This window comes from Thermomicrobium sp. CFH 73360 (genome assembly GCF_023806465.1).
Taxonomy (GTDB): domain Bacteria; phylum Chloroflexota; class Chloroflexia; order Thermomicrobiales; family Thermomicrobiaceae; genus Thermomicrobium.
In genome coordinates this window covers 517,220-747,905 of sequence record NZ_JAMSLS010000001.1, presented here as the reverse complement: position 1 = coordinate 747,905, position 230,686 = coordinate 517,220, and the positions used below count along the sequence as shown (strand labels likewise).

General features: G+C 61.2%; 177 protein-coding genes, 3 tRNA genes, 1 pseudogene, 1 CRISPR repeat array and 1 other annotated feature (1 of these 183 only partly in view). Of the genes and pseudogenes, 79 read left to right on the top strand and 102 right to left on the bottom strand.

The features are described 5' to 3' along the window. The first annotated feature begins 792 nt into the window (after nt 1-792). A complete protein-coding gene (locus tag NET03_RS03240) occupies nt 793-2,811 on the top strand; it encodes an APC family permease (protein WP_252127447.1) in 2,019 nt (672 codons plus the stop codon). Here NET03_RS03240 and NET03_RS03235 read toward each other — a convergent pair. Both NET03_RS03235 and NET03_RS03230 read right to left on the bottom strand, forming a co-directional pair. Continuing rightward, nucleotides 2,780-3,688: a universal stress protein gene (locus NET03_RS03235; RefSeq protein WP_252127446.1), complete on the bottom strand. Its 909-nt coding sequence runs from the start codon at nt 3,686-3,688 to the stop codon at nt 2,780-2,782. The genes NET03_RS03240 and NET03_RS03235 overlap by 32 nt on opposite strands. A gap of 51 nt (nt 3,689-3,739) precedes the next feature. Continuing rightward, the gene (locus tag NET03_RS03230) at nt 3,740-4,699 is read right to left on the bottom strand and encodes a TerC family protein (RefSeq protein ID WP_252127445.1); all 960 of its coding nucleotides are present in this window, start codon (nt 4,697-4,699) and stop codon (nt 3,740-3,742) included. Between the two features lie 449 nt (nt 4,700-5,148). Here NET03_RS03230 and NET03_RS03225 point away from each other — a divergent pair, with 449 nt between their 5' ends. From NET03_RS03225 to NET03_RS03215, 3 genes are read left to right on the top strand one after another with little or no spacing between them, the layout of a single operon-like run. Beyond that, nucleotides 5,149-5,352 (top strand): hypothetical protein, encoded by a 204-nt coding sequence (locus NET03_RS03225; protein ID WP_252127444.1) that lies wholly within the window; start codon nt 5,149-5,151, stop codon nt 5,350-5,352. Then, a complete protein-coding gene (locus NET03_RS03220; RefSeq protein WP_252127443.1) occupies nt 5,349-6,755 on the top strand; it encodes an amidase in 1,407 nt (468 codons plus the stop codon). Before NET03_RS03225 ends, NET03_RS03220 begins: the two co-directional genes overlap by 4 nt. A 9-nt stretch (nt 6,756-6,764) precedes the next feature. Further along, nucleotides 6,765-7,856, top strand: coding sequence for an LLM class flavin-dependent oxidoreductase (locus NET03_RS03215; RefSeq protein WP_252127442.1), 1,092 nt, complete (start codon nt 6,765-6,767; stop codon nt 7,854-7,856). Here the strand turns inward: NET03_RS03215 and NET03_RS03210 are convergent. After that, a complete protein-coding gene (locus NET03_RS03210) occupies nt 7,828-9,009 on the bottom strand; it encodes a glycosyltransferase family 4 protein (RefSeq protein WP_252127441.1) in 1,182 nt (393 codons plus the stop codon). The two genes, NET03_RS03215 and NET03_RS03210, sit on opposite strands and share 29 nt — an antisense overlap. Nucleotides 9,010-9,737: 728 nt before the next feature. Between NET03_RS03210 and NET03_RS03205 the strand changes: the two genes are divergently transcribed. Further along, the gene (locus tag NET03_RS03205) at nt 9,738-10,976 is read left to right on the top strand and encodes a threonine synthase (RefSeq protein ID WP_252127440.1); all 1,239 of its coding nucleotides are present in this window, start codon (nt 9,738-9,740) and stop codon (nt 10,974-10,976) included. Nucleotides 10,977-11,011: 35 nt separating this feature from the next. Here the strand turns inward: NET03_RS03205 and mutM are convergent, their stop codons facing one another. Continuing rightward, entirely contained in the window at nt 11,012-11,905 is an 894-nt protein-coding gene (mutM, locus tag NET03_RS03200) for a bifunctional DNA-formamidopyrimidine glycosylase/DNA-(apurinic or apyrimidinic site) lyase (RefSeq protein ID WP_252127439.1), read from the bottom strand. Nucleotides 11,906-11,934: 29 nt separating this feature from the next. On the opposite strand from mutM, the gene NET03_RS03195 reads away from it, so the two are divergent. Then, nucleotides 11,935-12,282 (top strand): histidine triad nucleotide-binding protein, encoded by a 348-nt coding sequence (locus NET03_RS03195; protein ID WP_252127438.1) that lies wholly within the window; start codon nt 11,935-11,937, stop codon nt 12,280-12,282. 927 nt (nt 12,283-13,209) lie between these two features. Here NET03_RS03195 and NET03_RS03190 read toward each other — a convergent pair. After that, on the bottom strand, nt 13,210-16,404 hold the full coding sequence (locus NET03_RS03190) for a VPS10 domain-containing protein (RefSeq protein ID WP_252127437.1): 3,195 nt from the start codon (nt 16,402-16,404) through the stop codon (nt 13,210-13,212). A gap of 662 nt (nt 16,405-17,066) precedes the next feature. Continuing rightward, nucleotides 17,067-17,813, bottom strand: a complete 747-nt coding sequence (locus NET03_RS03185) for a PIG-L deacetylase family protein (RefSeq protein ID WP_252127436.1) — start codon at nt 17,811-17,813, stop codon at nt 17,067-17,069. 140 nt (nt 17,814-17,953) lie between these two features. Here NET03_RS03185 and NET03_RS03180 point away from each other — a divergent pair, with 140 nt between their 5' ends. Further along, nucleotides 17,954-19,663 (top strand): trypsin-like serine peptidase, encoded by a 1,710-nt coding sequence (locus NET03_RS03180; RefSeq protein ID WP_252127435.1) that lies wholly within the window; start codon nt 17,954-17,956, stop codon nt 19,661-19,663. A 3-nt stretch (nt 19,664-19,666) separates the two neighbouring features. Here NET03_RS03180 and NET03_RS03175 read toward each other — a convergent pair whose 3' ends face one another. The 18 genes from NET03_RS03175 to NET03_RS03090 form a co-directional block, all read right to left on the bottom strand. Then, complete coding sequence (locus tag NET03_RS03175; RefSeq protein WP_252127434.1) at nt 19,667-20,377, bottom strand: SDR family NAD(P)-dependent oxidoreductase; 711 nt, start codon at nt 20,375-20,377, stop codon at nt 19,667-19,669. A 56-nt stretch (nt 20,378-20,433) separates the two neighbouring features. Continuing rightward, nucleotides 20,434-23,106, bottom strand: a complete 2,673-nt coding sequence (locus tag NET03_RS03170; protein ID WP_252127433.1) for a putative bifunctional diguanylate cyclase/phosphodiesterase — start codon at nt 23,104-23,106, stop codon at nt 20,434-20,436. Between the two features lie 261 nt (nt 23,107-23,367). Then, the gene (locus NET03_RS03165; protein WP_252127432.1) at nt 23,368-24,849 is read right to left on the bottom strand and encodes a hypothetical protein; all 1,482 of its coding nucleotides are present in this window, start codon (nt 24,847-24,849) and stop codon (nt 23,368-23,370) included. Between the two features lie 644 nt (nt 24,850-25,493). Further along, nucleotides 25,494-27,374, bottom strand: a complete 1,881-nt coding sequence (locus tag NET03_RS13730) for an endonuclease/exonuclease/phosphatase family protein (protein WP_252127431.1) — start codon at nt 27,372-27,374, stop codon at nt 25,494-25,496. Between the two features lie 907 nt (nt 27,375-28,281). Next, nucleotides 28,282-30,201, bottom strand: a complete 1,920-nt coding sequence (locus NET03_RS03155; RefSeq protein WP_252127430.1) for a S8 family serine peptidase — start codon at nt 30,199-30,201, stop codon at nt 28,282-28,284. A gap of 1,635 nt (nt 30,202-31,836) precedes the next feature. Continuing rightward, nucleotides 31,837-32,130, bottom strand: coding sequence for an exodeoxyribonuclease VII small subunit (xseB, locus tag NET03_RS03150; protein ID WP_252127429.1), 294 nt, complete (start codon nt 32,128-32,130; stop codon nt 31,837-31,839). After that, nucleotides 32,114-33,361, bottom strand: a complete 1,248-nt coding sequence (gene xseA / locus NET03_RS03145; RefSeq protein WP_252127428.1) for an exodeoxyribonuclease VII large subunit — start codon at nt 33,359-33,361, stop codon at nt 32,114-32,116. The genes xseB and xseA overlap by 17 nt, the downstream gene beginning before the upstream one ends. A gap of 15 nt (nt 33,362-33,376) precedes the next feature. Continuing rightward, nucleotides 33,377-33,856: an acetyl-CoA carboxylase biotin carboxyl carrier protein gene (gene accB, locus NET03_RS03140; RefSeq protein WP_252127427.1), complete on the bottom strand. Its 480-nt coding sequence runs from the start codon at nt 33,854-33,856 to the stop codon at nt 33,377-33,379. Nucleotides 33,857-33,858: 2 nt separating this feature from the next. Further along, entirely contained in the window at nt 33,859-34,419 is a 561-nt protein-coding gene (gene efp, locus NET03_RS03135) for an elongation factor P (protein WP_252127426.1), read from the bottom strand. Between the two features lie 82 nt (nt 34,420-34,501). After that, entirely contained in the window at nt 34,502-35,605 is a 1,104-nt protein-coding gene (locus NET03_RS13725; RefSeq protein ID WP_252127425.1) for a M24 family metallopeptidase, read from the bottom strand. Next, complete coding sequence (gene aroQ, locus NET03_RS03125) at nt 35,602-36,057, bottom strand: type II 3-dehydroquinate dehydratase (RefSeq protein WP_252127424.1); 456 nt, start codon at nt 36,055-36,057, stop codon at nt 35,602-35,604. The genes NET03_RS13725 and aroQ overlap by 4 nt, the downstream gene beginning before the upstream one ends. Next, nucleotides 36,054-37,727 carry a glycosyl hydrolase family 18 protein gene (locus NET03_RS03120; RefSeq protein WP_252127423.1) on the bottom strand — a complete coding sequence of 558 codons (1,674 nt, stop codon included), beginning with the start codon at nt 37,725-37,727 and terminating at the stop codon, nt 36,054-36,056. Before NET03_RS03120 ends, aroQ begins: the two co-directional genes overlap by 4 nt. Before the next feature lie 28 nt (nt 37,728-37,755). Beyond that, nucleotides 37,756-38,721 carry a hypothetical protein gene (locus NET03_RS03115; RefSeq protein ID WP_252127422.1) on the bottom strand — a complete coding sequence of 322 codons (966 nt, stop codon included), beginning with the start codon at nt 38,719-38,721 and terminating at the stop codon, nt 37,756-37,758. A 561-nt stretch (nt 38,722-39,282) separates the two neighbouring features. Beyond that, complete coding sequence (leuB, locus tag NET03_RS03110) at nt 39,283-40,404, bottom strand: 3-isopropylmalate dehydrogenase (protein ID WP_252127421.1); 1,122 nt, start codon at nt 40,402-40,404, stop codon at nt 39,283-39,285. Further along, nucleotides 40,401-40,919, bottom strand: a complete 519-nt coding sequence (gene leuD, locus NET03_RS03105) for a 3-isopropylmalate dehydratase small subunit (protein WP_353655754.1) — start codon at nt 40,917-40,919, stop codon at nt 40,401-40,403. Before leuD ends, leuB begins: the two co-directional genes overlap by 4 nt. Before the next feature lie 76 nt (nt 40,920-40,995). Continuing rightward, entirely contained in the window at nt 40,996-42,255 is a 1,260-nt protein-coding gene (leuC, locus tag NET03_RS03100) for a 3-isopropylmalate dehydratase large subunit (protein ID WP_252127420.1), read from the bottom strand. Between the two features lie 6 nt (nt 42,256-42,261). After that, nucleotides 42,262-43,800 (bottom strand): 2-isopropylmalate synthase, encoded by a 1,539-nt coding sequence (locus tag NET03_RS03095; protein WP_252127419.1) that lies wholly within the window; start codon nt 43,798-43,800, stop codon nt 42,262-42,264. A gap of 196 nt (nt 43,801-43,996) precedes the next feature. After that, nucleotides 43,997-44,221, bottom strand: a binding site (T-box leader). A 434-nt stretch (nt 44,222-44,655) separates the two neighbouring features. Further along, nucleotides 44,656-45,234 (bottom strand): heme-binding domain-containing protein, encoded by a 579-nt coding sequence (locus tag NET03_RS03090; RefSeq protein ID WP_252127418.1) that lies wholly within the window; start codon nt 45,232-45,234, stop codon nt 44,656-44,658. Between the two features lie 305 nt (nt 45,235-45,539). On the opposite strand from NET03_RS03090, the gene NET03_RS03085 reads away from it, so the two are divergent. Together NET03_RS03085 and NET03_RS03080 are read left to right on the top strand one after the other, a co-directional pair. Next, nucleotides 45,540-46,421, top strand: coding sequence for a DODA-type extradiol aromatic ring-opening family dioxygenase (locus NET03_RS03085; protein ID WP_252127417.1), 882 nt, complete (start codon nt 45,540-45,542; stop codon nt 46,419-46,421). Between the two features lie 351 nt (nt 46,422-46,772). Next, nucleotides 46,773-47,741, top strand: coding sequence for an alpha/beta hydrolase (locus NET03_RS03080; protein ID WP_252127416.1), 969 nt, complete (start codon nt 46,773-46,775; stop codon nt 47,739-47,741). Between the two features lie 398 nt (nt 47,742-48,139). On the opposite strand, the gene NET03_RS03075 is transcribed toward NET03_RS03080, so the two are convergent. The 13 genes from NET03_RS03075 to NET03_RS03015 form a co-directional block, all read right to left on the bottom strand. After that, on the bottom strand, nt 48,140-49,471 hold the full coding sequence (locus NET03_RS03075; RefSeq protein ID WP_252127415.1) for a phenylacetate--CoA ligase family protein: 1,332 nt from the start codon (nt 49,469-49,471) through the stop codon (nt 48,140-48,142). An 11-nt stretch (nt 49,472-49,482) separates the two neighbouring features. Beyond that, nucleotides 49,483-50,340 carry an HAD-IIA family hydrolase gene (locus tag NET03_RS03070; RefSeq protein ID WP_252127414.1) on the bottom strand — a complete coding sequence of 286 codons (858 nt, stop codon included), beginning with the start codon at nt 50,338-50,340 and terminating at the stop codon, nt 49,483-49,485. Further along, nucleotides 50,321-51,865, bottom strand: coding sequence for a hydroxymethylglutaryl-CoA lyase-like TIM-barrel protein (locus tag NET03_RS03065; RefSeq protein WP_252127413.1), 1,545 nt, complete (start codon nt 51,863-51,865; stop codon nt 50,321-50,323). The genes NET03_RS03070 and NET03_RS03065 overlap by 20 nt, the downstream gene beginning before the upstream one ends. Nucleotides 51,866-51,867: 2 nt before the next feature. Beyond that, nucleotides 51,868-52,431: an acetyl-CoA carboxylase biotin carboxyl carrier protein gene (locus NET03_RS03060; protein ID WP_252127412.1), complete on the bottom strand. Its 564-nt coding sequence runs from the start codon at nt 52,429-52,431 to the stop codon at nt 51,868-51,870. A 99-nt stretch (nt 52,432-52,530) separates the two neighbouring features. Further along, nucleotides 52,531-54,345, bottom strand: a complete 1,815-nt coding sequence (locus NET03_RS03055; RefSeq protein WP_252127411.1) for a PEP-utilizing enzyme — start codon at nt 54,343-54,345, stop codon at nt 52,531-52,533. Between the two features lie 801 nt (nt 54,346-55,146). Continuing rightward, nucleotides 55,147-55,530, bottom strand: coding sequence for a preQ(1) synthase (gene queF / locus NET03_RS03050; protein WP_252127410.1), 384 nt, complete (start codon nt 55,528-55,530; stop codon nt 55,147-55,149). Nucleotides 55,531-55,766: 236 nt separating this feature from the next. Continuing rightward, nucleotides 55,767-57,590: a WD40/YVTN/BNR-like repeat-containing protein gene (locus NET03_RS03045; RefSeq protein ID WP_252127409.1), complete on the bottom strand. Its 1,824-nt coding sequence runs from the start codon at nt 57,588-57,590 to the stop codon at nt 55,767-55,769. Nucleotides 57,591-57,608: 18 nt separating this feature from the next. Further along, complete coding sequence (locus tag NET03_RS03040) at nt 57,609-58,076, bottom strand: TCP-1/cpn60 chaperonin family protein (protein ID WP_252127485.1); 468 nt, start codon at nt 58,074-58,076, stop codon at nt 57,609-57,611. 363 nt (nt 58,077-58,439) lie between these two features. Next, nucleotides 58,440-59,318, bottom strand: a complete 879-nt coding sequence (locus NET03_RS03035; protein WP_252127408.1) for an ABC transporter permease — start codon at nt 59,316-59,318, stop codon at nt 58,440-58,442. Nucleotides 59,319-59,322: 4 nt separating this feature from the next. Further along, a complete protein-coding gene (locus NET03_RS03030) occupies nt 59,323-60,285 on the bottom strand; it encodes an ABC transporter permease (RefSeq protein WP_252127407.1) in 963 nt (320 codons plus the stop codon). A gap of 56 nt (nt 60,286-60,341) precedes the next feature. After that, nucleotides 60,342-61,982, bottom strand: coding sequence for an ABC transporter substrate-binding protein (locus NET03_RS03025; RefSeq protein WP_503007982.1), 1,641 nt, complete (start codon nt 61,980-61,982; stop codon nt 60,342-60,344). Between the two features lie 449 nt (nt 61,983-62,431). Next, complete coding sequence (locus NET03_RS03020) at nt 62,432-63,334, bottom strand: RDD family protein (protein ID WP_252127405.1); 903 nt, start codon at nt 63,332-63,334, stop codon at nt 62,432-62,434. A gap of 90 nt (nt 63,335-63,424) precedes the next feature. Continuing rightward, a complete protein-coding gene (locus tag NET03_RS03015) occupies nt 63,425-63,706 on the bottom strand; it encodes a hypothetical protein (RefSeq protein ID WP_252127404.1) in 282 nt (93 codons plus the stop codon). Between the two features lie 275 nt (nt 63,707-63,981). Here NET03_RS03015 and mutL point away from each other — a divergent pair, with 275 nt between their 5' ends. Next, nucleotides 63,982-65,709: a DNA mismatch repair endonuclease MutL gene (gene mutL / locus NET03_RS03010; RefSeq protein WP_252127403.1), complete on the top strand. Its 1,728-nt coding sequence runs from the start codon at nt 63,982-63,984 to the stop codon at nt 65,707-65,709. Here mutL and NET03_RS03005 read toward each other — a convergent pair. The 3 genes from NET03_RS03005 to NET03_RS02995 all read right to left on the bottom strand — a co-directional run bounded on the left by NET03_RS03005 (nt 65,706) and on the right by NET03_RS02995 (nt 68,509). Continuing rightward, complete coding sequence (locus tag NET03_RS03005; RefSeq protein WP_252127402.1) at nt 65,706-66,443, bottom strand: response regulator; 738 nt, start codon at nt 66,441-66,443, stop codon at nt 65,706-65,708. The two genes, mutL and NET03_RS03005, sit on opposite strands and share 4 nt — an antisense overlap. Next, complete coding sequence (locus NET03_RS03000; RefSeq protein ID WP_252127401.1) at nt 66,440-67,531, bottom strand: sensor histidine kinase; 1,092 nt, start codon at nt 67,529-67,531, stop codon at nt 66,440-66,442. The genes NET03_RS03005 and NET03_RS03000 overlap by 4 nt, the downstream gene beginning before the upstream one ends. 153 nt (nt 67,532-67,684) lie before the next feature. After that, complete coding sequence (locus NET03_RS02995; RefSeq protein WP_286207122.1) at nt 67,685-68,509, bottom strand: deoxyribonuclease IV; 825 nt, start codon at nt 68,507-68,509, stop codon at nt 67,685-67,687. 120 nt (nt 68,510-68,629) lie between these two features. On the opposite strand from NET03_RS02995, the gene rfbD reads away from it, so the two are divergent. Continuing rightward, nucleotides 68,630-69,481 carry a dTDP-4-dehydrorhamnose reductase gene (rfbD, locus tag NET03_RS02990; RefSeq protein WP_252127399.1) on the top strand — a complete coding sequence of 284 codons (852 nt, stop codon included), beginning with the start codon at nt 68,630-68,632 and terminating at the stop codon, nt 69,479-69,481. On the opposite strand, the gene NET03_RS02985 is transcribed toward rfbD, so the two are convergent. Further along, nucleotides 69,414-71,159, bottom strand: coding sequence for a cellulase family glycosylhydrolase (locus NET03_RS02985; RefSeq protein ID WP_252127398.1), 1,746 nt, complete (start codon nt 71,157-71,159; stop codon nt 69,414-69,416). The genes rfbD and NET03_RS02985 overlap by 68 nt on opposite strands. 106 nt (nt 71,160-71,265) lie before the next feature. Between NET03_RS02985 and NET03_RS02980 the strand changes: the two genes are divergently transcribed. From NET03_RS02980 to NET03_RS02965, 4 genes are read left to right on the top strand one after another with little or no spacing between them, the layout of a single operon-like run. After that, on the top strand, nt 71,266-71,976 hold the full coding sequence (locus NET03_RS02980) for an HAD family hydrolase (protein WP_252127397.1): 711 nt from the start codon (nt 71,266-71,268) through the stop codon (nt 71,974-71,976). Nucleotides 71,977-72,003: 27 nt separating this feature from the next. Next, the gene (gene ispH, locus NET03_RS02975) at nt 72,004-72,966 is read left to right on the top strand and encodes a 4-hydroxy-3-methylbut-2-enyl diphosphate reductase (RefSeq protein ID WP_252127396.1); all 963 of its coding nucleotides are present in this window, start codon (nt 72,004-72,006) and stop codon (nt 72,964-72,966) included. A gap of 23 nt (nt 72,967-72,989) precedes the next feature. Next, nucleotides 72,990-73,631, top strand: coding sequence for a phosphatase PAP2 family protein (locus tag NET03_RS02970; protein WP_252127484.1), 642 nt, complete (start codon nt 72,990-72,992; stop codon nt 73,629-73,631). Continuing rightward, complete coding sequence (locus NET03_RS02965; protein ID WP_252127395.1) at nt 73,628-74,452, top strand: glycerophosphodiester phosphodiesterase; 825 nt, start codon at nt 73,628-73,630, stop codon at nt 74,450-74,452. The genes NET03_RS02970 and NET03_RS02965 overlap by 4 nt, the downstream gene beginning before the upstream one ends. Here the strand turns inward: NET03_RS02965 and NET03_RS02960 are convergent. Next, nucleotides 74,428-74,925 (bottom strand): GAF domain-containing protein, encoded by a 498-nt coding sequence (locus NET03_RS02960; protein ID WP_252127394.1) that lies wholly within the window; start codon nt 74,923-74,925, stop codon nt 74,428-74,430. The genes NET03_RS02965 and NET03_RS02960 overlap by 25 nt on opposite strands. 69 nt (nt 74,926-74,994) lie before the next feature. Continuing rightward, entirely contained in the window at nt 74,995-76,695 is a 1,701-nt protein-coding gene (locus tag NET03_RS02955; protein WP_252127393.1) for a CAP domain-containing protein, read from the bottom strand. A 104-nt stretch (nt 76,696-76,799) separates the two neighbouring features. Between NET03_RS02955 and NET03_RS02950 the strand changes: the two genes are divergently transcribed. Further along, a complete protein-coding gene (locus NET03_RS02950) occupies nt 76,800-77,213 on the top strand; it encodes a hypothetical protein (protein ID WP_252127392.1) in 414 nt (137 codons plus the stop codon). Here the strand turns inward: NET03_RS02950 and NET03_RS02945 are convergent. Together NET03_RS02945 and NET03_RS02940 are read right to left on the bottom strand one after the other, a co-directional pair. After that, nucleotides 77,207-78,784 (bottom strand): helix-turn-helix domain-containing protein, encoded by a 1,578-nt coding sequence (locus NET03_RS02945; RefSeq protein ID WP_252127391.1) that lies wholly within the window; start codon nt 78,782-78,784, stop codon nt 77,207-77,209. The two genes, NET03_RS02950 and NET03_RS02945, sit on opposite strands and share 7 nt — an antisense overlap. Nucleotides 78,785-78,900: 116 nt before the next feature. Then, entirely contained in the window at nt 78,901-81,297 is a 2,397-nt protein-coding gene (locus NET03_RS02940) for a hypothetical protein (RefSeq protein ID WP_252127390.1), read from the bottom strand. Between the two features lie 739 nt (nt 81,298-82,036). Then, a CRISPR array of direct repeats spans nt 82,037-87,809; the repeat unit is 30 nt; unit sequence GTTTCAAGCCCTCATAGGTACTGTCTGAAC. A 301-nt stretch (nt 87,810-88,110) separates the two neighbouring features. On the opposite strand from NET03_RS02940, the gene NET03_RS02935 reads away from it, so the two are divergent. From NET03_RS02935 to cas2, 11 genes are all read left to right on the top strand, one after another. Then, a complete protein-coding gene (locus NET03_RS02935) occupies nt 88,111-88,335 on the top strand; it encodes a hypothetical protein (RefSeq protein ID WP_252127389.1) in 225 nt (74 codons plus the stop codon). 4,353 nt (nt 88,336-92,688) lie between these two features. Continuing rightward, nucleotides 92,689-92,772, top strand: a tRNA-Ser gene (locus tag NET03_RS02930). A 17-nt stretch (nt 92,773-92,789) separates the two neighbouring features. Beyond that, nucleotides 92,790-92,881: transfer RNA gene (locus NET03_RS02925), tRNA-Ser, on the top strand. 1,375 nt (nt 92,882-94,256) lie between these two features. Next, complete coding sequence (cas6, locus tag NET03_RS02920) at nt 94,257-95,009, top strand: CRISPR-associated endoribonuclease Cas6 (RefSeq protein ID WP_252127388.1); 753 nt, start codon at nt 94,257-94,259, stop codon at nt 95,007-95,009. After that, nucleotides 95,006-97,198, top strand: coding sequence for a TM1802 family CRISPR-associated protein (locus NET03_RS02915; protein ID WP_252127387.1), 2,193 nt, complete (start codon nt 95,006-95,008; stop codon nt 97,196-97,198). Before cas6 ends, NET03_RS02915 begins: the two co-directional genes overlap by 4 nt. Before the next feature lie 40 nt (nt 97,199-97,238). Then, the gene (cas7b, locus tag NET03_RS02910) at nt 97,239-98,216 is read left to right on the top strand and encodes a type I-B CRISPR-associated protein Cas7/Csh2 (protein ID WP_252127386.1); all 978 of its coding nucleotides are present in this window, start codon (nt 97,239-97,241) and stop codon (nt 98,214-98,216) included. An 8-nt stretch (nt 98,217-98,224) separates the two neighbouring features. After that, nucleotides 98,225-98,968, top strand: coding sequence for a CRISPR-associated protein Cas5 (cas5, locus tag NET03_RS02905; RefSeq protein WP_252127385.1), 744 nt, complete (start codon nt 98,225-98,227; stop codon nt 98,966-98,968). A gap of 41 nt (nt 98,969-99,009) precedes the next feature. Then, nucleotides 99,010-101,352: a CRISPR-associated helicase Cas3' gene (gene cas3 / locus NET03_RS02900; RefSeq protein WP_252127384.1), complete on the top strand. Its 2,343-nt coding sequence runs from the start codon at nt 99,010-99,012 to the stop codon at nt 101,350-101,352. Then, a complete protein-coding gene (gene cas4 / locus NET03_RS02895; protein ID WP_252127383.1) occupies nt 101,328-101,933 on the top strand; it encodes a CRISPR-associated protein Cas4 in 606 nt (201 codons plus the stop codon). The genes cas3 and cas4 overlap by 25 nt, the downstream gene beginning before the upstream one ends. Next, nucleotides 101,930-102,916: a type I-B CRISPR-associated endonuclease Cas1b gene (cas1b, locus tag NET03_RS02890; protein WP_252127382.1), complete on the top strand. Its 987-nt coding sequence runs from the start codon at nt 101,930-101,932 to the stop codon at nt 102,914-102,916. The genes cas4 and cas1b overlap by 4 nt, the downstream gene beginning before the upstream one ends. 74 nt (nt 102,917-102,990) lie before the next feature. Further along, nucleotides 102,991-103,254 (top strand): CRISPR-associated endonuclease Cas2, encoded by a 264-nt coding sequence (cas2, locus tag NET03_RS02885; RefSeq protein WP_252127381.1) that lies wholly within the window; start codon nt 102,991-102,993, stop codon nt 103,252-103,254. A gap of 40 nt (nt 103,255-103,294) precedes the next feature. On the opposite strand, the gene NET03_RS02880 is transcribed toward cas2, so the two are convergent. From NET03_RS02880 to pdxR, 4 genes are all read right to left on the bottom strand, one after another. Further along, complete coding sequence (locus NET03_RS02880; RefSeq protein ID WP_252127380.1) at nt 103,295-104,383, bottom strand: AIR synthase family protein; 1,089 nt, start codon at nt 104,381-104,383, stop codon at nt 103,295-103,297. A 661-nt stretch (nt 104,384-105,044) separates the two neighbouring features. Further along, on the bottom strand, nt 105,045-105,659 hold the full coding sequence (pdxT, locus tag NET03_RS02875) for a pyridoxal 5'-phosphate synthase glutaminase subunit PdxT (RefSeq protein ID WP_252127379.1): 615 nt from the start codon (nt 105,657-105,659) through the stop codon (nt 105,045-105,047). Between the two features lie 9 nt (nt 105,660-105,668). After that, nucleotides 105,669-106,571 (bottom strand): pyridoxal 5'-phosphate synthase lyase subunit PdxS, encoded by a 903-nt coding sequence (pdxS, locus tag NET03_RS02870; RefSeq protein ID WP_252127378.1) that lies wholly within the window; start codon nt 106,569-106,571, stop codon nt 105,669-105,671. Nucleotides 106,572-106,600: 29 nt separating this feature from the next. Beyond that, complete coding sequence (gene pdxR, locus NET03_RS02865; RefSeq protein WP_252127377.1) at nt 106,601-108,103, bottom strand: MocR-like pyridoxine biosynthesis transcription factor PdxR; 1,503 nt, start codon at nt 108,101-108,103, stop codon at nt 106,601-106,603. Nucleotides 108,104-109,082: 979 nt separating this feature from the next. Here pdxR and dnaJ point away from each other — a divergent pair. Next, nucleotides 109,083-110,219, top strand: a complete 1,137-nt coding sequence (dnaJ, locus tag NET03_RS02860) for a molecular chaperone DnaJ (RefSeq protein WP_252127376.1) — start codon at nt 109,083-109,085, stop codon at nt 110,217-110,219. A 997-nt stretch (nt 110,220-111,216) separates the two neighbouring features. Here the strand turns inward: dnaJ and NET03_RS02855 are convergent. The 3 genes from NET03_RS02855 to NET03_RS02845 all read right to left on the bottom strand — a co-directional run bounded on the left by NET03_RS02855 (nt 111,217) and on the right by NET03_RS02845 (nt 112,957). Beyond that, complete coding sequence (locus NET03_RS02855; protein ID WP_252127375.1) at nt 111,217-111,378, bottom strand: Flp family type IVb pilin; 162 nt, start codon at nt 111,376-111,378, stop codon at nt 111,217-111,219. Between the two features lie 40 nt (nt 111,379-111,418). After that, nucleotides 111,419-111,622 carry a Flp family type IVb pilin gene (locus NET03_RS02850; protein ID WP_252127374.1) on the bottom strand — a complete coding sequence of 68 codons (204 nt, stop codon included), beginning with the start codon at nt 111,620-111,622 and terminating at the stop codon, nt 111,419-111,421. 276 nt (nt 111,623-111,898) lie between these two features. Further along, on the bottom strand, nt 111,899-112,957 hold the full coding sequence (locus tag NET03_RS02845) for a sensor histidine kinase (RefSeq protein WP_252127373.1): 1,059 nt from the start codon (nt 112,955-112,957) through the stop codon (nt 111,899-111,901). 554 nt (nt 112,958-113,511) lie between these two features. Here NET03_RS02845 and NET03_RS02840 point away from each other — a divergent pair. The 5 genes from NET03_RS02840 (at nt 113,512) to NET03_RS02820 (ending at nt 117,847) form a co-directional block, all read left to right on the top strand. Next, a tRNA-Gln gene (locus tag NET03_RS02840) sits at nt 113,512-113,582 on the top strand. Between the two features lie 35 nt (nt 113,583-113,617). After that, nucleotides 113,618-115,054: a bifunctional UDP-N-acetylglucosamine diphosphorylase/glucosamine-1-phosphate N-acetyltransferase GlmU gene (gene glmU / locus NET03_RS02835; RefSeq protein WP_252127372.1), complete on the top strand. Its 1,437-nt coding sequence runs from the start codon at nt 113,618-113,620 to the stop codon at nt 115,052-115,054. 3 nt (nt 115,055-115,057) lie between these two features. Further along, a complete protein-coding gene (locus tag NET03_RS02830) occupies nt 115,058-115,996 on the top strand; it encodes a ribose-phosphate diphosphokinase (RefSeq protein ID WP_252127371.1) in 939 nt (312 codons plus the stop codon). A gap of 41 nt (nt 115,997-116,037) precedes the next feature. Beyond that, nucleotides 116,038-117,294 carry a hemolysin family protein gene (locus NET03_RS02825; RefSeq protein WP_252127370.1) on the top strand — a complete coding sequence of 419 codons (1,257 nt, stop codon included), beginning with the start codon at nt 116,038-116,040 and terminating at the stop codon, nt 117,292-117,294. Between the two features lie 7 nt (nt 117,295-117,301). Next, the gene (locus NET03_RS02820; protein ID WP_252127369.1) at nt 117,302-117,847 is read left to right on the top strand and encodes a biotin--[acetyl-CoA-carboxylase] ligase; all 546 of its coding nucleotides are present in this window, start codon (nt 117,302-117,304) and stop codon (nt 117,845-117,847) included. Between the two features lie 172 nt (nt 117,848-118,019). Here NET03_RS02820 and NET03_RS02815 read toward each other — a convergent pair whose 3' ends face one another. The 3 genes from NET03_RS02815 to NET03_RS02805 form a co-directional block, all read right to left on the bottom strand. Beyond that, entirely contained in the window at nt 118,020-118,496 is a 477-nt protein-coding gene (locus NET03_RS02815; RefSeq protein ID WP_252127368.1) for a protein-tyrosine phosphatase family protein, read from the bottom strand. Between the two features lie 115 nt (nt 118,497-118,611). Further along, the gene (locus NET03_RS02810; RefSeq protein WP_252127367.1) at nt 118,612-118,851 is read right to left on the bottom strand and encodes a hypothetical protein; all 240 of its coding nucleotides are present in this window, start codon (nt 118,849-118,851) and stop codon (nt 118,612-118,614) included. Between the two features lie 74 nt (nt 118,852-118,925). Continuing rightward, the gene (locus NET03_RS02805; RefSeq protein ID WP_252127366.1) at nt 118,926-120,050 is read right to left on the bottom strand and encodes an LLM class flavin-dependent oxidoreductase; all 1,125 of its coding nucleotides are present in this window, start codon (nt 120,048-120,050) and stop codon (nt 118,926-118,928) included. A 636-nt stretch (nt 120,051-120,686) separates the two neighbouring features. Here NET03_RS02805 and NET03_RS02800 point away from each other — a divergent pair. The 7 genes from NET03_RS02800 (at nt 120,687) to NET03_RS02770 (ending at nt 127,516) form a co-directional block, all read left to right on the top strand. Further along, on the top strand, nt 120,687-121,898 hold the full coding sequence (locus tag NET03_RS02800; RefSeq protein WP_252127365.1) for an acyl-CoA dehydrogenase family protein: 1,212 nt from the start codon (nt 120,687-120,689) through the stop codon (nt 121,896-121,898). 1 nt (nt 121,899) lies between these two features. Beyond that, nucleotides 121,900-122,442 carry a gamma carbonic anhydrase family protein gene (locus tag NET03_RS02795; protein ID WP_252127364.1) on the top strand — a complete coding sequence of 181 codons (543 nt, stop codon included), beginning with the start codon at nt 121,900-121,902 and terminating at the stop codon, nt 122,440-122,442. Next, on the top strand, nt 122,439-123,212 hold the full coding sequence (locus tag NET03_RS02790) for an enoyl-CoA hydratase/isomerase family protein (RefSeq protein ID WP_252127363.1): 774 nt from the start codon (nt 122,439-122,441) through the stop codon (nt 123,210-123,212). The genes NET03_RS02795 and NET03_RS02790 overlap by 4 nt, the downstream gene beginning before the upstream one ends. Nucleotides 123,213-123,283: 71 nt before the next feature. Then, nucleotides 123,284-124,048 carry an electron transfer flavoprotein subunit beta/FixA family protein gene (locus NET03_RS02785; RefSeq protein ID WP_252127362.1) on the top strand — a complete coding sequence of 255 codons (765 nt, stop codon included), beginning with the start codon at nt 123,284-123,286 and terminating at the stop codon, nt 124,046-124,048. A gap of 10 nt (nt 124,049-124,058) precedes the next feature. Then, complete coding sequence (locus tag NET03_RS02780; RefSeq protein ID WP_252127361.1) at nt 124,059-125,045, top strand: electron transfer flavoprotein subunit alpha/FixB family protein; 987 nt, start codon at nt 124,059-124,061, stop codon at nt 125,043-125,045. Nucleotides 125,046-125,047: 2 nt separating this feature from the next. Beyond that, a complete protein-coding gene (locus NET03_RS02775; RefSeq protein ID WP_252127360.1) occupies nt 125,048-126,346 on the top strand; it encodes an FAD-dependent oxidoreductase in 1,299 nt (432 codons plus the stop codon). A gap of 300 nt (nt 126,347-126,646) precedes the next feature. Next, nucleotides 126,647-127,516 carry a CvpA family protein gene (locus NET03_RS02770; RefSeq protein WP_252127359.1) on the top strand — a complete coding sequence of 290 codons (870 nt, stop codon included), beginning with the start codon at nt 126,647-126,649 and terminating at the stop codon, nt 127,514-127,516. Nucleotides 127,517-127,591: 75 nt separating this feature from the next. On the opposite strand, the gene NET03_RS02765 is transcribed toward NET03_RS02770, so the two are convergent. Further along, nucleotides 127,592-128,371: a hypothetical protein gene (locus NET03_RS02765; RefSeq protein WP_252127358.1), complete on the bottom strand. Its 780-nt coding sequence runs from the start codon at nt 128,369-128,371 to the stop codon at nt 127,592-127,594. A gap of 232 nt (nt 128,372-128,603) precedes the next feature. Between NET03_RS02765 and NET03_RS13475 the strand changes: the two genes are divergently transcribed. Then, the gene (locus tag NET03_RS13475) at nt 128,604-130,091 is read left to right on the top strand and encodes an aminotransferase class I/II-fold pyridoxal phosphate-dependent enzyme (protein WP_353655750.1); all 1,488 of its coding nucleotides are present in this window, start codon (nt 128,604-128,606) and stop codon (nt 130,089-130,091) included. Between the two features lie 534 nt (nt 130,092-130,625). On the opposite strand, the gene NET03_RS02750 is transcribed toward NET03_RS13475, so the two are convergent. The 5 genes from NET03_RS02750 to glnA all read right to left on the bottom strand — a co-directional run bounded on the left by NET03_RS02750 (nt 130,626) and on the right by glnA (nt 137,558). Beyond that, on the bottom strand, nt 130,626-131,678 hold the full coding sequence (locus NET03_RS02750; protein WP_252127357.1) for a hypothetical protein: 1,053 nt from the start codon (nt 131,676-131,678) through the stop codon (nt 130,626-130,628). Between the two features lie 8 nt (nt 131,679-131,686). Further along, nucleotides 131,687-132,691 (bottom strand): uroporphyrinogen decarboxylase family protein, encoded by a 1,005-nt coding sequence (locus NET03_RS02745; protein ID WP_252127356.1) that lies wholly within the window; start codon nt 132,689-132,691, stop codon nt 131,687-131,689. 519 nt (nt 132,692-133,210) lie between these two features. Continuing rightward, nucleotides 133,211-133,900, bottom strand: coding sequence for a LolA-like protein (locus NET03_RS02740; protein ID WP_252127355.1), 690 nt, complete (start codon nt 133,898-133,900; stop codon nt 133,211-133,213). A 656-nt stretch (nt 133,901-134,556) separates the two neighbouring features. Then, the gene (locus NET03_RS02735; protein WP_252127354.1) at nt 134,557-136,026 is read right to left on the bottom strand and encodes a glutamine synthetase family protein; all 1,470 of its coding nucleotides are present in this window, start codon (nt 136,024-136,026) and stop codon (nt 134,557-134,559) included. Between the two features lie 83 nt (nt 136,027-136,109). Beyond that, complete coding sequence (gene glnA / locus NET03_RS02730; protein WP_252127353.1) at nt 136,110-137,558, bottom strand: type I glutamate--ammonia ligase; 1,449 nt, start codon at nt 137,556-137,558, stop codon at nt 136,110-136,112. Nucleotides 137,559-138,485: 927 nt separating this feature from the next. Between glnA and NET03_RS02725 the strand changes: the two genes are divergently transcribed. Both NET03_RS02725 and NET03_RS02720 read left to right on the top strand, forming a co-directional pair. Continuing rightward, entirely contained in the window at nt 138,486-141,503 is a 3,018-nt protein-coding gene (locus NET03_RS02725; RefSeq protein ID WP_252127352.1) for a sensor domain-containing protein, read from the top strand. Between the two features lie 352 nt (nt 141,504-141,855). After that, on the top strand, nt 141,856-142,311 hold the full coding sequence (locus tag NET03_RS02720) for a thioredoxin family protein (RefSeq protein WP_503007981.1): 456 nt from the start codon (nt 141,856-141,858) through the stop codon (nt 142,309-142,311). Between the two features lie 186 nt (nt 142,312-142,497). Here NET03_RS02720 and NET03_RS02715 read toward each other — a convergent pair whose 3' ends face one another. Beyond that, nucleotides 142,498-143,592, bottom strand: coding sequence for a MerR family transcriptional regulator (locus tag NET03_RS02715; RefSeq protein ID WP_252127350.1), 1,095 nt, complete (start codon nt 143,590-143,592; stop codon nt 142,498-142,500). Between the two features lie 223 nt (nt 143,593-143,815). Here NET03_RS02715 and NET03_RS02710 point away from each other — a divergent pair, with 223 nt between their 5' ends. Beyond that, entirely contained in the window at nt 143,816-145,633 is a 1,818-nt protein-coding gene (locus tag NET03_RS02710) for a globin-coupled sensor protein (protein ID WP_252127349.1), read from the top strand. Here NET03_RS02710 and NET03_RS02705 read toward each other — a convergent pair. Continuing rightward, complete coding sequence (locus NET03_RS02705) at nt 145,590-147,062, bottom strand: CCA tRNA nucleotidyltransferase (protein ID WP_252127348.1); 1,473 nt, start codon at nt 147,060-147,062, stop codon at nt 145,590-145,592. The two genes, NET03_RS02710 and NET03_RS02705, sit on opposite strands and share 44 nt — an antisense overlap. 288 nt (nt 147,063-147,350) lie before the next feature. On the opposite strand from NET03_RS02705, the gene NET03_RS02700 reads away from it, so the two are divergent. The 4 genes from NET03_RS02700 (at nt 147,351) to NET03_RS02685 (ending at nt 155,674) form a co-directional block, all read left to right on the top strand. Beyond that, nucleotides 147,351-153,593, top strand: coding sequence for a PAS domain-containing protein (locus NET03_RS02700; protein ID WP_252127347.1), 6,243 nt, complete (start codon nt 147,351-147,353; stop codon nt 153,591-153,593). A 186-nt stretch (nt 153,594-153,779) separates the two neighbouring features. Further along, nucleotides 153,780-154,859: an HD-GYP domain-containing protein gene (locus tag NET03_RS02695; protein ID WP_252127346.1), complete on the top strand. Its 1,080-nt coding sequence runs from the start codon at nt 153,780-153,782 to the stop codon at nt 154,857-154,859. Next, nucleotides 154,756-155,124, top strand: coding sequence for an HD-GYP domain-containing protein (locus tag NET03_RS02690; RefSeq protein WP_353655770.1), 369 nt, complete (start codon nt 154,756-154,758; stop codon nt 155,122-155,124). Before NET03_RS02695 ends, NET03_RS02690 begins: the two co-directional genes overlap by 104 nt. A 46-nt stretch (nt 155,125-155,170) precedes the next feature. After that, entirely contained in the window at nt 155,171-155,674 is a 504-nt protein-coding gene (locus tag NET03_RS02685) for a GNAT family N-acetyltransferase (RefSeq protein ID WP_252127344.1), read from the top strand. Nucleotides 155,675-155,680: 6 nt separating this feature from the next. Here the strand turns inward: NET03_RS02685 and NET03_RS02680 are convergent, their stop codons facing one another. From NET03_RS02680 to NET03_RS02620, 13 genes are all read right to left on the bottom strand, one after another. Then, nucleotides 155,681-155,851, bottom strand: coding sequence for a hypothetical protein (locus NET03_RS02680; RefSeq protein ID WP_252127343.1), 171 nt, complete (start codon nt 155,849-155,851; stop codon nt 155,681-155,683). 244 nt (nt 155,852-156,095) lie between these two features. Then, a complete protein-coding gene (locus NET03_RS02675) occupies nt 156,096-156,488 on the bottom strand; it encodes a DUF2267 domain-containing protein (protein ID WP_252127342.1) in 393 nt (130 codons plus the stop codon). A gap of 307 nt (nt 156,489-156,795) precedes the next feature. Beyond that, on the bottom strand, nt 156,796-156,951 hold the full coding sequence (locus NET03_RS02670; RefSeq protein ID WP_252127341.1) for a hypothetical protein: 156 nt from the start codon (nt 156,949-156,951) through the stop codon (nt 156,796-156,798). A 39-nt stretch (nt 156,952-156,990) separates the two neighbouring features. Then, complete coding sequence (locus tag NET03_RS02665) at nt 156,991-157,851, bottom strand: amidohydrolase family protein (RefSeq protein ID WP_252127340.1); 861 nt, start codon at nt 157,849-157,851, stop codon at nt 156,991-156,993. 10 nt (nt 157,852-157,861) lie between these two features. Then, nucleotides 157,862-158,845, bottom strand: coding sequence for an aldo/keto reductase (locus NET03_RS02660; protein WP_252127339.1), 984 nt, complete (start codon nt 158,843-158,845; stop codon nt 157,862-157,864). Then, the gene (locus NET03_RS02655; protein WP_252127338.1) at nt 158,845-159,222 is read right to left on the bottom strand and encodes an L-rhamnose mutarotase; all 378 of its coding nucleotides are present in this window, start codon (nt 159,220-159,222) and stop codon (nt 158,845-158,847) included. The genes NET03_RS02660 and NET03_RS02655 overlap by 1 nt, the downstream gene beginning before the upstream one ends. Before the next feature lie 18 nt (nt 159,223-159,240). After that, a complete protein-coding gene (locus NET03_RS02650; protein WP_252127337.1) occupies nt 159,241-159,993 on the bottom strand; it encodes an SDR family NAD(P)-dependent oxidoreductase in 753 nt (250 codons plus the stop codon). A 17-nt stretch (nt 159,994-160,010) separates the two neighbouring features. Next, nucleotides 160,011-161,036, bottom strand: a complete 1,026-nt coding sequence (locus tag NET03_RS02645; protein ID WP_252127336.1) for a carbohydrate ABC transporter permease — start codon at nt 161,034-161,036, stop codon at nt 160,011-160,013. Between the two features lie 10 nt (nt 161,037-161,046). Further along, a complete protein-coding gene (locus NET03_RS02640) occupies nt 161,047-162,228 on the bottom strand; it encodes a carbohydrate ABC transporter permease (RefSeq protein ID WP_252127335.1) in 1,182 nt (393 codons plus the stop codon). 22 nt (nt 162,229-162,250) lie between these two features. Continuing rightward, entirely contained in the window at nt 162,251-163,783 is a 1,533-nt protein-coding gene (locus NET03_RS02635; RefSeq protein ID WP_252127334.1) for an ABC transporter substrate-binding protein, read from the bottom strand. Next, on the bottom strand, nt 163,780-164,604 hold the full coding sequence (locus NET03_RS02630) for an IclR family transcriptional regulator (RefSeq protein WP_252127333.1): 825 nt from the start codon (nt 164,602-164,604) through the stop codon (nt 163,780-163,782). Before NET03_RS02630 ends, NET03_RS02635 begins: the two co-directional genes overlap by 4 nt. An 800-nt stretch (nt 164,605-165,404) precedes the next feature. Then, nucleotides 165,405-165,581 (bottom strand): YtxH domain-containing protein, encoded by a 177-nt coding sequence (locus NET03_RS02625; RefSeq protein ID WP_252127332.1) that lies wholly within the window; start codon nt 165,579-165,581, stop codon nt 165,405-165,407. A gap of 6 nt (nt 165,582-165,587) precedes the next feature. Beyond that, nucleotides 165,588-165,881 carry a hypothetical protein gene (locus NET03_RS02620; RefSeq protein ID WP_252127331.1) on the bottom strand — a complete coding sequence of 98 codons (294 nt, stop codon included), beginning with the start codon at nt 165,879-165,881 and terminating at the stop codon, nt 165,588-165,590. 555 nt (nt 165,882-166,436) lie between these two features. Here NET03_RS02620 and NET03_RS02615 point away from each other — a divergent pair. From NET03_RS02615 to NET03_RS02600, 4 genes are all read left to right on the top strand, one after another. Beyond that, the gene (locus NET03_RS02615; protein WP_252127330.1) at nt 166,437-167,729 is read left to right on the top strand and encodes an ABC transporter substrate-binding protein; all 1,293 of its coding nucleotides are present in this window, start codon (nt 166,437-166,439) and stop codon (nt 167,727-167,729) included. Nucleotides 167,730-168,461: 732 nt separating this feature from the next. Next, nucleotides 168,462-169,598 carry an ADP-forming succinate--CoA ligase subunit beta gene (gene sucC, locus NET03_RS02610; protein WP_252127329.1) on the top strand — a complete coding sequence of 379 codons (1,137 nt, stop codon included), beginning with the start codon at nt 168,462-168,464 and terminating at the stop codon, nt 169,596-169,598. 15 nt (nt 169,599-169,613) lie between these two features. Then, on the top strand, nt 169,614-170,489 hold the full coding sequence (sucD, locus tag NET03_RS02605) for a succinate--CoA ligase subunit alpha (RefSeq protein WP_252127328.1): 876 nt from the start codon (nt 169,614-169,616) through the stop codon (nt 170,487-170,489). A 27-nt stretch (nt 170,490-170,516) separates the two neighbouring features. Continuing rightward, nucleotides 170,517-171,164, top strand: coding sequence for a class II aldolase/adducin family protein (locus NET03_RS02600; RefSeq protein ID WP_252127327.1), 648 nt, complete (start codon nt 170,517-170,519; stop codon nt 171,162-171,164). A 51-nt stretch (nt 171,165-171,215) separates the two neighbouring features. Here NET03_RS02600 and NET03_RS13720 read toward each other — a convergent pair whose 3' ends face one another. The 3 genes from NET03_RS13720 to queC are packed head-to-tail and all read right to left on the bottom strand — an operon-like array spanning nt 171,216 to nt 175,564. Continuing rightward, nucleotides 171,216-173,711 carry a YfhO family protein gene (locus NET03_RS13720; RefSeq protein ID WP_252127326.1) on the bottom strand — a complete coding sequence of 832 codons (2,496 nt, stop codon included), beginning with the start codon at nt 173,709-173,711 and terminating at the stop codon, nt 171,216-171,218. Between the two features lie 19 nt (nt 173,712-173,730). Further along, the gene (gene ychF, locus NET03_RS02590) at nt 173,731-174,834 is read right to left on the bottom strand and encodes a redox-regulated ATPase YchF (protein WP_252127325.1); all 1,104 of its coding nucleotides are present in this window, start codon (nt 174,832-174,834) and stop codon (nt 173,731-173,733) included. Between the two features lie 10 nt (nt 174,835-174,844). Then, nucleotides 174,845-175,564, bottom strand: a complete 720-nt coding sequence (gene queC, locus NET03_RS02585; RefSeq protein ID WP_252127324.1) for a 7-cyano-7-deazaguanine synthase QueC — start codon at nt 175,562-175,564, stop codon at nt 174,845-174,847. Nucleotides 175,565-175,635: 71 nt separating this feature from the next. On the opposite strand from queC, the gene NET03_RS02580 reads away from it, so the two are divergent. After that, nucleotides 175,636-176,160 (top strand): metal-dependent hydrolase, encoded by a 525-nt coding sequence (locus NET03_RS02580; protein WP_252127323.1) that lies wholly within the window; start codon nt 175,636-175,638, stop codon nt 176,158-176,160. Between the two features lie 41 nt (nt 176,161-176,201). Continuing rightward, nucleotides 176,202-176,555: a hypothetical protein gene (locus NET03_RS02575; RefSeq protein ID WP_252127322.1), complete on the top strand. Its 354-nt coding sequence runs from the start codon at nt 176,202-176,204 to the stop codon at nt 176,553-176,555. Between the two features lie 14 nt (nt 176,556-176,569). Here NET03_RS02575 and NET03_RS02570 read toward each other — a convergent pair whose 3' ends face one another. Continuing rightward, complete coding sequence (locus NET03_RS02570; protein ID WP_252127321.1) at nt 176,570-178,231, bottom strand: ribonuclease J; 1,662 nt, start codon at nt 178,229-178,231, stop codon at nt 176,570-176,572. Between the two features lie 109 nt (nt 178,232-178,340). Between NET03_RS02570 and NET03_RS02565 the strand changes: the two genes are divergently transcribed. The 3 genes from NET03_RS02565 (at nt 178,341) to NET03_RS02555 (ending at nt 181,493) form a co-directional block, all read left to right on the top strand. After that, nucleotides 178,341-179,018: a phosphoribosyltransferase gene (locus NET03_RS02565; RefSeq protein ID WP_252127483.1), complete on the top strand. Its 678-nt coding sequence runs from the start codon at nt 178,341-178,343 to the stop codon at nt 179,016-179,018. Nucleotides 179,019-179,541: 523 nt separating this feature from the next. After that, entirely contained in the window at nt 179,542-180,294 is a 753-nt protein-coding gene (gene alaXM, locus NET03_RS02560) for an alanyl-tRNA editing protein AlaXM (RefSeq protein WP_252127320.1), read from the top strand. Then, nucleotides 180,291-181,493, top strand: a complete 1,203-nt coding sequence (locus NET03_RS02555; RefSeq protein ID WP_252127319.1) for an aminotransferase-like domain-containing protein — start codon at nt 180,291-180,293, stop codon at nt 181,491-181,493. Before alaXM ends, NET03_RS02555 begins: the two co-directional genes overlap by 4 nt. A gap of 448 nt (nt 181,494-181,941) precedes the next feature. Here NET03_RS02555 and NET03_RS02550 read toward each other — a convergent pair whose 3' ends face one another. The 13 genes from NET03_RS02550 to NET03_RS02490 all read right to left on the bottom strand — a co-directional run bounded on the left by NET03_RS02550 (nt 181,942) and on the right by NET03_RS02490 (nt 196,796). Beyond that, nucleotides 181,942-183,135, bottom strand: coding sequence for a class I SAM-dependent rRNA methyltransferase (locus NET03_RS02550; protein ID WP_252127318.1), 1,194 nt, complete (start codon nt 183,133-183,135; stop codon nt 181,942-181,944). Nucleotides 183,136-183,196: 61 nt separating this feature from the next. After that, the gene (locus tag NET03_RS02545; protein ID WP_252127317.1) at nt 183,197-184,126 is read right to left on the bottom strand and encodes a GNAT family N-acetyltransferase; all 930 of its coding nucleotides are present in this window, start codon (nt 184,124-184,126) and stop codon (nt 183,197-183,199) included. Nucleotides 184,127-184,153: 27 nt separating this feature from the next. Beyond that, nucleotides 184,154-185,638, bottom strand: coding sequence for an NADH-quinone oxidoreductase subunit N (locus tag NET03_RS02540; protein WP_252127316.1), 1,485 nt, complete (start codon nt 185,636-185,638; stop codon nt 184,154-184,156). Between the two features lie 13 nt (nt 185,639-185,651). Next, on the bottom strand, nt 185,652-187,238 hold the full coding sequence (locus NET03_RS02535) for a complex I subunit 4 family protein (RefSeq protein WP_252127315.1): 1,587 nt from the start codon (nt 187,236-187,238) through the stop codon (nt 185,652-185,654). Nucleotides 187,239-187,261: 23 nt separating this feature from the next. Beyond that, on the bottom strand, nt 187,262-189,163 hold the full coding sequence (gene nuoL, locus NET03_RS02530; RefSeq protein WP_252127314.1) for an NADH-quinone oxidoreductase subunit L: 1,902 nt from the start codon (nt 189,161-189,163) through the stop codon (nt 187,262-187,264). Between the two features lie 13 nt (nt 189,164-189,176). Then, nucleotides 189,177-189,485: an NADH-quinone oxidoreductase subunit NuoK gene (gene nuoK / locus NET03_RS02525; RefSeq protein ID WP_252127313.1), complete on the bottom strand. Its 309-nt coding sequence runs from the start codon at nt 189,483-189,485 to the stop codon at nt 189,177-189,179. Next, nucleotides 189,482-190,207 (bottom strand): NADH-quinone oxidoreductase subunit J family protein, encoded by a 726-nt coding sequence (locus NET03_RS02520; RefSeq protein ID WP_252127312.1) that lies wholly within the window; start codon nt 190,205-190,207, stop codon nt 189,482-189,484. Before NET03_RS02520 ends, nuoK begins: the two co-directional genes overlap by 4 nt. Nucleotides 190,208-190,232: 25 nt before the next feature. After that, on the bottom strand, nt 190,233-191,258 hold the full coding sequence (gene nuoH, locus NET03_RS02515) for an NADH-quinone oxidoreductase subunit NuoH (protein ID WP_252127311.1): 1,026 nt from the start codon (nt 191,256-191,258) through the stop codon (nt 190,233-190,235). Between the two features lie 30 nt (nt 191,259-191,288). Continuing rightward, nucleotides 191,289-192,518 (bottom strand): NADH dehydrogenase (quinone) subunit D, encoded by a 1,230-nt coding sequence (gene nuoD / locus NET03_RS02510; protein WP_252127310.1) that lies wholly within the window; start codon nt 192,516-192,518, stop codon nt 191,289-191,291. Further along, nucleotides 192,515-193,129, bottom strand: coding sequence for an NADH-quinone oxidoreductase subunit C (locus NET03_RS02505; RefSeq protein ID WP_286207030.1), 615 nt, complete (start codon nt 193,127-193,129; stop codon nt 192,515-192,517). Before NET03_RS02505 ends, nuoD begins: the two co-directional genes overlap by 4 nt. Next, on the bottom strand, nt 193,129-193,698 hold the full coding sequence (locus NET03_RS02500) for a NuoB/complex I 20 kDa subunit family protein (protein ID WP_353655747.1): 570 nt from the start codon (nt 193,696-193,698) through the stop codon (nt 193,129-193,131). The genes NET03_RS02505 and NET03_RS02500 overlap by 1 nt, the downstream gene beginning before the upstream one ends. Then, complete coding sequence (locus NET03_RS02495; RefSeq protein WP_252127309.1) at nt 193,689-194,048, bottom strand: NADH-quinone oxidoreductase subunit A; 360 nt, start codon at nt 194,046-194,048, stop codon at nt 193,689-193,691. Before NET03_RS02495 ends, NET03_RS02500 begins: the two co-directional genes overlap by 10 nt. Before the next feature lie 222 nt (nt 194,049-194,270). Then, nucleotides 194,271-196,796 carry a transglycosylase domain-containing protein gene (locus NET03_RS02490; protein WP_252127308.1) on the bottom strand — a complete coding sequence of 842 codons (2,526 nt, stop codon included), beginning with the start codon at nt 196,794-196,796 and terminating at the stop codon, nt 194,271-194,273. Nucleotides 196,797-197,017: 221 nt separating this feature from the next. On the opposite strand from NET03_RS02490, the gene NET03_RS02485 reads away from it, so the two are divergent. Next, nucleotides 197,018-197,557 carry a PRC-barrel domain-containing protein gene (locus NET03_RS02485; RefSeq protein WP_252127307.1) on the top strand — a complete coding sequence of 180 codons (540 nt, stop codon included), beginning with the start codon at nt 197,018-197,020 and terminating at the stop codon, nt 197,555-197,557. Here the strand turns inward: NET03_RS02485 and NET03_RS02480 are convergent. After that, nucleotides 197,540-197,713: a hypothetical protein gene (locus tag NET03_RS02480; RefSeq protein ID WP_252127306.1), complete on the bottom strand. Its 174-nt coding sequence runs from the start codon at nt 197,711-197,713 to the stop codon at nt 197,540-197,542. The genes NET03_RS02485 and NET03_RS02480 overlap by 18 nt on opposite strands. Nucleotides 197,714-197,750: 37 nt before the next feature. On the opposite strand from NET03_RS02480, the gene NET03_RS02475 reads away from it, so the two are divergent. The 15 genes and pseudogenes from NET03_RS02475 to NET03_RS02405 all read left to right on the top strand — a co-directional run bounded on the left by NET03_RS02475 (nt 197,751) and on the right by NET03_RS02405 (nt 213,170). Beyond that, the gene (locus NET03_RS02475) at nt 197,751-198,938 is read left to right on the top strand and encodes a glycosyltransferase family 4 protein (protein ID WP_252127305.1); all 1,188 of its coding nucleotides are present in this window, start codon (nt 197,751-197,753) and stop codon (nt 198,936-198,938) included. A gap of 6 nt (nt 198,939-198,944) precedes the next feature. After that, a complete protein-coding gene (locus tag NET03_RS02470; RefSeq protein WP_252127304.1) occupies nt 198,945-199,526 on the top strand; it encodes a CDP-alcohol phosphatidyltransferase family protein in 582 nt (193 codons plus the stop codon). Nucleotides 199,527-199,531: 5 nt separating this feature from the next. Beyond that, nucleotides 199,532-200,425: a ComEC/Rec2 family competence protein gene (locus NET03_RS02465; protein ID WP_252127303.1), complete on the top strand. Its 894-nt coding sequence runs from the start codon at nt 199,532-199,534 to the stop codon at nt 200,423-200,425. Continuing rightward, nucleotides 200,425-200,664, top strand: coding sequence for a DUF3006 domain-containing protein (locus NET03_RS02460; RefSeq protein ID WP_252127302.1), 240 nt, complete (start codon nt 200,425-200,427; stop codon nt 200,662-200,664). The genes NET03_RS02465 and NET03_RS02460 overlap by 1 nt, the downstream gene beginning before the upstream one ends. Then, nucleotides 200,664-201,026, top strand: coding sequence for a LysM peptidoglycan-binding domain-containing protein (locus tag NET03_RS02455; RefSeq protein ID WP_252127301.1), 363 nt, complete (start codon nt 200,664-200,666; stop codon nt 201,024-201,026). The genes NET03_RS02460 and NET03_RS02455 overlap by 1 nt, the downstream gene beginning before the upstream one ends. A 444-nt stretch (nt 201,027-201,470) precedes the next feature. Beyond that, a complete protein-coding gene (locus NET03_RS02450) occupies nt 201,471-202,589 on the top strand; it encodes a L,D-transpeptidase (RefSeq protein WP_252127300.1) in 1,119 nt (372 codons plus the stop codon). Between the two features lie 61 nt (nt 202,590-202,650). Beyond that, nucleotides 202,651-204,066, top strand: a complete 1,416-nt coding sequence (locus tag NET03_RS02445; protein WP_252127299.1) for a hypothetical protein — start codon at nt 202,651-202,653, stop codon at nt 204,064-204,066. 606 nt (nt 204,067-204,672) lie between these two features. Further along, nucleotides 204,673-205,500, top strand: a complete 828-nt coding sequence (menB, locus tag NET03_RS02440) for a 1,4-dihydroxy-2-naphthoyl-CoA synthase (protein ID WP_252127298.1) — start codon at nt 204,673-204,675, stop codon at nt 205,498-205,500. Between the two features lie 17 nt (nt 205,501-205,517). Continuing rightward, complete coding sequence (locus tag NET03_RS02435; protein WP_252127297.1) at nt 205,518-206,441, top strand: 1,4-dihydroxy-2-naphthoate polyprenyltransferase; 924 nt, start codon at nt 205,518-205,520, stop codon at nt 206,439-206,441. After that, the gene (gene menC / locus NET03_RS02430) at nt 206,438-207,514 is read left to right on the top strand and encodes an o-succinylbenzoate synthase (RefSeq protein ID WP_252127296.1); all 1,077 of its coding nucleotides are present in this window, start codon (nt 206,438-206,440) and stop codon (nt 207,512-207,514) included. Before NET03_RS02435 ends, menC begins: the two co-directional genes overlap by 4 nt. Further along, entirely contained in the window at nt 207,511-207,918 is a 408-nt protein-coding gene (locus tag NET03_RS02425) for a hypothetical protein (RefSeq protein WP_252127295.1), read from the top strand. Before menC ends, NET03_RS02425 begins: the two co-directional genes overlap by 4 nt. A gap of 7 nt (nt 207,919-207,925) precedes the next feature. Next, nucleotides 207,926-209,437 (top strand): o-succinylbenzoate--CoA ligase, encoded by a 1,512-nt coding sequence (locus NET03_RS02420; protein ID WP_252127294.1) that lies wholly within the window; start codon nt 207,926-207,928, stop codon nt 209,435-209,437. Nucleotides 209,438-209,716: 279 nt separating this feature from the next. After that, a pseudogene (locus NET03_RS13715) lies at nt 209,717-210,862 on the top strand (NAD(P)-dependent malic enzyme); the annotation flags it as partial. A gap of 108 nt (nt 210,863-210,970) precedes the next feature. Continuing rightward, on the top strand, nt 210,971-212,230 hold the full coding sequence (locus NET03_RS13710) for an NAD(P)-dependent malic enzyme (protein ID WP_252127480.1): 1,260 nt from the start codon (nt 210,971-210,973) through the stop codon (nt 212,228-212,230). Between the two features lie 475 nt (nt 212,231-212,705). Further along, nucleotides 212,706-213,170: a calcium:cation antiporter family protein gene (locus tag NET03_RS02405; RefSeq protein WP_252127293.1), complete on the top strand. Its 465-nt coding sequence runs from the start codon at nt 212,706-212,708 to the stop codon at nt 213,168-213,170. Between the two features lie 60 nt (nt 213,171-213,230). Here the strand turns inward: NET03_RS02405 and NET03_RS02400 are convergent, their stop codons facing one another. The 3 genes from NET03_RS02400 to NET03_RS02390 form a co-directional block, all read right to left on the bottom strand. Continuing rightward, nucleotides 213,231-216,029, bottom strand: coding sequence for a cation-translocating P-type ATPase (locus NET03_RS02400; protein ID WP_252127292.1), 2,799 nt, complete (start codon nt 216,027-216,029; stop codon nt 213,231-213,233). A 53-nt stretch (nt 216,030-216,082) separates the two neighbouring features. After that, entirely contained in the window at nt 216,083-218,902 is a 2,820-nt protein-coding gene (locus NET03_RS02395) for a cation-translocating P-type ATPase (RefSeq protein WP_252127291.1), read from the bottom strand. A 79-nt stretch (nt 218,903-218,981) separates the two neighbouring features. Continuing rightward, nucleotides 218,982-220,394 carry a universal stress protein gene (locus tag NET03_RS02390; protein WP_252127290.1) on the bottom strand — a complete coding sequence of 471 codons (1,413 nt, stop codon included), beginning with the start codon at nt 220,392-220,394 and terminating at the stop codon, nt 218,982-218,984. A gap of 493 nt (nt 220,395-220,887) precedes the next feature. On the opposite strand from NET03_RS02390, the gene NET03_RS02385 reads away from it, so the two are divergent. Beyond that, nucleotides 220,888-222,462, top strand: coding sequence for an acyl-CoA mutase large subunit family protein (locus tag NET03_RS02385; protein ID WP_252127289.1), 1,575 nt, complete (start codon nt 220,888-220,890; stop codon nt 222,460-222,462). Nucleotides 222,463-222,821: 359 nt separating this feature from the next. Here NET03_RS02385 and NET03_RS02380 read toward each other — a convergent pair whose 3' ends face one another. The 5 genes from NET03_RS02380 to NET03_RS02360 all read right to left on the bottom strand — a co-directional run bounded on the left by NET03_RS02380 (nt 222,822) and on the right by NET03_RS02360 (nt 226,234). After that, nucleotides 222,822-223,247, bottom strand: a complete 426-nt coding sequence (locus NET03_RS02380; protein ID WP_252127288.1) for a hypothetical protein — start codon at nt 223,245-223,247, stop codon at nt 222,822-222,824. A 15-nt stretch (nt 223,248-223,262) separates the two neighbouring features. Beyond that, a complete protein-coding gene (locus NET03_RS02375) occupies nt 223,263-223,784 on the bottom strand; it encodes an ABC transporter permease (RefSeq protein ID WP_252127287.1) in 522 nt (173 codons plus the stop codon). A gap of 24 nt (nt 223,785-223,808) precedes the next feature. Continuing rightward, nucleotides 223,809-224,465 (bottom strand): hypothetical protein, encoded by a 657-nt coding sequence (locus NET03_RS02370; RefSeq protein WP_252127286.1) that lies wholly within the window; start codon nt 224,463-224,465, stop codon nt 223,809-223,811. Nucleotides 224,466-224,697: 232 nt separating this feature from the next. Next, nucleotides 224,698-225,354 (bottom strand): hypothetical protein, encoded by a 657-nt coding sequence (locus NET03_RS02365; RefSeq protein WP_252127285.1) that lies wholly within the window; start codon nt 225,352-225,354, stop codon nt 224,698-224,700. A gap of 10 nt (nt 225,355-225,364) precedes the next feature. Continuing rightward, nucleotides 225,365-226,234, bottom strand: coding sequence for a hypothetical protein (locus tag NET03_RS02360; RefSeq protein WP_252127284.1), 870 nt, complete (start codon nt 226,232-226,234; stop codon nt 225,365-225,367). Between the two features lie 772 nt (nt 226,235-227,006). Here NET03_RS02360 and mraZ point away from each other — a divergent pair. The 5 genes in view from mraZ to NET03_RS02335 are tightly spaced (at most 23 nt apart) and all read left to right on the top strand, a layout consistent with a single transcriptional unit that may run on beyond the window. After that, the gene (mraZ, locus tag NET03_RS02355) at nt 227,007-227,435 is read left to right on the top strand and encodes a division/cell wall cluster transcriptional repressor MraZ (protein WP_252127283.1); all 429 of its coding nucleotides are present in this window, start codon (nt 227,007-227,009) and stop codon (nt 227,433-227,435) included. A 23-nt stretch (nt 227,436-227,458) separates the two neighbouring features. Continuing rightward, nucleotides 227,459-228,427 carry a 16S rRNA (cytosine(1402)-N(4))-methyltransferase RsmH gene (gene rsmH, locus NET03_RS02350; RefSeq protein WP_353655769.1) on the top strand — a complete coding sequence of 323 codons (969 nt, stop codon included), beginning with the start codon at nt 227,459-227,461 and terminating at the stop codon, nt 228,425-228,427. Between the two features lie 4 nt (nt 228,428-228,431). Further along, nucleotides 228,432-228,887 carry a hypothetical protein gene (locus tag NET03_RS02345; protein WP_252127281.1) on the top strand — a complete coding sequence of 152 codons (456 nt, stop codon included), beginning with the start codon at nt 228,432-228,434 and terminating at the stop codon, nt 228,885-228,887. Next, nucleotides 228,884-230,611 carry a peptidoglycan D,D-transpeptidase FtsI family protein gene (locus NET03_RS02340; protein ID WP_252127280.1) on the top strand — a complete coding sequence of 576 codons (1,728 nt, stop codon included), beginning with the start codon at nt 228,884-228,886 and terminating at the stop codon, nt 230,609-230,611. The genes NET03_RS02345 and NET03_RS02340 overlap by 4 nt, the downstream gene beginning before the upstream one ends. Then, on the top strand, nt 230,608-230,686 hold the start of the coding sequence (locus NET03_RS02335) for a UDP-N-acetylmuramoyl-tripeptide--D-alanyl-D-alanine ligase (RefSeq protein ID WP_252127279.1). 1,319 nt of this gene lie beyond the right edge of the window; only the first 79 of its 1,398 coding nucleotides appear in the window; the start codon lies at nt 230,608-230,610; its stop codon lies beyond the right edge, outside the window. Before NET03_RS02340 ends, NET03_RS02335 begins: the two co-directional genes overlap by 4 nt.

Genomic DNA, 230,686 nt, shown 5'->3' with positions numbered 1-230,686 from the left:
TGCCACGTTTGTCTGTGGCGTGTGTTCGTGGTAACGCGCTAAGGAATCCCCCTTGTGACGAGGAAAGGAGCAGAAATTTCACCCTCCCAGCTGGTAGAGCATTGCTCCGGGGTCGGGCAGATGATAGAGGAGGCATCCGTGGTGTTGCGGCACACCAGCTCGAACGAGAGCACGATGCAAGGAGGCTCTGTCAACGGACTTCTATAGCTATGGATCCAAATCTGCGAAAAAGAAGCTCGTCAGTCGTACTCGTCGGAGGGTACTTCTCCGTATGGGCAGAATTCGCTCCTACCAGCACTTGCAGTTTGATTGCCGGATGTGACCAACAGCCTCTGGTATCCACCAGGTACCTCCTGTGGGCTGCTGGACGTGCTGACGGTCGCGTGACGTCAGCAGTTTGGTCAGAGGCGAGTTCGGGGTGTCCCTGATACTGAGATGGCGGGCGGAGGGGAAGCTATTGTCCGGTTCGCATGTCTTGACGGGTTGTGCAGCGCTGCGAGCACGATGAGTGTCATGAAAATCATGCACGGTGGTGTGCGCAACACCGGGAGATCCCTGTCGAGTTCCAGGAGCTGAGTCAGCTGACGCAGGTGCGTGGGGTGTTCCTGCAGGAGCTTTGGCGCGCGTGACCGTGGGCGAGGAGAGGGTGACAGTCTGGTCGCAAGACTCCACCGGCAGGAGCGGGCCGGGGTGTGCTCATCCGGTCATTCCCCTCCCTTGGGACCTGTGCCGGGCGTATACTCCTGCACCGGCACGGAGCAGGGCGGTTGCCCTCGCTCCGGCAGGTGGGAGATGGAAAGCGGCGAACCGAGCTCGCCGATTCGCAACGGGACGAAGATCCCGGGCACGCACCCGGGAGACCGGTACATTCGTCATGTCGCTTCAGGTGATCTTCCCATTCGGGAGATCGCTCCTGGCCGGTTCGTCGCGGAACCAGCTGAGCCGGTCAGTATTTTCGGTAAGGCATGGTTCCGCCTTCGCCGGGCCATTATTGGGCGGCCCTTACATACCGCAGAAGCACCGCACCAGCGAATCGGAAAGGTCAAGGCGCTCGCGGTCTTCTCGTCGGATGCACTCTCCTCGACGGCGTACGGTCCCGAGGAGATTCTGCGGATTCTGATTCTTGCGGGTAGTGCCGCCTACGCCTACACATTGCCGATCTGGTTGGCGATTGTCCTCCTGATCATGATCGTCGTGTTCTCTTACCGTCAGACGATCCGGGCCTATCCGCACGGTGGTGGGACGTATATCGTCTCGCGCGAAAATCTTGGGGTCGGTGCGGGACTGGTTGCGGCTGCTGCGCTGCTGAGCGATTACATCCTGACTGTCGCCGTTAGCATTTCTGCAGGAGTTGCGGCGATAACTTCCGCGCTGCCCAGCCTTTTTCCGGTTCGCGTTGAACTGGCAGTTGCGGCGATCCTTTTCCTCACCATTGCCAATCTGCGTGGCATTCGGGAGAGTGCGACTATTTTCACCGTCCCGACCTATGCCTACATTGTGTGTCTCGGCCTCCTCATTGTGCTCGGGGTTGCGTCGCTCGCCGGTATCGGGCCGGAAGCACATCCGGTTCGTTACGAGCCACCTCCGCCAAGCAGCCCGTTGACGCTCTTTCTCGTGCTCCGCGCTTTCGCGGCCGGAAGTACGACGCTCACCGGGATTGAGGCGATCTCGAACGGGCTGCCAGCGTTCAAAGATCCGCAACCGGAGAATGCACGAACGACGCTCCTGGCAATGGGGCTTTTGCTTGTTGGGCTCTTCAGCGGCGTGACACTCTTGAGCTATCACTCTCATCTGATGCCGAGTGACCGGGAGACAATTGTCTCGCAGTTGGCACGGACCTTGGTGGATGATTCTCCGTTCTACTACGTGATCCAGGCTGCGACCGCATTGATCCTCTTCCTCGCAGCCAATACGGCGTTCGCAGATTTCCCACGTCTCGCGTATTTCCTCGCGCGTGACCGTTACCTACCACGACAGTTCCGCTTTCAGGGTGAGCGATTGGCCTTCTCGACAGGGATCGTAACGTTAGGCCTCGTGTCCTGTCTCCTGGTCATTCTACGGCGTGCCGACGTCTCGGCACTGATTCCTCTCTATGCGGTCGGGGTCTTTACTGCGTTCACGCTCTCCCAGAGTGGAATGGTGGTGCACTGGTGGCGCAAAGCACGTGGCGACTTGCGGCGACTGCAGTGGCACAGCTTGCTGATGAATGGGTTGGGAGCCATTACGACTGGGATCGTGACCGCCGTGATCCTCGTGACGAAGTTCATCCACGGGGCTTGGATAGTTGTGGTTGTGATGCCACTGCTGATTGCCATGATGGTGGGAACCCACCGGCATTATGTGTCAGTTGCCGAGCAGCTTCGGGTGAGCCCAGAGGAAGCTCGGCGGCGGCTCCGAATAGTGCCACGACGCATCGTCGCAATTGTGCCGGTGTTCTCGCTCAACCGCGCGTCACTGCTCGCCCTGAACTATGCGCGAGCTGTGGCTGACGACGTAACAGCCGTGCATGTTGCCACTGAGCCGGAATCGGGTGAACTACTTCAAGAGCGCTGGCGTGAGACTGGCCTCACGATTCCTCTTGTGATTGTGGATTCCCCGTATCGCGAACTCCTTGGCCCTTTGGTTGCCGTCATCGAGAAGCTTCACCGTGAGAAGGGTGCCCCACTCATTACGGTCGTCATCCCAGAGTTTGTGACGGCGCACTGGTGGGAGCGTCTGCTGCACACCCAAACCGCCTGGCGATTACGACGCGCTCTTGCCGATATTCCAGACATTGTCATCACGACCGTTCCGTACCATCTCCAGGAGTAAGTGGTGCTGGCCGCCGTACCAGGACTGGCACGGGTGCCTGGGCGAGCACCTGTTCGGCGGTTGAGCCCATCACCACGTCACGCAGCCCGCTCCACCCGTGAGTGACCATGACGATGAGATCTGCTGCCCGCTCGCGCGCGACCTCGACGATCACCTGGGCAGGCCGTCCATCGGCGACCAGCCACTCAACACGATAACCCCGCGCACCGAGGCGTTCGGCAAGTTGACGAAGATAGGTGGATGGATCATCGCCAGCGATGTCCGCTTCGATACGGCGGGGACGCCCTTCGCGGACATGGAGGAGCACAACTTCCCAGCTCTTGAGCCCGAGGAGCGGCAGAAGATCCAGTGCTCCTTCCGCTAGTCGCGAACCGTCGAGTGGGACGAGTGCCCGGTCGAGAACAAGCTTCGTCTCGTCTGGTGGCGGCACGTGTGCAGGAACAACAAAGACAGGAGTGACCCCGCTCGCGATGACCTGTGCGGTGACTGAACCGAGTACCACACGGCGCCATCCGGCACGGGCATGCGCTGCCATGACAACAAGCGGATCAACGGTCTCTTCAGCCAGGCGTGTGAGGACGAGTGCTGGATCTCCCTCTTCGATGACGATGCGGGTGCGAGCCTCCTGAGGGAACGTGCGAGCGACTTCTTCCAGGTAGGCACGGCACTCTGCGCGCCAGTCTTCGAGCAGGGTTCGCAGCAGTTCTTGCTCTTTCACCGAACGAAGCCCAACTGGAACGTCGAGAACAGCTACGAAGACGACTGGAGCTGCAAGGCGCCGCGCCAGGGCGCGTGCCCAGGGCAAGACACGCTCACTCACCCCGTGGGGATGTGGCTTGGTGCGGTCATATTCCAGCGGAACGATGAGTGTGGGCACAGTTTTCTCCCTCCCCTGGCTTCACAAGTAGGCCTGTCACTGCGTGGTCCACTACTCATTGGCTTGCGTCACTTCGGCATGGTGGCGAACCAGCCGTCGCTCGGCGAGAAGCAAGGAGACGACTATGCTGATTGCCAGTGTCACGATCACGATACCCAGCGAAACGGCTGTCGGGATCTTGTAGAAATCCTGAACGAGCATCTTCACACCAATGTAGCTCAAGATGAAAGCGAGGCCATAGCGCAAGTAGGCCAAGCGCCGGACGAGTCCAGCGAGGAGAAAGTACATGGAGCGGAGGCCAAGGATAGCGAAGACGTTCGATGAGAAAACGATGAATGGATCGCGCGTCACAGCGAAAATGGCTGGAATCGAGTCAATGGCGAACATCAGGTCAGTCAGTTCCACTAAGACGAGGACAACAATCAGCGGCGTTGCGTAGCGTTTACCGTCGATGCGGACAAAGAACCGTTGCTCATAGTATCGTGGGACGATCGGTGCGAAGCGCGAGACGATACGAATAGCGATATTGTTCTCCACATCTACCTGGCGTTCTTCACGTTCCAAAAGCATGCGTAGACCAGTAAAGACGAGGAAGGCGCCGAACAAGTAGAGGATCCAGTGAAAGCGCGCGATGAGCCAAGCACCACCAAGAATCATTGCACCGCGCATGATCAGTGCGCCGAGGATTCCATAATAGAGTACCCGATGTTGGTACTGTGCAGGAACTACAAATGCGGTAAAGATGAGAACGAACACAAACATGTTATCGGCGGAAAGGGAAAGTTCTATCAAGTATCCGGTGAAATACTGCAGTCCAGCCTCATGTCCCTCGAAATACCAAAGGAACACGCCGAATAACAGTGAGAGCGAGACCCAGAAGGAGACCCAGAGGCCTGCCTCCTTCATTTCAACGACGTGAGCTTTGCGGTGGAAGACCCCGAGGTCAAGCGCAAGCAGAGCGAGGATGAGTCCAATGAACGCAAACCAGCCCCAAAGCGGCACCTCGACCATTGTGACCCCTTACCTCCTTGAGGCCCTCTGACCCTCCCCAGAGATGAGCGGAGAGGCGAGCCAGACGGATCCAATCATCCGTCGTGGTCTCGCCTCTCCGCCTCGCCTAGCCGAGGGGTTAACCCTGTGTTGACGACCAGGCGCACCAGCACTTCCCGCTGGGAGGCTACTCCCCACGCGGGCAGGAGTGTATCGCATCGTGACCCCTCACACAAGTTCTTGCCGATCTCAGGATCTATGTTGGACTCCTCTGACTCCGAGCGTCCGAATTGTGGTGCGACCAGCTTTTATTCCTCAGCTCGGGGAGATGCCGCTTCCTATCGCTTCAGCTGGTCTCGGGTGCGGTGTCCTGTCGGGCCGTCTCGGATGCGGTTGGCGATCGGAAAACCGTCGTCGAATTCTCCTATCGCCTTTTTCGTGGTAGAGTCCACTGGGGACAAAGTCGAGCAATGTCGGACGAACTCGATGTCGAAGTTGAGCAGCGGCTCACATTTGTTCTGGCGCGTTTGCCGGGCTGGTTCGACGAAGACGAGCTGGCGCGTCTCCGCGCGCAGATTCGGGAGCTCGTAGAAGCGAGCCGAAAACTCGGTACGTTCCCGCTCACGAACGCCGACGAACCTGACTTTCTCGTTCAAATGGGAACAAGGCAATGACTCAGGACGATTTTGCTCATTGTTCTCTCCGCGAGTTAGCAGTGTTGCTTCGCCGTCGGGAGACGAGTCCGGTCGAACTCGCTGAGCTTGTACTCCGACGGCTCGAGCGGATTGGCAAATGGCTGAACGCTGTCGTCACGCTGACTGCGGAGCGCGCCTTGGACGAGGCCCGTCGTGCGGAAGCGGAACTGGTGGCGGGTATCGACCGTGGCCCGCTCCATGGAATTCCATATGGTGCCAAAGATCTTCTCGCTGCCGCTGGGTACCCGACGACCTGGGGGGCTGTGTCTCTCCGCCAGCAGCACTTCCCAGAGGACGCGACGGCGATTGCTCGCTTGCGCGAGGCCGGTGCGGTCCTTGTGGCCAAGCTCGCGACAGTCGAACTGGCCGGAGGGATGGGGTACGAGCAACCGCATGCGTCCTTCACTGGGCCGGGGATCAATCCCTGGAATGTCGATGCATGGAGCGGGGGCTCTTCGACTGGTCCAGCAGCAGCGGTCGCAGCAGACTTCGTTCCCTTCGCGCTTGGTACCGAGACTTGGGGGTCAATTATCGTTCCTGCCAGCTATTGCGGCGTGACCGGGCTGCGCCCGACCTCTGGTCGGGTGAGTCGCTTCGGCGCGATGACTTTAAGCTGGACGCTGGACAAGATTGGCCCGCTTGCACGGAGTGCAGAGGATTGTGCGCTTGTGCTTGCCGCTGTCGCTGGTCCTGATCCCCGCGATCCAGCGACCATTCCGCACCCATGGTCTGAGGCACTCGTGTCCGGGCAGAAGCAAATCTTCCGAATCGGCGTCCTCGAAACGGGTCTGGAGTTCGCTCAGCCAGAAGTGGTGGCGAATTTCCGCGCGGCGCTAGTGCTCTTGAGCGAGTTTGCAACGCTCGAACCAATTGTCCTCCCTGACCGCCCATACGGCGAGGTCATCCGTATTGTGCTCAGCGCCGAGGCCGCAAGTGCTTTCGAGGAACTCGTGGCGAGCGGCGCAACGCGCACCCTGACAGCACCTGAGGATCGAGTCGGTGGCATCGCTGGCCTCACGATTCCCGCGGTCGACTACCTTCGCGCCCAGCGAATCCGCCGCCAGTTGCGGGAGGAACTCACGTCGCTGCTTGCCCCGTACGATGCGATCGTAGCTCCGAGCACGCTAGTTGTTGCAAGTCCGCTGACAAGTCGCTTTGACGACTATGCGGGACCGGCGCGGCGTACTCCCCTGAGCGCGGCGAGTAATCTCGCAGGATTCCCAGCGATCAGCGTGCCCAACGGGTTTGGTGAGCGCGGCCTGCCAACCGGGCTACAGTTCGTGGGGCGGGCTGGTGACGAGAGCACCTTGCTTGCTCTCGCTCGCTCCTACCAAGCACGCACCGACTGGCATTGCCGTCGGCCACCGCTTGCCTTTGCCTGAGGGACTCCCGTGGAGCTCTGTCTTGATCTTTCACACTATCGCTGGGCTCGTACACCTGATCCGCGCACAGCAGTTGCGTGGACGCTCGAGACGATCCTGGCCGCTGATCGTGGTGGCTTCCACTCGGTCTGGCTCAGTGAGGATCCGGACGGCTGGGATGCAATTGCCGTTGCAGCCGCGGCTGCGCCGCGCACCGATCGGATCCGCCTCGGAACCGGTGTCACGAGCCCGTTCCTGCGTCATCCGGTGCAGATAGCCATGGCGCTTGCCACGCTCGATCGCCTCACTGGTGGTCGGGCTTTCCTTGGTCTCGGCCGTGGACAGCCAGAGTTCTATCGCTTCGGCCTTGGGATGGAAACCAGGGATCCGCTCGTCGCACTTACTGAGACGATCCAACTGCTTCGCCAATGGTGGCAGCCGCCATACCGTGCCTCGTTGGACGGGCAGCATTTTCGGATTCGAGATTGGCCGCTGAGCATCGCGCCGCTGCAGCAGCGGGTTCCGATCTATCTGGCGGCGCTGGGGCCGCGAGCGCGCGAGCTCGCAGCGCGGTTGGCCGATGGCATCCTGATTGCTGATTTTGCCAGCGAACTCTTCCTCTCGCAGATTCTTCCCGAGCTCCGTGCAGCTGTCGCCGCGGCGGGACGCGATCCCAGCGCCTTCCCTATCTTTCTGCGGGGCAACCTCGTCCTGACAGACGATCCTGAGCCAGAACTGGAGGAGCGCAAAGTCCCCTTTGCCTTACTCTGCACGCTTCCAGGAATGGCTCAGCAGGTCGTTGTCCCGGGCTTCGACACGGAGCGCCTCATTCGTGATCTCCGCCGGCTCCTCGGTACGGAAGATCTCCTGCGTGCCGGACGTCCCTGGCACGATATCCGGAGACGCGTTGATCCAACAGTGATCCGTCAACTCGTCCCGACAGAACTCCTCGCCCAGCTGTGCTTGATCGGGTCAGCAAAAGAACTCCGAGCGCGACTGGCGCGTCTTGCCGCGCTCGGAGTGACACACGTCTTCGCCCGCGCGTTGCCTCAACCGGATCCCGAGGGCTACCGGCAGCTTGTCGTGGAGCTCGTCAGTGCTCTCGCGGAGCCGGAGTCGTGAATTTACCGCTGGCAGTTCGCCCAATCTCACTACCAACAGGTGGGAGCCTCCGCACGTCATCAATCGTCACCGAGGTGAAATAGCCGTCTGCACTGACAACGAGTGGCGTCGCCTGCTCGAGCAAGAGCTGGTGATAGATCGCCTCATAGGCATCGGTCATGGCCGCGCTCGAGAAGTGCTGCTCGGCATGCCATCGGCAGGCTGCACGATCGAGCTGTTCAATGCGATGCACTGCCTGGACCATCTCGTCGAACGTCCGGCTCCGGCAAACGAAGCCCGTCACGCCATCGAGAACAATTTCGTTCACTGCTCCACCGGGGAAGGCAATGACCGGCGTTCCGCAGGCCATCGACTCGATGAGCACCAGGCCGAATGGCTCTGGCCAATCGATCGGGAATAGAAGCGCGAGTGCTCCACCAAGAAGTTCAGCTTTCTGGCGGTCGTCGACTTCACCGAGATACTCAACACCTGGCGTTCCGAGCAGCGGCAGGAAGTGCTCTTCCGCCCAGTCGCGGTCAGCTGGATCGATCTTTGCGCCGATCTTGAGCGGGAGTCCAGCGCGACGTGCAACTTCGATCGCCCAGTCTGGTCGCTTTTCGGGGGAGATACGGCCGACAAAGGCAAGATACGGTGGATCGTCTGGCTTGGGGCGGAAGGGAAAGCGTTCCAAACAGACACCGTTGTAGACAGTACCGACCCAGCGCAAGGGCAAATCGGCGACCGGCGCTCGTTGGCTCCAGCTAATACTGATCAACCGCTGGTCGGTGAAGCGAGAGAGCACTCGGCGTGTCTCGGGCAGATCGAGTCGACCGTGGAGGGTTGTCACCGTCGGTGTCGTCACTCCACGGGCGAAAGGAAATGTCAGGTAGTCGACATGGGAGTGGATAATATCGAACTCATCGGCCTGGGCATAAACCTCCTCAAGCATCGCGACGTGCAAGGCAATCGGGTCCTTGAGACCGAGGAGTCGCAACCCCCCTTCGGCCATGGGCACTAAGCGTGCGCTCGTCTGCGAGTCAGCGGTCGCAAAGAGCGTCACGTCGTGCCCACGGCGCACAAGTTCCTCGACGAGCGCAGAGACCACTCGCTCCGTCCCCCCGTACAGCTTGGGGGGCACCGCTTCGATGAGCGGTGCGATCTGCGCGATCCGCATGGCACCACCTCCCGTCCCTCACCTGTCCTTTGGACGCTCGGGATGCCGGCGACGGCTCGCGCCGGCCTGCGAAGTCTGCCAACCAACGGAACATAACGCATTGAGTGGCCTCGTGTCAAGGTATGCAGACGAGGCGACGCTATGTCTGGCGGTTCAGGGGTTTGAACCGCCGGGGGAGAAAAGCGACAAGATCGAAGCGGGATAAGAGATCGTCATCAGTGGCTCGTTGCAGGTTCTCTGGGATCCTGGCTGCGGGACAACCTCTGTTCGGCAGTGAGGCTGTGGACTTGATTTCATCACCGTGCGTCACAGCGTGGTCTGTCGTGAGAGATCCATCTGGGAGTGTGGCCCTTTGATGAGAAAACCGGTAAGGGACAACAAAAGTCTTCCGGTCGTGTTGCCAGGGTCGTCGAGGGTCGCATGCTCAAGGACAATCGCAGGCTCGTTGTCTCCTGCGACTACCATCCTTACACCATGACCCAGACACAGGATCACCAGCGGGACGGAAAGTCTACTCGCCTCTACGCCGAGAACCGCTCGTGCGTTGCCGACTGCGCCTCACCGGACCAGACTCCGAGGGCAAGACCGCATTTGACAAATGGCGAACGCTGACGAAGCGGGCTGTTTGTCCTGACCAACGGCAGGGCAAGGATACAGCTTTGCGACCTGTGGATGGTCGCGTCCCTCCTCCCGAAGGTGGGATACAATGCGCCGGGGAACGGGTTGTCGTGGAGAGTGCCCTGACACACCTCAGCTGTACGGCCTGTGGAACGGAACTTGCTGCCGACGAGCTCCACGGTACGTGCCCGTGCTGTGGCGGTGTGCTTGCAGCGCACTACGATCTTGAGCGTGCACGCCGAACGTTCCATCCTGCTCGGCTAAGCGAGCGTCCATGGAACCTGTGGCGCTACGCGGAGTTACTACCAGTGCGTGATCCGCGCTTTCGCCTGACATTGGGCGAAGGCGGCACTCCACTACTTGCGGCGCAGCGCCTCGCGCATAATCTCGGCATCCGGCAGCTTTGGCTCAAGGATGAGAGTCGCAACCCGACCGGTAGCTTCAAGGCGCGCGGCTTAGCAGTTGCTGTGAGTCGTGCAGTGGAGCTGGGTGCGCAGGCAGTTGCGTTGCCCTCGGCGGGGAATGCTGCTGCGGCGCTGAGCGCTTATGCTGCGCGAGCGGGTATCCCGGCCTACGTCTTCATCCCGGTCGACACACCACGGACGATCCTCGCTGAGTGCCTGGCGTACGGTGCCCACGTCTATCGGGTGCGCGGTCTCATCACCGACTGTGGGCGGCTCGTCCGGCGCCTTGCTGGCGAGCGTGGTTGGGTCGATCTCTCGACGCTCCGTGAGCCGTATCGGGCTGAGGGAAAGAAGACGATGGGGATAGAGCTGGTTGAGCAACTCGGTTGGCGGATTCCTGACGTGATCATCTATCCCACCGGGGGTGGTACCGGCATCGTGGGAATGTGGAAAGCGTTCAGCGAACTCGAGGTGCTCGGCCTCCTCGGCCCAGAACGGCCGCGCCTGGTGCTGGTGCAGCCCGAAGGGTGCGCACCGCTTGTCCGTGCGTTCCATGAAGGGGTATCGACCGCTGCACGATGGGAGCATGCCACGACAGTCGCTCCAGGGCTGCGTGTTCCAATGACGATCGGAGACCGCTTGGTGCTCGATGCGGTTCGGCGGAGTGGCGGCACTGCTGTCACTGTAAGTGATGCGGCGTTGCTCGAAGGAATGCGGCTCCTCGCTCGTACCGAAGGTATCCTTGTGTCCCCCGAAGCCGGTGCGACGCTTGCGGCGCTGCTCACGCTTCGCGACAGCGGCTGGCTCACTCCTGCAGACGAAGTCGCGCTTTTCCTCACTGGCAGTGGTCTCAAGCATCCTGAGCTTCTCCCGGATGGCGATAACTGTCCAGTACTCGACCCGGATGCACAGGAGTTCACGACCCTGAACGAAGAGCGGCGTTGACATCTGTTGCCTTGCCGTCGGCTGTTTCAGTGACCTTACGAGCTCGAACAAGGGGTGTTGCAGACAAGTGGCTGACACCGTGGGCAAGCGGTGCTGCTACGGCCGGCGACGCGCACCCGCTCAAGCGGTGTTCCGCATTTCGGGCAAGGAGTGCCTGGCCGCTGACCATAGATCTGCAGCTGGAATTGGTAGCGGCCCGTGCGACCGTGCGGATCGCGGTAATCACGGATGGTTGTCCCCTGACTCTCAATGGCCGCGGTGAGCACGCTCCGCACGGCGGTCAAGAGCCGCTCCACTTCGGACAGTGTGAGTGTGTCACAGCGGCGCAGTGGATGAATGCCGGCCTGGAATAATGCCTCGTCAGCGTAAATGTTGCCGATACCAGCAATCAGTGCTTGGTGAAGCAAGGCTGCTTTCACGCTCGTGTGACGATGGACGAGCCGCTGCCAGAGTGTGAGCGCGTCCAGTTCTGGGTCGAGTGGTTCGGGCCCGAGCCGCTGCGAGAGTGCTGCCCAGTCCTCTGGTGCAAGGAGTCCTATGCGGCCGAAACGGCGGATATCGCGATAGCGGAGCACAAAGCGACGACGTGGGTCGATGAACGTCACCGGAAGCGGGTACGGAGAGCGGAGTACCAGTCCAAGGTGACAGTGTCGGGGTGGCGGAACATCGGGTCGACTGAGGCGGAGTTCCCCCGTCATTCCAAGGTGGATGAGTAATCGGCCTTCATCGCTCAACCGGAACGCGAGATACTTCCCCCGTCGCTCGAGCGCAACAATCTGCCGGCCACGCACGCGACGTGCGAACATGGACCACGGATCGAGCAGAATATCCTCGGGACGCTCGCCGCGCAGCGCGGCCAGAACGGTTGCGCCGATGAGCAGCGGGGCGAGTGTCCGGCGAATTGTTTCGACTTCTGGCAGTTCTGGCACGTCGGCCTCACCGGATGAGGAGGGATGGGATGACCGATTTCTGCATCTTTTGTGAGATTGTCGCTGGTCGCCAGTCAGCGCGAAAAGTCTATCAAGATGACACCGTGACGGTCTTCTGGGACATCCATCCGCAAGCGCGCGTCCACTTGCTGGTCGTTCCGAATCAACACATTCGTTCACTTGCTGAGGCAGAATCGGCCGATCCTGTTCTCCTCGGTCGGTGTCTTCAAGTCGCTGCACGGGTGGCGCGGGAACAGGGGCTTGCCGAGCGTGGCTACCGGCTCGTCACCAACGTCGGACCCGACGCGGGGCAGAGCGTGTTCCATCTGCACTTCCACTTGCTCGGGGGTAATCCACTCCGCCTGCCGCTGGGCTGAGCAGGCTTGCTGTCCCGTGGGGTTCGCGTCGGAGCTGTGCAAGCATCCAGGGTCAGTGTTGAGGACGTCGAACCACTTCTGAGAGGTGGCATAGTCTGCTCTTTTCAGAGAGTGATGCGTGCACCGATTGTCGATGCTTTGTCGTGCGGACCGTTCAGCGGTGCCGGTCTGTGCCCGATTCAACGGGGTAGCCGCTCATGCAGCGTTGGCCCAGGCAGCGCGCACCGCTGCGAGAAGTTTCACCACCACAGCGGCGGTCAGGTGACACATCTGGCGACGCAACGGAGCGCTACTGCATTTCCAGCCACCTGAGGCGTGTTGGCATGGTCTGTAGGACTCAGAGGGCGCTGCGGGTGACCAGCGTGAAGAAGGGTTCCCAGTCAGGACACCGTGTTGCGCCAGGGGGCATCTGTACTGGTCCACGCGGGCTGAGCGTGGCATGTCTCCACAGAAGGCGAAAGTGGAGCAGAGTTGGGTAGAGAACCAACGCGCCACTTGTGGTTCGTGGGCGTTTGCCTCTGCGAACCGGTCTATCACCGACGTCAGGCAGCTCGGGGACGGGTTGCCACGCCCCCGTTTTCTTGTCCCTTCTCCCCACTGAAAGACGTTCTTCTCAGCGTACGTCGTAGGTCCAAGTGCAAGAAGTCGCCTCCTTGGTGAGCGGAACTGGGTGGGTGAGGTACCACTTGCTCGCCGTGTCTCGTCTCTGTGATGCGGTGGCTCGGGGCTTGGTGACGTGGCTGATGGGCGCATCCCGTTTGGGACGATTCCTGCATTGCCCAAGTTGGCCTCCGTCGCTGGAGGATCGCCCAGCGGGAGATACGGCATTGCTCCAGAAGAGTTTGTTCTCTGTCTCGATGAGGCAGACGTTGGCACAGCGGGTGGGTTGACACTCCTCACCCGCTGTACCAAGGCGAGCAGTCGCCGTTAGGGGCGAGCCAGGACTGGTCGCGGCAAAATGGGGCTGGCTCCAGCCTCGAGCAGTCGGTGGCCGAGTGTAGGGAGTTCCTCCTCGAGCGCTTGTCGCACGCGTGCGAGGATGGCGTCGATTTCCGCAGCAAGTTCGCGATAGACCGCTTCCTCGGCAGCTGTCGGCCGGTCGTCGGCACTGTCAACAAAGCTCTGCAACACTGCCAACCGTGCCGGCGCACGCCAGGGAAATTGACGGGGGTCATCCATCCGCGGTTCCAGAAGTTCGTCGATAAGCGATCCAAGTCGGTCACGAAGAGCGCGTACCGCTTCGAGGAGTTCATCTGCTCCGTTGGATGCCTCAAGTCGTCGTTGCCACTCGTCGAGCTGGTGGCGCGCATCGCGCAAGCGGTTAATGGCGTCGTGCGCCTCTGAAACTTTGTCGCGGATACGCAAGAGCAGGTCGAACTGCCGCTCGAGATCCTCTCGCGTGACGGTGAGCCGCGGATCAGGTCGGATCTCGAGTGGCTGCGTCCAACTGTGGTCACCGACGGTGAGGCGTACCTGGTACGTACTGGGCACGACGCGCGGTCCGACGAGATATCCCTCGTATGGCTTGTCGCCGATTGCGCGTCGAGCTCCCTCCACGCGCAAGTCCCAGACGAAGCGGTGGAATCCCGGTGTTTTGTCCAGACGCGGCGGGAGCGAGGGCTTCTTTCCTTCGGGAATATCCGGGTAGGGATCAACAGGCTTTTCGCTCGAGAAGCGTCGCAGCTCACGCCCCTCGGCATCCAAGATCGTGAGTGTCACCTCGGTTGGCTCCTCTGCGAGATAGTAGGTCACGATGGCACCGTCGGGCGGATTCTCTCCCGCATCGAGTGGTTGAGCTTCCTTCACTCCGGTTGGCCGTTCCGTGACCCAGGCAGCGTAGACGATGGGGCCCGCCCAGCGGTAGCTCACCGTATTCGGTACCTCACTGCCGAACCCTGGATAGGTTTTGAGGCGGACAGTCGGTCGCGGGGCGAAAAGATACGCTGGCCCGGCGAGTGAGGAGGAATCGAACTGCCGGAGCGGCGTCACGTCGTCGAGAATCCAGAAGCTGCGGCCGTGTGTCGCGATGACCAGATCGTCCTCCTTGATGACCAGATCATAGATTGGGCAGGTGGGGAGGTTCCCTTGCCAGCGATGCCAGTGGTGACCATCATCGAAGGAGATCCAGAGCCCTGTCTCCGTGCCGAGGTAGAGAAGGCCTGGCTTCACCGGATCGACCCGAAGCACGCGACAAATTGTCTCGCCCGGCAGGTCGCCGCGCAGGGAAAGCCAGGTTCGCCCACCGTCGCTTGTCTTGAACAGGTAGGGTGCTGGATCGTCCAGCCGGTAACGGTGAGCTGCAAGATAGACCGTTTCTGGGTCGTGCGGCGAAACTTCGAGCGAAGCAACAGTCGCCCATTCTGGGAGCTCCGGCGGTGTCACCATCTCCCAGGTGGTACCACCGTCACGTGAGACGTGCACCAGGCCGTCGTCTGTGCCTGCCCAGAAGACACCGGGGCGATGTGGTGACTCGACGAAAGAGAAGATCGTGCAATAGACCTCAGCACCGGTGTTATCGCGGGTGATCGGCCCGCCCGACGGCTTCAGCTTGTCGGGGTCGCTGCGTGTAAGGTCAGGGCTGATCACTTCCCAGGTGTAGCCAAGATCCCGGGAGCGATGGACGACCTGGGAGCAGACATACAGCGTGTTCGGGTCGTGGGGAGAGAAAAGGATGGGGAACGTCCACTGGAAGCGATAGCGGAGTGACTCGGCGCCCTCAGCCATGCTGGTCTCATAGGGCCAAACGGTGATATTGCGCTGCTCGCCGGTCCGGCGGTTGTACCGGATGAGGCGGCCATTTCCCTCACCACTGCCGATCGCTCCACCGATCACGATGTCGGGATCATCTGGCTTGACCGCAATATACCCGCTCTCACCACCACCGGGCTCAATCCATTCACAGGTGGTAATCGCACCGTTCACGGAGCGGCTCGGGAGCGCGATTGCCGTGTTGTCTTGCTGGGAGCCGTAGATCCAGTAGGGGAAACGGCTGTCGACAGTGATGTGGTAAAGCTGTGCCGTCGGCTGATTGAACTGGGTTGACCAGGTGCGGCCGCCATCGAAGCTGATGCAGGCGCCGCCGTCATTGCCGTTGATCATTCGCAGCGGGTTCTTCGGGTCGATCCAGTGGTCGTGGTGGTCCCCGTGTGGTGTGGGTACCTCGGTAAAGGTGTGTCCACCATCGATCGACTTCCAGAGTCTGAGATCCAGTACCCAGAGCGTATCCGGATCAACCGGATCGGCGCAGAGGTGGTGGAAGTACCAGGCGCGCCAGCGGAGGTCTCCCTTGTCACTCACGCGCTCCCACGATTCACCGTAATCCTCAGAGCGGAAAAGAGCGCCGTCCTCAGCTTCCACAAGTGCCCAGAGGCGACCGGGTTTGGCGGAAACCGCGAGTCCAACTCGTCCAATGATTCCCTTTGGAAGCCCAGGTTTGCGGGTGAGTTCCTCCCACGTCTCACCCCCGTCGGTGGAGCGGAAGATTCCGGAACCAGGGCCCCCACTCTCGAACTTCCAAGGCCAGCGACGCGCTTGCCAGAGTGCAGCATAGAGGATGCGAGGATTGTGGGGAGCCATGACAAGATCGATTGCGCCGGTTTGTGCGTCCCGATACAGAACCCGTTCCCAGGAGCGCCCGCCGTCTCGGCTGCGAAAGACACCGCGTTCCTCATTGGGCCCAAAGGCGTGTCCGAGCGCAGCGACGTAGACAAGGTCGGGATTCGTTGGATGGACGCGGATCTTGGCGATGTGCCGTGTGTCACGGAGTCCAACGTTGACCCAGGTCCGCCCACCATCGGTCGATTTGTAGACACCGTCACCGTGCGAGACATTGCCGCGGATACAGGCCTCGCCCGTGCCGACATAGAGAACATTCGGGTCGGAGGCCGCAATGGCGATGGCACCGACCGCCGCTGTACCGAAGAAGCCGTCCGAGATGTTCCACCAGGTCGTGCCGCCGTCTTCGGTCTTCCATACCCCACCGGCACAGGCGCCGAAGTAGAACGTCATCGGGTTGTCTGGGTGTCCAACAACCGCGACGACGCGTCCTCCGCGATGTGGGCCGACGCAGCGGAAGCGTAAAGCGCGCATGAGATCATGCACACTATGTCGCTCGGCATTCATTCTGTCCCCCACTCCTGTCCACAAGAGGTAGCCTCAAGCCACGAGCAGTGTCGCATACTGCGGCTGATTTCGGTAGCAGACGTGTGGGAAGAACAACACTCCAACGACGGTGCCTGCTCAAACCAGAGGACGTGTCAGGCGCAGGTGCCTTGCCCACTCACCAAAAGGTGAAGGCAGAGCTGAAGCTGCTGCTTCCTGAGTGCTCCTGCAGTCAGCAGTCAGAGAAGGACAGCTGTGCGGGCAGACGAGCCATGCACAGTAGACTGTTTACCCGCCTTCACCGTTGTGCCAGGAGACGACGTACAGGCAATGAAGGGTTGCAAAAGGCGCTTCAGGAGAATAGCGGAAGGGCATGCGACGGTGCAAAGATCATATTACTTAAATACTCCACAGTTTGAATAGTATGTTGCTTTCCATCCCATTTTCTATCCCGCAGTTGGTGCGATTCTAGAGGGGACAACAAGATAATCTTTTGCCTCGATCACTGCAGCTTCCATGCATCTCCTCCCTCACCCAGTTGGTGAGCATGCCCGATGCCAAGCGCCGAGCATCGATCGCCGAGAAAACGAACCGTGCCATCGTGCGGTTACGTTCAGGTGAAGGAGATGGCACGGTTGGTCGACTGTGTGCTGCTCATTTTCCGATTTCTTCAGAACTGTGCCTCACCGGCGGAACGGAAAGGGTTCGCGTACGCGGATGCGGTGGAACTCCTCTGCATACTGCATGCCGTGCCGAACCCCTCGCTCCATCGCTGCTTGCCGTAGCCAGCGCTCGAGCAGCGCGAAGCGATCGCCGAACTGGCTCCGATGTGCTTTCAGTGCGGCCAGCTTGCGGTCTAACGTAGTTGTAATGTCCACTGCATGGTTGAGGACTGGCGCATTGATGACGTAGATCTCCTGTACCTGATGAGGACGCAATCTCTCCTCCAGAAGTTCCGGAAAGTCCCAGGCATTGCCCGCGGCTGGATAGACGGCCGCCAATGCTGCCTGTCCCACCGCTAGGTGGTCCGGGTGATAACGACCAACCTGGTACGCTGGTGACCAGCTTCGATCCGGTGAAGGGATGACCAGGACCTGTGGCCGATACTTCCGAAGAACGCGGACAAGATCACGGCGGAGTCCTAACGTTGGCTCAACGCACCCATCAGGATAGTCAAGAAACTCGACAGTCCGCACACCGAGAATGCGTGCTCCTTCGCGCTGTTCCGCTTTCCGAATCTCACTGATCCGTCGCCGTGCCTCGGGACTGGCATCCTCGGCGTCATCCGGGCCACCACTCCCACCCTCGGTCACCACAACCAGGTCAACTGTCCAGCCTTCATCGACCCACCAGGCAACCGTCCCGCCACAGCCGATTTCCATGTCATCCGGATGGGCTACGATCACCAGCGCTCGTCGCTCGTCCTGCACGAGTGCCTCACCTCCCAATAGGATGTTGGAACGGTGCGCAAATCACCCCACACCGCCGCCTTAGGATACTCTCTTGCTTGTCTTCACCATGTCCGACATGTACAGTGAGGCGCACGGCGCTGCGTCAAGGGGGAATCGGCATGAAGTCAAGCGTCGGCTGGTCGGGGCTCCTCCTTGCCTTCTCGTTGTTAGGGGTGTTGCTGGTCCCGCACCCCGTTGCTGCAGACCCAGCCTCATACATCCGCCATCAATTGACGACGCCAGTGCAGCTGTTCTCAGCCAATCTCCTCGAGCAGGCCAACAACGACTTCACTTACCAACGAATCTTTCCACCAGACGAGCGGAGACGCGTCACACCGACGACGAGCGTACCTGCCTCCGCTGTGACGCTCCTGGTCGGCGAGTTTGTTGATGGCACGCTGTTTTCCTGCTCTGGAGTTCTTATCAGCACGAACGTTGTCCTGACTGCTGCGCACTGCCTGTATCAAGCTGCATACGGCGGGTGGGTTAAGAGCCTCATCGTTGTTCCCGGTGCGGACCGGCAGAGTGGGAGGGTTGTCACTCCCTACGGAATGACCGAGGCCGTCGATGTTGTCGTCCCGCGCGGTTGGGCAGAGCAGGGGGAGATGCCCGAGTTTGACTTTGGGCTGGTGCTCCTCGCTGATCCTCTCGGAACGGAAGCGGGATCGCTTGCCCTTGCGGCTCCGAGTGATGCCGCACTCACCGACCCGTCCTTCTCTTTCGTCGCCGCTGGCTATCCTGGTGACAAGCCGTTTGGGACGCAGTGGCACGCATCGGCAAGTGGTTTCCTGGACATCAGCGCAGATCTCTTGGCATTGCAAGCCGACCTGACCGAAGGGATGAGCGGTGGGCCGCTTTTGACGACCGACCACCTCGCGGTCTTCGGAGTTATCTCGTTTGAGTCCACGCTTGCCAACGTCGCTCGTCGGGTGACCACTGACGTCATCGGCTTTGTCGAGGACTTTTGTGCCGACGCAGGCTGTCGTCTGCAGGTGACTCCGTTGCCTGCTCCTACTCCGCAACCGACTCCGACACCACGGCCGACGCCGACACCGGGAACACCAGTTTCGCTAGCCTTCGTGGCGGTGCAGCCAGCGCGTTGGTCAACCGTTTTGCCTGGACCGGTTCAGGTCAGTGCAACCGTTGTGTCTGACCGGCCGATCGCCGAACTCATTGTGCGGGTCGCCGGGCAGGAGGCTCGCGGGACGGGGCCGACAGTGACATTCACGGCACACCTTGATCCAGGGAACCATCTCATCGAGGCGATTGCGCGTGACGTGGATGGGCGCGAACTCCGCACCATCTGGGACGTGGTTGCGAGCTGGGATCTGGCCGATGGACCGTGGTTCGACAGTCGTGGGCGACCGAGAGCCGAGGCGATTAACGCCACAGCTCGCGCCCTTGTCGAGGCGTTCCGCTGGCATCTCTACGGCATGAGTTGGGACGGTGTCGATCACCGTGGCGATCTGCCGACGCATGCTCCTGAACTCCAACCGGGTGAGCCAGTGCCGGTGCTGGTGACCGAGAACGGTTTTGATCGGCAGGCGACCGAAGCGACGCTCCGCGCACTCGTGGAGGCCTTCCGGTGGCATCTCTACGGGATCAGCTGGGATGGTGTGCCACACTCCGAGGTGCCGACACACGCCACCACTGTGCTCCCGCCAGAGCCGGTTGGCCCATGGTTCTCACCGGAGGGACAGCCGGTTCCCGAAGAGATTACCCGTACCCTCCGTTCGCTCGTCGAAGCTTTCCGCTGGCATCTCTACGGTGCCACATGGGATGGTCAGCCACGCGGTGACATGCCGACGCATGCGTGGAGTGCGTGGTAGCCGTTATTGTCCGCCGACGATCGGGATCACGGCTCCATTCAGTGCTGCCGCGTCCGGTGAGCAGAGGTACCAGAGCAGCGCAGCGACTTGTTCGGGACGAACCCACTTCGTGTAGTCAGCCGTTGGCATAGCGGCACGATTGGCCGGTGTGTCGATCGTCGCTGGTGCAATGCAATTTGCCGTGACGCCGGTGCCGCGGAGTTCACGCGCAACTGCCAACGTGAGTGTGATCACTGCATGTTTCGCCACGGCGTAGGCAACTGCCCCGGCTCCAGGATCGAGAGCGGCTCGTGCCCCAACAGTCACGATTCGTCCGGTTCCTTGCGCGAGCAGGCGGGGCACGACAGCTCGCAGAACATGAGCGGTTGGCCAGAGGTTGAGGCTCAGGAGTTCCTGCCAGAGTTCGGGAGTCGTGTCGGCAATCCGGCCAGGTTGGAATCCTCCAGCGAGGCAGAGTACCCAGTCCAGGCGCCCGTACTGATCAAACGTAGCAGTCACGGCCTGCTCACTTCCCGCAGGGGTGGCCAGATCAACCTGCATTCCCTCTACGGCATTCGCGAGTTCTCCAAGTGTCTCGCGGAGATGCTGCCAACGTTCGGAAGAACGATACGGGACGAACAGCCGTACGCCACGCTCAGCGAACCAGCGCACGACAACGGAGCCAACCTGCCCCGTGCCACCTGTCACGAACGCGACCGGACGTTCCTCTGCCATTGACGCCCCCTCTTGTGTGCCACACAGTGCTCTGCAAGAGTGTATGTCTGACCGAGTCAGAATTCTTCGACCAGCTGGGGACGTCCGGTAGCATAGCCTTGGGCGTAGTCGACGCCGAGAGTACGGAGTTCGTCGAGCAGTGACTCGCGCTCCACCCACTCGGCGATTGTCTCGGCACCTAACGCCCGAGCCAGCTCGACGATCGCATGTACGATGCTCTGGTTGACAGGATCATCGAGGAGATCCGCCACAAAACTTCCGTCGATCTTCAAAAAGTCCACTGGGAATGAGCGAAGTTGGTAGAGTGACGAGTAGCCAACGCCAAAGTCATCGATGGCCAAGAGGCAACCGTGGTTCCGTAGTCGCTGCAGTTGCTCGCGCATCCATGCGAAATCGGCGATGGCGACCGTTTCCGTCAACTCAAGGACCACTTTGCCGGCAGGAGTCGCCTGCTGCTCGAAGATTGTCTCAAGAGTGCGCAGCGCTTGTGCATCGTGAAGCGTCTGCGCTGAGAGATTGACATGGATGCGCTGCCCCGACGCCCGTGCGAGCTGAGCGGCACGCTCGACAACCCACAGATCGATCCTCGGGACCAATCCGAGCCGCTCCGCAATCGGTAGGAAACCGCTTGGATCGATGAGACGATTGCCCTCGCGGAGGCGGAGCAATAACTCGTGTCCGGAAACCAAACCGCTCCGGAGGTCAAGGATCGGTTGAGACAAGAGGCAAAAGGTGTCGTTCGCGAGTGCTGCCTCGAGATGATCGGCATAGGCAGTCACTGAGGACGGATCAGTCTGCGAATGCCTGATGGCATAGGTCGCAAACCGAGAGCCGCCCTGATATTTGGCCGTGTAGAGTGCACGATCGGCTGCGATGAGGAGTTCTTCAACAGTGGTCCCGTGTTCCGGAAAGAGAGCGATGCCGCAGCTTGCCTTCAGTCGCATTACGCGTTCTGGGAGCGCTACTGTGATTTCTCCAATTGCAGTAAGCAGACGCTGGGCCACGCCTTCCGCAGCTTCGCGCGTGACAGGAAAGAGCAAGACTGCGAACTCGTCACCGCCAAGCCGTGCGACGAGTTCGCTCGTCCGCACAGCCCGACTCAAACGCATGGCTACGGAGCGCAGGACAGCATCGCCTTTGGCGTGGCCAAGTTGGTCGTTGACGAGCTTGAATTTGTCGAGATCGAGTAGCAGCAGAGCACCGCTCCGCTGGTTCCGCGAGGCGCGCGCCAGTGCGTCTCTCAAGGCCTCGATCAGCGCGTAACGATTCGCAATACCGGTGAGACTGTCGTGGCGTGCAAGGTAGACAAGATGCTCCTCGATTTGCTTGCGCTCACTGATGTCCTCGGCTGTTCCTTCGACCAGAACTACGTGGCCATCAGGAGTGCGTTGGGTTCGTGCCGAGAGACGCACCCAGAAGACTGCACCGTCGTGTTTCCGCCAGCGACACTCTGTGCCGGCGATCGCATCACCGCGTCGCACCGCGCTCCAGAGACGAGACGCCTCGACCCGTTCTAGGAAGAAATCGGCTAGAGGCCGCCCAACAACATTCTCGGGGCTTGTCCAACCAAGAAGGCGTGCGAATGCTCGGTTGGCCTGAATGATCTGGCCCGCTGCATTGAGCTGGAAAAGGCCAATCGGAAGTTCACTCAGGAGTTCATCATTCCGCTCTCGTTCCCGCACGCGCGCGACGGCGACTGCTCCGATCTCAGCGAGGAGCTTCGCGAAACGAATCTGATCCTCACTGAGTTCCCGAGCAGTGAAATAGTTTGCTACCAGAATGCCGACCGGGCGTTCGTTGGCGAGCAGCGGAAAGAAGGCTGAAAAGCGGACACCCGCTGCGAGTACGGGATGAGGGACGTGGAATGGGTGTCCAAGCTGGTCAAGTCGAACACTCAAGGGATGGCCCGTCTGGAGTGCCCAGGCTGGCGCGTTGTGCGTTGGAGGATTGAGCGGAAGCCATATTCGCCCCACCCACTGAGCTGACCAGCCGCGTCCAGCACGCAGGACGAGGTACTGCTCAGAGGGATCGACAACAAGCAGGCTCATTGCATCGGGCTGGAGAACGGGCTCAAGCATCGTAAAGATCGACTCGGCAACGTCGGACAATCGCTCCTGTCCAACAAGCCTATGGGCGAGTGCCGTTGCTCGTTCCCGTTCTTCGGATCGAAGCCGTCGAAGTTCCGTGGCTAGTTCGTCCCGTTCGATGGCACTTGCCAAGAGTTCTCCCAAAAGATCCAGAAAAAGCTTGGTCTCGCTGTCGAGTGGATCAGGGATCAGCCGATTGAGGTTGAGAATTCCGATGACGTTCCCACTTGGGGTCCGTAGCGGCACGGAGAGGTGCCAGTGAAGCCCACCCGTGAGCTGTCTTGCCTTTTCCGGGTTTTCAGCCTGCTCACGAAGCCGTGCCAGTCGTTCGCAGTTGATGATCTCAGCGGTGGTCGCAAGGTCACCGGTCAATGCCAGGCGCTGACAGCGGCAGGGAGACCAGCGCAACATACTCATGTTGTTCGCGGCAAGCCCTGGTGGTAAGCCATGTGCTGCAACCAGTTCGAACGACTCTTCCCGACGGAGTGTGATCCAGCCGGCTGTCGAGCCTACTATGTTGAGGACTAAGGGCAAGATCTCCTGCAGTGCCGTCCGAAAATCGGTTGCCCGGTTCAAGAGCGTGGCGAGCTTCGTTATCAGGGTCAGGGGAGTAGGTGCTTTTCCTTGTGCTTGCTCCTCCATGATGGGCTGACTCCGAGGACCACTTGAGTCCTGCAACGGATGACCATTCTCGCGCGCTTCCTGCACTCGCCATCCTCCGTATCCCGCGGTCGGATTGGCATCAATCGATCCATGAACGCTGCTCAGCACAGCTGAGAACGCGGCTGCTGAGATGATATCGTGGGTGTATCAACGAGAAAACACCACCATTTCGTCCTGTTCACGGGTGCGTTATCGCTTCCATCAGTCAGCGATGAAGGAGGATGCCTGAGGACGAGGTCACTACAGAGTACGACGCTCTGAGAGCTTGCGTGGCTGGATGTCGCAGATCACCCAGCCGCTCAAGCGGAGCGCGTCGAGTTGGGCTTGGTTTCCGGGGCGGCCGTGCGGGCCGATGGTGTACCACCCTTGGTCGGGCGGTGGCCCGATCACCAGCGACTGGACTGGTTGTCGCCAGCCGAGGCGCGCCTCTAGGAGAGCATCGAAGCCGAGATATTCTGGCTGAGCATTCATCCCGAAATGGCCCAACGGGTACTCGTAGTGGTGCAGTGCCAGCCAGGCTGGAGCATGAACGACGGCCAGTGGCCAATGTGGGTTGGCACGTGCTGTGGCAACGACCGCCTCTTGGGCGTGGCTGGCCAACAGTCCGAGTTCGGTACGCCGCTCGAGAAAAGCGATGCTCTGGGTCAATGTGATGACGATGACTAACATCCCCAACATCGCACCGAGCCAGCGCCCTTGCCGCCAGTGCCAGCCGGCACGTGGAAGCAGGCCCCAGAACGCGGCAATTCCTGGCGCCGCGGGATAGAGCAAGCGTGGGCCATCCTCGACGTACCCGTGATATGGGAGGAACAGTATTGCGGGCAAGAAGGTGAGGAGACTCAACCCGAGCGTTCCAAGCGCAAGCCGGAGTTGGGTGCCGAGTGTGTGGAAGATGAGCGCGACAGTCCCACCGACGAGTGCGGTGCCGATGACGGCCTGCCAAGAATGCCGCGCGAGCCAGCCGGTGTCGAGAAGTGTCGTCAACTGCCGAGTCAGAGGGTAGGCCACCGCCTGCGACCAAAAACCCAGATTCTCGAGGCGATCCAGCAGCGTGACCGGCCTCGACCCTGGCTTGTCGAATCCCCAGAACCAGAGGGCAAGATACGTGCCGTTCCCAAAGAGGGCCGGGATGAGCCAACCGCTGTTTCTTTGAAGGGCGCGTCGCCAACCCGCGTGTGATCTCCATATGGACCACGCAACCAACAACGTTCCACTGAGGACACCCGTTTCATGAAAACCTGGTGCAGCGAGCGCCGCGGTGATTGCTGTGCAGCGCAAGAGTCGCCCAGTATGGCCAAGTTCTTCCGTTCCCAGTTCCCAGAGAACCAGCATGCCAAGCAGTGCAGTAGTGACGAGGAGATGAGGAAGGGAGCAGACGATCTGCACCGCCTGATAAGCGAACGGAAAGGCGATGAACAGCGAAGCCGAGAGCGCTGCAGCGACGATTCCGGCGACTCGTCGAACGAGCAGCGCGAGCAGGAGCGCGTTCAACGCGTGGAGCAAGATCGAGAAGAGGTGATAGTGCGAGGGTTCTGTTCCGTCCCAGAGATCGTGGATGAACTTGTAAAGTATGAAGGTCAGCGGCCGGTAGTAGCTGAAGCCTGGAAGTGGCCGTAAGAGGAGCTCCTGGTAGCTTGTCTGCCGTACAACAATGAGGTCATAACTGTCGTCCAGCAAGAAACTGAAGCGAAGCGTGGGACCGTAGAGGACGAGCGTCTCCACGAGGAGCCCCAGGAGAATGACTGCGAACGCTACGTTCGCACTCTGCTGTCGCTTCCGGTAGGGAGGGGATTGCGTTGCGGGCTGACGTTCCCGTCTGTTTCCCATGTCGCTTCTGGAGCCTCTGTCACGAACCGGCTTTCCAGGATACCGCTTGTCTCGCAAGAGCGCGTGCGGCTTCTCCTGTGGAGTGGGCATCCGGCCGGCAACGTATGACGGATTTCGTCCTGAGAGGGATCTCCTCTCTGCCACACAACCGAGAATGACATGCGGCGTGCTGCCATCTCAGCCTTTGCGCTGCACCGTGAAGATACCGGTTTGTCGTCGTCCTTTCGTGTCGACGCGAGCTATCAGTGACCTCGTCGGCCAATCCGGCGGGAGGTGCGTGGTGCCCCGGTGAGCGGCTCAGGGCGAGAAGACGCACTCACGGAGTGGTAAGTGTCCCTGTCTTGGAGAAACTCTGGACTGGCCTATTTGGGGGCCGCGGGGACGACCACCTTGGAGATAAGAAGAATCCTCTTCGGTCTCGCGGCGGCTGGTGCGATCGTGGCGAGGGCACCTGGCCGAGGAACGGAGGAACTCTGGGAAGAAGTCAGACGAACCGGGAACATTCGGTGATGGCCCTCTTGTCCGGAGAGAGCGTCTGCTCAGCGCATCACGAGCCGGACGATAACGGGGCGATGGTCCGAGGCGGTCACGTCGAGAACACTCCCAGCAACCGGTTCAAGCTCGTCGGTTACGAGCACGTAGTCGATACGACGCGCGTCAGCAGACGTAGGCATGATGGCGCCGACTGCTGCGGCAGCGTCGCGGAGGCCGGCTGACTGAAGCCGGGCGAGTTCTGTGCTTTCGGGATCGGCATTGAGGTCGCCACCGAGGACAAGCGGGCGTACTGGCTGAAGAGAGACAAGGAGTTCCTCAATCTGGGCCAGTCGCACCGCAGATGCTGACCGCGGATCGTCGAGGTGCGTGCTGGCAGCCCAGACGGATATGGTTGGCGTGGCCAGCCGGACGATGATAGCCCCTCGGCGAAGGTTCTGGGTCGTACGGAAGTGTACAACTTGCTCTTCCAACGGCTGTGCGCGGGTAAGCACGGCGTTTCCCCAGAGTCCGTCTGTGCTTGCGGGACCCCAACTGGCGTGCATGCCGAGCCGCCGTGCCAGCCATGTCAGCTGGTCGGCACTGGAAGTGACGAGCCAGCCGCGGCTGACTTCCTGTAGCAGGACGATGTCTGGGTGAGCAGTCTCAATAACGCGAGCGGTTGCTTCTAAGTCCCAGCGTTGGTGGCGGTCGTAGCCAGATTGGATATTGTACGTCATTACGACGAGTTCGGAACTCGGGGCGAATGCTGGGGGTGGCGCTTGTCTACTGAGTGCTTGCCAGGCGATGGCGGCAGCGAATGGGAGGAGCATGCCGAGGGTCACGTGTGGAAGGAGCGCGACCGCGCCGGATGGCCAGCCACTTGGCCAGTCGAGCGCGACGATAAGAGCGAGGAGTGCCCACAGCACGAATGGTATCCAGCGGTCTCCGGTCGCCGTGTAGTAGCGGAACAAGAGTGCAACCTGCAGGAGCTGACCGAGCGCGAGTGCCAAACCGGCTCGACCAACGCTGGCCGGACTGCGGAGGAGGCGCCCTCCCATTGCTGCCGTCAGCGTAAAGATTGCCCAGCTGGCAACAGCCAGCGCTAATCCGAGCGCAGCGGGCCAACCCGTTCCCCAGGCCAGCCAGAGTCCGACGGCTCCTGCGCCGGTGGTTGTGATCCAACCGCTCCAGTGGTGCGCCGCGAGTGGCGCGACGAGGAGGCCAAGCACGAGCGCAAGTCCCAGAAGAGCAGTCGCGAACAGCAGGTCCCAGCCGGTATGCACAATCGCAAAGCCGAGGTTTCCGGTCACCAGGTGCAGGAGGCCGAGTGCCGGCCCCAGTGCCAGGAAGCCGATCGCGCCTCGTGGCTCGACCGGCCCTCGGTCAATCGCGATGAGCCCGACGGCGACAAGGAAGATGATGGCCAGCACCGCAGTGGCGAGATGACTCCCGATTCCTGCCTGCCACGGAAGGTCGAGCGTGTCGCGGGTCGTACGGAGTGCGATGTCAAGTGCTGTCCCGGCCAGGATTCCCAAGCCCGCTCGAGCGCGCCAGCGAAGCAACGGGAGAAGTGCCCATCCAAAGGCGATGACCCCAAGCGCACCAAGTGCGACACGGCCCGGTGGCCAATCGACAAGCTGAAGCCCAGTCCGTGCGGCAATGAGCAGCACCATCGCGACCAAGAGGAGGCGGCCCCCGCTGAGCTTACCGACGAGTGGGGCAAGCAGAGGGCTAGCGAATATCGCCGTCACAAGGAGGAGTAGGAGCGTTCGACGGCTCTGGTCGATGACAAAGACGAGGTCGGAGACAAAGACGCGTGTTGCCTGCAGCCCGAGCACCAGGGCAAGGGCTACCGCGACGATTGCCCAGAGGGCAACGTCCGGTGCGGCAACCGGAAAGGACGGACCAGATAACTTCGGTGCGGCCCGACCGGTGAGACCAGTCACGGGTCACTCCGCTGACTCATGCGTTACCGTCACCGCGAGCGTACCGGATCGGCAGGTATGGCGCAAGAGGGCGATGCCTTGCCCGGCACGTCGAGCGGCGGGAGTGGCCGGTCTATCCGGGAGCAAGCGTGTGAAGGATGGCTGAGAGAGCAGAAACAACCCTCGAAGGCTCTCTCCAACAGAACCCCTGTGTCAGGGAATGAAGGCGGGCCAAGGAGACATAGTGACGACCGAGCGCACGATAGGGCTCTCTCACACAACGGCACGTTCTGTGCGATGACTCTTGGTCGGCATCGAGTTTCGCGGCTGACGAACAGGGCACGCGTTTGGGGGGTGCGCCGTGCTTCTCTCAAGCACTCCGAGGAGAACACAGGTAAAAGAATTTGTCACCGAATGTTGTGACGGAGCAGAGTATAAGGAGGGTGAATTACCTGATTCTTTGGGGAAGGAAGGAGGTGTAGGAGCACTGAGATGGAACAAAATGGATCATGTACTTTGGACGAAGGACGCACTTGTGAACCAGTGTGTGAATGTTCGAGGCGAGTTCCAGTGGCTTGAGCCGGTAGGCGAGGCAAAAGTGTCGCGATCTGGCGAAGCCGGGCGCACTGGCCCGTGTCACTACTCGGTGAGGCAAGGTGCGCGTCCTCTCGTGAAGTCTGATGGCCAACAGGGAGCACCAGAAGGCAAAAGGTGATCATCACAACGTTCGATGCAAGCAACCTGTGAGATCTGGGCGCAGCCTCCTCAGAAGCGACAAGCGAAGGTTCCGGCTTCTTTGCTTCACAAAGTTCTTCGCATCGACATGGCAGCGTTTGAACAGAAGAACCGCTCGGGAGTGTTCCAGGCGAAACACAGCGGGGTGACCGGAAAGCTCCTGACCACCCCGCTGTGAGGTCGTGTCGGCGGTTCAGCGGCGGAGCGTGGACGTGACCGTAATCGTTGTTGTCCGGGTGTTGTCGGCTGGATTGGCGTCGTCGCTGAGCGGAGCGGAGGCGATCAGTGTGTACGTTCCAGGGGCGGTACGGCTGTTCGTGCGCCAAGTGAAGCTGATCGTGCGGGTTTGACCGGGGCTGAGGCTGACCTTGCTGCTGACGGTTCCCATCGCAGCATTGCGCGGATCAGCTGTCAAGGTAACGGTGACGCTGACGCTACTCGTCCCAAGATTCACCAGTGTGACAGTGACCCTCGCGCTTTGACCGCGAGTGAGGCTAGAGGGCGCACTGAGTTCTGTGATCGCGACATCGCGAACCTGTTGAGTGACGGTGACGGTTGCGCTCCGCTGGTTATCGCTTGGATCGGCATCCTCGGCGGAAATTGTGGCGGTCGCCTGGAGGATATAGGTGCCGGCACTGGCTGGCTGCCAACGAAAGCTCACAGTGGAGCTCGCGCCCGCAGCTAATGAGAGACTGCGCGGTGTTTCAACCATGTTGTCGTTCGCTGAAAGGGTCACTGTCACTGTCTCGCTCGTCGTTCCTTTGTTGCGTACTGTGACCTGGATCGTTACGCTGCTCCCAAGTGTGACCGTGCTGGGTACGCTCAATCCAGCGATGGCGACGTCACGCGTGTTGGGTGTTGTTCCGCCGCCGGAGCCACTGTCACTTGAGCCACCTTCACTCCAGTCGACACGCACGAGCCGCTGTCCGAAGCTGTCCCATGAACCAGCTTCGCCGACGGAGGTGAGGAAGCTATGTACCTGTGCTGGAGAAGCGCCCGGGTTCTGAACGAGATACAGTGCCGCAGCTCCAGTGACGTGCGGTGTGGCCATGCTGGTGCCACTCCAGCGCTGATAACCGCCACCGGGAACGGTGGAGAGGATTGAGACACCTGGGGCGTAGAGATCAACCGCGGTTCCGTAGTTCGAGAATGAGGCGCGGGTATCGTCCGCCCCATAGCTTGTACTTGGGCCGAGTCCACCGGGTTGCCCGTCTGTATCCACAATTGCGCCGACCGTGATCGATTCGGGATAGGCAGCCGGAATGGTGTTACTGGCGTCACGCCCGTCGTTCCCGGCTGCGACGACAAGCGTGACACCAGCCTGGACCACTCGGCAGACCGCCTGATGCAATGGATCGCTCGTCCCGCCGCAGTTTGGGGTGTCAGTACCACTTGCACCGCCGCTGTAGTTGGCGACGCGGATCGTGCTAGCGTTGCTGGCGACCCAATTGAGTCCACAGATCAGCCAAGAGACATAGCCCGTCCCGTTGTCTCCAAAGACCTTGACGGCCCAGAGGCGAGCTCCCGGTGCGACGCCAACGACACCAATGCCGTTGTCCCGCGCGCCGATGATCCCGGCGACGTGTGTCCCGTGCCCGTGGCGATCGATCCAGCTGCCGCTGCCAGAGCAGTCGTAGCCCCCGACGACGTTCAGATCGGGGTGACTGGGGTCGATGCCAGTATCCAGCACTGCAATGTCGATTGGGAGCGGATCATCGATACCGTCGATTTTGGCAGTTGCGTTCGCCAGCGTGCCGATCCGTTGGACACCGCTAGGGATAGTCTGTGCCGCGAGGTGTGTCTCCGCATCTGGCAAGACGGCAGCGACGCGGCCAGTCTGGAGAAGCCGTTGCACTTGCCGTGGGGTGAGATGGCCCGCGAATCCGTTCAGGACAGTGTCGTAGACGTGTTCCGGCTGGGCACCGACTTCTCGAGCCAGTTCCTGGACCTGGCTGCGACGGAGCGGGGCAAACGCATTCGTTTCACTGCTGGCCAGCATGACGATGTAACGGCCTGGTGGCCCGTCGGCACGAGCCGCGGCGATGGCCGCGACGAAGAGCTGCAGGGCAAGAGCAAGTGCGATGGTCGAACGGATCCAACGAGACGCTGTCATGAGTCCTCCTCTCGGCGGAGGGTCGTTGCTGCCCCTAGGGAGGGATGTCGGGCGCGGTGCCGAGCAGGCAGATGTGCGGGTAGTCGGGGGCAGTGATGAGTGAAGAGAGGGGGACCGTATGAGGATGAAGGTTCAGGCCAGAATGACTGACCAAAATGTCCGGGGTGATGCAGGACCGTGAGGAGTCGACCCGTGTGGTTCCCTTTGCCGAGTCCTGGCTGCTTCATCGAGTGGGCTTTGCCGCCCGCCCGAGCGGTATGTTTCACGTCCCGCGAGCGTGACCGGTGTTGCCTAACCAAGGAGTGTCAGACGCGCGACGACGCGTGGTCAGTGCTCGTCCGCGCTGGAGTGAGCACGGAGCCTTGGAGCGCCAGACCAGAAGGTGTGGACTGGGGAAATGGTCGAGGATGCTTCCTCTGCTGCCTCCCAAGCATTCTGTGTCGCGAGCTCCTTGCGGTAGGGCGAGACCCTGCAGCGGGTGACTACGCCGTGGCCGTCTAGTTTCGCTACAGGCGTGAGAATGGGGTAATGCGGGGCTTGATCGATCGCGCTCATCGATCGCTTCTTGCTACGAGACCGCTGATGCTCGTGCACGTCAGGGTGAGTCGTACGTTGTTCGTCGCATTGGGGCGTGAAGGAGAGCGGTTGAGTCTTCACCATCACTGCAGATTCTCGGAAGCCAGGGTAAGCTCCCGCCGGACGTCCTGCGCGACGTCTGAAGGAGGGTCGGGTACGGCATGCACCGTGCTCCGTTGTTCCCTCTTGCGCTCTGCATACTGTGCGGAAGAAATGGAAAGAAGATAATAGGGACACCAGCGTGTGATGTCAACGCCCAACCTCAGAACCACGCGTGACACATCCCATAGGGGAGTGTGCCTAGCGCCCGAACGATTGCGGTGTGTTGGGCGCAGCGCGTCACGGTGGATTCTCTGGCCTGGGGTTCTTCCGGGCAGGGATGAGACGCAGTGCTGGCGTCGATTTTCATCCCCAATGCGTGGGGTTCCTCCCGGTGAGAAGTGAGACGTGTCTCGCTGGTCATGGCGTAGGCATGGAGGGTGGAGTGTGAGGAGCGTTGTCGTGGTGGCCGATTCCGGCACGATGACCAGGCGAAAAAGCGGCCAGAGTGCGTTGGCATACCGAGCCTCTCCGCCGACATTCGTCGTGATAATCGCTGGGACGCGGGCGAGCGATGTGCTGCACCTTGCACCGAGGGTGCTGGCGAGGTCGGAGGTCCGGAGGTTGCGGTGAACAGACAAGGAGGTGACGATGGCTGGCCTTGTCCGACATACCCTCGCTCTGTGAAACCGGGGTACGTCAGGAAAGGCCGGGTGGCGGTGTGGTGATGTCGCGCCGTGTCGTCACGCTCACCACGGGAGCAGATCGTGGTAAGGAGTTCCTCTCCCTGAAGAACGCCGGCCCAGCCAGGAGGGCGACAGAATGTGTTCCGTCTTGCCACCTCTGGGACTGGATCGAGATGAGTAGTGCTCGTGCCTGGCGGATGTGCGTGTCTGGAACTCGTGGCATCAACGTCCGATTGAACGACCGTATCTCTATCGGCCACAGAGTGACATCGCTGCCGACTCAGTCCGGTGGGGCGGGATTGTGGTAGTGGAGAGGAAAGGGTGGGGGAAACCTTCACGAGAATGGGAGGTCCTCGTCCTCTCCGTTGAGGAACCCGAAGGTGTTCGCTGATCCTTCGTATCCGACGAAACCGGTCCGCAATTGCGAGATCTGGAGCTCGGCCTGATCGAGTACTTCGTTGCAGCGACGAATGAGCTCAATCCCGCGCTGATACTCGCGGATCGCTTCGGCCAGAGGGAGGTCGCCGGCTTCGAGCTTTTGGACAATTAACTCCACCTCACTCACCATCGCTTCAAAGAGATCGATCGGATGTGGCGGGACAGCAGCGCCGTCACGGTGCTCGGCCATGTGATCCCCCTCCCGTTCCCTTTGGCTGTACCGCCTGTACAGATGTTTCAGCAGTGCCGTCGCTGAAGTGGAGTCGAAGCCGTTGCCCGATCGTCACGTGGTTTGCCGACCGGACGAGGTTACCGCTGGCCATGTCCTCAGCCAGGAGATAGCCACGCTCGAGGGGACCGTAGGGACTCAGGAGTTCCAGTTCCCGGGCGAGTGTGCGAACCTGGTTACGCGCCCGAAGCAAGTGATGTGTTATCGCGAGATCGAGTCGCTGTGCTGACTGGTCCAGACGTTGCCGTAGGTTGTCCATGCGATGACGCGGAGCGGCGCGCTGGAGCCGATGTTCCAGCTGGTTCACGTGCTCGCGGGATGCCTCGACTCGTCGAGCGATCTGTTCGTTAAGCCGCTCTGAGAAGCCGTGTAACCAACTGAGGAGTGTCGCGCGGTCGTATGGCGTCACGATCTCCGCGGCAGCCGAGGGGGTCGGCGCACGGAGGTCAGCGACGTAGTCACAGATGGTCCAGTCAGTTTGGTGCCCCACCGCCGAGACGACGGGTATGCGGCAAGCGAAGACGGTCCGGGCGAGCCGTTCGTCATTAAAGGCCCAAAGATCCTCTAGCGATCCGCCTCCGCGCGCGATGATAACCACCTGTGCTCGTCCATCGGCTTGGATGGCTTGGAGTGCTGCAACCAGTGACTCAACTGCGCCGTCACCCTGGACACGCGCTGGGGCAAGGATCAGGTGCACGTAGGGATAACGACGACGGAGGACACTCTGGATGTCGTGCCAGACTGCACCGTGCGGTGAGGTGACCACAGCGATACAGCGCGGGAGCGGTGGCAGTGAGCGCTTGCGTGCTTCGTCAAACAGCCCCTCACGCTCCAGCTTTTGCTTTAAGAGTTCCAACTGCTGCCGCAAAGCACCGTCGCCCAGTGGTTCAAGGTGGTCGACGTAGAGCTGGTACACCCCATCACGCTCGTAGACGCCTATCGAGCCGGTGGCGATGACCTCGTCACCGTCATGCGGCAGATATGGAAGCCACTGGGCAGCACTACGGAAGAGCACGCAGCGGAGTTGTACTTCTCCCTCGCGTAAGCTGAAGTACCAATGTCCGCTCGCATAGGTTCGAGCGTTGGTGATTTCGCCACGCACGCGCACAAACTGGAGCTCGGGCTGAGCCTCAAGGAGGTCTTTGATCCGCTGCGTCAGCTCAGCGACGCCAATTGTCTCACTCCCGAGCACGCTCTCCTCCTGGCGTCAGTCCGGTCGTAGACGCATGAGTGGCTGTCCGTATTCTACCGGTTGCCCGTTCTCGACGAGAATCTCGACGATGGTACCCGCACGGTCGGCGACGATCTCGTTCATCACTTTCATCGCTTCGATGATCGCTACGACCTGCCCTGGTTCCACATGATCCCCGATCCGGACGAATGGATCAGCGCCAGGGCGTGGTGCAGCATAAAAGGTGCCAACCATCGGTGCAGTGATTGTCTCAAGCTCCTCGGTTGGGGGCACTTCTGGCGTCAGCGCTATGACGGGGGTGGTAACTACGCTCGTGGTGGTTAAGGCGGCCGAGGTCACTTGAGCCGACTCAAGAGTAATTCGGAGGTCGCCCTGGACCACCTCGAGTCGCTGGAGTCCAGCGCGACGCATCACCTCGACAAGTTCGCGTACCACCCGTGTCAGCGCCGTGTAGTTCTGACTGGAGGCTGACTCCAATTGTGGGCTTTCGGCCATTGCTAGCTCACTCGCTCAATGTACTCGCCAGTGCGCGTATCGACACGGACGACATCGCCGACTTCGACGAAGAAGGGGACGGTCACGACCAGTCCCGTCTCCAGCGTTGCTGGCTTGCCGCCACCTGACTGCGTGTCCCCACGCACACCCGGTGGCGTATCGATGACCTTGAGGTCAACCGTGACGGGCAGTTCCACCTCGACTGGTTGCCCCTCGTAGGTGAGGAGGTCAAGTTGGAGCCCTTCCTTGAGGTAGTTGACGGCATCGCCGAGCGCTTCGCGATCGACTGCAAACTGCTCGAACGTCTCAGTGTCCATGAAGTGGTACTGGCCGCTGTCCTCGTAGAGGAACTGGACGCGGTGCCGCTCAAGTGGAGCCAGCTCAAAGCGTGAGCCGGCTTGAACCGTGGTAGTGGTCGTGGCACCGGTGCGCAGATTTTTAAGGGTCAGGCGGACGAAGGCGCTCCCGCGTCCCATCTTGACGTGCTGGTAATCCAGGACGCGTACCAGGTCTCCGTCGATCAGCAACGTCAGTCCTTTGCGCAGATCTCCCGTCTCGATCATGCAGAGTTCCCCCTACTGCGTCTGTTGTGATCCATCCCTTATCGCAACAGTATACGGTCGTCTCTCCATCAGGGACGAGGCTTCATCCTCCTGGCAAAGTGAGACGCTTCGGTGTCCGCGTCAAGACCTCGATCCCCTGCTCACGGATCACCACGAGGTCTTCGATCCGGACACCACCCCATCCGGGGAGGTAAATGCCCGGCTCAATCGTTACGACATGACCTGGCTCGAGGACGTGATCTGCCGCCGGTGAGAGCGACGGTGCCTCGTGGACGCGGACGCCAACACCGTGACCCAGCGAGTGGGTGAACGCGTCGCCGTATCCCGCGCCCACGATCACTTCCCGGGCCAACGCGTCGGCCTCGCGACCAGTCATGCCGGGTCGGATACCCTCCTCAGCCGCCTCAATTGCCGCGAGAACGATTGCGAAGATCTGTTCTAACTGGTCATCCGCCGTACCGAGCCAGACAGTGCGGGTGAGGTCGGCGCAGTAGCCGCCGACGACGGCGCCCATGTCAATGACGATCGGCTCCCCCACCCCGATCGGCCGTTGCGTGGGCCGATAGTGTGGCAACGCACCGTGTGGGCCAGACGCCACCGCAATGGGAAATGCTGTGCCGTCCGCACCGGCCTCCATCAGTGCTCGTTCCAACCGGAGGGCAACCTCGCGCTCCGTCAATCCGGGGCGGAGGTCGGCAAGGACGGCCTCAAGAGCGGTGTCGGTGATTGCTTGCGCCTGTCTGATCCGTTCCAGTTCGTCTGCCGTCTTGATCGCACGCAAGTCATCCACGAGGGAGCCGACGGGAACCAGCTCAACGTCTTGGCCGAGCGTTTCTTCCAGGACGCGAACGTCGCGGTAGAGAATGGCACGGTCTTCAAAGCCGATGCGGCGGGCACCCAGTTCCTGCAGCACTGTCGCATCGCCGCGGGCGAAGTCCCGCTCCCGATCGAAGATGCGGAAGCCATGTGCTTCCTGTTGCGCGAGGGTGCTGTTGAGGCGGCTGGTCACTAAGATCGCTTCGTGCTGGCTGATCACGAGGTGTCCCGCCGATTCGTTCGGGGGAATATCCTCACCAGTAAAGCCACTCAGCCAGAAACGGTTCGAGGGGTGCGTGATGACGATTGCATCGAGTTCCTGCTCGCGGAGCCGCTCGCGAAGCCGCGCGAGCCGCGTCTCGGTGTTCACTTTTCTGCTCCTTCCGCACGTCGTATCAGGTAGGAAAGCGCAAGTTCATAACTCATCGGACCGAAGCCACAGATCTGCCCGACTGCAACCGGCGCGATGACCGAATGGTGCCGGAACGGCTCCCGCGCGTGGATGTTGGAAAGGTGTACCTCGACCGTTGGGGCCGGTACGGCTGCTACTGCATCCCGTAACGCGATGCTGTAGTGCGTAAGTGCGCCGGGATTCAGTACAATCCCCGCAACTTCCCAGCCGTAGCGCTGGATCAGGTCGATGAGTTCTCCCTCGTGGTTCGACTGGGCAGTTATCACCTCGTAACCGTGTGCTGCCGCGAGTTCGCGGAGCCGTTGGTCGATCTCTGCCAACGTTGTCGTCCCGTAGATCCCAGGCTCGCGCCGGCCGAGCAAGTTGAGGTTTGGTCCGTGCAGCACAAGGATCCGCTTGGGAGTGCTCACCGGATCCATCCTTTCGCCCGTACGAGATCGGTGCCGAGAAGCCCCAGGAGCACCCGGTACGGCTCTGGGTTGTCCGGATGGTACTCGAAACGTGCGCGCTCGAAGTACTGCACGGTCAACCCGGTCGCGGGGTCACGGAACGGCTCGGAAATCGGATACCCGAACAAGGCGAGCGACTCTCGGAAAGAGATTCTCGGATCGCCAAACTCCAGGCCGTGCGACTGCCAGTAGGAGAGGAAGGGCTCACAGAGTGTGTGACTGGTCTCTGGGAAAAAGCGGCAGTCCGACGCTGCGGCACTCGCAGGTACCGGCTGGAACGGCTGACTTCCCAGCAATCCCCGCCGTTGTGCGTCTTCTGCCCCAAGGCGGCCAAGCTGAACCTCATAGGGTGTCCCCGCGAGCTCGGGGTGGTATTCGAAGCGCTGTCGCTCGAAGTATTGGACAGTAAACGGCCGCCCGAGATCAGGATTCATTTCGGTGAATTCCTCCGTCAATGGATAGCCGAAGATCGGGAGGCCGCCACTCCGTTCCCAGAAGGCCTTGAAACCATAGGCGAGAGAATGTCCAGTTTCTGCGAAGTAGCGCCGCTCGGGAGTGGAGGGAAACGCGGGGATACGCGTGGCAGGTGTGTTCAGGCGGGCGAGTTCGTTCCAGACGGCAGGGTCCTCGTGGCCGAGTCGCCAGAGCGCTACACCAGCAAGGCCACGGTCCAATGCCAGCTCGAGCCGCGCGGTCACACTGCGGACGTCAGCATGCCAGACTTCGTGCTGGTGCCCCTGATCGTCGGTGTAGCGGATCCAGGCTTCTTGCTCTGTCTCGTCGTATCCACTCGTTGCGCCAGGACGTCTTCGGAGTTCCTGGACGTGGTCAAAGCGGACGGAGCGTGCTGGCGGACCAGCCGTGATGTCCCAGTCGTACCCGTAGAGTGGGATACCGAGGATAAGCTTCTCAGGTGGGATGCGCGTCGTCAAATAGGCAACGACTCGTTGTACCCACGTCAGCGGGGCCACCGGGCCGGGTGAACCACCAGCGTAGTGAAAATCATAGGCCATTACCACAATGTAGTCGTTGACTTCGGCGAGTGCTCGATAGTCATATGCACCACCCCAGGTTGTCGGCGTATCCGAGGTGCGGGCAACGACAGCCTGCGTCACGAGCTTTCCACGCGGATGGAGCTGGGCTGCGAGTTCCCGCATGAAGGCCGTGAGATGGGGTGCATCACTGGCGTTGACTGCTTCAAAGTCAATGTGGATCCCGTGGTAGCCACGCTGCTCAACCAGTGCAACAAGTCGAGCAATGATGGCAGCCCGGCGCTGTGGATCAGCGATGAGCGGCGTGAATTCGTCCCAACGCGGGACGTTCTTGATCATCGGCACGATTGTGAGTCCGCTCTGGCGTAAGAAGCGATCAGCGGTCGGATCGCTGAGTTCTTCGATCGATCCATCGGCCCGCAGTTGGAAAAAATACGGTGAAACGATGTCGAGCGTACCAAGATGGTTCTGGAGCGTTGTCCAAGATGTCCGATCGTAGGTAACGTAGTAGCCCCACCGCAGGAAGGAAGGTGCTGCGCGGACAGACAAGCCTGCTGCAAGAGAGAAAAGGGCGTTCAACGCAATCATCAAGGCGAGAGCAAGGTGGAGTGCTGGTCTTTGACGAGATGTCTGGCCCAAAGCTCCTCCTTTCCTACCCTGAATGCGCTCAACCGCGTGGCGCGGCCTGCGCTGCAACGGCCGGGACTGTGACAGTGATTTCAATTGGCTCCGCATATTCCTCGAACATCGCGGTTCCGCGGAAGCGGACGACTGGTGTGAGGTAGCGCGTACTGCCTTGTCCAGCATCGACCCAGGCGAGCTCCGCGCCCTCGATGCGGGCGGTTCCGCGGAGTGGGAGACTTGCTTGGATAAAGATCGTCTCGTCCACATCGATCGTCCCGCGGCCACTCACGATGTCTTGCCAAAGTGCTTCGGCAGGGCGAAGACTGTAGGTGGAGGGTTCGAGCGCTACTGGCCAGGCCACGAATGCCTGACGAATCGTCCCGTCAGTGGTGATCGTCACGGTTGCACCCGGCAGCGCTGAGAGAACCGGATTCGGTTCTGCTGGGCCAAAGACGACGATCGCTAACCCGGCCTCTGGGAGACGCTCATGCACGCTTCCCACGCCGAGGGGCGTTGTCACGAGCCCGTACTGCACGAGCCAGCGACCGGCTGCTGCGACCAGCTCTTCGTCAGAGCGGAGTGTGGTCGGGCTCGGAGTGAGTGCCAGGATTTGTTCTCCAGATGGTGTTTCTTGCCTCATTTGGGTGGCCGCTTGGTACTGAATCGTAAGCTCGCTAACCACCAACTGGCCGGCGCTACTGCGCACCAGGAAGCCACCACCAGGCGTGGCAACTGCCTCGCCCTCAATTCCGAGCGCGCGCGCGAGGGCGGTGACGCTTGTCTCGTCCCAGCGGCGCGCGACGAGCCGATACACCGGTGCCTCTGCTGGTAATGTCGCGAGGTCGAAACCAAGCTCGTACTGCAGCGTCAACTGGCCTGGCGGATAAGCAGGCTGCGGGAGATTCGGCGCCGGAAGTTCGCCGAAAGCGCCAACCACGACCGGAGGCGGTGGCGTCGGGGTCGGCGTGGGGGACGTCGACGCAGTGGGAGTAACAGCCTCATTGGACATGGGCGTTTCTGCACCAGCAGCTAGTGCTGTCGGTGTGACAACGGGGAGCGGTGAGCCCGGTTCAACTGCGACGGGCGACGGCGACGGTGCAGAGGTGGGTTCTCGCAGGAGGCCACGAATCGTCCAGGCGGCGACGAGGAGCATTGCGACCAGGGCGAGTGCACCGAAAACAAGAGGGCCTCGCGACTGGCCGCCCGCAGCTTGAGGTGCCGGTCTCCGAGAGTGGTTCCTGTTTGGTCTGCGTTGCGTACCTCTCGGCACGCCCCTCCCCTTCCCGCTCGTTTTCAGAGCGTACCACTGTTGCTGCCTGTTGAGCATTTCAGTGACGAGGGATCGCCACTCTCGGGCGCGGCCAGTTTCGACGTGATCACGGTACTCGCTGAAGAGCAGGCTGCCACTCCTCAGAGAGTGGCAGGGTGACGGGATGCCTCCGCAAATTCACTGCCCGCACGATCAGCAGACGCACTGGTGACTGACTGCACGGAAATGGTGAGTCTCACAATAACGAGGAGCTGACCGTCATCCTGGCCAGCTCCCCGCGGACACGCGTTGTATGTCTCGTCAACTGGAGAGGGTTTCCTCCAGGTGCTCAAGGACGCGGTCTGTGAACTGTGCTGTCTTGAGCGCACTCTCGCCGGGGCGCGCCAAGTCGGCGGTACGTGCACCGGCAGCGAGCGCACGGTCAATTGCCTGCTCGACGGCGCTTGCAGCCTGCTCGTCGGCGAGTGTCCAACGCAGGAGCATCGCGACACTGAGGATGGCGCCAATGGGGTTGGCAATCCCTTTGCCTGCGATGTCGGGTGCTGAGCCATGCACTGGCTCGTAGAGCCCGAAGCGGATGGCCGATGACCCGGGACGCTCCGGAGGACGCCCATGGAGACTCGCAGAGGGAAGCATACCGAGGGAACCAGCGAGCACTGCTGCTTCGTCACTCAAGATATCACCAAAGAGGTTCTCCATCACCAGGACATCGAAGTCACGTGGACGTGCAATCAGGCGCATCGCGCAAGAATCAACGAGTTGATGCTCGAGCATGACGTCCGGGTAACGTGCGCTGATCTCGCTGGCGATCTCGCGCCAAAGTGCCGACGTGTTGAGCACATTCGCCTTGTCGACGCTCGTCACCTTGCGGCGGCGTGCTCGGGCGAGCTGAAACGCGAGGTCGACAATGCGAGCGATCTCCTCTTCCCGATAGGGGAGAGTATCGACAGCCCAGCGCCCGCTTGGTTCGCGCCGGAGCTCCGATGGCTGACCAAAGTAGAGGCCACCGGTCAGCTCGCGCACGACGATCAAGTCGACGCCACGCACGACGTCCGGCTTGAGCGGCGTCGCGTCAGCGAGCGCATCAAAGACGCGTACTGGGCGGAGATTGGCGAAGAGACCGAGCTCCTTGCGGAGCCGTAAGAGTCCAGCTTCAGGACGTGCCGCCTTCGGCAGGTGGTCCCATTTGGGGCCACCAACAGCGCCAAGGAGAACAGCATCGACCGCGCGAGCACGCGCGAGTGTCTCGTCGGCGAGCGGAGTGCCATAGGCATCGATCGCGCAACCTCCGACGAGGTCTTCCTCAAACAAGAAGTGGTATCCACGGCGTGTACCGACTGCTTCAAGCACCTGTCGTGCCGCGGCAATGACTTCCGGGCCAATTCCGTCACCGGGGAGCAGCAGTAGGCGTACCTCACTCACTGGCCGGCCTCCGCTGCCTTGCGTGCCTGGATACGCTCGCGGACGGCATTTAGGAGCCCGCCGGCCCGGATGATATGCTGGATGAACTCGTCATATTGCGTCGCCTTATACGTCTTCCCGGTGCGGAGGTTGCGGACGATCCCGTTTTCCGTGTCGATCTCAAGCTCGTCACCAGTCTCGGTTTCGCGCACCGCATCAGGTGCTTCCACAACAGGGAGTCCAATGTTGATCGCATTGCGGAAAAAGATCCGTGCAAATGACTCAGCAACGACCGCTTGCACGCCGGCCGCCTTGATCGCGATCGGAGCATGCTCGCGCGAGGAGCCACAGCCGAAATTTCGCCCGGCTACAATGATATCGCCAGGGCGCACCTTCGCCGCGAACTCAGGATCGATGTCCTCCATGACGTGCTGTGCCAGTTCCTGGGGATCGATGGTCACCAGGTAGCGTGCGGGGATGATGACGTCGGTGTCGATGTTGTCACCAAACTTCCAGACACGCCCGCGCATTGGCACGGGTACTGCCCTCCTCGTCTGCTCAGTGCTCCGCAAGTTGCATCGCGTGGCGAGGGAACCTTCGCCACGCGGACAGTCAGTTTAGCTCGAACGGTGAAGCGACACGTCCAAGAACTGCGCTCGCCGCTGCGACCGCCGGACTGGCAAGAATGACCTCCGATTCCCGGTGCCCCATACGGCCGCGGAAGTTACGGTTCGTTGTGGAGACACAGCGCTCGCCCTTGGCCAAGACGCCCATATAGCCGCCCAGGCAGGGACCACACGTCGACACGGAAAAGACCGCGCCGGCCTCGAGGAAGATATCGACCAGGCCTTCCTTGGCCGCCTGCTTGGCAACTTCTTGACTGCCGGGAATCACGATACAACGCACGCGCGGATGAACCTGCCGCCCCTTCAAGATCTCGGCTGCAATCCGGAGATCGCTCAGGCGCCCGTTCGTACAGGAACCGATGACCACCTGGTCGATAGGAAGATCACGGACTTCATCGGCTGGCTGCACGTTCGATGGAAGATGCGGCAACGCAACGAGTGGTCGCAAGTTGGAGACATCGAACTCAATGACCTGGGCATAGCGTGCGTCCGGATCGCTGTCCACAGGTTCATAGGGTTCGGTTGTGACCTTGGCCAGCCACTCGCGAGTCTTGTCGTCGCAAGCGAAGATCCCCGTTTTGGCGCCGGCCTCAATAGCCATGTTCGCCATTGTGATCCGGTCGTCCATCGGAAGCTCGTCGATGACTGGACCGGTGAACTCCATGCAGGCATAGAGGGCACCGTCAACGCCGATCTGCCCGATCGTGTAGAGGATGAGATCCTTGCCGGTCACGAACGGGGGCAACGTTCCCGTATAGACGAACTTGATCGTCGGTGGCACGCGCATCCAGGTTGTCCCGGTCGCCATCGCGGCGGCGATGTCGGTCGAGCCCATGCCGGTCGCGAAGGCGTTGAAGGCACCGTAGGTGCAGGTATGGGAGTCTGCACCGATGATGACCATCCCAGGACGGGTGAGCCCGTGTTCTGGGAGGACGACATGCTCAATTCCGGCACGCCCGATCTCGAAGTAGATGGCATTCTGCTCGAGCGCAAACTCGCGCATGATCTTCGATTGCTCGGCTGCTTTGATGTCCTTTGCTGGGACGAAGTGGTCAGGGACGAAAACAACCTTTTTCGGGTCAAAGACCCGCTCCACGCCGAGCTTCTTGAACTCGGCGATCGACAGCGGTGCGGTGATGTCGTTTGTCATCACCAGGTCAACTGCAACTTCGACGATCTCCCCCGGCTCCACGCGGCTACGACCGGCCGCGCGAGCCAGGATCTTCTCTGCCATCGTCATGCCCATGGCTCGTCACTCACCTCCACTTACCGAAACAGGTGCCGTCAGGGCAGCACGATTCAAGGCCATCAGATACGCACGGATGCTCGCCTCGATGACGTCCGTCGCGACGCCACGGCCATTATAGACTTGCGTTCCGCAGCGCAGATGGACAGTAACCTGTCCCTGGGCATCCTCTCCTGGGCTGACTGCGTCAACATGGAAAGCCTCAAGTTCACAATGACGCCCAACGAGCCGATCGATCGCCTTAAAGAGTGCATCGATCTGTCCATTCCCGGACGCGGACGCCTCGCGTTCGATCCCGTTGACCTCCAACTTGACCCACGCTTCGGCGCGGCCATCCGAGCCGGAGTGTGCGCGCCAACCCTTGAGCACGAAACGCTGTGGTACTTGGGCCAGCTGGTCCTCGACGATCGCGACGATGTCAGCATCCGTCACCGTCTTCTTCCGGTCGCAGAGGTCGATGAACCGCTGATAGAGCTCCTCAATCCGTTCGCGTGAAAGATCCCCGTACCCAAGTTCCTTGAGTCGGGCGGTAAAGCCGGCCCGTCCGGAATGCTTACCCAGGACAAGACGGCTTGCTTCCCAGCCGACTGACTGCGGGGTCATGATCTCGTACGTCATGCGATGTTTGAGCATTCCGTCTTGGTGGATGCCAGCCTCATGGGCGAAGGCATTGGCGCCGACGATCGCCTTGTTCGGTTGGACATGGATTCCGGTGATCCGCTGAACCAACTTGGAGGTCGGGACGATTTGCTCGGTGACGACGCGTGGAAGGACCCCCCCGAACACATCGCGTCGGACATGCAGAGCCATCACGACCTCTTCCAGCGCGGTGTTTCCGGCCCGTTCGCCGATCCCGTTGATGGTCACCTCGGCCTGACGTGCACCAACGCGGATCGCTGCCAACGTGTTGGCCGTGGCCAGGCCCAAGTCGTTGTGACAGTGGATGCTCACTGTCACCTTCTCGATGCCTGGCGTGTGCTCCATGACGTAGCGGACGAGTTCGGCGAATTCGTGGGGGACAGCGTAACCGACCGTGTCAGGAATGTTGATCGTCGTTGCCCCTTCCTCGATCGCGGCGGCGAAGACGCGGCAGAGGAAGTCCCAGTCGGAGCGGGTCGCATCTTCGGCGGAGAACTCAACGTCGCTCACGTAGCGCTTGGCGGCACGAACCGCAAAGCGAGCCGCCTCGAGAACTTGCTCAGGCGTCTTCCGCAGCTTGTATTCCATATGGATAGGGGACGTGGCAATGAAGGTGTGGATGCGCGGCTGCTCTGCGTGGCGTACGCCCTCCCAGGCTGCGTCGATGTCCTGCTGATTGGCACGGGCCAGCGCGCAGACAGAGACCCCCTTCACTTCTCGACTAATGCGCTGGACGGCGCGGAGATCACCAGGTGAGGCAGCGGGAAATCCCGCCTCGAGAATGTCGACGCCCAGTTTGACAAGCTGCCGGGCAACTTCTACCTTCTCGTCCTCCGTCATCGTTGCGCCTGGTGACTGTTCGCCATCGCGCAACGTCGTATCAAAGATGATTATCCGCTCGCTCATCGTCTCCCTCCAGCTTCTCCTTCTAGAAGGATTTGGCCTCCCAGGCGGGAGGCCGGACGCTTCATCCTTGATTGCATCCGTCACAGCCGTCCCGCGTCTCCGATGGCCCCTCTGCGGGGCCGGCTAAGGGAGAGTTGGAGCAAGCTCGAAATGCCGTGGATCATTGCTGTCCCTCTGACACAACACGGCCCGTCCGCGAAGGGACGGGCCGTTCCCGTGGTACCACCCTACTTGGCCGCCGCTTCATTGAAGCGACGCCCACTCGTTGCGCGTTAACGGGCGCAACCCGGCACCCACTACTTCCTGGGTTCGCGAGTGCAGCTCCGGGACGAGTTCGCGCACCACTCCGGACCGGGCTTCCACCCCACCCCGGCTCGCTGGCCGGATTCGGCGCGCTACTGCTTCCCTTCCGCGCCTTTGTCCAAAAGCCTAGCAGAGCCGTCCAGTGTTTGTCAACTCCTTTGGACGCAGCTGATTCCTGCACGCAGCGCGCTGCAACGCTCCGTGTACTGTGCTGCAAGCCGTGCGGCGGTGAAATACCCGGTCCGGGGCTACCCCCAAAGCTGGGGTTCCTCGGAGTGACATCCCCTGGTCGCTTAGTGAGCGCCCCGCTCTGGCCGAGGGAAATTGCGACACACTCCTCCCTGGCCGAATGTCAGCCGAAGGGATTGCCTCTTCGGGAAGGGGGTGCGCTGCTTCCCTAGCTGGCCCGTGTGGAGTGATACACGGGGCGGGCGATAGTGAACCGAGGCGATCCCCGCTTGCTCGGATCGTTGGTGGCCCATTGCCCGTCCCTCTTGCACTGTCTCGAGCAAGAGTGCCTCCCAAGGCAATAGGCGGCTCACTGGCTAATCGTCAGGACAGGCGAAGGGCAATTGCACGAGGGATAAGACTTTCTTCGCTTTCATTCTCCTCGTTCTGTCTACCCGGGGTGCCCTCCCGACCTGGGCCTTCTCCGCCTTCGCCGAAAGTAGCAAGAAGACCTTGGATCAGCTGCTGTTGCTCTTGTGGGGAGAATCGTGCTTCTGGATGGAGCGGTAAGTAGAACCAGGGCGGCATTGTTCCCTTTTGAATCGTTTCGGCGGATTCATCGCATTTCTGCTCGCCACCAACGCCCCACTCGGAGACGTTGCATTTCTGTCGCCCCTCGGTGACGTCGCGGTAGGCGAGAAAGGCCACTGGCGCAACATAGGTGTACCAACGCCAGTTCGTCTGATTCGAGTGACAGTCACCGCAGGCACGCATGAAGAGTTCGCGCGTCTGCGGGCTGTCCCACGGGGGTTCTGTGACTACCGGCGGGTTGCTCCGCGGTAGTGCCAAGGCCACTCCTTGGAGAATGACGAAGACAGTGACCAACGTGCCCCCAAGAATCAGTGCGATGCGCCGCACCCACCGTGACTTTGCCTCTCGGACGGTGGTGACCGAATTGCTCATCTCGACCCCCTTACCCTTTTCCCCACCATATGAGTGGTCACTTGTCGAAATCGAGTATCGGTTGTGAATGTAAACGGTGGGTAACTGGTTGGCGACGCTTGGGGGTTAGGGAAAGTTTCCAAGTTCCAGAATGCCTAGACGGAATACCCGCTCTTTGTTGAGCTCGCAGCCCAGTGAGAACCAGTGCTGTATGCTTCCTCCGCGCCTGGAAATACGGGGCTCTTGCGCCGCTTCGCTGTGGGGCGGTCGTTGCGCTCCTCCTTGGTGCCGTCGATACTACGTCCGACGAGTGAGAGGAGTGGACGATGGGAATCGTTTTCGGAGCGGTTGCCCCCCACGGTTTTCCAATTATCCCGGAACTCTCTGCGGATGCGGAGGGTGGTCTCCAAACGCGCGCTGCGATGTTCCAACTGGGAGAGCGTTGCGCCGCTGCCCGGCCAGATGTCCTGGTGGTGGCCACGCCGCACGGAGTCCGCGTGGACGGCATGGTTTGCCTAGCCTACACAGCGCGCGGTGCGGGAACGTTACGCTGGCATGGGCGGCAGATTGAGATGAATGTGCCACTGGATCGTGTGGCCACGGAGGGGATCGCTGCTGCGGCGCGTGAACTCGGGGTACCGATCGCACTGGCCGGATTTGCCGGAAATCGTTGGGACCAATCAGTGATTCCGCTCGACTGGGGGACCATGACTCCACTTTGGTTTCTTGGTCACGGGCGCAATCTAGTTGGGTATGGGGACGTCCTTGCGCCGCCGCCCGAAGAGAACAGCGGCCCGCCGGTCGTGATCGTGACGCCATCGCGACGTGTCGCGCGGGAGCTCCTGGTGACGTTCGGCGAGGCAGTGGCGTTGGCGGCCGAACGTGACGGGCGACGGATCGCCTTTATCGCGAGCTGCGACTGGGCGCATACACATCGGGCAGACGGCCCGTATGGCTTCCACCCGGATGCAGCAGTGGTCGACCAGCTCGTTGTTGAAGCGCTTCGGGCAAACGATCCTGGTCGGCTAATCGATCTTCCGGACGAGCAGGCGACGAATGCCGCCATTGACGGTTTGTGGCAGACACTAATGCTCGCCGGGATCATGCGACGAGTGCCACTGCGTGGTGAGGTGCTCTGCTACGAGGCACCGAGCTACTACAGCATGATTGTCGCAGCTTTTGAACCGATTCAGTCAAGTCACACTTGAGGCGTTAGCCATAGCGTAGGACGGTCAGGCTACATGTGCTCATGCTCCTGGTTGCTGTCGCCTGGCCGGAGCCGTGCACGGAGCGTCGGGGGAGCAGTGGGTGAAGAGGTAGACGCGAGCCACATGAGGTGCTTGGGTACCCCTGACGACATGGGAGAAAGTCGACTCCAGAACGCCGAACCGGTGAAGAAGTGTGGGGATTTACTGAAACGCGTGATGGTCCCAGGATGACTGGCACGCGACGTGTGATCGGTGCCGGATGACCTACACAGCTGGGCACTCCTTGCGGACCAACCGGTGGTGCAGGAGGTTCCAGGCGTCAGTGATGTTCAGGCGAAGCGAGGTGCAGCGATGTCTGTCCTGGACCGGCTCGATCCGGAACTTGCTGAGGCGCTCGCGGCAGTACCGGAAGAGTTCTTACTGGATCTTCGTGACATTCCTCTGGCGCGTCAACGACTTGCGGTCCTGCGCGAGACGCTTGCCCAACTCGCTCCACCACTACCGTCCGACGTTGCGATCACAGATGAGTTCGCGTCAAATGTAAAGGACGGTACAGCCGTCCGTGTGCGCCTCTATCGTCCGGCAGGGTTGCGCGGACCGCTTCCGGCGCTCCTCTGGATCCATGGTGGTGGGTACGTGATGGGCTCGCCGGAGATGAACGATTTGCAGTGTGCGGGGTTCGCCCACACGTTGCCCGCTCTGGTTGCCTCGGTCGATTACCGGCTTGCACCGGAGCATCCCTACCCGGCACCACTCGAGGACTGCTACGCAGCGCTGCATTGGCTTGTTCGGCGGGCAGCGGACCTTGGCGTTGATCCCCAGCGAATCGCGATCGCTGGGGCGAGTGCCGGCGGTGGGCTCGCCGCAGCACTCGCACTTCTGGTGCGTGATCGGGGTGAGTTCACGATACGTTTTCAACTGCTGATCTACCCAATGCTTGATGACCGGAATGAGACTCCGTCAAGCCGTGAGATCACCGACCGACGACTGATCTGGACGCGGGAGTGGAACCAGATCGGTTGGCAAGCCTATTTGGGCTGTGAGCCGGGGAGTTCCGATATTCCGGCCTATGCGGCACCAGCCCGTGCGGAGATTCTGGCGGGATTGCCGCCCGCGTACATCATGGTTGGGACCGCCGACCTCTTTCGCGACGAAGACATAGTCTATGCGCAGCGGTTGATGCAGGCGGGGGTGCCAACGGAACTCCACGTCTATGCTGGTGCGTTTCATGGCTTCGATGCCTTTGCGCCTTCAGCCTGGATCAGCCAGAGAGCGAGTGGGGAGGTTTTGGCAGTGCTGAAGCGTGCATTGGCAGGCTGAGGAGCGAGTCGGTCATCGATTGACAGAGGAGACGTCCATCCACCGCAGATGGCTCAAGATCTTGGTAGCTGGCGCAAGCAGCGCTGTGAATCGGGCCCGTCCTCTTGGTGCAGAGAACAGTGTTCAGCGGCCGTGGCGCAGGAGCACGCGCGTATCGCGCAGCGGTGCCAGATCAGAGCGTGCGGTGATTCTCTGCTGCAAGGACAAGCTTCCCGGCTGACGTTCCACCGCGCAGGCAGAGGGGTGTGTGAGCGTGTGCTCGTCGGCGCTCTTCTTCGAGGAGACGTGGCTGTCAGACTCCGAGAGACGTGTGAGGACAGTGAAGGTAGAGCTGTGATTCTGCGAGGACAGGAGTGGGGGTGGGCCTTGGAATGGAAACAGAGTGAGAAAGGAGCGATTTATGCTTCACTGCGGACGATAACTTGACGCTTCATCGTGCCAGTTGGTGTGAGTTCCCCTTTGGGAACGAGTTGGACGGCAGCACGGAAGATGAGCTGGGCACGGATCGCCTCTTCGAGATCCCGCTTGAGCTTGTGCAGGTCACCGGGCTCCGGGCCGAGCTCTACGACGATGGGGACAGGGGGATCAATAGGCAGCCCGCGGGCTGGCAACCGGATCTGGAATTCACCGGTGACGCGCGGGCGGAAGGAGGCGATGACGTCAGCGACCGCACTGGGGAAGACGTTCACGCCGCGGACGATAAACATGTCATCGACACGGCCGACGCAGCGGATCCGGATCCCAGTACGGCCGCATTCACATCGCCCTGTTCCCTCAATTCGTACGAGATCGCCAATTCGAAAGCGAATCAGTGGGACACACTCGCGTTGGATTGCCGTGTAGACGAGTTCAGCCAGCATTCCTTCCTTCGGCTCGATCGGATGACCGGTCTCGGGTTCGATGAACTCGGCGATCACGAAGCCTTGTCCGACGAAATGCATGCCGGCCTGTGCTTCGCACTCCGTCCAAAGGATCGGTGCGAAGTCTGCAGTTCCCATCGCGTCGTAGACCTTGCAGCCCCAGGTTTCCTCGATCTGCTGGCGGATTTGGGGGACACCAGCTCCAGGCTCGCCACCCAACGCCATCGCTTTGATGCCGAGCGAGGCCGGATCAATCCCGAGCCGCTCGCGGGCGACATGAGTGAGGAAGTTGACGAAGGTGGGGCTTGAGACCATGTAGTCGACCCCGGCCCGCTGGATCACGTTGAAGGTTCGTGTGGCTTCCATCGTGCCGGCCGGATAGACCGTCGCCTGAATCGTGCGAAGTGCCTCGTAGAAGCTCAGTCCGGCGATGTACCAGCCCAAGGTCACTGCAAGCCAAACACGTGTTCCTGGTCTCACGCCGGTGGTCCAGAAGAATCGGGCAAGAACCTCATTCCATGCTCTGGCATCTGCCTCAGTCAATCCGACGAGCGTTGGTTGACCCGTTGTCCCCGAGGACGCATGGATCCGGACAACCTCATGCAATGGGACACAGGCATGTCCGCCAAGCGGTGGGTAATCTTGCTGTGTGCGTCGCACCTCATCTTTGATGGTGAATGGAAGTTGATGTAACGAGTCGCGTCCAATCGTCAGTGGATCAATTCCGGCCTCGCTGAGCTTCTGTCGGTAAAACGGCGAGCGTTCCCACACCCAACGGAGCTGCCAACGGAGCCGCTCGTCTTCCAGCTGCCAGAGATGTTCTGGATCAATGGTCTCCATGACCTCATTCCAGTACCGTCGCTCGGCCATGGCCCAGCTCCTCACTCGTCCGGGGCATCCTCCTTCGCACCAATCGCCTGGAGCAACACCAGTAGCTCGTCGACACCGCGGAGCACCAGGTTACCGATCTCTGGGGTCTCGATTGGTTCGCTGCCCCGACCGGTTCGAACCTGGATCGTCACCGAGCCGGCTTCCCGGCCCATCCGAAGTTCAAGATCCGGATCGTCACCGACGACCGCGACATCGGCTGGAACGGTCCCAAGGAGCCGAGCGACGGCGCGAAGCGCCTCAACCGATGGTTTGCCGACGACACGCGGCGCTTTCCCCGTCGTTTCGGCGATCGCTACTGCGATCGACCATGACCAGCCAGGCCGCAGCCCCTGCTTCGAGACAAACACCCGAGCAGCCGAGGTGACCAGAAGATCGGCCCCGTTCCAGACGGCTCGGCACGCGATGTCAAGTTGATCATACGTCAGCGAGCGACTCCATCCAACCAGGACAACGCCAGCGTGCTTGCCGTCCTCTCCCTCGACGACCGGGATCCCGCGGGCCTGAAGTGGCTCCCGCGTGCCTCTTTCCCCGAGGACGAAAACGGCGCGGCCCGGATAATCTGTCGCGATGATCTCGGCTGCGGTGACTCCGGTTGTGACCACTTGCCAGTCCGCCACCGGAAGTCCAGCTGCTCGCAGACGTGCAGCGTATGTCCCCGGGAGTTCGGTGCTCCCGCTGGTGAAGAGTGCGAACGGGTACCCGTTCTGGTTGAGCCAGGTGAGGAGTTCGACTGCACCAGGTAAGGGAATCGCGCCGCTCCAATCAGCGCTCTCCGATATGATCAGGGTACCGTCGACATCGAACACGAATGCACGGACACGGAGCAGGTCACGCGGGGTGACGGTCATGCGGGACACTCCCCTCCGTCGACGCTGGTACGCTCAGGGGCAGCCCGTTCTGCCGGCGAAGCGTAAGACGAAAACCGTCCTTCTCGAGGTGGAAGTAGCTGATCGATGGTTTCCGGGCGACTTCGGCGATGAGCTGTGCGATCGGATGCGTGAGGCTGTTCCCGGTCGGCGCAGGGTGGCCCATCTTGCGGGCCAGTGCCGCATCGACCTGGTCTCCCGGGAGGGCCCACCGTAGGAGGAGCTCCTCATCTGAGATGGTCGCACCGAACGTGCGCCGCAGTTCCTCAAGAGTCGGCTCGGGGAGAGGAACGTCGAGTTCCCGCGCACGTGGGAGAGAGAGGACACGTTCCTTCACCCAAGGGTCGATCGGTGCAGGAGGTGGGCCGAAGCGGCCAAGGACGTACTTGATCACCTCGTCTGGCACCTTCTCATAGCGCTCACGTGATTCGATATTCAAGAGTGCCTGGGTGGCGACGAGCTGCGAGTAGGGTGTGACCATGATCGGGTAGCCGAGCTCCGCTCGTACCCGGACAATCTCCTCCAGCACTGCATCGAAACGGTGTTCTGCTCCTACCTCTCTCAGATGTCGTTGGAGAGTCGTGATCATCCCGCCAGGAACCTGGTGACGATAATAGGAGACATCGTATTCCAGTGGGCGTCCGACCGGGAATTTCTTGCGGCGTGCCAAACGCTGGAGATACTCGGAGACCTCGGTGAGCGGTTCGAGCTCGATATCGACCTCAAAGCCGAGTTCCCGCAGGTTGGCCACTGTCCGGTAAATCGATGGTAGTGAGGTGCCTTCGGCGAGTGGTGGGATGGCCGTGTGCACTGTCTGAACACCCAGCTGCACGGCGCGGAGGTAACACAAGGGTGCCATACCCATGGTGCAGTGTGAATGGATCTCAAGCGGCATATCGTCACCGAGTGCTCGTCGGAGTGCCGGTACGATCGTCTCAACCCGCTCTGGCGTGAGAAGTCCGGAGGGATCTTTGATGTAAACCGTATCGAGAAGTTGGCGTTCCCGAGCGAGTTCCTCGGCGCAGCGGACGTAGAACTCGTCCGTATGAACTGGGCTGATACTGTAGACGAGTCCGGCGACGACCTGTTCTGCTCCTTCCTCGCGCGCGATCCTGGCAGCCTCGAGGAGCGCACTCATGTTGTTCATCGGTTCAACGATCTGAATGCGGCGAATGCCGTGGCGGACCATGATGCGCATCGCTAAGCGGATGATGGCCCGTGGCGCAGGTTCCCAAGTGATGAAACGCATGCCGGTGGTCATAAAGATGAGAGGGGTGTTCGGCAGAAGCTGGCGGGCAAGTCGGATCTTCTCATAGGGGTCTTCTCGGTGATAGCGCACGCTGATTGCCATGTGGGTGCTGGTCGTGAAGTCGATGCATTTGAAACCCGCTCGATCAAGCCAAGGGGCGACGTCGACGATTGTCCGCGTATCGATCCCGATCGCGCTCCAGAGACTCTGGTTCCCGTCACGGAGTGTCACGTCGATCAACTGGATGCGTGGTGCCATGACTAAGCTCCCTCAGAGGCGTCTGGTGCCGACGACGGGCTGGCATCTTCGCTCGGGCGAACGAGGAAGAGCGGCTGGCCGCGGTCGACTGCCTGGCCGTTCTCGGCGCAGACTTCGACAATCTCGCCGTGGACTCCAGCCAGGACAGAGTGCATGAGCTTCATCACTTCGATAATGCCCACCACCGTGTCCTCCTGCACAGAACTCCCGATATCGACGAAAGGTGGAGCGCCGGGACGTGGCGCGCGATAGAAGATGCCCTTGAGCGGTGCGGAGATTGGGATGAGGCGATCTGCCGCTTTTGATGCTGGGGGCGGCTTGTCTGGCTTGGCGGTCGGTGGCGTGGCTTGGGCAGTTGCCTCACTGACCGGTGCCGCTCGTGGAGGCTCGGAGCGTGTCTCCGCTGTGTGCACCGGATTTTCCGGTGGAGCTGGAACTGTCGTGCTGCTTCCCTGTCCGCGGCGCACGATTAGTTTCAGCTGTGGTGTCTCGAGGTAGAGTTCATCAAACGAAGACTGCTCGAGGATTCGAAGAATCTCTTGCACGTCCTCAGGTGTCAGTTCCATCTGCTCCTCCCGTGTTTCCTTTCCGAGCGTACTGCACCAACAACCACGGGGTCGTCGTGAGACGGCCCGTGGCGGAGCTGAGAGCGTCGGTCTCACTGGTCAGTCGAGAAGCGTTACCGTCCCCTCGTTTCCATCCACACGCAGTCGCTGACCTGTTCGAATTCGCTTCGTTGCCACACCAGTGCCGAGAACGGCAGGGACGCTGTACTCGCGGGCGACGATCGCCGCGTGGGACATGACCCCACCGATATCGGTGACGATGCCGCGGACCTTGGCGAAGACGGGTGCCCAGCTTGGCTCGGTGACGGAGCAGACGAGGATCTCGCCGTCCTCAACAGACTTGAGCTCTGCGACATCGAAGATCACACGGGCCGGCCCCTCGACAATGCCTGGAGAGGCCGCGAAGCCGCGCAAGAGATTGCCTTCGTCCTTGGTGATCCAGGCACGCAGGCGTTCCGGTGTAATACCCCACAGCATCACGATGGCTGGATCGGCGATCTGCTCCGGAACGATCCCGAGGGCTGGCGGCGGATTAAACGCGCGCAGCTTGGCCAAGATGGCTTTACGCCGTTCGATAACTGCTGGCCAATGCTTCGGCCCATAGGGCTCGGTGCCGATCGACCACCCAAGCAGGAGATCGGTGAGCGCTTGGCTGACCTCAGTCCAATGCAAGTAAAAGAGATCGTCGACCTCGCGGAAGAAGCCATGCTCGACGAAAAGCACGCCCAACTCCCGCAGCTTATTCCACCAGACGCTCATGAACCAGTGGTCGACCCAGAACTTGTGATCCTCGATCGCGTAATACACCTGACGTACGAGCGCCAGGAGCTGATCGAAGGCCTGGCGGTCGGCCTCACTTGGGAGGAGGGCGCGATATTCGGCGGTGATGCGATCTCGCTCCTCACGCACCTGGGAGGTATCCCGCTCGATCGACTCACCGCGTGCGACTCGCTTCACGTATTCGATGAGGATTGGGAAGATTGGGCTCGGATCGTCACGCCAAGCGCGGAACTGGTGCTGGAGGCCGTCACCGGCGTTGATCCAGAACCATGGTTCGCCGCGCTCATTCCACTCTTGCAGCCAAGTACGCCCGTTCTCGTGCTGCTCGAGATCCGTGAAGACCTCCCGCCAGGATCGTCCTTCACGGAACTTCTCAACGAGACCGAGTTCCACAGCGCGCTGCGCGAGGGTGCGGAGTTCCTTGTCGGGGCGCATCATGCTGACGTCGATACCAGAAACCATCAGGGTGATCTGCTGATCCGGGATCTCCGGGAAGTAGCGCTTGCAGAAGTCATAGAAGGTGAGGTATGCGGCAAAACCGATCATCACGATCTCGCAGTGGATCTGGGCAATGCGGAAGAGGCTTTCGATGACGCGGTTATAGCTCTCGAAGACCGTCATCGAGGTGCCGATGCCGCGATGTGCGAAGACGAGTTCCTCCGGCTCGATCTCCGGCAAGTGGGGGAAGCGGATCGCTTTCAGCGCCTCAATCTCATGAATGACGCGCTGCTTCCAGTCTTCGTAGATCGTGCTCCAGTTCTCATAGTAATGGCCGGCACGGCGTTGGAACAGTTCCACGCGTTCCTGAATCTTCTGGGGATCGAGGACGGGAATGCCGCTGATGTAGACGTACCCGTTGAGGACCCGGAAGTCGACCCCCATCGCTGGGGGAATGCAAAAGAAGCGGGCGTTCATCTCACCTATTGCAATGTAAAACGCCTCGGCGGTAATCACGTCGAAGGGTGAAATGGGTTCAGGAAAGTGCATTCCGTTATAGAACCAGAGCCGTGACTCCTCTGATTCGCGACGGGCTTCGGAAAAGCGCATGTACGCAGGGTACATTTCCTCCCAGCCCTCGCAGCCGGCTGGAGTTTCAACTTCGAATGGGCTCGGAAAGCGCAGTGTTCCGCTCATGCATAACCTCCGCTCTCCTCACGGCTGCACAGTGCCCATGTTCGGGATATCGCCTCGGCCGGATCTCTACCGCTCTTGCTCCAGTGGTGCGCTCGATGAGCCGCAACGGCATTGCTGCAGAAATTCTGGAGGCTTGCCATGAGCGCTCAGTGAATGCCTCTCAAGGCGCCTGATTCACGTTCACTCGAGTCCGTCGCGGTGCGGATTCGGCCTCGACTGCTCGTATCCCGTCCACTGAGCTTCAGAGATGAAGATTAAGGCGAATAAGCCAACGTGTCAAGCACAGAATCTCCAAGAGGTGTGGTCACGACTGGAGCGGGTCGGGTCGGTGTGGCAATGCGTGGAGGGACGCTTTCCTGCGCCGTGCGGGGTGTCTCCCCCACCCGTTCCTGGGTGACGAACGTGTTCAGTGTGGATGTTGCGCTCGGAACATGCAGGGTACAACGTAGACAAAGGCGTCCCATGCCCGCCGCATTTCGGCCGAATTCTTGCCAGGACTGGCCAGAACAGCCTCGTTGCTTGTAGGGCTGCTCTCGACCGCACATCGTGAGAGAGAATGACGAGGGGCTGTTTCCAGCCGAGGAGGTGCGGTTCGCGAGTTCCCTCATGTTCAAGTAGCGGTCCTACTCGAAACGGATGGAAATGTGGCAAGCTTTCGCCAAACCTCCGACAGAGGGAGCGATGTCAACCGAGACCAACGACGCCTACCTCTCCCGCCTGCCGAGCGAACGTGACGCGCGGCGGAAATTGCCTCTTCAGGCCGGAATCGGTGAAGCGCGCTGGTGGCCAGCCAGCTGGTCATCAGTCGGCGGCGGCCTGGAGCTCCCCAGCCGACCGCTCGTAGCGTGCCGTCACCACAGTGTGCAACCCGCCACGGATGTTGAAGTCGGCAATGACCGTCATGCGCCGCGGCTGGAGTGTGCGGACGAGGTCGTCCAAAATAGTGTTTGTGACTTCTTCGTGGTAGTGTCCCTCGTTCCGGAACGACCAGAGGTATAGCTTCAAGGACTTGAGTTCAACGATCCACTGATCTGGAACGTAGCGGATTGTAATCGTTGCAAAGTCCGGTTGGCCGGTTCTCGGGCAGACGCACGTGAACTCGTTCGTCGTAATCTCGATCTCGTAGTCGCGTTCCGGCTTCGGGTTCGGGATCGGCTCCAGCTCTTTACTCGGTTGCGTTGGCATGTCAGTCCTCCTTGTCATGTCTCTGTCTCTCTGCAAGTGTAGCGAAGAGCGATATTTGCCCCCGAGGTTTCAGGGCCTACCCCCGATCAGATTCGGTTGGGGTTGGACGAACCTCGATGACGAGCTCGGACGAGAAGCTCGCAGGCCATAGTTCGCTACCCGGATGGCAGGTTACCGGAAGCCAGCGAGGGAGATGCTCGACACTACGAGCGACCTGTATGCTGGCATGCTGCTACTCAAGGTCGCACACAGGACCAGAGGCTGCCGCCGGCATCCGCTGCATAACCGATCACCTGCGGCAAGCTCGGTACGTTCGCCAGAGCAACGATGGTATGCCCGGGGCACTCCGGCTCAAGACGTTGGAGCTGACCTTGGGCGTTGCACTGCCAGAGTGTTGTCCCAGTCGCAAGTAACCAGCCGGTGCGTGCGTCATGGGAGAGAGCCGTGGCAGGAGACTCAAGGCGACCGATTTTGACGATACGTGGACGTCGCTGGTGTACGGTGCGGATAAGCCAGACGTCTTCGTCGGCGACTGTGAGGATCGCATCACCGCTCGCTGACCAAGACAGGCGCAAGAGGCTCGCCTCGTCCAAGCCATCCGGCCAGCGACGGTGGATCCACTGCTGTTCTCGACGAGCCCAGAGGGAAAGTGTCGGTTGGGGATGCTCGGACAGGATGGTCACAAGCGCGAGCAACTCGCCGTCGGGCGAGAGGGTAGCTCCGCGTACCACTGCGAGTTCGGTTCCCGGCAACGTGTTCCAGGTGAGTCCTTGATCCAGCGAGTACTGAATCCGCACGATTGGTTCGTCTGTGTTCTCGACATCTTGAACGACGAAGAAGACTCGTTGGCCGTCATCGCTTGCCAGGAGCCAGGCAGCCTCAGCGATATCCTCGAGTTGAAGCACCATCTGCCATTGCGCGCAATCCGTCGATCGGAGGATTCCCTCGAGCGTCAGGGCGAAGATTGGTCCGGTTCTACCCCCAACAAGTTGCGCGAGTCCCAGGTCGAGTTCAACGTGTGTCCACGTTTGTCCACCGTCGTCGGAGTGGGTAATCGTTCCCGAGTAGTCAGCAATCACCAGTTTGATCCCACCCTCGGTTAGACGGGCGAGCAAGCCAACCGGAAGTCGTCCGTAGAGTCCCGCGTTCCACGCTCGCCAGGTAGCCGACTGCGCTTCCCAACGGAGACAGCCACGGGAGAGCGTCCCAACGATCACCTGCTGCTGGTCAGGGGCTGCCAGGCTCAACACATGACTTGGCGTCTCAGGGAGGTGTTCCCACGTCCCCGCACCATCCCATGAGCGTACGATGGCTCGGTCAATTGCTGCCACAAGGACGCTGGCCGCGGGATCGGTTGCGAGTACGTTGCACGGGCCGTTCACAGGGAGTGGGACGGCGTGCCAGGTGCGACCAAGGTCGTCAGAGCGGAAAAGCCCCAATTCCCCACCGATGAAAAGGGTCGTGCCTTGCTCTGCAGCAAGGATAGCTGCGCACTCCGGTGATCCGGGCGGGTGTGCTACCGGTCGCCAGGTGAAGCGACGCGAGCGGCTGATATAGGTAGCATCTGCGGTCACGAGCAACGCGAGGTGGTCTTGAGCGAAGCGCGGGGAAAGGACCAGATCGATGATCTCAGAGAAAGCGGCGAGCCCAGCGTTGGCTGGTTGCCAGTCGGTGCCGCCGTTACGAGAGACCAGAACACCGTCTAGCCGATCGGCGACGACGACGAAGTGGCCGTCGGCTTGCGCCGTTCGTATTGCGACCGTGAGTCCAGCCCCCAAACAGTGCTCCCATGACGCCCCGTCCGCGTGCTGCCGAAAAATACCGTTCGGCGTGGCGATGTAGCGGTCTCCCCAGGGAGCAAGTGCAACTGGTTGAGCGAGTTCCAGTTTTGTCTTGTCCGCTGGGAACTCGATCGGTGTCCAGACGGCACTTTCCATTGTCGTCAAGAATGCACCGCTCGCTGTCCCCGCGAGGATGCTCCGGCCGTCGGTCGCGAGCGCAAGCACGGCACCGCCAGTCTCGCGCAGGAGCTCGCGCCACACGAGTTGAGGAAAAGCCATCGAACGTATCCTCTCGCTTCATGGCTCGGCACTGGAAGCTGGCCAGGTGCGGTGCACGAGCACGTCGGTAGTGAGGAAGGTGCGCCCAAGACTGAGCGAAGTCTCGACCGCTGCTTCGAGGACGCCGAGCGGATCAAGGAGTGGCGCTGACCATGGGTCGATCCACTGCTCAGCAAGAACATCGTAGACCAGGTTGGGCGCAACTTCCAGACTCCGGTGGGCAATCACTGCGGGATCGACTCCGGCATTGTGCGCCAGTGTTCGCAGTGGTTCCAGCAATGCTGTCCGAACCGCATGAAGTGCCGCACGTTCCTCGAGGGGGAGGGAGAGTTCCTGTTCGGCGAGCCGGCGTGCGGCGACGGCGAAGCTTGCACCGCCACCGGGGACGAGTCCGCTCGCCAGCGCTGTCTGAAGGGTCCGCGATAGGCCTTCGAGCGCGAGACAACGGTACTCCTGTTCGGTCGCCGTTGTACCACTGACGCAGATGTTGGGTGCATTGTCTCAGTTGAGCGTCTCGCGTGATGACGCGGAGAACTCTATGCTGAGAAGAGGTTCCTAGGTCGGTAAGCCGTGGGGGGGAAACGATCAGGAAGTGCCCTTCCTGCCACGCCTCTGCCTCGCGGTTACCACGGTGTGACGTGGTGCGAGTAAGGAAGCCTCAATATGATGCGAGGTGGGTGGGCCCGGTGATGAGTGTGCACCGCTTGGCGATGCCTCTGGTGGTCTCCGAGTGCCAGTCTCCGATAGGTGACCACGACTCTCGCATGCATTCTTTGAGACGGCAGAACGAGGAAACCCGGGTTCCACAACAGCGGAACCCGGGCGCGGGGGGCCGTTTGGGCAGCGTGGTTACGCGTTGGTCTGGCTGCGGAGGCGTGGATCGAAGTAGTCGGCGAGCATGTCTCCTAAGATGTTGAAGCAGAGTATCATCAGCGTGACGATAAGTCCTGGGAAGATGACCAGCCATGGTGCGCGGGAGAAGTAGAGCGAGGCGGCTCCCGTCAACATATTGCCGAGGGAGGGGTTGGGTGGTTGGACCCCGAGGCCGAGGAAGCTGAGGCCTGTCTCCACGAAGATTGCTGCCCCAAGATTGAGTGATGCCAGGACGGCAACCGGCCCGAGACAGTTGGGCAAAACATGCCGGAGCATGATGCGCCAGTGACTCGCGCCGAGTGCGCGCGCTGCCTCGCAGAAGAGCGATTCCGATACGCGCAGGGCAGCGGCCCGCATCACCCGGACACCAACCGGCGTAAGTGACAGCGCGACGGCTCCGATCAACTGGATTCGGCCGGGGCCGAGGACGGCAACCACGACGCTCGCCACGACGAGGGAGGGAATGGCGGTGATGATCTCGACACCGCGTTGGAGAAGGAAGTCGACCATTCCACGGCGATAGCCACCGATGAGACCGAGGAGGCTACCGATGACGGTTCCGATGAGTCCTCCCGGAAGGGCAATAAGCAAGGTTGTCCGAAGGCCGTACAAGGCTCGCGTGAAGAGATCTCGTCCGAGTTCATCGGTGCCGAACGGATACTGTGCTGACGGGGGACTCAACCGAATCGCTGCGTTGGTCGCGGTCGGTGACCGTGGATTGATGCTCGGTCCCAGAATCCCACCGAGTGCCATCAGGATGAGGGTGGTCGAAATGATGATGGCAATCCACGGAATCCTACGCCTGACCACCCTCGAGCGTTGTCGGACGAGCGGTGTGGCGACCGCTTCTGCCATACCATCAGCCCCTCTCGCGTAGCCGCGGATCGAGCAACGAACAGACAATATCGGTCAGCAGGTTGATGATCACGAATGAGGTGCCAAGGATCAGGACTGCAATCTGAATGACCGGGAAGTCGCGACGTGCGACTGCATCGACGAAGAAGAGTCCGAGGCCGGGCAAGTTGAAGGTTGTTTCCACGATCACCACACCGCCGAGGAGGAAACCGACGCGTAGGCCAGAAAAGGCGAGGGTGGGTGCGAAGGCGTTGCGCAGCACGTGCCGGAAGACAACCGTGGACTCGGCAAGTCCTTTGGCTCGTGCAACCTGGATGAAGGGTTCTTGAAGGACTTCGAGAACGGCGTTGCGGATGAAGCGAACCAGTCCAGCAGCGAGCACGAAGCCTAGCACGACGACCGGCAGGGCGATCTGCTGAAGGTGTACGGCGAGATTCTGCGTCGGAGGCACGAGCCCGAGCGGTGGCCGCCATCCGAAGATGAGGAGGACCGCGATGAGCACGAGGAGGCCGAGCCAATAGGCGGGGATCGCTGACGCGATGAAAAAGAAGACGCGGGTCAGCCCCTCTGTAAAGCGTCCCCGGCGGAGCGCACTGAAGAGCCCGAGCGGTAGAGCGATGATCCACGCGACGAACTCGGAGAGGAAAGCGATCTCGATGGTGAGGGGCAGCCGAACGCTGAGTTCGTCCGCGATCGGTCGCCCAGTGACATACGAGTTTCCGAGTCCACCGGTGACTAGTCCGGACAGGAAGGTGAAGAATTGCACGATCAGCGGCTTATCGAGCCCGAGTTCCTGGCGTACTTGCTCGACCCGCTGAGGGTTGATCGTGATGTTCTCTCCGGTCCCGCCCACGATCAAGGCAGCAGGATCGCCGGCGATCCGGATGAAGATGAATACGAAGAACGTTGCAAGGAGGACGACCGCAAAGCCACCGAGTGCTCGCCGGATGAGATACTGCACGAACATCGCGAACTGCCTCTCCAGATCGCCGTCGGCTCCTGCTGCCCCAATCGCGTGTCACCTCACGAGCGCAACCAGGTCGTTGCGTGTTTCTCCGTCAAGTTGTAGTTCGGCTGGGGTGTCCAGTTGGCCAGGATACCCGGGCGGAACACATGCCAGATGACTGGCCGGTAGACATAGATCATGCCGAAGGAGATCTCGTCCAGAGTTCGAAAGTCGAGCTCGTGCGTCATCTGTTTGCGCTTCTCGAGATCGAGTTCCAGCTCGATCTGTCGGTAGAGCTGGATCAGCTCATCAGACCAGAGTCCTGTGAGGCTCACATTGTCATTATCTGTGATCCATCCAGCGAACGTCGACTTGGGTTCGTCGACCCACGGCGCATTGAAGCCGAGCGCCATCTGGAAGTTGCGATCGACGATCCGACCGATATACTCACCGAGTTGCAACAGCTGCACGTTCGCTTTGATGCCCACCTGCCCCAGTTGGTCGGCAATGAGGCTGGGGGTTGTCACATCCAAGTTGAAGGCGAGGAGTTCGAACTCCAAACCGTTCGGGAAGCCGGCTTCTGCGAGGAGTTGTTTGGCCTGCTGGCGATCTGCTTCCTTATCTTTCCCGAACCCGCGCGCCTGCCGGACCCGTTCCTCGGGTAGTGCCCAGGCGCCGTAGGGGTGCATCCAGCCGGAGAGGACGCTACGCCCTTCGGTCATCGCTTGAATCATTGCCTCACGATCAAGGGCGAGGGTGATTGCCTGGCGAACTCGCTCGTCCTTGAATGGTTCGAAGTTTCTCGCGTTGAGGATGAGACGCCACACGAGGGTCGTCGGCACCCCGACGACCTGGATGTCGGGCCTGCCTTGGAAAAGATCCAGAGGTGGTGTCGTGAGCGAACGGTAGAGGTGCAGCTGGCCAGCGAGGAATGCTTGAGCGACTGCGTTCCAATCAGTCATCGGGTGGCCGACGATACCGTCAAGATAGGGCAGGTCCTTCTCGANAACGCCGACGATCTGGATGTCGCTGTGCCCTTGGAACAGATCGAGCGGAGGGACGCCGAGTCCCCGGTTCAAGTGGATCTGTCCGGCGATCAGGGCTTGCGCAGCGACGTTCGGATCGGCCATCGGGTAGAAAACGATGCCGTCAAGATAGGGGAGATCAGACGCCCAGTAGTTCGGGTTCCGTTCGAGTTCATAGGAGACCCCTGGGGTATAGCTTTTGAACTTGAAGGGGCCGGTGCCGATGATGTTTTTGGTATCGCGGAGGTCGGCGCCGGACTCGATGAGGTGGGCGGGGTAGATACCGGTCCAGGGGATGGCGACGTTGTAGAGGAGGGCGGGGTCGGGTTGGGAGAGGAGGAAGCGGACGGTGAAGTCGTCGGGGGTTTGGATTTCGGAGACGGTGTTGAAGAAGACGCCGCGGGGGCTATTGACGCCTTCGGGTGGGTTCATGATGCGCTGGAAGGTGACGAGGACGTCCTTGCTGGTGAAGGGGGAGCCATCGTGGAACTGAACACCTCGCCGGAGAGAGAAGGTGTAGGTAAGTCCGTCCGAGGAGACCTCCCACCGCTGGGCAAGGCAAGGAAGGATCTTCGTTTGGTCGTTCGGGTCAAACTCGAGCAAGGTCTCCAAGCAGGGGGCAACGCACCACAGATCGGTGCTCGTCGTCGCTTGATGAAGGTCAAGATTCGCCGGATCGCCGGGTAGGTTCATGCGGAGGATACCGCCGCGCCGGACAGCTTCTGTCGTCGGTGTTGGCGTAACCTCCATGACGGCCGTCGGCATGGCGACCGGAGTAGGCGTTGGCTCAGGTGTCCCGGCGGCTGGTGCCATCGTTGGTGTTGGCTGGGTTTGACCGGCACGACAAGCGACCAGCAATGACGAAGCGAGCGTCCCTGCCGTGATCACCAGGAAACGTCGGCGTGTCAATGGATGCATACCATCCTCCCCGTGTCATGCGGATTCGGTTGCTCTCGCTCCGCGCGGATGCTGATTCAGAGATTAAATGACACGATACGTGCTGTCAAGAGCTTCGGTCCACTCTCGCGTTCTTGTGGTCGCGAGCCGGCTGAATCGAGAGGACAAGGGAGCAGGTTCCAGCGCAGGCAGGAGCTCCACTTGATTGCCCCGTAGCGGAACTTGCCCGTCTCCGCCCCGGGCGGTTACACAAGTGGGTCAACGATCACCCATACCTCGGACGCAAGGTCGTGTAGTCCGCGCCGATCGAGGCGGAACGGAATTGGCCACCAGGGAAGGAACAGGAGCCAACCGAGGAGCATGGCGATCAGCGCTCTTCCGAGAGCCTTCGCCTGACCGGGAGCGGCGCCTCGTGCGTTTACGACCTTGAGCGAGTAAGGACGCTTTCCAAGCGTGCTTCCCCAACGCCCGACTGGATAAATCCGATAGAAATACCCTGTAACGAGCGGAACGGCAGAGGAGAGGAACCCATACAACCGATCGTACATGTCCGCAGGCAGGACGATGAGCCCTGTTGCGTCACCGACGAAGAGGACATTCCCGAGTGCGGTAATACCACTGGACAACACACCAAACACGACAAGGTCGATGAATGCGGCGAGGAGCCGTCGCAGAACAGGGGCAGGGGCTCCGAGTGCTTCAGCACCGCCTGTGAAGCCGTGCGGTGAGGTTGCGTTCTCTCGCTGGTTCCTTTTGGTGGAACGGGCCGAAGCACCTGTACCTCCTGCCTGTTCGCTCGTTGGATTCGCTCGTGCCGTCGAGTGGTGACTACTCCTTTGTTGTACGATCTCTCGCTGCTGTGCGGCCTGGCGCTCGCGGATGATCGGATCGATCAGCTGGTCGAGGACCGTCTGGAGGCGAGGAGCTGCCGCCGACCGTGCTATCCATTGCGTGAGCCACACGAGCTCACCAAGCGAGGCGACGAAGCGTACGGCATCTGTGTGTTGTGTCTGCAAGGCTGCGGACGTGGTTTGCAGCAGCCGTTTCGCAGAGAGTTCATCGTCCGGACGTTTCGCTTCGACGTGGATGATCCTGAGCAACGGGATCAGTTCGTTGCTGACGAGTTCTGAGCCCAACCACCATGCCATCTCCCTGTCGAGCGGGACGTTCAGCCACAGACGTTGACGGGTTTCTTCGAGTGCGGTGTTCGGGGGATGATCGGCGCGGTCCTTGGCTTGTCAGCGGAGTGCACCGAGGGCAGCGGCAAGCAACCCGAGTCCGTCGGCGTCCAATGTCACTTGGAGCGGGCGTTCGCCCCACGGCACGTCGTGGAGCTGTTGCCGAAGCGAAGCGACAAGAGCATACCCGGTGTCTCGGACCCAGCGCATGTACGGTCGTTCCTCGATACCGTCATCGATCAGTTCATGGGCACGCACAAGGAGGAGTTCGAGCGCTGGGAGGAGAATCTTCGCCACTTCGACATGGCCGATACTGACTGTGACAGTGCTCAGCCTTGCCATGTGCCCTCTGTCCATCTCGACAGGTTCGCTCCCTGCAGCAGAGCGGGAAACCGTTTTTCTAAGTAATGGGAACAGTGTCTTTCTCGTGTCGGTAGAATAGAGGCTTTTCCCTCGCCGAGTCAAGCCATCCAGTCATCGGAAGGCGAGACTCACCTGCGAGTTTGCTGCGGGAGCTTCCGTTGGCCTTTGAGTTCGGGCGCGGAGCAGCAATGTTCTCGGCTCAACAGACGAGGGTTGATGAGTCACGCGGTATACTGGCCTGCGGGGTGTGAGTGATGCCGATCGTCCGACTCGACGAGGCGACCGTTCGCCGTATCGCTGCTGGCGAGGTCGTAGAGCGTCCTGCCTCGGTCGTCAAGGAGCTCGTCGAGAATGCGCTCGACGCCGGTGCACGTCTGATCCGTGTTGAGGTTGTTGCTGGCGGTCGTGAGCTGATCCGTGTTCAGGACGATGGGTGTGGCATACCAGCGGATGAGCTACTGCTGGCGGTCGAGCGACACACCACTTCAAAGCTTCGTCGGTTCGAGGATCTGGCGCATGTTCTGAGCTACGGATTCCGTGGTGAGGCGTTGGCCGCGATTAGCGCGGTGAGTGACTTTGAGATTGTGTCGTGCATCCCTGGAGCCAGTTCTGGGGCGCGGTTGCGTGTCCGGTTCGGCCGGCCAGCTCGGGTAGAACCGGTTGGCGCAGCCCCAGGAACCGTGGTCACCGTTCGCGACCTGTTCGCGACGATTCCAGCGCGGCGGCGCTTTCTGCGCCAGGATGCAACCGAGGTTGCCTACATCCAGCGCGCACTGGCGGCGCTAGCGTTGGCGCGCCCGGACGTGCGGTTTGAATTCATCGTTGATGGCCGGATAGCTCTCGCAACGCCGGGAAGCGGTCAGCTGGTCGATGCTCTCGCCGGTGTCTTCGGCCTTGAGACGGCAGCGCAGATTGTGCCGATTGAACCGGTGCCTCACGATGAGGTGACGGTCACGGGAGCGATCGGACTTCCCGCAGTATCCCGAGCGAACCGACAGACTTTCTTCATTCTTGTCAACCAGCGCTGGGTCGAGAGTCGCACGCTGGTCGCAGCGGCCGAGCAGGCATACCACACGCTCCTGATGGTGGGACGATATCCAATTGGTGTCATCGCCGTACAGCTTCCACCGGAGCGGGTCGACGTCAATGTGCATCCGACCAAGCGAGAGGTGCGTTTTGCTGACGAACGAGCGGTCGCGGCTGCGGTGCATGAAGCGGTTCGCCGGACGCTCCTCGCGCATCTTCCTGACCAGTCGCCACCGTCGGTGGCCTTTCGTCCGCTCTCCCCGCCGGCGGTGCAGCGTCGGCTGCTCGTTGCGGACCCGACTCGTGCCGCGCCGGTGATGACACGGCCAGATCCCGAACCGTTACCGGTGTCACCGATTGAGGACTCTCAGACAGAGAGTGGCCAACGCTTGCCCATTCTTCGCGTGCTTGGGCAGATTAGGCAGGCATACATCATTGCCGAGGGGCCGGATGGGATGTACTTGATTGACCAGCATGCGGCCCACGAGCGGATCTTGCTCGAGCGCCTGTTTGAAGAGCTCGCGACGCACGGTGTGGAGCAGCAGCGACTTCTCGAACCGCTCATTCTGGAACTGGCACCGTCACAGCTTGAGGCGTTCGAGCGCTACGCAGGCGAGTTAGCTTGTCTCGGGTGGGAGATCGAGCCGTTTGGTGGGGCCAGCGTCGCTGTTCGCGCAGTACCGGCGGTTGTGCAGCGGAGTATCGAACGGGTTCTCTTGGCGGTTCTCGACGAACTTGCGGCCGGTGGACGAGGGACGACATCACTTGAGCAGGTGGCCATCAGCACGGCCTGTCACTCAGCAATTCGTGCGGGACAAGAGCTCTCGCTGCCGGAGATGCGCGAATTGATTCGCCAGCTGGAACAGTGCCGTGCACCGCTGGCCTGTGGGCACGGACGACCAACCGTGGTGCACTTGAGTACCGAAGAGCTGGAGCGACAGTTCGGCCGGCGCTAACGGCGTCCTCGCTCGCGTCCGATGCTGACATTCGCCCCTGGAACGCCATCCTCGGTGTCTTCGAGCTTGATCCAGCCATGTCGTAGTGCGTAGATGACAGCCTGTGTCCGGTCATTCACCTGAAGCTTGCGCAGGATCGAGGTGATGTGATTCTTGACTGTCTGGTCGCTTATGTTGAGTACCTGCGCAATCTCCTTGTTACTGTATCCGCGAGCAACGCAGTCGAGGATCTCGATTTCGCGTGGCGTCAAGGGAGAGAAGAAGCCGCTCGCGGTGCGATCCAGACGAGACAGTTCGCGGAACTGGTCGAGGACGCGGGAGGCGACGAACGGGCGAGAGAGCACCATTTCGTTGATGAGATATTCGCCACGAGCGACGCGGACGATGATATCGATGAGCTGTTCTGGCTCGATGTCTTTCGTGCAGTAGGCGGATGCTCCCGCACGGATAGCGTTGAAGAGCTGCTCGTCGTCCTGGTGCATCGTGAGGATAATGACCCCGGCTTGTGGCTGTCGCCGCTTGAGTGCGCGTGCGACCTCGAGCCCGTTCATGCCAGGCAAACTGAGGTCGACGAGAATGACGTCCGGTGAGAGTTCGTCGGCGAGCCGCAGCGCCTCGCTTCCGTCAGAAGCCTCGCCCACGATCACAAATTGGGGATGTTGCTCCAAGCTCCAGCGGATGCCGCTGCGGAAGAGTGGATGGTCGTCCACGATGAGGATATTGATTGGGCTCATGCGATCCGCTCCTTCTGCTGCGTTACTCTCGCTTCCTCAGCCCGCTCGTTCTCCATGTCGCTCGCACGTCCGCTCGTCGCGAGTGGAAGTCGCAACCGGATTGTCGTGCCGTGACCGGGTTCGCTCTGGATCTCGAGCTGCCCTCCAACGAGTTCGGCGCGCTCGCGCATCCCCTGAAGTCCGAAGCCACCGCTCGAGGTTGGGACCACGGCACCAGGGCGGAAGCCCTGTCCGTCGTCGATCACCTCAATGACTATTTCGGACGGATGAACGGAAATCCTTAGCCAACAGTGCCGAGCATGAGCATGGCGCTGAACGTTATGGAGCGCTTCCTGGATGACCCGGAAGGCCGCGAGTTCCTGCTCGGGGGTTAAGGGGGGAAGCGACTCGGGTAACTGGACATTGAGCTCAGCTGGGCAGTGGCGTCGTACGGTCTCAGTGTACAGTGCGATGGTCCGAAGCAACCCGTGCTGTTGGAGGGTTGTGGGTTGCAAAGCAAACATGAACTGGCGTGTCTCGCTTAGTCCCTCGCGGAGTGCTGACTCAACCCGTGCAAGCTCTTGTTGCAAGAGTTCGCCGCGGAGATCACTACGCTCGGCCAGCCGTGCCAGGTACTGGACCGTCAAGATGGCGTTGGCCAGTACTTGAGCTGGACCATCGTGGATTTCCCGTGCCAGCCGCCTTCGTTCTTCTTCTTGTGCGCGAACCATCGCTTGTCGGACAAGAAGATTTTTAGCCGCGTCGAGGTCCGGGAGTGTCCCGGCTCCGCTTAACTGTTGGCGACTCACTGCGAGCAGCTGCAAGAATCCTGCGAGCTGCCGGCTAAGCGCCTGTGCCCGAACGAGGTCGCTCACCACCTGGTCCTCCAAGGCGCGGAGTTCCGCCACTTCTTCTTCGGAGAGTTGCCCGGCCGCTTCAACAAGTCGCTCCTCCAGCCGAAGCTGGACACGAATGCGCTGTTGCTCCAGTTCTCCAGCGAGCGTGTCAACGCGGGCGCGGATGGTTACCACATGGCGCTCCAAACTGGTGATCGCCTCCTCCGCTTCCCGCGTCAGGTTGCTCAGGATCTGCGCAGTACCTTCGCTCACGATCTTCACCGCTCTCACGAGCTCACGTATGGACGGCCCGACCGTCCCCGTGTTGAGAAAATAACACGCTCACGGTTCCCGTCGCTGATTTATCATACCACCCCAGCTTCTTCAATGAAGGTCTACGTGTGCCGATCCAGAACTTTCGTGCCCTTATGTGAGGAGACTTCGGAGTACTCGCAAGTTTTCCACGTCCTCGTGCATGTCGGGACTCTTTTCGGTTTCAAGCAACCCTGGATGATTGGCAAACCGCCGGTCGTTCACCAGCAGACGGAATCCCTCAAGACCAATTTTCCCCTTCCCGATATGCTCGTGGCGGTCGATGCGTGATCCTCGTTCGCGTTTCGAGTCGTTCAGGTGGAAGACGAACAGCCGGTCCAGCCCAACGATACGGTCGAATTCCTCCATCGTCTGCGCATACCCTTCTGGGGTTCGGAGTTCGTATCCCGCAGCGAACACATGGCAGGTATCGAAGCAATAGCCCACACGTTCTGGCTCACGCACACGCTCGACGATGGCTGCAAGCTGCTCAAATCGGTAGCCAAGGCTGCTGCCTTGTCCAGCTGTCGTCTCAAGGAGCGTCTTAACCCGGTAACCGGGAAGATCGATGTGCAGACGATTCAGTGCCTCTGCAACCCGTTGGATCCCGAATTCCAAGCCTGCATCACCAAATGATCCGGGATGGGTGACCAAATAAGGGATGCCCAGTACCTCGCAGCGCTCGAGTTCCTCACGAAACGCCGCAATCGACTTCTCCCACAGTGCATCGTCCGGACTTGCCAGGTTGATTAAGTAACTGTCGTGGGCAACGAGGGGAAGGCCATAACGGGCTGCCTTCTCCCGGAACCGTTCAATCTCGTCTGGTGCTAATGGACGGGCTTTCCACTGATTGCTGCTCTTGGTGAAAAGCTGGACCGCCTCACACCCGATCTCAATGGCACGATCGATCGCGCGATCGACACCACCCGCGATCGACATGTGAGCTCCGAATCGCACTGTTCCTCTCCTTTCCCTCTTCCTTTCATCACCTTAGTGGAAGCGCCTCTTCCCACGCAGGGTATAGTAGCCTGCTGGATCATGCGAGGTTGGGGACGAGCAATGCGCGTGCTGGTGACTGGTGGGCATGGACAACTCGGCAGGGCGCTCCTCCGTACCGCGCCGGCGGGGATGGAAGTGGTCGCGCTCGGTTCGAGCGACTGTGATGTCACAGATCCGGCAACGGTCCGTGCAATTGTGGCTCGGATTGAGCCTGAGCTCATTGTCCATTGTGCGGCCTGGACCGACGTCGATGGCTGCGAGCGCCACCCGGAACGTGCGTGGCGGGTCAATGCCCTCGGCGCACAGCACGTCGCGACAGCGTGTGCTGAAGCAGGCGCTGCCCTCGTCTACATTTCAACAAACTATGTCTTTGACGGCGAGCGTGATGAGCCATATCACGAGTTTGATCGGCCGAACCCGCTCAGTGTCTACGGGGCGAGTAAGCTAGCTGGGGAAGAGGTCGTCCGCGCACTCTGCCCGCGGCACGCTATCGTGCGCACGGCGATGCTCTATGACGCGCACAGCCGGAACTTTGTCACAACCGTCCTTCGGCTTGCTCGCGAGCAGCCGCGCCTCCGCATGGTGGCCGATCAATACGGGAATCCCACGTTTGTTGATGACCTTGCCCGTGCTCTCTGGCAGCTGGTGGCTCAGCCAGCGTACGGGATGTTTCACCTCGTCAATCAGGGAGCAGCGTCGTGGTATGACTGGGCGGTTGCCGTGCTTGAACTCCTTGATCTTGCTGTTCCCGTTGATCCGATTCCGGCAAGTGAGTTCCGCCGTGCGGCACGTCCACCGCGGAACGGTGTGCTGACAAGCCTGGCAGCGCCCGCCCTGGGAATCATCATGCCTGACTGGCGGGATGCGCTTGCGCGATGCCTGACGTCCCGCCGTGCACCCGAGTCCTCGTGAATCTCGCCTGGTACGGTGCCCGGAGAGTCCAGAAAAGCGAGGCGAGGTTCAACCCCAGCACGCTCACACAGAGACCGAGGATCCAAGGGAGTACATCCAGGATAAAGGGGCGTCGGATAACCTTCGCCTCCAGGATCCCACCGCTGTCACTTTCTGCTGTCACGACGAGCGTGTGAGGTGCGTCAGTGAGTCCTTCCACGACGGTGGTACGTTGTGGCGAAGGGCCTGTGACCACGATACGGTGTGGGGGCTGGTCATCAACCTGCACGGTGATACGTGTACCCGGCAGGAGGGTAAGATCCAGTCGTGGGCCACCGAAAGGAAAGGTAAGCCGCGCGGCTTCGCGTGTTGGCTCCCAGGCCGCACCGAACGGTGTCTCGCGGAGCTCCCAGCCCGAGTCGGCGTTCCAATACCGGCTGGTCGCAGGGTAGGTGCCAGTCCAGGCACGATCCAGCACAGGACGGGCGCGGGCGAGCAGTTGGTAAGCTGGCCGTGGAATGAAATCCCATTCGACAATGGCGAACCCGCGTGTCGGATCGGCCCAGTTTTCTGGGTCATCGGGCGGGAGCCACCAACGGAAGTACCAGACGCAGAGGACGCCGAGCCACGGCCATTCACGTTGTGCGCGGAGATAACCCTCATAGAGGTAGCGCGCTTGCTGCTCCAAGGTAACAGGACGACCCCACACAGAGGGATAGCCCTGCCACTCTGGTGGGAAGGCGACCCAGTTGTATTCCGAGACCCAGAGCGGTTTTGCTGCGTCACCGTAGCGGACCATGATCTCGCGTGTCTGGATGATCCGGGAGAAGTTGTTGCGCGCGAAGTCAACGCGGCGGTCATGTGGGGGATAACCGTATCCGTAGATCATGGCACTCGCGATGTCGAAGTACGGGGCTGCACCGGCCTGGTACATCCCTTCGAGAAAGAGGAGGTCGCTCAAATTGTCTGGCCCAGTCTGGTCAGTTGGCGCAAGCCCGGGCATGAGCACAAGCACATTCGGATCGGCGTCTTTTGCAGCTCGATACGCCACGGCAAGGAGCCGGGTGAAGGCGGCCGGATCGATTGGCTGACAACCCCATTCATTCCGGAGATTCGGCTCGTTCCAGATCTGCACGTAGCGGATTTGCCCGCGATACCGCGAAACGACCGCGCGGACAAAGCGGGCGTAGTCTTCGTAGCGGGTTGGTGGTCCGTCCGGGCATTCCTCGAGATTTGGTTGACCGTCCCGGGCCCAACGGGGTGGTTTATCGAGTCGCGCAATGATCTCTAGCCCACGCTCGCGGGCTAGCCGCACAACGCGATCGTACTTTTCCCAGGTGCTAACGCCCCACTTCTCGTCCCAAAACACTCCCGGCTCAGGCTCGATTTCGTACCAGAAGAAGGGCTGTCGGATATAGCTGAAGCCTGCAGCGGCAATCATGTCCAGCATCTGGGCAACACGTGCAGGATCAGGTTCGGCCTGGAGGAACGTATTGATTCCGAGCGGATTGACGTCAGTAAGAGGAATTGGTATCGTCTCCTCTCCCGTCTCGATTCCACGAACTGCCATGCGGTGCGCGACAACGCTCAGCGGTATCGCGGCAATGAGTCCAGCAATCACGGCGAGATGGAACAACACCGTGGCCCAATAGCCCGGCCGTGCCCGGAATGTCTTCCAGAGGTGACCGAGGCGCTCCATCGTTCCCCTTCGTTATCCTCCTGCAGAGGATACCGAGTGCAAGGGAAGGCGCGCCGCAGGTTGACCGAAGATTGCAGTGCGCCGTAGGCTTGCTGCTGGGGGTTTGATGGCGATCCGTCTTGTGCTGTTCGATCTCGACGATACGCTGTGCGACCACAGCGCGTCGTTCCGGTTACGCGTCCAACGGGCACTTCGGGTGATCCCGGCCGATCGGTTGGCGCTGCCGCCACAGGCGGTGGTAGAAGCCGCCCTCGCTCAGCCCAGCCACACCTGGGAAGGGTTGGAGCATGTGTTGGCGCGAGCCGGCGTGACCGACGCGGGACTCCTGGAACGTGCCCGCACAGTCTATGCGAGCGACCGTTTCTATGGCCTTGAACTGTTCCCTGATAGTCTGCCGGTCGTGCGGGCGCTGCAGGGTCGTCTACTGACTGGACTCGTGACCAATGGCCCAAGCGACATCCAGCGCGCGAAGCTGGAGCGCCTCGGGATTGAGCGGCTCTTCCCCATTGTGGTGGTCTCTGAAGAAGTGGGTGTGGCCAAGCCAGATCCGGCGATCTTCGCTTATGCACTTGCTCTTGCGGGCGTACGGCCGGAAGAGGCGCTGTATGTGGGTGACCATCCAGTGAACGATGTCGTCGGAGCTCGCCGAGCCGGGTTGGTAAGTGTGTGGTGTAATCGCTTCGGGCGGGAATGGAACGGGGAAGGCATGCCACCACTGGTGGTGCGTTCCCTCTTGGAGTTCTACCGAATGGTCGAGCGCTGGGCAAGCGGTGATGCAAGCGAGCCGCGACCAGGCGGTATACTGGGGCTCGGCTAAGCGCCGGTGTGCGCGAGGAGGCGAGTGATGACCATAGCGGCCACCGGGAAACGGATCGTCCTAGCCGAGGTGATGGGCTACTGCTGGGGGGTCCGTCGTGCGCTCGAGATCATCCAGCAAGCTGCCCAACAAGGGCCGATCGCGACCGTCGGAGACGTGATCCACAACCCGCAGGTGGTCGATCGGCTGCGGGCGCAAGGGATCGAACCGGTGAGCTCGGTTGCCGAGGCACGGGAGCGTGGATTCCGGCGGGTGGCGATCACGGCACACGGTGCTGGGCCGCAGCGGGCGCAAGAAGCGCAGGCGGCGGGGCTTGAGCTCATCGATACGACCTGTCCGCTTGTCACCAAAGTCCAGCGGCTCGCTGAGAAGTTGGTGCGCCAGGGATACTTCTTGGTCGTGTATGGCGACGCGTACCATCCCGAGGTCCGTGGTGTCCTTGGTTGGGCGGGGACAAGCCGCGCAGTCGCCGCAAAGCACCTTGAGGATCTTCCGTGGAACGGTCCCCGCGGAATGCCGGGAGTCGTATCGCCACCGCGCAAGGTTGCTGTTGTAAGCCAGACGACCAAGCAGACGGACGAGTTTCTTGCTTTCGCACTTGCGTTGGCGAACTGGGTGGCACGCCACGGTGGGGAGGTCCGTATCGTCAACACGATCTGCCAACCGACATGGGAGCGGCAGGAGGCGCTGCGCGCGCTGGCGCGTGAGGTCGATGTGCTCTTTGCGGTCGGCGGCCGGAAGAGTTCGAACACGGCTCGTCTCGCCGAGGTTGGTTGGGCTTGTGGTGTCCCCAGCTACCACATCGAGCGGGCAGAGGAAATCGACCTTGCCTGGTTGGAAGGCAAGCGCGTTGTCGGAATCACAGCGGGGGCGTCGACACCGGACGAGGTTGTGCTGGCCGTTGTCGATCGACTGGCTGCGCTTGGGTATCAGCGGCCGGAGCGTCTCTGGCGTTACGAGGCGCCCGATCTCGAAGACTTTGCGGAATGACAGAAAGTGGTTGCGTACGCGTGATGTGTTGCCGAAGCCGACTACCCGGTCTTGCTGTTGCGCTCTCGGCGCTCCTCGGTTATGTACTCCTCGCAGTGTGGGTGCGACGACATCCTGAATCTGCGACTGAGCTGGCCATTACGCGTGGCATCCAAACCCGGATGCCACGAGCGGCTGCAAGAGTGTTGCGGTGGGTAAGCTGGCTCGGTTTCCCGCCGCAGAGTGTACTGATGCCGGGCATCGTGACTGCAGCGTTCTGGATACGCGGTCAGCGCCGAATCGCCGTCCATCTCATTTTGACCTGGATGGCCAGTGTGATCAGTTTTGTGACCAAGCGGCTCGTGCGCCGGCCGCGCCCGAATCATCCGGCGGTGCGGATTGTAGTGGCTCAACCGCGTGACGCCAGCTATCCAAGCGGCCACGTTGTGACCTACACCGCCTTCTGGCTCGCGGCACTCACGGCGGCAGCCGAGCATGCCCGTTGGAGCTGGTTGCGCGGCGTGCTCTTGACGGTGGCGGCTCTCTTGGTCGGGTTGGTAGGGCTTTCACGGATTTACCTTGGACATCACTGGCTGACCGACGTCCTCGGTGGCTACTTGCTTGGTGGAAGCTGGTTCGGGCTGACTCGGCTCCTTGGTGCGTCGCCGGAAAGGTGCCGATCGTGACGCGATCCCGGACCATTCGGCCGTTCACCTTGATTGCTCACCGCGGGGGCAGTGCAGCGCGGGGTGAGAACAGCGCGGAGGGATTCCGGGCGGCGCTCGCAGCTGGAGTGCCAGCGCTCGAATGTGACGTTCGCCAAACCGGCGATGGCACATTGGTGCTCCTGCACGACGGTGTGGTGCCGCTTCCGGGAGGCGGACGGCTGGTGGTGCGGCATGCGAGTTTGGAAGCGTTGCGCATCGCCGTGCCGGAGCTCCTGACACTTGAGGAGTTTCTCGAGGAGTTCGGTGCCCAGGCGCTGGTGAATCTTGACTTAAAAGGAAGCGGGTATGAACGGCAACTGGCACGAGTGGTCGAGCGCTGGGGTCATCCAGAGCGCGTCTATGTGACGAGTCAGCATGCCGCGAGTCTCCGTCGCCTTGCAGGGATCCTGCCCCTTGCGTACCGCGGACTCTCGCATGGTCACACGTTCACGCGGATGCCGCGGCCGGTCGCTGGGCGCAGTGCCTTTCCTGTCCGGTCGCTTATGGCTTTTCAACTCGCGCTGACGCTCCGGTTAGCGCGAGCCGACGTCGTGGCTTTACAGCACCGGGTCGTCACGCCATGGCTCACGCGGTGGTTGCGTCTCCAGGGGTGGCAGGTGACGAGCTGGACGGTCAACGATCCGCGCGAAGCGATGCGGCTCCTCCGTGCTGGTGTGCGTGCGCTGACGAGCGATGTGCCAGTGCAACTGCTCCAATCGCTCACAAATCGGCAGCTCCGCCCCACGATCGCTTGGACTTGGGACGAACTCTTTCGTCAGACCGCAGTCTTGCCCGCCTGAGGCAAGCGCTCAGCGAGTCTTTCTGCCAGCCATTCCAAGAGCACCCGATCGTCCTCGTCGAATGCGGCAAGTCGATCGCTATCAATGTCGATTTCGCCAATCACCGTGCCGCCGCGACGAATGGGCACGACGATCTCGGAGCGGGTGGAGAGGAAGCACTGCAGGTACCGTGGGTCTTCGCGTACGTCCGAGACGATGATCGTTTGGCCCTCACGTGCTGCTGCGCCGCAGATTCCCTGGCCAATCGGAATTCGTACGTGCTCTGTCGCGGCCGGCCCTGACCAGGCGGCAAGCACGAGCTCGTCGCCCTCGACAAGGTAGACGCCGACCCAGTCATACCATGGCACGCTGTGCTCAAGGATCCGGCAGGCCTCCTCGAGAAGTTCTGGTATTCGATCCCCAACCGCGAGTTGTGCTTCCAGTGCTCGTCGTGCCTCTTCCAGGATGCTCTCTCGGTCTCGACTCGTGCTCATCCCTTGTCTCTTCCTTCCTTACTGAATCAGTGGGTGTCCGGCCTTCCAAGTGTCCGACAGCTTTGGCAATCAGCTTGACGGCGGTGGTGTACCATATCGCCACTCGTAGTAGTGTCGTCCAACGTTCCCCATCTCCACTCGCCAGCCTTCCGGATTGTCGGGCGTGTAGGTCAGGAGCCGCCGCTCGAACGCCTGGACCAGTACCCAGCGTACCTCACCCTGCAACCGGACGAGGGCCCAGTATGGCTCGGCGATCGGTCGTCCAACAATGAAGAGCGGGTCCCAGGGTTGCGTCTGGAACCACTCCACGAATGGACTCGCCACGTTATGCCCAGTGACTGGGTCATAGGCTGCATAGGTTGCTCCGACGCGGGTCGGGTCTTCGCTGACGACTCCATCACGACGGAGGACCTCACTGATCTGCTGCCCGCGGCGATCTGGCGATGGTCTTCCAGTGACCATCGCACTGTGCCGCCGGAGGCGCGCGTAGGTCGGTGCCTCAGGGTTGAACGGAGCCGGATCCCCGGCAAGCGGAATTTCGGGTGGTGTGCGGGATGTGAAGCGAACGTCACCGGTCTGCAGCTGTCCAAGCACCATTTCACGAACGAGGAGGCCGCTGGTCACTGACCAGAGTGCCGTGAGGTCAGCGTTGGGATTGGTGAGTTCAAGCCGAGCCTTATCGAAGTAGACAACCTGGCGGCGCCCGCCAGGCGCTTCAGCATACGGTTCCCAGCGTACGGCCCAGGCATCAGGGCCGAAGATCCATCCCTCACGTTGTCCGCTCGCGACTGGGCCGTCGATTGCCAGCCAGCGTTGTTGAATAGTCGCGGGGGCTGCAGTTAGCCCAGGTGGGAGGGGCAGCGACAACGCAGGTGTCCCAGGAGTGAGCGGTTCGCCGTCTGTGGATGCGGTCCGGAAGGTTCCGCTGAGCCGGAAGTGCTGGCCATCGATTGTCCCCTCGATGACATACTGGTAGCTCGTTCCCATGGTGAGCGGTGCCGTTGCTGCGAGAAATGCAGCACGGCGTGTCAGCCAACCCGATCCGGTCGCGAAATGGATGGGAACACGCTGACCCTCGCGCAGGAGCTCGCCGCGGGTAAAGATGACCGTTCCCGGACCGAAATACTTTGCAGTGATCGGGTACCCAAGGGGATATTGGGCACCAGGAAACGGATTGGGCGCCTCGCCCCAGAAATGTGTTGGGACACCAGCCATTCCATCGATCGGCCAAAGCACCCACTCAGGAGATGCCTGCTCACTCCAAGGGGCTGTCGTGCCGACCATGACAACCTCGATCCGCACCGTACCCTCGTTCACGGCCCCGAAGCCGATATGTTGGTAGCGCGGATCAAGAAGCGGTAAGCGGTGGTTGACTGTTCCCAGAAATGCGTTAACGGAGGCGGAAAGTGAGCCGGTCAACCCGATGTTCTCATTAACCGAACCGTCGTAGCCCTGGGCACGGGCTCGGGCGAGGATATCCTCGCCGGTGAAGCCTGGGTTCCCTGGCTTCTCGCGATGCAGCCCCATACCTGCTAAGTCGGGATCTCCGATATTCAGCCGGTAGTAATTGGCATGGGCTTGGGCGGCTGCCTCAAGTGCCAGGTGTCTCGTCAAGGGAGCTAGACCGGCCCATCCGCGCCAGCGGTTGATTCGCTCGAGCACCTCTGTCGCCTCGTCAGCCGCTGCTCTTGCGTGACGCGAGAGAACGACGGCGACCAAAGCTGGTGCTCCGATGCTCGCGAGGAACTCCCGTCGCGTCCGTCCTCGCACCCTGTCCCCCTTCCCGCAGACGGAGCTCGCTTCCTTATACTACGGGAACGTGGGCCCGAGCGTCGTCGCCGATCGGTCCTAATCGGGCGAGCAGGAGTGGAAGAATGACCTTCGACACGCGTGATCTGCGCATTGGCATGGACGTTTACACCGCCGACTGGGTGTACCTTGGAACGGTGCGGCGGGTTCGCCTTGGCCCTGCGCCGAACATGCGGCCAGTGCGGGCTCTTCCCAATGAGGGGAGCATCGTGTCCGGTGAATTTCTCGGGCCACAGCCGACTGCACCACTTGGGAATCCTGGTCCCCTGGTCCAGACTGCAGCCAACGGGTATGCTACCGGGTCTGATGATGCCTTGCCGTTGGGAACAGGGGCGATCGCTGTCGGGCGACTTCCTCTGCCGCTCGGTTGGTACTGGATTCCCGTGTCCGCTATTCAGATTGTCTCGTTTGAACGTCTCGTGCTGGGGCGCACGGCGGCCGAGTTGGGGCGACGGCCGCGTCGACCGCGTCCTCACTGAGGAGCTTCTGGCTCGGCAGGAGGCAGGGCTCCGAGGGTAAGCGCGAGATAGAGCAGTAAGCGGTCGCGCGCATCGCTGAGGTTACGCGCCGTTCGTTCTGCGACTTGTGTCAGCCGATAGGCGACCGTGTTGCGATGGATACCGAGGCGAGCGGCGACTTCGGATGCGCTGCCGTATTCAAGGAATGCTGCGAGTGTCTGCAAGAGTTCGTTTGCACGCTCGTCCTCCTCGAGTAACGGCCCAAGCACCCGCTGACGGAACGCCTCGGCTTCTGGGTGGCCCCAGAGGTGGTAGAGAAGGGCGAAGGGACCAGTGACGCTTAGGTCATCAAACCTGGCGACTGGACCAGGGACGACCCCACTGCGCACAAGGCCGGCCAAGAAACGGGCTTGCCGTAGCCCTTCGGGGGCTGTGCGCAGCCGAGGCAGTGGCCTTGCAAAGACAAGGTACCACGGCTGCAGTGCGTGCCGCCGTTCGACCAGGGACGGCCCGCTCAGGAAAGACTGACGCTGGGTCGGTGTCAACGCTGCAGCGCGGGCTTCGATCTGAGCAGCTTCCTCTGGAGTGAGAAGAAGAGCGATCGCCTCACCCAACGTCGTTCCCCGATCACGCGTGCCGGGGTCGGTGAGGCGCCGGACGAGCTGGTCACGTGTCTCCGGTTTCTCGCCGCCGAGGAGGGCGACCACGATGGGGCCGTTTGGATTGAGGCCGAGGCGCTGAGCGATATGAGGAAGCACATTGTCACTCAGCCGACCGAGCAAGAGGTCGGCGACGAGCTGGCTTAGCGGTGCGGGACGCGTGGACCGACCCTCCTGGGCAAGCAGACTCGCGCAAAGCCCGGCGAGCAACGAGAGGACGAGGCGGTCACGTTCCGTGCTGCTTTCCGAAGCGAGAAGAGAAAGATAGGCGAGCCGCCCGCTCGCGCTGAGAGTTGTCAGGAGACGCTCACCGCGCCCTTCCGGGAGTGTCCGCACCGTTGGATGGGGACGGGCATGTGCAAGTGCCGTCGGTGGCGCGGGGACGGGGGCGGGACCAGCGGCGGCCAGAACAAGGCCTTCGCTGTCCTGGAGCACGAGTGAGCGACCACTGGCAAGTGCAGCAGCCTGGACGACGGCTTCGATCCCCCCTGTCAAGGCGGCACGCGAGAACTCCCGGGTGAGTTCGGTCGAGAGGCGGTAGAGCGCGCGCCGTTGCTCAGTGAGCAGGCGGTTCAGCGTCGATTCGAGGTCGAGCGGGATCGGGCCGGGAAACAGGAGGAAGGGCAGCGAGCCGATTGGCTCCTCGAAGAGGTTTGGTTCGGTGACGAGCGCAGCGATCGGTGCTTCAGCCAGTGTCTCAAGGAGCTCTACTGCATTGGCCATTCCTGTGGCTTCGATCTCGCGGAGGGCTCGGCCACTCAAGATGATAAGCTCGTCACCGCGCAGCGGGGGCAGGAAGGGCGGTGCAGCGCGCACATTCACTGCCCAGGAGATGGGTCGCTCAAGGACGAGTTCCTCCGTCTGTCCTGGTGGGCAGACGAGCGTGAAACGACGATCCCAGCGGCAGAGATCGCGGAGAAGCAGTTCAGCCATGGCACACCCTACGGCTTCCTCGCCGAACGCAGCGCTGGCGCCATTGCCAGCGCACGATACCGAGTGTAGCAGGGTGGACTGCGACGTGCCGGCTGCCTACAGCCGCATCGAACCGCTCACCGTGGAAGGGCAACTTGCTGTTCCACCAGCAGTTCGTCGCCGGGATCGAGCGCCCCCGGCGTTGTGCCGCGATCCCACCAGAGTCGCACCGTGAACGTGGGCGGTGCAACCGGGTCCAGGGCGCAGACGAACAAGGACACGGTGATATTTCCACTGCCCAGTGAGCGGACGGGTGAACCACTGGAACAAGCCGGATCGCTGTCCACGTCTGCATTGCCATCGATTAGCTCGACAATGAGCGGGGTACCGGGAAGGCCGACAGCGGTGAGCCCAATATCAGGCTGACTACCCGGACCTTGGGCGTCCCAGGTCGGAAGCAGGCTTATGCCAAGGATCGGCGCTGCCCACCCAGCGGTCAATGGTGTCGCAGTCGCTCCGTCGCCAAGGATGGCGGCGTTGACGTGCGTCCCGGCGGCAGCAGCTGCTCCGGCTTCCACCCAGAGAACGGCAGTACCGGACAGTCGGTTCAGGTTGGGGAACTGCGTCGGAAGATAGAGAACGCCGAGGCCACGTGGGCCGAGCGGGATCGTGAGGCGGAGAGGGGCCGGCGCAGCAGTCGGCCAGATCTCGACTGTTGTCGGCGCCTGACTGAGAGTGGCGTTGGCCACCGTGATCCCTGTGACGTCCCCGCTTTCTGCTGGGACCGCAACATGCATGAGTGGTAGCAGCAAGGAGACACCTGCTGGAACAGCCGGCGTTGCCGGCAAAGTCAGCGCCCGACCGGCATTGGTCACATATTTCACCGTATCGCCGATCACAGCAACAGGCCCGGTAGCTCGCACCTGGAGCGAGAAGAGTTGCAACACGTGGCCGCTCAGTTGCTCTCCGTCGACAGGAGTGAGTGGAGTCTGACCAGGCAATCCGGATGGGAGATCGGGACGATAGAGGATCGTCTGCTCAGTGGGTGCGAGCGTTCGCCGCTCTGACCGGACGAGTGCGCCACTTGGGTTGTGGAAAGCAAGATCGACGGTAACCTGGTTCCGTGAAAGATTGGTGATCGCCAGACCGGTGTTCCAGCCGTTGTGATTTGAATAGACGATGGGGAGCAGCAATTCACCCGGCGTGTGGTCAGGATCAACAGCAGAGTTGGTCAATGCGAGTTTGTGGCTTGGCTTGATGCGATCGGCGCTGGCAAGAGGCCCGCAGCTGCTCAGCAACCATGCCGTGCCGATGAAATCGGCGGGGAGATCGAGCGTACGGAGGTCAAGGTGCCACATCTCGCCTGGGGCAAGGGAGCGAGTGCTGGACCAGCGGAGCTCGCCGCGCCCATCACGGAGCGCAACTTGAAGCGGGCAGGTCATTGAGCCGCGATGGGCAAGGTGAAGGACGGTTGTCCACCCGTTATGACGCTGAATCAGAGGGAGCACAGCCTGCGAACTGAGCTGGCTGAACATGGCAGCCGGAAGACTCGAAACGATTGCGGCCCCGGTGGTGGAGCCATCCGGTGCGGTAGGTGCTCCGGCGGTCAGCAGCAGCATCGCCGAGAGCCGTGGTTCGCGGCACATTGTCTCCTGGGCATGAACGATGACCGAATAACGTGCGCCGGGGGGAATCCCGCCGTCGTCGTCGCCGGAGAGCGTGCCCCAGTGAATGGTGACGGCGCCAGCGCTGACTGTTGCCTGCCAGCGGCCGGAGGTATCAACAGCGGTCGGATCGCCAAGACCGAGACTGGCCCAGTACCGCGGGCCGTAACGGACCTCGACCACGGTAATCGGTCCGAGTCCCTCAGGGAGACGGACTGCGTCAGCGCTATCCACGACTCCTTTGACAGCAGCAAGCTCAATTGCCCGTGTTCGGCTGACACAGGCGGAGGCATCGGCCATCAGTGCAGCTGGTGGATCAAGCAGAGCGATGAGTACTGGCTGCCCATCAGGGCAGTCAACGACAACGACCTCGTATTCGCCGGTGGGCTCCCATCCCGGAAGGGACCAGTCGATCTGGAGCTCGGCGCCGAGGACCTGCCAGGTGTAGTCGATTCCAACCTGGAAGCCCGGGATCTCAACACGGTCCACCGAAAGGGAGATCGTCGGTAAGAAAACCGTATCGATCCCGTCTGGCTGGTGCTTGCGGATGACCGTGCGGTATCGTCGGCAAGCGCCGAAGAGCTGCTCAGCAGAGACGATTGTTGAAGCATGAGGGTCGAGTGCCACGGTACGGAGGAGTGTGCCGCTAGTGGTCCGGAGTTCGACCGTGAGAGGAGCTGCCTCTGGATTTTGGAGGATGATTGTGCCGTACCAGGGGCCGGTGTCGGCGTAGTGCTCTCCGTTTGGAACGTAAGGGAAGGCCAGGCGCGGGGTTGGCGGTGCGGAGTCTTGTGCGAAGGAAGGATCAACGACAGTGAAGAGAGGAAGCAGCACGGCGAAGACAACAAAGGGCAAGAGGACACGCGGCACGACCTGCACTCCCTCCCTGGAAGGGGCGCGGGCACTGCCGCAGCGCTCGCGCCCAAACCGTCACCAAGGATCGTCCCTACTGTAGGACCCATCAGTTAGCCTGTCAAGATTGTGCGAGGGAGTCAGCGCCGATGAAGGTTTCAAAGGCTTGGGATAAAAGAGTGGGCTAGCATGACCAAAGAGAAGGTTCAGAATGAACCTCCAAAAGTGCTGCTAGTAGGTAGAAGGAGGTCTTTCCGCTTGGCGCGAGGCATCTGCGCTGAGGCCTGTCACACCTCCACTTGGACCGCTCCGTCGTCAGGTAGTGAGCGCAGCGGAACCTGCGGGCGTTGAATAAACGGTCAAGTTCCTGGTGCAGGATGACCAGGATGTGACCGTGCCGAACGGCGGAGCTTGTCTTCCGTAATGGTGTTCGGAATGCAGTCGAATCTGCGCCAGAAACGGTGACGACATTGTGGCCCGTGCGATTGCGGGCGATCACCGTTGATGAATCCAGGTGAACAACGGTGGACAGCTGGTCCCCTGGCGCAGGAGATGGGGTTCAGCGAGGAGAGGAAGCCACCGGACGTTGTGAAGCGCGAGCAGCGCCGTCACTGAGAGGCGGGATGGGTTGGTGAGTGTGGAAACGATGCGCTCCTGCGAGAGGAATGAGCGCTGGTGTCGAGAGCGGATGGAACCGGGTGCTCTGGCTGGAGATGAGGCCTGGGGCCTCGGGTGCAGAGGGGGTGCCCCTCATGCTTCTACCAGCCCTCATAGGTACTGTCTGAACTCTCGTATTCCAGCGGATCCTCGTTCGTGATAATTTGGTTTCAAGCCCTCATAGGTACTGTCTGAACATGAAGGAGCAACGAGAGGGGAATCGCATCTTTCTCGTTTCAAGCCCTCATAGGTACTGTCTGAACCAGTCGGCTATGCAGCAGCCCACATACCCGTACCAGCGTTTCAAGCCCTCATAGGTACTGTCTGAACCGGCGAGGCGCCGAGCGGTGCATTCCCCGAGTTCCGGTTTCAAGCCCTCATAGCTACTGTCTGAACGGATGAGACAGTCGTCGTCCTAATCAGGTAACAGGAATTTCAAGCCCTCATAGGTACTGTCTGAACCGTATTGGTCTCTGATACGGAGCTCGCTCCTCGCCAATTTCAAGCCCTCATAGGTACTGTCTGAACGTACGCCTCATACTTCATGTGCTTCTATCACAATCGCTATTTCAAGCCCTCATAGGTACTGTCTGAACTTCCTTACTCTGCACGCACGCACACGATTCGTGCGTATTTCAAGCCCTCATAGGTACTGTCTGAACTCCAGCGGCGCATTGAGTGGGTTGGGCTACTCGAAGTTTCAAGCCCTCATAGGTACTGTCTGAACTCGTTTCCTCGTCGACAAGCGAGAGACACATTGTTGAGTTTCAAGCCCTCATAGGTACTGTCTGAACTCGGTGGTGATGGGCACATTGATCTGGAGATGAGAGTTTCAAGCCCTCATAGGTACTGTCTGAACGCGCTTCCGCATAGTAAGGGAAGGAGGCGAGATTGAGTTTCAAGCCCTCATAGGTACTGTCTGAACCGAGGTGCACTGCGTTTGCGAACGGCCCCACGCGCTCGTTTCAAGCCCTCATAGGTACTGTCTGAACGGTCCATGGTGGCCGAAGGTGATGCCTGATCTTCTGGTTTCAAGCCCTCATAGGTACTGTCTGAACCTATAGCGTCGGCGCATACGTGATACCAACGACCTAGTTTCAAGCCCTCATAGGTACTGTCTGAACGCATAAGTTGCGCTACATTTGCGAGACACTTAAGCTGTTTCAAGCCCTCATAGGTACTGTCTGAACAGTACGACAACAGCTGATGCCCCCTCGACAGAGACCTGTTTCAAGCCCTCATAGGTACTGTCTGAACTGAGCTGACTTAATGAGGTCAGCCAGTGCGTATCCGAGTTTCAAGCCCTCATAGGTACTGTCTGAACTGATGGTTCGTTCCCCTGTGATGATGAATTGCTCCTGTTTCAAGCCCTCATAGGTACTGTCTGAACAAGTTCGCGGCGGGGAATCTGCGCATTATTGAGCGCGTTTCAAGCCCTCATAGGTACTGTCTGAACTGAGTGCACACTGTACCGAGTGGACTTTTATGATCAGTTTCAAGCCCTCATAGGTACTGTCTGAACGTGTTTCATAAGGGATATGCGGATTAGAGTGATCAGTTTCAAGCCCTCATAGGTACTGTCTGAACGCCGAGCTCGTTCCAGCTCCAGTGCGCGACGAGCCTGTTTCAAGCCCTCATAGGTACTGTCTGAACCCCGCGTCGCGCCCCTTGCTGCATCCACGAGGCCCGGTTTCAAGCCCTCATAGGTACTGTCTGAACAACATTTCGTCGTTCTGTTGCGCTCGTGGATTTTGCGTTTCAAGCCCTCATAGGTACTGTCTGAACGCCTCCCGCTTTGACCACCGCTTCTCGGAGCTGCTGTTTCAAGCCCTCATAGGTACTGTCTGAACGTGCCATATGGCACCGGCCCGCACTGGCCACCTGGGGTTTCAAGCCCTCATAGGTACTGTCTGAACTCGAGAGGCAAGGCCAATGGATGACGCGCAACGAGGTTTCAAGCCCTCATAGGTACTGTCTGAACTTGGGGAACGCTGCGACGACCACCCCTCTATTGGCGGTTTCAAGCCCTCATAGGTACTGTCTGAACTAGCTCCTCCCCAGCCCCGACGTGGCCCACTGGGGTGTTTCAAGCCCTCATAGGTACTGTCTGAACGCAATTACAATGAGGCGTTGTCCGACTTTTACCGGAGTTTCAAGCCCTCATAGGTACTGTCTGAACGACCAGGAGAGCGATGAGCATGTTATCGTGTATATCCGCGTTTCAAGCCCTCATAGGTACTGTCTGAACAACAGCGTCTCCATCGATGCGCACAACGCGCTCGAGTTTCAAGCCCTCATAGGTACTGTCTGAACTCTTCCGCATGGGACAGATAGAGGACCCGTTCCGGGTTTCAAGCCCTCATAGGTACTGTCTGAACCAGACGTTTGCGAGATTGCAGTAGTAGTGAAAGAGAGTTTCAAGCCCTCATAGGTACTGTCTGAACCACTGCTGGAAGGAGGGCGTCATGGAGCGTATCCGAGTTTCAAGCCCTCATAGGTACTGTCTGAACTACGTGGAGGATCGGACACCGCTCTGGATTATTCTGGTTTCAAGCCCTCATAGGTACTGTCTGAACGTTCTGGAGCTCACATGACACTGACGATTTATACAGTTTCAAGCCCTCATAGGTACTGTCTGAACGCCGCGGCGGTGGCCGCCTTCCGGGCCGAGCTTGAGGTTTCAAGCCCTCATAGGTACTGTCTGAACGTAAATGCTGAGCGCCCTATTAAGGGATTCACTCCGGTTTCAAGCCCTCATAGGTACTGTCTGAACGTTTCTGCCCTCACCGCGCAAGCGGTGAGGGCACGGGTTTCAAGCCCTCATAGGTACTGTCTGAACATATGCTAGTTATCGGATTTCCGCTATTCTTGGAGGGTTTCAAGCCCTCATAGGTACTGTCTGAACAGGCCGTCAGCCCCATTGTCCATTTCGGTGACGAGAGTTTCAAGCCCTCATAGGTACTGTCTGAACGAGAAAACCGGCTCGACGCCCATTCTCCGCGCATTGGTTTCAAGCCCTCATAGGTACTGTCTGAACAGGCACGCTCCACCAGGGGGCGCAGCGATGGTAACGTTTCAAGCCCTCATAGGTACTGTCTGAACTACTGCAGCGCCGGCTTGATTGTGGCGGAGCTCGCGTTTCAAGCCCTCATAGGTACTGTCTGAACATTGACCAACACCTGCACCCGCTGCGGCGTCACATGGTTTCAAGCCCTCATAGGTACTGTCTGAACATGGACTGCCCCGGCATCGATTGGCACTGCGGGGCCAGTTTCAAGCCCTCATAGGTACTGTCTGAACATACCCAACCAGCGCTCAATGTTCCGCTCATCCCCAGTTTCAAGCCCTCATAGGTACTGTCTGAACGAGCGACTGCAAGCCGAAGAAATTGCCCAGCCGTGACAGTTTCAAGCCCTCATAGGTACTGTCTGAACTTGCAAACGAAGTTCATTACGTGTTCTTTAATGTATTGTTTCAAGCCCTCATAGGTACTGTCTGAACCCACGCCCGGGATTGGGAGTGGGCCCATCGTATCGCGTTTCAAGCCCTCATAGGTACTGTCTGAACTGTATGGAGACGCCTGGGTCAAGGTGGCAACACGAGTTTCAAGCCCTCATAGGTACTGTCTGAACCCCAAGGTTCTCCTCGCCGGTGACGGTGTTCATGAAGTTTCAAGCCCTCATAGGTACTGTCTGAACGCGCACCGCGTTGGGCATAGACGAAGGCGGGGTCGAGGTTTCAAGCCCTCATAGGTACTGTCTGAACGCATTCGGGAACCTCCTTGTCACGATGGGGATGGGGGTTTCAAGCCCTCATAGGTACTGTCTGAACACTGCCGTGCAGGAGCTCATCGTTGCCGAGCTCGAGGTTTCAAGCCCTCATAGGTACTGTCTGAACTTCTGGGGTGCGTGTGATGTGGAAGCCGTTTCTTCAGTTTCAAGCCCTCATAGGTACTGTCTGAACAACGTCTTCTGATCCTGGCCGGTCTGCTGCTCCCAGTTTCAAGCCCTCATAGGTACTGTCTGAACTGCCGTCAAGTGGGGCATCCTGGCGCGCAATGTCGGTTTCAAGCCCTCATAGGTACTGTCTGAACGTGGCGTATTGAGGGCGCTGGAATACGAGATTTTCGTTTCAAGCCCTCATAGGTACTGTCTGAACCGTATCGATGACCCATTCCTGACCGGTTCGTTCGTGGTTTCAAGCCCTCATAGGTACTGTCTGAACATGCACCCCTGAGCGTCACGGATGACCTCGTCCGTGTTTCAAGCCCTCATAGGTACTGTCTGAACGGCGCGGCGGCACGGTACGGAGCTCCAACCACCGCTGTTTCAAGCCCTCATAGGTACTGTCTGAACGGTTCCAGATTCGCCTGACACCCCGTCTCTGGCCCCGGTTTCAAGCCCTCATAGGTACTGTCTGAACGTGGCGTATTGAGGGCGCTGGAATACGAGATTTTCGTTTCAAGCCCTCATAGGTACTGTCTGAACCGTATCGATGACCCATTCCTGACCGGTTCGTTCGTGGTTTCAAGCCCTCATAGGTACTGTCTGAACATGCACCCCTGAGCGTCACGGATGACCTCGTCCGTGTTTCAAGCCCTCATAGGTACTGTCTGAACGGCGCGGCGGCACGGTACGGAGCTCCAACCACCCCTGTTTCAAGCCCTCATAGGTACTGTCTGAACTCATAGCGTTACTGTTATTGATGGCTGTTGATATTCTGTTTCAAGCCCTCATAGGTACTGTCTGAACAGATCGTCGATTTCCCAGAGCTCCGAGGCATGCCGCGTTTCAAGCCCTCATAGGTACTGTCTGAACGTTCATGGCGGCGTGGGGGCATGGCGGGACGTCCGTGTTTCAAGCCCTCATAGGTACTGTCTGAACGCTCCGCGGCGAAATGACGGCGATGCGGAGACACCGGCGTTTCAAGCCCTCATAGGTACTGTCTGAACATGTAGGCCCAGACATCACGCCAACTCCAGTCTGCGTTTCAAGCCCTCATAGGTACTGTCTGAACATGCATTCGGCGGCAAGACGTCGCGAACGATCGCAATGTTTCAAGCCCTCATAGGTACTGTCTGAACAGCTATGCGCGAAACGGGCCCAGTGTTGGTGCACTATGTTTCAAGCCCTCATAGGTACTGTCTGAACGTGATGAACCGGCGAAGGAAGCGGTCCTGATCCGCAGTTTCAAGCCCTCATAGGTACTGTCTGAACTGACGCAGGATCTCCCCTATCTGGCGCTCTATGACGTTTCAAGCCCTCATAGGTACTGTCTGAACTTCCTCTTCCCTTGCCCCTTCGGCGAAGATCCCAGGTTTCAAGCCCTCATAGGTACTGTCTGAACCAGAGACTGGCGAGGTTGTTGACCAACCGCACGCGAGTTTCAAGCCCTCATAGGTACTGTCTGAACGCTACCACCAGATTAGCGAGGAGGAGCGCAATCGCTGTTTCAAGCCCTCATAGGTACTGTCTGAACGCGCCTCGTCGAACTCATGTACCGCTACAACCGCCGTTTCAAGCCCTCATAGGTACTGTCTGAACGATGGCGCTTACCATTGGCAGCCTGCACGGCCTGTTGTTTCAAGCCCTCATAGGTACTGTCTGAACGTGGACTGGCCATCGTCCGAATTCGAGCGCAATCCCGTTTCAAGCCCTCATAGGTACTGTCTGAACCTGCGAAACAGCGGCTGCACGGTCGACCGGAGCTCGTTTCAAGCCCTCATAGGTACTGTCTGAACCCGCCCCGTCTGCATCCAGTGCCATGGTGATCTCGGGTTTCAAGCCCTCATAGGTACTGTCTGAACCCTCCTTTCTGTCGCGCTAGATCCCTGTGGCGACGATGTTTCAAGCCCTCATAGGTACTGTCTGAACCAAACGGGCGCCGCACGGATGCGACGATCCTCTTTGATAAACGTAGCACGCAAACCTGCGCAGGGCAAGGGGGTGGGTATTCGCAGTCCGTATGGTTTCAGGGTGAAGAGCAGGTCCCGGAATTCGTCGACCCCCGGGGCTTTTTGCAGTACCGGTGGTCGACGGCTCCGTCAGCCCCCTTCGGATGCACCATCGCGCGAGGAGAAAAGTGCTGCATCTTCGTCGACCTGGATGAAGTAGATCCATCACTTGTCAGTGATGGGCTGGCCGAGGGCTGATCGCGTTGTTTTGGATGTAGTAGATGCGTCCTGCATTCGTCTATATCGAAGGCGTCCTCGACGACCACCACGTCGACCCGGATGTCGTAGATGCATCCTACATTAGGACCCACTGCGGCTCGTACAAGCGAATGAGCGTCGACCCGGATGTCGTAGATGCCCCCGGCCCAACTGCCGTGAGGCTGAGGCGAGTGGTTGGAACCTGCGGCAAGATCACCGCAGTCAATATCCTCGCACAGTACCTATGAGGGCTTGAAACGAAGACCTTTTGGCGGCAAGATCATCGCACTCGGGGAGGGTGTTGACTGCGGTCAGGCCGGCGCGGCCTTTTGCGCGTAAGGAGTGGAAGCATCTGACACGCATGCTCAAGGGCGCAGATGCGAGCAGAAGAGAGGGATCAGGTATGACCATGCGATCCGACACGTTTCTTCAGGGTTGCAGATGCGCTCGCTACGCCACTCGTTGTGGTCGTGAGGGAGCATCCGTCACGTCCTCAGGGGCTTCTACAAGAGGTCTGCAGGGTGCTGGGGGTAGGACCATGATGCAGCCTGACTGAGGGTAACCGAGAAGGGTTTAACGTCGTGGTCTCTGACGGCAGTCGCTCCACTGCGACCGCGGAATGCCGGATGCCTGGTCGAGAAGCTCCCAGACTCCTCACAGGAGTTGCTCCGGCCCGACCTCGCCGCACCCGGGAGTAGGCAGATGCCCCTCTGTTGTCGCAGCAGACGGCTATGGCTGCCATAGCTGTCAAGCCAAGGTATCGCCATCGTCGACCGGCGGTGAAGGCTCGCATCTCGCGCGACTCGAGTATTGCGCTGGGGGCATCGACAAAAGTGCGGTCGGCCGAAGGGTGCCATGTCCTGGTGCATCACCCTGCTTTCGCCTGTTGCCGCGAATTGTTCAGCAAGAGAAGCCGCTCGTACGGGTGGACGCGGGGGCGACTTCGCCTCGCCATCAAAGTGTCTCGCAAAGAGAAGGCGCACAGTCGCCTCTTGGGGCCCGACTGGCTTTCCGGGCCTTTACCAATCGTCTTCGTGATGCACCTCTGGAAGTAGCGAACGCGGGTGCCGGCCGCCGGTGACGTGTTGCAACGCCAATCAGTCTGAAGGTGAGTTTCCCATCGCAGGTTGCGCCGAAAGGTCCCTTGACTCCGTCGCTGAGAAGACTGGCCGGATGCGCTGTTCCAATGCGTATCAGAGAACGGCTCGAAAGGGCATGCCGGTTTTCTCTGCTGTCCCAAGACATCCCTGCTTGCCTTCTCAAAGCTGTCATGCGCAGGGTGTCCTCGTGGAAACGTGTTTCGGCACGTGCCATTGCATAGGCGCTCCTGACCATGGTCCACAACAAAAACCAGACAGAGAACACTCGCTGATCCCGACGAGCGCTGGACGATCTCGGCCTTAGCCCGCCGGGCTCCAACACAGAGATCACCCGATAACACCCGTGCCGTTGCAAGTGGTCGGAAGTCTTTAACAAGATGTGGGAAATGGACAGCCACCGAACACGAACCCGTACACCGTGCAGGAGCACACGAGCCCGGCCACGCGTTGGACGGCTTCGATACGCAGGCGATCACGAGAGTGGCTGTTGTGCTTCGGTGGGCGAAGGACTTCTCGGTTGTCAAGCGGGAGCTCCGACCCGATCGTCGACCAGGTCTGCGCGCCCCCGTCGCCCTCCCATTTGTCAAGCAGGCGCTCGGACCAGGAGTGGAAGGGACGTGTTTGGGTCGGTGAGGAACGTCGCCCGATGGCTATGCAAAGGATGCTGAACGAGCGGAAGCACGTGACCCAGCGGTGCGAGCACTGGCTGCCTTTGGGCAGCTCTCCTTGCTCATCATCTGATGACTGTCATCTCACCGTGAGGACGCGCTACCGGCGCCAAACGACTGCGATCGCCTCCGTCGACCTCGTGTTTGGTGAACAGAAGATATCATTGCGTCGCACGGGGAGAACCGTTCCACGGGAACCATCGTGTTCCCCCTTGCCAGGCGAGCCACTCCCCACGGTGCTTCCTCGCGTCTGTCTGCCGAACCGTCGGGAACCCTTCCGGTCAGCCCACGTCATGCGTGTCTCTCCGAGTCTCTGAGGGGCGCTCCACCTCGACATGACTTCTCGTTAGACGAGGATTAGGGACCCTCGACCCTCCGACGATGGGCTCCGTTCCAGCTGTGGATCCGTTCCTGTTGGGCACGAGCGTCCCTGTCCCAGATACATGACGGTAATCGCCCGCCGTGAAGGACTCCCCCGTCGGACACTGTTGTCGTTGCAGATCACGGGAGAAAGCGGCAGGGTACCACCGGCACCCGATCGGTCGAGGAGAGCAGCCGACGATTCGAATACGGGGTGAAACTGGGTTGCTACCGGTTGTGTTGCAAGCTCGTGGGTTGTTCCAAGGTTGCCGTCAATCGGTGAAGCTGGGGTCTCACCTCATGCTTCATGAATGGAGATTCCGGCATCCGCCAGGAGGCCGTGAGCGAGTCCTCCGTCTCACCTCATGCTTCATGAATGGAGATTCCGGCATCCGCCAGGAGGCCGTGAGCGAGTCCTCCGTCTCACCTCATGCTTCATGAATGGAGATTCCGGCATCCGCCAGGAGGCCGTGAGCGAGTCCTCCGTCTCACCTCATGCTTCATGAATGGAGATGGCATTCATGAGCGTGTTCGGGCGACGCTCGAGGAGTTCTCACCTCATGCTTCATGAATGGCGACTGCATGCTGCAGGGGGTCAGTCGTGAACTCGGCGTCAGTTCCTCCCTGACGCTTCGTGATTGGAGTCGACGACGATGGACGCCGAGGTTCTCGCTTGACGGTTCATCGTCGGCTTGCGTCCGCGAGCTCACGAGCGACGTGTCGTACCTCAGTCGTAGGAGACCGCCGAGCGGTTTGCCAGAAGCTCAATGATTTAGCGGTTATCGTTCGCATGTGGAGGCCTCGCCTCTCGGCAAGCCTGAGTCGGGAAATCTTCGAGCTGCCACCGGTCTGAGCGAAGGGAACGACCCGGCAGTGTCTCGCGCCGGTCAGGAAACCTCAGAGGTGCTCCCTGTACTGGACTGGTTGGAGAAGCCCAGAGTGATTGCGGGACAGGCATGGACCCGAGTGACCACTTGTATCCGCTGGGCCGAAGACGCTGCGCCATGCGTGTGGCTGGAGAGAGGACGTCTCTTCTCTGCAACAGTCAATACCTACGCCCACAGCATAGAAGTACGGGTTGGGCGTCCGCTGGAAAACGGGGTGGATGGCGTGGATCGCGCATCTTTCCGGTGAAACGAGCGGGAGCGCACGAATTCCCTTTGGCCCGACAATTCGAGCTGATACGCGGGTGCGCTGCGGGTGCTGGTGCCGGGTGCGCTGCCTTTGGCCCGACAATTCGAGCTGATACGCGGGTGCGCTGCGGGTGCTGGTGCCGGGTGCGCTGCCTTTGGCCCGACAATTCGAGCTGATACGCGGGTGCGCTGCGGGTGCTGGTGCCGGGTGCGCTGCCTTTGGCCCGACAATTCGAGCTGATACCCCATGCGCTCCCGCGGTTGTTCCCAATGGCGATGCCTGCTGTTCGTCGAGGATGGGCTGGGGACCGTGTGTGTCATGGACGCAGACGATCACGACCCGGACGGGGAGGTCGAGGGCTTCGCCGTTTGCTGGGACCGTGTGTGTCATGGACGCATTCAGTGGAGCGCAGCGAGTTCTTGTCCAGCCTTTGCTGACTGGCGTGTCCCGAGCGGTCACGGTGTTGCCCCGGGCTCATCTCGCGCAACACGGTTGACTCCGGTGGAGGACAGCAAACACTATTTGCAGCTCGCACAGGAGTGGCGACGGCGGTGCGTCGGAGCGCGGCACAGGCCGGACGAGACCGATCCTTCTGCCCGAGCGTTGTCATCGCCCGCAGGTCGGCCCCGTTGCGTCGGCAGACACTAGAGGTATGGGAAGAAGCTGACGTGCTCGTCCCATGGTGACTGTTTGTCCGACGATTGCGTTGCTGTCCTTGCGATCACCACCTCACAGACAGTGTGGCGTATCTCCCAAGGCGCTCATTGACCTGGCGGGCGCAAGGGGTGCAGGTGCGCACGAACACGAGCGGACTGCAGAGATGACTCGAGAAATCTGCCGTAAAACGGTCGCAAGCCGGTCGTGTCCCGCCAAGGGTACTGCGGTCCTGCATCGTGCCACTACAAGGCTTTCCACCCACCCGCACTCACGACCAGCAATGTGACGTCCGTGGCGCTTATTCTCCAGATTCAATGTCTTCGCATCGGGGCACGAAAGAGCGGGGAGTTGCGTTCGTCGAGTGCTCAGTGCAGGTTCGTGGTGCGGCAGGGTGGTCACGTGTGAAGGCTTCTCCTCTGTCCGTACGATGCGGAGTCGACAACGGCCGATTGAAAAGGCAGAGTGGTGAATGCTGCGGAATTGGAGAGTGCCTGGCAAGTGCAGTCAGAGCGGCGATCGAACGACCTTGTACGGCATTGGATGGGCTGACCCCCGCCGATTCGGTGGAGAGCGGCCACTTGAGCGGTCGCGCTCTCCCTGGACTGATCTCCTCCATCGCTGCTATACTGTCAGCACGGGCTTCACGCTCGAGTGGTGGTCTGTACACTAGAGCGTGGTGCGCGGAGAGGTGGCCGAGTGGTTGAAGGCGGCCGTCTTGAAAACGGCAAGGCGATGAGCCTCGGGGGTTCGAATCCCTCCCTCTCCGCCGCGGGCCCGTTCTTTGGGAAGGTGCCTGAGAGGTCGAAAGGGGTCGCCTGCTAAGCGATTGGGGCGAGCAAAACTCGCCCCCGTGGGTTCGAATCCCACCCTTCCCGCCGATGGTTGCCAAGCGGTGGTTCGCCTCTGGTGACATCATGCTGTCCTCGCTGCATTGCCTGGCCAGCGAGTTGGTCTGTGGTGTGCGGCTGTCACCGAGGCTCTCTCCGTGCCGATAGGTCTCCGCACTGCGACACCAATGGGCCGGATACCTGTTCACGGCGACCCGACCATCTTTCTTCCCCCTTGCGGCGCTAACGGGGTCTCCGTGAGTGCCGTCGTGCCGCGAGTGTTTGCGGAGTGTTCTGGAGATCCTTAATTCACGCGGAACACCGCTGGGCAGAGCTCCTCGCAACTCTGAGTCTCCGAGGTACCGAATCCTGCAGCTGGAGGATCACCTCGTGGAAAAGTCGTACGCCATTCCCCACACCCGGTAGGGCGGCTTCCTCTTTGTTTCTCTCCCGGCCGAACATCCTCCTGTTTGGAGAGTTGGCCCTCACAGTGAGGAGCTCGAGTGCAACGGCCAGGCGTGCCCAGAATGGGTGGACGTGCGCTCATGCCTCGGTCGCTTCTCTGATTTCAAGGAGATTGTCACCTCCTTGCGGCGACGTTGGTTCGCGTGCGTGCGCCATGGCCTGCGCAGCAAGAGTTCGAGAAGCGCGGCGAGAGCGTTCCATGCCACTGCGTTTTGGGAAACTGGCTTCGAAAGCCGCTGCTTTCTCCCGGCACGTGCACCGAGCAGTCTGCTGACTGTCGGAACCAGTTGCGGGTTGAGCAGTGCTGTGTCGGTCAGGCTTGGTTTGGGTAATCGGCACAAAAAGAATTCCGTCTGCCGGAAGGGAAGCATGTCGGACGGTGACGGGTCGTTCGTTCATTCATGGTGAGACGTCGCATGGCACGAGGCATCGCGTCCCCTCCGGGCGTCCCATGCGGACGGTGCACTCCCCAACTGGGCCCTTCCTTGAGTTCCTGCTGCGGTAACGCCGTACCATTTTGCTCGTTCGGTGGTGAGTGCTAGGACTGCGGGGGGCGTTGGCCTCGGAGTGGCTTGTCTTTCAGGCGAGCTCTTCTTGGGGGATGCTGATGGCGGAGTACTGAACTACTGAGCGGTCGAGGCCACGGAGATGCGAGGGTCCCCCTTGCCGGGTTGGTTTTGTTCCGACTCTCGTCACTGAAGTCGGGGGCAGTGAGCGGCGGCGGATGCTCGTTCTTGGCTCACAAACCTTCTGGGCATGGGGTGTGGAGGCTGCTGCGGAGGGGCTGGGCGCCCCTGGTCGTTGGTGTGTTTCTCGAGCGTGCCTGATGCTGCAGTGCAACGGGAACACCAGTATTCCCGTGGGTCAAGGATACTAGGAAACAAAAGGGGCTCTTGACAGAGCATGAGTTGGGCGGTTAAGGTTGAGTGAGCAGTGATGCAATTGGGTAGGGAAGACGGTGCGTCTGGAGATCCGGCTGGAGCCGGACCGGTTAGGGGTCCTTCCCCTGCAGTACCGTGAGGCGCTGCAGGCGATGATCTATCGACATCTCCCGCGGGAGATTGGGCAGCCGTTGCACGATGGTGCCTATTGGCAGAGTGAACGGCCACTGAAGCTGTTTGTCTTCTCGCAGCTCCATGGGGAGGTCCAGTATCGGCCGGGTGAAGGGGTCGAGATCAGGGGGCCGGTCTGGTTCCGCTTTGCGTCGCCAGAGCGAGATCTGGCGTTGGGGCTGGCAGCAGGCTTGTTGCGGTTTGGCCGAATACGGATTGCGACGTTGGAGTTTGCAGTGCGGGAGATTGCCACACTGGCATTGCCGGCGCTGGAGGAGCGGCTGGTGGTACGAGCCCTTTCGCCGATCACGGTCTATCGGACGCTGGAGATCGAGGGAAAGCGGCGCACACAGTACTACAACCCACTGCATGAGGAATTTGGCGAGCTGGTGGTCGCCAATCTCCGGCGCAAGGCGTCGGTTCTCGGTGTGGAGGGGAGGGAGGGGACAGTCCGCGTGCAGGCGCTCAGTGTGCATCCGAGGGGCAAACGGCTGGAATGTTACAAGGGGACTTGGATCGAAGGGTGGGTCGGGCGATTTCTGCTGGAAGGGCCGGCGGAGTACCTCCGGCTTGCGCTCGAAGCGGGGCTCGGGGCGAAAAACAGTCAAGGGTTCGGGTATGTGGAGGAGGTCCCTGATCGAGAGGTGCCGAGGCGATGATCCGGAGTCTGTACGCATTAGGACGATCGATTGCCGAACTGCTTCGGGATGATCCTGAAGCGATCGTCGAGCAACTGGCATTGACGACTGCTGATGACAGTCCACCGTTGGCGGGTGATGGGAAGGTAAGCACAGCGCGCACCTACATCGGCGTGCTCGATGTGTCGCCGTCAACTCGAACTGTACGACACCATCTCGTGGAAGCAAGCGCCGAGAACTTGCGGCGTTTCCTATGGCTCCAGCTTATGAAGTTCTCGCCAGGTGGCGACGTACGCGACGTAACGGTCCGCGACTTGAAGTATCTGCTTGGTCCCGTCTTCGTTGGTCTTGCTCCACGGCTTCTGTTGGGGGAATCGCAGCATCCAGCATTGGATAAACTGGAGCCGAGTATTCAGCCGATAAAGCCGATGCTGTATGACTTTAAGAATCTGCATGAATTTCAAGAGTTGAATAACATTTTTACGGCCCTTTGTGATGTGCAGGAATTAGAGGAGTTTAAGAAATCGGTGCGGCCGCGAGATCGCTTTTTCTTAAAGCTCGACGGTCTGCGGCTCGATCCGCCACCGACTACAACGATAAAGGAAGGAATTCTTCAGGTGCATGATGGTATTGTGCAGATCAATTGGGACAAGCTGAGGCAAGAGGCCCCGCAAGGGCGAAAAGAGCGGCCTGACGAGCTGGCCAAGGGATTGCGCGACGCGCTGACGCATGAGCTTCGTGAAGCGCTGGGATGGAAGAAGGAGGTCCAGTACATTACCCTGAGCATTGAAGGCTGCCCGATTGCTGAACAATCAGCATACCGTGAATACATACGTTCAGTTCTTCTCGATGAGCCGTTTCAGGGGCAGGAGAGCATCAGCGGTACTTGTCACCTTTGCGGAAAGACAGCGGTGGTTACTTCCAATTTTGTGCCCATGCGAATAAAGATATTCATTAATGATAAAGTCAGTTTTGCTGGAAATCTTCGGAGAGATGGATTTTGGGAGCGCTATAGTATATGTCAGAGGTGCTACACCTATCTGTTAATTGCTGATCGACTCCTGGAGCAGGAATTGGAAGTGCAGCTCCTTCGGTCGCCGGTTTTCCTTGTTCCAGAACTTGTGCTGCAACCGTCCACGGATCTTCATGGCGTTCGACGAGTTCTCCAAAGCATACGGCAGCAGGCTACTGAGCTTGGTCGCGTCAAGCAACTTCGGCAGGCGACAAAAGACCTTGCGGCGGTTGCACAAGAGCGCTCAGCTCGCTACGCTGCATTGACGTTGCTCTTCCACGAAAAGCAGAACATGGCGGTTAAAATCCGCGAAGTCGTGGCGGAGGTACCGCCCTCGCGTGTCCAGCAGGTGATTGTGGCGATCAATCAAGTCAACGACGCAGCTGGGGCTGGCGGCTGGGCTGAGCCTCTCGTCGGGCCTATCAATCAAGTGTGGTTTGATGGACTCGATGCTTTGTTAGATACACTTCCCATTCGCCGCAGTGAGGGGAGGCCAGTGATCCGACCGGCATTGACACTGACTCGTCAACTTCTACAACAGGAGCCGATCGATCTCGCTGATCTCCATGCTGCGTTTGTGGAAGGGGTTCGTGCAATTCGTAGCGCTCACACTGGATATTGGCTTGTCTCGCAACAATGGAAAGATCGCTCCCCATCCTCCGAAGAGGTGGATCGGGTGATGCGGGCGTACCTTGCTCGTACCCTTGCCTTGCGACTTATCGTACGTGAGGTTGGGTGCACGTCTTTTGGAGGTGCTGCAGTGAGTGTGCTTGTGCCAGAATCGTACCGTACGGCGATGCGAGAACTTGGTCTTTCAGAGCAGGAGCAGTCGCTGTTCTTGCTGGGGGTCTTGCTTGCGCGAGTAGCAACAGAGCAATATCGGAGTGATCAGTCCAGAACAAAGCCGATCCTAGAGAAATTAAACTACAGTGGCATGTCGTTACCACGAGTGATCGTCTTTGCGAATGAGTTATTTGACAAACTACGCCAGTATCGGTTACTCAGTGGTGAGTATGCAGCGGAGAATGAGGTGCTCTTCGCTGAGGCGATCCAGCAACTCACTCGACATCGCTCCCACTGGCCATTAACTGACGCGGAAAACGTCTATTTCGTTTTAGCTGGCTACGCCTATGAAACGGGTCGGATGATTCGTCGCGGGCGTGACAAATCAGCTGCCGAGCTACAAGAAGTACAGTAGAGGCAAACGCGCATGAAGCGAGTCAAGGAAGGAGAACGCAATGGATAACCAGGTACGGAATGCCGACCTGTTGTTCCTGTATGATGCCAAGCTGACGAACCCGAATGGTGATCCGGACGATGAGAATCGGCCGCGCATGGATCCGTTCACGCAGCGCGTGCTGGTGAGCGATGTTCGGTTGAAGCGCTTCCTCCGTGACTACTGGCTCTCCCGAGATTTGGATGTCTGGGTGCGCACGCGGGACGATGGCAGCCGCGTGGATGCGACGCAACGCGAGGAAGACTTGCGGAAGGTTTTCGAGCAGGAAACCGGGCAGCAGCTTGGTCGTCGAGGCACCCGATCCGACGAGGAATACCGGCAATGGTTCCTGAGCCGACTTATTGATGTCCGCCTTTTTGGTGCAACACTACCAATTAAAGCGGGTCAGAGTAGTCGTGGGCTGTCCGAGCAATATACCGGGCCTGTTCAGTTTAGCTGGGGATACTCTCTGCATCCAGTGGAAATAAACCCATCAAACAGTATTACCTCGATGTTTGCTGGTCGTGGGGGAGAAAAGGGCGAATACGGAACCATCGGGAAGGACTGGCGTGTTCTTTATGCCCTGATCGCCTTTTGGGGGCACGTTGCCGCCCACCGCGCCAAGGCAACGCAGATGACAGCTGAGGATCTTGAGGCACTGGAGGATGCACTCCTTCATGCGCTCTCCAGTGAGGCGACCACGCGAAGTAAACTGGGACAGACGCCACGGTTATATCTGCGTGTTGACTGGAAGGACCGTGCGCCGTCGTTCGGCGATCCACGCGACGGTCTTCGTCTCCTGGCGGCCCAAGAGGAGCTTCCCGTCGAGCGCTGGCGGAGTATCGAGGAGTTTGTGCTCGATCTTCAGCCGCTGGTCAGCCGCATCATGCGCTATCGCGACGACATTGCCAGTGTCCGCTACTGGCGGCACGACGAGCTCAACGTCCGCGGTGAAGAAGCGCTTTTGCAACTGCCCCACGTTGTGCGGGTGAGCGGGTGAGGCGCGCAATGGTTGCGGTTGTCCACTGTGACCTCTGCGGAAAATTTGCTCATTTCCGGCGCTTCTATACGAACTCGTCATCGTTGAGCTATCCGATACCGCCCCCCTCAACGATCCGCGGCTTGGTGGCCGCTGCACTGGGCCTGGAGCCAAGTGACTATCCGGAGAGACTGCGCACATTGCAGATGGCTATCGGTGTGCGACAGCCACTTCGCGCACTGCTTCAATCAACCAATGCGCTGATGGTGAAGTCGGGTACCGAACGAGAGCTTCGTGGTTTCGAGCCGCGGACACAGATTCCTACACAATTTCTGCTGCCAGAGACAAGTTTCGATGACTGGGACACGACATCACTGCGATTTCATCTGGTTCTGGTGCCTCCGGAAGGACTGTCCGTAGGTCAATTGGCAGAGGCACTGCGAGCTCCGATCTATCCACCGGCACTCGGCACAGCCTATTGTCTTGGGTGGATCGAGGGGGTTGAGGTTCACGAGGCTGAGGTCGGACATGATGACCCCTCTGTTGCTGATTATCTTGGGGCTTTGGATGCCTCGCAGATTGAGGAGTTTGTGCTGGATGAGCGTACTCCGCATCGCCTTTCCCGCGACCGCTATCCGGTCCGCCTGGATAAGCAACGGCGCCTCGTCGACGCACGGGATCTCATTGTCGATTTGCGAGGGTATCCTATCCGCTGCCGCTATCGTGGACGCTGGCTGCAGATCGAATCAGAGCGATGGGCCCTGATCGACTAAACCATACGAATGAGTGGCTTGCTAGGGAGGGGGAAGAGCTCGTGACCCATCTCCGTGCGGTGGGGACACTTGCGCGGAACTTCGCTCCTCCCTCGCTTGCCGAAATGGCTGAGCTTGTCGGCTTGGTGCATGATTTAGGGAAAGCAACTCCGTTCTTTCAGCAGCGCTTAAACAACCCACAGTTCGCAGATCCGGCGGCAAATCACGCATACATTGGTGCACTCTTTGGGGCCTGGGTGGCTCAGCAAAGAGGTTTCGATGCACTGGCGGTTTTCCTTGCTGTGGCCCGTCACCACGGTCCATTGCGCACTCCGGCAGCTCTCCTCCCTGATCCGGACGATATTGATCCACCTGACTTCTTGACTGTCGATCGGCAAGGCTTACGACGTGTACTCCGTGCCCTTTGTCGGCAAATTCCAGAGGTGGCGAAGAGTTGGCCTTCATTATGCGAGAAATTAGCGCTGCCTGACCCAACTCCATTTCTTCAGGGCGAGATATGGGATATTCTTCGGGAGCTTTGCGAGGAGGCGTGGCGTCTTAAAGTTCATGCCTTGCCGACTCTTCATGATCCCCAGGCACGCCGTCGCTACTGGGAGATCAATATTCTCTTTTCCGCTTTGATCGATGCGGATAAGAAGCTTGCCGCACAATACCAGAATCCCGAACGGGTTCGCTTGCCACGTGATCTCGTCGTTCGCTACCTGGCAACCACTAGCTCCCGCGCTAGTCCTTTGCAAGGGCAGCGGCGAGTATTGTTTGAGACTGTGGCCCGACAGGTTTCTCTGCGCCCGCTCCCGGAGCTTTTCCCTGCACTTCTCACCCTCACTGCACCAACGGGAGCAGGGAAGACGCTTGCGGTCTTGCACGCAGCGCTGACTATCCGTGCGCGTGTCGAGGAAGAGTGTGGTTGGAGCCCTCGTATTATTTACGCATTGCCGTATATCAATCTCATTGAGCAGACAGCATCTGTGGTACGGAATGTTCTCGTTACGGGTGGGTTTGACCCAGACGATGTCCTGATCGAGCATCATCATCTTGCGCCTCTAGTGCGGCGCGGTGCCAGTCACACTGCGGCACAAGCTGCGAATCAGGACCAGTTTGAGGAAGATCTTGATGTGGACGAAGCACTGCTCCTCGCAGAGTCCTGGGATGCGGAGATAGTGCTTACAACGTTTGTGCAGGTGTTCCATACGTTAGTCGGGTATCAAAATAGATCGCTCAAAAAATTGCATACGCTGGTTTCTGGTTCTATCCTTATTCTTGATGAAGTTCAGGCGCTTGATGCCCATTATTGGCCTCTTCTTCGGGCACTTCTTGCCGATCTTCCAGAATGGAATGTCACAGTCATCCTTATGACGGCGACCCAGCCGCGTTTGGTCGAGTCTGGTGCCGCGCTTGAACTTGTGGATCCGCCGCTGACGGACTACCCGTCAAGAGTCGTGCTGCAGCCCATAGCCCCTCAAACGATACCAGAATTAGCTGAGGCGATCGCAGGCATTCGGGATCGCAGTCAACTCATTGTCGTGAACAGTATCCGGGTTTCTCTTGAACTCTATCGCGCCTTGGAGCGTTACAGTTTCCCGTATCTTTATTATCTGTCCACCAACATTACCCCCCGTGACCGCCGCAGGCGACTCGCGGAAATACAGAAGCTACTCCTGGCACGTGAACCCGTTGTCTTGGTGAGTACGCAAGTAGTCGAGGCTGGTATTGATGTTGATTTTCAGGTAGGCTGGCGAGAATGGGGGCCTCTCGAGAGTTTGCTCCAGGTGGCAGGGCGTATCAACCGAAACGCTGAACAATCTCTAGCGTTTTTGCGAGTGATCCCTCTGCAGGAAGGTCAGGGAGAGCGCGTCTACGGTCGTATCCTGCTTGAGGCGGCACGCTCTCACCTACCCGAAGCTATGAGCGATCTGGAACTGATTCAACGACTCGATTGTTACTTTCAAACCATCGAGCAGCGGATTAGTCAAGCCCATGCGGAAGCCTTACTTAAGGCAGTTGCTTCCCTCGACTACGATCGTCCAAATGTCGACTGCCGTAAGTTGGGTGCCTCTGTTCCGCTCAGCTGTTTCCGCCTTATTGAAGAACTACCCGCACTGAGTATTGTGGTGGAGCAGGATGATCATGCCACGACTGCCATCAAGAAGGTACTGAACGCTCTGGCACTCGAACATCCGCATGAGCGCCGTCTTGCCGTGCGGGAAGCGTTCCATGAACTGGAGTACTATACCATTACGCCACTATTGCAGCGCGCTGTTGGTAATCTGCCGCCGCCACTTCTTCACGGCCGTGAGGACCTGCGGTTGATCACTTGTGAGCAACTGGAGTCGTTTTACGATGAGAAGACAGGGTTCAAATGGGATCTGAACCAATTCGTGTGACCGGAACGCTTATCTGGTACGTTGCTATCTGCCCGCGCCAGGCATGGCTTATGGCACATGCAATCGAGCCGTACCGCGACCACGAGCTCCTGGCGCTGGGTCGGGTGCTCGCTGAATCTGCCTATCCGCGCGAACGCAAGGAACTTGCCCTCCCCGGCATGAAAGTCGACGTGCTCCGACGTCGCCCCACTGATGCCGAGGAGGATGAGGCACTCGTTATCGGCGAGGTGAAGCGCTCGCCGCGTGCCCAACACGCCCAACGCCTCCAGCTCGGCTATTACCTCCTCCGACTCCGTGAGGCCGGCCTCCACGTCCGTGGTGAACTCCGCTATCCCGAGCAGCGTCGCGTTGAACCGGTCGAACTAACACCCGAACTAGAGGCCGCGGTGCGCCAAGCAATCACGCGCATCGAACAACTCCTCGCCCGCCCCGTTCCTCCACCTCCCGTACGGATTCCGGCATGTACACACTGTGCCTATTATGAATTCTGTTGGGTCTCGGAGGCAGACGAAGAATCGCAGGCAACACCGCGGCGTCGTCCTACTCGACAGGTCTCAACGGCGGAGAAGACGCAGCGATGAAACCGGTCTATGTCTTCTCTTCGGGAAGACTTGCCCGGCACCAGAATACGATCGTCCTGGAAACCGACGAGGGCAAGCGCTTCCTCCCGGTCGAGCAGGTCAGCGAACTCTATATCTTCGGTGAAGTTGACCTGAATAAGCGCTTCCTCGAGTTCATGGCTCGCGAGGGGATCCTCCTCCACTTCTTCAACCGCTACGGCTACTACTCTGGGACATTCTATCCGCGTGAGTACCTCGCCAGCGGTGCCCTCATTCTCCGCCAGGTCGAACACTATTTAGACCAATCACGGCGCCTCTTGCTCGCTCGGGCGTTTGTCCGCGGGTCGCTCCGGAATATCCGCACCGTCCTCCTGTATTACCGTCGCCGGCAGGTCGACGTTCAAGAGGCACTGGAGGTCGTTGACCAGGCACTGGCCGGTCTCGATGCGGCAGACTCGCCGACTGCACTCATGGCGCTGGAGGGGCATGCGCGAGAAGCCTATTACGCTGTCTGGCCTCGCATCATCGACGCCGAGTTCCCATTCGGTCCGCGCACGCGTCGCCCGCCTCGCGACGAAACGAACGCACTGATTTCATTCGGGAACTCGCTTCTCTACACCGCTGTCCTGGCACAGATCTATCAGACGCACCTGGATCCGCGCATCGGGTATCTTCATGAGACGAATTTCCGTCGCCATACGCTCAATCTTGATGTAGCCGAGATCTTCAAGCCGGTGCTCGTTGACCGCCTCATCTTTCGCCTCGTCAACCGGGGACAGCTCCAACGACGGCACTTCGTGACTGGTGCTGAAGGGGTCTTCCTCGACGACGATGGCCGCAAATTGGTCGTCGAGGCCTGGGAACAAACGCTACAAGAGACGTACCGTCATCCCACGCTCAATCGTTCGGTTTCCTACCGCACCACGCTGCGGCTCGAGCTGTACAAGATCGAGAAGCATTTGCTTGGAGAGCAGGAGTTCTTGCCCTTCGCACTACGCGGCTAACGTCACCGGGTCGCTCCTCTCCTCGGTATGCTTCCTAACAGCACCTCAGGAACTCAGAGGAAACGGGAGTCGGGATGTACGTCATCGTCGCCTATGACGTGGGGGTGGAACGGGTCGCACGAGTACTCAAGATTTGCCGCAAGTACTTAACCTGGGTGCAGAACTCTCTCCTCGAGGGAGAATTGACTCCTGCACAGCTCCGCCGCCTCCAGCAGGAACTGGAGCGGGCCATCGACCAGGACAATGACACCGTGCAATTCTACATCCTTCCACAGGCCTCAGTGGCTAAGCGCGTCACGATCGGTATCGTAAAGAATGCACCGTCGCAGCTTGTTTAGGGCTCCTGCGCTGTCCAACCTACAGAGGAGTTGTCCCGCTTCAGAAAGTAGTTGCGCCCTCACTACTCTGCTGCGTGCTCGCCATCGCTCGGCCAAAAGCGGCCCAGAAGGGATCGACACGCGGGTGCACCAGTGGGTGCTCCTTACCCCCAACGACCAGCGTCAACCCCTGCTCTGGCGGTACCACCTCACCAACGATGCTCGCTGCTATCCCCTTGGCCTGCAAGGCTGCAAGGAGGGCATCCGCCTTGTGCGGGCGCACTGTGATGATCAATGTCCCCTCGCTGATCGCCGCATATGGATCCATCCCAAACAGCGCACAGATCTTCGCAACATCCTCGCGCAGGATGATCCGCTCCTGTTCGATCCGCATGCCCACTCCAGACGCCTCGGCCACTTCCACTAGCCCCCCTAAGACGCCACACTCCGTGGCATCGTGCATCGCCGTCACCCCATCATCGCGGACGCCGATACTCACCGCGGTCAGCGCATCTTCCACCACCGTCATCTGCCAAAAGAGTTCCTGTGCCCGCTCCGCAAATTCTCGCCCGTACGCCGCCGCAATCTGCTCCGGGAAGCTCACCGCAAACAGTCCCGCAGCTTCAATCGCCGCTCCCTTAGTCACAACCACCACATCGCCGACCCGTGCCATCTTCGGGGTAACATAGCGGTCCGCCGGACCAATCGCCAGCACCGCCGCGCCACCGACCATGGGATAGTTGCATCCTTCGTACCGTGCGGTGTGTCCAGCAACGATGGCAATCCCGAGTTCAGCACAGACGCGGTGCATCGTCGTCCAGAGCAGCGCAAGCTCCTCCGCGGTAATTTCGAGCGGCAGATTGAGGTCAATCGCCAGGTAGGTCGGCCGTAGCCCGCTCGTGACTGCATCGGAAGCGAGGATGTGAATCGCAAACCAGGCCGCTCGCTCCCAGCCGTAGGCCGGAACCACAAACACTGGGTCAGTGGTCACGGCCATCACCAGCCCGTTCCCGAGGTCGACAATACCAACGTCAACTCCGTGCTGTGGCGGCACGAGCACCTGTGGTGACGGGGCACCGAGATTGGGCAAGATAATCTGATCGAACACCTCGCGCGAGATCTTGCCGAGTGTCGGAAGTTCGAGTCCCATCTGTCCTCCTCCTTCTCTTGGCTCCTCCCATCATGGCAGAGATGCCTGGGCTGCGACCAAGGTTTCCACTCTGCGACAATATCGTCCGTGCGGTGCGCAATCTGGTCGCGGCGCCAGTGCCGTATCCCCGTACTCCCTGGTAGGGGCCTAGCACCACACATTGCGACGGTTGTTTGCGGTGAGCTGATTGCCCGAGAGGCGGGACGCAAAGTAAGCAGAGTCGATGCGAGACAGGACCTCCAGAGACTCCTCGGGAGAGGTTGTCTGTACTCCACGACGTCTCTGCCTGGTGACAGGAACTGTACTGTTCTACCCACGTGCCTGACAGCTGGCAAGCAGAGAATAAGACATGGTAGCTTCTGAGCCGTTCTCCTGGTATGTCGCTCTCGCAAAAGCCAAGACGCCTGCGCTGGAAGCATCCCGGGCCGTCCATCGCCGGTCTGTGGAGGGAGGATGCTTCGTTGACTGGCCCGGCAACGGGAGCAGGCCGGGGAGGTGTCTTTTGCCCGTCACTCTTGGCAGCGATGGTCTGCTGCCCCTAAATGGGGCCGCTGCGTTCACAACAAGGTGTGTCACGGTAGGCCCCGCCAAAACGGACCACCGCGCTTCGGCTGTACAGAATGATCTGGACTGCTGCATGCGCGGTGGCGAGAAAACCGCCTTACGCCGTTGACTGCAGACTGGCTGCAGGCGTGGCGAGGCTGCAGAACCAGCGGTGAAACCGGAGATCGTCGGTGAGTTCTGGATGGAAGGCAGTGCCAATCAGCGGCCCCTGCCGCACTGCAACTGGTGTTCCATCCGGAAGACGTGCCAGGACCTCCACCGTCGGGCCAACGACCTCCACCACCGGTGCACGGATGAAGACGGCCCGCAGGAGTGGGAGTCCGAGTGGCTCGACGAGGAGGTCACATTCAAAGCTCTCACGTTGGGAGCCAAACGCGTTGCGGCGGATGACAACATCAAGGAGCCCAAGCAGCGGCTGGTGCCGTGCTCGTGTTTCGGCGACCACCTCCCGAGCAAGCACAATGAGGCCCGCACACGTGCCCCAAATTGGTCGGCCCGCTTGCGCAAGAGCACGGATCGGCTCAACCAGCTCAAACCGCTCCAGGAGCCGACCAATGGTGGTGCTCTCGCCGCCCGGAATGATCAGGCCGGCAACCCCTTCCAGATCTGCCGGTCGGCGCACTTCACGTCCTTCAACACCGATGCGCCGGAGCACGTGGAGATGTTCGGCAAAGTCTCCCTGCAGTGCCAGGACGCCGATGAGACGCGACATGGCTCCTCCTCACCAGCCGCGTGGTGCTAAGCGCTGTTCGGGCGCGAGCGATACGATATCGATCCCTGGCATCGCCTCACCAAGGCCACGCGAGACTCGAGCGAGGACTTCCGGATCCCGGTAGTGGGTGACTGCTTCGACGATCGCTTTCGCGCGGGCAAAGGGGTTCTCCGACTTGAAGATCCCTGAGCCGACGAACACTCCCTCTGCTCCGAGTTGCATCACCAGCGCGGCATCGGCTGGCGTGGCAACACCGCCGGCGCAGAAAAGAACGACGGGTAGCCGTCCTTGCTCGGCGACCTCCCGAACGAGTTCGTGCGGAGCCCCCAGCTCTTTGGCCGCTGTCACGAGTTCCTCACGAGGCAACGCAGTGAGCCGCCGAATCCCATCAAGGATGTCCCGCAAGTGGCGGACCGCCTCGACGATGTTGCCGGTGCCGGCCTCACCCTTGCTGCGGATCATCGCCGCTCCCTCGGCTACACGGCGGAGCGCTTCACCAAGATCACGAGCGCCACAGACAAAGGGAACGCGGAAGGCATGCTTGTCAATGTGGTAGCGGTCATCTGCTGGGGTCAACACCTCACTCTCGTCGATGAAGTCGACACCGAGCGCTTCCAAGATCTGTGCCTCGGCAAAGTGGCCGATCCTGACCTTGGCCATGACAGGAATCGTGACAGCCTCCTTAATGCGCAAAATCCGATCGGGATCGGCCATCCGGGCCACCCCGCCTTCGCGTCGAATGTCAGCGGGCACGCGCTCGAGTGCCATGACCGCCACAGCTCCCGCTTCCTCGGCAATCTGGGCTTGCTCAGGGGTTACCACGTCCATGATGACGCCCCCCTTGAGCATCTGGGCTAGACCAACTTTGGTCCGCCAGGTCGCCTGATCGATATTGCTGTTCGCGCCAATCATCGGCTCCTCCTTTCTGGTCCTGTTCGGAACTACACGATCGGTGCACTTGCTCGCTCGCGCACCGCATGCGCGGTCTGCAGAGCCCGGAGTGCTGCTGCAAGGCGGCGTACTCCTTCGACCAGCGTTGCTGGTGCCGGGTAGGTGAAGTTGAGGCGCAGGAAGGCGCGGCCAACTGTTGGATCAGGAAAGAAGCTCTCACCGGGTGTAAAGGCCACGCCGCGCTGAGCAGCTTCCGGCAAGAGATCTCGTGCACGCACTCCCTCGGCAAGTTCGCACCAGAAGTAGAGCCCGCCACCCGGCACGCGGAAACGCAACGCTGTGCCGAGTTCAGCACGGAGCGCAGCGACGAGGACATCGCGACGTTCCCGATAAGCTGCACGCAGTGTCTCGAGGTGTGGGAGCAGGAGCCCCCGCTCGATGAATGCCCACACCGCCCACTGCATAAGCGGATTGGTGTCGAGATCAACCAGCTGTTTGACGAGAGTCAGCTGATGAATGACCGGCCAAGGGGCAATGACCCAACCGATCCGGAACCCTGGGAACAGGATCTTGGAGACGGTGGTCAGAGAGATCACGACGCCGGCGTCGTCAAGCGCGGCGAGCGGAGATGCTGGAGGTGCCTCGTACCAGAGCTCGCGGTATGGGTCGTCCTCGATCACCGGGATGCCGGCTCGTGCGGCCAGTTCCAGGAGTCGCTGGCGGCGGTCGAGTGAGAGTGTGGCGCCGGAGGGGTTCTGGAATGTCGGCAGCGTGTAGATGAGCTTGGGGCGGCGGTGCTCTAGAGCCTGCTCCAGCACGCTGACCCGCATACCATAATCGTCGACCGGCACCGGGAGTAGGCGAGCTCCCACTGCACGGAACACCTGCAGAGCCCCGACATAGGTCGGTGCTTCCACCGCGACCAGGTCCCCAGGCTCGAGCAGGGCGCGAGCAATGAGGTACAACCCCTGCTGCGAGCCGGAGACGACGAGGACCTGGTCGGGACTGCAACGGATCCCCCAACGCTGGGACCAGGCGGCAATCGCCTCGCGCAGCGGGGGATAGCCTTCACTCGGGCAGTATTGGAGAAGGCGCGGCCCTTCGCGATGCAACGCCTCGTCGAGGAGTTGCCGGACCACGCTGATGGGATAGAGCTCAGGAGCTGGGAGTCCCGTAGCAAAGCTAATCACGTCGGACCGGGAGGAGGCGAGTGCTGCGTCTTCGAGTGCCGGGTCGTAGAGGAGCGAGGCGAGTGGAGCAAACAGCTGTGGCCACGGGACACCGCCGGCGGGCCACTCAGGCGCTGCTGGCCGCCGATGATCAATGACCACGGTGCCGCGTCCCACGTGGCCGGAAATGAGTCCTTCCGCAGCGAGTTCTCGGTAGGCACTCACCACCGTACTGCGGTTCACCCCAAGCATGGCGGCGAGGCGCCGTTCCGGAGGGAGCCGCGTGCCAGGCGGAAGCTCACCACTCAAGATACGACGACGCAGCTGTTGGGCTAACTGGCGGTAGAGTGGTGTTCGAGTTGTACGGTCGAGTTGGATCTGCATGGACCTCTCCTCTGCTCGACCTCATCCAAAACCTACGGCGGTCAATACCGGGTGCCAACGACCATTGTAGCACTGCTGAACCATCCAATCCGTCCACTTCCTGTCATTGGATGGCTCCGGGCAATGGTGCCAGTTACGTGGTGTCCTGCGCGCGACGGCGACCAGAAGCTGGTCGGATGGCGATCAGCCTTGTGCAACGACTGCACCGCAGCGGCCTCACCTGATAGACCGGCCGGAAGTCCAGGCAGAGACACGTCGTCCGTTGCGGTCATTTGCAGGGAGGAGGCGGGCGGCGGGGGCGACCGCACCCGAGGCGTACCTTGGCGTCTTGGTGTAGCGCTCGACAGAGTCACCGGTGTTCAGGGAAGCGGCGCGTCGTGGGGCCCGAGAAGCTACTCCGTTGGTGCACGCGTGCCCGGCGTTGCTGTCGGCGGCGTTGCGTGCGCCAGCTCCGTGCGCGACGACCAAAAGAATTGTGGGTGCGTTCTTTCTGCAGCAGCGTAGCGTGCAGCAGCACTGGCTCAGAGAAGCACAGCCGTCCCTTCCAATCGGCAGGAGCGCCAGAGGCTGCTGGCAGCGTGGATCAGTCTCCAGGGAACCTCCTGTGACCGCCTGCAGTGAACTGATCCAACCAACCGGTGCAGACAGCGGTTGGTGGATTTCCCTCGCGGGAGAGATGCCCGCATACCGTGTGACAGAAGGCATGGCACTTGGGAGACAGCGGGAAAAGCGCCGGCGAATGTACTGGTTGCCGAAGCAGCAGTGACTGATCACGCTGCTGCGCTCACCCTCTCCGCCTGTATAGTGCCTGACGGTATGGTGTGGGACGACGGTTCTGCTCAGAGAGCAAGCTCCAAAGGGCGAAGCAGCGCGGCATGCGGGCTCATTCAGCCATGTGACTGTTCGCGGCCTCCACCTTGCTATACTCCATATCAGACTCGGCGGGTGTGCCGGTTGCCCATAAGGCAGGGGTTTGCGCATGGGGACGAAGCGGGACTACTACGAGGTACTCGGCGTCAGTCGTACGGCGAGTCAGGATGAGATCCGGCGAGCCTATCGTCGGCTCGCGCGGCAGTACCACCCGGACGTCAATAAATCGCCGGACGCCGAGGAAAAATTTAAGGAAATCAACGAAGCGTACGAAGTGCTGAGCGACCCGGACAAGCGTGCAGCCTACGATCGCTTTGGTCACGCCGGTGTGCAGGTCGGCGTGGGCGGGAATTCGGGGGCGAGTGCCGACCCGTTTGGGTTCGGTTCACTGTTCACCGACCTCTTCGACTCGTTCTTTGGTGACATGACGGGGGCTAGCCGACGTCGCCCAGCACGGGGTGCCGACCTTGAGGCGACGATCGAGCTGGAGTTTGAGGAGGCGCTGCGCGGCGTTGAGAAAGAGCTTGAAATCGAGCGACTGGAGATCTGCCCTGATTGCCGCGGCACCCGGATGCGCCACGGTGCGCAACCCGTCACCTGTCCTGTCTGTGGCGGCAGTGGACAACTGCGTCGCTACCAGCAGACGATCCTCGGTGCGATGATCACCGCGACGACCTGCAGCCACTGCGGTGGCGAAGGTCGGGTGATCGCCGATCCTTGCCCGACATGTCGTGGACGCGGCCGGCTGCTGCGGCGCCGGACGGTGCGCCTGGAGATCCCGGCTGGGATCGAGGACGGTGCGACACTCCGGTTGACCGGCGAAGGAGAGCATGGCGAGCCGGGTGCGCCACCAGGCAACCTGTATGTCCATGTGCGGGTACGACCACATGAACTGTTCCGCCGTGAGGGGACAACACTTTACCTGGACGTACCGATTAACGTCGCGCAGGCGGCGCTCGGTGCCGAAGTCGAAGTGCCCACAGTCGATGGTCCGGTGCTGCTGACCATCCCACCGGGGACACAGCCGGGGCAGCGTTTCCGTCTGCGAGGGAGGGGCGTGCCGGAACTTGGCACGGGGCACCGCGGCGATCTTATTGTGACGGTACGTGTTGTTGTGCCGACCGAACTGACTCCCCGACAGCGGGAGCTCTTTGCGGAACTCGCCGAGTCGCTGGAGCGGCCGGATGTTCGTGAAGCACACCGCAAGGGACTCTTCGAACGGATAAAAGAGGTGCTCGGCGTGTGAGCGATCGCGAATAGGGCACTCATGGATGTAGTGAGAAGGATCCCTGGAATTGGCCGCGTGGGTGGGCGCGAGTCCTTAAGGGGTTCAGTGGCTCCTTGAGATGCGCATAAAGGGGCCGTCCAACATCCGACGAGCTTCGAGCGTTCGGAGGCTACTTGTGATGCGCGAAATCCCCATAGTGCGGCCAGTGTAGGCACGATCTCAGGTCAGCTGCAGCACAGCATCAGATCGGCCAAGTGATCAGCCGAGTGGTAGGCACTCCCTCGCGCTCAGCAGGAGCGGAGAGGTGGTTGCTTCCCGGCATGCGCAGTGGGTCACAAAAACCCGTGGATGGTCGAGCAGAGCTGGATAGACACGCGCGGCGGTAAAGCGGCCCCTTGAGCCATCGGAGGTGTCCGGGGTGAGCCTCTTCCGTAGCGGGTGCAACCCGTATTCAGCAGCCACCTGAGAACTGCGCAATCAGCGCGTGCTTTCCCCAATCGTTGATCAAACAGGTTCGCTATTTCCTCTCCTGGAATTGGGCGAGCAGTGGTCGGTGGCGGGCGATCGCGTCTGTTGGGGCTTCGCCTGGCACGATCCGATGGTAAGGAATTGGCGCGAACCGCTCCTCTGGGGCACTTGGTGGTACCGCCGACCCAACCAATCTGCAAGCGTGCCCAGAGGTTTGCAGGGGTGTCCTCCGGGGGAAGATAGCTCCGGGACATGCGTTGGGTCTGCTGCCCAGAATGCGGCTGTGGCGGTATTCTCCGGCACCGCTGGGGTGGGAGAGGCGAGGTCGGGCGAAACGATGAGCGAGGGGTGGACGGAGCTCCAAGACGGTGCTGCCCAGCAGTGCCGGTCCCGAGTGGAACGAGGCATGCTGGAGGTGCGGGTCGGTCCAGCAGGGATGGATACAGTGGCATGGTCATTGGATGGCCGAGTTGAGCCGGTATCGTCCGCCTGTCGTGCGGAGAGAGCAGAACGCCCTGCGCAGTGGGCGTGGCGCAGGGCGTCCCGTTTACGAGCCGGGGAACGCGGCTGCGGCAGTCTGGAAGAAGTCGGCGAGTGTTCCGCCGAGGATAGTCAACGCGCCGACGAGCGTGATAGCGACAAAAAGGATGATCAGCGCGTATTCGACCAGACCCTGGCCAGCCGCGGCAGCCCGGTAGCTCTTGGTCATGACCTGCCACCACCGTTCGGTGAAACCACAGTGCTAGGTGTTACTGGCTGCCGCCACCAAGTGCACCCTCGATGGTTGCGAAGACGTTTCCAATCCCTCCAGCGAGTGCCGTCAGGGCGGCAATCAATGCAATCGAGACGAGGGCGATGATCAGCGCATACTCGACCAACCCCTGTCCCTCGGCTGTTCGATCCTTCTGCGTTTCCCACCAGGCGAGGACGTCGTAGAGATATCGCTGCACCATGGGTTCCTGCTCCCTCCACCACTGTCGCCGGCCGATGACAGCTCGGCATGATGACTCCGCTGACTCACTGACCCGCGACCGCCTGGCGCCGCTGTCGGATCCTTCACCCCCTCTCTCGCTGCCGCGTCGAGGTCGGTCGTGTCAGGTGTCTGTGCTGACACTACGGTGTTGTTGCCCCCGGGCCGTAGGCGCATTTGTCCCCATCGCAATCGGGAGTTCGGTTCGCATCCGAATGGGGGATCGGAATCATCCCACAGAGTGGGAAACGAGGAGGACTCAAGTCAGGGGAATGAGGAGCGTGAGACGCAGCCGCTCCGGCGCGAGTTGCTCACTGGCAAGGCTCGCGCTCAAATGCTCCAACCGTTCAGCCAGAAGCGGGTCGAACGGTGGGAGAGGGTCGAGTGGTGCAGGGCCGGCTGCCTCCAGGCGCGCAATGAGCTGCGCTGGCTCGTAGTGGATGTCAACGAGGAGTTCTGTCACACCTGCGTGCCGGGCGACGTGAGCACACGTTGCCTGCAGGAGCCGATAGGCGAGCTGTGAGAAGTCTGGGGGGAGTGCATCGTCGCGGTCTGGGCCATTGACCTCGAACCGTTCGAGCCGACTGACCCGTGCCAGCTCGCGGACATACCGGCGTAAGGTAGCCACGAGCCCAATTTCCGCGACTTGACTCGGCGCCAGCTCGAGCAGGGTGCGACGCAGGCCGTGCACCGCCTCGCTCGCCATCTGGCGCAGCCGCAGGAGTTCGACGTGTAGCTCTTCTGGTCGCTGGCGCTCGAGCTGGAGACAGATCTCAATCTGCAACACGAGTGCACTGAGGAGTTGTGCGAGTTCATGCTCCAGCATTCGCCGGACGGACGCACGTTCACGTTCGGCGAGCGAGAGGAGGTTCTCCGTCGGGAATGGCTCGCGGGAAGGACTGAGCAGCCGGGTGCGCCGCTCGCTCATACGGTCGCTGGCAGCGGCGAGCTGGTTTTCGGCCAAGGCGAGGAGCTCGCGGAGGCGCTCCTGGTACAGCGAGAGGCTACGACGGCGCTCCTCCAGCTGTTCCATTTGGTTACGCAGCATGAAGAGCCGAAGGGTCGCCTCGTGGACAGCGCGATAGGCGTCGCGAATCTCGCTACGCGGATAGGCCTCGAGGTTGGTCTCGACGTCACGGAGGCGAGCGCTCAGCTGGATCTCGCGCTGACTCAGCCGCTCGACCTCTGTCGCGGTCTGCGCGAGCAGGAGCTCGATCTCCTCGAGCGACCGTCCGGTCTCTCCGAGTTCCGCTCGGCAACGCTCAACTGTAGCGCGCAGTTGTTCAGTGAACGTTCCGGTCTCCTGCCGCTCAGCCATCACGACGCCTCCGTCGCGGAGGAGTCTAGTTCGGGGATCGGCAAGGCACAAGACAGGCAGGGTAGGAAAGATGTCCCTACTCTCTCGCTGGCCTTGCCGGGACGGACATTGGCGCGGTGAGATCGGACAGCCGCGCAGCCGTCGGGGTAAATGATCTCCGTGTCCTTCCTCTCCCCGAAAGGCGCGCATCGCAAGCATCTGGTGGCGAGTGGTGCGGACTGGCTCGGCGCAGCGAGAGCAGGCGGTGGCATTGGCTCTTTGGCAGTGACCCGCTGCCTGCGTGCGGTTGCGGCAGGCCGGCTCGAGCGACACGAGGCCAACGTGGTGGGGGGGGCACAGCGTGGCTTGGGCTACCCTTGGTTCTCGAAGCCGAGGCCGGGTGAGCTTGGCTACTGGAGACAAGCTGGCTACAGCCAGCCGTGCCACGGAGACAACTGTTGCAGTGCGGTCTTGCTTGGGAAGGGGTCAGCGTGGCTCTGTGGTACCTGGACTATCGCCGGGAAGGTTGACGGAGTTGGTCGCGGGCGTGTAGGCTAGATGATGGTTACAAACATTGGCGGGTGGTGAAACGGTATCACAGGGGCCTTTGGAGTCTCTGTTCCAGGTTCGAATCCTGGCCCGCCAGCCGGGTGGCACGCCCGAGCCGCGCTGTGAATGGGCGTGCCCGACCAGACGACAGAAGTGGACGCGAAGCCTGACGCAACGCAAGCGGCGAGTGACGAATCGCTGGCGGTCGTCGTGCTCGCCGGCGGGCTGGGAACGCGGATGCGTTCCCGCATACCGAAAGAACTGCACCCCCTGGCCGGTCGGCCTTTGATCACTTATGTTCTCGAGGCTACCCAAGCGCTTCCCGCTAGGCAGCGGATCCTTGTCGTCAGCCCGGCAAAGACGGAGCTCCGCGCGCTCCTGCCAGATGGGTGGCAGATGGTGGTGCAGCCTGAGCCGCTTGGGACAGCGCATGCATTGGCACAGGCGCTCCCCTCCCTTCGGTCGGAGGTGTCCTGGGTTCTCCTCGTCTTCGGCGATCATCCACTGCTGACGGCGCAGGATCTGGAGCGGCTGTGGACGGTGGCACTGGCGAAGCGGCCGCTCGCTGCGGTGCTCACGACGATCTTGCCCGATCCGGGCGCCTATGGGCGTATCCAGCGTGATGGGGAGGGGCGTGTGCAGGGGGTGGTCGAGGCGCGAGACGATCAGCAAACGTATACTGGACCGGTTGAGGTGGTGAGCGGCGCGACACTCTACTGGCGGCCATGGGTGGAAAGCGCTGTGCCGCGCGTGCCGCGTAGCCCGTCAGGCGAGTACTACCACACCGCGCTGGTCGCACTCGCCGCGACATGCGAGCACTCGACTGATCCGGTCATCACCGTTGTTGCGCCACCGGAGACGGCGCTTGGCGTGAACGATCGAGTGGATCTGGCGCGAGCCGAGGCGCTGCTTCGTGATCGGATTGTGCAGGCCTACCAGCGGGCTGGGGTGACGATCGTCGATCCAGCCTCGACCTGGATCGAGCCGGGGGTCGAGATTGAGGCCGACGTGCGGATCGAGCCGTTCACCATTCTGCGAGGGCGGACGAGGATCGGGAGCGGATCCTGTATCGGCCCGCAGGCGTTCGTGCGTGACAGCGTGATTGGGCCTGACTGTGTGGTCGTTGCCTCGGTGCTGGAGGAGGCGACCCTTGGTGCCCGCGTTCACGTTGGCCCGTATAGTCACTTGCGACCGGGAACGGTCGTAGAGGACGATGTGCACATCGGGAACTTTGCCGAGCTCAAGAACGCGCGTGTCGGACCCGGCACGCGGATTGGGCACGTGAGTTACGTGGGTGATGCCGAATTGGGTGCACGAGTCAACATTGGCGCCGGAACGGTAACCTGCAACTTTGATGGTGTGGCCAAGCACCGGACGATCATCGAGGACGACGCGTTCATCGGCAGCGACACCATGCTCGTTGCGCCGGTGCGGGTGGGACGTGGTGCGCGGACTGGAGCGGGGAGTGTGGTGACTAAGGACGTGCAACCAGGAGCCACTGTGGTTGGGGTGCCTGCACGGCCGATCGGGTCACGCCGCGTCCGGAGAGGTGACGAGACAGGAGCGTAGGCAGTGGATGGACGACTCCAGATCTTTGCAGGAAACTCCAATCCGCGCTTGGCGCAGGCGATCGTGAGTGTACTTGAGACACCGCTGGGACGGGCTGAGGTCTCAAGCTGGAGCGATGGTGAGACGCGGGTGCGCTTGGAGGAGAACGTCCGAGGCTCGGACGTCTTCGTCATTCAGTCACTCTGCGCGCCGGTCAATCAGAACATCATGGAACTGCTGATCATGCTGGATGCAGTCAAGCGGGCCTCGGCTGCGCGCATCACCGCGGTTATCCCATACTACGCCTACGCACGACAGGAGAAGAAGACGGCGGGACGTGAGCCGATTAGTGCCAAGCTCCTCGCCAATCTGCTGACGACGGCTGGTGCCGACCGCGTTCTGACGCTCGACTTGCATGCACCGGCGATCGAAGGATTTTTTGACATCCCGGTCGATCACCTGCGTGCTACTCCGATTCTGGCTGCCCACTTTCGCCGGCTTGGGCTCACTGACTTCGTGGTGGTCAGTCCGGATGCTGGTGCGGTAGTTCGCGCCGATGAGTTTCGGCGGCGTGCTGGTGGCAGTCTGGCGATCATCTCCAAGAAGCGACCGGGACCGGAGGTTGCCGAGGTACTGGAGATGGTCGGTGATGTCGAGGGGCGTGATGCAGTTATCGTCGATGACATCATCGCGACAGGGGGCACGCTGCTACAGGCGGTGGAGCTTCTCCGGGAGCGCGGAGCGCGTCGCATCTTCGCTGCCGCGGTCCACGGGGTCTTTGCCGGGAACGCGCTTGAGCGTATTCAGCTGTCGCCGATTGAGAAGGTCTTTGTGACTGATACGATTCCGTTACCAGAAGGGGTGTGCACGGACAAGGTGGAGGTGCTGACGGTCGCCCCGCTGTTGGCAGAGGCGATCATGCGGATCCACAAGGACTTGAGCATTAGTGCGCTCTTCACCTGACCGCGCGCCGCGTTGTGCGGGGCCACCCCGGGAGTGTGCGATTGAGTAGTCCCTGGATAGAACTGATCCTCATCGTTGCAGCAGCGATCCTGCTTACTCTTGCGGCGCTTGCTGATTTGGCCAGCTGTCTCCCAGCACGACGTTCACTGCGCGAGTTCCTTGCCGAGCTCGCAGAACTGCACAACGGCAACGGAGCAACGGTGCTGGAGCAACTGCACGCGGCACGGCCAGCAGTGCGACTCGTGCAAGGTGTGACGTTCCTCGTGCTCACACTGCTTGCCGTCCGACTTGGCCTCTACTGGTGGCCAGCACAGGCTTTGGCCGTTGCAGGCTTAATTGCCATTCTTGCACTCCTTGTCCTGGCCAGTGCGTTGCCAATGGCGATCTTGGAACAGCGGCGAGAGCGGCCAGGAAGGCGGCTGCGCCTCCTCGCCCGTGTCTTGAGCAGGGTGGGAGGACCATTGGCTGCTGTCAGTGAGTTCCTTGAGCGCCCACTGAGCATGCTCGTGCCGCCTGCACCGGCCGTTCTGCCGCCGGCAGCTGCTCCCGCAGTACCGACTGAAGAGGCGGTTGAGGAAGCTGAAGAACTGATTGAGCGGGTGCTCCGGCTGGATCGGCTGATTGCGCGTGACATCATGGTTCCACGCACTGATATTGTGGCGGTGCCGTTTGAGGCCGCAGTGCGTGAGGCGGTGGTGTTGGCCCGAGAGCGCAAGCACTCTCGTTTGCCGGTCTACCAAGGGACGATCGACCGAATTGTGGGGATTGTGCACGTTCGTGATTTGGTGCGCTTTGCCCTGGAGCCAGCCGAGGGGGTCAAGGTTGGCGATGTGATGCGAGAGGCTTACTTCATTCCGGAGTCGAAGCGGGTCGATGAGCTGCTGCGCGATTTGCAGCGGCAACGGGTGCACATGGCCATCGTTGTTGATGAGTTTGGCGGGACTGCTGGACTTGTCACGATCGAGGACGTCTTAGAGGAGATCGTTGGCGAGATCCAAGACGAGTACGACATTGAGGCACCACTGGTTGAGCGAGTCAGTGCCGAGGAGGCAATCGTCGACGGGAGAATCACGCTGGAGGAGATTGCGGACATCTTTGGCGTGTCGCTTGAAGAGGAGGAGACGTCGACGATTGGGGGATTGGTGCAAGCGCATCTTGGGCGAATCCCGCAGCCAGGCGAGTCAGTGCTGGTGGACGGGCTGGAGGTGACGGTACTGGCGGTCGATGGCAACCGGGTGCGCAAGCTGCAGGTACGACGAGTCTCAACACCAGTTCCCTCGAGCGATAACGGGAGCTGAGCGAGCGATGGTCAGCTGGAGGATCGTTCACCATGAACGGGTGACCTCGACCATGGACGTGGCGGCGGCACTTGCTGCCGAGGGGGCCCCGGCGGGAACAGTAGTAGTGGCGGAGGAACAGACAGAGGGGCGGGGAAGAGAGGGACGGCGCTGGGAGGCCCCGGCCGGGACGTCCTTACTGTTCACAGTCGTGGCACGGCCGGAGCTTGCAGCGGTGCAGGACGAGCGACTCTCGGTGCGGGTGGCGGAGCGGGTGGCCGGGGCGATAACGGCGGTGTGTGGACTGCGGCCCCAGATCAAAGAGCCAAATGACCTCATGGTCAACGGGCGGAAGCTGGCGGGGATTTTGTTACAGAGCCGTGTTCGCGGCGAGACCGTGGACTACCTGCTGGTCGGGATCGGGATCAACGTGAATATCCCGCGGGAGCAACTGCCACTGCCGACAGCGACGAGCCTGCTGGTGGAGCTCGGACGGCCGGTCGACCGCAGCGTCCTGTTGGCAGCGGTCTTGAAGGAGTTGGCACGAGAGACCGCATGGTTCCCGCCAGCGTGACAGAAGGCGGCTGCAGCGTTCGACGTGCTGCCGTGTCTGGGCTCCCATACTCCTGTATTGGGAGCCTGCGATGCCGGGCCGTTCATACTATGCCCTCATCGCTCTTCTCCGAACCCATAGGGCTCACCTTGTTGACACAAAGAGCGGGATGGGGGTCCTGTCCTTTGCGCATTCAACGGAGTGAGCGGAGGTATTCCTCCTGTCCTCGTGTCTCGATAGCATGTGGACAGTGTTTTCTTCGGACATACTCGATTGCTTCCTCCACACTCATCCCCCGTGCAATGAGCATGGCCGCAAGTGCTGTGCCCGTCCGCCCATGCCCTCCAGCACACGCAAAGACGGTTACTCCCTCAGGAAGGAGTTCCCAGAGCTTTTCCCAGAACGCCAAACCAACCGGCGGGACACCCATGTTCTCCCAGTCAAGTCGAAGAACCATTGGCGGGCGAAGGACCTCGTGGAGTGGTGTAAACCGTGGATGACTTCCCGGCAGAATGAACCGCAGGCTATCCTCATCGTCCGTTAAGCCAGCGAGATCCACGAGACAATCAGCGCGCTTCAGCGCGTCCTGAAGTCCACGTTGGTTTGCTGCGCGGAGCTGCCGTCCCCGGTCCTCAAAGATGGTGTACGCCGCATCATGCCGACAAGCCATATCGGCTGCTCCCTCCAGTCTCCCGTGCTCCCGACGTGCTTCGAGGAGGAAGTAGCTGACGTTTCAAGTCCCTACAATACTGTCAACACTTGGATCCAGTAACTCTGCAATCGACTCAGAGACCTGGCTTCAGGCCTTTGGAGATACGGTCAAAGCCGGGTCGAATCGAGTTCCGTGCCCGCCACTCTGCTATGGTTCCATCCCGCACAGCATTCTCCGGCAGAGTCGCGTGTGGGGCGAGACACTGGACGATCTCCGTATGGGGATCGGGATGAGCGTCACTATCCCGACTGACGAACTTCCGTTGCCGACGGCGACGAGCCTGCTCGCTGAACTCGGTCGATCGGTCGAGCATGAGCAACTGCTCGCCGTGGTGCTCGCTGCGCCTGGACGAGATGACAAGCTCTTTCCCAACGACGTCGTGTACGGTCAGTCCCGCAGCGCTCGTCGCAGGTGCCGCAGTGCGAGGAAGGTCCAGAGCGCGGCCCCGGGCGAGCGGAGGGCCGAGGCGGGCAGCACACTCAAAAAGCGGAGGCCGGCAGCACGGTAGGCCCGGATACGCTCGACTACCTGATTCGGTGTCCCCCAAAGGAAGCTCCGCTCGACGAGTTCTGGTGGAACAACCCGGAGAGCGCGCCGAAGTTCCTCAGGTGTGAGGCGCTCTGGAACAAAGTCGAGATAGCCACGGAATCGTTCGCCGAGCGGGTGTTTGTGGCCAAGCGCTTCCCAATCGGCGGCTGGCAGAAGGAGCGCCGTCAGGCGTAATGCCGGATGGGAGAGAAGTGCCCGGGCTGCCCGCTCCGTGGGTGCGAGCAGGAGTGGTGCTTGCATCCCAGGGCAAAGAGCCTCGGGGTTGCGCCCAGCGCGAGCTGCAGCGGCGCGGATTATCGCCAGTTTCTGGGCGTATTCCTCCGGTGTTGCAATCCAGTTCGGGTACCAGCCGTCAGCGTAGCGTCCAGTGAGTTCGAGCATGCGCGGGCCATGCGCGCCAAGCCAGAGCTCGGGTTTCCGTCCTCGCGGTGCAGTGAGCTCAAAGATCCCGTCTGGCACGTGATAGAAGCGACCAAAGAAGCGGATCTCACCGGGGTTATCCAAGCAGCAGCGGAGGAGGCCGAGCGCTTCTTCGAGACGAGTCACCGGCTGGTCGAACGGAAAGCCGTAGGGGGTGAGATTCTCCGCTTCTCCAGCACCCAGACCCAGAATCGGTGGGCGCTTGGCAAAGTGCGCGAGCGTCAGCATGGTCTGAGCAAGGAGAACTGGATGGCGGCGGATCACGTCGGTGACGCCCACGCCGAGGCGGAGTCGCCCGGCGTGGGCACTGAGGTACCCAAGGAGCGTGGCAAAGTCATAGTAGGGGTGGGGGCTCTGTTGCAGCCGTGCCATCCAGGTTGTCCGCGGCGTCCAGAGAACGCGAGGGACAAAGTTTTGGAGGTGATCCCAGACCATGACCGCGTCGTACCCGAGGAGACGTGCCAGACGCACCAGCCCAATGATCCCGAATGCTGGCGGCTGGGCTGGGACAACAAGTGCCAGGTGGAACCGGTTGTCACCCATCCGGATCTCCTTCGGCCTCATGCTGCGGCACCCACTTTGCCCACGACGAGAACTTGCTGTCGAGTGACGTGGCTCGACAGTGGTCGGTGAGCGCTTCTCCGCTACCTTTGCGTCCTCTCCGATCCTTTCCCGTATCGCTTCTCGTTATGGGCGTAGTCTATCGCGTTCGCTTCGCGTGTAACCTGACAGATAGTGAAACGATTCTGCCGAAAGTGCCTCGCACCGTTGCGGAAGTCTCTTGGGCAGGGTACGTAGCCGTTCTGTCTGGGGACATGATCGCGCCCCTCGTTCATCAGGGAGGGGAATGCCTCGCCCGTGCGAGAAACGGACGGCTGCTTGCGTACGGTTCGAATCCGCGAAGTTCCAAGCCCGCGACAACCTACCAGTACGCAACGATCTCGTCCAACAGAGTCCTTCTGTGTCTTTCAGGCTTTCTGCGGTACTGGCGGAGGCAAGGTTTGGCGGATCTCTCGCTCGACGAGAGAAGTACCGATGGCAGACGGTCAGACCGCGTTATGGTTCCCGGGGTGGAGCACGACTCGTCCCGCTTGTGAGCGACCTGACACTGTCCTATACTGCCCGCCGGATGGTGCCGCCCCGGCACGCCGATAACGCGGCACTGGTGGGAGGTCAACCATGGACTTTGAATTCACGCCCGAACAGATCCAAGTTCGCGACATGGTCCGCGAGTGGGCGCAGCGGGAAGTTGCACCTTTTATCCGGGAGTGGGATGCTCAGGGTGAGTACCATCCTGAGATCTATCGCCGGATGGGTGAACTCGGGCTCTTAGGTTTGCCGATTCCTGAGCGTTACGGTGGCGGTGGTTTTGACTACGTGGCCCTTGCCCTCGTCTGCGAGGAACTCGAAGCGGTCGATACCTTCTTGCGCGTTGCCATCAGTGTCCATGTCGGACTGAATAGCCTCACGCTGCTCCAGTGGGGTACGGAGGAGCAAAAGCAGCGCTGGCTCGTTCCTCAAGCGCGAGGCGAAAAGCTGGCAACGTTCGCCCTAACCGAGCCTGGCGCGGGATCCGATGCCGGACACATCCAAACACGAGCCGTTCGGAACGGTGATTCATACGTCCTGAACGGCGAGAAGATGTGGATCTCACTCGCCAACACTGCCGATCACTTCCTCATCTTTGCCACACTTGATCCAACCCTGGGCCACCGTGGCCTCTGTGCCTTCATGGTGGAGCGCGGGACTCCCGGCCTGACCACTGGCTCCATCCACGGTAAGCTGGGCGTGCGTGCTGGAGATACCGGTTGGATCTCCCTGCAGAATGTCCGCGTACCGGCTGAGAATATGATCGGTGAGCCGGGCGAGGGTTTTAAGATCGCGATGAGTGCGATCGACCAAGGACGCTTTACTGTCGCCGCCGGTGCCTGCGGGCTCATCCGGGCCTGCCTGGAGGCGAGCGTGAAGTACTGCCATGAGCGGCAGGCCTTTGGACAGGAAATCGGGCGTTTCCAACTGGTGCAGCAAATGATTGCCAAGATGGTTCGTGGCTATGAGACGTCGCGACTGCTCGTCTTCCGTGCTGCCGAGCTCAAGAACCGTGGGATTCGCAATACGCGTGAGACCTCACTCGCCAAGTGGCACGCCTGCGACTGCGCGTTTGAAGCGGCCAACGACGCGGTTCAGATTCACGGTGCATATGGTTATTCCAGCGAGTATCCGGTCGAGCGCTATCTCCGAAATGCTCGCGGCGCGGTGATCTACGAGGGGACTCGTGAGATCCACACGCTTCTCCAAGCGGAGTACGCCCTCGGGTATCGGGTCGATAAGCCACTCCGCTGCCCACAACCACCGGCTCAGGGGTACGAGACGTTGGCAATGCGGAGCTAAGATGCAGCCACTCATTCTCGCCTATCGGGGCAAAAAACCACAGCTAGCCGATGACGTCTTTGTCGCACCGACTGCAGTTGTCATCGGTGACGTCGTCGTAGGACCAGGCTCGAGTCTGTGGTTTGGGGTCGTGGTACGGGGGGATATCGGCCCGATCCGCCTTGGGGCGCGTGTGAATCTCCAGGAAGGGGTCATTGTCCACCTCGACGAGGGATTCCCCGTGGTGCTCGAGGACGACGTCACGGTCGGCCACGGCGCCATTGTCCATGGTGCCGTGGTCGGCGCAGGGGCTCAGATCGGGATGGGAGCGGTTCTTTTGACCGGTTCACGCGTTGGTGCGGGGGCCGTCGTGGCGGCTGGCGCCGTGGTTCCAGAAGGGATGGAGATCCCTCCAGGAGCCGTAGCGATGGGTATTCCGGCCCGTATCCGGCGCGAAGTGAGCGCCGAGGAGCGCCTAGCCTTGCTCGGACGGGCCCAACGCTATGCTGAACGTGCTCAGGAGTTCCGAGCGCTCTTGGCTGGCGATAGGGGAGGAGAACCATGAGCATTACAGTCACGCGCCAGGAGCGCATTGCTCTGATCACAGTGGATCGGCCCGAGCGCCTGAATGCACTCGACACGCCGACGCTCCGTGCACTGTTGGAAACCCTCCGGGAGTTGGCAGCTGACGAGTCCACCTGCGTCATGTTGCTGACTGGTGCTGGCGAGCGCGCTTTCATCGCCGGAGCCGATATCAGTGAGATGGCAGAAAAGTCACCTGCTGAGGCTTTAGCCTTCGCCGAGCTCGGCCATGCGGTGTGTCGGGCAATCGAAGAGGCTCCCCAGCCGGTGATCGCGGTGGTGAATGGGTACGCACTCGGTGGTGGGTGTGAGATCGCCCTCGCCTGCGATATCCGCCTGGCTAGCGACCGTGCAGTGTTCGGACAACCCGAGGTGAAGCTTGGTATTCCCCCAGGTTGGGGCGGCTCGCAGCGCTTGCCACGGCTCGTTCCGCCAGGGATTGCACGTGAACTCCTGTATACAGGTCGACGGATCACGGCTGACGAAGCGCTGCGGATCGGCTTGGTCAATGCGGTGTATCCTGCGGCTGAGCTCCTCGATCGGGCATGGCAGCTCGCACAGCAAATCGCAGCCAATGGTCCCGTCGCAGTCCGCCTCACCAAGGCGGCAACGCGCTTCGGCGACGAGCACGGGCTTGCGGCAGGTCTTGCCTACGAGCGGCAGTGCTTTGCCTACGCCTTCACCACCGAAGATCAACGTGAGGGGATGCGAGCTTTCCTCGAGAAACGACAGCCACAGTTCCGCGGTCGATGAGGTCTCATGCCCGGAGATACTGCACTGCCCAAGGGCGCTACAAATGGTCCTCGGACTGGGATGGAGTGTGTATGAAGATCGTGGTGCTGCTCAAAGAAGTGCCAGACCCTAACGCTGTCCGCTATGATCCGCGACTCGGTGATCTGGTCCCCGGAATTCAAAGGGTGGCCAACGAGTATGACCTCTATGCACTCGAGGCGGCACTGCGTCTCCGCGAGCAAGTTGGTGGGGAGGTCATCGTGGCCAGCGTTGGCACGGCGCGCGATGCGCTCAATCGAGCTCTGGCGATGGGTGCAGATCGGGCGGTCAATCTGGAAGGAGATGGGTTGCCCGGTGATGCCTGGACCACCGCGAGAGCACTCGTGGCCTGGTTGCAGCGTGAACAGCCTGATGTGATCTGGTGCGGGCAGGAAACGAGTGACTCGGGAACGGGGAATGTCGGTCCGGCGGTTGCCGCGCAGCTCGATCTCCCGCTGGTGAGCAATGTTGTTGGGTGGGAGTTCCGCGACGGGGTGTTTGAGATCGAGCGAGAGATCGAGGACGGCCACCAGTTTCAGGAGGTGGCGCCACCAGTTGTCCTGTGTGCGCTCTCGGCATTGCCTCAGCCTCGTCTGCCCACTTTGCGCGGGATTATGGATGCCCGCCGGAAGCCGGTTGAGCATCTCACTGCGGCTGATCTTGGACTCAGCGACGAGGCGCTGCAGCCACTCGTGCAGTGGGAGGGGTTGAGTCAGCCCGTGGCCAAGGCAGCCGGTGTAGTGGTACAGGATGTGCCACCGGACGAGGCCGTGGAACGCCTGCTGACCTTCCTCGAGTCGCGTGGTCTCCTGGGCTGAGGAGGGCCTGATGCAGAGCAGCGGGATTTTGGTGTTTGTCGAGACGTCCGGCGGTGCCGCACGAGCAACTTCCTTGGAGCTCTTTGGCGCAGCAGGAGCGGTGCAAAATGCCCTCGGGCCGGTCACAGCACTGGTCGTTGGGCACGGTATCGCTCCTGCCGTTGAGCAGGTTGCTACCCTGGGGGCGGAGCGGGTGCTCGTGGTTGATGACCCACACTGTGCGCATCCAGTGGCAGCGGTCATGGCGCGCGTGGTCTTGACGGCTTGGGACGTCGTCCAGCCAGCGCTCACGCTCCTCCCAAGTACCACCCTCGGACGAGATGTGGCGGCCCTGGTTGCTGCACGCCATGGCGTACCCCATTTCGCTGACATCGTGTCGCTTGATGTCACGGCGGAGCAGTTTCTAGCAACTCGGCCTGTCTACCAGAGCAAGCTCTTGACCACAGTTCGTGCCAGCCGAGCTCGTCCGGCAGTCGCAACGATCCGTGCCGGAACATACCGAGCGCCGGAGCCAAGTGGTCAGCAGGCGAGGGTTGAAGACCTGACTGTGGCCTTTTCCCCTGCTGACCAGCGTGCACGGATGACACGAATGGTTGAGAAGCCACGTGGGCAGGTCGATCTGGAGAATGCTCCTGTCGTGGTGGTCGGAGGACGCGGTGTCGGTGGTCCGGAGGCATTTGCGCAACTTGCCCAACTCACAGAGTTGTTGGGCGGGGCACTCGGCTGTACACGAGCAGTCAGTGACCTAGGCTGGCGACCACATGCCGAGCAGATCGGGCAGACGGGGAAACAGGTGCGACCGCGGCTCTATCTTGGGGTCGGCGTCTCCGGTGCGGTACAGCACACTGTTGGTATGCAGGGCAGTGAGACGATTGTCGTCATCAATCGGGATCCCAACGCACCACTCGTCAAGATGGCCGACTTTGCCCTCATTGCTGATTGGAACGAGGTGGTTCCCCGTCTCATTGCTCGGCTCCGCGAACGGCGAGGGCGCTGAGGATGAGCCAGGAGCGCGTTGAGGTTATTGTTGTCGGGGCAGGCCCAGCTGGTGTTGCGGCGGCACTGACGCTTGCACGTGCTGGTGTGGAAGTTGTCGTGCTCGAGCGTGGGGCCTATCCCGGCGCAAAGAACGTCATGGGCGGGATCCTCTATCGTCAACCGACCGAGGAGCTCGTCCCGGGCTTCTGGCGCGAGGCACCACTCGAGCGCGCGATCGTCGAGCAGCGGTATCTCCTCCTGACCGAGGAGGACGCTCTCGGTGTGACCTACCGAACGCCGGCTTTTGGACAGCCACCCTATAATGCCTTTAGTGTTCTGCGGGCCGAGTGGGACCGGTGGTTTGCACAACAGGCAGAGAACGCCGGTGCACTCCTGGCGACTGGCGTGACAGTCGAGGACGTCCTTTGGGAGGATGGGCGGATTGTCGGCGTTCGTGCAGGCGAACAAGGCGAGCTCTATGCGGACGTTGTCATTCTGGCTGATGGGGCGAACTCTCTCTTGGCCCAGAAGGCGGGACTCACTCGCGAGTGGCGACCGGAAGAGCAAGCGCTCGTTGCCAAGGAACTTCTGCGACTCTCGGAAACAGAGATTGAGCGGCGATTTGGCGTCTCAGCAGGTCACGGGGTGGCAATCGAGGCGTTCGGTGCTTCCACCGGTGGTCTACTTGGCTATGGCTTTTTATATACGAACCGCGACACGGTGTCGGTCGGTACGGGTGCGCTGTTGAGTGACCTCATCACCCACGAGGTCAATGTGAGTGATCTGCTTGACCGTTTTAAGCGACACCCAGCGATTGCGCCCTTGCTTGAAGGAGCAGAACTCGTCGAGTACAGTGCGCACCTCATCCCCGAAGGTGGCTGGCGAGCTCTGCCAACCCTCTTCGCTGACGGTGCGCTCGTCGTTGGGGATGCGGCCGGTTTCGTTAATCCCTTGAGCCGTGAAGGTTCCAACTTTGCCATGATTTCTGGCAAGCTGGCTGCCGAAACCATCCTGGAAGCTCGTGCCGTAGGCGATTTTTCGGCGTTTGCTCTCAGCCGTTACTGGCAGAAGCTTGAGGAAAGCTTTATCCTGCCGGATTTGGAAACCATTCGTAATGTGACCCCATTTGTACACCAGCGGCCGTATCTCCTCCGTGAGTATCCCGAAGCGCTCACGCGAGCATTCCAGCACTATTTGACGGTGGACGGCACGCCAAAAGCGCAGAAGTACGGCACGATCATCCGCGAACTCATCCGCGATCTGCGTCCGACGCGCCTTCTTCGCGACGTCCTCGCGGGAGTGTTCCAGCTCGTCCGGTGACCGGCGTGGTATCCAGTCGTCAACTGCTCGGCGTGTGCCCCGTCTCCTTGTGAAGCATGCAAGACAGGAAGTTCGTGACTCACCGAGGGAACGCGTGCCAGCGCATGGCGCGTGTTGCGTACTGCATCGGTTACGGCAGTGTACAGCGGGGTTGGGGCAGCGCAGACAGAAAGAAGTCACTCCCGTTGCACCCGTCGTATCCCCGGCGGTGCCGCTCACCGCTGGACAGGTATCGAAGGATGTCCGACACGTGGTAGGCTTGGCACGGAGTGAGCATGCTGCCGCGAGGTGGGACTGGTTGTGACGCTCTATCTCGTTCTTGACATCCTCCTCCTGGTGTTACTGGCACTCTTCGTCCCGATCGGGTTCTGGCGTGGTGCAGCGCGCGAGGTGTTCGTGACGCTCGGGATCCTGCTCGGTTTTGCGCTTGGCGAGTTCTGGGCGCAGCCGTGGGGGCTCGACCTTGCTGACTGGACTGGGCTAGGGGAGGGGGCTGCCAGCTTTCTCGCAGCAGTACTGCTGCTCGTCGCCTGCACGTTCTTGATCGGCTATGGTTCGAGCGCGGTCATCCTTACGCCACAACCCGGGCTCATTGGGCGCTTACTGGGTGCGCTCGTTGCCTTCGCCAACGGGACGCTTCTCCTCGGCTTTGCCTTGCGGGCTATCCGGCTTTATCTCCTCGGTGGTCTCCCTTCTGGTCTCTTTGAGCAAGCGCTTGTCGCCCGGATCCTCAGCGAAAGCATGCCGTGGGTGCTGCTGGCCGGAGCGATCCTTAGTCTACCAGTGATCGTGCTGGTGGCGGTCCTTGGTGCACGGGCCGTCGAAGAGGAGGTCGAGGTCAGCCGCGGTGGGGCAGAATTTGCCCTCCAGCACACCCCAACGCGACCGCTTCCGCCGCGGATGCCATCGAGCTATCGCGCGTCGGCAGCGGCCTATAAGACCGAGCCGGTCCGTCCCGCTGAGGAGCCGACGCGTCCCCTGCGTCCGACTCTTGAACAAACCGATACCGGAGGGCGAGCGGTGAGTGATCTTGCAAACCAGGAGACTGCGGTGCTGGCTCGCTCAGCAACACCAGCCGCACCGCTTCCTGCGGGTGGGCGGTGCCCCTACTGTCATGCGGATATCAGCGACGCCGAGGTCTTTTGCCCCCGTTGTGGACGTGTAGTGTGATGCTGGCCACGGGCGGAGGCAAGTCTCCGCTCGAAGGGTCTCGCTCTTACGTGAGAGCGACCATCCCCTTCAAAGTCAGAAGCCACCGTCCCGGCCGATCGTCTGGAGTTCTTCGACGATGAGACGGAGTTCGGCGGCCCGGGCGTGCATCCGGACGATCGGCTCACCCTGCGGGTCAAGGAACAGCACGTCGACATGATCGTTCGCCTCGACGAGTTCAGAGCCGCTGTAGTCGAGTTCGACCGTCAAGACCGGAGTAAGGCGATCGCTCGGTTCTGCTGGTTCACCATGCGGCGCATGCGTTAAGGCGAACCGATAATGGCCAAGGAGGTCAGTGAGTGCGCCGCGCTCGTTCGGCTCTTCTCCTAAGTAGAGCGAGAGATCAATTCGTCCGTCACTGATGTGTAGGTAGTAGCCATCATCAGCATGCTCAAGCGCAATGTCCTGGGGGAACCAGATATCGTAGATCACCAACGGGCGAGCTTCTTCTGGGGGAGCCTCGGCAGCTTCCTCGCCTTCCCCAGCGGGGGCGAGCCACTCTGGGAGTTCCCGCCCCTGGACGAGCCAATAGTGCGCGAGCCCGTAGCGGTACAGGAGTTCGGCCAGGCGAGCTCGCACTGGTGCCGTGAATGCGCCTGGGAATTCGTCCTCAATCACCCGCTCAAGTGCGCGGAGCATCCGCTTATACTCTGGGCGATCCCGCAATTCCTGATCGATGAACCGGCGTGCTTCGGACAGAGCACGGCGGAGTTCCGCATCAATCGTGTCCGAGGACTGCTCCGCGAGGAAACGTTGGATCGCTTCGAACAGTTCATCATCGGGCTGGAATTGGTCGCGTGTCGGCTGTTCTGCCACGGCGCGCTCCGCGTTTTGCCACCCACAACGTGGGCCGTATCGCATGCCATTATGCACCTCCCTCTGCGAGGTGTCTACCGGGCACCACAAGGAGACTGCACAGGCACATGCTCGTCTGAGAGATGACCAGGTGCGTGACGATCGGGTGCCAACAGGAGAGTGCAATCCGGACGGCTCGAGCGATTGGGGGTATACTCGACCCTTCGGTGATTGCGTCTGGGAGGGCGGTGGCGTGGACGACGAGCAGCGTCGAGCACCGTATGTACGGCAGTGGGTCGCTTATCTCGACGAGGGGGTCGTTCCTTTCTCAACGCCGGGGCACAAGCAAGGGCGCGGTGCGCCGCCGGAGTTCTGCGCGGTTTTCGGTTCTCGTGCTTTGCAGCTCGACATTCCCCACGACGGCGGCACGTACGACAGCCATCTCACGAGCGATCCTTTAGAGGAGGCTGAGCGATTGGCTGCCCGACTCTGGCGGGCGCGTGATGCGGTCTTCCTCGTCAACGGGAGCACGACCGGGAATCTCGCAGCACTCCTGACACTCGGCCGACCAGGCCGGCCGATCGTCGTGACCCGCGCGATGCACAAGTCATTGCTCGCTGGCCTGGTGCTCGGTGGCGCGCGACCGGTCTACGTCGTCCCCGAAGTGCACTGCGAGAGTGGGATGTTGCTCGATGTGGCTCCTGAGTCGGTCGAGCAAGCCCTTGCTGCGCACCCTGATGCGACGGCGGTCGCGGTCGTGAGTCCGACTTACACTGGTGTCACGAGTGACCTTCCTCGCTTGGCTGCGATTTGCCATGAGCGCGGGGTGCCGTTCTTCGTCGATGAGGCTTGGGGGCCCCATCTGCCGTTCCACCCGGAGCTCCCGCCAGCGGCAATCCCCTCGGGTGCCGATCTAGCGGTTACCAGCCTGCACAAGCTTGCTGGCGCACTCACGCAGACTGCCCTCCTGCTCATTGCCGGGCAGCTGGTCGATCCGGCGCGCCTCCGCGCCGCCGTGGCCATGGTGCAGACGACGAGTCCTGCTGCTTTCCTGTACGCATCGCTCGATGCGACACGGCGACGGTTGGCATTGGAGGGGGAGCAGCTCCTCGCCCGAACGCTCGAACTGGCAGAACGTGCCCGCGCAGCACTTGCGGCGATCCCTGGCTTGCGCGTTCTCGGCCCAGAGATCATTGCTGACCGACCCGGTGCAGGTTTCGATCGGACGCGCCTGGTGGTTGATGTTCAGGGGCTCGGCCTGACGGGCCTGGAGGCGAAGCGACGCTTGCGGCGCGACCACGGTGTTGCCGCGGAGATGGCCGATCTGGTGAGCGTCGTCTGCTTGCTGACGCTCGGCGATGCGCCAGAGACGATCGAGGCGCTTGTCCATGCCTTTACCGCACTGGCTCGCGAGCAGGGTGCGCAACGACGCGACACGGCGGTCAGCGGGCTTGCTGCCTTGCTCCGGGCGACCGGGCCGATTGTGGCAGGAGCACCGCAAGTTCTGACCCCTCGTGAAGCGTTCTTCGCATCGACCGAGCGTGTACCACTCGCGCGTGCAGTGGATCGCATCGCTGCGGAACCGATTACGCCTTACCCGCCAGGCATTCCAGTCGTCGCGCCAGGCGAGGCGATCCGCCGTGAGGTCGTCGAGTTCCTTGAGACGGGAATTGCCGCAGGCATGCGCTTCAACGGTGCCAGTGACCCAACGCTTGCCACTGTCCTGGTCGTCCAGGAGTAACGGTGGCCAGTGTGCGAACGCAGGCCAACTGTACCGGATCGTCTCCCATCCTCCGACAGGCCTGAGCGATGCCCGGCCGCAGCTGAGTTCCTTTGGTCAGAGGCATCTGGTGCTCCCCACGGTGTGGGGAGCCGGTGTTTCATGTCTTCTCCTTTTTACTCCTATGGTTGTCTGATCTCTATCGGCTGCCTCGTGTCCTCGGAGGCCTAACGGCTCCTTTCCTGATGGTGATCCCCTATCATTCAGCACGAAGCGGTGGCAAGTGCATAACGCTGGGACTACCGACGAGGGGCAGTCTTCGAGAGAAACCCAGGACACCTTGGGCTGCTTCATGGTAGTGTGCAGTCTAAGCGAGTAAGAGGGAGAACCTCTCTCATTGCTGCTCAGCGAAAGGACCGGAGGAGCATCGGACAGGTACGCGATAGTGCGCCCGTCCCGACGATGAGTCATGTCCGCGCAGCAGCGAGCTCCTCATTTTCGTTCGTTCTTGGCCGTGGCCAAGTGACGAGAGTGTTCGTTCGTCTGTCGTCTGGACTATCTGCACTCTTCCTCGGCAAGAGGGTCGGCTGGCCAGTGAGGCCAGAGGTTGAAGATCCGCCACGGCTTATCGATCTCCATGAGTTCAGGAGTCAGCTGTCGTGCACCGATGCGTTCCAGTGCAGCGAAAAAACCGGTGGTCGGTAGTGGCGCGTCTCCACGGCGAACGAGCCGCAGCGGTGTCGTCGCGATGGTCCAAGGATCAAGGCCGGACGCGACCAGGACACCCATGACCCAGTCGGGGAGTCCTACGACAATGCGGGGGAGCGAGTCGGTGAGTGTTTCCTCTGCCAGCGGTCGCGAGATGCAGAGTGCGAGGAGCAAGGGATTGTCGAGCGAGCGGTAGCGTTTGGCCTTTGCCTGGAGCTTCGATGCAAGCGTCCGCAGCGACATCGCTGGCGCTGGTTGGAGGGGAAAGACATCCGATGCTGGAGTCGATAAAGAACGGGTCGCCCGGAGTTCGACAGTCCAGCCGTTTCGGCGCCATTCGAGCCGTGCCTCGTCTTGCTCGGGAGGAAGCGACTCCAACCACTCGCCAATTGCCAGGCGCAGGTCGCGGAGCGGTGGGGTACTGTGGCCACACTCGACACGCCCAAGCGTGAGGAACCACCCAGAGCACGCGAACTCGTGGAGCACGTCGAGGATCGGATAGAGGCGACGCTCGGCTCGCCAGGCCTCGGTTGGTGGCCCGTGGACGAGGGCTTCCACGTACAGGGATTCGCCTTGCCGAACTGCAAGGAAGTCAGGGCGTGGTCCTGCTGCTGCGAGGACGGGGTGTGGGGTTGTTTCATAGCCCAACGTAAGGAGCAGTTCGTGCAAGTAGAGTTCCCAAAACGCTGCAAGTGCCAGTCGGCGATCGCGCTCCCAGAGTCGGCTGCGGACGTCGGTTTGTGCCGCCTCGGGAAGACGCACAAACCAGGCCTCAAGGAGAGATCGCACACGTCGGTCAGCCGGCGTCGCCGCCCGGGCGAGCCGCTGGGCCAGCGTCTCACGGTGCGGGGCCACAAGGCGAGCCAATCGCGGAGCAGGAGGGGCGGTGAAGAGCGGCATTGATACGATCAGCTCCGCTGCTTTTCCGCTCCGCCTGCACGCACAGCCTGTACTGCTGCGGCCACATTGGCGTCAGGAGTTGCGATCGGTATCACGCAGCCGGGTGTCACCATGAGGTGCCGTCCACCAAGTTGTGCAACTGCCTCACGCGCTTGCTCGGCCACTGCGGTCGGAGGCATCGCTGCGATTGCCGTCTCATCAAGGCCGCCAGCGACGCAACGGCCACTGCGGCGTTCACCCTCGGCGAGACTGATCGCTGTGCGCCGGTCGTGCCAGTTGAGGACCTGCACCGGATAGTCCATGAGCAACTCAAAGTGGGGCTGAAGCCCGTGAAGGTGCAAGACAATGAATAGCGCACCTGCTGCTGCTTCAAGCACCGCCAGATCCCACGGGTGACCCCAGCGAGTATACGTCGCTGCGTCGGTGACCTCAGCAGTCGCGCACTGGGTAGCAAAGAAGATGCCATGTGCTCCGGCATCGAGCGAGGCCTGGACGAGGTGACGCATCGTCCCAGTAATCGCAGCAAGCGCCTCCTCGACCAGGTCTGGAGACTCGTCGAGATCACGCAGCACGCGTCCAGCTGAGAGCTTGTAGGCAACCGTCAACGGGCTGAAGATCGTCTGCAGCACCGGTACGGTACCGTTAAGGGCCTCGTTGACGAACCGGGCCGTCTCGATAACCTGGCGCAGTACACCACCTTTGACGGGAAGTGGTCGAATCCGGCTCCAGTCCTGCACGTCCTGGACGGGATATCGTGTGACAGTGCGTGTGCCGGTAGGACTTCCACGATACTCACTTTCCCCACCCCAGGCAATGACCGGATAATCACCCGGTGGCATCAGCTTGACGAAATCGAAATTGAAGCGATGCTGCCAGGCCAGCGTAACGGATGCGAGCGTCTCGGCTCGCTGGTCGTCCTCGGGGAAGTGGCGCCAAAGACTCACTGGGGGAGCATCCACCGGTTCGCCAGCGATGGCTCCACGCACGCGTTCCCAGTGTTCGCTCGTCGACACGTTGCTCGCCTTCCAGCGCCTCCGCGAGCGCGAGAGTTCCGCTTGCTCCGCTGAGCGCTTGCAGGTGCCGCAGGGTGCCCGAGACGCCTGCACCCTGCTGCGCCAGCGCGTCGCGACTATTCTGCAGCATGGTGAGGGCTCTTGCGTAGCGTCCGTTCAGGTCCGACCGGATCTCTGGCAGTACGTGCTCGAGTTGGTGAGATTCAGCCCGGGCCGGATCCCCGGGCTGAATCCGCAAGCCCCCTGACGGGGGCTGAGGTACGAGCCGGGTTGAGCCGGCTTGGGGACTGAACCCGGCTGTTCACGACCGGGCGAGTAGTTTGGCCCGCTGCTTGGCGCTGCGTTCGCCCAGGATCAGACGAGGAAGCCGAAGGATGACGACTGAGAACCGTGCCAAGGGTAATCCCGAACAGAAGGAGGTAAACCCCACGAACCCGACAATGCCAGCAACGAGGAGGGCCCCTCCGTCCCCCTGGCCCAGCTGCCTCCCTTCATTGATTGAACAAGACCTGGCGAGACTCACTGCTCGCTCGGCGGCTGGATGTCGATCGCCTCGTCGTAGCCCCAGTACCGGAGCTGAAGCACCGAGCCGTCGGGATATTCGGTGCGGAGTTGGCGCGGCAACTGGTCCTCACGGCCGACCCAGAGTGTCATCCGATTCGCCTGCTGACCTGCTGGCGTGACGATGATCTCCCACCGCTCACAGAGAATCCCGTCGATCGACTCGCCGGCAAGTTCTCGTATGGTCACGGATGCGCCCCCTGCTGTCGCATCGCGGGCTTCGGCGAGCGCAGCGGGGTCGTAGAGTTCACTGAAATTCGGCGGCTGCTGGATTTGCCCAAGTTGCCAGCGCTCCCCTTGCTTGATCCAACCAGCGTCACCCACGATGATCCACTCTTGCGTTGGTTGCCCACTAGCTGGGTCGAGCTGAACCGCGTGAAGCCGATCAGGCAGCACAACCGCCAGCTGCAGGTGCTGCTGCACGGTGCCGGACTGGTCGTACACTGTGATCTCAGCGCGGAATTTGCTGACGGTTAACCACGCTTGAGCCCAGGCGGTCAGACGCTCTCGGTCGGGGCCGCTGACAGCCGGCGGCCCTTCAGGGAGTGGCGTCGGAGTTGGGGGAAGCGGTGTTGGTGTTGGGGGAGCCACGGTGGCGCAGGCGCTCGCCATGAGGAGTGCGATTAATGCTAGGAGGATGCGATTCATGTCAGCGTCCTTTCGAGAACTGTTCTACCCCTCAGTGTCCTGGACGACTCCACTGACTGTCAAGCCAAACCGGCTGCCAGCACATCTGCTCCCAGTGTGCTCCATCGAGGAGGTGGTGAGGCGAACACCTCGACTCGTCGCTCAGCAACGCTCAATTCGTGCTGCGGTCGAGCTCGCTGTCTGTCAAACCGTGTGCCAACACTGAAAGCCACGCCGTGCTGTGCTGTGGCTGGTTCCGTGCTCTTGTTCAGGGTCTTGGGTGACTGTGTGAGATGTCAAGCTCCAGCTTCGCACTGTTGTATCGAACCAACGAATGTGGCACAGTCATCGTGCGGACATTCGTCGAAATTCAGAACCGGACGATTCAAACCGGTGTGGGTGGACGAGCTTGAGCCGGGGTAGCCAATCTCGCCGGTCTGCGATGAGGCAGGCTGGGGTGGGTCCTCTCCAACCGCAAACGGTTCTGATCGCACGGGGTACTGACCTTGACCGGAGCGACCGTGGATTGGCCAGCGGGGGATGCGAGCGGATGGCTCTCCGGTGCGATGCCGACTGCCACGTCTGGGCTGGACTGGACCGAACGACGGGTGACGTGAGCAAAACGGCCCGCTCCGACGGATCAGAGCGGGCCGTGCACGAACCTCGCGGGTGCTCCGTCAGTAGATCTCGAGGTACCGATCGAGCTCCCACTGGGTCACATACTGCCGGAAGGTGTCCCAGTCGCGCTTCTGTGCTTCGAGCAACCGCTCGAAGACGTGCTCACCAAGCGCCTCGCGGATCACCTCGTCCTTCTCCAGTTCTGCCATTGCTTCACCGAGCGTCGCCGGGAGCGTCTGGATGTTGCGCCGCTTGAGGTCTTCGTCCGTGAAGTGGTAGACATTCTCTTCCACCGGCTCGGGAAGCGACAGCTTCCGCTCAATCCCATCCAGTCCGGCAGCGAGCATGACCGCGTAGGCCAGGTAGGGGTTGGCGGAGGGGTCCGGACAACGGAGCTCGATGCGTGTTGCCTGGAGGCGACCATGTCGCACGGCTGGCACGCGGATCAGGGCCGAGCGGTTCTGCCGTGCCCAGCTGATGTAGACCGGTGCCTCGTAGCCGGGCACGAGCCGCTTGTAGCTATTGACGAGTGGTGCCAGAACCGCGCACATCCCGCGGGCGTGGTACAGCTGGCCAGCGATGAAGTGTTTGGCGAGATCAGAGAGCCCGTACGGGTCGTCGACATCGACAAACAGGTTCTCACCAGTCTCAATCGATGCCAAACTCTGGTGCGTGTGCATGCCGCTCCCATTGATGCCGGCGATCGGCTTAGGCATAAAGGTCGCGTGCAGGTCATGGTGTTGCGCGATCGCCTTCAGCGTGTACTTGAAGGTGATCGCGTTATCGGCCGTCGTAAGAGCATCGGAATACTCAAAGTCGATCTCGTGCTGGCCGATCGCGACCTCGTGGTGCCCAGCCTCGACCTTGATGCCGAAGGCCTGCAGAGCTCGGATCATGTCCTTGCGTACCTCGGCAGCAAGGTCAGTGGTCAAGTCGAAGTAGCTCCCTTGGTCATGGGGGAGCGGCATGATCTTGCCGTTCTCCTTGCGGAACAGGAAGAACTCGAGTTCTGGCCCGGTGTTATAGACGAAGCCGAGCTTTGCTGCCCGCTCGAGCTGACGCAGAAGGACCACACGCGGATCACCCGGGAAGAGTTCCCCGTTGGGGTTGTACACCCAGCAGATCACACGTGCGGTCTGCGGATCCCAAGGAATCGGGGCGAAGGTAGAGAGGTCCGGCATCAGAAACATATCGCTCTCGGCGATGCGGGCAAACCCCTCGATCGAGGAGCCGTCGAACCACTGTCCCTGCTCGATAACATGAGGGAAGACATCGACGGGGATTTGGACGTTCTTCACGATCCCCATAATGTCGGTGAATTGGAGGCTGACGAACTCGATTTTGAGTTCTTCGGCACGCTTCAGCACCTCTTCTGGGGTCGGAGCTGGTGCGCGACGACCGACGACACTCGTATCGACAACCAAAGCAAAACCTCCTTCTTGGAATCGACCGTCACTGCCGATCCACCAACGGCGCCGTTGCCACCGGTTGATCCTCGCGGCTACGCCGTGGCCATCCTGGCCGCCCATGAGTGTACTCCTTAACTCCTTAACGCGTCATGGTCCCATCACACCACCTCCCATCCCCACCCACCAATGTGCGAACACGTCCGTCATACATCGAAGTACAGGTAGAACTCATAGGGATGTGGCCGGATATTGACTTCCTGGAGCTCCTTTTCCCGCTTGTAGGCGACCCAGGTCTCAAGCACGTCGCGCGTAAAGACGTCGCCTTCGAGGAGCCAGGAATGATCACGCTCCAGTGCCTCGAGCACCGCGCTGAGCGAACCAGGGACGCTTCGAATCCGAGCTGCCTCCTCCGGTGGAAGGTGGTAGGTATTCACATCCAGCGGGCCAAATGGGCTGGCGTCGAGGCGCTGCATGATGCCGTCGATTCCGGCCATGAGCATGGCGGCAAAGGCCAGATACGGATTGCAGCTCGGATCGGGCGGTCGGAACTCGATCCGCTTGGTTGCCGCATTTTCCGGCCCGGTGGTGTACATCGGAATGCGGACACAGGCGCTACGGTTGCGCTTAGAGAAGGCAATGTTGACTGGTGCTTCGTAGTGCGGCACGAGCCGCTTGTAGGAGTTCGTTGTTGGACTCGTGAAGGCGAGCAGTGCGTCGACGTGCGTCAAGAGCCCGGCAATGTAGTGGAGTGCCGTCTCGGACAACTCAGCGTAGTGGCAGGGTGCGTAGAAGAGGTTCATGCCGTCCCGCCACAGGCTCTGGTGCGTGTGCATGCCGTTGCCGTTATCGCCAAAGAGCGGCTTCGGCATAAAGGTGGCTGTACAACCGTGCTTGCGCGCCACGTTCTTGACGACATACTTGTAGATCATGACCTTATCGGCCATCGCGGTCAGCGTATCGCGACGCATGTCGATCTCACCCTGCCCGGCCGTCGCGACCTCGTGATGGTGCATTTCGACCGGAATACCGATCTGCTCCAGGATAAGCGCAGCTTCGCTGCGGATGTCCTGGAAGGTATCGTGCGGCGGTGCAGGGAAATATCCCTCCTTGGGGCGGATGGTGTAGCCGAGGTTAGGCTTTCCGTCGTTTCGGCCGCTGTTCCAATAACCTTCGCGGGAGTCGATACTAAAGCCCATCCGGTACGGCAGGACATCGTAGCTGACGTGATCGAAGAGGAAGAATTCGATCTCCGGTCCCCAGAAGCTCTGGTCAGCGATTCCGGTGGTGCGAAGGAACGCTTCGGCCTTCTGCGCGATGTAGCGCGGATCACGCGAATAGGGCTGCCGCGTCTCCGGGTCAATGACATTGCAGATGATGGCTAATGTCGGGATCGTGGCGAAGGGGTCGACGAAGGCGGTCGTTGGATCGGGGACGAGGAGCATGTCGCTTTCTTCGATGGCTTGGAAACCACGGATACTCGATCCATCGAATCCAATCCCACGTTCGAAGTCGGCGAGGCCGAGTTGACTGGCCGGTAACGAGGCGTGCTGCCAGGTGCCTGGAAGGTCGGTGAACCGGAGGTCAACAATCTGAATATTGCGTTGTCGGATGAGATCGAGGACCTCTCCCGGTGTTCTGCACGTGCCGTACATGGCGATCCCCCGCGTGTTGGCCTCTCGCCGTCAGTCGTCCCTGCCGGCCTGACACCAGGGTAGACGCCGGAGGATCGGGAACGCCTCGGCAGTCTGCTACGTCTTGTGCGGCGGTTTTGTGCAATTTGCACAATTGAGGTAATCAGGGAAAGAACACGGCCCTGACTGGCAGCCTCGCAGCCGACGCCGCCCTCACAACTCTCATTGGCCCGCGGAGCCGGTTCATCACCGGACGCCGCGACCGCCAATGGCGGCTCGGTGAGAGCCAGGGCCGGTCAGCTTCCGCCGACCGTTGCGCCGGCTGCGCACTCACCCCTCAGGGCCGTGCACTTTTAGGATAGCAGAGACGACTGCCCGAGTCAAGCCCCCGCGGTGATGTGGAAGGTCTGCTTCGTGCCGCTCCGTGCACAACTGCCCGTCGCAGCCGTGAACTCGGCTCGTGCCAACCCAATTGCAGAGCGCTGACTTATGGGTGGTGAGGTCAATGATCCGCTCCACCCATTCTGCTGCCGACACCTGTTTGCTCTGATGCATACTGCCGACGATGGGATGTATCCAGGGCATATCGGGAGAAATCGCCGCGCGCTCGCTTCGAGCTGCTGGGAAGCTTCTTCAACGTACTGGTGATCTAGAGGCCAGCTGTGAGATGAAACTCAGAGGCTCGGGTGACTGCGCCACGCACAGATACAAACTGTGTCACTGCCCTTCACCGGGGTTGCGTCCTCCCGAGCCTCTGTTGTTGCAAACGACTGCCTTCTCGCTCGCGACCCCTGGCCTGGGATCGTTCGCCGCTTCTACCCTTGGGCTCAACTCCCGGCGGACGGGCCAGGATCTGGAGCGACACGGCGACTACCCCCTTCAGCGTGTCGCGCAATCTGCCGAATAGAGAAGACTGAGCGTGTCCTCACCGGAACGTGGAGGATCAGGGTGGACGGGCGCGAGTCTCAGGAGCAGCGAACAGAGCCACGGGTGTCGCCTGGTCGACCATCTCCTCCACGCGCTCCATTCCACTCGCCAGTTGGAGAGGCACCGGAGTTCCTCCGCACGCTCTGGCATGGACCAGAACCGCAGCTGTTGATCGATCCATCGGACGGCCAGATCGTCGATGCAAACGAGGCTGCGGCGCGTTTCTATGGTTGGTCGCGCGAACTCCTTCGTTCGTTCACCATCGATCGTATCAATACCCTTCCACCAGCTGAAATCCGTGCTCGGCTCGCCGAGGCAAGGCAGCGTCCCCGATCGCGGTACGTCTTCCAGCACCGCTTTGCCGACGGCCGTGTCCGTTCGGTCGAGGTCATCACTGGTCCGGTTCGGATTGGGGACCGGATCTTTCTTTGGTCGACGTTGCACGATCTGAGTGAACTTGTTCGTCGCTCACCGGAATTCGACACACTGGCGCGACAGTATCAGGCGCTGGTCGAACAACTGCCAGCCGTCGTCTATGCCGAAGAAGCGGCTCCTCCCCACCGGAAAATCTATGTTAGTCCGGTGGCTGAGCGCTTGCTCGGCTGGCCGGCGTCGGCGCTCCAGGTGGATCGTGTCACGTGGTACGAGCGCTATGTCCTCGAGGAGGATCGTGCTTGGGCATTGCACGAGGAGGAGCGCACCGATCGTTCGGGAGAAGCCTTCCAGGTCGAGTATCGGTTCCGTACCGGCGATGGGCGCACGATCTGGCTACGTGATGAGGCTGTCCTCGTCTGCGACCCGCTCGGGCAACCGTGGATCTGGCATGGTCTGCTGACCGATGTGACAGCGCAGAAGCGGATGGAAGCACGTCTGCAGCGTGAGCTTGCCTTCCATAATACGCTCCTCGGGGTCGCAAGCCAGTTGGTCGCTGCGTCCCATGACCGGATGGAAGCGGCCATCACGGCGGCATTGTCCGAGATCGGACAGTTCCTAGCAGTCGATCGTCTCGGGCTTTTCACCTGTGAAGATGAAACAGTGACCTGTTTGGTGCACTGGCGCGCGCCCGGTCTCGATGTTCGCGTTGACTTTCCTGATACCTCGACACTCGTCTGTCTACAGTGGGTGCGGAGACAGCTTGAGCGCGGGCAGGCACTTGTGTTGCCCGCGCTTGCTGACCTTTCGGAGGAAGCCAACAACGAGCGCTTCCTTCTCGAGCAGCTCGGTATCCGCTCGCTGCTCGCAGTACCGCTCTTCTCCTCCGGCCGATTGCTCGGATGCCTGGTGGCTGCCATGCACCGGCATGAGCGTCAGTGGAGCGAGGAGGAAATCGACCTCGTGGCGCTCGTTGGACAGCTCATGACGGTTGCGCTCCAGCAGCGTCGTGCTGAACGGGCCGAGGCCCAGCACCATGCCTGGCTGCGTGCCACGGTACTCGCCTCGCCTGATGCGCTCCTTGTACTCGACGAACAGGGGGTGGTCCGCTTCGCGTCGCCTGCGGCTCGTTCCACTCTGGGTCAGGACCCGGTGACCATCATCGGTCATCCCTTGTGGGAACTCGTGACCGAGCGTGAACGGATCGCGCGATGGGTGCTGAACGAGCTTGCTCCTGACTATCCCCATCGGATCGAGGCGACAGTAGCGAACAGTACGGGCCGTGTCGTCGAGCTTTCCGGTCTCGATCTCCGCGCCGAGCCGCACATCGCTGGGATTGTCCTGTCCGTCCGCGACGTCAGCGAGCGGCGAAGGGCCGAACAGCTCCTGCGCGAACGAGCGACGCGCGACCAGCTGACCGGACTCGCCAACCGCTTCGGATTCTTGGAGGAACTGGAAGCGTTGCTCTCACGATCTCCTCACTGGGTGCTCGGCGTGCTCTGCTGCGATCTCGAGCGGTTCTCGCTCCTAAACGATGCGATCAGCTGGGAGGCAGGTGACGCGGCGCTCCGAGCCGTTGCTGGGCGCCTGCGTCGCGTCAGCGACGCCTTGCTTGCCGCACGCTTGGAGGCTGACCGCTTTGCGGTGCTGCTCGGTGCGTCGGATCCTGGGGCGGTAGTGACCGTCGCGGAGGAGCTCCTGCGCGATCTCAGTGGCTGGTATGTGGTCGGTAGCGACGAGGTCTACCTCCGCATGCGCGGTGGGCTCGCGATCGTGCAAGACGGAGACGACGCGGCAACCGTGTTGCGGCGGGCTGAGATCGCCTTCCAAGTCGGAAAACGGTCGGGACGAGAGTCGCTCGCAGTCTACGACCCTGCGCTGTACCAGGCGAGCGTTGAACGGCAGCTCCTGGAGCGTGACCTGCGACGGGCATTGGAACAAGGGGATCTCCGACTCCATTACCAACCGGTGCTCGATCTCCGCAGCCAGCAGGTGTCCAGTGTGGAAACGTTGGTGCGTTGGCATCACCCGACCCGTGGTCCCGTCTCCCCGGCGGTGTTCGTTCCGCTCGCCGAGGTGACCGGACTCATCACCCAATTGACGCAGTGGGTCCTTCTCCAGGCTTGTCGGCAGTTGCGGCGCTGGTTACGGTCCGGTGCTATGCCGCACCTTGCGGTCAGCGTCAACCTCAGTCCGACCGATTTCGTCCACCTGGACATCCCGCAGCTCGTGGAGGATATCCTGCACGTCACAGGGATCGAGCCGCACCAGCTCACGCTCGAGCTGACTGAATCGGCGATACTCGATCCTGCGGTCTCCCGGGAGCGTTTGGAGCGCCTCCGCGCGCTGGGTGTAGCGGTCTTGATCGACGACTTCGGGGCGGGCTACTCTTCGCTCGGCTATCTGAAGCGCTTGCCAGTGCGCGGACTGAAACTCGACCGCGAACTCATCCGTGACATCGAGTGCGATCCGGCGAGCCAAGCGGTTGTCCGTTCGGTGCTCGACCTGGCGCGCGCCCTGGGACTGAGCGTGACGGCCGAGGGGATCGAGAACGCGCAGCAGGAGGAACTTCTACGGGAACTCGGCTGCGATTACGGCCAGGGCTTCTGGCTCGGCCGTCCTCTGCCACCGGAGGAACTCGCTGCGCTCTTGCGTCCAAAAGCATAATGCTCGAGCGCCCGTTGCGCGATGATCGCGCAGATTTTCCGTTGCTCCCGCGGGGCCGGAGTCAGAACAGTGGTGTTCTTGGCATCCGAAGTCTTATCGTGGTGCGCTCGTGGACGGCCACTTCTCTCGGTGGGCGTCGAGGCCTGCGAATCCGCTCCGTGATGATACCTGGCGCTCACTTGCCGGCAATCACGGTGAGGGCGCATACGGCCGATTGTCGATTTTCAGTCTGGGAGGTCCACCGATGATCGCTTGGCGACGCAGCCTTCCCCAAGCACTCGAGACCGCGCAGCGAGAACGCAAGCTGGTGCTCGCCTACGTGTGGAAGGTTGACTGACGAGGGTGTGCGCGGCTGGAAGCCGCGACTTTCAGCGACCCACGCGTCGTGGCGGCGGTCGAAGAGCGCTTCGTGCCGCTTTCGCTGGATCTCTTTCAGGATCCGCGCCAATGGCTGCGTCCACTCGAGGTCATTTGGACACCAACTATCCTTTTTCTCGATCGACGTGGTGAGGCTCGGTACCGGAGTCCAGACTTCTTGCCTCCCGATCTTTTCCTGGAGCTTCTCGATCTCAGGGAGGGACACGTCGCACTCTCTTGGGTCTGCTTCCAGAAGGCGAGCGCGCTGTTCCGCCGGATCGCCGAACGTGAACCGCCCAGCCCCTGGTCCCCAGAGGCTGCGTACTGGTGGGGAGTGGCTGTGTATTTGGCAACACGGTCTCGCCCAGAGCTTGATCGCGTCTGGAACATCCTTCGCCTGCGCTTTCCGAACACGATCTGGGCGGCCCGGGCAATCGTTGACGAATGGTGAGGATTCACAGCAGCCTGACGAATTCTGGCCGATGAAGCGATGCATGGAATGGACGTCAGCCCTCAATAGAGGACCGGCATGAGAGCGCGAGGCAGTGCGTGAGGCGGCCGGCGACACTGATTGGAGCGGAGAGTCGCACTGTAGGTTATCGATGCGGGTGTCGGAAGATCTGCCGCACTGGGCTGGTCAGGCTGGTGGCTGTTCCTCTGGGTCGCTGGTCATCAAATGGCGTCTCTGTTCCTCAAGTGCCCGGGCAACACGGAGGAGGCTCTGCGTCAGTTCACTGATGCGCTGGCTTAGCCGATCAACAGTTTCCGCAAGCTGGGCATCTTTTTCAGTAGCGGGAGTGACTTCTCCAGCTCGACTGCGGAGCTGTGCCTCGATCTCTTGTATTGCAAACCCGGCACGGAGTTGCTCGACGATCCAGCGTAGTCGCTCGACCGCTTGCGGCGGGTAACGACGCGACCGTCCTTCACCAACCACGGGGAGATAGGGTGCGAAGCGGTCTCGATAGTACCGCACAGTTGTCTCTGGCAGGCCGAGCCGCTGGGCCACCTCGCTAAGTGTCAGAAGACGGTCAGAATCACGAGTGTTGGGGGGTGGCAGATCGGCTGCGCTATCCTCCTCGAGCACCCAGCCGATCGTGTCAGCGAGGTCTTGCGGGGTGGCAGGTGTTCTGTCCGGTCGGGTGAAGACCGGTGCGTCAGGAGGAGCGGCGGCTTTGAGCGGCTCGAGAGAGCGCCAGATGATCCCGGGGATCACACAACGCATTGGCCGGTCATGATCGTCAAGGCAGAGCGCAATTCCTTCCCCGTCACGTTGCTGAAGGTCTTTCCAGCGGAGGTGCGCGATAGCGGGTAGGGGGCAACCACAGCCGACGAGCCACAAAAGGAGTTTCAGGCGCGGCTCAGCCACCCGCAGTGCAGCGGCCAGATGGCGGCCTCGTTCTGTTGTCCGTACCACTGGTGGGGGTGCTCCGGCTGGTCGTACGAGTGTGGGAATAGTGTGACTGAGATCGTGCGTCGTGACTCCCCGTTCGTGGAGAAAGCGGAGAAAAGAACGGACAGCGGCAAGCTTGCGTCGCATCGTCGCTGGTGCTAGATGACGACGCTCGAATGTCGCCAACCAACGCCGGATCGCCACCTCGTCCAGCTGGGCGAAGCTCCCGCCGACTGCTGAGAGGAACTCTTGCACGTCATGGATATAGGCGCGACGCGTTGCCGCAGGACGACCGGCGAGCCATTCGTCGATCGCGCCGGTGAGCAAATTTCGATCCTGCACCGTCTCCCTCGCTGTTCAGTCTAATGAACGAACGTACTGCTGAGATCCCACTTCTTTCCTAGGAGGGAAGACTTGCGGGAACGACGTGTTCTTCCGTTATTCACGCATGAACGCCTAGTCCGAAGCGAACGGATAACGGGCGTGTTTCTCAAGAATCATGACTTGATAGTAGCAAATATGGCTGGTTCCGGTCGATCGGGCCTCAGAAGGGAGGATTATCACGATGCACAACCCATCACGCGCAATGACCCGTGACCTCGCCACGCAAATCCGTCTCACCACTTCGGGTTTGGCGCAACGGCTCGCGTTCCTTGGATTAACCGCGCAGGAACAGCGGGAGCTGGCGCGCCTTGCCCCCTGGGCGGAGCGCGTGGCAAACCGGATCGCCCAGCGTTTCTATGACTTCCAGTTCAGTTTTGAGCCGACCAGGCGCTTTTTCGAGCGATACGCTCAGGCGCACGGGATGTCGCTTACCGAGGTGCGGCGCCGACTGGAGCGAACACAGGCAGAGTACTTTCTCGAGATCTTCCGTGCTGCCGGAAGCGGCTACGACCTCCCGTACTTTCAGCGGCGGCTGCGGATCGGTGCCCGCCACAACGTCATCGACCTCCCAATGAAGTGGTATCTTGGGAGTTACGGGCGGTACCTCGACCTCATCCGTACCGAACTCCGGCGGAGCTTCCCGCTCCAGCCGTGGCGCTGGTGGCGCGTCGAACGCGCGCTGGTCAAAGTCTTCAACCTCGACATGCAGGCCGTCGTCGATGCCTTCTTCTTCGAGTATCTCGATAGCGTCGGCTTCGACCTGCGCTCTGTGGAGCCGGAGCGGCCAGAGGACGATCTCTCGGACCGTTACCGAGAACTCAAGACGGCTGTGCGAGCAGCGGTTCTCGGGCTCCAACGTGCCACGAGTGTTGCAAAAACGACCAGCGACCGACTTGGTGCGGCGAGTCAAGTTCTTGCTCATGCATCAGCTGAAGCAGCGCGATCGGTTCAGCTCGTGGCGCAGGGCGCGACGCAGCAGAGCGAATTCCTCGGCCTCGTCGAGCGAGCAGTCGATGAAGTGCAGCGCGCGGTTGCGGAGATTGCCCGTGGTGCTGCGGAGCAACAGCAGGCGCTGCGGCGGCTGACCGAACTCGCTCAGGCGCTCGCGGAGGCGATTCACGCTGTGGCAACCGGAGCACAGGAGGGGGTCGCTGCCAGCCAACGGAATGTGGAGGAGGCGAGTACCGGTAGCGAAACTGTGCGGCGTGCCATCGCATCCTTGCGCAGGTCTGGAGAGGGGATTCGCCAGGTCGGTGCGCAGATCGACGAGATGGTAGGTCTTTCGCGGCGGATTACCCTGATGGTTGAGGCAGTCGATGAACTGGCACGCCAGACGAATCTCCTTGCCTTGAACGCGGCGATTGAGGCAGCACGAGCCGGCGAAGCCGGGAAGGGTTTTGCCGTTGTCGCCGAGGAGGTTCGTAAACTGGCTGAGCGTTCAAGTACGACCACTCAGGAAATCCGTGGACTCGTCGAGGAAATTCTGCGCACACTGGACGATCTGGTGGCGGTCACTGCGACTGGTATTCGCGAAGTGGAGGACGGTATGACGCTCGCTGGTGAAGCAGAGGCCGCTCTCCAACGCTTGACCACGAGTGCCCGTGACATCGGTGAGCGGATGGGTACGATTGGTGCGGCGACGGTCTCGATGGCACGAGCGAAAGAGGAACTGGTCGGGGAGATCGAGCGGGTCGCACGGGTCGTAGAGGGACATACAGCAGCGACCGAGCAGGTGGCAGCCACCTTGAACACGGTCACGCAGCAGGTGCGCGAAGTCGCAGCGACCAGCCGGGAGACGAGTCATGCGGCCGAGGCGTTGGCAGCCCTCGTAGCGCAGCTCCACGCAGAGACCGACCGCCTCGGGAGGGTAACGGAGGAGACGAGGACAACCGCGCAGCAGCTGGCGAGCGTTGCTGGTTCCTTCCGGTGGCTCGACGAGGAGTCCCGCGACACGGTCAATCAACAGCCCCGCGAGATCGCTGAGCTGCCTGTGCGATGATCTCAGGATGCTGAGCAAGCCAGCGCTCGGCGAGCAGGCGAGCAGTCTCCTTGTCACCCGGGGCGAGCTGTCCTTCGATGACGAGTTCACGAAGGTAGCTTTTCACCTCGGCGATCCAGCGTCCTGGCGGCAACCCGAAGATCGCCATGAGTTCATGACCATCCAGAGGACTTTTGATTTGCGCCAGTGCCGCTTCTTCCTCGAGGCGTCGGATGTGCGCCCGGAGGCGCGCGATCCGTGCGGCCGCTTCGCGGCGCCGGGTAGCACGTGCGCTGGTCACGTCGGCCGCAACCAGATCAAGAAGGTCGTTCAGGAGATCACCAGCCTCGACCATGAGGCGACGGACTGCCGAGTCGGTCCACGTCTCATCGTAGGCAGCCGGACGAAGATGCAGCTCGACCAGCCGTGCCACGCGCTCAATGAGCGTCTTCTCTTGCCGGAGGCGCCGCAACGTCTTGCGTGCCAGATGTGCGCCCTCGATCTCGTGGCCGAAGAAGTGGACTTCGCCACGCTCGTCGATCGTCCGCGTCATCGGCTTGGCAGCGTCATGCAAGAGGGCAGCCCAGCGCACGGCGAGACGCGGTGGGCTCTGTCGGACGACCTGTAAGGTATGGCGCCAGATGTCCTTGTGACGCCGGTCGGCCACGTCCTCAGCCAGGGGAACGAGTTCCGGAAGGACGAAGGAGAGGAGCCCAGTCTGCCGCAAGAGCTCGAGGCCACGGTCAGGCTCCGGCGCGAGGAGCAGGCGGTTGAGCTCTTGCGTGATCCGCTCAACGCTGACACGCTGGAGTTCGGCCGCGAGTTCCCGGATCGCTGCTCGCGTTTCCGGCTCTACCTCGAAGCCGAGTTGCGCGGCGAATCGTGCCGCTCGCAGCATCCGGAGGGGGTCTTCGTGGAAGCGTTCCCGTGAATCACCGACGGCACGCAGGAGTCGGTGTTCCAGATCATGAGACCCACCAAAGGGATCGACCAACTCCCCAGTCACCGCGTGGACGGCGATCGCATTGACTGTGAAATCGCGTCGTGCCAAGTCCTCGCTGAGGCTGTTGCCAAAGCGGACGGCTGGGCGCCGGTCCGGCGTTGGGTACCACTCGGTGCGGTACGTCGTGATCTCGACCGTGATTCCGGCGAACACCAGGCCGATAGTGCCGAACGCTTCGCCGACAGTATAGATGCTGTCGGCCCCGGCTTCCTGCCCCAGTCGCTTCGTCTCCTCCGGGGGTGCTGAGGTGGTGTAGTCCAGGTCTGTCACCGGTCGGCCAAGCAGGAGATCGCGTACCACCCCGCCGACGAGGTAGAGCTCGTGGCCGGCGGCGGCGAAAACCCGTGCCAGCCGATCGTTGATGTCGTGCAAAGCGGCAGGAAGCCGGTGGAGCACCGAGTCATGCGGTTGCGTTTTCAGATCAATGGCCTGTGGCTCTCGCACCATTCCTGCCTCCGGCACACTCAGCGATTGTACCCGAGCCGGCGCCGCAGCCGACCAGCCTTGACTCATGCCGCGCTGGCCGGGTGCGCGCAACCGGAAGGACGATGGCAGACCTTTGTTGCGTTCCGAGAACATTCACACCCACTTCAGTCATCCCCTTTACTGGCGTCAGAAATTTGGGACGAATCGGTCACCAGGAGAGCGATGTCCTCGTCGACAATGTCTTTGGATGGGGTCGGACTCATCCGGGTATACTGGTGGCCCGGTCGGACACTGTGAGGCGATCGCATCGTGCAGGCCGCGGTCTCAACGACGATGACGATTCTCCTGCGCCTCGATGCGCTGGGGCGGATTACTGCTGCAACGCCCCCGGACGCTGCACTCCTCGGGCGCGCGGTGGTTGAGCTGGTGCCCCTGCACGAACGTGCGCAGGTTGAGGCGCTGCTGGCCGCAGCTCGGCGTGGCGAGCCGGGGTGGGCCGAGCTGACGCTCACCCTCTCCGACCGAATCCAACGGTGTGAAGTCGCAAGCGTGCCAGGGGAATTGGCCACTGCGAGCTGGCTGCTCCGACCGCTCGCTGACCGCTCTCGCCCACCACTGGACGATCCGAGTGCATTAGAACGCTGGCTCGGTCCGTTCCTAGTTGAGCATGTGGAGATCGGTATCCTGATCTTTGACCCAGATCTCATGCTCCGCTACGCGAATGCGATTGCGCGGCAACTGCTCGGCGGTTGGGAGTCTGGGGCCTCGTCGGAATGCTCGTTTGCCGACGTTGTCATGCTCTTCCGGCAGCGATTCGCCGATATGGAGTTCATTGATCGCCTGCGCCAAGCATTCGCCACAGGGCAACCGCTCCGGCAGCTTGAGCTGGAGCGCCGCGATGGTGCAGTGATCGAGCTCGACTATCTGCCGGTTCGGGAGGACAGCCATCTTCTGGCTCACGTCGTGCGGCTGCGTGACATCTCGGCGCGACGGGCGAGCGAGCGACGGGCCGCAGCTGCTGAGCAACGGTATCGAGAACTTGTGGAACTCCTGCCAGTGGTCGTGTACCGTGTGCCGATTGATGACCGGAGTGAGCCGAGTTACATCAGTCCGCAGATCGAGCTGTTGCTCGGCTATACCCCGGATGACTGGCTCCGCGTTCGCGGCCGGTGGTTCGAGCATCTCCATCCGGCGGATCGTGACTGGGTCGTACAGGAAGTCGAGCAGGCAATCCGGGACGAGCGCCCGTACTCGTTGCGTTACCGCATGATTCGGCGTGACGGGCAGTTAATCTGGGTGGAAGATACTGCACGTCTCAGCCGAGAGCGGCAGGGCAAACGCTACCTCCACGGGGTCGTTCAAGACATCACGGAACGGATGGAGGCAGAACGCGCTCGCGAGGAGGCAGAGCAGCGTCTGACCTTGCTGTTCCAGACGATGCCCGCGGTCATCTACGCCACCGATCCGGAGCCGGAACTCGCGCCCTCCGGGATGCCCTCTTACCGCTGGCAGTATGTCAACGAGTACATCGAGCAACTCACCGGATATCCGGTGAGTGAGTTTCTCGCTCGCCCCGACCTCTACGTCTCGCTCATCCATCCGGAGGACTGCGAGCGGGTACGCGACGAGTCGCTGCGGACCGATGCGACCGGGGAGCCGTTCGCACTCGACTATCGGCTGGTCCGAGCTGACGGGTCGGTGGTCTGGGTGCGTGAGTATGCTCTGCTGTTACGTGATGTGACAGGGCGCCCGCTCGCGTGGCAAGGGGTGATCGTGGATGTCACCGCGCAGAAGCGGGTGGAGGAGGCCCTGCGCGAGGCTGAGGAGCGTTACCGGACACTCGTCGAGCAACTGCCGGGGGCCTTGCTCGTCGTTGCGGCGCAACCGAGCTGGCTCTCTGATGGGGTACCAAGCTTCGAGTTGGTGTATGTCAGCCCGCAGATCGAGCAGCTCAGCGGGTATCCACCTGGGGCATGGGCCGAGCCAGGGCTCTGGATGCGACTCATCCATCCGGATGACCGGCCGCGTGTCCTCGCTCGTCTGGAGCGTTGTCTGCGCGAGCTAGGCAGCCAGACGGTGGAGTACCGGCTTGTCCGAGCCGACGGACGTACGGTCTGGATTCGACACGAGGCGACGCTTATCGTTGACGAGCACGGTGAACCGCGCTTTTGGCACTCGCTCCTGCTCGATGTGACCAGCGAGAAGCTGGCAGAGGAAGCGGGCCGGGAGGCCGAGGAGCGTTTCCGCCTCTTGGCCGAGCATCACCCGGCAGCGGTGACGATCGTCGAACCGGAGCCAGTGCCATTGCCAGACGGCACGCTGGGCTGGCGGACGCTCTACTGCAGTCCGCGAATTGTCGACTTCACAGGGTACACGCCAGAGGAGTGGAACGAGCTCGGTGTCTGGATGCGGGGGATTCACCCAGACGACCGGGAGTGGGTGCTCGCGGAGGCACGCACCTGGTACACGAGGGGGCCGACGCAGCCGCTCGAGTATCGTTTCCGGAGGAAGGACGGGCGCATGGTCTGGCTACGTCAGGACGGTGCGCTCGTCCGCGACGCGCATGGTCGACCGCGATATCTCTATCTCATCACGCTGGACATCACTGAGCAGCGGGCACTGCTCGAACGACTCCAACTAGCCGAGGAACGCTATCGCACGCTGGTGGAGCAGTCGCCGGGCGCGGTGCTCATCCGGCCGCTCTTCCCCGAAACCTCAATGTTGGTCACGACGGAGCCGTATCCGTACGTGAGCCCGGCCATCGAGCGCTTGACCGGCTTCACATCCTCGGAGTGGCACACCGGGTTGTGGCTTGAGCGACTCCATCCGGACGACCAGGAGCGTGTGGTCAGTGCGATGACCGAAGCAGATCGCACTGGTGCCCCGATTTCCATCGAGTACCGCTTCCGGAGGAAGGACGGGCGCGTCATCTGGATCTGGAGCATTTCCCACGTTATCCGTGCCTCTGATGGCTCGCCACTCTACCGTCAGGTTTTGCTGACCGATATCACAGAGCGCAAGCAAACCGAACTCGCCCTGCGCGAGGCTGAGGAGCGCTACCGGACACTCGTCGAGCAACTACCGGGAGCGGTGATCCTGCGCGCTCCGACCTCGCGTGTTCTACCCGATGGTGCGCTGGCCTACGACATCCATTACGTGAGCCCGAACATCGAGTGGTTGACCGGCTTCACGGTCGAGGAATGGGGACAACCTGGACGCTGGTCAAGGCAGCTTCACCCAGAGGATCGCGAGTTCGTGCTCGCGGCGATGCGAGAGTCAGAGCGGACCGGGAGCCCGCTTGACCTCGAGTACCGGTATATCCGGAAGGATGGACAGATCATCTGGATCTGGCACATCACACGAGTTATTCGGTCACCTGACGGGAGGCCATACCAGCGGCAGGTCCTGCTGATGGATGTCACGCGACGTAAGGAGTCGGAACTCGCCCTTCGGGAAGCCGAGGCACGGTATCGGGCGCTGGTCGAGCAGCTTCCTGGCGCGGTGTTGATCCGTTCCGCCTTCTCCGAAATCCATCCGGATGGGACGCGGCACTACACGTTCCACTATGTGAGTCCAGGCATTGAGCAGCTAACTGGGTTCACGCCGGACGAATGGCTGGTACCGGGAACCTGGACGCGTCAGCTTCATCCAGACGACCGCGATTGGGTCTTTACGGTGATGCACGCCTCAGAGCAGGCCGCTCAACCGCTCGACATCGAGTACCGCCTCTACCGGAAAGACGGCTCGCTCATCTGGATCTGGCATCGGACGAAGGTGATTCATGACGCCGAAGGACGCCCACTCTACCGTCAGGTACTGCTGACCGATATCACTGCGCGCAAGCGAGCGGAGCAGGCCTTACGCGAGGCTGAGGCGCAGTACCGCACGCTGGTAGAGCAGCTGCCGGCTGCGGTCATCCGCGTAGTGCCCTATGCGCTGCGTCTGCCGGACGGGATGCCTGGGTACGAGACCTCGTATGTCAGCCCGCAGATTGAGGAAGTCACTGGATACACACCGGAAGACTGGAAAGTTCCAGGGATCTGGGCGCGCAGTTTGCACCCAGAGGATCGGGAGTGGGTGTTACAGGCATTCTGGAGACATGAAGAGACCGGAGAACCACTCCGCCTGGAGTACCGATTCCTGCGGAAGGACGGCCGAACAGTCTGGCTCTGGCACGAGGTACGGGTGATCCGTGGGCCAGACGGTGCGATCGAGGCCCGGCAAGCAGTCCTGATGGATATCACCGAGCGCAAGCGTGCCGAACACGCACTCCGTGAAGCGGAGGAGCGTTTCCGCACGCTGGTGGAGCAGCTGCCGGCAGCACTGGTCATTGTGGAGCCGCGGGCGGAGTGGCTGACGGATGGGCTGCCGAGTTTTCAGACCCGGTATGTAAGCCCGCGGATCCTGGATCTCACGGGGTATACCCCAGAGGAATGGCAACAGCACGGTGTCCTCATTCGATCGATCTATCCTGACGACCGGGCGAGAGTGCTGGAAGCGTTGGGGCGCCTGGAGCGTACGGGCGAACCAATCCGAGTCGAGTACCGATTCGTTCGTAAGGACGGGCGCATCGTCTGGCATCGCAATGAGACTTGGCCAATCCGAGACGCGAGTGGCACGGTCCACTCCTGGCATGCGCTGATCATTGATATTACGCCCGAGAAGCAGGCCGAACAGGCGCTGCGCGAAGCCGAGGAGCGGTACCGCACGCTCGTCGAGCAGTTGCCAGCCGTGGTGTATGTCGAAGGCGCGACGCCAATGCGCTACCCAGATGGCCGGATCGATCGTCCACTCCTCTATGTCAGTCCGCAAATTGAGCAGCTTACGGGCTATTCACCAGAGGAGCATCAGCGAGACCGCTCGCTCTGGGTTCAGGCTATTCATCCTGATGACTACCCACGCGTGCGCCGGGAGACTCGTGAGGCTTGGGTGACTGGCCGCTTCCACAGCGAGTTCCGTATCGTTCGGCGTGATGGTGAAGTGCGTTGGCTGGAGAGCACGGCTCGCCTGATCCGCGATGCGGAGGGAAAGCCGCTCTACTGGCAGGGTGTGATGCTCGACGTGACCGAACGCAAACGGATCGAAGAGGAGCTCCGCGCCGCGGAGGAACGCTACCGAACGTTAGTCGAGCAGATACCCGCTGCCGTGATCGTTACCTCGGCGACACCGGTGTTGCTCCCGGATGGAACACTGCACTATCCGGTGACGTATCTGAGCCAGCGTATCGAAGAGGTAACGGGGTTCAGCCGCGAGGAGTTCACCGCAACTCCTGGCCTTTGGTTCAGTCGTATGCACCCGGACGACCAGCCTCGGATCTACGCCGAGGCAGTCCGAACCGATGAAACGGGCGAGCCGTTCCAGGTCACGTACCGTTTCCAGCGGAAGGACGGCCGGTGGGTCTGGCTGGAGAATCGTGCGGTGCTGCTCCGCGATGCTCATGGGAACCCGCTCTTCTGGCACGGGTTGCTCTTGGACGTGACTGAGCGTAAGCAGAGCGAAGAGTTGCTCGCCGCCCAGACTGCCTTACTTCGTCTCATCGCGGAGGCGGCTCCACTGAGCGAAGTGCTCGATTCGTTGTGCCGGTTCGTTGAAGCGCGGGCGTCAGGCATTCGCTGTTCGGTGCTCCTTGTGGGGAAGGATGACCGACTGTATCACGGTGCAGCGCCGAATCTGCCATCCGAATATGTGGCAGCCATCGACGGCCTCCGGATTGGGCCGAATGTGGGGAGCTGCGGAACGGCAGCTTTCCTCAATCGATCAGTTGTCGTGGAGGACATCGAAAGCGATGTACGGTGGGCAGAGTACCGGGAGATTGCCAGGCGATGTGGTTTCCGTGCAGCGTGGTCAACGCCGATCCGCGATACGACCGGTGGGATATTGGGGACGATCGCACTCTATGCCTCCGAGCCACGAGCTCCGCGGCCGGAGGAAGAGCAACTCGTAGAGTTGGCGACGCAACTTGCGGCGCTCGCGCTCGAGCGCTGGCGCGAATCGGAGGATCTGCGACACCGAGCTTTCCACGACCCGCTCACCGGTCTGGCCAATCGTCTCCTGTTCCTTGACCGCGTGGAACACGCTTTGGCCCGAGCGCAGCGCGATGGCAGTGGGCTCGCCGTCCTCTTCATCGATCTGGACGACTTCAAGCGAGTCAACGATACATGGGGGCACGCAGCGGGAGACCTTATGCTGCAGGAGGTCGCGCAGCGTCTCAGCTCGCATCTCCGGGCCGGCGACACGGTAGCCCGTTTTGCCGGAGACGAATTCACGGTGCTTTTGGAGGGAGTCACGAACCCTGAGGAAGTGCAAGGGATTGCAGAACGGTTGCTGCGTGCGTTGGATCGCCCGTTTGACCTCCAAGACACCTTCGTCCACGTGAGTCTCTCGATCGGCGCTGCACTGGCAACGGCAGCACCCTATCCGGATAGCGGAACCCTGCTCTTGGCGGCTGACCAAGCGCTCTATGCAGCCAAGCGACGTGGAAAGAACACCTTTGATATCGCGGTCTTCTCGAAAGACTTTGATCCCCTTCAAAGCGGAAATGGGAAACAGTAGACGCGACCAGGAGCCGGCGCGTGGCCAGGCGAAGCGAAGGCGTTTCGAGCAGAGGGTGGACTGTCGGATCGCTGCTGCCGCTTGCCGTTTTGGCTGTGCTGCTCTCCGGTGTGCTGCCCGATGAGCCGGTGGTCGTTCCAAAGGCGCATTTCCTAAATAGTCTCCACGCTCGCGGCGCTTTCCTGTTTGCTCGCTGTACTTGTTCTGATTGGCGCTGCCCACATCGCTGATCTTCGAGTGCTCGCGCTCGCCCTCGCATTCCTTACGCTGTCAGGACTCTTCTTTGTGCACGGACTTGCGACGCCAGGCATCATTGCTCCAGATCCCAACGGTTGGGTAGGTGCTACCGCAAGGATAGGGCTGTTCGCGGGTGCGTGGTTCTTGGCTGCGAGCACGCTGGAGGAGCGTGTCGCGATTCATCGGACACTCCTTCGCCTGCGCGGCCGCATCCTGCTGGTAACGAGTCTCCTGCTCCTTCTCACCGGTTTTGTCGCTGTTATGGATCTGGTCACACTCCGCGTAATGGGTCCGCTGGAGAGGGCGCCACTCCTTCAGGCGGTGGGGCAGGCAGTGAGAGCGCTGAGCACAGGATGGACTACCGTCAGTTTTGGAGTGGCGAGTATTGCCTTGCTGCTCATCACTGCGGTTCATTACTGGCGTGTCGAACGGCGCTGGTCGAGCCCGCTCGTCCGTGGTCTGCTAGTTGCGGGTGTCTTCCTCCTGCAAGCGCAGGTGTCGTTGCTGCTCGCGCCAGTCTGGCATGTGAGTTGGTGGGAATATCACGTGCTTTTGCTACTCGCGTATGCGGTGGCCTTGATTAGTTTAGTGCGGGAGTATGCCTTGCACGGCACGTGGCGTGGGGTCGTAGAGGGGCTGCTCCTGCGCGACGCACTCGAGCATTTGGAACGTGGGTACACGGAGGTCATCGCGGCACTGGCGGCGGTAGGAGAAGCGAAGGATGTCTACACGAAAGGGCATAGTGTGCGTGTTGCGCGTCTGGCAGCGCTGATTGCCCGCGAACTTGGACTTCCTCCGGAGCGTGAGCGGATCCTCTATCAGGCTGCAATTCTCCACGACCTGGGGAAAATGGAATTCCCCCAGAGTTCTGCAGAAGCCCGGACCGCTGACGCCGGACGAATTCGCGCTAGTCCAGGACCACCCAATCCAGAGTTGGGAGATCGCGCGGCAGGTCCGTTCCTTTGCGCCGATGCTGCCAGCAATCCGGTGGCACCACGAACGGCTCGACCCCGATGGGCTACGGTGTGACGGTATGCCGCTCGGTGCCCGTCTTTTGGCTGGGGCGCATATTTTCGCTGCGCTGACGTCAGCTTGCCCATACCGTCCCGCGCTGTCCGTTCCTGAGGCTCTGGCAGCACTCCGGGATGAAGCAGGAACATGTCGCGACGCCGCCTGTGTTGCCGCGCTTGAACGCCTCGTAGAGCGTCATGGGTCAGCACTCTTGACAGAACGGCTGGCCGACGTCGAGTCGTTGGTGAACCAGACGCCGAGTGAAGCGCGGTCCGGTGCGTGAGTATCTTGCCGTCAGGGTATCATCATGCCCTGCGGAGGGAGGAACGGTGGCCGGGCATACGGTCCGCTTAGTGACGATCGAACGCATTGGCGGCCGCGAACTCTGGATACAGCCGGCGACATTGCGTGACCTCTGGCCGTTGGCACGTCTCCAGCGCACATGCTTTGAGGCGCGTCAAGCCTACAGTCTCTTCGCGTTGCTTGCGCTCTGGCTCTGGCCAGGTGTGCACGTGTTGGTGGCACGCGTGGGCGATGAGCTTGTCGGATGCATCGTCGGTGATCAGCGGAACCAGCATGCCCGGGTCCTCAACCTCTGCGTACGGCCTGACTGGCGGCGGCGAGGTGTAGGATCGGTTCTGCTCGCTGCGCTCGAGCGTGAGTGCGATGCGGAGCTCTACACCCTGATGGTGGAAGACAAGAACACACCAGCCCAGGCGCTCTATCGCCGCTTCGGATACGTGCCGGTCGCCGAGGTACGTCACTACTACGGGCGAAATCGCCACGGCGTCCTTATGCAGAAGCGCCGTGGCGAGCGCTCCTCCTGGCAGTAATTGCGCCTACCAACAGCGACCACTCAGACAGATAGAGCCTTGGCCGGGGTTGTGAAGCATGAGGGCGATTCCTGCACCCCACACCACGACGAAGAGCAGCGCAAGGACCACCGCAGTGAGCACGATCGCGCGTCCACGCGGCGTCAATGGCTCCGGCTGCATCCCGATGAAGCCCATATCCAGCCCCTTCCATTTCTTCCGCGCCGGATTGTAGCGCGCCAGCGCACAGTTGTCTCGTCCTACGCCACGTCTTGCGAGACGTGCCAGGCTGGAGTGGTCTTGGCAGGCGTCGGGTGAGGTGGCAGGAGATTATGGACCCCCTTCGTGGAAGCTCAGGAGCAGAAAACCACCCACGCCAGGCCTCAGAGACTCCACCCCTCCTTGCAGCGAGAGCCGACTGTTCATCCAACGATGAGTGACCTCAGCGCGGCCCTTCCCATTCGAACAGTGGTGCGTACTCGGGGCCGAGTTGATGTTTGACGTCGTCCATTTCGCCAGTGCTCACCGCTTCCTGGACCACGCTCATGACGGCGCGGGCCCAGAAGGCGGCTTCTGGCATCGGCGCGTGCAAGCGCTCGGCGACGCGCTCATAGAACTCCTTCAACGACATGTGCCGGCCCTCGCCAGCATGCGGGTATTCGAGGATGTAGTCCTTGACGATCATCGGGAGTTGGGCTGCCAGGTCCTTGGCTTCACCGCCAGCAAGTCGTTCGGCCAGGGTCTCGAGGACCGCGCGTGTCACCCGTTCGGCTTCACCCCGGGAGGCCAGGCGTGCTCGATGTTGCACTTTGCCGATAAACTCGTCGAACTGCATCGGTGCTCCCTCCCCGTGATTCCGGTCGCGACGCTTCTAGCATGCGACAGAATAGCGTTCTCCGCAAGGGGCGAGAGGACCGAGGGTCGATTTTGTCTGGTCCAGAAATGCGTGAGCCTTTTGGGACGCGTCTGCGGGCACAGTGACCCTGGGCTGTCTAAAGAGTTCGGTCGTCTCGAGGCGATGCGTCGTACGCACCAGGGACTGCACGCGGTTGGTGCTTAGCCCCCTGAGAGAGCGACTGCACGACGCGAGTGGGTTCCTTGGTCGACCGGCATCCTGGTGAACCGTTCCGTTGCACGGGGAGTCAAGCGAGAGCAGAAGCGATCGCATCTGGCAGCTGGTCCGAGTCGTTGCGGTCGCCGGTAGGCTCCTGCCCGAGACTGACGATGTTCTTGCTGTCCTCACTCTGGTGCAGCCGCGCGATGTTGCTGCGGGATCCGATCCACGGCTCTTCGATCATCCTCCGTCGGCCCGTGCTGTGAGCTTCTGTCCTGATGCTTTAGTCCGCGAGGCGGTAAACTCGCCGGGCGTTCCCGCCAAAGACTGCTGCCCGTTCCGCCTCGCTCAGTGCGGCCGTGAGTATCTGGTAGGTACGGAAGGTTGTCAAATAGTCGGCGGCTAATGTTGCGACCGGCCAGTCGCTGCCCCAGAGAAGTCGGCGGGGGCCGAAATACTCGAGCGCGAACTCGACGACCGGTCGGATTGCCTCGGCCGTTGGGTTGGGTCCGGCCTCCGTGAGAAGCCCAGAGAGCTTGCACCACACGTTCGGATACGGGGTCAGGGCGGCTATCTGCTCACGCCACTGCGCAAGGTCACCACTCGCGATCGGTGGCTTGGCGAGGTGATCGACGACCACGGTCAGGGTCGGAAAGCGCTCGGCGAGGCGTGGGACATGTGGCAGGTGCTGGACGCGAACCAGGAGATCGAGTGTCAAACCCCGCTCGGCGACAGCAGCGATGCCGCGCTGGACAGAAGATGAGGCGAGCCAGTCAGGATCAGGCACGTTCTCGGCGGTTGCTCGGACGCCGCGGAAGGACGGATGCTGCTGATAGCGGTTGAGCTGCTCACCGACATCGGGCGCTTCCAGGTCAACCCAACCGACAACGGCGACAATCCAGGGATGCCGCTCTGCAAGTGAGAACCACCACGCGTGATCCCACGCCGAACGTGCAGCCTGAACGATGATGATCTGGTCAACACCAGCTGCTTGGCGTTGGGGATCGAGGTCTTCGGGGCCAAAACTTCGCCGGAGTGGACGGAGTTGTTCTTCAAGTTCGGGGGTCATCCAGTAGAGGTCAGATCGTTCGATGTCCCAGAAGTGAATGTGCGTATCGATAACTGGAGTTGTACCAATCGGCATTTTGCCCGCCTCACTTTCCGGTTGTGCTGACCAGCTGTCCAGTCTGGGGATCGTAGGGAAGTAGCGGGACGGCCGCGAGTTCTTCCCAGACGATGTCCGGGATGGGCCAAGTCGCGAGTCGCAGCGTGTCTTCGACCCGCTCTGGCCGGCTCATGCCGACGATAGTGGCGGCGATCCGCGGGTCGCGCAAGGAGAACTGCAGGGCTACGGCAGCGAGCGGCACGCCGTGACGTGTGCAGATCTCTTCCAATTGTCGTGCACGCTCGAGTTCCTCTGGATGCGCCTGTCGATAGGCGTAGCGTGGATAGGCGGACGGTCCTTTGGCTAGGAGACCGCTTCCGTAGGGGGCTGCATTCACCACTGCCACGCCGAGCTCGTTTGCTCGCTGGATCAGCGGTTCTGCGGTACGGTTCAATAAGGTATATCGATTGTGGGTAATCACCACCTCAAAGAGGCCGGTCTCGATATAGGCCAGGAGCATATCGATCGGCCCGGCAGCAACGCCAATGTGCTCGATGAGGCCGGCATCGCGCAAAGCGAGCAGCATCCGAACTGGCCCCTCTGGTGCCAACGCGTCTGAGACGCTGAGACCAGCGTGTTCTGGATCGTGAAAGTAGACGAGCTGCAGCTTTTGAAGGCCGAGCAGCTTCAGACTGCGCTCGACTGAGCGGCGGACTTGCCACGCGTCAAAACGGCCCGTCGCAAGATCCCGGTCGGCCTTGGTGGCGAGGACGTAGCCAGGTGGAAGTCCACCGAGCTCGCGGAGGACAAGGCCGATCCGGCGCTCGCTCTCCCCGTCACCATACGCTGCAGCGGTGTCCAGAAAGGTAATCGGGCTGTGGAAGATCGCACGCAGGGTGGCCAGTGCCTGCTTTTCGGGGACGGAGTAGCCGAAGGTCTCCGGCATATTGCCCAGTGGTGCACATCCGGCACAGACGATGCTCACCTCGAGCCCGGTGCGTCCGAGGATACGGCGGGGTAGTGCTGTACTCATCAGGAGACCTCCTGCCCTGTAGCCGGGCCGGAGCGATGCTGTGGCCAGTCGAGGTCGAACACCAGCGCCATTGGTGCCCACCATTCATCCGGGTTCGCTTCCGGGGCCCGTTCCTGGAGTGTTGCCATCAAGCGGTTCCATTCAGCAGAGACAGGATCCTCGTTGACACGAGGGAAATCGCGTGCCAAGTCGAAGGTATCGTCTGTCTCGATATACATGAAGAGACGTCGGCCGCGGAGAAAGATGCGCATGGTATGGATTCCCACCTCCCGGATGCGAGCGCAGACCTGCGGCCAGACTGCCTGGTGATACTGAATGTAGGCGGCGATCGCGTCTGGGTCGTCGCGGAGACAGAGTGTGAGGCCGTAGCACTTCATGGCGCATGACTCCTTTACTTACTGCGCCAGCCAGCCGCCGTCGACGACCAGGATGCTGCCGGTGACGGCTGCTGCCTCGTCGGAGGCGAGGTAGAGCGCAGCGGCAGCGACCTCTTCCGGTCGAACCAGCCTTCCCATGGGTTGCCGGGCTTCCAGCGCGCGTCGGGCAGCCAGAGGATCCGGCTCGCGAGCCACGAGGCGCTCGACCCACGGGGTGTCAACTGTACCGGGACAGATGCAGTTGCAACGGATGCCATCTTTCACGTAGGCGATGGCGATCTGCTTGGTGAGTGTGACGACCGCGCCCTTGCTCGCACAGTAGGCAGCACGCTTCGGGATACCGATGAGGCCAGCTACTGAGCCGATGTTGATGATGACGCCAGAGCGACGAGCGAGCATACTGGGCAGTGCATACTTGCAGCAGAGGAAAACCCCGCGCACGTTGACCGCGAAGACTTGCTCCCATTCCTCCAGCTCGGTCTCGACGATGTCCTTGGTCGTGCCGATGCCGGCGTTATTGACCAAGATGTCGATGCGGCCGAAGCGGGCGAGGACACTGTCCATGAGGGCACGGACGCTTGTCTCAGCGCGGACGTCCACCTGGTAGGGGAGGATGCGATCCGGTGCGAGGAGGGCAGTTGCCTCGGCGGCCTGAGGATCCAGGTCAGCGGCGATGACGGTTGCGCCCGCTTCTGCAAAGCGATGGGAGATTGCCCGGCCAATCCCTGATCCGGCGCCGGTGACAACGGCGATACGGTCACGGAGTTGCATTGGCCGTGACTCCTCTCTCAACCACGTACCGCGCCGAGCAAGAGCCCACGCGCGATGTACCGCTCGAGCACGATGGCGAGTGCAATCACCGGCCCAATCATGAGGAGGATCAGGACGGACATGTACCACCACTGTGGGCCGCGGGTTGCGTTCTGGGCTGCGACAAGGAGAGGCATTGTCTGCGCCTTCGCGCTGCTGAGGAAGAGCGCTAGGAGGTATTCATTCCAGGCTAGAACGAAGATGAACAAGAAGGTGGCGACCAGCCCCGGCAGCGAAAGCGGCAGGACGATACGCCAGAGGATCTGGTAACGGTTCGCCCCATCGATAGCAGCGCTTTCCTCGAGTTCGAGCGGGATTGTCCGAAAGTAGTCACGCAGAAGCCACACCGCGATCGGCAGGTTGGCTGCGACATACGCGACGACCAAGGCAGGTCGGGTGTCGAGCATCCCAAGACGTTGGAAGAGGATATAGATCGGAATGACGATCGCGACCGGTGGCAGCATGCGTTGGGAGATCATCCAAAAGGCGATGTCGGCGTTACCAAGTCGTGGACCGCCAACACGGCGAAGTGCTCCCGCTCGCGCGAGCGCGAAGGCTCCGAGTCCACCGGCTACGGCGAGCTGCCACGGCAAGCCCAGCTGGATGCCGACAGCAGCAAGGACAGCAAAGCCAAGAAAGAGAAGCGCAGTCGCCAGTCGGACACGGTAGGTGAATCGACTCAGCCCGTACGTCGCTGCTGCCCCGAACATGAGCGTGAGGATGGAGCTCGTAACACCGACGACGACTGTGTTGAGATAAGGACGCAACGTGTCATTCCCAAGGTCGACGAGGATGTATCGCCAGGCGTGGAGAGATGGCTGAAAGTCCGCAAATGGGATGTAGGTCGGCCCTTCGTTCACGTGCACCGGGAGTTTGAATGCGGTGATCACCAGCCAGTACAGCGGGAAGAGGACGACGAACGTCCAGAAGCCCAAAATGAGGTACGAGATGATTGCTCCGAGCGGGGTAGGAGTTGTCGGGCTCGTGCGCCAACGGAGTGCCATGCGATCCCTCCTAAAGCGCTTCGGTCAACCGACGATGCACAAGTCGCACGTAGGCGATACCAACGAAGGTCACAACGAAGAGCAGCGAGTAGGCGACAGCGGCCGACGTCCCGTAGTCAAGCGAGCGCCAGAGGACGTAGGCATGGAGCGTGAGCGATTCTGTCGCGGTACCAGGGCCGCCGCCAGTCAGAACGTTCGGCATGTCGAAAATCTTGAAGGCCTCGATGAGGCGGATCAGAATGACAGTACTTGCCACGGGGCCGATCTGCGGCAGTGTGATGTGCCAGAAGATCTGCCATCGGTTGGCACCGTCCACGATTGCGGCCTCGATCGGCTCGGGAGACTGGCTCTCCAGGGCGGCGAGCAAGACGATGAACATGAAGGGTGTCCACTGCCAGAGATCGCCGATCATCACCGCAATCCGCGCACCCCAGGGGTCGTTCACCCAACTGACGTTCGCGTAGCCCAGCCAGTTGGCGAGCGGTGCGAATGGTCCCTTGCCGGTATCGGTAAGCATGCGGAACGTGTAGGCGACGCCAACGGGTGTGATCATCATGGGGAGAAGGAAGACAACTCGGAAGAACCGACGACCAGGTAGCTGTTGTGCGCACAGGGCAGCGAGGAGCAGCCCTACAAGGAACTGGAGGGCCACGCCACCAAAGACATAGGCCCACGTGACGACGAGTGTGCCGGGTCGGCCACCGGTGGCGACGACAGTCCGAATTGCGAGCCAAAGCGCGAGCAGCCCAGCAACCGCGACAACGGTGTGGCCGGCGATACGGGATACGCTCAGCGGTCCAGTGCGGAGTGAGCGCCAGAGCAGGACAAGCCCGATGGCCGCCAAGACCACGAAGGCGAGCCAGCCGCCGAACCCGAGCTCCCCAATGCGGCCAAGGAAGTGCTCCTGTTCCGAGCCGAGAAGAAGCTTGCGATAGTTCAGCAGTCCAACGAAGTGAATGCGGAATCCACCAGCCACTGGTTGGAAGCGCGAAAGCGAAAGGTAGAGTGAGAAGAGGAGTGGGAAGATCGAGAGGACAAGGATAACCAGGACAGCCGGTAGCACGAGCACTGCACCGGCTTGCCGGTCCGCCCAACTCACGAGTGCCTCTCGAGACCAGGGGATGCGGCGGGCCGGAGCCGCCACCGCATCCCCACGTCGTTGTGGCGTCGTCACTGGTGGGATACCACGCACAATTCGCGCTTCCCCTTCCGTATCAGCGGATGCTGAGACTCGAACGATAGGCTTGCTTCTGCTTCTCGCGGCCTAGTTCGTCAGTAATCTCGTTCCAGCCCTTTGTCAATTCCTCCATCGCCTGTTTGGTCGTCAACTCACCAGCAAGATAGCGCGAGAGAACCGTGTCTAGCACAACCCCCTGGTAGCGCTGCGCACCCGGAATGCGCAGATCAAGCACCATGTTCGGACTATTGAGACTGTCCTTGATCGCTCCAAGGTAGTTTCGTGCTGCGGCTTCGCTCATTCCTGCTTTCACCCAGAGGTCAATGTTCTCAAACTGGGAGATCCGGTACGGGTTGAATCCGGTCTTGCCAATTGTTACATCGACATTTGCCTGTGCAGGCTGGCTCATGTAGGAGAGGAAGGCATATCCGGCATCCTTCACTTTGGCGGGGGCGTTCTTATTGATCGCTCCAGACCAACCACCAAACGCTGCATAGGGGGAATGGTTTATGCCGTTGATTGCGTGCGGGCAGGTGTTGGCGTCGCAGGCGACGAGTTTGCCTGCCTTGCGATCGAGCACTACTTTTGTGCCCGGGAGAATGATCGCGCCCACCTTGTCCTTGACCTTAGACTGCTCGGGATCGATCGCGAGCGTGCCGATGTCACCCCAGTCCAACGTAAGAGCGCAGCGTCCAGTGACGAAGGCTGCGCGGCTGTCGCCAACGTCCCAGTTGAGCTCGTCCGGGGGGCCGTACTTGCCGGTCTCCTTGTAGATCTCCAGTGCGCGTTCAAACGCCTCGTTGTTTGTCAAGGGCTCCATGGTATCGACATCAAAGAATGCGCCCTGCTGCGTCCCTTGGCTCTGCAGGAAGGAGGCCGCGATCGACCAGAACATCCAGTAGCTCTGTGCTCCGCGGCGCTTGGCGATCCCAGAGCCAAAGTCCGGAACACCATCGCCGTTGAGATCCTTTCCGTGGAAGTGCTGTGCGATCGCCAGATAGTCTTCCCATGTTTCGGGAGGCTTCAGCCCTTCGGCCTCGAGCAGGTCTGTGCGGTAGTACACCATTTGGAAGTCACCGTCGAGCGGGATCGTGTAGATCTTCCCGCCGTAGGTCGCGCTGAAATTCCGGAAGAAGGGCGCAATATCCTCCCACTGGAGCGCAGGGTCAGCCTCGATACGTGGCGTGAGATCTTCTAGATACCCGGGCTCCACGTAGTCTGCCATCCATTGGGGAGCGAAAACGATGACATGGTAGCTGTTCGTGCCGGTTGTAAAGTCGGTGAGGATCTTCTGGTAGAGGTCGGCGAAGGGGACCGTAATGACGTTGATCTTGGCGCCGGTGAGTTTCTGAAACTCTGGAGCTCGTCGCTGCAGCGGCTCGGCGATCTGTGGCCCGGTGAAGGTGATCACATTGACCTCGACCCCTTCGAACTGCATCCCGGCCGCTGGTGTTCCAGCTGCGGGTGCCGGTGTCGGTGTTGCTTCCTCCCGGCGACAAGCGGCCAGTAGCGCACTCCCCGCTGCGATTGTGGTCCCCAGGAATTGCCGACGAGACAGGGTGCGTGTCATAGTCCTACCCTCCTCCTCATCTCGATCTGTTCCACCAATCGATCTCCACCTAGAGCGTCGACCCCACCGTGACCCAAGCGCCGCGAGAGTTGCCCAGCTGCGTGCAGAACAGCAGCGATGAGTTCTTCACTGCGTTGCGACGTGATCCGCGTCACTGGCACAGAGATGCTGATGGCGGCGATCACAGCCCCGCTCGCGTCACGGACTGGTGCGCCAAAACACCAGACGTCGGGCAGTGTCTCGCCGCGGTCCACGGCGTAGCCTTGCTCGCGCACGCGTGCTAACTCAGCACGGAGCGCCGCCGGGTCGGTGATCGTCCGCGGTGTCAACGCGACCAACGGCCCCTCACTGAGCAGGCGCTCGAGTTCCTCTTCCGGCAACCAGGCCAGCAAGCACTTCCCAAGTGAGGTGGCGTGTGCCGGTAAGCGTGTCCCGACCTCGGAGGCGAGGCGTACCCACTGGGTCCCTTCCTGTTTGCCAATGTAGAGCACTTCACGCCCTTGCAGAACAGCCAGCTGGATCGTTTCGCCTAGTTCACGGGCAAGCGGACGTGCCACGTCCGTAAAGGCGCGGAGGAGGTCGCTTTGTCGCGCGTAAGCGCCGGCAAGCACCAAGACATGTGGACCCAGCCGGTAGCGCTTGGTCGTCTCCTCGCGCACAAGGAGACCGGCCTCAACAAGCGTTGTCAGAACCGGGTGGAGCGAGCTCTTCGGCTCGCCGATGGCACGTGCGAGTTCGCTTAACGTCATGCCATCACTCGCTCGGGCGAGCGCATTCAGACTTGCGACCGCTCGCCAGACTGCCGGTGACTGACCACGCATGCCCACTCCTGTGTTGTTCGATATATCGAAAACTGTTCTTTTTCTCGAACTATCTCCATCCTAAGGGTGGTGTCGGCCGCTGTCAAGACCTTGTGACGAACAAGGCCCTGCGAGCACGATGGGGACGGTGCGTATCCCTGACGCTCTCGTCTCTGCGGGCAAAGGTGGTGTGTCCGAGGGCAGGCCGTCCCTTCGGAAATGGATTGACTCGGCGGTGGCTGGGCTTCACCAACTACCCAACGGCAGAGGTCAGAGCGGTTCGCTCGGTTCAAAGTCTGTCAGCCTACTCAGGATCATTGCGGTTGCTTGTGCCTCCGCATCTCCCCGGACAGCCATCTTCGGGAACGGTGCGCTGGCGTGGCTGCCCGGAGTGATGCACAAGCAGCGAGTCGTCAGCGCAGCCGGCGCTTTGTGGTTCATCACCCGAGGTTGCCATGGGTTGCGCACCCGGTTTGCGAGTCTCTTGCCAACGTAAGGCGCTGTTCCGCATATTCCGCAGCTGACACACGAGAGACAGGCCAAACTGCCGCGGGTGGCAAGTAGTGCACAGAGAACGAGGCGTTTCGTCTTTTGTGCGATGAGGCACTGCTCCGGATCCGAACAGGGACATTTTCTGCCATTGCGGGAGCACCTCCGATCGTCTTACCCTTCTGCCTCTGCGGAGCCGCTTCTGTACGGTGAACGTTGTGGGACGATGGTGGTCGCTGGACTGGAAAAGACGAAGGGTGCAGCGCAAATTCTTGCACTGCACCCTCTGGGGTCGGGACTCAACGATGACTTCTCAGCTGCGCGCCAGGTCGTCAGCTCATGGTTCCGCTGAACCGCTCTCTGAGTTGTGCCGCGCGTGCCTCGATGCAGCCCATGACCCAGCGGACCATGCGGCGACGGAGTTCCTGACCGCTCGCTGGCGCAAACAACAGCCCAAGCAACAGACCCCACGCGAAAAACTTGGCGGCAGTTCGCAGACGTCCCAACATGGGTGCTCAGCCCTCAGACTGCGTCATCACGCTTGTCGGTTCAGGCTCTTCGCGCTTCGCCTCTGGTTGCTCGTCCTTCCGTGTGGCAAGTATCTGGCGAACGGACCCGACCTGCGTCCGGAGTGCGACAGCGACCTGCTCGCCTTGCGCGCGTGCCCGCCGAACAAACTCGTTGGTGCGTTCTCGCCAAGCTGGCAGCAACTCCTGGCGCTTCGGGACGATCAGCCAGACCGCCAACGCGCCGAGCACAGTGCCGAGCGCGAGGCCACCGACGAAGCTGCGCAATGTTCCTCGTCGCATCGTAGACCTCCCTCCCGGAGTGGCCTCCGCCATGGATCGAACCGTGAAGATCACACGATGGCAGTGTAACCGGTCGAATTGCGCCGTGCAACTGGCCGCAAGTGGGCTGCAACGATGCTACGGACGCAGGTCGCTCTGCGCGCTCAGTAGCTTGGGATACCGTGTTGCCATCACCGGTCGCTTCGGAGACAGGCTCCCAAAGTACGGCCACCATCCCGACCTCCCATTCGGTGCAGGGAATGACAGCGGCGTCCTACGCTGAGTATGACCATGGTTCTGGGTTGCGAAACAGGATAACAGAGGCAAAGTGAAAGCTTAACCGGTATCGTGGAGGTATTCCTCAGCAAGAGAATAGTTGTGCCCATGGCTGACGCGGAGAAGCACGGGGTCTCACCTTGCATGCGGCACCGGTGCGCGATCTGTTGAGTAGTCCTTGTAGGGAAGGCTTGTCCGTTGATTGGGGGCGTGCGCATCTTGACGCTGAATACTTTAGTCATTAATATACGAGAGTTGATTGCCCGCCCTGATTCGGCCGGGGGAATGAGGGGAGAAGACATGGACGAAGTACGGATGTCCCGACGGCAAGTGCTCGCGCGCGGCGTCATTGTGGCCAGTGCGCTCCTCGCCGCATGTCGGTCGGCGCCAGCGACAGAGGAGAGGAGCTCCTCTCCAGCCTCTGGCGCGACTATGACACCGGCTGTGCCAGAAGCTCGAAGCACAGCGGCGGCATCGAAGCCATCGAGCGACCCGGTGCGGATCGGTATGATTGTCGCGCTTTCGGGGCCATTTGCCTCACTTGGAGAGAATCTCGTTCGTGGCATTCAGCTTGCCCTGGACGAGCTCGGCACCGAGGTCGTTGGTCGGGAACTCCAACTCAAGGTCGAGGATACAGCCGGCAATCCGGATCAGGCGCTGGCCAAAGCCCGGCAACTCGTCGAACGAGAACGCGTGCACATCCTGACCGGCGTAACGTTGAGTAGCGAAGCTGGAGCTCTGCGTGACTACGTCGTCTCGGCTAGGGTCCCACTCATCGTGAGCAACGCGGGATTGCCGGGGTTGACCCGCGATCCGAAACTGCGCAGCCCACTTCTCTTCCGTGTCTCATTCGCCAACGGCCAGCACGAGGCACCGTTCGGCCAGTACGCCTACGAGCGGCTTGGCTATCGCCGCGTGGCACTGACTGGACTCGACTACTCAGCCGGGCATGACAAAGTGGGAGCGTTCGCTCGACGTTTTCAAGCCTCTGGCGGCGAGATCGTCGGCGAGGTGTATGCACCAGTGGATACCCCTGATTATGGGCCATACCTCCAGCGTCTGGCTCAGCTACCAGCCGATGCGATCTTCGCGTTCTACTCGGGTGTGGACGCAGTGCGCTTTGTCCAGCAGTATACGGAGTTCGGGTTGAAAGACCGCATCCCGCTCTTTGGCTCCGGTGATACGGTTGATGAAAGTATCTTGCCAGAGCAGGGCGAGGCTGCTCTTGACTATGTCAGCTCTTCGCACTATGCAGTGCTCTACGATTCCCCAGAAAACCAAACGCTCATCCGGCGCTGCCGCGAGCGTTTTGACACACAAGCGAACCAGTTCGTCTACCAGGGGTACCTGACTGGCCGAGTCATCGGCGAGGCTTTGCGTGCTACTCACGGGGCGATCGAGGACACGACGGCTTTCCTCGAGGCGCTCCGGGCAGTCCGGTTCACTGGGCCGACCGGTGAGTTCCGTTTCCATCCCGAGTCGCAGGGAGCTGTCATCACAGTCTTCATCCGACGTGTCGAGCTCTTACCGAGTGGTGACTTCGGGAATGTCGTCCTTGATCTCATTCGTGACATTGATGATGTCTCGTTTTGAAGTATGAGGGCGAGTTCATGTCGTTCGCATGAGAGGATGACGTGCTTTGCCAGGTGTATGCCTCGGACTTTGGCGGTGACGAGACTGGCAGAGCTGTGCCGTGCTTCTCCGCGATGAGAGTTCGCTCATGCGTGTTCAGGTGGCCTCCTAGTACTGAAGATCCGTGCCGCTCGGGTTCGCCGCGTGCTGCACGAGAAAGCTCGCGATCGCGCATTGAAGGCGCTCTGGATGGAGCAAGAGGAACAGGTGGGGAAGGCGTTGACTCTCTGCACTTTTGTTGTCGGCGATTCGCGCGTGCGCAGGCTCCCGTGCCAGGCAGAATCGGTAGCCACTTTGACGACGTTGACGCCACCTGGATGTTGCGAGGGCGCTGTAGGACGACGGAGGATGCAGTGCCCAGGCGGGGATACGCTTGGCCCGGATGCGGAATAGTCTGTCGTGATCACCTCGAGCAGCCCGTCGTGGTCAAGCTCACTGACACTCTGTGGAGTCAGCACGTTGCCGGTAGGTTTTTGCCAGCATCGTGACTCCGCGTTCCACGGTGGAAGCCGCGTCAGGCTGTGGTGCAAGGGGTTTGTTTATTGGGCAAGCCGAGGCATGTGCTCTGCTTGGCGTGTTGCCGCTTGGCCGGGGTGACTCGGCGCCCGTCGTCATTCTTGCTGAACAGACGCGCCGAAAGCACACTGGGCGCGTGGTATGATCGGCTCGGTTGTTGAGTCGAAGGGTGGGGCGATGGATCTCCACGAATATCAAGCGGCAGAACTGCTCACACGATATGGAATACCAGTGAACCGTGGCATACTGGCGCGAACTCCGGAAGAAGCGCGTGCGGCGGCCCAGCAACTGGGTAGCCGTGTCGTCGTGAAGGCGCAGGTCCACGCCGGCGGCCGTGGGAAGGCAGGCGGAATCCGGCTCGCGGACGATCCTGCTCAGGCTGAGGCGGTCGCTCGGCAGATCCTCGGCATGGACATCCGAGGGAGGATCGTCCGTAAGGTTCTCGTGGCACCGGCCGTTGCCTTTGAACGCGAATACTATCTTGGTGTTGTACTGGATCGGGACGCACGTCGTGTCGCGGTCATGGCGAGCAGTGCAGGTGGCGTTGATATTGAGGAAGTGGCACGTGAACGTCCTGAGGCCATTGTGCGAGAACATGCTGATCCATGCCTTGGTTTCCAGGACTTCCAGGCACGGCGGCTCGCCTTCCGGCTTGGGATTGAGCCGGACTTGGTGCGAGGATTTGCCGCTCTTGCGCGCCAGCTGTACCAGGCCTACGTCGACTGCGATGCCTCACTCGCCGAGATCAACCCACTCGTGCTGACGAGCGATCGCACGTGGCTCGCCCTCGATACGAAGGTTGTATTGGACGATAACGGGCTCATCCGCCATCCGGATCTGGCCGAACTCCGCGATCCTGAAGAAGAGGATCCGCTCGAGCGTGAAGCGCGACTTGCAGGTATTAGCTTTGTGCGACTCAATGGGACGGTCGGTTGCATCGTCAACGGTGCTGGGCTCTCGATGGCAACGATGGATGCGATCAAGCTGTATGGCGGAGAGCCGGCAAATTTCCTCGACATTGGTGGTGGAGCCTCGGTGCAGCGGGTGGCAGCGGCACTGCGTCTCGTCGTGGCAGACCCGAATGTCCGCGCAATCCTGGTGAACATCTTTGGTGGAATCACACGCGGTGACGTGGTCGCGCAGGGACTCCTTGAGGCGCTGCGTCAGGTTGAGGTGCGAGTACCGATGGTGATCCGCTTGGTTGGTACGAGACAGGAAGAGGGACGGCGGCTTCTCGAAGAGGCGGGATTGACCGTGGTGGACACGATGGAAGAGGCGGCGCAGCGTGCCGTTGCAGCGGCGCAGAGCCAGTGAGGTCGGGGGCAGGTGATGGCGATCCTGGTCGATACATCGACACGACTCCTGGTGCAAGGGATCACTGGGCGTGAGGGGTCGTTCCATACCCAGCAGATGCTCGAGTACGGGACGAACATTGTGGCCGGGGTGACACCTGGCCCTGGCGGGCGAGAAGTTCACGGTGTACCAGTCTTCAATACGGTCGCGGAGGCAGTTGCGGCAACTCAACCAAATGCCTCCTTCGTTGCGGTGCCAGCACCGTTTGCACCCGATGCCATTCTTGAGGCGGCCGAGGCGGGTATCCCTCTGATCATCTGTATCACCGAGGGGATCCCGGTGCTTGAGACGCTGCAGGTCTACCACGCGGTGCGTGAGCGAGGGGTTCGGCTGATCGGGCCGAATTGTCCAGGCCTGATCTCCCCTGGGAAGGCAAAAGTCGGCATCATGCCGGGCTTCATCCACACGCCGGGACCGGTCGGTATTGTCTCGCGAAGTGGGACACTCACCTACGAGGTCGTCTGGGCGCTGACGCGTGCCGGAATCGGTCAGTCGACAGCCGTTGGAATCGGCGGCGATCCGATCATCGGCACGTCGTTCATCGAAGTCTTGGAGCTTTTCCAGAACGATCCGGAGACGAGGGCGATTGTCCTCATTGGTGAGATCGGTGGTGCAGACGAGGAGGCGGCTGCAGCGTATATCCGCCAACACGTCACCAAACCCGTGGTCGGGTTCATTGCTGGACGCACGGCACCGCCCGGACGGCGAATGGGACACGCTGGGGCAATCATCAGCGGCGGAAGAGGGACGGCCGCGGAGAAGATCGCGGCGCTTGAAGCGGCGGATGTGCCGGTCGCCGAGCGACCAGCCCAGGTGGCGGATCTCATTCGCCGTGTGCTTGAGGGCGTCTGACAGCCCGGCACGGGAGGAAGGATCACTATGCCGGTTGAACTCGTGCCCCATCAGAGCCTCATCGCCTTGGGGCGGCTTGCCGGCAGCCGTGGCTATCTCTGGGGAACCGGTGGGAACCTCAGCCTGCGCCGAAGTGAGTCGCACTTCTTGATCACGATGCGTGGTACAGCACTCGACCAGCTCGATACCCAGGACTTTGTTCTAGCGCCGCTGCAAGGAGGGCCGGGCGAGCCGCCGGAGGCGTCGACCGAAATTCAGCTGCATCGCCGCATCTACCAGGCGCGTCCAGACGTCCGCTGCGTGATTCATCTCTCGCCCTTCTACACCACCCTCGTGGCCTGTACCGACATCGAACTCCCCACGGATCTTGTACCTGAGACGGCGCTCTATCTGGGTGAGATCGCCCGCGTACCGTATATCCAGCCGGGTACGGATGAGCTCGCCCGTGCCGTCGCTGAAGCCCTTGGCAAGGATCGCTGGGTCGCGATGATGGCAAACCATGGTGTTGTCACGGTGGGTGAGTCACCACTGGATGCATTTCGGCGCGTCGAGGTGTTGGAGTTCCTGTGCCGCCTTGTGGTGACGGCACGCAGTGCGGCGATGGAGCTCCACCGCATCGGCGAGGAGGCGGTTGCGGCACTCCGGCAGAGCTACGGCGCGAAGGCCCGTTGGTAGCGGACACTGTGGTTGAGCTGACTCGACCTCGCATGAGGACGGTTCAGGGTATCAGCGGTTGCGCTGGCTCGGCTCGCTCGTGATGGCATGTGATGCCTCGGCCGGAGCAAGGGATGGTTGAGCGCCCCGTGAGACGGCCGAGAGCCGACGAACAGCAATGTCACGTGTGAGTGCGAGCAACAGTATGGCCCCACCAACGCTCGCCGCGAGCAGCCCCCACCCAAGAAGCGGTGGTTGGTAGCTAAAGATGACAGTGTGCTCGCCCGCCGGAACCCAGACAGCTTGGTAAATTCCGTCGGCAAGAGCTATCGGGACGGGCGTCCCGTCAAGCTGTGCGTGCCAACCAGGATCAGCCGATACTGCGACGACGAGGTACGCTGGTGCGCTCACCTGGACACGAACGTTTAGCTGGTTTGGCCCGTCCCAAGCGATCTGGGTGCTACCGGTCGCGGTGGGGTCGGGCGGTGGTAACGGACCAGTGAGCAGAAGCTCCCGTCGCGGGTCAAAGTCGGGTTCGCAGAGGCGCGCGAGCGCAGCCTCAAGACTGGTCACGGTGGCGTTCGTGGTCAGCCAGGCGCGTGGCAGCGCGTCGGGATTCTCCCAGAGCACGAGCCCTTCCGCACTCGTGATTTTCTCCTGGAAACGTGTTCCGGGTGGGACAGCCTCAGCAGATGTAAGGAGGAACCGCACGTTCAGGAGATCGAGCAGTGGGCGCTGCGGCGCACTCCGAGCGCAGTCCAGGATCTTTGCGTAGGCTGCCGGTTGCATCGGGTCGTAGAGCCCACCAGCGTCTTCCAGCGCGTGGACGGCTGCAGCGCTCGGCTGCCACCGGATGGAGAGGGAGAGCAGACGCCAAGGCCCGTCCTGGTGGGAAGCGCTGCGAACGCTTTCCACTACGTTCGGATGACGGTAGTCCACGAGCAGGTCATCTGGCGTGGGGTTGAACGGGGCAGTCGCACTGAAGAGATCAAGTGTTACGAAGATGATCCCAACCAGTAAGCTGACCGTTGTTGGGAGTTGCTTCGAATGTGCCCAGAGCCAGAGGGTCGTCAATGCAAGCCAGAGAAGTGCAAGGAGTACTCCATCTAACGCAATGATCGCTCGTGGAGGTGGCGTGGCAGTGGCAACAATAGACAGCAGTAGGAGCGGTGTTATCACGAAGCTGAGTGCAGCAATGGTGACAGCGAGACCGCGTTGCAGAAGTCCCAGACTGTTTCGTGAGGTGTTAGTGAGAGCAGCCAGGCCAAGCGCTGCGAGCAAGGCGAAAGTGAGGTCAACAAAGAGGAGTGTGCGGGCTGGTGCGCGCAGCAGATCAGCGAACGGTAGGAAGCGATAGATCCAACCGTGCAGCGGCGTGCTGGGACCAAGCGCGTGCAAGAGTGCCAGTAATCCAAGACCACCCAACGCCCAGCGGAGTGGCTCGCGACTCCAAACAAGGCCGAGACCGGCCAGGAGTAGCGTAATAATCCCCGCATAGCCCCACACTTCCCCACTGGCCCAACTTCCCCACCAGTTAGTCGGGTTATCACCCCAGAGGCGTGGGAGGACAAAGGAGAGCAACGCAATTGGCTGAAGTGCAAACTCGCTTGCCTGCTCGTAACTCAGCCCGCCGGCCCGGACCGATCGCCGTGCGAGTTCGAGTGCGGGAAGTAGCGCTGGTGCAGCGAGCAAGAGCCCACTGGTAACGCCAAGCCCGGCGCGGAGCCCCTCGGCCACGAGTGCTCGAAGGGCCAAAAGCCATTCCGAGTGTGCGTGCTCAGTGATCCCTTGCCAAAACCGGCGGAGCTCCTGGCCATGCCAGGAGATGAGACAAGCGAGCCACCAGAGGCCACTTGCCAGGAGACCATAGAAGAGTGTCTGTTGATGGCCGCCGGTTGCGAGGAGAAAGGTCGCCAGCGCGATCCCGCCCACCCAGCGCCAGTGTTGCGTTGCAACGAGACGGGCAAGCGCGAGCCACAGCCACGGGATCCAGACAGCGGTTGCGAGCATCGAGTAGTGTCCGAGGTGAGCGACGAGAAAACCGCTGTAGGGGAAAACAATTCCAGCAGCGAGGCTCGGGATCCGACCGAGGGAAAGCCCATAACGTGCAAGTGCATAGGCCCCCAGGCTCGCAATTGCGTAGTGGACGAGTACCAGGAGTTCGAGCGCCCCGTAGTTGAACGGCCGCGCCAGTAGCCAGGCAAGCCAGTTCGGCGGGTAGAGGATTCCGGTTTGGTAATTGGCCCAGTGGGGTAGACCACTGAAGAGTGTCGGGTTCCAGAGGGGCAAATATCCCTCTTGTACTGTGCGAGCTGCAAAGGCGTGAAGCGGGAAAAAGAATGAGGCGAGATCGCCACCGCCACGTGGTACGGAAGCAGGCGTCGTCAACGGGCGCCAAAAGAAGAGGAGCCAGGCGAGCGCGAGTGCGCCGGGCGCAGTAAGTTCCCCGGCCAGGCGGCGACGCCAGCGCCAGACGGCAACGATTGCCGCAATCCAGAGCATGGCGGTCAGGAGAATGAGCCAACTCGGGAGCAGTCCAGCCGTTCGTGGTCCAAGATCCACGCTCACCGTGCGGCCCCCGCGGGAATCAGACGTTGAACAGGATGTGGACGATGTCTCCGTCCTGAACGACGTACTGGCGACCTTCGAGACGCAGCGCGCCGAGCTTCCGTGCCTCTGCGAGCCCACCAGCACGGACGAGATCGTCATAATGGACGACCTCGGCGCGAATGAAGCCTTGCGCAAGATCGGTGTGGATCGCGCCGGCCGCCTCGACAGCGGTTGCTCCGCGGCGGATTGTCCAGGCACGGACTTCGTCGGGGCCAACGGTAAAGAAGGAGATGAGTCCGAGCAAGCGATATGAAGTACGGATGACGCGGTTTCGTGCTGGCTCGACGATCCCTAGTTCTCGCATAAAGATGGCTGCCTCGTCAGGGGCGAGCTGGGCCAGTTCGGCCTCGAGCTTTCCTGGCAAGGCCTCGACCGCGACACCGGGGCCAGTAACACGCTCGCTTGCGGCTGCGAGGAGTGTTTCGGCTTCGGGGAGTCGTTCTTCGCCAAGATTGAGCAGGATAAGGAGCGGCTTCTGCGTCAGGAAGCCGAAGCCACGGAGGAGCTTCTCCTCGTCGGGAGCGAGCTCGACGGCTCGGATTGGTGTCCCTTCGCTCAGTGCGCGGTGTAGACGTTCCAGAACCGCACCTTCGCGTTCGTGCACCTCGCGCTCTGAGCCGCGGAGCTTGGGAATCATTTGGCGGATCCGCTGCAGGCGCTTGTCCACCATGGCAAGGTCGACGAAAAGGAGTTCCATGTCGATGGTGGCAATGTCACGCAGTGGATCGACCGAGCCTTCCGGATGAGGAACGGTGGGGTCATCAAACGCGCGGACGACATGGACAAGTGCGCTCGCCTGCTGCAAATAGCCAAGGAGGCGGCCGCTGAGTCCGCGTTCGTGAATCCCTTTCGCCAGCCCGGCGACATCCCAGTACTGGATCTCGGCCGGAACGGTGCGACGTGGCTGGAACATCTCGGTGAGCGCATCAAGCCGCGGATCAGGTACCTTGACGGTAGCCAAGTTCGGTTCGTCCTCGACACCACTGAAGGTACCAGTTGCTGCGCTCGCGCCGGTCAACGCGTTGAAGACCGTTGTCTTGCCACTCTGCGGAAGCCCGATCAATACGAGCTGGACTGGCATGCAACCTCCCTCATCTGTCCACCGCGCCTGTTGTACCACGAGGCGCTGCGGGAGGCGCGAGAAGCGGGTCGGGAACACCTACTTCCGCGAAGGCGCGTGCTCGTAAGCGGCAAGAATCGCACTGTTGGCAGGGCCACTCGCCCCCACGGTAGCAAGACCAGGTGAGGCCGTAGTCAACTCCAAGACGCAGGCCCAAGCGGATGATCGCTGACTTCGGCACGTCTAAGAACGGTGCGAGGATGGGGATGCGCCGGCCAGTCTCGACGAAGCGGCGCGAGGCGAGATCAGCCGCCTGCTGGTAGGCCGCGAGGAACTCCCCGCGACAGTCAGGATAGCCGCTGTAGTCGACCTGGCTGACAGCGAGAGCCACGGCGTCGGCATCGATTGCCTCGGCGTAAGCGTGGGCGACGGCAAGGAATATGAGGTTACGGACAGGGACGTAGGTTGACGGGATTCCGCTTGTCGGCTGCGAGGGAATCTCTCCGGTGCCAAGGAGCGAGGAGCCGCCCCACTGAGCGAGATCAAGCGTCAGGATCCGGTGCTCGGCAAAACCGAGTCGCTGTGCGACAGCCTGCGCCGCCAGGAGCTCGCGTTCGTGACGCTGGCCGTAGCGGAATGAGAGACCGTAGAGCTGGAAGCCGTATGCGTGGAGGAGATACGCAAGTGTTGTGCTGTCAAGACCTCCAGAGAGGAGGACAACAGCGCGGCGTGGCAATGTGTTGCTTTCCACCCTTGTCTCCTTCCGGGTTCTCCGCAGTTCTCGCATCTCGAGTATGCTCGGCTTGGGAAGTGGGGGTGAGGATGCGACACTGGACTCTTAGCGGTGCAGCGTGGGTTGCAACAGTCATGGCCCATCGGATCTGGAGCGAAGCACCGCCGGGCACACTCCGCCGCGGGTTGAGCGATGCTGCCTCACATGCTGCACTCGCGCTTGCGACGACGCTACCGCTTGCGAGCCGCGTCAGGGCTCCGGCGCGTGTGCTCGCGGGGGCGCTGGTCGGTGCGTTGGCGATCGATCTCGATCACGTTGTTGCGGCGCGTTCGCTCCAATTGCGGGCCTGCATGACCATGCCGAGCCGCCCACCCACGCATTCGGCAGTGACGGCCGGCTTGTTGGTGGGTTGGGCGTTCCGCTGGGATCATCCGTTTGGTCTCGGTTTAGGACTCGGCTTGGGATCGCACCTGGTGCGCGATCTGGCGACCGGAGGTGCGCCACTCTTCCATCCAGCCCGTATCGTCACGCTTCCAGAGCGGTGGATATTTCCACTCACGCTGAGTCTTGGAGCAGTGGGATGGTGGCTCTCTAGTCGATTACCAAACGCATAGTCATGTCTCTGTGCTAGGATTGCGCGTGGGAAGGAGGGAGAATGGGGACGATTGTCGCGATCCATGGGGCGCTCGGCGAATCGCTCGCGATTGTCTATCTCCTGATCGCTCTTGGGAGCTACCTGCGGCGGCGACAGGGTGGTCTGCCGATGTGGCTGGTTGGCATCGCGCACCTGTTGATTGCGCTGCAGGTCGTGCTGGGCACAATCCTCTATATTCGGGCGCCGCAGGTGATCAGTATCTGGCACCCGATCACGGGCTACCTGGCGCTCCTCGCATTGGGGTTGAGTGTTGTCTTGCGCAATCGCCTCGGGCGAGCGAACAGCCAAGCACTGTCCGCGCTCATCGTCATGGCGCTGGTGATCGTCAACGTACTGATTGCGCGTCTTCGCTAAACAGTTGAGTTGCTTCACAACTCGCTGATGAGCGGGAGAATGAGCGGACGGAACTTGGCCCGGCGATAAAGCTGGCGTCCGAGTACGCTTTTTGTGCGACTGACCAGGTAGCCGTGGCTGAAGCCGCCCTTTTGCTTGGCCAGAAACCGCTTGAACTCTTCAGTGACCTTGGCCAATGTTTCCGGACTGACCTTCCCGTTGAGTCCCCGCGCTGTGACTTCAGGACCGGCAATCAGTTTGCCGGTCTCGCGGTCGATGACAAAGGCGGCGATGATGACGCCGCTCGCTGCCACTTCGTCGCGGCGTCGCAAGAGAGCGTGCGTCGGGGTGACAAAATCGACGAGCACCGGGCCACAGTCGACAGTACCCTCACGCCGTGCGTCTTCTCGGCTGAAGCTCAACACACTCCCAAGTTCGGGGATGATGACCCGTTCCGGAAGATAACCCAGTTCAAGTGCAAGTTCTCGGTAAAGCGCCAAATGCCGGTACTCACCGTGTACCGGCACACAGAAGCGTGGGCGAAGCAGTCTCAACATATGCTTGAGTTCGTCGCGACTGGCGTGTCCCGAAACGTGGACAGTCGGCTCGATATCCGGGTAGATAACCTTAATGCCCATGCGAAAGAGCTGGTCGATCGTCTCGCTGACGGTTTGCTCATTGCCAGGGATGGGCGTTGCCGAGAAGATGACGAGGTCACCCGGTGTGAGGCGGATATGTGGATGATCGCTACTTGCGATCCGTGCGAGCGCTGCGGTTGCCTCACCCTGGCTACCAGTCGTCAAGAGCATTGCTTGCTTGCGCGGCAAGGTCATGGCGATCTCAAGCGGAACAATCACTTCAGGCGGCGGCTTGAGATAGCCAAGCTCCTGCGCAATCCGTGTACTCTGCTCCATGCTGCGGCCAGAGATCGCCACTTTTCGCCCATGTCGATATGCCGCTCGGATCGCCTGATCAATCCGGGTGATGTTGGAGGCGAATGTCGTCAGGACGACACGACCTTCGGCTGCGCCGATGATCCGGTCGAGTGTCTCGCTGACCACGGCTTCGGAGGGTGTCCGACCTGGCCGCTCGACGCGTACTGCGTCGGAGAGGAGCACCAGGACTCCCTCGCGACCGATCTGCTTGAGCCGTTCCTCATCAGTCCTCGGTCCGAGTGGAGGTGTGGGGTCGAACTTGTAGTCGCCAGTATGGACGACCCAGCCGAGCGGCGTCTTGAGCGCAATGGCGTAGCTTCCCGGAATACTATGGGTGACAGGAATGAACTCTACCTCAAAGTGCGCACCGAGACGATACCGCTTCCGCGGTTGGACGACCCGGAAGTCAGCGAGCTTGGGATCGCTGTAGTCCTCGATCTTCGCCCGCGCATACGCGATGGCGAGTTCCGAGCCATAAATTGGGACTGGTGCGATCCCTTTCAACTCGTTCAGGATGAACGGGATCCCACCGATGTGATCCTCGTGCCCGTGGGTGAGGAGGATGGCGCGGAGCTTGGAGAGGCGTTGCTTGATATAACCGACGTCGGGGATAATCAGATCAACTCCACGGAGATCCTCTTCGGGGAATTTGGCGCCGGCGTCGATGACAATCATGTCGTTCCGGTACTCGTAAACGGTCATGCTCTTCCCGATCTCGCCGACGCCGCCGAGCGGGATGATCCGAAGACGTGGTTTGGCCATGTACCGTTCCTCCGCTGATAAACGCGGCGCTCGCAGGGTCGCCGCACGATTGCGTCAATCATAGCTGAGGAAGACACTGTGACGAGCAGTACGGAGGTGGGGGTGGGTGATGTTTCGAGATCGTTTCGATGCAGGACGACAGCTCGCTGAGCGCTTGCGCGACCTTGCAGGACAAGCTGCGATCGTGCTGGCTTTGCCGCGCGGGGGTGTTTTGGTGGGGTATGAGATTGCGCGTGCACTCCGCCTTCCCCTGGACGTCATCCTGACGCGCAAGATTGGAGCTCCGTTTAATCCAGAATATGCGATCGGTGTCGTGGCCGAAAATGGTTTCGTCTCCGTGAATCAAGAAGAAGTCGCACTGGGAGTGGCCACCGAGGAGTATATTCGGCGTGTCGTGCCCAAACTGATGGCGGAGCTCGAACGGCGTCGCCAGCTGTATCGCGAGGGACGGCCACTTCCGGACCTGGCTGGGAAGACAGCGATTCTTGTCGACGATGGGGTCGCGACCGGGTTTACGATGTTGGGGGCAATCGCTGCGGTCCGCGAGCAACATCCGGAACGGATCATCGTCGCCTTGCCAGTGGCGCCGCCCTCGACAGCGGAACGTCTGCGCCGTGAGGTTGACCGCATTGAAGTGCTACTCATGCCCGAACCGCTCGATGGTGTTGGCGCCTGGTACCAAGACTTCCACCAGGCGAGCGACGAAGAGGTCCTGGAACTCTTGCGGCGCGCTCGCGAGATGCTGGCGGAGTTCGACGGACAGATACCAGAAACTGAGGCATCTTGAGTGTCGTCGGAAGGCTGCTGCGGATTGTCCTGCAGGGGTGCGTGCGCTGTTGGTCCGCCGTGCTGTGTCCAATCTCTCGTGAACGTGGGAGGGATGTTCTCTGCGGTACCACGATCGATGACACAACGAGTTGTTGTCTCAAGTGCACCGTGCCAGGAGGTGCATTCCTCCCGAGCAATCCCGCTCGTACCCCCCATGCCGAGCAGCCAAGCCACGAGAGACGTTCCTCACCACTTGTGTGGGTGATCTTTGTGGGCGCGAAGTGGTTGCCCTGCTGGTGTGAGGGTGATGTCGTGACGCATGCCCTTCTCGGTCGCTTTCTGTCTGGGAGCTGCGGGAAGAGTTAGGCGAAGGTGAAAGATGGTAGTGTCAGACTGCGGCCGTGAGCTCCGTTGCATCTGTTCTGGAAACGCAACACACCGTGACTGAAGTCGTACGGTGCGTGACATCCGAACCCAGCTGCTAGCAGCCCTTGCGTTTGACGGTCGCTGGTGTGCGTCCTATCATCGCGGCGGGGGGTACAATGCCGGTGACGGAGCTCTTGTACCTTGACGACAGCTACCTCCGTGAGTTCGATGCAACAGTCGTCGCGGTGACGCCTGACCATGGGGTCGTCCTCAATCGGACGGGATTCTATCCGGGCGGTGGAGGGCAGCCACACGATACCGGTGAGCTCATTGCTCCAGACGGTCAACGGTGGCGCGTTGTTTCGGTGCGGCGTGGAGCGGCTGCAGACGAACTTGTCCATCTGCTTGACCGAGTGCCGCCACCAATTGGTACACCCGTGCATGGCGTCCTTGACTGGGAGCGGCGCTACCGGTTGATGCGCTTTCACACTGCGTTGCACATTCTCTCGGCGGTGGTCTACCGCGAGTATGGCGCGCTGGTGACAGGCGCGGCACTGGACGTCGACAAGGCACGGATGGATTTCGAATTAGAGGATCTGGCACCGGAACGGGTGGCGCAGATCGAGGCGCTCGCCAACGAGGCGATCAGCCGCGGCCTGCCAGTACGCTGGTGGATGATCCCGCGGGAGGAAGCAGAGTCCATTCCGGATTTGATCCGCACGAAGATCAATTTACTTCCGCCGTCAATCCAGCAGGTGCGGGTCGTGGCAATCGAGGGACTGGATCTCCAGGCTGACGGTGGCACGCACGTACACAATACGCTGGAGGTCGGCGGGATCCGGGTGGTTGGGACACGCTCGAAGGGACGCAGGAACAAGCGAATCGAGATCGAGCTTGTGGATGGGCCCGAGCGAATGGAGGAAATGTGAGGCTTTCTTGGGACAGGATTCTGGCAAAGCGCGTCGCCGCGTTCCGCCCGTGCATTCGGACAGATTTTTCACGCCTTTCTGCTCCGCCAGACACGATTCATTTCACTGGTGGTGCGCCGCCGGTTGAATGCTTACCGACCGAACCGCTTGCCGAAGAACTCGCACGTGCCTGGCGTTCCGAGCCAACAGCGCTCTGGTATGGCGAGACCGAGGGGTATCGGCCGCTTCGCGAGGCGATTGCCGCTCGGCTCGCACGTCGGGGAGCAGTAGTCGATCCGGACACGATCCTGGTTACGCAAGGGGCCCAGCAGGCGATCGATCTTGTGGCGCGTCTCCTGCTCGAGCCAGGAGATCGGGTCCTGGTTGAAGGGCCGACCTACTTCGGCGCGCTACAGGTCTTTGAGCCGTACGCGGTGCGGATTGAGGCGGTTCCGCTCGATGAGGAAGGCGTGCAACTCGAACGGCTCGAAGAGTTGTTGGCTCGCCAGCCGCGGCCGAAGTTGTTCTACACAGTTCCCACGTTCCAAAACCCGGCTGGCGTGACGATGTCGCTGGAAAGGCGGCGAGCGGTCGTTGAACTTGCCGAGCGCTACGGCGTCCCGATTGTCGAGGACGATCCCTATGGGGATCTCTGGTACGAGACGGTACCACCACCACCGTTGCGTGCGTTCTCTGAAGACGTGCTCTCGCTGGGGAGTTTCTCCAAGACGCTTGCTCCCGGTCTGCGTGTCGGTTGGCTTGTCGCGCCTCGTTACTTGATGAAGCCGCTGATCGACGCGAAGGAAGCCGCTGATATTCAGTCTGACCGGCTTCTCCAGCGTGCGATCGCTGCCGTGATTACCAGCCCCTGGTACGAGGAGCATCTGACGGCGGCACGGCGAGTCTATGGCACACGTTGTCGGACGCTTGCCGATGCGCTGGCGCGGGAACTCGGTGATCTGGCGACGTGGCGGCTGCCGGGTGGTGGCTTCTTTCTCTGGGTAACGCTCCAGGGTGACGTAGACAGTGCGGCGCTGTTACCGCACTGCGCCGCAGCTGGGGTGACCTACGTGCCCGGCTCGGACTTCTATCCAGACCACCGTCCGAGTCCAAGCTTCAGGCTTGGTTTCACGACGCTCTCAATCGAGGCGATGCTTGTCGGCGCGGAACGGCTGGGGCGAGCACTTCGGGCAGCACTCGTCGAGGCCGCGGGTCGCTGAGGAGTGCTTGGTTCGTTGTAGGGGCTGAGCGTGTTTCTGCCTGCTCCTCGGCGGTTCTTCCTGGGATAAGGTTTGATTGGTGCATGGCGTGCCGGGCATTCAGGGTCTCGTACTCGTGATGTTCCTGACGGCACCGACGGTTTGTCCTTTCGTCGTGGTGATCACGGTGACCCGTTTGGTCCTGATCCGCATTGACCATGCGTGCGAGTTTCCGTCTGGTGTGGGTACAGATTTCCTGTGGCTCGCGGCTGAGCGGACAACTCCTCTTGCCGATCCACCCCTCCGAGCGGCCGAGGTGAGAAGGACAGAAAGTTCTTCGAGCCGGAGGACTGTCGTCGGTGATTTAGGCCAGGATCGAGGGGGTGGCGCGATTGAGCTTTGGGGATCATCGGTGAGGAAGACCCCGCGAAGGGATTGCCGAGCGGTGATCGCGCACAGGCGCGTTCCTTCACCAGACGCGGCAGATGAGTCCTTTGAGATACTCGCCTTCGGGGAACGACAGACGGACTGGATGGTCAGGGGCTTGTCCCAGACGCTCGAGAATCTGGACCTCACGGTCAGCATCCTCGGCGGCAGCGAAGACGATCTTCTGGAAGAGATCCGCGGAGACCAGGCCTGAACAGGAGAACGTGACGAGAATTCCGCCTGACTCGAGAAGGTGAAGTGCCTGCAAGTTGATGTCTTTGTAGCCGCGTGCCGCGCGTTCCAGATGCGCTTGCACAAAGGCAAATTTGGGTGGATCGAGGATCACAGCCTGGAAGCGGCGCCCACTGGCACGGAACTGGCGGAGAACCCGAAAGGCATCGCCTTCGACGTTCTCGAAGCGACTGGCAGGGAAGCCATTGAGCTGCACATTGGCGGCCGCATCGGCGAGTGCCTCGGCAGACGTATCCAGATTCACCACAGATTCCGCACCGGCGGCGAGTGCGTACACTGCGAAGGCACCGGTATAGGAAAACGCGTTCAGTACTCGTGCCCCCGCAAGATAGGGAGCAACGCGCCGCCGGTTCTCGCGTTGGTCGAGGTAGAAGCCAGTCTTTTGCCCGTGCCGGATGTCGACGCGGAACAGGTACCCATGCTCCCGGATGACGATTCGTTCCGGCGGTATCTCCCCATGGCGTACACCATCCGCAGGGGGTAACCCCTCCTTCGCCCGCACATCCAGATCACTGCGCTCGTAGATCCCAGTGGGGCGGCAGCGCTCGGTGAGGATGCGCACCAGGAGTTCCTTGCGCCGCTCGATGCCGAGTGTCAGCGACTGGATGACGAGAAAGTCTCTGTAGCGGTCGACGAGGAGGCCTGGGATCCAATCACTCTCAGCATAGACAAGTCGGTAGGCGTCGGTGATCTCGTCGAGTCTCAGGAGGTGCCGTGCGGCGAGTGCGCGGTCGATGCGGCGTTCCCAGAACGACTCGTCGATCGCTTCCTCAGGGTTCCAGGTGAGGAGCCGGACGATGATCTGGGAACGGCGGTTGAGGTATCCGCGAGCGAGCCATTCGCGGTCGCTGCTATAGACATCGATGATTTCGCCGTCCTCGATGCGTCCTTCCAGCTCAGCGACCGCGCCGGAGAAGATCCAGGGGTGGTGGCGACGCACTGGACGATCGTGACCAGGTTTCAAAATGAGACGTGGGTGTCTCATGAGGTACTCGCGCTCCTGCGGTCAGGTATCAGTCAGGAACTTGCTCCGCCTGGAGAGGCTCTTAGGCAATTGGCAGCGTAGCCATCTGATAGGTGCGCCACACGTGAGCACCAGCGCGACCGTAGAAGGTGGCGAGCTCGGTCCAGTCGATCACGACCCAGCGTGCGCCAGTCCGGCGCAGCTGCTCAAGTGCTCCACGCACCATAGCCAGGCCGAACCCTTGTTTGCGATGCGCGGCGGCAATGCCGAGCGGACCAAGACCAGCGACTGCGCCCGGCAAGGCTTGGGCCCAGAAAAGGCTTGGCGGAGGTGGCCACTGGCCGGGATGATGGGTTGCGGCGAATCCGATGAGTTCGTGGTTGCGACGTAGTCCGAGAACAGTCGCGCCCGCCTCGTAGGCCTCGGTGACGTCAATTTCCCACTCACCAGGGAATTCTCGGGCCAGGAAAGAGAGCATCTCGTCGCGAGGTGCTGGTTCAAGAGTGACGCCCTCCGGCCAGTTGATGACGAGAGAGGGTAATGTGAGATCGACAAGAAGGTCATGGAAAACTTCGCGCGGGAATGCGCCTGCTCGTCCCAGGAACTGCCAAGTAGCAAGTGGCGCTGTGGTGGGAATACCAGGGACAAGGTGGCCTGGTCCTCCACCAAAGACGAGCGCATGGTACCCGTGTGCCCTGGCGTGAGCAGTTGCCTGGGCAAGGAGCGTGCGGCCAATGCCTTGGCCACGCACGGACCGGGCAACGACGAAGAAGGTGACGAATCCGACGCCCTGTGGGAACCAGGCAAGTGAGGGGAGCCGCACAAGGAGAGCTCCAACAACACGCTCGCCTTGGCGTGCGACCCATCCTGCTGCCGGTTCACGCGGAGCTGGCCGCCAACGCTGGAGCAGGAGTTCAGGCGAGAGCGGTAGATGATTCCCGAACTCCTCGTTCCAGAGTTTGGCGATGGCAGTTGCATCTTCGTCCCGATAAGGTTCAATTGCCCAGCTCATCATGCCCCCGAACGGGCTGCTACCATCTCAGGTGAGCGCGGCCGGCCAGTGTTGTGCCAACTCGAGGATTGGGCCGGAAACCAGGCCCAGCGCAAGGGTTGCGACGGCCATGAGGGTGAGCCCAAGCCCGAGCAGCGGAGTTCGGACCGGGCGCCAGGTGCCCCCCGGTTCCTGGAAGTACATCTGAGTGACGACACGCAGATAAAAGAAGGCAGACACAGCGCTCATCACAACGATAGCGACAGCGAGCCAGAGCTGCCCAGCTTCAATCAGTGCGAGGATCACGTAGTACTTCGCATAGAACCCGAGCAGCGGAGGCATCCCCATCAACGAAAGCATGAAGATCGCCATGGTGAGTGCTGCGAGTGGGGCCCGTCCTGCGAGGCCAGCAACGTCGTCGAGCGTCGTTCCCAGCCCGCGCTCTTGAAGCCAGGCAATGACGCCGAAAGCGCCGATGTTCATAAAGGCATACGCAAAAAGATAGAAGAGAACACTACCCACACTACGGTCGCCTGCGAGTCCGTTGGTGAAGGCTGCAAGGCCGGCCAACATATAGCCGGTGTGGCCAATAGCTGAATACCCAAGCATCCGCTTGAGGTCGCGCTGAGCGATAGCCACGACATTGCCGTACACCATGGTGATGAGGGCGAGAATCCCAAGGAGCCCTGCCCACTGGTCGCTCAATGGCTGCAGTGCTTGAACCAGAACCCGTGCCACAGCGGCGAAGCCAGCGACCTTGGGGACAACCGACATGTAGGCGGAGACGGGAGTCGGCGCACCCTGATACGCGTCTGGCGTCCACATGTGGAACGGGACGGCCGCGATCTTGAAGCCCAACCCAACTGCCAGGAGCAGCAGCGCAAGCAGGAGCGCGGGATCGAGTGGCTGGCCAGGCGTGACAACCGTCCGCAGCGTGTGGGCAATATCGCTGAGTACGATGCTGCCAGTTAGTCCGTAGACCCAGGCCATGCCATAAATGAGGATGGCACTGGCGAAGGCACCCAACAGGAAGTACTTGAGCGCTCCTTCGACGCTGGTCAGGCGTCGCCGCGCGAAGGCAGTGAGGGCGTAGACGGCAACGGCGCTCATCTCGAGGCCAAGCAGGAGGACGATCAAGTCACCAGCGGCGCCCACGACCATCGTTCCGAAGACAGAGAAGAGCAGCAAGGCGAGATATTCAGCGAGGCCGACACCAGGCTCGAGTCCAGACTCGGTGTATCCGGCCGAGACAAGGACAGAGAGGATCCCCGAGACGAGTGCGATGAGCGAAACAACCAGCGCGAACCAGTCGGCACGATAGCTGACACCGAACGTGGTGGCTCCCTGCCCCCAATCAACGGTCGCCAAAGAGACGAGTGCGAGGAGCTGGCCAACCAGCGCGAGTGGAAGCGCTGTCTTGCGAGCCGCACGCTCGCTCACGGCATCAATGGCAAGCAGAAGGACGATCGTGCCAAGGACGATTAATGGTGGGACGAGCAATGACCACTCGGGTGCGACGAGGCGCAACGGCATCGTCGATCTCCCCTCACATGCTCTCGCCGGTTACGGCGGCGAGGATCGCGCGTACCGAAAGCTCGATCATGTCGAGCACTGGCAGCGGGTAGACGCCTATCCAGAGCGTGAGCAGTGCCAGGGGCGCGAGCGTCAGTGCTTCGCGCCAGGTCACATCTGGGAACGTGCGCGGATCGGGCGTATGCTGGTCCGTGTCACCGCCACCAGCGACCGGTGGGACACCCTGGGTGATGGCCATGCGGAGTTCTGGGTCGTCTGGATCAGGTGGTTCACCAGGAGCCCGGACGAGTGCGACACGCTGATACACCCGGAGCATGTACCAGGCGGCGAGGATAACGACCACCGTTCCGAGCACGCCAGCCCAGCGGTAGCTGCGGAAACCTCCCAGAAGTGTGAGGAACTCACCGACGAAACCGCTGAGGCCGGGAAGACCGAGAGAGGCGAGGGCAAAGAACCCGAAAAATGCCGCGAAAATCGGCATGTTGCGGGCAAGGCCACCAAATGCGGCGAGTTCACGGGTGTGCGCCCGCTCGTACAGTACGCCGACGAGAAGGAAAAGCGCGCTGGTCACAAAGCCATGGCTGAGCATGACCACCATGGCGCCACTGAGTCCCTGCTGGTTCAGTGCGAAGATGCCGAGCGTCACAAAGCCCATATGACTGACGGAGGAATATGCCACGAGCTTCTTGAAGTCGCGCTGGACGAGCGCCATGAGTGCACCATAAAGGATGGCGATCACCGAAAGCACGACGATGGCCGGGGCCCAGCGCTGCGTCGCTTCTGGGAAGAGCGGCAAGTTGAAGCGGAGGAATCCGTACCCCCCCATTTTGAGAAGTACCCCGGCCAGGATCACGGAGCCTGCAGTCGGAGCCTCGACGTGGGCATCAGGAAGCCAGGTATGGAACGGCCACATAGGGACCTTGATTGCGAAGGCGAGAAAGAAGGCGAGGAACGTCCAGAACTGGAAGGTCGAACTGTAGGTGCCCTGGGCGAGTTCCAGGACATCCAGTGTGCGGATGCCGGTCTGCTGGAAGTACTCCTGGTAGAGAGCAACGATCCCCACCAGCATCAGAAGGCTTCCGGCCAGCGTGTACAGGAAGAACTTCACCGCGGCGTAGACACGGTTGGCGCTACCCCAAATCCCAATGATGAGCGCCATAGGGATCAGCACGATCTCCCAGAAAACGTAGAAGAGGAAAAGATCAAGACTGACAAAGACCCCCAGCATGCCGGTTGCCAGGAGCAAGAGCGTTATATAGTACTCGCGGACGCGATGACGGATTGGATCCCAGGAGGCGATGACAGCGATGAGGGTGAGGAGCGTGGTAAGTCCGACCAGCGGTGCGCTAATCCCGTCCACCCCCAGCCGGTAGGCGATGCCGAGCTCCGGTAACCATTCGAAACTCTCTGTGAATTGCATGCCGGCTCGGCCGGGGTCGAAACGAAGGAGCATTGCCAGCGAAAGGGCAAAGGATACTCCGCTTGCAACGAGCGCAATCCAGCGCACAGCTCGTGCCGAGGCATTCCCCCACAGGAAGAGAATGACTGCCCCGACAAGCGGGCTGAAGGTGATCAGACTTAAGATCGGCAACCGTTCCACCGCTCACTCCCCTGCGCCAGCGTTCAACGGAAGAGCGTACTGCCGAAAGCCAGATATATCCCGACCAGCAAGACCGTGCCGAGGGCGATCGCCAACGCATAGTTGGCCACCAGCCCCGTTTGGAGGCGTCGCCACATCTGTGCTGTCAAAGCGACGATGCGAGCTGAGCCGTTCACTGCACCGTCGATGATGCCGACGTCGACCGTGCGCCACAGCCAATTCGCTGCGGCATCGAGCGGTCGGACAACAGACCGCTGGTAGAAGACGTCAAAATACCACCCGTTGGCAGCCAGTCGATACAGCGGACCAAGGCGCTCCGCCACCGCAGCAGGTGAGATTGTCCCACGGACGTAGGCCGCATGAGCCGTCCAAAGACCGGCAAGCGCGACGAGTGTCGAGGCGAGAGCCATACCGAGCGTCAAGCTGAGTGAGACTTTGTGATGTGTGGCACTCTCGAAGACCGGCTCAAGGGCGTGGTGAATCCAGCCAGTTTCGGGAGGGACGCCAAGAAATCCAGTGACTGCTGCGCCGATTGCCAGGATCACGAGCGGCACCGCCATCGTTGCCGGCGGATCGTGTGGATGGAGTTCGTGTGGATCGAAGCGTGGCTGGCCGTGGAAGGTGAGAAAGACAGCGCGGAACATATAGAGCGCCGTGAAGAAAGCAGCTACCAGTCCGACGAGTGCGAGCAGCGGTGCACCCCCGACCCATGCGCCGACGAGGATTTCGTCTTTGCTCCAAAAACCAGCAAGTGGCACAATGCCGGCGTTAGCGGCAGCGCCGATCACAAACGTCCAGTACGTGAGTGGCATCCAGCGCTTGAGCCCGCCCATGCGGCGCATATCAAGCTCGTCGTGCATGGCGTGCATCACCGCGCCCGAACCGAGGAAGAGGAGGGCCTTGAAGAAGGCATGCGTGAGAAGGTGAAACATGGCGGGGATCCACGCCCCAACTCCGAGTGCGAGTGCCATATACCCAAGCTGACTCACAGTGGAGTAGGCCACCACGCGTTTTATGTCGAACTGCGTCGTCGCAATTGTTGCGGCCACAAAGGCGGTGAGTGCGCCGATCACTGCGACAACCCACAGAGCGATCGGTGAGGCAAGGAAGATCGGATGCGCTCGGGCAACCATGAAGATGCCGGCGGTCACCATCGTTGCTGCGTGGATCAGGGCCGAAACCGGGGTCGGTCCCTCCATAGCGTCTGGAAGCCATACAAAGAGCGGCAGTTGCGCGGACTTGCCGATCGCACCGGTGAAGAGGAGAAGAGCGATCGCCGTCACGGTGCCGGAGCTGAGCTGTGGTATGGCCTCAAAGACCGCGTGGTAATCAAGCGTGCGGAGACTAGTGAAGAGCAACATGATACCGAGTGCAAAACCAAAGTCACCGATACGGTTGACGACGAACGCCTTCTTTGCTGCTTCCGCTGCCGAGCGGCGACGGAACCAGAACCCGATGAGGAGATACGAGCACAGCCCAACCGCCTCCCAGAAGACGAAGAGCACGAGAAAGTTATTTGCCAGGACGAGCATCACCATCGAGAAGACGAAGAGCGGCAGCCAGGCAAAGAAGCGATAGTAGCCGGGGTCATGGTGCATGTAGCCGATTGAGTAGACGTGAACAAGGAAGCTCACGCCAGTGACAACGAGAAGCATCACCACCGTCAGTTGGTCGGCGACCAACTCCACCGGCACGTGAAATTCACCCGCTCTGATCCAGGTGTACAACGGCTGATGCAGGCGTTCATGGCGGCTGAGCACTGTCCACGCCGCAACGATGCTGGTCAGGAACGAGACTCCGACCGCTGGCACTGCAATCCAATGCGCGCGATGGCGGATCCACCATTTCCCGAACAAGAAGTTGATTACCGCCGCCAGCAGTGGTGCGAGCGGAATCACGACAAGCCAGTCGACTGTCCGTTCCATCGCTTCTCCCCGTTCATTCGCGGAGCTGGCGGAGTTCGTCGATGTCGACCGTATCGGCTCGGCGGGTGAGTGCCATCACGATCCCAAGCCCGACGACTGCTTCAGCCGCCGCGATGGCGATGACGAAGAGCGCAAAAACCTGGCCGGTCAGTTGATGAAGTTCCCACGCAAAGCCGATCAAGCTCACGTTAACCGCATTCAACATGAGCTCAATGCACATGAAAATGACCAAGATGTTGCGCCGGGTCAGGACACCGACCATGCCGATGATGAAGAGCGCCGCACTCAAGAGGAGAAAGTGCGTCGCCGAAAGTTCAGTCATGGCGTCCTCCACTCTCCCCAGGCAGGTTGCTCGGTGAACTCATTGGCCGAACGTGCCAAGACAATTGGCCGGCCACTGCCTGCCGGCTTGACCTGTCCGTCAGAAGGTCGCGGCAATGCAGGCGGGCGCTCCGGCTGGTCGAGGCCGCGCGGGTGAGCGAGCGAGATCGTCAGCGTCCGTCGTGCTGCTGCGACGCGCTCGCTGACCGCCTCTGGTCGTGCCAGAACGATCGCGCCGATGGTTGCCGCGAGGAGCAGCAGCGCGGTGAGCTGAATCGCCAGCATATAGTCCGAGTAGAGCGTCTGCCCTAACGCCTGAGTGTTTCCCCCAACTGCTGCCACTGCCTCGTCGGTCCAGGGGCCGGGAGCGCCGGAGAGGCTGCGTGTGAGGACGGCCGCGGCCACTTCGAGCAGCAAGGCCACTCCGAGGACAAGGCCGGTCACGATGCGGAGCGGGCGACGCCCATGGAACTCTGGGAGGTCATCAGGATGAACGAGCATCGTCACGAAGACGACGAGAACGATCACTGCGCCGGCATAGACGATCACCTGCACCACGGCTAAGAACTCAGCCCGCGCGATGAGATAGATCGCGGCGACGTTCAGAAACGACAGTACGAGCCCGATGGCGCTGTGTACCGGATTGCGCGCGATCACCACACCAAGGGCACCAAGAATGCTCACGCAGGCGAGTAGGGAGAAGATCAGCACTTGCAGCGACATGCCCGATTCTTCCTCTCCCCTTGCGTCACAGTGCCCCAATTCCCCAGAGGCGCACGAGTCCAGTCAGCCCGATGTTGAGGAGTGCGAGAGGCAACAACACCTTCCAGGCGAGCCCCATCAGTTGGTCATACCGGAATCGCGGTAGGGTTGCCCGAAGCCAGACATAGAAGAACAGGAAAAACAGCGCTTTGAGTGCAAGCCACCAGACACCGTCAGCGAATGGCCCGTCAATGCCGCCCACGAACAGCGTTCCTGCCAGGAGCGAGACAACGATCATGTTAATGTATTCGGCCAAAAAGTAGAAAGAAAAGCGGAAGCCAGAGTATTCGGTGAAGTATCCAGCCACAAGCTCAGTCTCAGCTTCCGGGAGGTCGAAAGGTGCGCGATTCGTCTCGGCCACTGCTGCGATGAGGAATAACGCGAAGGCGAGCGGCTGGGAGAGGATATACCAATTTGGCAAGGTGAGCGGGCCGATCACGAGTACCCGCTGCTGTTCGCGCAGGATGTCCTGGAGGCTGAACGATCCGGCGAGGATGAAGACGCCGACCAGTGAGAGCCCGAGGACAAGCTCATAGCTAATAACCTGCGCCGTTGAGCGCAGAGCCCCAAGCAGAGAGTAGCGGTTGCCAGACGCATAGCCGCCAAGAATGATGCCGTAGACGCCGATCGAGCCGAGCGCGAGCACGTAGAGCACTGCAACATTGATGTCCGCCACGAGCAGAGGAATCTCAAGGCCGAACAAGTGCAGGCTCTCGCCGAAGGGAATGACCGCAGCACCAAGAGGTGCAAGTGCGAACGAGAGAAGCGGTGCCACCAGGAAGACCAGCCGATCGGCGTTGGCCGGGACGATATCCTCTTTGGCGAGAAGCTTGATCCCGTCGGCAATCGGTTGCAAGAGGCCGAACGGGCCAGTGCGGTTCGGCCCGACCCGATGTTGCATCCGTGCCAGGACGCGCCGCTCAAACCACGTCATGTAAGCCATAAGGCCGAGCAGCACGTTCAGCAGTACAAAGCCCACAAAATAGCTCACCAGCAGTCGCTGCCAGTCCATCGCTTCCGTCGCCTCACCCGTCTCCCACCGTCAGCGGTCGACCGATCCGAGCACGATGTCAATCGTTCCGATGAGAGCGACAATGTCGGCAAGCATCGCGCCCTGCGCCATATACGGGAGCGACTGGAGATTGACGAAATCCGGGCTCCGAATACGCAGACGATAGGGGATCGGGCTCCCATCGCTGACGATGTAATAGCCGAGCTCCCCCTTCGAGTGCTCAACCGCGTGATAGACCTCGCCCTTCGGGGGGCTAAATCCCTTAATCACCCAGATAAAATGCCGCTGCATGTCCTCGGCCGTCGTCATCACGTTCTTGTGCGGTGGGATGACGTACTGCGACTCGTAGGCCATGAGCGGTCCATCGGTCGGTACCTGCTCGAGGCACTGCTCAATAATGCGAATCGACTGGCGCATCTCCTCGATGCGTACGAGGTACCTGTCATAGACGTCACCGTGTGTGCCCAGGGGAACATCGAACTCGACGCGGTCGTAAAGGAGATACGGCATCGCCTTGCGGACGTCATAGTTGACGCCAGAGCCGCGAAGGCAGGCACCGGTCAGGCCATAGTTGATGGCAACGTCTGGCTCGATGATCCCGACCCCCTTGGTGCGGGCGAGCCAGATCGGATTCTCCGTTAATAGATCCTCGTACTGCTGAATCGCCTTGGGAAAGTAACGACAGAACTCCCGCACCATCTCGGGGAGCTCCGGCGGGATCTCCCGCGAGAACCCGCCAATCTCCATCATATTGGTTGTCAGTCGCGCACCACAGAACTTCTCGAAGATGTCGAGGATCAGTTCACGGTCACGGAACGTGTACAGGGAAACGGAAAGAGCGCCGATATCGAGCGCATGCGTGCCGAGCCAGACGAGGTGCGAGGCTAAGCGTGTGAGCTCGGCCATGATCATCCGCCAGTATTGCGCACGCTCCGGAGCTTGGATACCACAGAGCTTCTCGACGGCGAGCACGTATCCGAGGTTGTTTGAGGGCGCAGCGACGTAATCCGTTCGGTCTGTCCATGGCACAAACTGGGCGTAGCGGTGTGACTCGCCGAGCTTCTCGACTCCACGGTGCAGGTAGCCAATGACGGGGTCGCAGGCGATCACCGTCTCACCCTCGAGAGTGAGGCGGATGCGCAGCACCCCGTGCGTACTCGGATGTTGTGGCCCCATGTTGAGAACAAGCTCACGTCGTGTCGGAGTGAGCTGCCGGACTTCGCTCAGGATAACCGGCGTGGACTGTGAAAAGTCGATCATGGCCCTGGCCTCCGCAGCGTGCCGCGGATCCGCGGTGCGGGCGATTCAAAGCCGGGCTGAACATAGTCGCGGTACCCGCGCAACGGATAGTCCTTGCGTAAGGGATGGCCCTCATCCCAATCCTCGGGCAGGAGGATACGGCGAAGATCCGGATGTCCTTCGAAGATGATGCCGAACATGTCGTAACACTCGCGCTCGAGCCAATTGGCTCCAGCAAAGATTGGCACGAGGGAGGGAACTGTCTCTCCGTCGTCGACGCCGCATTTCACCCGCAGTCGCTGACGACGTGGAATCGAGTAGAGCTGGACGACGACATCGAAGCGTGGTCGCTCACGCAGGTAGAGCATATCAACCGCGGTGATGTCGGTCAGGTGGTTGTAGCGGAGCTCCGGATGTGTCCGAAGGAACTCGACAACGTCACGCAAAGCGCGTCGATCGACGCGGATCGTCATCTCGTCACGGAAGACGGTCGCCTCGCGGAGGGCGTCCGGAAAGCGCTCGCGAATCAGACGGACCGCGGGGTGCTGCTCAGGGTCGGTTGGCCCCCAGTATCCGGTCGTGTCCCACGGACTTGTCGCCGTCGGCGCTGGGACCGGTCGCGGCTCGCTCATCATCGCGCTCCCGACGAGCGTGGGCCGAGTGCAGCGCGGGCAGCCTCACGCTGCTCTTGGCGGTCCGCCTCTGCAGCTTCGAGCCCGTACCGCTGCTTCAGCCGCTCATAGCGGATAATGCGGTTCTGTAGCTCCAGAACGCCATAGTAGAGTGCTTCCGGGACGGGTGGACAACCGGGAACATAGATATCGACCGGGATGACCTGGTCCACACCTTGCACAACCGCGTAGGTATCGAATGGCCCACCGACGTTGGCGCAGCTCCCCATACTGATCACCCACTTCGGATCGGCCATCTGGTCATAGAGCTGGCGCACGACCGGTGCCATCTTCTTCGTCACCGTGCCGGCCACAATCATGAGGTCAGCTTGGCGCGGAGAGGCACGGTAGAGCATGCCAAAGCGCTCGGCGAGGTCGAAGCGTGGCATGGCCGAGCTGATCATCTCAATGGCACAGCAAGCAAGTCCAAACTGAAGCCACCAGAGGCTAGAGCGCCGAGCCCAGCTGAAGACCCAGTCTGCCGTGGTGGTGATGATGTTGGGGTGACTCTGTACCGTGCTCATACCCATTCCAGGGCTCCTTTCCGCCATTCGTAGAGGAGCCCAATGAGCAGGATCCCAACGAACAGCGCGGCTTGGAGAAAGCCATAAAGCGCCAATGCGTCGAAGGCGACCGCCCAGGGATAAATGAAGATCGCTTCGACGTCAAAGACCACAAAGAGGAGGGCCACAAGATAGAAGCGTGGCGTGATGCGGCCGCGGGGTGGGTTTACATCCGGGACTCCCGATTCATACGGTTGGAGCTTGGCTGGCGTCGGCTTGCGCGGCCGAACAAAGTGACCAACGAGGATAAGGACCGTCCCCATCACTGTACTAGTGAGAACGAGCAACCCGATGACTGCGTAATCGACGAGCGACACCGATGCACCTCGCTCTCGTCTACCCCTCCCCGTCCGTTTGTGAAGGATAGCACGACCAGGGAGGTTGCGCAGCATTCCTAGCGGTGGTCAGCGCGCACGGTTGCTCTTCCCAGTTCTTGAAGCGATCCCACGATCGCGCCCTGGCCGTGTACAAAACGGCCGGAGAGCGTGCAGGGTGAGCGCAATTGCTGTCGGTGAAAGTCGCGGGTGAACGCATGCGCGTTACGGGTTCGCTGAACTGGGAGGCTTTCCTGGGAGCGTTGGAGGGGCTGGAGCAGGGGGAGACGAACCCGGACCAGGTGATGTCGGATAGAAGCTTGGGGTTCCGGTCCCTTCTGCTGGACTGTTCGACTCACCCGTTACTGGGGTTGGGGTCGGCTGCAGAATCTCGATGCGTGGCCCCACCCCCACCATCGCTGCATAAGCCTGAAGCGAACTTAAGCCGCGTCCTGTCATGCCCTTCGGGGTCGCGAGGGCTGCGCGGAGCTCGCGCAGCTCATACTCGGAGGCCTGATTGCAGCGGAGTCGTGGCGGCCCATCTCGCACACTCAGCTCTGTGACAGTCCTCGCTCCACGAATCGGGCGTTTACCGGTTGCTGCGCAAACCTGAACCTCCACGATGCCCGGCGGACGTTGAAACTCGACCGGAATCGGTTGTCCATCCGGACCGAGGAGGGTTTTCGCAAGTTGCGGGTGTTGATGAATTTTCACCATGAAGTCGTGCCAGATCAACGCCGCGCTGGAAATTCCGTCGAGTCCTCGGGTTGGCTGGTTATCGGTTCTCCCCACCCACACGCCGACGACGATGTCAGTCGTGTAGCCGACCGTCCAGAGGTCCCGTGCGTCCTCGCTCGTACCCGTCTTGGCCGCGACGGGTCGATTGTCGAGTTCGGGGAGGACGAGCGGGTTATTGAGGCCGAAGATTATGGCGCGCGCTTTATTATCGGAGAGAATGTCCGTGATGAGATAGGCGTACTCCGGACGAACCACCTGGGGAGCTTGCTCGAGCGTTCTTGCACGGTCAAGCTGGTAGATGCGGTTATTGCCTGGTGCAATGATTTCCAGGATGGGATTGTAGGGCACGTATTTCCCGTTATTCGCGATCGTTGCATAGGCGTTCGTCAGTTCGAGGAGTGAAACTTCACCGCCACCGAGCGTAATTGAGAGGCCATAGTAGCTCGGGTCGCGCCAGAACCCGGTCTTGATACCCAGCCGGTGTGCCATGTCAATCATGGCTGGGACACCGACAACCTCAATTGCCTGCAAGGCGGGAATATTCAGCGAGTTGGCAAGTGCCTCCCGCACGGTGATCGCGCCGAAATGTTGACCAGTGGCATTCTTCGGTTCGTATCTGCCGAAACCAGGGATGTTCCAAACCTTGGCGTAGTCGAAGACGACGGTTCCTGGATACCAGCCAGCCTTCTCGAAGGCCGCAAGGTAGGTGATCGGCTTGATTGCAGATCCTGGTTGACGCTCAGCCGTGGTCACGTTGAATTGGCCATCGATCGTGTCGTCATAGAAGTCGGCGCTGCCAACCATAGCGATAATCTCACCGCTCCAGGGAAGCATCGCCACAAGAGCGCCATTATCCACACGGTAGGGAGCGAGCTGCTGGACGCGACGCTTGACAATCTCTTCGGCCGCCTGCTGAGCGGACAGATCAAGGGTTGTACGTACCATGAGGCCGCCGCGATAGACTGCCGCGGGCCCGTATTTCGTCTCCAAATAGTCCAGGACGAAGTTGACAAAGTGGGGGGCCTTGTTGTAACGCCCCTCGCGGCTTTGTGGGTAGAGCGGCTCCGCAAAGGCTTGATCCGCTTCGGCGCGCGTGATCATGCCGAGCTCAACCATACGGTCCAAGACATAGCGCTGGCGTGCCTTGGCGAGCTCGAAATTCTTCGTGGGGTCATAGACACTCGGGGCCTGGGGGAGACCAGCCAGCATCGAGGCCTCGGCGAGCGAGAGTTCCCAGGCAAACTTATTGAAGTAGGCTTGTGCCGCCGCGTCGATCCCATATGCACGGTTCCCATAATAAACGTTATTGAGGTACATCATGAGGATCTCTTGCTTTGAGTAGCGCTGCGTGAAGCGGATGGCCATAATCGCCTCACGGATCTTGCGGCGATACGTGCGCTCAGTGCCGATTGTCTCGGGATACAGCATGCGCACAAGCTGCTGGGTGATCGTCGACGCGCCGCTGGTGCTCTCGCCGCTGAGGTTGAAGATAAGACTGCGCAGGATCGCGCGGGGCTCCACTCCTGGGTTCGTCCAGAACGTCTGGTCTTCCGCGGCAATAGTCGCATCGACAATCCAAGCACGATGTGGTTTGTTCGGATCGTTCCGCTGTTGGCGGATGTGATCCATCAGTTCCTCATAGCTAATGGCGGTCCGCCAACCAGTCGCGGGGTCGGTCACCTCGCTGAGGAGTACCCAGTTGCGATCGTAGATCTTCGTGGTCTGGAACTCCAGTGCCTCAAAGCGGTCGGGGGAGGGAAGATCTGCGGTCAAAGCAGACCAACCAAGATAACCAGCTGCCGCGGCGACCCCAGCACCGACAAATGCCAATAAGGCGAGCGTCATCCCGAGTACCGCAGCGATACGGAGGAGTGTATTGACCACAGGATGGCGCTGCCGGGCTCGCCGTCGGCGCGCGAGGATCACCGCCGTCCCGTTTGCCGGACGACGTCCGTTCCCATTGGTTCGGCCGCCCCTTCCCGGCGTTCGCTTCTTGTGCCTGTGTCGCGCCATCGTCCTGAAGCCTCGACCAAGCGGTTACTCATCGGAGAGGATACACAACAGACGGATGCCGAGTTTGTCTGCCGCTGTTGGTCCTGGCAGACGGGGCCGCTGACGTGCTCAGACCGAAGGACGAGGCAATACCACATTGCTCTGGACGCCAAGGGAAGGCGATGAGAAACTGATCAATGCGCAGGGTATGATGGTGCCGAAGGGATGAAAGGAGCGCTCCCGTGGAACTCCGGGCGCTGCGTGGCCTAGCAGTTATTGTCGTCGAAAGTGGCGAGCGGCTCGGCGAGGTCTCAGACGCATTGATTGATCCACAAGAGCGACGGGTCGCGGCTCTTCGCGTACGGCGTGGTGGACGGTTCCGCGGGAACTTGAGCGATGTCTCCTTTTCCGAGCTCCAGAGCATTGGACCCGATGCAGTGATGCTTCCGCAGCGCGAGGTGCTCCGGCCGGCCAGTGACGGCGAGAGGACCACGCTTCGAATCGACGAGTTTGTTGGGCTCCGGGTGGTGACGGAACGAGGTGAAGCGCAGGGAACAGTTGACGACGCGGAGTTCGACCCGGTGAGTGGCGCACTCACGACAGTGGTGATTGCTCCGCCTGGTATCGGCGGGTTACTCGGTCGGCGACGGACGGTGCCGATCGCACAGGTCCGGACGATAGGACGTGACGCGGTTGTCCTTCACGAAATTGGCTCTGGCGAGCGGGAAGATGAAAGGCAACCCGGAACGGAGCATCCGAGCGTCTCAGCTGATGCCGACTAGACGCACAAGGAGCAGCCCCAGCAATGGTGCTGGAACGACGTCACGCAGAAGCGCGAGCCAGAGTGGTGGCCGCAACATCGGTCGCGTCAGACGCCAGAGCGTGGCGAGCGTCCACCACAGTCCACAGATGAAGGCGATGAGTGCCCAAGTCGTCATCAGTCTCCTCGGAGCAGCGTGACAAACGGAGTGGACGATGCGGATTCTCTTCGTATCCCCGTTTGACTTCAGCTATCCCGGCGGCGTCAACGAGCACATTCTTCATCTTGACGCGGAATACTGCAAGCTTGGTCACCACACGCGTATTCTGGCTCCGCGTTCGCCCGGTGAGTCGGAGAGCGACGATGGGCATCTGATCAAGCTGGGGGTCGCAGTTCCTGTCCCGGCAAACGGCTCAACAGCGCGGATCACACTCTCGCCATTCGTATCCGGGAAGGTGAAGGAGCTCCTTCGTCGTGAACGTTTCGATATTGTCCACTTGCATGAGCCGCTTGCACCAATGTTGCCCCAACTCGCCCTGTTACATTCCCGGTCGGTGAACGTCGGGACGTTCCATGCGGCGCGAGCGCACAACTGGGGGTATCTTTCGGCCAAACCCGTGCTGAGCTTGCTCTTCGCGAAGCTTCATGGGCGGATTGCCGTCTCGCCGGCTGCGCTGGAGTCGATTGCTCGCTACTTTCCTGGGTATTACGAACTTATCCCGAACGGTATCGATATTGAGCGGTTCCGCCCGGATGTTCCGCCGATCGCGCGTTTCGAGCGTCCAACAGTCCTTTTTGTCGGCCGGTTCAACGAGTCGCGCAAGGGACTCCGGTATTTGCTGGAAGCGCTTGCACTCGTGCGACGCGAGTTTCCAGACGTCTTACTCCTGGTCGTCGGACCGGGAGATCCCCAGCGCTACGAGCGGCAGATCGAGCGGGCAGAACTTGGCGAAAACGTTCGCTTTGTGGGTCCCGTCCCTGACGAGTTGTTGCCGTCCTACTACACCGCCTGTGACGTGTTCTGTGCCCCGGCAACAGGTGGAGAGAGCTTCGGTATTGTGTTGCTCGAAGCGATGGCCAGCGGGCGGCCGGTCGTTGCGAGCGACATCCGGGGATTTCGGTTCGTGCTCCGTCACGGCGTCGAGGGATTGCTGGTCGAGCGGAAGAATGCCGAGGCTTTGGCAGTGGCGTTGGTGCATCTCCTCGCTGATCCTCACCTCCGTGAACGACTGGGCAAGGCGGGCCGACAGCGTGCCGAGCAGTTCTCATGGCCCGTCATCGCACAGCGTACACTGGCCTATTACGAGCGGCTCCTGCGGGGAGTGCGCGAACGAGCGGCAGAACCGCCGATGGACTGGTGGGACTCGCTCCGGGTCGCGCTCCGAGCGTGGTCGGGGAGGTAGGAACGCGTGCTTAGTTCACTCGTTGCGGATCGTGTGCGCGAGCGCGTCCTGCGTCTCGGTGCCCTCCTGGCACGGACCGGCCTCACGCCGAACCAGTTGACGGTGATGGGGCTCGTCCTCAATGGAGTGGTGGGTTGGGTTGCTGCCGAAGGACGACTGCAGCTTGCCGGTGTCCTCCTCATCGTTGCCGGAGCCTTCGATATGCTCGATGGTGCGGTGGCACGGGCGACAGGACGCGTAACGCGGTTTGGTGGTGTGCTCGATTCTGTCCTCGACCGGTACGCGGAGGCCTTCGTGCTCGGAGGACTCCTCATCTGGATCGTGCGGACGGAGCTCGGTGCCGTCCCCGTCCTCCTCTGCTATGCCACCATTGTGGGGTCGATCTTGGTGAGCTACGTGCGAGCGCGGGCGGAAGGTGCCGGTATCGCGCTGACGCAGGGGTTCTTCGCGCGACCCGAGCGCATCGTGGTGCTTGCACTGGGGCTTTTGCTTGACCGCCCCATCTGGGTGCTCTGGCTTTTGGCCGTGGCGACCAACCTCACTGTCCTGCAGCGGCTGTGGCTTGTCCGTCGTGCAGCCAGGGACTGACCGAGGTGGCACGAGGGATCCTTCGCCTCTTCATTCTGCAGGCCCTGGCACTCTTCGTCATTGGCTGTGCGCTGCCCGGGCGAGGAGCGGGATCGGCAGGGGCAACGCTGACCGTTGCGGTGCTCGACGTCGGGCAGGCGCTCGCGGTGACAGCAGTCACGGCGGATGGGCATGCGCTCTTGTATGATGCCGGGAATAGCCGGGAAGACGCCGAACAGGTCATCCTGCCGTTCCTTCGGTCGCATGGAGTCGATCGGCTGGACTATCTCGTCTTGAGCCATCCCGATCAAGACCACGTGGGGGGCATGCCGGCGGTGCTGGAGGGAATTGCAGTGAACACGTACGTCGATCCAGTCTTGCCTTCGACAAATCGTACGTATGCGGAGACGCTCCGTTTGGTGCGTGACCTCGGTATCCAGCCACTCCGAGCCGAACGAGGACAAGTGTTGGAGCTCGGTGCACAGGTGCGGGTGCGGATCCTCTGGCCAGAGAGCCCGTTGATTGTCGATGCGGACGGCGAGATCTCGGACAACGACAACTGTGTTGTCTTGATGGTAGAACATGGAGCCGTTCGAATACTCCTGCCGGGTGATCTCGAGGCCCGTGGTGAGGCGGCACTCGTCGAGCGCGACCGTGAAGCACTGCGCGCGGCAATCCTCGTCGCCGGTCATCACGGTAGTCGTACCTCCTCAAGCGAGCTCTTTCTCGCTGTGGTTCAGCCAGAAGTGGCTATCATTTCCGTGGGGAGAGACAACGCCTACGGGCATCCGCATGCGGCGGTGCTGCAGCGTTTGCGTGCTGCTGGCGCTCGCATCTACCGGACAGATGTCGACGGAACGGTCGTCGTGACAACGGATGGCGAGCGGTACACCGTGAAAACACAGAGGGAGCGCTCCTAATGCAAACCTGGCTCTGGGCGACCGTCGACCGGATTGAAAGCGGGGAGAATGGGCAGGAGTTCGCGGTACTCGTCTTTGATGAAGGGCCGGAATTGGTTGTGCCGCGGTCACTGCTCCCCTGGCTGCGGCGCGGTATGGTGTTACGCGTCACGTTCGAGCGGGATGAGGCCGTTGAGCGCGCGCGTCGGGCTGAAATCGCGCAGCGGCAGCAAGAGCTCTTTGGGAGAGAAGGGGCGTGATGAAGATCCGCTGGCTCATCGTGACGAGCATGCTTTTTGCGGCTGCCTGCCTGCCATTCAACCGAGCGATGCCGACCGTTACACCGACGGCTGTTCCGACCGCGACACCGTTGCCAGCACTGCCGATCGTCACCCCGACGCCGCCACCACCGTCCCTTCGTGTACCAACGCCAACGGTTGTCCCCGCAGCGCCGGTGACGCCTGGCAGCGGTACCACGTATGTCGTCCAACCAGGCGACACCCTCTATAGCATCGCGGTTCGCTTCGGCGTCTCCCTTCAGGCGTTGATCGAAGCGAATGGCATTGAAGATCCTAACCAGCTACAGGCTGGACAGGTGCTCGTGATTCCCCGCAGTCCATAAGTCGCGGTTGGCTCCAGCGGCTCTCTTCGTGCCTCCGTGCCGAGCCCGGCGAAGCACGTGGGGTCTGCTGCCAAGGAGGCCTTCCGTATTGAGAGCGAGTTCCGCCGAAGGTGGTAAGGCTGGACGGGGCTTTCGCCTTTGGCGTGACCACCGGCTCGGGAGACATGGGTGCCAGCGAGCAAACGCTGCCGAGCGCACTTCATCCAACCTGGTGCCGCCGTGCGCCTCAGTTGAGTGCAGTCTCGCGCCGAGCCGCTTACTCTGGAATTTTCCCAAGTCTCTCGAATGAGGACACAAGCACCAGTGAGAACAAAAAGGTCACCGGGCCGAGCTGATCCAAGGTGGAACGGAAAAGAGCGAACGTTCGCTTTGGCTTGCCCCGTGCCTCCTCCTACGGGTATTCTGAAGAAGGTCACTCGTTCCCAAACGGCTGGAGTGCACAGCATGGTTCTGTTCGTGCCCCGCGCCAGTGCTGGCAACCCTCTCGCCCGCGCCATGTGCGGTGGCCTTGCCCTTGCACTGCTCTTTGTGATTGTCCTACCGTCACCGGTCGGGGCAGTGCTGGGTGGGCCAGAGCGTGTCTACTTCCCAGAGACCGGTCACACACTCGCCTATGGTTTCCTCGAATTCTGGTTGCGGAACGGCGATGTTCCCATTTTCGGGTATCCGCTCAGTGAGGAACTCAGCGAACAAGGAACGACCGTCCAGTATTTTGAGCGTGCCGTTTTTGAGTGGCATCCGGAAGTATCCCCCGAGTGGCGAGTCCAGCTGCGACGGCTTGGTGCCGAGGCAACGAGGGGCCGTTTTGATCGGGCATTCCTTCCCACTGAACCAGCGGACAACACGGCCTGTCGGTACTTCGTCGAAACGCAGCACAACCTCTGCCATGGCTTCCGTTGGTTCTGGGAACGCTTCGGAGGGGTGCGGATCTTCGGGTATCCCATCAGCGAGGAACTGACTGAGGATGGGCTCACTGTCCAATATTTCGAACGTGCCCGACTGGAGTGGCATCCGGCACAGCGGGGGACGGCTGGGGAAATCCAGGTGACGCGCCTTGGCGAGTGGGCTGCCCGGCGGATCGCAGCGGAGCGCGCACCGCTTGCCCAGCCACCCGATGTCCCGGTCTTCACACCAGCGTTGTTTCCCCGCGCACCTGGTCTTGTTCGTACTCCGCCTGCAGGAGCACCTGTTGGCGAAGCGAAGTGGATCGAGGTCGATCTCAGCGATCAAGCGCTCCGGGCCTGGGAACACGATCGTCTTGTCTTCTGGACGCTCGTTTCGACCGGACTCCCGCAGTATCCAACCCCGACCGGAACCTTCCGTGTGTACGTGAAGCTCCGCTACGAGCGGATGCGAGGTGGAACGCCAGGTATTGACTATTATGATCTTCCAAATGTCCCACACACGATGTATTTCTATCTCGGCTATGCGCTGCACGGTGCCTACTGGCACAACAACTTTGGTCATCCAATGAGTCATGGCTGCGTGAATCTTCCCTTAGATGCTGCCGCCTGGCTCTACGACTGGACTCCTGTCGGGACGGCGGTTTGGATTCATCCCTGATGGTCCTATCGTCGTGGTATACCGGGCTCGGGGTGCAGTGAGCCACGAGGAGTGTGTGCCCGTGTCTCGATTGCTCCGGGCCCTCGTACCAGTCCTTCTGCTCACCGCAGCCTGTCGTGGGTTACCGTCCACGCCGACTGCTGGGACAGTACCGGCGACAGTTGTCCCGACGGTTCGACTCACGGAAGCGGCCACTCTTCCACCGCTACCGACTCCTTCCGTTCCCGTCGACTTGCCGATGTCCTGCACGCTGGATGGGACGCTCGACAGCTTGGCCTCGTTCCTCTCTGCTCTGAGTCGTGGCGATGTCGGGCGTTTGAGAGGTTTCCTCGCGTCACCAACGTCACTGGCTGTGGAGTCACGCACGTTCGCTGTTGTGCCACGTGAGCCGGAGGCGCTCGAAACAGGTCTGTACACCGAGTGGCCTGAGGCGTTTCTCGATTGGGTGGAGCGGCGGGCGGTACAGCGCGAACGCTGGAGCGTGCTCGAATTCGTGCGTTTCCTGCCTCTTGACGCGCGGCGCGTTCTCGTGGCGGCGGCGCTGCTCCGCGAGGCAGACGACCTCATGGCCAAGCCGATGCTCGGGATGATCGAGTTCGACTGTACTGAGCATGTCGTGATTGCTGTGGTCGCAGGGGCGGTTGGTGCCGAATCGCTTCCCGCGAGCCCACAGGAACTCCTGGTCGCAGCACTGCAGCAGCGTCCGCTCCGACCGCCGGCGGTTGAACAGCCTTGTCCAAGGAGTTCTTGGGCGTACGGAAGTATGGTTGGTGAGGGGCCGATCTACCTCGGGCTGGGCCCGGATGCGGTGGTGAATCTGGGTGATCGCAATGCAACATCCGGCCAAACCATCCACACCGAACTCCAGGTCGTGGCAAGTGAGCGAGGCCCGATCCTTGTCCGTCTGTTCCATCTACCGGAGGTCGTCCCACTTGCGGTGGACGGACAGCCCGCGCTGTTTATCGAGCCCAATCGCATGCGCGAGCGGTCACGGTCGGTGGAGCTCCAGGTGGAACAGCCAGGGTGTTATGTTCTCCAGGCTGATGGTGTGACATGGCAAACGCAGCTGGTCTTCGAAGCCGTCCCGGATGCCCTGGCGGCACTGGCTCCCAACGTAGCCGCCGTCACGTTTCCGGCGGAACTCCGTGTCGTTTCAGCTCTGCGTGAAAGTTCGGAGACGGTTAGGATCGGGCTGGTCGGCCCGACGCTTGTGGCACGGCTGAGTATTTCGGTCGCCGGACCTGGTGGGCCCACTGCTGGACCGGAGGCACACTGTGACCAGGTGTCGGAGCGGGTCCAGCTCTGTTGGGTGCCGCATCCAGTATGGGGCTGGCCACAAACCGCGGTGTGGGACGACGGTCTGCGTCGCTACCAACTCGTGGTCCTTGCCGGTAACCGTGATGCCTGGAGCGAGCAAGAGCTCCTCGAATTGGTCCGCCAGGTAAGCACAGGCGGAGAGGAACCCGGTCCGCCGTGAGCGTTGGGAATCTGTGACCGACGAGCTTCGATGGGGAGGAGCAAATTCGCTTAGGCCTCGTTCCCGTCACCGGATTGGACAGCATTTCTTGCGTTGCGGCCACCTTCACGCGCTATCTTGCTCCCACGTCGGCTGAGGTGCGACCGAAGAGCGATGGGCAGTGGCTCGCTTCGGTGGCAGGCAGTGTGGTGCGTGTCCGTGCTCCCTCCGATTGCCCTTCGTCCGCAGTACCAACGATGAGGCGTCGGCGTGACTTGTCACACCGCGATGGACAAGTGAGACGGGCTCGGCCGTGCTGAGTTGGTGTGCAGCGGACATCGGTAAGGCAGCACCCGAGCAGAGAAGCTGTACCAGGGGCATCCGCACCTCACTGGCTGTGCGGTACAGTCTGATTCGGCACTTGCACTGAACTCGGCAGTGTTCCGGTAGCGGATTTTCGATGGTCAATCCTGTGAGGCAGGCTGTGTTCTAATGGATCAGATTGCGTACTCCTCGGCGGCATACCACATCCAGGTTGGGACCCTCTTCGCCCAGCAGGCTCGCTAAGATTGACGGGAGCGCCCGTGGCGCGTCGCGAGTGATCATACGTAGGCAACAGGAGGTCGCATGAGCCAGTTCACGTGGATACCAATCAAGCAGTATACGGACATCCTCTACGAGCGGTTGGAGGGAGAAGGGATTGCGAAAATCACCATTAACCGTCCTGAAGTGCGCAATGCGTTTCGGCCGCTGACGGTCATGGAGATGATGGATGCGTTCGCGCATGCGCGGGACGACGCGTCAATCGGCGTGGTGTTGTTGACTGGTGCGGGTGACAAAGCTTTCTGTTCGGGAGGTGATCAACGGGTGCGTGGCGAGGGTGGCTATGTTGACGATCAAGGTATCCCTCGCCTCAACGTGCTTGACCTGCAGAAGCAGATCCGCTATCTCCCGAAGCCAGTCATTGCGGTCGTCAACGGGTATGCAATCGGCGGTGGACACGTGTTGCACGTGGTGTGTGACCTCACGATTGCGGCCGAGCACGCCAAGTTCGGGCAAGTCGGCCCGCGAGTGGGGAGCTTCGACGCTGGGTATGGAGCAACCCTGCTCGGTCGGATCGTTGGGCATAAGAAGGCGAAGGAGATTTGGTTTCTTTGTCGTCAGTACACCGCGCAAGAGGCACTGGAAATGGGGCTGGTGAACGCGGTCGTGCCCTACGAGAAGCTTGAGGAAACGGCCGTGCAGTGGGCGCGTGAGATCTTAGAGAAGAGCCCGATGGCGATCCGCTTCCTGAAGGCGGCTTTCAACGCGGACACCGACGGGCTCGCCGGACTGCAGCAACTCGCGGGCGATGCGACCCTGCTCTACTACTTGACTGACGAGGCCAAAGAAGGGCACCGTGCCTTCCTGGAGAAGCGCAAGCCTGATTTCTCGAAGTTCCCGCGTTTCCCCTGATGCAGTGAGGTGCCAGAATGGCGATGCCGGCGAGCGATTCGGCCAGGCGAGAGACCAACCGACTGGGCTGGCGAGTGTGGTGGCTCGGAGCTCGTCCGGCGACGTTGGTGGCTGCCGTGGGCCCTGTTCTGGTCGGTACGGCCGTTGGGGTGCGCGAGACGGGCACAGTACGCTGGTTCCCGTTCCTTGCAGCGCTGGCAGCAGCCGTCTTGATCCAGATCGGGACGAACTACGCAAATGATCTCTTTGATTACCTGAAGGGAGCTGACCGGCCAGAGCGGGTGGGACCGACGCGGATCACCGCGCGAGGGCTCGTAACGGTTGGTGAAATGCAGCGGGCGGTCGCCTTGACGTTCAGTGCAGCAGCGCTGCTTGGCCTCTACCTGGTGTGGGTCGGTGGTTGGCCGATCCTGCTGATCGGTCTTGCCTCCATCGCAGCGGGAATCCTCTATACGGCTGGCCCTTGGCCGCTGGGATACATCGGACTGGGTGACCTTTTCGTCTTCATCTTTTTTGGGCTCATCGCGGTCGGTGGCAGTGCCTATCTGCAAAGTGACAGTTTCTCCGGGTTTGCGTTGATCGCCGCGGTGCCGGTTGGGGCGTTGATCACCGCGATCCTTGTCGTCAACAACTTGCGTGACATCGAGACCGACCGAGCTGCTGGGAAACAGACGCTTGCGGTGCGCATTGGCGAGCGAGCAACTCGCTGGCAGTACGCGCTCCTCGTCGGTGCGGCCTACTTTGTCCCCATTCTCCTTGTGCTGCAAGGACAAGGGGGACTGGCGCTCCTACTCCCGCTGCTGACGCTGCCCTTGGCTGTCAAGCTCGTGCGTCTCGTGCTTGGTGGAACCTCAGGGCCAGCGCTGAACAGAGTGTTGCGACGTACGGGGCAGCTCCAGCTCATCTTTGCTGTGCTCTTCGCGATAGGGCTGCTGTGGTGAGATCGCTGCAGTGCTGCTGGTGGCCCTACCGACTAGAGTTCCGAGTACCGTTCGCGACGGCGCGCGGCGAGCTCTGTGAACGAAGCGGCCTGATCGTCGAGCTCCGTACGCCGGATGGCCTCATCGGGCTTGGTGACGTCGCACCGTGGCCGGGGAGCGAAGTCCGGGCGCTTCGTGAGGCGGAAGTCTGGTTGACCAGCCTTCGTCAGGCGGACGCGTTCTCCGGCGAGCAGTCACTCTGTCAGGCACTCGACCGTGTGCCGACGCTGGCGGATGGGGCGCGGGCGGCGCGTGCAGCAGTTGAGACCGCACTCCTCGATCTGAAAGCACAGCGAGAGGGTGTAATGCTAGCGCGCTGGCTGCATCCGACCGCCCGGCTGACGGTGGCGGTGAACGCGCTCATCGGGCTTCTCGATGTGGAGACAACCGTGACAGCCGCTTGCCAGGCCGTGGCGGCTGGATACAGCACGCTGAAGCTGAAGGTGCGTCTCGAGCCGAGCGAAGCGGAGCGGGTCGCTGCGGTGCGTGCGGCGGTTGGATCGACGGTACGGTTGCGACTGGACGCGAATGGTGCTGCAACGGTCGAGCAAGCGCTTGCCTTCGCGCGAGCGGTCGCACCGCTTGACGTTGAGTACTTGGAACAGCCGGTGGGGACGCTTGAGGAACTTGCGGAGTTCCGGCGGCGTTCGCCGGTGCCCGTCGCCGCTGATGAGGTGCTTCTTGGACTGGAGACGGTCGAGCGAGCGCTTGCGCTGGCGGCGGCGGATGTCCACGTGTTGAAGTTGCCGCTACTCGGTGGACCACGCCGCTTGCTGGCCGCAGTGGAGCAGGCAGCTCGGTGTGGGATCGAGGCGGTTGTCACCAGCGTTTTCGAGTCGGGAATCGGGCTCGCAGCGGCACTGCACACCGCGGCAGCTCTGCCGGGTACCGAGCGAGCGCATGGATTAGCGACCGCGGTGCTGCTTCGCTCGCTGGGAACAGTGGAACGATTCGAACCGGTGGGAGGGCGACTCCGGCTACCGCCCGGGAGTGGGCTTGGTGTACGGTGGGGCGAAGGGCAAGCAGACAGATGAAGGAAGAGCACGTTACCCGCTGGCGGATTGCGGCGGTGACAACGGGCGGCCTGGTGACCGTGCTCGGTTTTGCGCTGTGCGCGGTCGTTGTGCCACGGATTTTGGCCACGTCACGGGGACTTGCCAATGCCTTGGTTGTGCTGGCAGCGCTCCTCATCGCCGGTGGGTGGATGCTCGTGGGTGCGGGCACGCGCCGTTTCGGTGGCCGCATAGGAGGAGCGGTCTTCGGTTTCTTGGCCTATCTGCTGGCAGGCGTCCTCTGGACAGCAGGCTTCGTGCTGATCGATCCGTGGCAGGTGGACTTCCGGCAGGTGGATCTTGTGCGGTTTATCGTGTACTCGGTGCTCTTGTGGCCGTACGCGCTCGTCTACACGTTCGATTGGCTGGGGCTCGGAGGGATCTGAGAGAACGATGAAGCGACTTCCAGAATGGCTGGCGTGGCGCGCGGCCGTGACACCGGAGCGGGCGGCGCTGATCTGGCGCGAGCGGACGTGGACGTTTGCGGAACTTGCGCTGGAGGCGGACCGCTTGGCACGTCAGCTCGCTGGACTTGGTGTTCGGGCTGGCGACCGTGTCGCGTCGTGTCTCTCGAATCGGCCGGAGCTCGTAGTGCTCGTCCATGCGGTGAGCCGACTTGGTGCGGTGCTGGTGCCGCTCAACGTGCGTCATACCCCACAGGAACTCCTGACTGTGCTGGCTGATGCTGATCCGCATGTGGTGCTGGTCGAGCCGGCGACGCGTGCGGCAGTCGCGTCCTGGACAGGGACGCTCGTTGATGTCGAGAGTGACCTTGCGGGGTTGCCGGAGGCAGCGGTGGAACTCCGACGAGACGTTGAGGTCGATGCGGTCCACACGCTCATCTATACGTCTGGGACGACCGACCGCCCGAAGGGTGTCTTGCTGACCTACGGCAATCACTGGTGGAGTGCGGTTGGTTCCCAGCTGAACCTCGGGGTGTTGCCAGACGATCGCTGGCTGCTTTGCTTGCCCCTCTTTCACGTCGGTGGGCTCTCGATTCTCTTTCGCAGCGTTCTCGGCGGATTCGCGGTTGAACTGCACGAGCGGTTCGACGCAGTGATGGCCAATGAGGCGATCGAGCGTGGGGTGACGCTCGCGTCGTTCGTAGGGACGATGCTCTGGCGAATGCTCGAAGAGCGCGGCGAGCGGCGTTCTCCGGCGCATCTCCGGGCTGTCCTGCTTGGCGGAGGACCAGCACCACGCCCACTGCTCGAGCGCTGTGCTGCCGTTGGCCTGCCGGTGCTGCAGACGTATGGATTGACGGAAACTGCATCACAGCTGGCGACCCTTGCCCCTGAGGATGCACTGCGTAAGTTAGGCTCGGCCGGAAAACCGCTGTATCCAAACGTGCTCCGCATCGTCCGACCGGATGGCAGCTTGGCTGAGCCGGGCGAGCCAGGGGAGATCGAAGTGCGGGGGCCAGTCGTCACGCCAGGCTATTGGCGCCGGCCCGACCTGACTGCCCGTGCCTTCTGCGATGGCTGGCTCCGCACTGGCGATATCGGCTATCTCGATGAAGAGGGGTACTTGTACGTCCTCGACCGGCGTGACGATCTGATTGTCACCGGTGGTGAGAATGTCTTTCCGGGAGAGGTCGAGGCGGTGCTGCTTGCTCATCCGGCCGTCGCTGAGGCGGTTGTCGTGGGGATACCAGACGTCGAATGGGGGCAGCGCGTCGTCGCTGCGGTTGTACTCCGCCGGGGAATGGAGGTGACGGAGCAGGAACTCGTCGCCTGGTGCCGGACACGTCTGGCAGGGTACAAGGTGCCGCGGGCGATTCGGTTCGTCGAGGAGCTCCCGCGCACGGCGAGCGGTAAACTGCAGCGTTGGCTCGTCCGGCAGGAGTGGGACCGCGCAGCGAACGGCGGCACGAGTGACTACGGGACCCGGGATGAGACGGCATAAATCGGCCAACGGAACCACGCTTGGTCAGGTCATTCGGTGCGGCGTCTTCATGCGGCGGACGATCGCTCTGGGTCATCGGCGACGTGCCGTGGCAGGGATGCCAGGTGGAGTTACCGTGCTGGTGTCTTGGCAGGAAGGAAGCGAGCGGGGTTCACCATCCGGCAGCCGAACGCATCCGGCGAACGGCCCGCTGCACAGCATGATTGCCCTGAGGGTGGTGCACACCGTACAATCCGCGACGATGGGCGCAGCGTCCGAGCATGCTGAACGGGGTGGGGCATGTATCTGCTCGATCAGCCAGATGCAGCATTAGCATACCGGCGGCAATATCGCGGGCTGATCGGCATCGCGAGCAAAGTGCCGTTGCGTGACCGGGCGATGCTCAGCCTCGTCTACACACCGGGAGTCGCCGAAGCCTGCCGAGTCATTAGCCAGGATGAGGTTGCGTCTTTTGATCTCACTGGACGCGGCAACACGGTGGCGATTCTGACCGATGCCTCGGACCTCTTCGGACCAACTCGGGCCCCGGTTGAGGCGGCTTTACCACTGCTCGAGGCCAAGGCCGTGCTCTTCAAGACGTTCGCCGGTGTGGACGCCGTCCCGATCGGCGTCGACTTGACTGATCCTTTGGAGATCGTCGAAGTTGCTCGCTCGTTGATCCCAACCTTTGGGGCGATCTGTCTCGACCATATTCGCGCACCACACAGCTTCACGATTCAGGACCACTTGGAAAAGGCCGCACCGATCCCAGTCTTTTCGAATCAGCATCACGGGACAGCGATCCTGGTCCTGGGAGCGCTGAAAAATGCGCTCGAAGTCGTCGGCAAGCGACTGGACCAGGTGCGGGTGGTGATCGCGGGCGCAGGCTTGGCCGGTATCGGGGTCGCCCGGCTGCTGACGCGCGTCGGGGTGAAGGACCTCATCGTGTGCGACCGTGCGGGCGCGATCTACCTCGGACGTCCCTACCGGATGAACTGGGCCAAAGCGTATCTGGCCAAGGAAACGAACCCAGAACGGCGACGTGGCTCACTCGCCGATGTGCTGAAGGGTGCGGACGTCTTCATTGGGCTGGCGCGAGGAAACATCTTGACGCCGGAGATGGTGGCGTCGATGGCCGCTGATCCAATTGTCTTTGCCCTCGCGTTGCCGACGCCGGAGATCGATCCGACTCTGGCGCGCCAAGCCGGTGCGGCGGTTGTGGCGACTGGCCGCTCAGACTACCCAAACATGATGGATGTCTCGCTCGTCTTCCCCGGCGTCTTCCGAGGGCTGCTCGATTCGGGGGCTCGCAACATCCGCTTGCGGACGCTCATCTACGCTGCTGAGGCACTCGCCAGCCTGGTGCCGCCGGAGCAACGTGGGCCGGAGCACATCGTGCCGCAGATCTTCGACTTCCGCGTTGCGCCAGCAATCGCTGCTGCGGTGGTTCAGGCGGCGCTCGAGACCGGTGAGGCGACGCGCCAAGTCGATCCGCAGCAGGTCGCCGAGAATACGCGGCGGTACATCTACGAGGGGGCTTTTGAGCCCCCACGGGTGAGCTCCCGGCGGCCGCGCTCGTTAAACGAGCAGGCACTTGACCTTCGCCGGCGCTACCGCGGTGTGCTCGAGATCCGCAGCAAGTTGCCCGTTCGTGACCATCACATCCTGAACCTGCTCTACTTGCCGCCAGCTGCACTCGCCCCGGTCGAAGAAGTTCGCCAGCACCGTGAGGCAGTCTATGATCTCACCGTCAAGGGAAATCTGGTGGCGATTGTGACCGACGGCAGTGCAGTGCTTGGCCTTGGGGACATCGGGCCACAGGCGGCGCTGCCGGTAATGGAGGGGAAGGCCGTCCTGTTCCAGTCGCTGGGTGGTGTTGAGGCTTTCCCGATCTGTATCGCCGAGCGTGACCCGGAGCGGATTGTCGACATCGTGGCGGCGATTGCGCCCTCCTTCGGTGGTATCAACCTGGAAGACATCTCGGCCCCACGGTGCTTCGAAATCGAGGCGGCACTCAAGGAGCGCCTCGATATGCCGGTTTTCCACGATGACCAGCATGGGACCGCCATCGTAGTCTTGGCGGGTCTCCTCAACGCCTTCAAGCTGCGCGGGACGCCGCTCGGTGAGGCGAAGATCGTGATCAACGGCGCCGGCGCGGCTGGGATCGCCACGGCGAAGTTGCTCCTCGTCTATGGTGTCGGTGACATCGTGCTCTGCGACCGCCACGGTGCCATCTACCGCGACCGCGAAGTAGGGATGAATCGCTACAAGATGGAGATTGCTCGGCTCACGAATAAGGTGGGGGTGCGAGGGAGTCTGGCGGATGCGCTCGTTGGAGCGGATGCCTTCATTGGCCTGTCTAGTCCGAATATCCTCACGCCGGAAATGATCCGGACGATGGCCTCCCGCCCCATTATCTTCGCCTTGGCGAATCCTGATCCAGAAATTCACCCAGACCTTGCCTACGAGGCCGGTGCGCTCGTCGTGGCGACTGGCCGCTCTGATTTCCCGAACCAGGTGAATAACTCGCTCGCTTTCCCTGGTGTCTTCCGTGGAGCCCTCGATGTGCGTGCTCGGGACATTAACGATGCCATGAAGCTGGCTGCAGCGCGGGCGATCGCTGAGTTGGTGACACCGCGCCAGCTTTCCCCACAGTTTGTCATCCCCGATAGCCTGGATCTGAACGTCCCACCCGCGGTAGCGGCGGCAGTCGCTCGCGCGGCGATAGAAACCGGCGTGGCGCGTGTCCAGGTCGACCCGGACGAGGTGGCAGCGCGCACACGGGAGCTCCTCTACGAGGGTGTGCGCCGTTGAGGACACTCTGACATCGCTTCTAACAAGGCGATGGGGAGACGGTCAGCGTGCGGGGAACGCTTGTCGTGTTCAGTCCCAGCGTGGCTTTTATCGTGCTGGCTGGGAATCGATGTGGCGGGTTGAGAAACTGGCCGAGCACACTGTGCCCGGGCACGCGTTGATCGGTGCCATCCTCCTCGCTGGTGCAACCTCACTGCCGGAATCTGATCGCAGTGCGGAGTGGCGCTGCGAATTTCGCGATCGGTGATCTTTTCGGCTTGTGTCTGTGCAACATGCTGGTGCTGGCGGTCGCTGACCTTCTGACTCTCCAGGTACGGATCCCCACCCGGGTCATCATCGATCCGGCGATGGCCGGAGTCCTGGCGGTCATTGTCCTCGCCCGTGCTGCGCTTGGGATCGTTACTCCGTCGCAGCTTGCCCCTTTCGGCGTCGGATGGGCCACTGTCCTGATTGGCCTTGCCTCCCTGTGGGGAGCGTGGTTGCTGCACGTGACGCGCCGCGCGTGGTACTACCAGTACCGGTCGGAGCGACATCCAGCCAGATGCGTTTCAGGCTCTCGCAAGATGCCGCCTGCTTTGCTGCAGCGACGCTCGTCGTGGTCCTCGCGGCGCGTTTGCTCATCGGGGCGGCGACGGAGCTTGTCGAGCAGACCGGGGTGACGACTGGGTTTTTCGGACTCAGCGTCCTGGCAGTAGTCACCTCGTTGCCCGAAATTGTCGTCTCGATAGCTGGGATGCGCGCTGGATCCTATGACCCGGTGGTGGGAAACCTCCTTGGCAGTCATGCCTTTACCATGGTGATCCTCTTCATTCTGGACGTGGTGAAGGGCAGTGGGTCCTTGCTCGCGCACGCGGAGTCGTCGGTCCTCGTCGGGAACCTCTTCGCCGTGGTGCTGACCGCCCTGGTGGTTCGCGGCACGCTCAGCCACGCAGAGTCATGACATCGCCTGCTCGACCTGGTGCGTTACTGGTCGTGTTGGCATCAAGCCTCGGACTGGCGATCAGCTATCGGATGATGGAGTTGCCGTCGTGGAGGAGGCCAGAGTACTGCTCAGCTCCCAGGAAGGGTATGGCCAGCGCCGGCGGATCATCTTGTGCAGTTCCACAGCGACGACGATGCTCGCTGCCGGCACGACCATGCGTGGCCAGAGTTCCAATGGGATTGGCTGAACCCGGAGCACGAACTGCAGAAGTGGTGTGTGAAGGGCCAGGATGTGGAGCAGCAATGCTGCAGCTGCGGCGAGGAAGAGGAAGCGGTTGGACAAGGGATGAAGCTGGAAGACTGAACGCCCGCTGGAGCGCGCATTGCCGACTTGGAATGTCTGGTAGAGGACCATTGTTGTAAGTGCAACCGTCCGGGCGAGGTCGAGTGAGCCAAAACGCTCCAGCGTCCACTGGAAGATCCAAAGTGTGCCGAGCGCCATGACGAGACCGCTCAAGGCGATGCGCTCCCAGAGGAGCATCGAAAGGACCCCCTCCCGGCGCGGACGCGGGCGACGTCTCAAAAGATCTGGCTCCTTCGGTTCGACGGCGAGCGCGATATCCTGTACGCCGTTGGTGACCAGGTTGAGCCAGAGAAGCTGTGCCGGATAAAGAGGGAGCGGCCACCCAAGGAAGAGAGCCAAGGGCAAAAGGAACGCGGTCGCCGCGCCAGTGGAGAGCAGGAAGAAGGTCGCTTTACGCAGGTTGTCTGCCGCAGCACGACCTTCCTCAACCGCCGCCACGATCGTGACGAAGTTGTCGTCAGCAAGCACGATGTCGGCGGCTTCACGCGCAACATCGGTTCCACTTTTACCCATTGCGACGCCGATATCAGCTGCCCGTAAAGCAGGGGCGTCGTTCACGCCGTCACCCGTGACCGCAATGGTTTCGCCGAGAGCTTGCAGTGCCCTCACAATGCGCAATTTCTGCTCCGGCTCGATGCGGGCGTACACGTTGACAGTGCGAACCCGTTCGCGGAGTTGTGCCTCGTCGAGCTCGGCAAGCTCCCGTCCGGTGAGGACAGGGCTTCCGGGCGGGGCAATACCGAGTTCGGCTGCGAGCGCCGCGGCGGTTCCGGCGTGATCACCGGTAATCATCAGCACACGGATACCGGCTGCATGACACTGGGCGATCGACTCCTTCACGCCTGGGCGTGGTGGATCCCAGAAGGCAACCAGCCCGAGAAAGACGAGCTCGCTGAGCTGCGCGAAGACCGATTCGTCGCTTCCCTCCACAGCCCCTGCGGCAAACCCGAGGACGCGAAAACCGGCTTGCGCGAGCTCGGCAGCCGCGTCCGCGATCTCTTGTGGGGCGAGTGGAGCAGGGCCGGTGCTGCTGAGCCAGCATGTGCACATCTCGACGACGCGCTCCGGAGCTCCCTTCACGAAGACCGTCGGTTGCTCTCCAACGGTGCAGAGCGCGGCGGCGAACCGCCGTTCTGGTTCAAACGGGAGCATCGCCAGCAAGGGGAACTGCTCACGAAGCCTGTTCGGGTCAGCCAGTTCCTGCCGTGCCGCGACAAGTAGAGCAATGTCGATCGGATCGCCGACCCCTTCGCGATCGAGCTCTGGGGCTGGAGTGAGTTGGGCTTCGTTGGCCAGGACGCCAGCAAGGAGCACGAGTGTATGAGGTTCAAGCGTTTTCCAAAGCGCTTCGAAACCGGATGCCTGAGCTGAGAGATGAACAGCTGGTGACTCGGTCAGGTGTTTCAGAGAACCCGACCCGATTTCCCTCCGCTGGCCTGCAGCCCAGAGGAACCGGACGGTCATGCGGTTTTCTGTGAGCGTGCCCGTCTTATCGGAGCCGATCGCAGTCGTACTCCCAAGTGTCTCAACGGCCGGGAGATGCCGGACGATCGCGTTCCGGCGTGCCATGTGCTGGACGCTGACGGCGAAAACGATCGTGAGAATAACCGGAAGATCTTCGGGGACGATCGCCACAGCCGCGCCAACGGCGAAGACGAGAATTGTTCCGAGCTCGTCACCACGGAGAAGGCCGAAGGCTCCAATGCTGAAGATCCCCAGCAGCACGAGCACAGCCACCGTCCGCGCAAAGCGCGCGAGGTGCTGCTGCAGGGGGGTAGGGGGTGCGATTTCCTGTTGGGCGATGGCAGCGACGCGACCCACCTCGGTGCGGCTTCCCGTGGCGACGACGATGCCTCGCCCTCGACCACTCGTTACCACGGTCCCGAGGTATGCCATGCAGGTATGATCGGCGACCGGCGTGTCAGCGGCGACCGGATCGGGCCGCTTTGCGACCGGGGCTGATTCGCCGGTGAGCACCGATTCGTCGATCAGCAGAGCGGTGGTGGCAAGGAGTCGAAGATCGGCCGGTACGCGAACGCCCGACTCGAGCAACACGATGTCCCCGGGTACAAGTTCCCTGCTATCGACGATCTGTTCGAGGCCGTCACGGAGAACGCGGGCCTTAGGCGCAAGATAGCGCAGGAGTGAACGGATGGCAGATTCGGCGCGCCATTCCTGGAGGAACCCGAACAAGGCATTGATCACGAGAGCGGCGACGATCACTGCTGCATCGATCCATTCGCCGAGAAGGCCGGCGACGAGCGCAGCCAGCGCCAATGTGACAATCAGGGGACTGGCGAATTGGTGGGCAACGATGGCCAGCGGGTTAGACGGTGATACTTCGGCGATCTGGTTCGGGCCATACTGGTGAAGACGTTTCCGCACCTCGGCGATGGAGAGCCCGTTTGGTGAGCTCTTGAGAGCGCCAATAACGTCGGCTGCCGTTTGCGCGTGCCAGGCAGGTTCATGACTCGCCGAGCTGTCGGGCCCTTGCACCGCTTCTATACTCCGCACGAGACGCTCCGCTGGGTGTGTGTCTTCCCACACATCATTGGTGCCAAACGAGGTCAGTTGAGAGCGCGTGCAGTCGCCGCTGGTTGCACTGGAGTCTCGGGCGTCTGGGTGTGACTTGCCTCCCAGGAGTCTCGACGCGGCCAGCGACGACGGATTAGCTTGTGCAGCTCCACCGTCACGAGGATCGTCGCAGCGATGGCAATGATGCGCGGCCAGATCTCGAGTGGGATCGGCTCAACGCGGAGCACGAACTGGGTAATTGGGAGATAGAGTGCAGCCACGTGGATGCCGAATGCTGCGAGGACAGCAACAAAGAGCACGCGGTTCGAGATCGGACTCATCCGGAAGAGGGAACGGGTGCTGGACCGTGCGTTCCCCACCTGGAAGTTCTGGAAGATGACCATCGTCGTGAGTGCCACTGTCCGTGCGAGATCGAGTGAACCGGTAGCCCGGAGTGTCCAGTCGAAGAGGTAAAGGGTTCCAGCTGCCATCACGAGCCCGCTCGGCAGAGTGCGTTCCCACAGCAGCGGGGAAAGGATTCCCTCCCGGCGCGGCCGGGGCCGGCGGCGCATGAGGCCGGGCTCTTTGGGTTCGAATGCCATGGCAACGTCTTGAAGGCCGTTGGTGACCAAGTTGAGCCAGAGCAATTGTGCAGGATAGAAAGGGAGAGGCCAGTTGGCTAGGATCGCGAAGGGTAGGATAAAGATCATCGCGGCGCCGGTGGAGATAAGGAAGAACGTGGCTTTGCGAAGGTTGTCGAAGGCCCCTCGCCCCTCTTCGACAGCCGCGACAATCGTCACGAAGTTGTCGTCGGTCAGGACGATATCGGCGGCTTCCCGTGCGACGTCCGTTCCGCTCTTCCCCATCGCGACACCGATTTCGGCGGCGCGGAGTGCTGGTGCATCGTTGACCCCGTCGCCGGTAACCGCGACCGTCTCGCCGTTCGCCTGCAGGGCTCGCACGATGCGCAGTTTCTGCTCCGGTTCGACTCGGGCAAAGACCGAGACGCGTCGGACTGCTTCACGGAGTTCCTCGTCCGACAATCGTTGGAGTTCGCGACCAGTTAGAACCCCACTCTGGCGTGCAGCAATCCCAAGATGCTCGGCAATCGCCGCAGCAGTCGCCGCATGGTCGCCGGTAATCATCACGACGCGAATGCCCGCCTCGTTACACTGTGCGATCGCTTCCCGCACGCCCGGACGGGGCGGATCCCACAGGCCGACGAGCCCGAGGAAGGTGAGGTCATGCGGCTGCAGCAGTTCCTCGAGCCGTTCAGCAGTCTCCGGTGCAATCGGACCAGCGGCGAAACCGAGGACGCGGAGCCCCTGAGCGGCAAGATCTTGGGCTGCAGCAAGAATCTGATCTGCATCCAGCGGCGCCGTCCCCGTGGGAGTGGACCAACTCGAGCACATCTCCATGATGCGTTCCGGTGCGCCTTTGGCGAACAGGTACAGGTTGTCCCCGACCCGCGAGACCACAGCAGCGAAGCGCCGTTCCGGTTCGAAGGGGACGACCGCGACGATGGGGTACACCTGCTCGACTTCTTCACGAACGAGGCCAGCATGAGCACCCGCGACCAAGAGGGCGATATCGGTCGGATCGCCGATTCCCTCCAGTTCCTGTTCGGTTTCTTCCCTCGGCACGAGTGTCGCCTCATTGGCCAGCACGCCAGTGAGCAGGACGCGGGCTGCTGGAGGGAGATGCCAGAACGAGTACCTGTGGAGGTCGTGAACTGGCACGTGGAGTGTCTGGGCGTGCTTACTTCCATCGTGTGGCGAGGTCAGGCTGAGAAGCTCTCCGGCCGCCCAGACGGAGTGAGCGGTCATCCGGTTCTCGGTGAGGGTCCCCGTCTTATCTGACCCAATGACTGTGGTACTTCCGAGTGTCTCGACGGCGGCGAGCTGGCGGACGATGGCACGGCGTCGAGCCATGCGTTGGGCACTCACAGCGAAGACCAGTGTCAGGACGATCGGGAGCCCTTCGGGGACGATTGCGACAGCTGCGCCGACCGCGAATTTGAAGAGGAGAACCAAGGGATCGCCGCGCAGCAGTCCGAAAGCACTGATCACTCCGACCCCGATGACGACGAAAAGGGCAACGAGACGAGCAAAGCGCGCCATTTGACGTTGCAACGGTGTCTCCGGCTGCGCCTCACCCCGCGCTAACTGGGCAATCTTGCCGAGTTCGGTCCCAGGACCGGTGGCGACAACGACACCGATTCCCCGACCACTGGTGATGATCGTGCCGAGGTAGGCCATGGAACGGCGATCGGCGAGTGGTGTGTCGGGCGGCACCGGCTCGATCTGCTTGACAACGGGGATGGATTCCCCAGTAAAGACCGACTCGTCAACCATCAATGCCGTCGTCGCGAGCAACCGTAAGTCGGCCGGAACGCGAATCCCGGACTCGAGGAGCACGATGTCGCCGGGGACGAGCTCACGCGCTGGGATATGCTGCTCCTCACCGTCGCGGATCACCCGCGCTCGTGGACTGAGGAATTGCATGAGCGAACGGATAGCGCGCTCAGCGCGGAGTTCGTGAAAGGTTCCAATGGCTGCGTTGATGAGCAGGACTGCCATGATTGCGGCGGTATCGACCCACTCTCGGAGCGCCGCGATGACCAGTGCGGCGATCAGGAGCACATAGATCAAGGGACTCCGGAACTCACGGAGGAAAATCAGGAGCGGATTTGGTGGCGGAGCGGTTTCAAGCTGGTTCGGGCCGTACGTACTCAGCCGGTGCTTCGCCTCAGCCGCTGAGAGTCCGTCCTCCGTGCTGCCGAGAAGCTCAAGGACTCGCTCCGCTGGCAAGGCATGCCATGCTTGGGTCTCTGTACCCACCGGAGGCGTACTGCCATGCAGCGGATGCGTCATCGAGGCTCTCCTCTTCCTCGAGCCTTTGTCCTCAGTCGAGCCTCTCTGCAGCGATGACACAAATTCGCGCTCAGACCGGTCAGTCCGTCGCAGGAAGATGTTGGTCGCTCGGTGCTCCAGCACCGCCGCGAGGTGTACTGCCGTGGGCGACCGCTTTGAGGACATCGTGCCGCGTCACGATACCGACGAGCTTCCCATCGCGGAGCACTGGCACGTGGCGGACATTGGCCGCGACCATGTGTTCAGCGAGCTCGCTGAGAGGCGTCTCCTCGGTAACGGTCACCTCTGGCGGGTGGGCGACCTCACCAGCCTGCAACGAGCGTGCCTCCGCATAGATCTCCTCGAGCCGCTCCGGAGTTACCCACCGTCCGAAGAGTTGCGGTGCCCGGAATGCCGAGAAGGGGATCGGGCGCTCCCGTGCCAGGAAGTCCTCTTCGCGAATCAACCCGAGGAGACGCCCCTCTGAGTCAACGACCGGAACAGCGCCGATCTGATGGTCCAGCATGAGCTTTGCGACCTGCTCGAGCGTTGCGTCAGCCCCGACAGTGATCGGGTTCGGGGTCATGATGTCGCGTGCGCGGAGCGGTCCGGCAGCAGCGTGCTGTTCTTCCAGTGCCCGGCGGACAGCGCGCGGACGATGCAGGAGCAGCGGAACGGTCGTCGCGTGGAGCACGTGCTCGGCTGTCGACCCAAGGAGGACGCGCCGGACGCCACTCAGACCGTGCGTGCCCATCGCGATGAGACCAGCGCGTCGTTCGACGGCTTCTTGCGCGATCGTCTCGGCCACTGGCCCGTGTCCTAGGCTCCAGGTAGCGGAATAACCACGGTCCTGAAGACGCTGTGCGATGCTCTGAAGGTAGTCCTCCCAACGAACTGGCTCCTCGTCATTGGTCAAGACGTGGAAGAGATGGAGCTCCAACGGTTCATGGCCTTGACCCAGGACTGCCAGAGCGGTGTCGATCGCCTCTTCGGCGAGCGATGAGCCGTCAAGTGGGACCAGGACCGGTGAAAAGCTCACCGGTGCATTGGGGGCCGGTACGGGAACCCGGGCACGAACGACAAGTGCTGGTTGCTGTGCACGCTGCATCACGCTGAATGTCACACTCCCAACCAGCAGTCGGGCGACACCGAGCCGGCCGTGGCTGCTCATGACGATGACGGCAGCCTGATGCTGGTTGGCAAAGGCGACAATCTCTTGCGCGGGTTCCCCAAGGACAACCTCGACACGCGTCCGTACACCGTCCACAACTGCAGCGAGACGGTCGATCGCTTCCCGGCGCTGCTCCAGCCAGCGCCGAATGAGTCGCTCGACCTGCTCACCCTCCGCTTCCAAGTACGAGCGAAGTGACTCGGTGATCTCGACGACCGAGAGGAGGACGAGCTCGCTCCCCAGGCGCTGAGCAATCGCCCGGCCATAGGGAATGGCACAATGCGTCACTCGTTCGGGGTCGAGATACGTGGGCAATACTGGAACGACGACCGGCCCGGCCATGCAGTCCCTCCCTCCCCAGTCTTACCGCCGCACCGACTTCATCTTGCTCAAGCCTAACATGCCGCGGCGAGCTCGTCCGCTGGCGCGCGTACGGCTGCGCCTCCTGCCTCGTTTGCCGTGTGCCGTGAGGAGCAGCCAAAGAGGAGTTGCTGGCCGGGGGCAAGAGTGCGGGCGACACCGCTTCTGCTTCAACCGCTGTGCTGTCAAAGACCTGTCGCTGTCCCAGAGTGAGGAATGATCTATCGACACGAAGGCTGCCTTGCGAGGATGTACTGTGTCTTGAGGAGCACAAAGCATGACGGCTTCCGAAGTTTCCTCTTGGCGCAGAAAAGGACCGTCGTTCCTGCCTCTTCGTCCGTGACCGCGTAGCACGAGACGGTGATCGTGTAGAGTAATGGGGTCGTTGCGCCTGCGTCCGGCGGGGATGCGCCGAGGAGCGCCAGGAGAAAAACACGAGACGAGCTCGCATTGGGTTCCATTGAGGGGGCCGGGGATGACGACCGCAGATGTCCGCCGCGTGGTGACCGACTCAGGAATTGAGATCGCTCCGGTCTATCGCGGGACTGGACGGCCTCCTGAGCCAGATCCCGGAGAGTATCCCTACACGCGGGGCATCCACCCGACGATGTACCGTGGGAAGAAGTGGACGATTCGTCAGTATGCCGGCTACGGGTCAGCCGAGGAGACGAACCGTCGCTTCCGCCTCCTCTTGGAGCGCGGTCAGACGGGCCTCAGCGTTGCCTTCGACCTGCCAACGCAGCTGGGCTACGACTCTGACCACCCGCAGGCGCGGCCGGAGGTCGGCCGCGTGGGTGTGGCGATCTCGACGCTCGATGACATGCGCCGACTCTTTGAGGGGATCGACCTGGGGGCTGTGACCACGTCCATGACCATCAATGCCCCAGCGGCCATCCTTTTGCTCATGTATCAGATCGTCGCTGAGGAGCAGGGGGTCGATCCCAAAGAGCTGCGGGGAACTATCCAGAATGACATTTTGAAGGAATATGCAGCACGCGGCACCTATATTTTCCCACCGCGTCCGTCCATGCGACTCGTGGTCGATACATTCGCCTATTGTAAGGAGCACCTCCCGAACTGGAATACGATCTCCATCAGTGGTTACCACATTCGTGAAGCTGGAGCGACTGCCGTCCAGGAAGTGGCCTTCACCCTTGCCAATGCGATCGCTTACGTCCGGGCGGCGATCGAGGCAGGGCTCGCAGTCGACGAGTTTGCACCGCGGCTCAGCTTCTTCTTCGGTGCCCACAACAACTTTTTTGAGGAGATTGCCAAGTTTCGGGCGGCCCGGCGGATGTGGGCCAAGATCATGCGGGAGTGGTTCGGCGCCAAGAACCCACGCTCCTGGATGCTGCGCTTCCACACGCAGACCTGCGGCTGCACGCTCACAGCCCAGCAGCCGCTGAACAACATCGTCCGTGTTGCCTACCAGGCGCTGGCCGCCGTCCTAGGCGGGACACAGAGCCTGCACACGAATGCGTACGACGAAGCGCTCGGCTTGCCGACTGAAGAGTCGGCGACGATCGCACTGCGGACACAGCAGATCCTGGCAGAGGAGACGGGGGTGGCGGACACCGCCGATCCGCTGGGTGGCTCCTTCTTCGTTGAGGCGCTGACGGACGAGGTGGAGCGGCGGGCCTGGGAGCTCATTGAGGCGATTGAGGCGCTTGGTGGTGCGGTGACGGCGATTGAGCGGGGCTGGATTCAGGCGCAGATTGCGGAGAGCGCCTATGCGTGGGAGCAAGCGGTGGCGCGTGGTGAGCGGATCGTGGTTGGGGTGAACCGCTACCAGGACACGACACCGGTGCAGGTGCCGGTGCATCGGCTGGATGAGGCGGCGGTGGAGCGCCAGATTCGGCGGGTGCAGGAGTATCGAGCGCGGCAAGATGCGGAGCATGTGGCCCGAGCGCTTGCCTGGGTGGAGGAGGCGGCGCGGGGGAGAGAGAACCTGCTGCCGGTGCTGCGGGAAGCGCTGTTGGCGGGAGCGACGCTGGGGCAGATTTGTGGGCGGCTGCGGCAGGTATGGGGGGAGTACCGGCCGCGATTCTAGGCGTGGCACGGCCCGCGTGCGGTACGAATAGGAGCCTGCGCGTGTCGGATCCATCATTGTCCGAGGCCGGAGTGACGGTCCGTTGCAGCGTCGGTGAACGCCTGTTGCGTCGTGCAGTCTGATGGGTTCACGGTGCCCCTACTCCTGACAATGCTGGTCAGGAGCGGAACCAGTGCAGGCTGGGGAGAACAGCCGCTCGTTGTAGCTTTGCTCTTGGAACGGTGCTGGGCCGCTGCAGCAAGATCAGGTAGGCAGCTCGTCTCGCGAACTTCTTGACAGTGCACGGGCAGTACTTCCCAGGGCGGACTTCTTGAGAGGCGATTCGACTGGGCTTGGTGCAGTGGCTGCTCGTTATCTCGTTATTCGGTGCGCTCCGTTGGCATGCGGCGTGCAAAGAGGAGCGCCAGCGTGCCAAAGAGAAGGGCCAGTTCTGTCGTTCCTGGCGGGAGGCCCACAGGAGGCAGCGGACCGAGCCAGAGGAGGCGACCACTCCAGGCAAAGCGCCAAAGCCAGAGAGAGATGGGACCGCTCATGCCCAGGGCAGCGAGTCCTACGGCCAACAAGGAGAGCACGGACAACGATGTCCCCTGCCAGAGGAGAAAGGCGTTCGTTGCGGCCAGGAGGGCGAGGAGCCCGGAGACGAGGGCAACAAGCCACTCGGGCCATGCAGCAGCTGGACGAATCCAGGACGGTGCCGTAAGGAGCCAGCCGCACCACGCTGCAAGCCAGCAGGCCCAGCCAAGAGTGATGAGGGCGGTGAGACGCTGTGCCACCCTGAGAGCCATTCCCATGTGTCTCGCTCACCGGTCACGCACGGATACGGGCGTGCCGGGGGGTGTCTTCTTGCCTACGCCCCAAGCTGCAGAGAGGAATGCGTGGAGCGCAAGCACGAGCTGGCTCCACAGGCCCCAAGCCAGCCAGCCAAGCCAGTCACGCCAACTGAGCGGCCGAATGAGGAAGTTACGGACCCAGTCCCAGGTGAGGAGTGGTGCAAAGACGCCGTCCCAGCTGCCGGTGCGGAAACTGCTCACGAGCGTGACGGCCAACCAGCTCAGCGCAGGACTCGCGAAGACGAGCAGGCTAAGCACGCCAAGACCGACCCAGAAACCGCGCGACCGGACACTTCGCCATCGTGCGACTGCGGTCAGGAACGGCGCGACCCCGAGTACAGCAAACCAGAGGGCGATGAGTCGAAGGTCAGTATCGCCACGGGGTCCGCGGAGCCAGGTGAACAGGAGGCCAACGGCCCAACCCCACAGCCATGCGGCCCATGCTCCAATGAGGAGCGTGAGAAAGTGAGAACTCCTTGAGACGAACTGCATGGCTCTCCCTCCTTCCTACCTGCTCTAAGAGATAATCTGGATCCCAAACCAGAAGGTTTCACCGCCGCCAGGGCCAACCGCTTGAACGCCAACTCGGTAGGTTCCGGGTGCTCGCGGGAGAATCCAAAAGGAATGGCGGACGAGTTTGCCCTGTTGTACGAACACCGTTGGTCCGAGTGGCTCCAGGTGGCGGTCTTCAAGCACAAGACTCACTCTCACCAGCGGCGGAGAGATCGAGGAGCGATTCCAGGCAAGGACTGAGAGACGAAAAGGTTTGCCCTCTGTGAGTGGTCCTTGGGGAAGGCTGACGCTAACGCGATATGTGGGAGATGAGGTGGGCAGAGCGGCGAATCCTCCTCGTAGCACGTGGAGCGAGCGCAGGGACAAGAAGCCCTCACGTGCATAAACCAGGGTGAGGGTACATGGCTTATGTCCCCAAAGATCTGGTGTGATGTTGCGAACAGTGATCCGCAGATGCTTTTCCATGACGTAGCCGACACGAATACCAGAAAACAAGTCAAGCGTATCCCAAGTGATGACTGGTTGTCCTGCTCGATCCCGGAGCAGTCGCAGGCGGAGATGAGTGGCGCTCCAGCCTTCACAATCGTCCCAGAGTCGGAGTTCGCCAACAGGGCCCGTGATGCTCAGCTCTAGCTCGTACTCGAGCCAGAACAGGTGCATCGAGGAAGCCTCGAACGGCGGTCTTCGGCTGACGGTTCCCAGAACATACCGACCGGTTGCTGGAGCATCGATGTGGAGAGGAGCGCCGAGCGACCAGATGAGGTCGCTCGACGCTGACTCAGCGTGGGAAAATGCTGCCTGTGAAGACAGGAAGGCCAAGATGAGCAGGAGGGAGGTCGTTTCTCGCCCTCCTCCACCATGAAACAGCGATTTCTTCAGGGAGCCGAGAATCTCATGGAATGCTAACAAACGTTGCATAACCGTTGTTTAGGTAATAGTGGTTAGATGCCCATCGCCCAGAAGGCCAGCTGTCATTATTGGCGATCCAATACGCGTCTTCACTCACCGAATAGCCTCGATTTCGCAGACGCGCGGCGAACCACTCTTCAGCTGTTTCGCTCCAACCGAATTGAGCGGATGGCCAGCCTTCGTCGACGTCGATGTGGGCCGTGGCAAGGACATATCGCCCCCAACTCGTGTTGTAGGAGTAATCAGTTGCTGGAGGAGCGTAGAAACGCATATGGTGGTAGTCCCAGCGCTCAGGTTGACTTGCTCCATCAAACTGGGCTTTCAAGCCGCTGTCGCTATCCCAGAACCAGCCAGCACCGTCGTTGCCCCGATGGTACATCGATGATCCGACCAGGCTGAGCCCGACGGCGCTTTTCGCACTGTTGACTGAGGCGTTTTGCCGAAAGATGACAGTCACCGGCCAGTCTACGTTGTTGGAGCAGGCGCAGGAGGTCGAGAGGTTATCCCAGTTGTAGAACTGGTCGCCTCCGACACTGATCGTCGTAAAAGTGCTCGTGGAACCTGCTTGCCCAGTCGCCAAGCCGAGCGTGAAGAAGAGAGCCATTGTCCAACCAAGGATCGCTAGCCGAAGGAGCATCATTCGACCCTGCTCACCGCCCAGAGCCGATGAAAAGGTATGCTTCCCCCCGTTCCAGGTCCACTATCAGGGTGAGTCCACTTTCGAACGTAATGCCTCCCTCCGCTTCGATTCGGGCAAGCTCATTTGGATCTGTGGCTTTAAGCCACTCGCGGAAGGTGGTGACAGTTGGTGGCCACGGTGCTGTACCGGCTCCCCAAGGCTCGAGCAGAGGTGTCTCAAGCGGAACCGTGACAGGACGTGACAGTGTGAGGTCGACCAGGGCAGCCTTGCCCGTGAGCTGCCACCAAATACCGGTCACGCGAAACTCCTGGCCGGCAAGCAGTTGCTCCAGCCACGTGGTTTGCTGGACAATTGTCATGATTCGTGAGCGTTCCGGCTCGTGGACATAATCAGGAAGTTCCGCCGGATCTTCGGGCTCATAGGCCGGGAATGGCGTCGGCTCGAACCAGCGGAGCTCGTACTCCGGCAGGCGAAAGGCCGCCCAAATACCCCCGACGTGACGAAACGTTGCGGTATAGCTTCGTCCTGATCGGTCGAGCCACTCCGCACGGATCCGTTGCGGAGTCGTAAAGTCGAACTGGATGTAGACGCCATCCAGCTGGGTTGGCAGTGTGCCAGATTCATTGGCAACGCCGACAACAATACCGCGAATGTGTTCCTCAGGGATCTGTCTCAACGCTGCAGCGATACGCGGGTGAAAACGAGCGGTCTCAATCGCTTTCTGCTGAACAGTGCCTGGGATCTCTGGTACTGCCTGGATGGGAATATTGGCGAGCACACGGTGCTGCCTGAGTCCGGCCCATACCCCGGACAGAAAGGCACTGGCGAGCAGCACCGCGACAAGAATGGGGATCATCCATCGTCGCAATCGCTGCTGCATGGGCGACCTCCTTCCTTGCCAGTGGCTGCTGCTATCGCCAATGTAGCAAGAAAAACGCCAAAATCAAGTCACCTGCCGTGAGTCGAGAAAGTCAATCTCGGCGGAATGGAGCGGGGTGCCTGACAGGGACTCCCGCCCCGATGGCATGACCGCTGCTTGTAAGGAGAGCACACTGTGTTCTGGAATGATCTCGCCCAGCGCCCAACAATTGCGCCGTGCTCTCGTCCTCTTGGACGTCCTGCTGATGTCCATTCCGGAGCATCCGGCACCTCCACGTGAGGTGAGATGCGGAGGAGTCAGGGAGTTGCGCCGAATGAGGTGGTCGTGGGGCGCATCGTTCCTTTTGCGACGTGCAGGTAGTGTCTGAGCTGCTGGCGTCGGTCACTTTGGTGGATTGATGCCGAAACAGATCGCCCAGGATCAGCGAGACTTGCTTCGGGAGAGGGTCTGTCACACCGGTGATTATCGGTTAGCAAAGACATCTGGATGGCTGCGGTGGAGCCTGCTCTCTGCGGCGCGACGAAAGCTCGCGGGATTCGATGGATGTCGGTGGCGGCCGACACGGGAACGTGTGGTGGCGCATCGCACTGCAGATGTGTCCGGACAGTCTGTACGAACATCGGCGATAGTAGACAGAAGGTGCTTGCGCGGTGGGGTGTCCGTGCATATGCTTGTGGACAACTGTGGGGGAAGGTGGGGATAAGTGGGGGCTCGTGTGGAAAAGTACCCAGCGATTGTTCCCCCGCAGGTCTGAGCGACGAGGGCAGCAGTCGTGTTTCTCGGGCGATACACCCATGCGATCGATGAGAAAGGGCGGCTGGCCATTCCGGCTCGCTTCCGCGAGGCGTTTCGTGGTCAAGGGGTACTCACGCGCGGGATCGATCGCTGTCTTACGCTCTACCCAATGGCCTCCTGGCAGCCGCTAGCCGAGAAAGTGTCCTCACTCTCCATCAGCGACCCGGACGCGCGCGCATTTCGTCGTATGGTCTTTGCTGAGGCGACAATCGTCGAGTTCGACCGTCAGGGGCGCATTCTCATCCCACCCGAACTCCGGGAGTACGCCGGGCTCGACCGTGAAGCCATCGTCGTGGGAGTGCACTCCTATATCGAAATCTGGAGCCCGGAGGGATGGGCTACGCAGGCCGAACTTCTGGCAGCTGAGGGCCCATCGATCGCTCAGCGCCTGGCGAGCCTGATCTGATGCCGAACGGAGCCGGGCAAGCCATGCCCGAAAACGCTCTTCCCCTCGCAGACAAGTCGGCGTCGACGACGATCCATGAGCCGGTACTCTTGCACGAGGTGTTGACCTACTTGGCACCGCGCCCCGGCGGACGCTATATCGATGGCACGTTCGGAGGCGGCGGCCACGCTCGTGCCATCCTCGAAGCGAGTGCGCCGGATGGTCGTCTGCTTGCCCTGGACGCTGATCCAGCGGCCGTCGAGCGTGCTCAAGCCCTTGCCGCGCGATACTCTGGTCGGCTCATTCCTTGTCACGGAAATTTCCGTGAACTGGCGCGATTGGCCCGTCAATACGGGTTCGATGCAGTCGACGGGATACTCTTCGACCTTGGCCTGTCTTCCGACCAGCTTGCCGACCCGCGGCGCGGGTTTTCGTTCCAACTCCCTGGCCCCCTCGATATGCGGTTCGATCCGACACAGGGAACTCCGGCGGCGGTGATCGTCAATACCTGGTCGGTTGAGGAACTCGCTGACCTTTTCTGGCGTTACGGTGAGGAGCCGCGGGCGCGAGCCATCGCGCGTGCAATCGTCGCGGAGCGGGCGCGCCGACCGATTGAGACGACGACGCAGCTGGCTGAACTCGTTGTGCGGGTCGTGGGTGCGCGGCGCGAGCGCATTCATCCAGCCACACGGGTCTTTCAGGCACTGCGGATCGTGGTCAACGAGGAACTGGAGGCCCTTGTCGCCGGTCTCGAACAGGCGGTCGCGTTACTCCGGCCGAGTGGGCGGCTGGTTGTGATCGCCTTCCACTCCTTAGAAGACCGAATCGTCAAACAGTTCATGCGGCGGGAGGCGGCGGCTTGTCTCTGCCCGCCGGGAACCCCGATCTGTGTCTGTGGGCATGTGCCGCGCTTGCGCATCCTGACGCCGCGGGCAGTACGCCCGTCAGCGGAGGAAGTCGTACGAAATCCGCGCAGCCGGAGTGCCCGACTGCGTGCTGCGGAGCGGGTGTGAGGTGATGGTGGCGGAAGGTGTACGGTCGGTCACGGGCCCTCGTCCGCAACCGGTTGGCCGTCCATTGGCGCGACGGCGCGGTCGGGCTTGGCTTGCGTTGACGCTGGTCTTGGTAGGAGCCCTGGCCGGCGTCAGCCTGCTGTACCTTGAGCAGACGAGTCGCGTGGTCGAACTCGGGTACGAACTCACCGCGCTCCAACACCAGCGTGATTCCGTCGCGCTTGAGGCGGCAGCCCTGCGTTATGAATTGGCCCGACGCCAGTCACTCGCCCGGATTTACGAGCTTGCCACGCGCGAGTATGGCATGGTGCCACTACGGCGAGTCGAGCCGCTCCAGGTTGAGCGCTCGCCAGCACTACCGACCCCGATCCCGACGCAACCACCACGTGCTTCGTGGTGGGAACGCACGAACGACGCACTCCTTGGTATCGGACGCGCACAAGCGGAGGATGAGCCATGAACGGGCTCTCGGCGCGTCGTCTCCGTGTGCTCTTGGCTGCCTTTGTGCTGTTCAGCGGCGCGGTCGGCTACCGGGTGGTGTCGTTTGCTGTGCTCCAAGGGCCGGTACTCGCCCAGCGTGCCGAAGCGTTCCGTTATCGGGAGGATATCGTCCCAGCGCACCGCGGGGATATTCTCGATGCCAGGGGACGTGTGCTGGCAACCGATATACCGGCTGATCGTGTCTCGGCAATCGTCCGTCAGGTGGAGGATCCACATCGGACGGCGCAACTCCTTGCACCGTTGATTGGCCGTTCGGCCGAGGACATTGAAGCGGCGCTGACACAACCCGGCCGGGAGTGGGTCGTGCTTCAACGTCAGCTCGATCCGGAGGTCTCGGCGCAAATTCGTGCTTTGGAACTCCCAGGTATCGTGTTGGATCCAGAACCGAAGCGAGCCTACCCGATGGGTGATTTCGCCTCGCAGGTGCTTGGCTTCGTCAACTGGGAATATCGCGGAGCCTACGGGCTAGAGGCGGCATATGACAGTGTCGTTGGGGGCATTCCAGGCCAGCTCGTTGGGGAGCGCGATCTTGCTGGGAATGTCATCGCGTTGGGGCAAAGCTCCTGGAGCCCACCGAAAGACGGCGCAACGCTCGTCCTGACGATCGATAGTGCGGTGCAATATCTTGCTGAATCGGTGCTCGAGCGCACGATCCAGGAGCAGCGGGCTGCTGGAGGAACCATTATCGTCATGGATGTTCGGACTGGGGCGATCTTGGCGATGGCTAATCGCCCCTCATTTGACCCAAACCGGTTCACGGCCGTTAGTGATCCGGCCCTGTTTGTCAATCGCTCGGTCAGCGCGACCTACGAACCGGGTTCAACTTTCAAGGTGATCACCATGGCGCTCGGGCTCGACGCTGGCGTTGTGACCCCGCAGACCGTCGTCGATGGAGGTACCTACCGGGAACTCCCTGACGGGACACGTATCTACAATGCTTTGCTCCAGGAGTTTGGTCTGGAAACGATGACAGAGGTCTTGATTCACTCGAGCAATGTCGGCGCCATGGAGGTCGTTGACCGGCTTGGGCCTGAGAGATTCTATGACGGAGTCGAGCGGTTTGGCTTCGGGCAACCGTCCGGAGTCGATTTGCCGGGTGAGGTGGAGGGGATTGTCAACCGACCGGGGACAGCGGGCTGGTCGTTGACAACCTTCTATACAAACGCGTTTGGGCAGGGGATTGCGGTGACGCCATTGCAGCTGGTGGTTGCTGTTTCGGCAATCGCGAACGGTGGCGTGTTGATGCGGCCCTACATTGTGCAGGAGATCCGGGATGGGCAGCGAATCCAAGTGACTGAGCCGACCACGGTACGACGAGTTATCCGTGAGGAGACAGCACGGACGCTCAGTGAGATGCTCGCGGAGGTGATGGACAGCTACTCGACACGCTTTCGTATCCCGGGGTACCGGATCGCTGCGAAGACGGGCACGGCGGAAATTCCAGGGCCACATGGTTATGAGCGCGGTGAGGGGGCAACCATCGCCTCGGTGATCGGGTATGGACCAGTCGAGAACCCGCGGTTTTGTGTGTTGGTCAAGATCGATCGACCCAAGGGATCGCCTTGGGGTGAGCGGGCCGCCGGCCCAGCGTTCGCCGAAGTTTTTCGGCAGCTGCTCTTGCTGTATGGGATTCCACCGTCCCAGCCAGTTGACAGCGTGGCGGGAGAAGGGGGACGGCCATGATCGGCCTGCGGGACGTGCTCGAGGGGACAAAAGGCGTCTTGCGAGGTTCGGCCGCACCCGACTTGCTCTTCCGGC

What these genes read in the sequence shown, in the direction of transcription:
- NET03_RS03240 (WP_252127447.1), top strand. Translation starts at nt 793, where the DNA reads ATGGAAAGCGGCGAACCGAGCTCGCCGATTCGCAACGGGACGAAGATC.
- NET03_RS03230 (WP_252127445.1), bottom strand. Translation starts at nt 4,699, where the DNA reads ATGGTCGAGGTGCCGCTTTGGGGCTGGTTTGCGTTCATTGGACTCATC.
- NET03_RS03225 (WP_252127444.1), top strand. Translation starts at nt 5,149, where the DNA reads ATGTCGGACGAACTCGATGTCGAAGTTGAGCAGCGGCTCACATTTGTT.
- NET03_RS03220 (WP_252127443.1), top strand. Translation starts at nt 5,349, where the DNA reads ATGACTCAGGACGATTTTGCTCATTGTTCTCTCCGCGAGTTAGCAGTG.
- NET03_RS03210 (WP_252127441.1), bottom strand. Translation starts at nt 9,009, where the DNA reads ATGCGGATCGCGCAGATCGCACCGCTCATCGAAGCGGTGCCCCCCAAG.
- NET03_RS03195 (WP_252127438.1), top strand. Translation starts at nt 11,935, where the DNA reads ATGACCGATTTCTGCATCTTTTGTGAGATTGTCGCTGGTCGCCAGTCA.
- NET03_RS03190 (WP_252127437.1), bottom strand. Translation starts at nt 16,404, where the DNA reads ATGAATGCCGAGCGACATAGTGTGCATGATCTCATGCGCGCTTTACGC.
- NET03_RS03180 (WP_252127435.1), top strand. Translation starts at nt 17,954, where the DNA reads ATGAAGTCAAGCGTCGGCTGGTCGGGGCTCCTCCTTGCCTTCTCGTTG.
- NET03_RS03175 (WP_252127434.1), bottom strand. Translation starts at nt 20,377, where the DNA reads ATGGCAGAGGAACGTCCGGTCGCGTTCGTGACAGGTGGCACGGGGCAG.
- NET03_RS03170 (WP_252127433.1), bottom strand. Translation starts at nt 23,106, where the DNA reads ATGGAGGAGCAAGCACAAGGAAAAGCACCTACTCCCCTGACCCTGATA.
- NET03_RS03155 (WP_252127430.1), bottom strand. Translation starts at nt 30,201, where the DNA reads ATGACAGCGTCTCGTTGGATCCGTTCGACCATCGCACTTGCTCTTGCC.
- xseB (WP_252127429.1), bottom strand. Translation starts at nt 32,130, where the DNA reads ATGGCCGAGCACCGTGACGGCGCTGCTGTCCCGCCACATCCGATCGAT.
- accB (WP_252127427.1), bottom strand. Translation starts at nt 33,856, where the DNA reads ATGGCCGAAAGCCCACAATTGGAGTCAGCCTCCAGTCAGAACTACACG.
- efp (WP_252127426.1), bottom strand. Translation starts at nt 34,419, where the DNA reads ATGATCGAGACGGGAGATCTGCGCAAAGGACTGACGTTGCTGATCGAC.
- NET03_RS03115 (WP_252127422.1), bottom strand. Translation starts at nt 38,721, where the DNA reads ATGTCCAATGAGGCTGTTACTCCCACTGCGTCGACGTCCCCCACGCCG.
- leuC (WP_252127420.1), bottom strand. Translation starts at nt 42,255, where the DNA reads ATGGGCATGACGATGGCAGAGAAGATCCTGGCTCGCGCGGCCGGTCGT.
- NET03_RS03095 (WP_252127419.1), bottom strand. Translation starts at nt 43,800, where the DNA reads ATGAGCGAGCGGATAATCATCTTTGATACGACGTTGCGCGATGGCGAA.
- NET03_RS03090 (WP_252127418.1), bottom strand. Translation starts at nt 45,234, where the DNA reads ATGAGCAATTCGGTCACCACCGTCCGAGAGGCAAAGTCACGGTGGGTG.
- NET03_RS03085 (WP_252127417.1), top strand. Translation starts at nt 45,540, where the DNA reads ATGGGAATCGTTTTCGGAGCGGTTGCCCCCCACGGTTTTCCAATTATC.
- NET03_RS03080 (WP_252127416.1), top strand. Translation starts at nt 46,773, where the DNA reads ATGTCTGTCCTGGACCGGCTCGATCCGGAACTTGCTGAGGCGCTCGCG.
- NET03_RS03075 (WP_252127415.1), bottom strand. Translation starts at nt 49,471, where the DNA reads ATGGCCGAGCGACGGTACTGGAATGAGGTCATGGAGACCATTGATCCA.
- NET03_RS03070 (WP_252127414.1), bottom strand. Translation starts at nt 50,340, where the DNA reads ATGACCGTCACCCCGCGTGACCTGCTCCGTGTCCGTGCATTCGTGTTC.
- NET03_RS03065 (WP_252127413.1), bottom strand. Translation starts at nt 51,865, where the DNA reads ATGGCACCACGCATCCAGTTGATCGACGTGACACTCCGTGACGGGAAC.
- NET03_RS03060 (WP_252127412.1), bottom strand. Translation starts at nt 52,431, where the DNA reads ATGGAACTGACACCTGAGGACGTGCAAGAGATTCTTCGAATCCTCGAG.
- NET03_RS03055 (WP_252127411.1), bottom strand. Translation starts at nt 54,345, where the DNA reads ATGAGCGGAACACTGCGCTTTCCGAGCCCATTCGAAGTTGAAACTCCA.
- queF (WP_252127410.1), bottom strand. Translation starts at nt 55,530, where the DNA reads ATGCCAACGCAACCGAGTAAAGAGCTGGAGCCGATCCCGAACCCGAAG.
- NET03_RS03045 (WP_252127409.1), bottom strand. Translation starts at nt 57,590, where the DNA reads ATGGCTTTTCCTCAACTCGTGTGGCGCGAGCTCCTGCGCGAGACTGGC.
- NET03_RS03035 (WP_252127408.1), bottom strand. Translation starts at nt 59,318, where the DNA reads ATGGCAGAAGCGGTCGCCACACCGCTCGTCCGACAACGCTCGAGGGTG.
- NET03_RS03030 (WP_252127407.1), bottom strand. Translation starts at nt 60,285, where the DNA reads ATGTTCGTGCAGTATCTCATCCGGCGAGCACTCGGTGGCTTTGCGGTC.
- NET03_RS03020 (WP_252127405.1), bottom strand. Translation starts at nt 63,334, where the DNA reads ATGGCATGGTGGTTGGGCTCAGAACTCGTCAGCAACGAACTGATCCCG.
- NET03_RS03015 (WP_252127404.1), bottom strand. Translation starts at nt 63,706, where the DNA reads ATGGCAAGGCTGAGCACTGTCACAGTCAGTATCGGCCATGTCGAAGTG.
- mutL (WP_252127403.1), top strand. Translation starts at nt 63,982, where the DNA reads ATGCCGATCGTCCGACTCGACGAGGCGACCGTTCGCCGTATCGCTGCT.
- NET03_RS03005 (WP_252127402.1), bottom strand. Translation starts at nt 66,443, where the DNA reads ATGAGCCCAATCAATATCCTCATCGTGGACGACCATCCACTCTTCCGC.
- NET03_RS02995 (WP_286207122.1), bottom strand. Translation starts at nt 68,509, where the DNA reads ATGTCGATCGCGGGTGGTGTCGATCGCGCGATCGATCGTGCCATTGAG.
- rfbD (WP_252127399.1), top strand. Translation starts at nt 68,630, where the DNA reads ATGCGCGTGCTGGTGACTGGTGGGCATGGACAACTCGGCAGGGCGCTC.
- NET03_RS02985 (WP_252127398.1), bottom strand. Translation starts at nt 71,159, where the DNA reads ATGGAGCGCCTCGGTCACCTCTGGAAGACATTCCGGGCACGGCCGGGC.
- NET03_RS02980 (WP_252127397.1), top strand. Translation starts at nt 71,266, where the DNA reads ATGGCGATCCGTCTTGTGCTGTTCGATCTCGACGATACGCTGTGCGAC.
- ispH (WP_252127396.1), top strand. Translation starts at nt 72,004, where the DNA reads ATGACCATAGCGGCCACCGGGAAACGGATCGTCCTAGCCGAGGTGATG.
- NET03_RS02970 (WP_252127484.1), top strand. Translation starts at nt 72,990, where the DNA reads ATGTGTTGCCGAAGCCGACTACCCGGTCTTGCTGTTGCGCTCTCGGCG.
- NET03_RS02960 (WP_252127394.1), bottom strand. Translation starts at nt 74,925, where the DNA reads ATGAGCACGAGTCGAGACCGAGAGAGCATCCTGGAAGAGGCACGACGA.
- NET03_RS02950 (WP_252127392.1), top strand. Translation starts at nt 76,800, where the DNA reads ATGACCTTCGACACGCGTGATCTGCGCATTGGCATGGACGTTTACACC.
- NET03_RS02945 (WP_252127391.1), bottom strand. Translation starts at nt 78,784, where the DNA reads ATGGCTGAACTGCTTCTCCGCGATCTCTGCCGCTGGGATCGTCGTTTC.
- NET03_RS02935 (WP_252127389.1), top strand. Translation starts at nt 88,111, where the DNA reads ATGCGTCCTGCATTCGTCTATATCGAAGGCGTCCTCGACGACCACCAC.
- NET03_RS02915 (WP_252127387.1), top strand. Translation starts at nt 95,006, where the DNA reads ATGATCCGGAGTCTGTACGCATTAGGACGATCGATTGCCGAACTGCTT.
- cas7b (WP_252127386.1), top strand. Translation starts at nt 97,239, where the DNA reads ATGGATAACCAGGTACGGAATGCCGACCTGTTGTTCCTGTATGATGCC.
- cas5 (WP_252127385.1), top strand. Translation starts at nt 98,225, where the DNA reads ATGGTTGCGGTTGTCCACTGTGACCTCTGCGGAAAATTTGCTCATTTC.
- cas4 (WP_252127383.1), top strand. Translation starts at nt 101,328, where the DNA reads ATGGGATCTGAACCAATTCGTGTGACCGGAACGCTTATCTGGTACGTT.
- cas1b (WP_252127382.1), top strand. Translation starts at nt 101,930, where the DNA reads ATGAAACCGGTCTATGTCTTCTCTTCGGGAAGACTTGCCCGGCACCAG.
- cas2 (WP_252127381.1), top strand. Translation starts at nt 102,991, where the DNA reads ATGTACGTCATCGTCGCCTATGACGTGGGGGTGGAACGGGTCGCACGA.
- NET03_RS02880 (WP_252127380.1), bottom strand. Translation starts at nt 104,383, where the DNA reads ATGGGACTCGAACTTCCGACACTCGGCAAGATCTCGCGCGAGGTGTTC.
- pdxT (WP_252127379.1), bottom strand. Translation starts at nt 105,659, where the DNA reads ATGTCGCGTCTCATCGGCGTCCTGGCACTGCAGGGAGACTTTGCCGAA.
- pdxS (WP_252127378.1), bottom strand. Translation starts at nt 106,571, where the DNA reads ATGATTGGCGCGAACAGCAATATCGATCAGGCGACCTGGCGGACCAAA.
- pdxR (WP_252127377.1), bottom strand. Translation starts at nt 108,103, where the DNA reads ATGCAGATCCAACTCGACCGTACAACTCGAACACCACTCTACCGCCAG.
- dnaJ (WP_252127376.1), top strand. Translation starts at nt 109,083, where the DNA reads ATGGGGACGAAGCGGGACTACTACGAGGTACTCGGCGTCAGTCGTACG.
- NET03_RS02855 (WP_252127375.1), bottom strand. Translation starts at nt 111,378, where the DNA reads ATGACCAAGAGCTACCGGGCTGCCGCGGCTGGCCAGGGTCTGGTCGAA.
- NET03_RS02850 (WP_252127374.1), bottom strand. Translation starts at nt 111,622, where the DNA reads ATGGTGCAGCGATATCTCTACGACGTCCTCGCCTGGTGGGAAACGCAG.
- NET03_RS02845 (WP_252127373.1), bottom strand. Translation starts at nt 112,957, where the DNA reads ATGGCTGAGCGGCAGGAGACCGGAACGTTCACTGAACAACTGCGCGCT.
- NET03_RS02820 (WP_252127369.1), top strand. Translation starts at nt 117,302, where the DNA reads ATGGTCAGCTGGAGGATCGTTCACCATGAACGGGTGACCTCGACCATG.
- NET03_RS02815 (WP_252127368.1), bottom strand. Translation starts at nt 118,496, where the DNA reads ATGGCTTGTCGGCATGATGCGGCGTACACCATCTTTGAGGACCGGGGA.
- NET03_RS02810 (WP_252127367.1), bottom strand. Translation starts at nt 118,851, where the DNA reads ATGCTCGACCGATCGACCGAGTTCAGCGAGCAGGCTCGTCGCCGTCGG.
- NET03_RS02805 (WP_252127366.1), bottom strand. Translation starts at nt 120,050, where the DNA reads ATGGGTGACAACCGGTTCCACCTGGCACTTGTTGTCCCAGCCCAGCCG.
- NET03_RS02800 (WP_252127365.1), top strand. Translation starts at nt 120,687, where the DNA reads ATGGACTTTGAATTCACGCCCGAACAGATCCAAGTTCGCGACATGGTC.
- NET03_RS02795 (WP_252127364.1), top strand. Translation starts at nt 121,900, where the DNA reads ATGCAGCCACTCATTCTCGCCTATCGGGGCAAAAAACCACAGCTAGCC.
- NET03_RS02790 (WP_252127363.1), top strand. Translation starts at nt 122,439, where the DNA reads ATGAGCATTACAGTCACGCGCCAGGAGCGCATTGCTCTGATCACAGTG.
- NET03_RS02785 (WP_252127362.1), top strand. Translation starts at nt 123,284, where the DNA reads ATGAAGATCGTGGTGCTGCTCAAAGAAGTGCCAGACCCTAACGCTGTC.
- NET03_RS02780 (WP_252127361.1), top strand. Translation starts at nt 124,059, where the DNA reads ATGCAGAGCAGCGGGATTTTGGTGTTTGTCGAGACGTCCGGCGGTGCC.
- NET03_RS02775 (WP_252127360.1), top strand. Translation starts at nt 125,048, where the DNA reads ATGAGCCAGGAGCGCGTTGAGGTTATTGTTGTCGGGGCAGGCCCAGCT.
- NET03_RS02750 (WP_252127357.1), bottom strand. Translation starts at nt 131,678, where the DNA reads ATGCCGCTCTTCACCGCCCCTCCTGCTCCGCGATTGGCTCGCCTTGTG.
- NET03_RS02740 (WP_252127355.1), bottom strand. Translation starts at nt 133,900, where the DNA reads ATGAATCGCATCCTCCTAGCATTAATCGCACTCCTCATGGCGAGCGCC.
- NET03_RS02735 (WP_252127354.1), bottom strand. Translation starts at nt 136,026, where the DNA reads ATGGGCGGCCAGGATGGCCACGGCGTAGCCGCGAGGATCAACCGGTGG.
- glnA (WP_252127353.1), bottom strand. Translation starts at nt 137,558, where the DNA reads ATGTACGGCACGTGCAGAACACCGGGAGAGGTCCTCGATCTCATCCGA.
- NET03_RS02710 (WP_252127349.1), top strand. Translation starts at nt 143,816, where the DNA reads ATGCACAACCCATCACGCGCAATGACCCGTGACCTCGCCACGCAAATC.
- NET03_RS02705 (WP_252127348.1), bottom strand. Translation starts at nt 147,062, where the DNA reads ATGGTGCGAGAGCCACAGGCCATTGATCTGAAAACGCAACCGCATGAC.
- NET03_RS02680 (WP_252127343.1), bottom strand. Translation starts at nt 155,851, where the DNA reads ATGGGCTTCATCGGGATGCAGCCGGAGCCATTGACGCCGCGTGGACGC.
- NET03_RS02675 (WP_252127342.1), bottom strand. Translation starts at nt 156,488, where the DNA reads ATGCAGTTCGACGAGTTTATCGGCAAAGTGCAACATCGAGCACGCCTG.
- NET03_RS02670 (WP_252127341.1), bottom strand. Translation starts at nt 156,951, where the DNA reads ATGATCGAAGAGCCGTGGATCGGATCCCGCAGCAACATCGCGCGGCTG.
- NET03_RS02665 (WP_252127340.1), bottom strand. Translation starts at nt 157,851, where the DNA reads ATGCCGATTGGTACAACTCCAGTTATCGATACGCACATTCACTTCTGG.
- NET03_RS02660 (WP_252127339.1), bottom strand. Translation starts at nt 158,845, where the DNA reads ATGAGTACAGCACTACCCCGCCGTATCCTCGGACGCACCGGGCTCGAG.
- NET03_RS02655 (WP_252127338.1), bottom strand. Translation starts at nt 159,222, where the DNA reads ATGAAGTGCTACGGCCTCACACTCTGTCTCCGCGACGACCCAGACGCG.
- NET03_RS02650 (WP_252127337.1), bottom strand. Translation starts at nt 159,993, where the DNA reads ATGCAACTCCGTGACCGTATCGCCGTTGTCACCGGCGCCGGATCAGGG.
- NET03_RS02645 (WP_252127336.1), bottom strand. Translation starts at nt 161,036, where the DNA reads ATGGCACTCCGTTGGCGCACGAGCCCGACAACTCCTACCCCGCTCGGA.
- NET03_RS02635 (WP_252127334.1), bottom strand. Translation starts at nt 163,783, where the DNA reads ATGACACGCACCCTGTCTCGTCGGCAATTCCTGGGGACCACAATCGCA.
- NET03_RS02630 (WP_252127333.1), bottom strand. Translation starts at nt 164,604, where the DNA reads ATGCGTGGTCAGTCACCGGCAGTCTGGCGAGCGGTCGCAAGTCTGAAT.
- NET03_RS02625 (WP_252127332.1), bottom strand. Translation starts at nt 165,581, where the DNA reads ATGTTGGGACGTCTGCGAACTGCCGCCAAGTTTTTCGCGTGGGGTCTG.
- NET03_RS02620 (WP_252127331.1), bottom strand. Translation starts at nt 165,881, where the DNA reads ATGCGACGAGGAACATTGCGCAGCTTCGTCGGTGGCCTCGCGCTCGGC.
- NET03_RS02615 (WP_252127330.1), top strand. Translation starts at nt 166,437, where the DNA reads ATGGACGAAGTACGGATGTCCCGACGGCAAGTGCTCGCGCGCGGCGTC.
- sucC (WP_252127329.1), top strand. Translation starts at nt 168,462, where the DNA reads ATGGATCTCCACGAATATCAAGCGGCAGAACTGCTCACACGATATGGA.
- sucD (WP_252127328.1), top strand. Translation starts at nt 169,614, where the DNA reads ATGGCGATCCTGGTCGATACATCGACACGACTCCTGGTGCAAGGGATC.
- NET03_RS02600 (WP_252127327.1), top strand. Translation starts at nt 170,517, where the DNA reads ATGCCGGTTGAACTCGTGCCCCATCAGAGCCTCATCGCCTTGGGGCGG.
- ychF (WP_252127325.1), bottom strand. Translation starts at nt 174,834, where the DNA reads ATGCCAGTCCAGCTCGTATTGATCGGGCTTCCGCAGAGTGGCAAGACA.
- NET03_RS02580 (WP_252127323.1), top strand. Translation starts at nt 175,636, where the DNA reads ATGCGACACTGGACTCTTAGCGGTGCAGCGTGGGTTGCAACAGTCATG.
- NET03_RS02575 (WP_252127322.1), top strand. Translation starts at nt 176,202, where the DNA reads ATGGGGACGATTGTCGCGATCCATGGGGCGCTCGGCGAATCGCTCGCG.
- NET03_RS02570 (WP_252127321.1), bottom strand. Translation starts at nt 178,231, where the DNA reads ATGGCCAAACCACGTCTTCGGATCATCCCGCTCGGCGGCGTCGGCGAG.
- NET03_RS02565 (WP_252127483.1), top strand. Translation starts at nt 178,341, where the DNA reads ATGTTTCGAGATCGTTTCGATGCAGGACGACAGCTCGCTGAGCGCTTG.
- alaXM (WP_252127320.1), top strand. Translation starts at nt 179,542, where the DNA reads ATGCCGGTGACGGAGCTCTTGTACCTTGACGACAGCTACCTCCGTGAG.
- NET03_RS02550 (WP_252127318.1), bottom strand. Translation starts at nt 183,135, where the DNA reads ATGAGACACCCACGTCTCATTTTGAAACCTGGTCACGATCGTCCAGTG.
- NET03_RS02545 (WP_252127317.1), bottom strand. Translation starts at nt 184,126, where the DNA reads ATGAGCTGGGCAATTGAACCTTATCGGGACGAAGATGCAACTGCCATC.
- NET03_RS02540 (WP_252127316.1), bottom strand. Translation starts at nt 185,638, where the DNA reads ATGCCGTTGCGCCTCGTCGCACCCGAGTGGTCATTGCTCGTCCCACCA.
- nuoL (WP_252127314.1), bottom strand. Translation starts at nt 189,163, where the DNA reads ATGGAACGGACAGTCGACTGGCTTGTCGTGATTCCGCTCGCACCACTG.
- nuoK (WP_252127313.1), bottom strand. Translation starts at nt 189,485, where the DNA reads ATGACTGAACTTTCGGCGACGCACTTTCTCCTCTTGAGTGCGGCGCTC.
- NET03_RS02520 (WP_252127312.1), bottom strand. Translation starts at nt 190,207, where the DNA reads ATGTCGCTGCAAGTGCTGATCTTCTCCCTACTCGCCTGCGTGAGCATT.
- nuoH (WP_252127311.1), bottom strand. Translation starts at nt 191,258, where the DNA reads ATGGACTGGCAGCGACTGCTGGTGAGCTATTTTGTGGGCTTTGTACTG.
- nuoD (WP_252127310.1), bottom strand. Translation starts at nt 192,518, where the DNA reads ATGATCGACTTTTCACAGTCCACGCCGGTTATCCTGAGCGAAGTCCGG.
- NET03_RS02505 (WP_286207030.1), bottom strand. Translation starts at nt 193,129, where the DNA reads ATGAGCGAGCCGCGACCGGTCCCAGCGCCGACGGCGACAAGTCCGTGG.
- NET03_RS02500 (WP_353655747.1), bottom strand. Translation starts at nt 193,698, where the DNA reads ATGGGTATGAGCACGGTACAGAGTCACCCCAACATCATCACCACCACG.
- NET03_RS02490 (WP_252127308.1), bottom strand. Translation starts at nt 196,796, where the DNA reads ATGGCGCGACACAGGCACAAGAAGCGAACGCCGGGAAGGGGCGGCCGA.
- NET03_RS02480 (WP_252127306.1), bottom strand. Translation starts at nt 197,713, where the DNA reads ATGACGACTTGGGCACTCATCGCCTTCATCTGTGGACTGTGGTGGACG.
- NET03_RS02475 (WP_252127305.1), top strand. Translation starts at nt 197,751, where the DNA reads ATGCGGATTCTCTTCGTATCCCCGTTTGACTTCAGCTATCCCGGCGGC.
- NET03_RS02460 (WP_252127302.1), top strand. Translation starts at nt 200,425, where the DNA reads ATGCAAACCTGGCTCTGGGCGACCGTCGACCGGATTGAAAGCGGGGAG.
- NET03_RS02455 (WP_252127301.1), top strand. Translation starts at nt 200,664, where the DNA reads ATGAAGATCCGCTGGCTCATCGTGACGAGCATGCTTTTTGCGGCTGCC.
- NET03_RS02450 (WP_252127300.1), top strand. Translation starts at nt 201,471, where the DNA reads ATGGTTCTGTTCGTGCCCCGCGCCAGTGCTGGCAACCCTCTCGCCCGC.
- menB (WP_252127298.1), top strand. Translation starts at nt 204,673, where the DNA reads ATGAGCCAGTTCACGTGGATACCAATCAAGCAGTATACGGACATCCTC.
- NET03_RS02435 (WP_252127297.1), top strand. Translation starts at nt 205,518, where the DNA reads ATGGCGATGCCGGCGAGCGATTCGGCCAGGCGAGAGACCAACCGACTG.
- NET03_RS02425 (WP_252127295.1), top strand. Translation starts at nt 207,511, where the DNA reads ATGAAGGAAGAGCACGTTACCCGCTGGCGGATTGCGGCGGTGACAACG.
- NET03_RS02420 (WP_252127294.1), top strand. Translation starts at nt 207,926, where the DNA reads ATGAAGCGACTTCCAGAATGGCTGGCGTGGCGCGCGGCCGTGACACCG.
- NET03_RS02395 (WP_252127291.1), bottom strand. Translation starts at nt 218,902, where the DNA reads ATGACGCATCCGCTGCATGGCAGTACGCCTCCGGTGGGTACAGAGACC.
- NET03_RS02390 (WP_252127290.1), bottom strand. Translation starts at nt 220,394, where the DNA reads ATGGCCGGGCCGGTCGTCGTTCCAGTATTGCCCACGTATCTCGACCCC.
- NET03_RS02385 (WP_252127289.1), top strand. Translation starts at nt 220,888, where the DNA reads ATGACGACCGCAGATGTCCGCCGCGTGGTGACCGACTCAGGAATTGAG.
- NET03_RS02380 (WP_252127288.1), bottom strand. Translation starts at nt 223,247, where the DNA reads ATGGCTCTCAGGGTGGCACAGCGTCTCACCGCCCTCATCACTCTTGGC.
- NET03_RS02375 (WP_252127287.1), bottom strand. Translation starts at nt 223,784, where the DNA reads ATGCAGTTCGTCTCAAGGAGTTCTCACTTTCTCACGCTCCTCATTGGA.
- NET03_RS02370 (WP_252127286.1), bottom strand. Translation starts at nt 224,465, where the DNA reads ATGCACCTGTTCTGGCTCGAGTACGAGCTAGAGCTGAGCATCACGGGC.
- NET03_RS02365 (WP_252127285.1), bottom strand. Translation starts at nt 225,354, where the DNA reads ATGATGCTCCTTCGGCTAGCGATCCTTGGTTGGACAATGGCTCTCTTC.
- NET03_RS02360 (WP_252127284.1), bottom strand. Translation starts at nt 226,234, where the DNA reads ATGCAGCAGCGATTGCGACGATGGATGATCCCCATTCTTGTCGCGGTG.
- rsmH (WP_353655769.1), top strand. Translation starts at nt 227,459, where the DNA reads ATGCCCGAAAACGCTCTTCCCCTCGCAGACAAGTCGGCGTCGACGACG.
- NET03_RS02345 (WP_252127281.1), top strand. Translation starts at nt 228,432, where the DNA reads ATGGTGGCGGAAGGTGTACGGTCGGTCACGGGCCCTCGTCCGCAACCG.
- NET03_RS02340 (WP_252127280.1), top strand. Translation starts at nt 228,884, where the DNA reads ATGAACGGGCTCTCGGCGCGTCGTCTCCGTGTGCTCTTGGCTGCCTTT.